The sequence below is a fragment of the Bacillus xiamenensis genome, from assembly GCF_001857925.1.
Taxonomy (GTDB): domain Bacteria; phylum Bacillota; class Bacilli; order Bacillales; family Bacillaceae; genus Bacillus; species Bacillus xiamenensis.
This window is the reverse complement of record NZ_CP017786.1, coordinates 807,401-1,038,086: the sequence shown is the minus strand read 5'-3', so window position 1 is coordinate 1,038,086 and position 230,686 is coordinate 807,401. Positions and strand designations below refer to the sequence as shown.

General features: G+C 41.3%; 238 protein-coding genes, 3 pseudogenes, 2 riboswitches and 1 other annotated feature (2 of these 244 cut by a window edge). Of the genes and pseudogenes, 176 read left to right on the top strand and 65 right to left on the bottom strand.

From position 1 onward, the window contains the following. The 4 genes from BK049_RS05265 to BK049_RS05250 all read right to left on the bottom strand — a co-directional run. Positions 1-993, bottom strand: the 5' portion of a protein-coding gene (locus BK049_RS05265) for a tyrosine-type recombinase/integrase (RefSeq protein WP_071168020.1). The gene continues 195 nt to the left of window position 1, outside the view; the window shows 993 of its 1,188 coding nt (coding positions 1-993); it begins with the start codon at positions 991-993; its stop codon lies beyond the left edge, outside the window. A gap of 12 nt (positions 994-1,005) precedes the next feature. Next, positions 1,006-1,509, bottom strand: coding sequence for an ImmA/IrrE family metallo-endopeptidase (locus BK049_RS05260; protein WP_071168019.1), 504 nt, complete (start codon positions 1,507-1,509; stop codon positions 1,006-1,008). Between the two features lie 65 nt (positions 1,510-1,574). Next, positions 1,575-2,507: a hypothetical protein gene (locus BK049_RS05255; RefSeq protein ID WP_071168018.1), complete on the bottom strand. Its 933-nt coding sequence runs from the start codon at positions 2,505-2,507 to the stop codon at positions 1,575-1,577. Positions 2,508-2,676: 169 nt separating this feature from the next. Beyond that, positions 2,677-3,054 (bottom strand): helix-turn-helix domain-containing protein, encoded by a 378-nt coding sequence (locus BK049_RS05250; RefSeq protein ID WP_071168017.1) that lies wholly within the window; start codon positions 3,052-3,054, stop codon positions 2,677-2,679. Between the two features lie 162 nt (positions 3,055-3,216). Here BK049_RS05250 and BK049_RS05245 point away from each other — a divergent pair, with 162 nt between their 5' ends. Continuing rightward, positions 3,217-3,441 (top strand): helix-turn-helix domain-containing protein, encoded by a 225-nt coding sequence (locus BK049_RS05245; RefSeq protein ID WP_071168016.1) that lies wholly within the window; start codon positions 3,217-3,219, stop codon positions 3,439-3,441. 148 nt (positions 3,442-3,589) lie between these two features. Here the strand turns inward: BK049_RS05245 and BK049_RS05240 are convergent, their stop codons facing one another. Next, positions 3,590-3,922: a hypothetical protein gene (locus BK049_RS05240; protein WP_071168015.1), complete on the bottom strand. Its 333-nt coding sequence runs from the start codon at positions 3,920-3,922 to the stop codon at positions 3,590-3,592. A 67-nt stretch (positions 3,923-3,989) separates the two neighbouring features. Here BK049_RS05240 and BK049_RS05235 point away from each other — a divergent pair, with 67 nt between their 5' ends. From BK049_RS05235 to BK049_RS04975, 60 genes and pseudogenes are all read left to right on the top strand, one after another. After that, complete coding sequence (locus tag BK049_RS05235) at positions 3,990-4,298, top strand: helix-turn-helix transcriptional regulator (RefSeq protein ID WP_071168014.1); 309 nt, start codon at positions 3,990-3,992, stop codon at positions 4,296-4,298. After that, a complete protein-coding gene (locus BK049_RS05230) occupies positions 4,295-4,984 on the top strand; it encodes an ORF6C domain-containing protein (RefSeq protein WP_045035258.1) in 690 nt (229 codons plus the stop codon). The genes BK049_RS05235 and BK049_RS05230 overlap by 4 nt, the downstream gene beginning before the upstream one ends. A 66-nt stretch (positions 4,985-5,050) precedes the next feature. Next, the gene (locus BK049_RS05225; RefSeq protein WP_071168013.1) at positions 5,051-5,620 is read left to right on the top strand and encodes a helix-turn-helix domain-containing protein; all 570 of its coding nucleotides are present in this window, start codon (positions 5,051-5,053) and stop codon (positions 5,618-5,620) included. Then, positions 5,617-5,901, top strand: a complete 285-nt coding sequence (locus BK049_RS05220) for a YqaH family protein (RefSeq protein ID WP_244887370.1) — start codon at positions 5,617-5,619, stop codon at positions 5,899-5,901. Before BK049_RS05225 ends, BK049_RS05220 begins: the two co-directional genes overlap by 4 nt. A gap of 203 nt (positions 5,902-6,104) precedes the next feature. Continuing rightward, positions 6,105-6,284: a hypothetical protein gene (locus tag BK049_RS05215; RefSeq protein WP_008348780.1), complete on the top strand. Its 180-nt coding sequence runs from the start codon at positions 6,105-6,107 to the stop codon at positions 6,282-6,284. Between the two features lie 2 nt (positions 6,285-6,286). Continuing rightward, complete coding sequence (locus BK049_RS05210; RefSeq protein ID WP_071168012.1) at positions 6,287-7,237, top strand: YqaJ viral recombinase family nuclease; 951 nt, start codon at positions 6,287-6,289, stop codon at positions 7,235-7,237. Further along, complete coding sequence (locus BK049_RS05205) at positions 7,237-8,076, top strand: recombinase RecT (protein WP_071168011.1); 840 nt, start codon at positions 7,237-7,239, stop codon at positions 8,074-8,076. The genes BK049_RS05210 and BK049_RS05205 overlap by 1 nt, the downstream gene beginning before the upstream one ends. Before the next feature lie 161 nt (positions 8,077-8,237). After that, positions 8,238-8,900, top strand: a complete 663-nt coding sequence (locus BK049_RS05200) for a DnaD domain-containing protein (RefSeq protein ID WP_071168010.1) — start codon at positions 8,238-8,240, stop codon at positions 8,898-8,900. Continuing rightward, positions 8,803-9,732 (top strand): DnaA ATPase domain-containing protein, encoded by a 930-nt coding sequence (locus tag BK049_RS05195; RefSeq protein ID WP_052006302.1) that lies wholly within the window; start codon positions 8,803-8,805, stop codon positions 9,730-9,732. The genes BK049_RS05200 and BK049_RS05195 overlap by 98 nt, the downstream gene beginning before the upstream one ends. A 396-nt stretch (positions 9,733-10,128) precedes the next feature. Next, complete coding sequence (locus BK049_RS05190) at positions 10,129-10,431, top strand: hypothetical protein (protein WP_052320732.1); 303 nt, start codon at positions 10,129-10,131, stop codon at positions 10,429-10,431. Further along, positions 10,421-10,876, top strand: a complete 456-nt coding sequence (locus BK049_RS05185) for a DUF1064 domain-containing protein (protein WP_052320733.1) — start codon at positions 10,421-10,423, stop codon at positions 10,874-10,876. The genes BK049_RS05190 and BK049_RS05185 overlap by 11 nt, the downstream gene beginning before the upstream one ends. A gap of 113 nt (positions 10,877-10,989) precedes the next feature. Then, positions 10,990-11,154, top strand: a complete 165-nt coding sequence (locus tag BK049_RS19480) for a hypothetical protein (RefSeq protein ID WP_017360274.1) — start codon at positions 10,990-10,992, stop codon at positions 11,152-11,154. A 73-nt stretch (positions 11,155-11,227) separates the two neighbouring features. After that, on the top strand, positions 11,228-11,431 hold the full coding sequence (locus tag BK049_RS05180; RefSeq protein ID WP_071168009.1) for an XtrA/YqaO family protein: 204 nt from the start codon (positions 11,228-11,230) through the stop codon (positions 11,429-11,431). Positions 11,432-11,455: 24 nt separating this feature from the next. Next, a complete protein-coding gene (locus BK049_RS05175; protein WP_071168008.1) occupies positions 11,456-11,713 on the top strand; it encodes a hypothetical protein in 258 nt (85 codons plus the stop codon). 50 nt (positions 11,714-11,763) lie between these two features. Next, a complete protein-coding gene (locus BK049_RS05170) occupies positions 11,764-12,660 on the top strand; it encodes a hypothetical protein (protein WP_071168007.1) in 897 nt (298 codons plus the stop codon). Further along, positions 12,641-12,913: a hypothetical protein gene (locus BK049_RS05165; RefSeq protein ID WP_071168006.1), complete on the top strand. Its 273-nt coding sequence runs from the start codon at positions 12,641-12,643 to the stop codon at positions 12,911-12,913. The genes BK049_RS05170 and BK049_RS05165 overlap by 20 nt, the downstream gene beginning before the upstream one ends. 71 nt (positions 12,914-12,984) lie before the next feature. Continuing rightward, the gene (locus BK049_RS19700) at positions 12,985-13,338 is read left to right on the top strand and encodes a hypothetical protein (RefSeq protein ID WP_244887369.1); all 354 of its coding nucleotides are present in this window, start codon (positions 12,985-12,987) and stop codon (positions 13,336-13,338) included. A gap of 59 nt (positions 13,339-13,397) precedes the next feature. Beyond that, positions 13,398-13,532: a hypothetical protein gene (locus tag BK049_RS19960; RefSeq protein ID WP_280513609.1), complete on the top strand. Its 135-nt coding sequence runs from the start codon at positions 13,398-13,400 to the stop codon at positions 13,530-13,532. Further along, positions 13,507-13,740: a hypothetical protein gene (locus BK049_RS05155; RefSeq protein ID WP_071168005.1), complete on the top strand. Its 234-nt coding sequence runs from the start codon at positions 13,507-13,509 to the stop codon at positions 13,738-13,740. Before BK049_RS19960 ends, BK049_RS05155 begins: the two co-directional genes overlap by 26 nt. 239 nt (positions 13,741-13,979) lie before the next feature. Then, complete coding sequence (locus tag BK049_RS05150) at positions 13,980-14,390, top strand: hypothetical protein (protein WP_071168004.1); 411 nt, start codon at positions 13,980-13,982, stop codon at positions 14,388-14,390. Then, a complete protein-coding gene (locus BK049_RS05145) occupies positions 14,387-14,749 on the top strand; it encodes a hypothetical protein (protein ID WP_071168003.1) in 363 nt (120 codons plus the stop codon). The genes BK049_RS05150 and BK049_RS05145 overlap by 4 nt, the downstream gene beginning before the upstream one ends. Before the next feature lie 519 nt (positions 14,750-15,268). Then, the gene (locus BK049_RS19955) at positions 15,269-15,391 is read left to right on the top strand and encodes a hypothetical protein (RefSeq protein WP_280513608.1); all 123 of its coding nucleotides are present in this window, start codon (positions 15,269-15,271) and stop codon (positions 15,389-15,391) included. Between the two features lie 14 nt (positions 15,392-15,405). Further along, the gene (locus BK049_RS05140; RefSeq protein WP_071168002.1) at positions 15,406-15,870 is read left to right on the top strand and encodes a hypothetical protein; all 465 of its coding nucleotides are present in this window, start codon (positions 15,406-15,408) and stop codon (positions 15,868-15,870) included. A gap of 155 nt (positions 15,871-16,025) precedes the next feature. Continuing rightward, positions 16,026-16,526 (top strand): hypothetical protein, encoded by a 501-nt coding sequence (locus BK049_RS05135; protein WP_071168001.1) that lies wholly within the window; start codon positions 16,026-16,028, stop codon positions 16,524-16,526. A 73-nt stretch (positions 16,527-16,599) separates the two neighbouring features. Then, complete coding sequence (locus BK049_RS05130; protein WP_145939391.1) at positions 16,600-16,779, top strand: hypothetical protein; 180 nt, start codon at positions 16,600-16,602, stop codon at positions 16,777-16,779. A gap of 130 nt (positions 16,780-16,909) precedes the next feature. Beyond that, complete coding sequence (locus BK049_RS05125; protein WP_071167999.1) at positions 16,910-17,137, top strand: hypothetical protein; 228 nt, start codon at positions 16,910-16,912, stop codon at positions 17,135-17,137. Positions 17,138-17,180: 43 nt separating this feature from the next. After that, positions 17,181-17,936 carry a phage terminase small subunit gene (gene terS, locus BK049_RS05120; RefSeq protein WP_083381086.1) on the top strand — a complete coding sequence of 252 codons (756 nt, stop codon included), beginning with the start codon at positions 17,181-17,183 and terminating at the stop codon, positions 17,934-17,936. Next, a complete protein-coding gene (locus BK049_RS05115; RefSeq protein WP_071167998.1) occupies positions 17,923-19,125 on the top strand; it encodes a PBSX family phage terminase large subunit in 1,203 nt (400 codons plus the stop codon). Before terS ends, BK049_RS05115 begins: the two co-directional genes overlap by 14 nt. 4 nt (positions 19,126-19,129) lie before the next feature. After that, positions 19,130-20,575 carry a phage portal protein gene (locus BK049_RS05110; RefSeq protein WP_071167997.1) on the top strand — a complete coding sequence of 482 codons (1,446 nt, stop codon included), beginning with the start codon at positions 19,130-19,132 and terminating at the stop codon, positions 20,573-20,575. A 33-nt stretch (positions 20,576-20,608) separates the two neighbouring features. Further along, positions 20,609-21,187 (top strand): DUF4355 domain-containing protein, encoded by a 579-nt coding sequence (locus tag BK049_RS05105; protein WP_071167996.1) that lies wholly within the window; start codon positions 20,609-20,611, stop codon positions 21,185-21,187. 11 nt (positions 21,188-21,198) lie between these two features. Beyond that, positions 21,199-22,134: a phage major capsid protein gene (locus tag BK049_RS05100; RefSeq protein WP_071167995.1), complete on the top strand. Its 936-nt coding sequence runs from the start codon at positions 21,199-21,201 to the stop codon at positions 22,132-22,134. Continuing rightward, on the top strand, positions 22,134-22,280 hold the full coding sequence (locus BK049_RS19475; RefSeq protein ID WP_167358856.1) for a hypothetical protein: 147 nt from the start codon (positions 22,134-22,136) through the stop codon (positions 22,278-22,280). Before BK049_RS05100 ends, BK049_RS19475 begins: the two co-directional genes overlap by 1 nt. A gap of 11 nt (positions 22,281-22,291) precedes the next feature. Then, positions 22,292-23,149, top strand: a complete 858-nt coding sequence (locus tag BK049_RS05095) for a phage minor head protein (RefSeq protein WP_071167994.1) — start codon at positions 22,292-22,294, stop codon at positions 23,147-23,149. Continuing rightward, positions 23,149-23,484, top strand: a complete 336-nt coding sequence (locus BK049_RS05090; protein ID WP_071167993.1) for a phage head-tail connector protein — start codon at positions 23,149-23,151, stop codon at positions 23,482-23,484. The genes BK049_RS05095 and BK049_RS05090 overlap by 1 nt, the downstream gene beginning before the upstream one ends. Before the next feature lie 4 nt (positions 23,485-23,488). Next, positions 23,489-23,989, top strand: coding sequence for a hypothetical protein (locus tag BK049_RS05085; RefSeq protein WP_071167992.1), 501 nt, complete (start codon positions 23,489-23,491; stop codon positions 23,987-23,989). Next, complete coding sequence (locus BK049_RS05080) at positions 23,989-24,339, top strand: hypothetical protein (RefSeq protein ID WP_083381084.1); 351 nt, start codon at positions 23,989-23,991, stop codon at positions 24,337-24,339. The genes BK049_RS05085 and BK049_RS05080 overlap by 1 nt, the downstream gene beginning before the upstream one ends. Beyond that, positions 24,332-24,811, top strand: a complete 480-nt coding sequence (locus BK049_RS05075) for a phage neck terminator protein (RefSeq protein ID WP_081378175.1) — start codon at positions 24,332-24,334, stop codon at positions 24,809-24,811. The genes BK049_RS05080 and BK049_RS05075 overlap by 8 nt, the downstream gene beginning before the upstream one ends. A 4-nt stretch (positions 24,812-24,815) precedes the next feature. Next, positions 24,816-25,850, top strand: a complete 1,035-nt coding sequence (locus BK049_RS05070; RefSeq protein WP_071167990.1) for a DUF3383 family protein — start codon at positions 24,816-24,818, stop codon at positions 25,848-25,850. A gap of 14 nt (positions 25,851-25,864) precedes the next feature. After that, positions 25,865-26,260: a phage structural protein gene (locus BK049_RS05065; protein ID WP_071167989.1), complete on the top strand. Its 396-nt coding sequence runs from the start codon at positions 25,865-25,867 to the stop codon at positions 26,258-26,260. Between the two features lie 91 nt (positions 26,261-26,351). Then, positions 26,352-26,654 (top strand): hypothetical protein, encoded by a 303-nt coding sequence (locus BK049_RS05060; protein WP_145939390.1) that lies wholly within the window; start codon positions 26,352-26,354, stop codon positions 26,652-26,654. 22 nt (positions 26,655-26,676) lie between these two features. Continuing rightward, on the top strand, positions 26,677-26,802 hold the full coding sequence (locus BK049_RS19950) for a hypothetical protein (RefSeq protein ID WP_008348699.1): 126 nt from the start codon (positions 26,677-26,679) through the stop codon (positions 26,800-26,802). Continuing rightward, entirely contained in the window at positions 26,803-30,429 is a 3,627-nt protein-coding gene (locus BK049_RS05055; RefSeq protein WP_071167987.1) for a tape measure protein, read from the top strand. Then, positions 30,429-30,974 carry a LysM peptidoglycan-binding domain-containing protein gene (locus BK049_RS05050; RefSeq protein WP_071167986.1) on the top strand — a complete coding sequence of 182 codons (546 nt, stop codon included), beginning with the start codon at positions 30,429-30,431 and terminating at the stop codon, positions 30,972-30,974. The genes BK049_RS05055 and BK049_RS05050 overlap by 1 nt, the downstream gene beginning before the upstream one ends. Before the next feature lie 10 nt (positions 30,975-30,984). Beyond that, complete coding sequence (locus BK049_RS05045) at positions 30,985-31,335, top strand: phage baseplate plug family protein (RefSeq protein ID WP_071167985.1); 351 nt, start codon at positions 30,985-30,987, stop codon at positions 31,333-31,335. Next, positions 31,322-32,317 carry a phage protein gene (locus BK049_RS05040; RefSeq protein WP_071167984.1) on the top strand — a complete coding sequence of 332 codons (996 nt, stop codon included), beginning with the start codon at positions 31,322-31,324 and terminating at the stop codon, positions 32,315-32,317. Before BK049_RS05045 ends, BK049_RS05040 begins: the two co-directional genes overlap by 14 nt. Further along, complete coding sequence (locus tag BK049_RS05035; RefSeq protein WP_008348688.1) at positions 32,317-32,661, top strand: Gp138 family membrane-puncturing spike protein; 345 nt, start codon at positions 32,317-32,319, stop codon at positions 32,659-32,661. Before BK049_RS05040 ends, BK049_RS05035 begins: the two co-directional genes overlap by 1 nt. Further along, a complete protein-coding gene (locus BK049_RS05030; RefSeq protein ID WP_071167983.1) occupies positions 32,658-33,020 on the top strand; it encodes a contractile injection system sheath initiator in 363 nt (120 codons plus the stop codon). The genes BK049_RS05035 and BK049_RS05030 overlap by 4 nt, the downstream gene beginning before the upstream one ends. Then, positions 33,007-34,185 carry a baseplate J/gp47 family protein gene (locus BK049_RS05025; protein ID WP_244887368.1) on the top strand — a complete coding sequence of 393 codons (1,179 nt, stop codon included), beginning with the start codon at positions 33,007-33,009 and terminating at the stop codon, positions 34,183-34,185. Before BK049_RS05030 ends, BK049_RS05025 begins: the two co-directional genes overlap by 14 nt. Further along, positions 34,182-34,811, top strand: coding sequence for a DUF2612 domain-containing protein (locus tag BK049_RS05020; protein WP_071167981.1), 630 nt, complete (start codon positions 34,182-34,184; stop codon positions 34,809-34,811). The genes BK049_RS05025 and BK049_RS05020 overlap by 4 nt, the downstream gene beginning before the upstream one ends. Before the next feature lie 14 nt (positions 34,812-34,825). After that, positions 34,826-35,851 (top strand): hypothetical protein, encoded by a 1,026-nt coding sequence (locus BK049_RS19285; RefSeq protein WP_244887367.1) that lies wholly within the window; start codon positions 34,826-34,828, stop codon positions 35,849-35,851. Positions 35,852-35,868: 17 nt separating this feature from the next. Continuing rightward, entirely contained in the window at positions 35,869-36,222 is a 354-nt protein-coding gene (locus BK049_RS05010) for a hypothetical protein (RefSeq protein ID WP_071167980.1), read from the top strand. Then, positions 36,223-36,369 carry an XkdX family protein gene (locus tag BK049_RS18765; RefSeq protein ID WP_083381083.1) on the top strand — a complete coding sequence of 49 codons (147 nt, stop codon included), beginning with the start codon at positions 36,223-36,225 and terminating at the stop codon, positions 36,367-36,369. A 64-nt stretch (positions 36,370-36,433) separates the two neighbouring features. After that, entirely contained in the window at positions 36,434-36,712 is a 279-nt protein-coding gene (locus BK049_RS05005; RefSeq protein ID WP_071167979.1) for a hemolysin XhlA family protein, read from the top strand. 19 nt (positions 36,713-36,731) lie between these two features. Further along, entirely contained in the window at positions 36,732-36,995 is a 264-nt protein-coding gene (locus BK049_RS05000) for a phage holin (protein ID WP_046526956.1), read from the top strand. Positions 36,996-37,167: 172 nt separating this feature from the next. Further along, positions 37,168-37,464: pseudogene (locus tag BK049_RS20080) on the top strand (M15 family metallopeptidase); the annotation flags it as partial. Beyond that, on the top strand, positions 37,459-37,875 hold the full coding sequence (locus BK049_RS20075) for a peptidoglycan-binding domain-containing protein (RefSeq protein WP_425304334.1): 417 nt from the start codon (positions 37,459-37,461) through the stop codon (positions 37,873-37,875). The pseudogene BK049_RS20080 and the gene BK049_RS20075, both read left to right, overlap by 6 nt. Positions 37,876-38,297: 422 nt before the next feature. Next, positions 38,298-38,555: a helix-turn-helix domain-containing protein gene (locus BK049_RS04990; protein ID WP_071167977.1), complete on the top strand. Its 258-nt coding sequence runs from the start codon at positions 38,298-38,300 to the stop codon at positions 38,553-38,555. A gap of 136 nt (positions 38,556-38,691) precedes the next feature. Continuing rightward, positions 38,692-40,119, top strand: coding sequence for a ribonuclease H1 domain-containing protein (locus BK049_RS04985; RefSeq protein ID WP_071167976.1), 1,428 nt, complete (start codon positions 38,692-38,694; stop codon positions 40,117-40,119). Between the two features lie 33 nt (positions 40,120-40,152). Beyond that, complete coding sequence (locus tag BK049_RS04980; protein ID WP_071167975.1) at positions 40,153-40,518, top strand: type II toxin-antitoxin system RnlB family antitoxin; 366 nt, start codon at positions 40,153-40,155, stop codon at positions 40,516-40,518. 888 nt (positions 40,519-41,406) lie between these two features. Further along, positions 41,407-41,844, top strand: coding sequence for a hypothetical protein (locus BK049_RS04975; RefSeq protein WP_008355699.1), 438 nt, complete (start codon positions 41,407-41,409; stop codon positions 41,842-41,844). A gap of 31 nt (positions 41,845-41,875) precedes the next feature. On the opposite strand, the gene BK049_RS04970 is transcribed toward BK049_RS04975, so the two are convergent. After that, positions 41,876-42,343 carry a hypothetical protein gene (locus tag BK049_RS04970; RefSeq protein ID WP_071167974.1) on the bottom strand — a complete coding sequence of 156 codons (468 nt, stop codon included), beginning with the start codon at positions 42,341-42,343 and terminating at the stop codon, positions 41,876-41,878. A 123-nt stretch (positions 42,344-42,466) separates the two neighbouring features. Then, entirely contained in the window at positions 42,467-43,141 is a 675-nt protein-coding gene (locus BK049_RS04965) for a hypothetical protein (RefSeq protein ID WP_071167973.1), read from the bottom strand. A gap of 209 nt (positions 43,142-43,350) precedes the next feature. On the opposite strand from BK049_RS04965, the gene BK049_RS04960 reads away from it, so the two are divergent. Together BK049_RS04960 and BK049_RS04955 are read left to right on the top strand one after the other, a co-directional pair. After that, on the top strand, positions 43,351-43,719 hold the full coding sequence (locus BK049_RS04960) for an RlpA-like double-psi beta-barrel domain-containing protein (protein WP_008344356.1): 369 nt from the start codon (positions 43,351-43,353) through the stop codon (positions 43,717-43,719). Between the two features lie 73 nt (positions 43,720-43,792). Then, the gene (locus BK049_RS04955; RefSeq protein ID WP_071167972.1) at positions 43,793-44,842 is read left to right on the top strand and encodes a hypothetical protein; all 1,050 of its coding nucleotides are present in this window, start codon (positions 43,793-43,795) and stop codon (positions 44,840-44,842) included. 216 nt (positions 44,843-45,058) lie between these two features. Here the strand turns inward: BK049_RS04955 and BK049_RS04950 are convergent, their stop codons facing one another. The 3 genes from BK049_RS04950 to gabP all read right to left on the bottom strand — a co-directional run bounded on the left by BK049_RS04950 (position 45,059) and on the right by gabP (position 48,734). Continuing rightward, positions 45,059-45,433, bottom strand: a complete 375-nt coding sequence (locus BK049_RS04950; RefSeq protein WP_008355707.1) for a carboxymuconolactone decarboxylase family protein — start codon at positions 45,431-45,433, stop codon at positions 45,059-45,061. A 282-nt stretch (positions 45,434-45,715) separates the two neighbouring features. Next, complete coding sequence (locus tag BK049_RS04945) at positions 45,716-47,248, bottom strand: multicopper oxidase family protein (protein ID WP_071167971.1); 1,533 nt, start codon at positions 47,246-47,248, stop codon at positions 45,716-45,718. A 97-nt stretch (positions 47,249-47,345) separates the two neighbouring features. Then, the gene (gene gabP, locus BK049_RS04940) at positions 47,346-48,734 is read right to left on the bottom strand and encodes a GABA permease (protein WP_008355711.1); all 1,389 of its coding nucleotides are present in this window, start codon (positions 48,732-48,734) and stop codon (positions 47,346-47,348) included. Between the two features lie 483 nt (positions 48,735-49,217). On the opposite strand from gabP, the gene BK049_RS04935 reads away from it, so the two are divergent. The 5 genes from BK049_RS04935 to guaA all read left to right on the top strand — a co-directional run bounded on the left by BK049_RS04935 (position 49,218) and on the right by guaA (position 56,310). Beyond that, positions 49,218-50,117 (top strand): cation diffusion facilitator family transporter, encoded by a 900-nt coding sequence (locus BK049_RS04935; RefSeq protein WP_008355713.1) that lies wholly within the window; start codon positions 49,218-49,220, stop codon positions 50,115-50,117. A 106-nt stretch (positions 50,118-50,223) separates the two neighbouring features. Then, positions 50,224-51,186, top strand: coding sequence for an AAA family ATPase (locus BK049_RS04930; protein ID WP_071167970.1), 963 nt, complete (start codon positions 50,224-50,226; stop codon positions 51,184-51,186). Continuing rightward, positions 51,183-52,373: a DUF58 domain-containing protein gene (locus tag BK049_RS04925; RefSeq protein ID WP_071167969.1), complete on the top strand. Its 1,191-nt coding sequence runs from the start codon at positions 51,183-51,185 to the stop codon at positions 52,371-52,373. Before BK049_RS04930 ends, BK049_RS04925 begins: the two co-directional genes overlap by 4 nt. Before the next feature lie 9 nt (positions 52,374-52,382). Next, positions 52,383-54,581: a transglutaminase TgpA family protein gene (locus tag BK049_RS04920; protein ID WP_071167968.1), complete on the top strand. Its 2,199-nt coding sequence runs from the start codon at positions 52,383-52,385 to the stop codon at positions 54,579-54,581. A 187-nt stretch (positions 54,582-54,768) separates the two neighbouring features. Further along, the gene (gene guaA, locus BK049_RS04915; RefSeq protein WP_008355721.1) at positions 54,769-56,310 is read left to right on the top strand and encodes a glutamine-hydrolyzing GMP synthase; all 1,542 of its coding nucleotides are present in this window, start codon (positions 54,769-54,771) and stop codon (positions 56,308-56,310) included. An 83-nt stretch (positions 56,311-56,393) separates the two neighbouring features. Here guaA and BK049_RS04910 read toward each other — a convergent pair whose 3' ends face one another. The 3 genes from BK049_RS04910 to BK049_RS04900 are packed head-to-tail and all read right to left on the bottom strand — an operon-like array spanning position 56,394 to position 59,623. Next, entirely contained in the window at positions 56,394-56,870 is a 477-nt protein-coding gene (locus BK049_RS04910) for a YbaK/EbsC family protein (RefSeq protein WP_071167967.1), read from the bottom strand. After that, positions 56,852-57,961, bottom strand: a complete 1,110-nt coding sequence (locus BK049_RS04905) for a helix-turn-helix domain-containing protein (protein WP_071167966.1) — start codon at positions 57,959-57,961, stop codon at positions 56,852-56,854. The genes BK049_RS04910 and BK049_RS04905 overlap by 19 nt, the downstream gene beginning before the upstream one ends. Beyond that, positions 57,962-59,623 carry a 2-isopropylmalate synthase gene (locus BK049_RS04900; protein WP_071167965.1) on the bottom strand — a complete coding sequence of 554 codons (1,662 nt, stop codon included), beginning with the start codon at positions 59,621-59,623 and terminating at the stop codon, positions 57,962-57,964. Between the two features lie 56 nt (positions 59,624-59,679). Next, positions 59,680-59,943: a binding site (T-box leader), on the bottom strand. A gap of 249 nt (positions 59,944-60,192) precedes the next feature. Between BK049_RS04900 and BK049_RS18760 the strand changes: the two are divergent. Continuing rightward, positions 60,193-60,370: pseudogene (locus BK049_RS18760) on the top strand (GMP synthase (glutamine-hydrolyzing)); the annotation flags it as partial. Positions 60,371-60,476: 106 nt separating this feature from the next. Here BK049_RS18760 and BK049_RS04890 read toward each other — a convergent pair. From BK049_RS04890 to BK049_RS04870, 5 genes are all read right to left on the bottom strand, one after another. Next, positions 60,477-62,843, bottom strand: coding sequence for a hypothetical protein (locus BK049_RS04890; RefSeq protein WP_071167963.1), 2,367 nt, complete (start codon positions 62,841-62,843; stop codon positions 60,477-60,479). 90 nt (positions 62,844-62,933) lie between these two features. Continuing rightward, positions 62,934-63,665, bottom strand: coding sequence for a CPBP family intramembrane glutamic endopeptidase (locus tag BK049_RS04885; protein ID WP_071167962.1), 732 nt, complete (start codon positions 63,663-63,665; stop codon positions 62,934-62,936). A 94-nt stretch (positions 63,666-63,759) separates the two neighbouring features. Next, positions 63,760-64,170 (bottom strand): hypothetical protein, encoded by a 411-nt coding sequence (locus BK049_RS04880; RefSeq protein ID WP_071167961.1) that lies wholly within the window; start codon positions 64,168-64,170, stop codon positions 63,760-63,762. A gap of 5 nt (positions 64,171-64,175) precedes the next feature. Beyond that, a complete protein-coding gene (locus BK049_RS04875) occupies positions 64,176-64,628 on the bottom strand; it encodes a LytTR family DNA-binding domain-containing protein (protein WP_071167960.1) in 453 nt (150 codons plus the stop codon). A 5-nt stretch (positions 64,629-64,633) separates the two neighbouring features. After that, a complete protein-coding gene (locus tag BK049_RS04870; protein WP_071167959.1) occupies positions 64,634-65,200 on the bottom strand; it encodes a GNAT family N-acetyltransferase in 567 nt (188 codons plus the stop codon). A gap of 131 nt (positions 65,201-65,331) precedes the next feature. Between BK049_RS04870 and BK049_RS04865 the strand changes: the two genes are divergently transcribed. After that, positions 65,332-65,901 carry a hypothetical protein gene (locus tag BK049_RS04865; RefSeq protein ID WP_071167958.1) on the top strand — a complete coding sequence of 190 codons (570 nt, stop codon included), beginning with the start codon at positions 65,332-65,334 and terminating at the stop codon, positions 65,899-65,901. A gap of 44 nt (positions 65,902-65,945) precedes the next feature. Here BK049_RS04865 and BK049_RS19695 read toward each other — a convergent pair whose 3' ends face one another. Continuing rightward, positions 65,946-66,119, bottom strand: coding sequence for a Fe3+ hydroxamate ABC transporter substrate-binding protein (locus BK049_RS19695; RefSeq protein ID WP_071167957.1), 174 nt, complete (start codon positions 66,117-66,119; stop codon positions 65,946-65,948). Between the two features lie 178 nt (positions 66,120-66,297). Here BK049_RS19695 and BK049_RS04855 point away from each other — a divergent pair, with 178 nt between their 5' ends. Both BK049_RS04855 and BK049_RS04850 read left to right on the top strand, forming a co-directional pair. Continuing rightward, entirely contained in the window at positions 66,298-66,843 is a 546-nt protein-coding gene (locus BK049_RS04855) for a sigma-70 family RNA polymerase sigma factor (protein ID WP_047946429.1), read from the top strand. Beyond that, the gene (locus tag BK049_RS04850) at positions 66,812-68,257 is read left to right on the top strand and encodes a DUF4179 domain-containing protein (protein ID WP_071167956.1); all 1,446 of its coding nucleotides are present in this window, start codon (positions 66,812-66,814) and stop codon (positions 68,255-68,257) included. Before BK049_RS04855 ends, BK049_RS04850 begins: the two co-directional genes overlap by 32 nt. An 18-nt stretch (positions 68,258-68,275) precedes the next feature. On the opposite strand, the gene BK049_RS04845 is transcribed toward BK049_RS04850, so the two are convergent. Further along, entirely contained in the window at positions 68,276-69,463 is a 1,188-nt protein-coding gene (locus BK049_RS04845; protein WP_008355738.1) for an MFS transporter, read from the bottom strand. A 100-nt stretch (positions 69,464-69,563) separates the two neighbouring features. On the opposite strand from BK049_RS04845, the gene BK049_RS04840 reads away from it, so the two are divergent. From BK049_RS04840 to ablB, 21 genes are all read left to right on the top strand, one after another. Beyond that, complete coding sequence (locus BK049_RS04840; protein ID WP_008355741.1) at positions 69,564-70,460, top strand: LysR family transcriptional regulator; 897 nt, start codon at positions 69,564-69,566, stop codon at positions 70,458-70,460. 115 nt (positions 70,461-70,575) lie between these two features. After that, positions 70,576-70,677, top strand: a riboswitch (purine riboswitch). 145 nt (positions 70,678-70,822) lie between these two features. Further along, positions 70,823-72,148 carry an NCS2 family permease gene (locus BK049_RS04835; protein WP_071169185.1) on the top strand — a complete coding sequence of 442 codons (1,326 nt, stop codon included), beginning with the start codon at positions 70,823-70,825 and terminating at the stop codon, positions 72,146-72,148. Between the two features lie 410 nt (positions 72,149-72,558). After that, positions 72,559-72,720: a hypothetical protein gene (locus BK049_RS19470; RefSeq protein ID WP_167358855.1), complete on the top strand. Its 162-nt coding sequence runs from the start codon at positions 72,559-72,561 to the stop codon at positions 72,718-72,720. 18 nt (positions 72,721-72,738) lie between these two features. Beyond that, a complete protein-coding gene (locus tag BK049_RS04830) occupies positions 72,739-72,921 on the top strand; it encodes a YezD family protein (protein ID WP_008355746.1) in 183 nt (60 codons plus the stop codon). A 211-nt stretch (positions 72,922-73,132) separates the two neighbouring features. Continuing rightward, positions 73,133-73,924 (top strand): hypothetical protein, encoded by a 792-nt coding sequence (locus tag BK049_RS04825; RefSeq protein ID WP_071167955.1) that lies wholly within the window; start codon positions 73,133-73,135, stop codon positions 73,922-73,924. A gap of 205 nt (positions 73,925-74,129) precedes the next feature. Further along, positions 74,130-74,684, top strand: coding sequence for a DUF2179 domain-containing protein (locus tag BK049_RS04820; RefSeq protein WP_008344300.1), 555 nt, complete (start codon positions 74,130-74,132; stop codon positions 74,682-74,684). Beyond that, complete coding sequence (locus BK049_RS04815; RefSeq protein ID WP_008344299.1) at positions 74,681-74,881, top strand: NETI motif-containing protein; 201 nt, start codon at positions 74,681-74,683, stop codon at positions 74,879-74,881. Before BK049_RS04820 ends, BK049_RS04815 begins: the two co-directional genes overlap by 4 nt. A gap of 79 nt (positions 74,882-74,960) precedes the next feature. Further along, a riboswitch (purine riboswitch) is annotated at positions 74,961-75,062 on the top strand. A 168-nt stretch (positions 75,063-75,230) separates the two neighbouring features. Further along, a complete protein-coding gene (purE, locus tag BK049_RS04810) occupies positions 75,231-75,719 on the top strand; it encodes a 5-(carboxyamino)imidazole ribonucleotide mutase (protein ID WP_071167954.1) in 489 nt (162 codons plus the stop codon). Next, entirely contained in the window at positions 75,712-76,854 is a 1,143-nt protein-coding gene (gene purK / locus BK049_RS04805; protein WP_008355752.1) for a 5-(carboxyamino)imidazole ribonucleotide synthase, read from the top strand. The genes purE and purK overlap by 8 nt, the downstream gene beginning before the upstream one ends. Beyond that, positions 76,851-78,146, top strand: a complete 1,296-nt coding sequence (gene purB / locus BK049_RS04800; RefSeq protein WP_008355754.1) for an adenylosuccinate lyase — start codon at positions 76,851-76,853, stop codon at positions 78,144-78,146. Before purK ends, purB begins: the two co-directional genes overlap by 4 nt. Positions 78,147-78,218: 72 nt before the next feature. Further along, the gene (purC, locus tag BK049_RS04795; protein ID WP_008355756.1) at positions 78,219-78,941 is read left to right on the top strand and encodes a phosphoribosylaminoimidazolesuccinocarboxamide synthase; all 723 of its coding nucleotides are present in this window, start codon (positions 78,219-78,221) and stop codon (positions 78,939-78,941) included. Next, on the top strand, positions 78,934-79,188 hold the full coding sequence (gene purS, locus BK049_RS04790) for a phosphoribosylformylglycinamidine synthase subunit PurS (protein WP_003214349.1): 255 nt from the start codon (positions 78,934-78,936) through the stop codon (positions 79,186-79,188). The genes purC and purS overlap by 8 nt, the downstream gene beginning before the upstream one ends. Beyond that, positions 79,185-79,868, top strand: coding sequence for a phosphoribosylformylglycinamidine synthase subunit PurQ (purQ, locus tag BK049_RS04785; protein ID WP_008355760.1), 684 nt, complete (start codon positions 79,185-79,187; stop codon positions 79,866-79,868). The genes purS and purQ overlap by 4 nt, the downstream gene beginning before the upstream one ends. Next, complete coding sequence (purL, locus tag BK049_RS04780; RefSeq protein WP_071167953.1) at positions 79,852-82,083, top strand: phosphoribosylformylglycinamidine synthase subunit PurL; 2,232 nt, start codon at positions 79,852-79,854, stop codon at positions 82,081-82,083. Before purQ ends, purL begins: the two co-directional genes overlap by 17 nt. Beyond that, positions 82,059-83,489, top strand: coding sequence for an amidophosphoribosyltransferase (gene purF, locus BK049_RS04775; RefSeq protein WP_071167952.1), 1,431 nt, complete (start codon positions 82,059-82,061; stop codon positions 83,487-83,489). The genes purL and purF overlap by 25 nt, the downstream gene beginning before the upstream one ends. Positions 83,490-83,585: 96 nt before the next feature. After that, positions 83,586-84,626: a phosphoribosylformylglycinamidine cyclo-ligase gene (purM, locus tag BK049_RS04770; protein WP_071167951.1), complete on the top strand. Its 1,041-nt coding sequence runs from the start codon at positions 83,586-83,588 to the stop codon at positions 84,624-84,626. After that, positions 84,623-85,192, top strand: coding sequence for a phosphoribosylglycinamide formyltransferase (gene purN / locus BK049_RS04765; RefSeq protein WP_008355770.1), 570 nt, complete (start codon positions 84,623-84,625; stop codon positions 85,190-85,192). Before purM ends, purN begins: the two co-directional genes overlap by 4 nt. A gap of 15 nt (positions 85,193-85,207) precedes the next feature. Continuing rightward, complete coding sequence (purH, locus tag BK049_RS04760) at positions 85,208-86,746, top strand: bifunctional phosphoribosylaminoimidazolecarboxamide formyltransferase/IMP cyclohydrolase (protein ID WP_071167950.1); 1,539 nt, start codon at positions 85,208-85,210, stop codon at positions 86,744-86,746. 12 nt (positions 86,747-86,758) lie between these two features. Then, complete coding sequence (gene purD, locus BK049_RS04755) at positions 86,759-88,033, top strand: phosphoribosylamine--glycine ligase (protein ID WP_071167949.1); 1,275 nt, start codon at positions 86,759-86,761, stop codon at positions 88,031-88,033. Between the two features lie 151 nt (positions 88,034-88,184). Beyond that, positions 88,185-88,826 (top strand): hypothetical protein, encoded by a 642-nt coding sequence (locus BK049_RS04750; RefSeq protein ID WP_071167948.1) that lies wholly within the window; start codon positions 88,185-88,187, stop codon positions 88,824-88,826. Between the two features lie 372 nt (positions 88,827-89,198). Beyond that, a complete protein-coding gene (ablB, locus tag BK049_RS04740) occupies positions 89,199-90,044 on the top strand; it encodes a putative beta-lysine N-acetyltransferase (protein ID WP_071167947.1) in 846 nt (281 codons plus the stop codon). Here ablB and BK049_RS04735 read toward each other — a convergent pair. Further along, entirely contained in the window at positions 90,039-91,697 is a 1,659-nt protein-coding gene (locus BK049_RS04735; RefSeq protein ID WP_071167946.1) for a PucR family transcriptional regulator, read from the bottom strand. The genes ablB and BK049_RS04735 overlap by 6 nt on opposite strands. A 191-nt stretch (positions 91,698-91,888) precedes the next feature. On the opposite strand from BK049_RS04735, the gene BK049_RS04730 reads away from it, so the two are divergent. The 4 genes from BK049_RS04730 to BK049_RS04715 are packed head-to-tail and all read left to right on the top strand — an operon-like array spanning position 91,889 to position 95,874. Beyond that, complete coding sequence (locus tag BK049_RS04730) at positions 91,889-93,253, top strand: aspartate aminotransferase family protein (protein ID WP_071167945.1); 1,365 nt, start codon at positions 91,889-91,891, stop codon at positions 93,251-93,253. Between the two features lie 13 nt (positions 93,254-93,266). Then, positions 93,267-93,953: a CoA transferase subunit A gene (locus tag BK049_RS04725; protein ID WP_071167944.1), complete on the top strand. Its 687-nt coding sequence runs from the start codon at positions 93,267-93,269 to the stop codon at positions 93,951-93,953. Further along, entirely contained in the window at positions 93,929-94,594 is a 666-nt protein-coding gene (locus BK049_RS04720; protein ID WP_071167943.1) for a 3-oxoacid CoA-transferase subunit B, read from the top strand. Before BK049_RS04725 ends, BK049_RS04720 begins: the two co-directional genes overlap by 25 nt. Before the next feature lie 14 nt (positions 94,595-94,608). Beyond that, positions 94,609-95,874: a peptidase gene (locus BK049_RS04715; protein WP_071167942.1), complete on the top strand. Its 1,266-nt coding sequence runs from the start codon at positions 94,609-94,611 to the stop codon at positions 95,872-95,874. A gap of 26 nt (positions 95,875-95,900) precedes the next feature. On the opposite strand, the gene BK049_RS04710 is transcribed toward BK049_RS04715, so the two are convergent. After that, positions 95,901-96,122, bottom strand: a complete 222-nt coding sequence (locus tag BK049_RS04710) for a YgaP family membrane protein (protein ID WP_008355790.1) — start codon at positions 96,120-96,122, stop codon at positions 95,901-95,903. A 125-nt stretch (positions 96,123-96,247) separates the two neighbouring features. Between BK049_RS04710 and BK049_RS04705 the strand changes: the two genes are divergently transcribed. Both BK049_RS04705 and BK049_RS04700 read left to right on the top strand, forming a co-directional pair. Then, entirely contained in the window at positions 96,248-97,990 is a 1,743-nt protein-coding gene (locus BK049_RS04705) for an adenine deaminase C-terminal domain-containing protein (RefSeq protein WP_071167941.1), read from the top strand. 532 nt (positions 97,991-98,522) lie between these two features. After that, complete coding sequence (locus tag BK049_RS04700; RefSeq protein ID WP_008355795.1) at positions 98,523-98,837, top strand: YerC/YecD family TrpR-related protein; 315 nt, start codon at positions 98,523-98,525, stop codon at positions 98,835-98,837. 360 nt (positions 98,838-99,197) lie between these two features. On the opposite strand, the gene BK049_RS04695 is transcribed toward BK049_RS04700, so the two are convergent. Further along, positions 99,198-100,748 (bottom strand): FMN-binding glutamate synthase family protein, encoded by a 1,551-nt coding sequence (locus BK049_RS04695; RefSeq protein ID WP_083381156.1) that lies wholly within the window; start codon positions 100,746-100,748, stop codon positions 99,198-99,200. Positions 100,749-100,895: 147 nt separating this feature from the next. On the opposite strand from BK049_RS04695, the gene BK049_RS04690 reads away from it, so the two are divergent. The 6 genes from BK049_RS04690 to BK049_RS04665 all read left to right on the top strand — a co-directional run bounded on the left by BK049_RS04690 (position 100,896) and on the right by BK049_RS04665 (position 108,871). After that, positions 100,896-101,120: a hypothetical protein gene (locus tag BK049_RS04690; RefSeq protein ID WP_008355798.1), complete on the top strand. Its 225-nt coding sequence runs from the start codon at positions 100,896-100,898 to the stop codon at positions 101,118-101,120. A gap of 347 nt (positions 101,121-101,467) precedes the next feature. Beyond that, positions 101,468-102,160, top strand: a complete 693-nt coding sequence (gene pcrB, locus BK049_RS04685; RefSeq protein ID WP_008355800.1) for a heptaprenylglyceryl phosphate synthase — start codon at positions 101,468-101,470, stop codon at positions 102,158-102,160. A 57-nt stretch (positions 102,161-102,217) separates the two neighbouring features. Further along, positions 102,218-104,440: a DNA helicase PcrA gene (pcrA, locus tag BK049_RS04680; protein ID WP_071167939.1), complete on the top strand. Its 2,223-nt coding sequence runs from the start codon at positions 102,218-102,220 to the stop codon at positions 104,438-104,440. Positions 104,441-104,484: 44 nt separating this feature from the next. After that, positions 104,485-106,491: an NAD-dependent DNA ligase LigA gene (gene ligA / locus BK049_RS04675; RefSeq protein WP_008355804.1), complete on the top strand. Its 2,007-nt coding sequence runs from the start codon at positions 104,485-104,487 to the stop codon at positions 106,489-106,491. 15 nt (positions 106,492-106,506) lie between these two features. Continuing rightward, positions 106,507-107,694: a CamS family sex pheromone protein gene (locus BK049_RS04670; RefSeq protein WP_008355806.1), complete on the top strand. Its 1,188-nt coding sequence runs from the start codon at positions 106,507-106,509 to the stop codon at positions 107,692-107,694. Positions 107,695-107,863: 169 nt separating this feature from the next. Continuing rightward, on the top strand, positions 107,864-108,871 hold the full coding sequence (locus BK049_RS04665; protein WP_071167938.1) for a phosphotransferase enzyme family protein: 1,008 nt from the start codon (positions 107,864-107,866) through the stop codon (positions 108,869-108,871). Between the two features lie 44 nt (positions 108,872-108,915). Here BK049_RS04665 and BK049_RS04660 read toward each other — a convergent pair whose 3' ends face one another. Both BK049_RS04660 and putP read right to left on the bottom strand, forming a co-directional pair. Then, complete coding sequence (locus BK049_RS04660) at positions 108,916-109,608, bottom strand: MgtC/SapB family protein (protein ID WP_008355809.1); 693 nt, start codon at positions 109,606-109,608, stop codon at positions 108,916-108,918. A gap of 170 nt (positions 109,609-109,778) precedes the next feature. Then, entirely contained in the window at positions 109,779-111,260 is a 1,482-nt protein-coding gene (gene putP, locus BK049_RS04655; protein ID WP_008355811.1) for a sodium/proline symporter PutP, read from the bottom strand. Positions 111,261-111,684: 424 nt separating this feature from the next. Between putP and gatC the strand changes: the two genes are divergently transcribed. The 3 genes from gatC to gatB are packed head-to-tail and all read left to right on the top strand — an operon-like array spanning position 111,685 to position 114,891. Next, the gene (gene gatC / locus BK049_RS04650) at positions 111,685-111,975 is read left to right on the top strand and encodes an Asp-tRNA(Asn)/Glu-tRNA(Gln) amidotransferase subunit GatC (RefSeq protein WP_003213898.1); all 291 of its coding nucleotides are present in this window, start codon (positions 111,685-111,687) and stop codon (positions 111,973-111,975) included. A gap of 14 nt (positions 111,976-111,989) precedes the next feature. After that, positions 111,990-113,447 (top strand): Asp-tRNA(Asn)/Glu-tRNA(Gln) amidotransferase subunit GatA, encoded by a 1,458-nt coding sequence (gene gatA / locus BK049_RS04645; RefSeq protein WP_071167937.1) that lies wholly within the window; start codon positions 111,990-111,992, stop codon positions 113,445-113,447. Between the two features lie 13 nt (positions 113,448-113,460). Continuing rightward, positions 113,461-114,891 carry an Asp-tRNA(Asn)/Glu-tRNA(Gln) amidotransferase subunit GatB gene (gatB, locus tag BK049_RS04640; RefSeq protein ID WP_008355815.1) on the top strand — a complete coding sequence of 477 codons (1,431 nt, stop codon included), beginning with the start codon at positions 113,461-113,463 and terminating at the stop codon, positions 114,889-114,891. A gap of 185 nt (positions 114,892-115,076) precedes the next feature. Here gatB and BK049_RS04635 read toward each other — a convergent pair whose 3' ends face one another. Next, complete coding sequence (locus tag BK049_RS04635) at positions 115,077-115,922, bottom strand: TetR/AcrR family transcriptional regulator (RefSeq protein ID WP_008355818.1); 846 nt, start codon at positions 115,920-115,922, stop codon at positions 115,077-115,079. 131 nt (positions 115,923-116,053) lie between these two features. On the opposite strand from BK049_RS04635, the gene BK049_RS04630 reads away from it, so the two are divergent. After that, entirely contained in the window at positions 116,054-119,245 is a 3,192-nt protein-coding gene (locus tag BK049_RS04630) for an efflux RND transporter permease subunit (RefSeq protein ID WP_071167936.1), read from the top strand. A 29-nt stretch (positions 119,246-119,274) separates the two neighbouring features. Here BK049_RS04630 and BK049_RS04625 read toward each other — a convergent pair whose 3' ends face one another. Then, on the bottom strand, positions 119,275-120,228 hold the full coding sequence (locus BK049_RS04625; protein WP_071167935.1) for a nucleoside hydrolase: 954 nt from the start codon (positions 120,226-120,228) through the stop codon (positions 119,275-119,277). Positions 120,229-120,409: 181 nt separating this feature from the next. Between BK049_RS04625 and BK049_RS04620 the strand changes: the two genes are divergently transcribed. The 5 genes from BK049_RS04620 (at position 120,410) to BK049_RS04600 (ending at position 126,516) form a co-directional block, all read left to right on the top strand. Beyond that, positions 120,410-121,318 carry a diacylglycerol kinase gene (locus BK049_RS04620; protein ID WP_007496845.1) on the top strand — a complete coding sequence of 303 codons (909 nt, stop codon included), beginning with the start codon at positions 120,410-120,412 and terminating at the stop codon, positions 121,316-121,318. Between the two features lie 61 nt (positions 121,319-121,379). Next, complete coding sequence (gene rlmD / locus BK049_RS04615) at positions 121,380-122,756, top strand: 23S rRNA (uracil(1939)-C(5))-methyltransferase RlmD (protein ID WP_071169184.1); 1,377 nt, start codon at positions 121,380-121,382, stop codon at positions 122,754-122,756. A gap of 254 nt (positions 122,757-123,010) precedes the next feature. Then, positions 123,011-123,985: a tRNA dihydrouridine synthase gene (locus BK049_RS04610; RefSeq protein WP_008355826.1), complete on the top strand. Its 975-nt coding sequence runs from the start codon at positions 123,011-123,013 to the stop codon at positions 123,983-123,985. A 128-nt stretch (positions 123,986-124,113) separates the two neighbouring features. Then, a complete protein-coding gene (locus tag BK049_RS04605) occupies positions 124,114-125,466 on the top strand; it encodes an IS1182 family transposase (protein WP_071167934.1) in 1,353 nt (450 codons plus the stop codon). Positions 125,467-125,658: 192 nt separating this feature from the next. Continuing rightward, complete coding sequence (locus tag BK049_RS04600; protein ID WP_071167933.1) at positions 125,659-126,516, top strand: SMI1/KNR4 family protein; 858 nt, start codon at positions 125,659-125,661, stop codon at positions 126,514-126,516. Positions 126,517-126,580: 64 nt separating this feature from the next. On the opposite strand, the gene BK049_RS04595 is transcribed toward BK049_RS04600, so the two are convergent. Beyond that, complete coding sequence (locus BK049_RS04595) at positions 126,581-126,952, bottom strand: hypothetical protein (RefSeq protein WP_008355831.1); 372 nt, start codon at positions 126,950-126,952, stop codon at positions 126,581-126,583. A 161-nt stretch (positions 126,953-127,113) separates the two neighbouring features. Further along, positions 127,114-127,323 (bottom strand): hypothetical protein, encoded by a 210-nt coding sequence (locus tag BK049_RS04590; protein WP_008355833.1) that lies wholly within the window; start codon positions 127,321-127,323, stop codon positions 127,114-127,116. Between the two features lie 105 nt (positions 127,324-127,428). Here BK049_RS04590 and BK049_RS04585 point away from each other — a divergent pair, with 105 nt between their 5' ends. Beyond that, entirely contained in the window at positions 127,429-128,076 is a 648-nt protein-coding gene (locus BK049_RS04585) for a DUF3885 domain-containing protein (RefSeq protein ID WP_071167932.1), read from the top strand. 37 nt (positions 128,077-128,113) lie between these two features. On the opposite strand, the gene BK049_RS04580 is transcribed toward BK049_RS04585, so the two are convergent. Next, positions 128,114-129,442 (bottom strand): 6-phospho-beta-glucosidase, encoded by a 1,329-nt coding sequence (locus BK049_RS04580; protein WP_008355837.1) that lies wholly within the window; start codon positions 129,440-129,442, stop codon positions 128,114-128,116. A gap of 202 nt (positions 129,443-129,644) precedes the next feature. Here BK049_RS04580 and BK049_RS04575 point away from each other — a divergent pair, with 202 nt between their 5' ends. After that, the gene (locus tag BK049_RS04575) at positions 129,645-130,376 is read left to right on the top strand and encodes a MurR/RpiR family transcriptional regulator (protein ID WP_008355838.1); all 732 of its coding nucleotides are present in this window, start codon (positions 129,645-129,647) and stop codon (positions 130,374-130,376) included. Between the two features lie 13 nt (positions 130,377-130,389). Here BK049_RS04575 and BK049_RS04570 read toward each other — a convergent pair whose 3' ends face one another. Next, complete coding sequence (locus tag BK049_RS04570; protein WP_071167931.1) at positions 130,390-131,592, bottom strand: MFS transporter; 1,203 nt, start codon at positions 131,590-131,592, stop codon at positions 130,390-130,392. 146 nt (positions 131,593-131,738) lie between these two features. On the opposite strand from BK049_RS04570, the gene BK049_RS04565 reads away from it, so the two are divergent. Next, entirely contained in the window at positions 131,739-132,218 is a 480-nt protein-coding gene (locus BK049_RS04565; RefSeq protein WP_008355843.1) for an aminoacyl-tRNA deacylase, read from the top strand. 32 nt (positions 132,219-132,250) lie between these two features. On the opposite strand, the gene BK049_RS04560 is transcribed toward BK049_RS04565, so the two are convergent. Beyond that, on the bottom strand, positions 132,251-133,159 hold the full coding sequence (locus tag BK049_RS04560) for a LysR family transcriptional regulator (protein WP_071167930.1): 909 nt from the start codon (positions 133,157-133,159) through the stop codon (positions 132,251-132,253). 102 nt (positions 133,160-133,261) lie between these two features. On the opposite strand from BK049_RS04560, the gene BK049_RS04555 reads away from it, so the two are divergent. Next, entirely contained in the window at positions 133,262-134,464 is a 1,203-nt protein-coding gene (locus BK049_RS04555; RefSeq protein WP_071167929.1) for an MFS transporter, read from the top strand. 134 nt (positions 134,465-134,598) lie between these two features. Here the strand turns inward: BK049_RS04555 and BK049_RS04550 are convergent, their stop codons facing one another. Together BK049_RS04550 and BK049_RS18750 are read right to left on the bottom strand one after the other, a co-directional pair. Beyond that, entirely contained in the window at positions 134,599-135,678 is a 1,080-nt protein-coding gene (locus BK049_RS04550; protein ID WP_071167928.1) for a DUF3900 domain-containing protein, read from the bottom strand. Between the two features lie 199 nt (positions 135,679-135,877). Next, positions 135,878-136,027: a DUF1540 domain-containing protein gene (locus tag BK049_RS18750; RefSeq protein WP_008355850.1), complete on the bottom strand. Its 150-nt coding sequence runs from the start codon at positions 136,025-136,027 to the stop codon at positions 135,878-135,880. A 352-nt stretch (positions 136,028-136,379) separates the two neighbouring features. Between BK049_RS18750 and rfbF the strand changes: the two genes are divergently transcribed. The 5 genes from rfbF to BK049_RS04520 are packed head-to-tail and all read left to right on the top strand — an operon-like array spanning position 136,380 to position 141,161. After that, entirely contained in the window at positions 136,380-137,144 is a 765-nt protein-coding gene (gene rfbF, locus BK049_RS04540) for a glucose-1-phosphate cytidylyltransferase (protein WP_008355852.1), read from the top strand. Positions 137,145-137,148: 4 nt separating this feature from the next. After that, on the top strand, positions 137,149-138,120 hold the full coding sequence (locus tag BK049_RS04535) for a GDP-mannose 4,6-dehydratase (protein WP_008355855.1): 972 nt from the start codon (positions 137,149-137,151) through the stop codon (positions 138,118-138,120). Between the two features lie 12 nt (positions 138,121-138,132). Continuing rightward, complete coding sequence (locus BK049_RS04530) at positions 138,133-139,044, top strand: putative nucleotide-diphospho-sugar transferase (protein ID WP_071167927.1); 912 nt, start codon at positions 138,133-138,135, stop codon at positions 139,042-139,044. Then, positions 139,041-140,231: a glycosyltransferase family 2 protein gene (locus tag BK049_RS04525; RefSeq protein ID WP_071167926.1), complete on the top strand. Its 1,191-nt coding sequence runs from the start codon at positions 139,041-139,043 to the stop codon at positions 140,229-140,231. Before BK049_RS04530 ends, BK049_RS04525 begins: the two co-directional genes overlap by 4 nt. Next, positions 140,232-141,161 (top strand): putative nucleotide-diphospho-sugar transferase, encoded by a 930-nt coding sequence (locus BK049_RS04520; protein ID WP_071167925.1) that lies wholly within the window; start codon positions 140,232-140,234, stop codon positions 141,159-141,161. A gap of 33 nt (positions 141,162-141,194) precedes the next feature. On the opposite strand, the gene BK049_RS04515 is transcribed toward BK049_RS04520, so the two are convergent. Both BK049_RS04515 and pbp4 read right to left on the bottom strand, forming a co-directional pair. Further along, a complete protein-coding gene (locus tag BK049_RS04515; RefSeq protein ID WP_071167924.1) occupies positions 141,195-142,433 on the bottom strand; it encodes an MFS transporter in 1,239 nt (412 codons plus the stop codon). Between the two features lie 145 nt (positions 142,434-142,578). Then, positions 142,579-144,618 carry a penicillin-binding protein PBP4(5) gene (pbp4, locus tag BK049_RS04510; RefSeq protein WP_071167923.1) on the bottom strand — a complete coding sequence of 680 codons (2,040 nt, stop codon included), beginning with the start codon at positions 144,616-144,618 and terminating at the stop codon, positions 142,579-142,581. A 250-nt stretch (positions 144,619-144,868) separates the two neighbouring features. Between pbp4 and BK049_RS04505 the strand changes: the two genes are divergently transcribed. Continuing rightward, the gene (locus BK049_RS04505; protein ID WP_071167922.1) at positions 144,869-146,299 is read left to right on the top strand and encodes an SLC13 family permease; all 1,431 of its coding nucleotides are present in this window, start codon (positions 144,869-144,871) and stop codon (positions 146,297-146,299) included. On the opposite strand, the gene BK049_RS04500 is transcribed toward BK049_RS04505, so the two are convergent. Then, positions 146,231-146,635 (bottom strand): hypothetical protein, encoded by a 405-nt coding sequence (locus tag BK049_RS04500; RefSeq protein ID WP_008355865.1) that lies wholly within the window; start codon positions 146,633-146,635, stop codon positions 146,231-146,233. The genes BK049_RS04505 and BK049_RS04500 overlap by 69 nt on opposite strands. Positions 146,636-146,726: 91 nt before the next feature. Between BK049_RS04500 and BK049_RS04495 the strand changes: the two genes are divergently transcribed. Beyond that, positions 146,727-146,954 carry a hypothetical protein gene (locus tag BK049_RS04495; RefSeq protein WP_008355867.1) on the top strand — a complete coding sequence of 76 codons (228 nt, stop codon included), beginning with the start codon at positions 146,727-146,729 and terminating at the stop codon, positions 146,952-146,954. Here the strand turns inward: BK049_RS04495 and BK049_RS04490 are convergent. Beyond that, on the bottom strand, positions 146,935-147,414 hold the full coding sequence (locus BK049_RS04490; RefSeq protein WP_071167921.1) for an Hsp20/alpha crystallin family protein: 480 nt from the start codon (positions 147,412-147,414) through the stop codon (positions 146,935-146,937). The two genes, BK049_RS04495 and BK049_RS04490, sit on opposite strands and share 20 nt — an antisense overlap. A gap of 65 nt (positions 147,415-147,479) precedes the next feature. On the opposite strand from BK049_RS04490, the gene BK049_RS04485 reads away from it, so the two are divergent. After that, positions 147,480-147,737 carry a hypothetical protein gene (locus BK049_RS04485; RefSeq protein WP_003213975.1) on the top strand — a complete coding sequence of 86 codons (258 nt, stop codon included), beginning with the start codon at positions 147,480-147,482 and terminating at the stop codon, positions 147,735-147,737. A gap of 6 nt (positions 147,738-147,743) precedes the next feature. After that, positions 147,744-147,977: a hypothetical protein gene (locus tag BK049_RS04480; RefSeq protein WP_008355873.1), complete on the top strand. Its 234-nt coding sequence runs from the start codon at positions 147,744-147,746 to the stop codon at positions 147,975-147,977. A 36-nt stretch (positions 147,978-148,013) separates the two neighbouring features. On the opposite strand, the gene bcaP is transcribed toward BK049_RS04480, so the two are convergent. Next, positions 148,014-149,405, bottom strand: coding sequence for a branched-chain amino acid transporter BcaP (bcaP, locus tag BK049_RS04475; RefSeq protein WP_008355875.1), 1,392 nt, complete (start codon positions 149,403-149,405; stop codon positions 148,014-148,016). A 180-nt stretch (positions 149,406-149,585) separates the two neighbouring features. Next, the gene (locus BK049_RS04470) at positions 149,586-150,659 is read right to left on the bottom strand and encodes a tetratricopeptide repeat-containing glycosyltransferase family 2 protein (protein ID WP_071167920.1); all 1,074 of its coding nucleotides are present in this window, start codon (positions 150,657-150,659) and stop codon (positions 149,586-149,588) included. Between the two features lie 133 nt (positions 150,660-150,792). On the opposite strand from BK049_RS04470, the gene BK049_RS04465 reads away from it, so the two are divergent. Continuing rightward, positions 150,793-152,679: an ABC-F family ATP-binding cassette domain-containing protein gene (locus BK049_RS04465; protein WP_071167919.1), complete on the top strand. Its 1,887-nt coding sequence runs from the start codon at positions 150,793-150,795 to the stop codon at positions 152,677-152,679. Positions 152,680-152,870: 191 nt separating this feature from the next. Here the strand turns inward: BK049_RS04465 and folE2 are convergent, their stop codons facing one another. After that, positions 152,871-153,767, bottom strand: coding sequence for a GTP cyclohydrolase FolE2 (folE2, locus tag BK049_RS04460; RefSeq protein WP_008355881.1), 897 nt, complete (start codon positions 153,765-153,767; stop codon positions 152,871-152,873). 111 nt (positions 153,768-153,878) lie between these two features. Here folE2 and BK049_RS04455 point away from each other — a divergent pair. Then, positions 153,879-154,151, top strand: a pseudogene (locus BK049_RS04455) (MFS transporter); the annotation flags it as partial. A 51-nt stretch (positions 154,152-154,202) separates the two neighbouring features. Here the strand turns inward: BK049_RS04455 and BK049_RS04450 are convergent. Then, complete coding sequence (locus BK049_RS04450) at positions 154,203-155,756, bottom strand: ABC-F family ATP-binding cassette domain-containing protein (protein ID WP_071167918.1); 1,554 nt, start codon at positions 155,754-155,756, stop codon at positions 154,203-154,205. Positions 155,757-155,908: 152 nt separating this feature from the next. Between BK049_RS04450 and BK049_RS04445 the strand changes: the two genes are divergently transcribed. After that, on the top strand, positions 155,909-157,051 hold the full coding sequence (locus BK049_RS04445; protein WP_071167917.1) for a DEAD/DEAH box helicase: 1,143 nt from the start codon (positions 155,909-155,911) through the stop codon (positions 157,049-157,051). A gap of 167 nt (positions 157,052-157,218) precedes the next feature. On the opposite strand, the gene BK049_RS04440 is transcribed toward BK049_RS04445, so the two are convergent. Both BK049_RS04440 and BK049_RS04435 read right to left on the bottom strand, forming a co-directional pair. Further along, a complete protein-coding gene (locus BK049_RS04440) occupies positions 157,219-158,223 on the bottom strand; it encodes an NADP-dependent oxidoreductase (protein ID WP_008355888.1) in 1,005 nt (334 codons plus the stop codon). A gap of 122 nt (positions 158,224-158,345) precedes the next feature. Next, positions 158,346-158,723, bottom strand: a complete 378-nt coding sequence (locus tag BK049_RS04435) for a YfmB family protein (protein WP_034738324.1) — start codon at positions 158,721-158,723, stop codon at positions 158,346-158,348. A 221-nt stretch (positions 158,724-158,944) separates the two neighbouring features. Here BK049_RS04435 and BK049_RS04430 point away from each other — a divergent pair, with 221 nt between their 5' ends. The 10 genes from BK049_RS04430 (at position 158,945) to BK049_RS04380 (ending at position 170,576) form a co-directional block, all read left to right on the top strand. Then, on the top strand, positions 158,945-159,292 hold the full coding sequence (locus BK049_RS04430; RefSeq protein ID WP_034738326.1) for a YflT domain-containing protein: 348 nt from the start codon (positions 158,945-158,947) through the stop codon (positions 159,290-159,292). 81 nt (positions 159,293-159,373) lie between these two features. Beyond that, positions 159,374-159,586, top strand: a complete 213-nt coding sequence (locus BK049_RS04425) for a bifunctional 5-amino-6-(5-phosphoribosylamino)uracil reductase/diaminohydroxyphosphoribosylaminopyrimidine deaminase (protein WP_008355895.1) — start codon at positions 159,374-159,376, stop codon at positions 159,584-159,586. 89 nt (positions 159,587-159,675) lie between these two features. Next, entirely contained in the window at positions 159,676-162,321 is a 2,646-nt protein-coding gene (locus BK049_RS04420) for an exosporium glycoprotein BclB-related protein (RefSeq protein WP_425304330.1), read from the top strand. A 141-nt stretch (positions 162,322-162,462) separates the two neighbouring features. Next, positions 162,463-164,058: a sensor histidine kinase gene (locus tag BK049_RS04415; RefSeq protein ID WP_008361855.1), complete on the top strand. Its 1,596-nt coding sequence runs from the start codon at positions 162,463-162,465 to the stop codon at positions 164,056-164,058. Between the two features lie 3 nt (positions 164,059-164,061). Next, on the top strand, positions 164,062-164,760 hold the full coding sequence (locus tag BK049_RS04410) for a response regulator (RefSeq protein WP_008361856.1): 699 nt from the start codon (positions 164,062-164,064) through the stop codon (positions 164,758-164,760). 3 nt (positions 164,761-164,763) lie between these two features. Beyond that, positions 164,764-165,741, top strand: coding sequence for a tripartite tricarboxylate transporter substrate binding protein (locus BK049_RS04405; protein ID WP_071167915.1), 978 nt, complete (start codon positions 164,764-164,766; stop codon positions 165,739-165,741). 190 nt (positions 165,742-165,931) lie between these two features. Continuing rightward, complete coding sequence (gene citM, locus BK049_RS04400; protein WP_008361858.1) at positions 165,932-167,230, top strand: Mg(2+)/citrate complex secondary transporter CitM; 1,299 nt, start codon at positions 165,932-165,934, stop codon at positions 167,228-167,230. A gap of 180 nt (positions 167,231-167,410) precedes the next feature. Beyond that, positions 167,411-169,042 carry a M14 family metallopeptidase gene (locus BK049_RS04390; RefSeq protein WP_008361859.1) on the top strand — a complete coding sequence of 544 codons (1,632 nt, stop codon included), beginning with the start codon at positions 167,411-167,413 and terminating at the stop codon, positions 169,040-169,042. A 17-nt stretch (positions 169,043-169,059) separates the two neighbouring features. Beyond that, entirely contained in the window at positions 169,060-169,362 is a 303-nt protein-coding gene (locus tag BK049_RS04385; protein WP_008361860.1) for a virulence activator alpha C-terminal domain-containing protein, read from the top strand. A gap of 104 nt (positions 169,363-169,466) precedes the next feature. Then, positions 169,467-170,576 carry a nitric oxide synthase oxygenase gene (locus tag BK049_RS04380; RefSeq protein WP_008361861.1) on the top strand — a complete coding sequence of 370 codons (1,110 nt, stop codon included), beginning with the start codon at positions 169,467-169,469 and terminating at the stop codon, positions 170,574-170,576. Between the two features lie 216 nt (positions 170,577-170,792). On the opposite strand, the gene BK049_RS04375 is transcribed toward BK049_RS04380, so the two are convergent. Next, entirely contained in the window at positions 170,793-171,065 is a 273-nt protein-coding gene (locus BK049_RS04375; RefSeq protein ID WP_034738815.1) for an acylphosphatase, read from the bottom strand. Between the two features lie 122 nt (positions 171,066-171,187). Between BK049_RS04375 and BK049_RS04370 the strand changes: the two genes are divergently transcribed. Beyond that, positions 171,188-171,838, top strand: coding sequence for an MOSC domain-containing protein (locus tag BK049_RS04370; protein WP_008357674.1), 651 nt, complete (start codon positions 171,188-171,190; stop codon positions 171,836-171,838). Positions 171,839-171,878: 40 nt separating this feature from the next. Here the strand turns inward: BK049_RS04370 and BK049_RS04365 are convergent, their stop codons facing one another. The 3 genes from BK049_RS04365 to map form a co-directional block, all read right to left on the bottom strand. Next, positions 171,879-172,016, bottom strand: a complete 138-nt coding sequence (locus tag BK049_RS04365; RefSeq protein WP_008357676.1) for a YflJ family protein — start codon at positions 172,014-172,016, stop codon at positions 171,879-171,881. Between the two features lie 133 nt (positions 172,017-172,149). Further along, entirely contained in the window at positions 172,150-172,311 is a 162-nt protein-coding gene (locus tag BK049_RS19465) for a hypothetical protein (protein ID WP_008357678.1), read from the bottom strand. Positions 172,312-172,434: 123 nt separating this feature from the next. Beyond that, positions 172,435-173,184, bottom strand: a complete 750-nt coding sequence (map, locus tag BK049_RS04360) for a type I methionyl aminopeptidase (protein ID WP_008357679.1) — start codon at positions 173,182-173,184, stop codon at positions 172,435-172,437. Positions 173,185-173,373: 189 nt separating this feature from the next. On the opposite strand from map, the gene nagE reads away from it, so the two are divergent. Both nagE and BK049_RS04350 read left to right on the top strand, forming a co-directional pair. Next, positions 173,374-174,738 (top strand): N-acetylglucosamine-specific PTS transporter subunit IIBC, encoded by a 1,365-nt coding sequence (gene nagE, locus BK049_RS04355; protein ID WP_034738818.1) that lies wholly within the window; start codon positions 173,374-173,376, stop codon positions 174,736-174,738. Positions 174,739-175,034: 296 nt separating this feature from the next. Next, positions 175,035-175,541 carry a DoxX family protein gene (locus BK049_RS04350; protein ID WP_071167913.1) on the top strand — a complete coding sequence of 169 codons (507 nt, stop codon included), beginning with the start codon at positions 175,035-175,037 and terminating at the stop codon, positions 175,539-175,541. A gap of 299 nt (positions 175,542-175,840) precedes the next feature. On the opposite strand, the gene ltaS is transcribed toward BK049_RS04350, so the two are convergent. Beyond that, the gene (gene ltaS, locus BK049_RS04345; RefSeq protein WP_071167912.1) at positions 175,841-177,820 is read right to left on the bottom strand and encodes a lipoteichoic acid synthase; all 1,980 of its coding nucleotides are present in this window, start codon (positions 177,818-177,820) and stop codon (positions 175,841-175,843) included. 577 nt (positions 177,821-178,397) lie between these two features. Here ltaS and BK049_RS04340 point away from each other — a divergent pair. The 7 genes from BK049_RS04340 to BK049_RS04310 all read left to right on the top strand — a co-directional run bounded on the left by BK049_RS04340 (position 178,398) and on the right by BK049_RS04310 (position 186,857). After that, on the top strand, positions 178,398-180,056 hold the full coding sequence (locus BK049_RS04340; RefSeq protein ID WP_008357687.1) for a pyridoxal phosphate-dependent decarboxylase family protein: 1,659 nt from the start codon (positions 178,398-178,400) through the stop codon (positions 180,054-180,056). Positions 180,057-180,087: 31 nt separating this feature from the next. Continuing rightward, complete coding sequence (locus BK049_RS04335; protein WP_008357689.1) at positions 180,088-181,812, top strand: methyl-accepting chemotaxis protein; 1,725 nt, start codon at positions 180,088-180,090, stop codon at positions 181,810-181,812. An 81-nt stretch (positions 181,813-181,893) separates the two neighbouring features. Next, the gene (locus tag BK049_RS04330) at positions 181,894-182,280 is read left to right on the top strand and encodes a DnaJ family domain-containing protein (RefSeq protein ID WP_071167911.1); all 387 of its coding nucleotides are present in this window, start codon (positions 181,894-181,896) and stop codon (positions 182,278-182,280) included. Positions 182,281-182,447: 167 nt separating this feature from the next. Next, positions 182,448-183,884 (top strand): PTS system trehalose-specific EIIBC component, encoded by a 1,437-nt coding sequence (gene treP / locus BK049_RS04325; RefSeq protein WP_071167910.1) that lies wholly within the window; start codon positions 182,448-182,450, stop codon positions 183,882-183,884. A 15-nt stretch (positions 183,885-183,899) separates the two neighbouring features. Then, entirely contained in the window at positions 183,900-185,600 is a 1,701-nt protein-coding gene (gene treC / locus BK049_RS04320) for an alpha,alpha-phosphotrehalase (RefSeq protein WP_071167909.1), read from the top strand. A gap of 19 nt (positions 185,601-185,619) precedes the next feature. After that, positions 185,620-186,336, top strand: a complete 717-nt coding sequence (treR, locus tag BK049_RS04315; protein WP_008357697.1) for a trehalose operon repressor — start codon at positions 185,620-185,622, stop codon at positions 186,334-186,336. 140 nt (positions 186,337-186,476) lie between these two features. Next, positions 186,477-186,857 carry a terpene synthase gene (locus BK049_RS04310; RefSeq protein ID WP_071167908.1) on the top strand — a complete coding sequence of 127 codons (381 nt, stop codon included), beginning with the start codon at positions 186,477-186,479 and terminating at the stop codon, positions 186,855-186,857. 249 nt (positions 186,858-187,106) lie between these two features. Here BK049_RS04310 and BK049_RS04305 read toward each other — a convergent pair whose 3' ends face one another. Next, on the bottom strand, positions 187,107-191,375 hold the full coding sequence (locus BK049_RS04305) for a multifunctional 2',3'-cyclic-nucleotide 2'-phosphodiesterase/3'-nucleotidase/5'-nucleotidase (protein ID WP_071167907.1): 4,269 nt from the start codon (positions 191,373-191,375) through the stop codon (positions 187,107-187,109). Positions 191,376-191,629: 254 nt separating this feature from the next. Here BK049_RS04305 and BK049_RS04300 point away from each other — a divergent pair, with 254 nt between their 5' ends. Then, positions 191,630-192,148, top strand: coding sequence for a type 1 glutamine amidotransferase domain-containing protein (locus tag BK049_RS04300; protein WP_008357704.1), 519 nt, complete (start codon positions 191,630-191,632; stop codon positions 192,146-192,148). Positions 192,149-192,452: 304 nt separating this feature from the next. Here the strand turns inward: BK049_RS04300 and BK049_RS04295 are convergent, their stop codons facing one another. Both BK049_RS04295 and BK049_RS04290 read right to left on the bottom strand, forming a co-directional pair. After that, positions 192,453-192,671, bottom strand: a complete 219-nt coding sequence (locus BK049_RS04295; RefSeq protein WP_071167906.1) for a DUF1128 domain-containing protein — start codon at positions 192,669-192,671, stop codon at positions 192,453-192,455. A 75-nt stretch (positions 192,672-192,746) separates the two neighbouring features. Further along, a complete protein-coding gene (locus tag BK049_RS04290; RefSeq protein WP_071167905.1) occupies positions 192,747-194,102 on the bottom strand; it encodes an alanine/glycine:cation symporter family protein in 1,356 nt (451 codons plus the stop codon). 173 nt (positions 194,103-194,275) lie between these two features. Here BK049_RS04290 and BK049_RS04285 point away from each other — a divergent pair, with 173 nt between their 5' ends. From BK049_RS04285 to BK049_RS04265, 4 genes are all read left to right on the top strand, one after another. Continuing rightward, positions 194,276-194,746 carry a low molecular weight protein-tyrosine-phosphatase gene (locus tag BK049_RS04285; RefSeq protein WP_008357709.1) on the top strand — a complete coding sequence of 157 codons (471 nt, stop codon included), beginning with the start codon at positions 194,276-194,278 and terminating at the stop codon, positions 194,744-194,746. 20 nt (positions 194,747-194,766) lie between these two features. Further along, complete coding sequence (locus BK049_RS04280) at positions 194,767-195,099, top strand: YtxH domain-containing protein (protein WP_008357711.1); 333 nt, start codon at positions 194,767-194,769, stop codon at positions 195,097-195,099. Between the two features lie 18 nt (positions 195,100-195,117). Further along, on the top strand, positions 195,118-195,936 hold the full coding sequence (locus BK049_RS04275) for a YihY/virulence factor BrkB family protein (RefSeq protein ID WP_071167904.1): 819 nt from the start codon (positions 195,118-195,120) through the stop codon (positions 195,934-195,936). A 288-nt stretch (positions 195,937-196,224) separates the two neighbouring features. Continuing rightward, positions 196,225-197,378, top strand: a protein-coding gene (locus tag BK049_RS04265; protein ID WP_145939387.1) for an IS3 family transposase whose coding sequence is annotated in 2 segments (ribosomal slippage) — positions 196,225-196,498 and positions 196,498-197,378 — 1,155 coding nt in all. Because the reading frame shifts where the segments join, the coding sequence is not laid out codon by codon here. 57 nt (positions 197,379-197,435) lie between these two features. On the opposite strand, the gene BK049_RS04260 is transcribed toward BK049_RS04265, so the two are convergent. Together BK049_RS04260 and BK049_RS04255 are read right to left on the bottom strand one after the other, a co-directional pair. Further along, positions 197,436-197,945 carry a GNAT family N-acetyltransferase gene (locus BK049_RS04260; protein ID WP_008357716.1) on the bottom strand — a complete coding sequence of 170 codons (510 nt, stop codon included), beginning with the start codon at positions 197,943-197,945 and terminating at the stop codon, positions 197,436-197,438. Positions 197,946-197,959: 14 nt separating this feature from the next. Then, complete coding sequence (locus BK049_RS04255; protein ID WP_008357718.1) at positions 197,960-199,123, bottom strand: MFS transporter; 1,164 nt, start codon at positions 199,121-199,123, stop codon at positions 197,960-197,962. A gap of 75 nt (positions 199,124-199,198) precedes the next feature. Between BK049_RS04255 and BK049_RS04250 the strand changes: the two genes are divergently transcribed. The 3 genes from BK049_RS04250 (at position 199,199) to BK049_RS04240 (ending at position 201,559) form a co-directional block, all read left to right on the top strand. Beyond that, positions 199,199-199,576 carry an OsmC family protein gene (locus BK049_RS04250; protein WP_008357720.1) on the top strand — a complete coding sequence of 126 codons (378 nt, stop codon included), beginning with the start codon at positions 199,199-199,201 and terminating at the stop codon, positions 199,574-199,576. Between the two features lie 65 nt (positions 199,577-199,641). Further along, entirely contained in the window at positions 199,642-200,709 is a 1,068-nt protein-coding gene (gene cax, locus BK049_RS04245) for a calcium/proton exchanger (protein WP_071167903.1), read from the top strand. Between the two features lie 67 nt (positions 200,710-200,776). Next, positions 200,777-201,559 (top strand): YfkD famly protein, encoded by a 783-nt coding sequence (locus tag BK049_RS04240; RefSeq protein ID WP_071167902.1) that lies wholly within the window; start codon positions 200,777-200,779, stop codon positions 201,557-201,559. A 372-nt stretch (positions 201,560-201,931) separates the two neighbouring features. Here BK049_RS04240 and BK049_RS04235 read toward each other — a convergent pair whose 3' ends face one another. The 3 genes from BK049_RS04235 to yfkAB form a co-directional block, all read right to left on the bottom strand. Beyond that, positions 201,932-202,651, bottom strand: a complete 720-nt coding sequence (locus tag BK049_RS04235) for a YebC/PmpR family DNA-binding transcriptional regulator (RefSeq protein WP_007496614.1) — start codon at positions 202,649-202,651, stop codon at positions 201,932-201,934. A 387-nt stretch (positions 202,652-203,038) separates the two neighbouring features. Beyond that, a complete protein-coding gene (locus tag BK049_RS04230) occupies positions 203,039-203,875 on the bottom strand; it encodes a mechanosensitive ion channel family protein (protein ID WP_071167901.1) in 837 nt (278 codons plus the stop codon). Positions 203,876-203,882: 7 nt separating this feature from the next. Further along, the gene (gene yfkAB, locus BK049_RS04225; protein WP_071167900.1) at positions 203,883-205,004 is read right to left on the bottom strand and encodes a radical SAM/CxCxxxxC motif protein YfkAB; all 1,122 of its coding nucleotides are present in this window, start codon (positions 205,002-205,004) and stop codon (positions 203,883-203,885) included. Positions 205,005-205,158: 154 nt separating this feature from the next. On the opposite strand from yfkAB, the gene BK049_RS04220 reads away from it, so the two are divergent. Further along, positions 205,159-205,350, top strand: coding sequence for an SE1561 family protein (locus BK049_RS04220; RefSeq protein ID WP_003218031.1), 192 nt, complete (start codon positions 205,159-205,161; stop codon positions 205,348-205,350). Between the two features lie 114 nt (positions 205,351-205,464). After that, positions 205,465-206,244: a delta-lactam-biosynthetic de-N-acetylase gene (gene pdaA, locus BK049_RS04215; protein WP_406566817.1), complete on the top strand. Its 780-nt coding sequence runs from the start codon at positions 205,465-205,467 to the stop codon at positions 206,242-206,244. A gap of 34 nt (positions 206,245-206,278) precedes the next feature. Here the strand turns inward: pdaA and BK049_RS04210 are convergent, their stop codons facing one another. The 3 genes from BK049_RS04210 to BK049_RS04200 form a co-directional block, all read right to left on the bottom strand. Then, on the bottom strand, positions 206,279-206,761 hold the full coding sequence (locus BK049_RS04210) for a DUF2716 domain-containing protein (RefSeq protein ID WP_071167899.1): 483 nt from the start codon (positions 206,759-206,761) through the stop codon (positions 206,279-206,281). A 33-nt stretch (positions 206,762-206,794) separates the two neighbouring features. After that, entirely contained in the window at positions 206,795-207,754 is a 960-nt protein-coding gene (corA, locus tag BK049_RS04205; RefSeq protein WP_071167898.1) for a magnesium/cobalt transporter CorA, read from the bottom strand. Positions 207,755-207,886: 132 nt separating this feature from the next. Beyond that, positions 207,887-208,396 carry a stress protein gene (locus BK049_RS04200; RefSeq protein ID WP_071167897.1) on the bottom strand — a complete coding sequence of 170 codons (510 nt, stop codon included), beginning with the start codon at positions 208,394-208,396 and terminating at the stop codon, positions 207,887-207,889. 431 nt (positions 208,397-208,827) lie between these two features. Between BK049_RS04200 and BK049_RS04195 the strand changes: the two genes are divergently transcribed. The 4 genes from BK049_RS04195 to BK049_RS19690 all read left to right on the top strand — a co-directional run bounded on the left by BK049_RS04195 (position 208,828) and on the right by BK049_RS19690 (position 212,218). Next, positions 208,828-209,694, top strand: a complete 867-nt coding sequence (locus tag BK049_RS04195) for a DNA-3-methyladenine glycosylase family protein (protein ID WP_071167896.1) — start codon at positions 208,828-208,830, stop codon at positions 209,692-209,694. A gap of 96 nt (positions 209,695-209,790) precedes the next feature. Further along, positions 209,791-211,188 (top strand): 23S rRNA (uracil(1939)-C(5))-methyltransferase RlmD, encoded by a 1,398-nt coding sequence (gene rlmD / locus BK049_RS04190; protein ID WP_071169182.1) that lies wholly within the window; start codon positions 209,791-209,793, stop codon positions 211,186-211,188. A gap of 134 nt (positions 211,189-211,322) precedes the next feature. After that, complete coding sequence (locus BK049_RS04185) at positions 211,323-211,733, top strand: DUF6508 domain-containing protein (RefSeq protein ID WP_071167895.1); 411 nt, start codon at positions 211,323-211,325, stop codon at positions 211,731-211,733. Between the two features lie 236 nt (positions 211,734-211,969). Next, positions 211,970-212,218: a hypothetical protein gene (locus tag BK049_RS19690; protein ID WP_232532060.1), complete on the top strand. Its 249-nt coding sequence runs from the start codon at positions 211,970-211,972 to the stop codon at positions 212,216-212,218. A gap of 91 nt (positions 212,219-212,309) precedes the next feature. Here the strand turns inward: BK049_RS19690 and BK049_RS04175 are convergent, their stop codons facing one another. Then, the gene (locus tag BK049_RS04175) at positions 212,310-213,137 is read right to left on the bottom strand and encodes a nuclease-related domain-containing protein (protein WP_008359242.1); all 828 of its coding nucleotides are present in this window, start codon (positions 213,135-213,137) and stop codon (positions 212,310-212,312) included. Between the two features lie 148 nt (positions 213,138-213,285). Here BK049_RS04175 and BK049_RS04170 point away from each other — a divergent pair, with 148 nt between their 5' ends. From BK049_RS04170 to BK049_RS04160, 3 genes are all read left to right on the top strand, one after another. Next, positions 213,286-214,467, top strand: coding sequence for a DUF1835 domain-containing protein (locus BK049_RS04170; RefSeq protein ID WP_071167894.1), 1,182 nt, complete (start codon positions 213,286-213,288; stop codon positions 214,465-214,467). A 217-nt stretch (positions 214,468-214,684) separates the two neighbouring features. Continuing rightward, entirely contained in the window at positions 214,685-215,254 is a 570-nt protein-coding gene (locus BK049_RS04165) for a TMEM14 family protein (protein WP_071167893.1), read from the top strand. A gap of 541 nt (positions 215,255-215,795) precedes the next feature. After that, a complete protein-coding gene (locus BK049_RS04160) occupies positions 215,796-216,077 on the top strand; it encodes a hypothetical protein (protein WP_008359250.1) in 282 nt (93 codons plus the stop codon). A gap of 125 nt (positions 216,078-216,202) precedes the next feature. Here BK049_RS04160 and BK049_RS04155 read toward each other — a convergent pair whose 3' ends face one another. Further along, positions 216,203-217,711: an AcpB/EbpR/MafR family transcriptional regulator gene (locus BK049_RS04155; RefSeq protein ID WP_071167892.1), complete on the bottom strand. Its 1,509-nt coding sequence runs from the start codon at positions 217,709-217,711 to the stop codon at positions 216,203-216,205. Positions 217,712-218,437: 726 nt separating this feature from the next. Between BK049_RS04155 and BK049_RS19685 the strand changes: the two genes are divergently transcribed. The 4 genes from BK049_RS19685 to BK049_RS04140 are packed head-to-tail and all read left to right on the top strand — an operon-like array spanning position 218,438 to position 224,740. Next, complete coding sequence (locus BK049_RS19685) at positions 218,438-220,351, top strand: collagen binding domain-containing protein (protein ID WP_244887365.1); 1,914 nt, start codon at positions 218,438-218,440, stop codon at positions 220,349-220,351. Beyond that, a complete protein-coding gene (locus BK049_RS19680) occupies positions 220,348-223,791 on the top strand; it encodes a SpaA isopeptide-forming pilin-related protein (protein ID WP_244887364.1) in 3,444 nt (1,147 codons plus the stop codon). The genes BK049_RS19685 and BK049_RS19680 overlap by 4 nt, the downstream gene beginning before the upstream one ends. A 21-nt stretch (positions 223,792-223,812) precedes the next feature. After that, positions 223,813-224,412 carry a class D sortase gene (locus BK049_RS04145; RefSeq protein WP_071169181.1) on the top strand — a complete coding sequence of 200 codons (600 nt, stop codon included), beginning with the start codon at positions 223,813-223,815 and terminating at the stop codon, positions 224,410-224,412. Further along, complete coding sequence (locus BK049_RS04140; RefSeq protein WP_008359259.1) at positions 224,405-224,740, top strand: hypothetical protein; 336 nt, start codon at positions 224,405-224,407, stop codon at positions 224,738-224,740. The genes BK049_RS04145 and BK049_RS04140 overlap by 8 nt, the downstream gene beginning before the upstream one ends. Before the next feature lie 53 nt (positions 224,741-224,793). Here the strand turns inward: BK049_RS04140 and BK049_RS04135 are convergent, their stop codons facing one another. From BK049_RS04135 to BK049_RS04125, 3 genes are all read right to left on the bottom strand, one after another. Continuing rightward, a complete protein-coding gene (locus BK049_RS04135; protein ID WP_008359262.1) occupies positions 224,794-225,108 on the bottom strand; it encodes a DMT family transporter in 315 nt (104 codons plus the stop codon). Position 225,109: 1 nt separating this feature from the next. Beyond that, positions 225,110-225,454, bottom strand: coding sequence for a DMT family transporter (locus tag BK049_RS04130; RefSeq protein ID WP_008359264.1), 345 nt, complete (start codon positions 225,452-225,454; stop codon positions 225,110-225,112). A gap of 76 nt (positions 225,455-225,530) precedes the next feature. After that, entirely contained in the window at positions 225,531-226,109 is a 579-nt protein-coding gene (locus tag BK049_RS04125) for a TetR/AcrR family transcriptional regulator (RefSeq protein ID WP_008359267.1), read from the bottom strand. Positions 226,110-226,276: 167 nt separating this feature from the next. Between BK049_RS04125 and BK049_RS04120 the strand changes: the two genes are divergently transcribed. From BK049_RS04120 to BK049_RS04100, 5 genes are all read left to right on the top strand, one after another. Then, the gene (locus BK049_RS04120; RefSeq protein ID WP_008359269.1) at positions 226,277-226,825 is read left to right on the top strand and encodes a VanZ family protein; all 549 of its coding nucleotides are present in this window, start codon (positions 226,277-226,279) and stop codon (positions 226,823-226,825) included. Further along, positions 226,822-227,337 carry a DUF6884 domain-containing protein gene (locus BK049_RS04115; RefSeq protein WP_008359271.1) on the top strand — a complete coding sequence of 172 codons (516 nt, stop codon included), beginning with the start codon at positions 226,822-226,824 and terminating at the stop codon, positions 227,335-227,337. Before BK049_RS04120 ends, BK049_RS04115 begins: the two co-directional genes overlap by 4 nt. 103 nt (positions 227,338-227,440) lie before the next feature. Beyond that, a complete protein-coding gene (locus BK049_RS04110; protein WP_071167891.1) occupies positions 227,441-228,070 on the top strand; it encodes a rhamnogalacturonan acetylesterase in 630 nt (209 codons plus the stop codon). A gap of 152 nt (positions 228,071-228,222) precedes the next feature. Continuing rightward, complete coding sequence (locus BK049_RS04105) at positions 228,223-229,263, top strand: NAD(P)/FAD-dependent oxidoreductase (RefSeq protein WP_008359275.1); 1,041 nt, start codon at positions 228,223-228,225, stop codon at positions 229,261-229,263. A gap of 78 nt (positions 229,264-229,341) precedes the next feature. Continuing rightward, positions 229,342-230,686: the 5' portion of a helix-turn-helix domain-containing protein gene (locus tag BK049_RS04100; protein WP_071167890.1), read on the top strand. The gene runs 260 nt beyond the window's last position; 1,345 of the gene's 1,605 nt are visible here — the first part of the coding sequence; it begins with the start codon at positions 229,342-229,344; its stop codon lies off the right edge, out of view.

Below are 230,686 nucleotides of genomic sequence, written 5' to 3'. Positions count from 1 at the left end.
CTGTATCCCTGACTTTTTTAGAACTGCATTAAACCTATTTTCAATAGTCTTAATAAAGTGAGGATATCCCCAATAAGGTCCCTTAATTCTAGCGAAAACAAAATTATGATCGTGCCATTCATGTTTCATCTGCATTCTTATTTCATTTTGTTGGATTCGAAATTTATTTAGAGCTTGTAGAACTTCACTTTCAACGTCAATTTTTCTAATAGAACCTTTAGTTTTAGGAGGTAAGAGAGTATATTTTTTTGTGCTGTTGCTTGGGTTGTAATAAGTTTTTGTAACACTGATGGTACATTCCTTGAAATCAATATCTGACCACTTTAAAGCTGCAAGCTCACCAGCTCTTAAACCGGTCCAAGCTAACAAATAGAACATAACGTAATACTCAAAATTTAATTGATAAGCTGTATCTAAAAAGTGTTTTAATTCATTCTTCTCAAAGTATTTTTCTTCTATTTTTTCATTTTCTATTTCTTCGACAGTCTTCTTATCTTTTGGCAAGTAAGCAAACGCAGATGGATCAACAAAGATCAAATCTTGTTCCAAAGCTCGTTTGAAGATCATTCTTGCGGTACCGTGTATACCAGATATCGTGTTTTCTGATAGCTTCTTCTCGATTTTCAAATTGGTTATAGCATCCTGATACATTTTTTTAGTAATATCCTTTAGCTTACGAAAACCGAAGAATGTATTTAAATGACCAATTTCATGCTTTCTAACTCTAATGGTGCTAATTTTTCTATCCGTGTTACTGTAAACATCTAACCATTCAGCGGCCATATCTTTGAATGTAATATCATTTTTTAAGTCTAATTTTGCCTTGCCGAGAATGTATTCCAAATCGATCATAGCATCAGCTGCATGTTTTCTTTTAGTGAAGCCTCTTCTTACAATTCTTTGCCGTTTGCCTGTTTGGGGATTTACTCCATCCTCAATTATAAACATCCAGCGGTCGCCTTTTTTGGTCTCGTATTTTTGAAGTCTTCCCATGCTTAATCCTCCTCAATTAATTTGTTTTAAGGAATTCTCATATAAAGCAAAAGCAAAGCTTTTTCTTCTAAACATTTCTAAGCGGACAGCGGCAAAAGAGTAAGTCACATTAAAGGTGTCTCCAATTAACTTTATCGCTTCAGATTGCAAAGAAGGCAGGTTCAGTTTTTGAAGCATAAAAGAGGGGACACAGAAATGATACATGAAACTATTAGCCTGGTATTCTTGCAATTCTCGAAAGAGCTTGTGCATATCAAATTGGTTCCCATAGTGCTTAATTACATGACATAACTCATGACCAAAATCTTCCCATTGTTGTTTTTTATTTAAACGTTTATCAATAACCATGCTGTATGAGTCATTCACACAGAAAACGAAACTAGGCCTTCTTTCAAAATGCAGCCATATTTTTAATGAAGCGGCCATGAGTTCCATATCAATTGCTTCAGGTGTAAGCATGTTTATTTTTGTATAAATCTTCTTCACTTCTTCTTCTAAATGAGATAGTCCTTTCATTTGTCCACCCCTAAAATAAGAATGTATGTTCTGTTTTTGTTTGAAAAGAAAAGCCTTTTAATAGGCTAATCTTCAATTTTATAAGATTCATTGAATGTATCGGGAACCGCTAGTTTTGATTGATCTTTATAAACAAAATAAACTCGTGGATCTTCAGCTATTCCGCCGCCTTTAATTCTATTTTTAATATCCAATCCAGCTTCGTTAACCCATGATTCTTTTTCATTTAAAGACATGGTTTTAAAATTTTCTGATACAAATGCATAAACATGTTCCCAACTGTTAGTCATAGGTTCGATTTTGAATAATAGGCCATCGCTATTGTCTACATATTCTTTAAGGCGATCTTTAGTATCAATCTCTAATTCTTTAATATTTTCTTCTTGTTCTTTCTTATTAGCGGCCTGTTTTTTGTTGAATTCTTCGGCCTCCACAGCTTCTTTTTCTCTATCTTCCTTTTCGGCTGCTTCTTGTTTTATTTTAGCCTCTTCAATGGCTGCACGTTCTTGTTTAGCGCCTGGGAGGTTGTATGCAATGATAGGCACTACAATTAATGACAGTGCTGCTAAGTATGTTATCGTTGCAATAATCATCTTGAATTTACTTTGAGAGCGGAACCCTAAAATTTTATTTTGCCACTTTCTTTTTTTGAGAATCATCTTAATATTGTGTTCTTCAAGTTGTGAGTAAAAGGGTTTGTCATCTGCAATTTTTAAAGTGATTTCTTTTTCACCAGTCAATGCAAATTCGGTGCTAAGAGCAAATTTATCAATATCTGTTTGTGAAAATTGTTCCCACTTAAAAGATTCCACATTATGAACATTATCATTTTTCATTAAAAAGACATCAAATCCTACATTGTGTACAGATATTAATGTAATATCTAATGCTCCATACCCCTTTATACTGCCGTTTGTTAAGTCTCCTTTTTTATAATTATGCCGTTCTATGTATTCTGCAACAATTTGATTGTGATTCTTTTTCTTCTTTTCACTCATCTAAATAACGCCCCTTTATTACTGCAAAAAAATGATTGTAGACTCTACCGCAAATTTTGAGGTTGAACAGTCATTCAACCTAAGACTTCACCTCAAAAATTGAGGCAAAACCTTCAGCATTAATTAAACTAAACAATAATAATATATATTCCATGTAAGCATTTTTGAATTATTTGTTGCGGTCTTTATTTTTTTTAAAAGTACGGCCACTTTTCTTTTCTTTTTCTTTAATGTAATTGATAAAGTCTATAGTTTGTTTTCTAGCTTCTTCGGAAAAGTCAGACGCATCTTTGAAAGCGATCTGTAAATCAGGATCGTTAAAATCATATTCAACTTGTTCCGTGGAAATGTTTTCAGTTCTACCAAGAAGATAATCAGTGGTTGTATTTAATGCGTCAGCTAAATCTTTAAGCATTTCATTAGATGGCGTACTATGTCCGTTTTCATAATTGCTTATGGTTCCTTTTGTTGTTTTAACACGTTTAGCCAATTCTTCTTGTGTTAATCCTTTATTCTTTCTGACACTCTTTAATCTTTTAGAGAGCATGACAGTTTCCTCCAATTTAAAAGTACAAGTTTATTGTACTATAAAGAAAAGCTTATTAAACAAAAGTATAAGAAATTCATACTTTTATGTTGACATACAAGAATCTTATACCTATAATGAAAACAACAAGTACAAGAATCTTATACAAAGGTGGTGAGCAAGATGAAAAATCTAAAATTGGTTCAAGCTAGAAAAGCCAAAGGCTTAACGCAGGAAGAACTTGCTTTTAAACTCAATTGTAAGAAATCAACTATTTCTAATTGGGAGAATGGTTACTCTAAACCTAAAATGGATGATGCGTTTAAAGTCAGTGAAATTTTAGGTACGGATATAAAGGCTCTTTTTTTTAATCAAAAAGGACAAGATTCTCAGACTAACACAGCCTAATTCAATTTGAAAGGAGCATGAGCATGGAAAACAAAAAAACGTTTCAAGTTGATTCGAAGTTAATTCAATGCACCAAGTGCAAGAAAGATAAGCATATTTTAGATGCTAACTTTTGCACTCGATGCGGATCGAAACTACCTTTGCATTCTTAGAATGGCAAATCTTCATCTGATGTGATGATTTGCTGTCTTACTACTTCTGCTCTTGGATATTCAACATCGATTAGACCTCGTTGGTTGAATAGAGATTCTGAACCACATTTAGGACAAAATGCATTGTCTGGTTCCAAGATATAAATGTCATCACCAGAGTGGAAAGATACTCCTTGCCCATCTGTGAAATGATCAGTTGCTGTGCATTCATTTCTTAATGGAGACGCACATTTTGTACAGTATACATGGTCTTCTTGCAAATCATTTATTTCTCTTTTGCATCTTAAACAGGATTTAACAAATTTGTTTTCATGTGTAGGTATGCCCATTAATACTCACCACCTTTCAGAGATAATATCGGCTGAAAGGTAGAAAAATCCAATAGGAGGTTATGACATGCCACAGACAGTTATCACTTTTGATGAAATGACAGCCACCGTGTTTCAAGAGCAAATGCAAAAGCTTTTCCAAGAAGCTTATGAAAAAGGCGTTGAAGACGGCATGAAAAAATACTCGTATCCACCCGTTTTAAATGTCGATCATTTAATACAAATTCTTTCAGTCAAAAGACCAACGGTATCAAAAATAACAGCTAGACCTGATTTTCCTAAACTCACTCAAATTCAAGCTAGGTACCCAAGAGATGAAGTTTTTGAATGGATTAAGAATAATTCATCTTACATTCAGGAGGTCACTACCGCATGAACAACCCACAGTTATTTAAAAATGAAATGTTTGAAGTATCAGCAAAAATCGAAGGTGATTTAATTATTTTTGATGCTGAACAAGTTGCGAAATCTCTAGGGTTTGTCCAAGAGAAAAATAACAAACAGTACATTCGATGGGAGCGAGTGAATGAATACCTTCCGAAAAATTCCCCAGAAGTGGGGAGAGGTGATTTCATTCCTGAACCACTTGTGTACAAGCTGGCGTTTAAAGCATCTAACGAAGTTGCAGAACAATTTCAAGACTGGCTGGCAATTGAAGTCATCCCTTCAATTAGAAAGAATGGTCACTTTGGTGTTCCAAAACCTTTAACCGAAAGAGAACAGCGCATTGAGTCCCTTAAACTCTTGTTGGAGACATCACAGCGACAAGACGAGATGTCTAAGAAATTAAGCACACATGAAAAGAAAATCCTTGAATTGGACACCAAAGTGGATGAGCAGATCACACTTGATCATGGTGAGCAAAGACGGATTCAAAAAGCCGTTGCTTCTAGGGTTTACAGTTTTACAGAAGATGGATCAGAGCGTAAGCGGCTTTTCAGCGAACTTCATCGGGAAATTAAAGATCGTTTCGCCGTATCCAGCTATAAAGATTTAAAGAGAAAAGACATGCAAGTTGCTGTTAATTACATTGTTAACTGGGTTCCACGCAGGGTTTCCTAGATCCTGCTGTATCCCTTCATTAATAAATTTTACCAATAAAAATCGTATAAAGAAGGATGGGAACAAATGCAGAACAGCCCGTATAATCAGCGGAATTTACCTGAAATTCTTAGAAAAGTAAGGAAGGAAGCCGGATATTCGCAGTATCAGCTAGGCACATTAATTGGAGGGCGTGATCAGAGGAATGTATCAGACATTGAAAATGGTTATGTCAGACCTACACCTGAATTGTGCATCAACTGGTTCAAAGCTTGCGGAGCATACGAACATATTGATCTCGTACACTACATTTTCAAGCTTCACCCAATGGCAGCCGCACCAATTAATCCCGCCCTAAATGATTGTGCTCATAAGGCATTGATCAACTTAGTCCATGAAATGGAAGATGCCAAGCAAGCAACTAAAGAGCTTGCGGAGTGGTTGAACAATACCCGTCCGGGGAAACATGGGGAGCTTCCAATGCAGGCGATAAAGCAGATTTATGATCTAACGCAGGCAAACAAGACGCTCATGTACTCAATGTCGAGAGAGTTTGGTTTGCAAATACAAGAACTGACGGAAAAATGGTCTAAAAAGGCCATTGTCGCAGAGGTGGCAATGCACAAAAGACAGGATAGAGAGGCGGTTCTAGCATGAGCATGATTGAAAAACAGTTTTTAAGCGGAGACGTATCGAGAGCAAAGGCAACGATTGATTGTATAAACCAGCTTTTACATCTTGCTCATCAAGAATTACGTGACGGCAATTACGAAGAAGTGGCAAGTATGGCTGGCAGTATTAGAAACATTAGCGAGGATCTTGTACGGATGAATAACAAGGGGCGCTTAATCAGAACGGCTGAGGAAATACAGAAAAAACATGGTGCGCGTCTGGAGCTTGTCAAACGAAATGAAGGGGCTGAAACCATTGAATATTGAGCATCCGATGATCACACAAATTAATAGCTTTGGTTATCCAAAGAGTCATTGGAAAGATGAAGCGGAGCGCGATGGCTATGAAGAGGAAGACGAAAACAAATAAAAAAACCCGCTTGGCATAGCGAGTTTTAAGGTGTACTGCTTCTGATTGGTTACGGACAGTATACCAAATTTTCTACAAAAATTCAATGGAGGTATACACAATGTCAAAATTTCAAATCAGCTTTGATCACCGCCGTGAAGCGCAAGAGCGTTTGGAGCAGGCAGGTGGTTGGATCGACTACAAAAAAGGACAACCTGTGTTTAATTTCCCTAACGCAGCAGCCAAACAAAAATACATTCAGCTAGGACAAGCTGCGTATCGCCAAAAGGTAGGTATGTAACCATGCAAGCGAAGGTCCTTTCATCTACAGCTGAAATGTCCCGTGAGGAATGGCTTCTCTCTCGTCAGAAGGGCATAGGTGGGTCTGATGCTGCTGTTGTGCTTGGCTTGAGTAAATGGAAAACGCCGTTTGAATTATGGCTTGAAAAGACAGGGCAAGTCTTGCTGGATGATGAGCAGAGTGACGCAGCATACTTCGGAACGATTCTTGAAGACATTGTGGCGAAAGAATTTGAGATTAGGAGCGGCAAAAAGGTTCGTAAGAAAAACGCCATTTTACAGCATCCTGAACACTCTATGATTCTAGCAAACATCGACCGCATGATCGTTGGTGAAAAAGCCATTCTCGAATGCAAGACCACATCTGCCTATAACGCAAAGGAATGGATAGATGATGAAATTCCCGCCAGTTACATTGTTCAGGTTCAATACTATCTAGGGATTTTAGGCCCTGAATACACAAAAGGTTACTTCGCTGTACTAATTGGCGGTAATCGGTTTGTGTGGAAAGAAGTTGAGCGTGATGAAGAATTAATTAACATGATCTTCTCATCTGTCGTGAATTTTTGGAATGACCATGTGTTAGGCGGTGTTGCTCCAGCATTAGACGGATCAAGCGCAGCCGAAGAGTTCTTGAAGAAGAAATACGCTGAATCAGATAGTACCAAAATTATTGATCTCACAAGCGCAAATAAAGAGCGCATCCAGCACTATCTAAGACTTAAAGCAGAGATTTCTGCATTACAAGAGCAAGCGAAAGAGCTTGAGAATCAAATCAAGCAAGAATTGAAAGATGCTGAAACGGGGTTTGTTGGGAAGTATCAAGCAACTTGGAAGCCTGTTGTTTCTAACAGAGTAGACACAAACAAACTGAAAGAGCACTTTCCTGATATTTACCAAAAAGTCATAAAAGAAACGAAATCAAGACGTTTCGCAATCAAGGAGGTCGAATGATGGCTACTAATCAATCATTAAAAAACAACATACAGAATCGACAGAATAACGCAGCGGCACCCGCATCACAAGGAACAACACTAAAATCACTACTTTCTTCACCAACAGTCATGAACCGTTTTGAAGAGGTTTTAGGGAAGCGAGCACCACAGTTCACAGCGTCAATTTTAGGTCTATATAACAGCGAGAAGATGCTTCAAAAAGCGGAGCCGATGAGCGTCATTTCATCTGCAATGGTAGCGGCTACGCTTGATCTGCCAGTAGATAAGAACTTGGGTTATGCCTGGATTGTTCCCTACGGTGGAAAAGCGCAATTTCAACTAGGCTACAAAGGTTATATCCAGCTTGCTTTAAGAACCGGACAATACAAGTTTATCAACTGTATACCTATTCGTGAGGGAGAACTCCAAAAGTGGAACCCTTTAACTGAGGAACTAGATATTGATTTTGAAAAAAGAAAGTCAGATTCGGTCATTGGATATGCCGCATATTTTGAGCTACTAAACGGTTTTAGAAAAACAAGTTATTGGCCAAAAGCGGACGTTGAAAAACATAAAAAACGTTTTAGTAAATCCGATTTCGGTTGGAAAAACGATTGGGATGCTATGGCACTCAAAACGGTATTAAAAGCAATTTTGAGCAAGTGGGGCATCTTGTCGGTTGAAATGCAGTCGGCCCTGAAAGAAGACGGAGAAGAACAGCGTGAGCGCATCGACATTACGGAGGAAATGCCGGAAACGGAAATCATTGATGCTGATGAAAAGCCAAGCGCAAAAGATGCCGATCCTTTTGACGGCGAAACGGTTGATATAAAAGATGACGAACTCCCTTTCAATTAGAGTACCTATTCCCTTCTGTTATGTATGGATGACAGAAGGGGCACCCAATAGGTCTGAGTTGTTCCGAAACTATGTCGAGGGTTACATCAAAAGAACTGAACCGAATTTACAGCTTGTCCGCATCGACGGAATGACAGCTCTATGCGAAAGGAGGTAGGGGCTTGAACTACCTAAAAGAAATAAACGGCTTCATGCGGTGGCTTGAAACAACAGAACTAAAGCCCACCACTCAAGCATTGTGGTTTCACTTGATGGATATAAACAACAATTGCAGATGGAAAGAATGGTTCACAGTGTCCAACAGTCGTCTTTATTCGCGGTTAGGGGTTAGTGAAAATACCATGGATAAGCATCGAGATATTTTAATGAAGCATGGACGCATTGAGTACAAGCCTAAAGGTAAATCAGCGGGCAGTTATCGCATTATTAGTTTAGAAAATACAGCAAGCATTGCCCCTGTACCTGATGAAGAACCTGAAAAGCCAAAAGAAGAAAAACCAACACGACAGGAGGGCGAGCAACATATGAACCCATTCGTTTTTTTTGAAAGTCATTTTGGTGGCACATTAAGCCCGATTAATGCCCAAAAAATCGGTCAATTCATTGATGACCACGGGGAAGAGAAAGTTTTGCAGATCATGAAAGAAGCCGTTCAGAAGGATAGGAAATCAATCAATTGGGTGTCGGCGGTATTGTACAGACCAATCAACAAAGGAGGCAAGCAGGATGCCAAAGGCAACGCTGGACGAAGTGTTTCAAAGAATGAAGGCCAATCTAAAGTCACGCCAATTTTCGGCACCGGCCGTCACAGAAGAAAAGCATGAATGCAATGAGTGCAAGGACAAGGGAATTATCGTGTATCGGATTCACAAAAGCACAGAAGAGCGCATGAAAAACGAGGGGAAACGCTTTGATCTAGCAGCTCATGAAATGGTTCGTGAAGATGACTTTCTTGCTGGCAAAGTATGTAGCCCTCAAGAGGCGAAGGAATGGAAAACAACCTTTTCCCGTCAATGCTCATGCGTTGCTGAAAGAGCGGCGCGAAAAAGGCAAATGAAGCTGATGAGTGCCAGCAACATCTCAGAAGGATTCAGGAAACTAACCTTTAAAAACTTCTCTCTTGAAAAAAAGCCGGATGAGGTTAAAGAGCTGTATGACTGTGCTTTTGAATATGCTCAGAAATTTAAGGAGATTAGAGAGACGAGACAAAATAGTATCGCCCTACTTGGTCAGTCAGGTGTGGGAAAAACTCATCTTCTCACAAGCATTTCAAATGGCTTCATAGAACGATTTAAATTATCTGTTATGTATTTCCCTTATCTGGAGGGGATGACCGATTTACGAAAAGATTTTGATGAATTAGCAGCCAAGCTGGAGCTTCTAAAGACCGTAGATGTTTTGTTCATTGATGACCTATTCAAACCCAAAGCGGGTGTACCTCAAGTGACACCGTGGCAGTTCACACAGATACAAGAGATCGTCAACTTTCGTTATTTGAATTATAAGCCAATCATGGTTTCATCTGAACTTGATTTAAACCAGCTCTTGGAGATTGACGAAGCATTTGCAACAAGAATCTATGAAATGGTAAAAAACTACACGGTCACTATTGAGAAGAACATAAAACTAAATCATCGGTTAGAAGGAGCGGTTTAAATGTGTGAAACATGCAATGACGAGAAAGTCGTCATAAACGAAGATGCTTTCATGGCGGGCTACTATCCCTGCCCTGAATGTAACACCACAGGACGTAAACAGAGCCTGAAGCCAGTCATTGAAATGTTAGACAGAATGTTAGTCGAAGCAAGGGCGCTGGAAGGAAAGACAGCATGAAGACGATGGCCGCACTAATCACTATAGCTTTCACGGCATCATCAAGAGAAAGGAAGCTCCTGCAATGGATGCGGGATGACGGGAGGTAACACAAAACAATAGCAATGAACCCTAGTATCACTGAACTACTGAAACGAACCAACCTAACTGAAACAGAAAAATCAAAGCTCGTTGCCGAACTGAAAAAGCACTTCCAGCAACGGAAAGCGAGGGTGAAGAATGGCAAAAGTATTGAAAGATCAAACACTCTATCAATGTGAACAGTGCGGAAAACGTCTTCTTACGCCGCACGGTGCTAAGTTACATGAAACTAAGTATTGTTCAGTTGTTAGACAGAGAGAAGCAATGATTGAGCATAAGAAACGTCAGGAATCCTGTGAACATAAACACATGGAAATGAGTTACGGTTCATGGTTGGGAGAAGACCATTTACAATTACCTGAATTTGAATACTGTGCAGACTGCGGAATGTCCGAAATGGATATTGAGAAGCAAAAGAAGGAGAGGGCAAATGTCCAATAAATACGGCGCACGCAAAACGGTAGTAGACGGCATCACCTTCGACAGCAAGGCAGAAGCCAAATACTATGAGCATCTTAAATGGCTCAAGCAAGCCAAACAGATAAAAGACTTTTCATTGCAACCACGCTTTGAGCTTCAAGAAGCCTTTAAGAAACATGACAAGACTTTTCGGAAGATTGAATATATTGCAGACTTCGAGATCACTAAACTCGATGGAACAAAAGAAATAATCGACATTAAAGGCATGGAAACGAAAGAGTTTGCTATCAAGCGAAAGCTTTATGAACGCAAATTTGATACGCCGCTAAAGGTCATTGCTTTTGATCGGTCGTTTGGATTCATCGAACTGGACAAACTCAAAAAGCTGAAAAGGAAGGCGGGGAAACCAACTGTTAAACGTGGTAATAGCAGACGATCGTCCGTTGTGGGTTCAAAAGGAAGATAAGCTTATGGCCTGTATGACACGTTGCAAGCAGTTCAAGCGATGCTCAAGCCGCTTTGGATCAGATTGTAAAAGGATGGGCGGAGCGGAAATACCGAAGATTGGAGGATGTATAAATGCAAAAGGAAAACGTTAGAAAGCATGGTCCGGTTGTCACTTGGAAGATGACAGAAGAGGAAAGACAAGCTTATATCAATCAGCATCCAATCGTTTACCGTGAAGAATTGAAGCCCAAGCTGATCATTTTTGATCTCATGAATCCGTATGTCAGAGACAAATAAAAAAACACCGAAGCCGCTGCTCCAGTGCTAATTAAATCCAACACTTTAATTATAACACATGGGGGCGAAGCGGATGAACCAGCCAAAAGAAATAAAGGATTTTGCTACAACCATTGATCAGAATTTAGAACCTGGTAAGGTCCGCATTATCGTGATTGACGGCACCGAAGGTACTGCCCACATCACAGACGCACCTGAACACGGAAAAACAATCATTCAAACTGCTAAAGGTCACTTTGCAAGAGTTGACCATGAAATAGGTTACAAGATCAAATAATTCTTCTTCGGAGGTTGAAAGATTATGAGTCTACCAAAACATGTCGAACTGTCGCAGGCCGTCAAAGCCTGCAAAAATCAAGCAATGACAATAGATGATGCAGCTGCTGAAATTAGAGTTCCTGAATTTGTGGTGCCCATGCTGGTACGCAAAAACGATGACTTGGTCATAGAGGGCAATGTCGTCATGGCGAAAAGGGAATCGAACGGGCCTGTCATTCTCACGGTGCTTGGCTTCATGGGGATTATAACGATCGCTGGGTTGATGAGCGGAATTGGATAAAAAACAGGGATTTTACAAGGATAAAAATAAAATTAAAAAGGGGAATTTTTATGAAGCTGATTGGTATTAAAACAAATAACTGTTTTTTGGTGTCTGACAACATTCAAGGCGAGACATACTTTCGTAGTCAGTTAGAAGGTTATCTGTTTGATGGAGAAAAGGCTGAGAAAACTTATAAATCAGACTGGTTTAAATTAGATAAACAACCAAAAACGATTGAAAAGAAATTGGCAGCTAAAAGAATTAATTATAGATACGAATTGAAAGAGCAATTTCAAGAAACAGAATTAACGCCCAAAGTTATCAATGTTTCTTATATAGATGAAGGTAGTGAATTTTATGAAGTAAAGGGTCTATATGATTTGAAATTTGACCAAGAGCCTCAAAAGAATGAAAAAGTTGATTTCGAATTAAATGTACTTGAAGAATTTGATGGAGAATTAAAACTAGGGAAACAGGAATTTAATTTGAAGTATAACTTATTAGATAAAATTCAAACACATCCGATGATGCTTGAAACAAAGCCTTGCTACCTGTCACACAAAGAAAGTTATAACATTATCAGAAATCATGTTAATGCAAACATAAATCCTAAATATGCAAGAATCACTTCTGATTATGATTTTTGTTTAACTGTTAACAAAGTGGTTGAGCTTTACGAACATGAAGAATACGTTGTTGACTTAAATCGTATGTATAAACGCAGGAAGCCAAAGCTAGAAAAAAGGCTGCGAACAAAAAAAGAAGCAATCATTTATGAAGTTGCACCAAAAGCTTATCAAAATTACCCGATTGTTGAACCGTTCTGTGGAGAAAATGTTGAGGACATGAAAAATAACATTAAAGTTTTTTTAGATGAACTAATGGCAAATATCAACGAGCCCTTAATTGAATGTAAACATTGCAAAGGAAGAGGGGTAGTCTCTAATGAAAATCCTATTGGATAGAAATTACCTTGTTGACCATCTAGGCCTACCCTTTAATGCAGTATTAAAAGAAATTGTTGAAACATCTAGATGGAGTATTCATTATCGCATAGTGTTTGCATATCAAGACAAGTTTTATGAGACGACTTACGAGGAAGGCGCTACAGAGTTACAAGAAGATAGTCCGTGGGAATACGATGATCAGGTTGAGTGTTTTGAAGTCGAGCTTAAAGAAGTTATGGTTAAAAAATGGGTGAGGAAGGATTTGAAATAAAAGTAATTTTTTAAAGAAAAAGAGTGGTTTCAACCACTATATAGAAGCCTAGCGGCTTAGGAGGAAACGGTATGAGTGAACATGTGTTAAAGGAATTTGAAACGCTTAGGGAAGCGGTTGAATTTATAAAGGACGAACTGAAAAAAACGGACGAGCGAAACACAAGAAACCTAGATGTAATTCGAACCTTGGACCCTAGTTTAGCATCAGAAGAGAATGCTATGACAATTTATACTGATGTTGTCGCTGATGATGAAGATGGAGAACTTACAGAGAACATCAAAGAAGTAGCGGCACTATATGCAGCAGCAAAATACAGCCGCATTCCTGGAGAAGATAAAGAATTAATACCATTTGAAGAAGTCCTTGAGGATTTAACCAGCGAAGGAGAAATGATGCTGGCAGTAGACGGAAGCTTGATATAAGAAAGGGGAATGAAGATGAAATGTTACTAGGCATGGATACAAGTGTATGAGAAAGGAAAATGGAAATGATAGATCAAAATAAAATATATAATTTTGACGCAATTACGTTTTTAGAACAAGTATATGAAGAGTTTGGGGATGTTGTAAATCAAGATGGAGGGATATTCAATGCTAACGAAAATGGAATTGCGTAATTTAAAAAAATATTCATGGATTAATTCAGACATGGTACTACAAATAGGTGAGGATATTGAAGGTAAATTTTATATTAGACCGATTAGATGGAGTGGTACTTATTCAAGTGGAAAATTAAAAGAAGGTAAGTGTATCGCAAGGTTTGATACAAGAGAAGACGCAGAATATGCTTTAATTAACATTTGTGGATATTCAAAAGGGTTCTAATAGCTCCAAGAGTGCTTGGAATTGACGAGGTTTATCTACATGAACAAGGGTTTAGTCGCAAACAGCCTTTTGCAGTATTTACAGACATTGAGAATAACGAAATCATTGAGTTTGTCTCAGGAAACAGCAAGGAACTGGTTGTTGGCTGTGAACACTGGACGTAGATTTATATTAAATGATATTGATCCAAAATCAATTTCGACTATGGAGCGCAGAGGACTTTCAAAGGAGGTTTCAGTATGAAAAAACTACTAATCACACTAACTATTATTATGGCTGCGGTGCTTTATGCGCCGTCTGCTCAGGCGGTAACGAGCGGATATAAAACAATTGGAGGGCATACGGTCAGCGTATCAACGGATGCCAATTCTTACACGCCGAGAGCTAAATCAATCGACGTGACAGCACGTAAAACAGGGAATGAAACAGTATACTATCGCTTCACGCTACAAAAGAAGGTGAGCGGCAAATGGAAAGATCAGCGGTTTAGCTTGGTCGGTTCTTTCAAAACAGCTACACCAGCAAAGGAATTTTACACAGTCAATCACACTGCTGGCACGCACCGTATCAAAATGACGATCTACAAAAACAGCAATTGGACAGGCGTTAAGGGCCATATCTATACGCCGTCATTCGAGGTGCGAAAATGAAAATTACTGTCGATCCTCAAGCAATGACATTTCATCTGAATTTTAAAAGTCATTGGCAACAAGCAGTAGGCCATGAAATAAAAGTCGGTGAATACCGGTTCTGTGTAACACCAATAGACAATGTATTAAAAGTTTCAGAAATAACGACAGGCGCGCTAGTAATGGACTTGCCAGAAAAGCCATTATCAAAAACGGAGTCTTTGAAAGCTTTCGAAGCAATAGGGAAACAGCTGCTAGAAGAAATGAAAAGGTCAAAGCATCTTTCAACCGCATTCGAGAATTTAAAACAAGAGTCTTTCAGGTTACTAGGTGAAACACCAGCACCTGAGGTCTTTGAGCTTGTGGAGGTAGCGGAATGACAGCAGAAGACTTGCACAGCTATTATTGTGAAGAATGCGATGAATGGACATACATTGACGAGCTTAATCATCCGGGAAACATCTATTGTGCTCACTGTGGTGAAGCAAATGTGAATATCAGCGCAAAGGATTACGAATTATTGAGATATGCAAGGTCGGAGGTCTTCGAATGAAATATAGAAAGAAGCCAGTTGTCATTGAGGTTGAAGCAATTTAATGGACCGGGAAAAACCGTGAAGACATCATAGAATTTTTGGACCTTCGTCCCGATGTATTGGAAGTAAGATTTAGAGGCGGTTTATTGTACATCGTAAAAGAGAAAGAATTGTTAGTTACTCAACCAGGATTATTTATTGTTTGGGAAAACGGAAACACGTATAGATGCTTTGCTGATGATTTTGAGCGGGAGTTTGAAAAAGTAATTTAATAAGTCCAAGACGGAGAGCCTGCGGACACTGATCAACACCTTTTTAGGGTGCTGGTTGGTGTCCGTTTTTTATTTGTCGGAAAGGAGCGGCCATGAAGAAGGATAAGCCGAAGAAACGACCGCAGGAGCTTACAGAAAGAGAGATACGTGAACTCATGGGGCAAAACATGCAGAGACTGAGAAGAGCCAAAGGCGGGGCGTACAAGCGTAAATAACGGGAGGAATATAGATGACAGATCAAATGATTGCTTGGAAGGTAGAAGAATGGATTAGAGACTATGAATTTATGCTACGAGAGATCGACAGGCTCACTAGGCTCCTGAATCGTGTTGAATTTGCAGGAGGTCAAAAGCTAACGGCAACATACGGTGATGAAGCTGCAATGCCTAAAGGATCAGCAGGAATAAGCCAAGCTGAACTAAGACATCTTGACCGCAGAGAAAAGCGACTGCTCAAATACGAAGCTATTGCTAATTTCCTTAATAAAGCCGTGGACCAAATGCAAGAGGAAAGACATTTAATCGTTTATGACTGCATGATGACTGGAATGAGTTACACCGCTATATCAGATCACCTTGAATGCTCAAGAGACACAATTAGAAAAATCAAAACTGAAATAATCGGCAACATCGTCAAAGAAGTCAAGAAAGTCAATTTTCTTCAACATTTGAAATCACTTAAAACCGCAGTGTAAACTTGAAGGCAGGACGGGGAGGCATAATTTCCCGCGTCACCACAAATTAATATATTTTCACTTGCTCTTGCGAGCTTGGGATTCGTTCGACAAATTTCGTAGACTCCTCAACTTTATCAATCTTATCCGATAATAAAATCGAGGAGTGAGTAGAGTTGGGTAAAAAAAATAAACGTGCAATTAAAAATAAAAGACAAAATGAAAAAATTAAGAAATTAGATAATGAGAACCACACGAAGAAATTAAAGGAATTAGAAGATGTGATCTACACATATCGAGATAAAGAATTACTTGCTTATTTTTTGAAAGAATTTAAATACGGTCAAGAAAAAAATTACTATAAAAAAAATGTGATACTACTTTATAATTTAGAAATTGAATGCCTAGAATTTGCGATAGCAAGGTTTTCACATATGGATAATAGTCTAGACCCTGTTAGAAGAAATCTAATGGCAATAGTGCCTTTATTCGCTGCATTTCTTACGGTCGCTTTTAATGTTAATGAAAATAAATGGTCAGGGTTTATATTTGTGACGGTATCAGTTCTAATTGTTCTGTGGCTTTTGGATAAAGACAGAAAGGATAGAATTGTTACAGGTTACATGTTAAAAACATTTGAGCAAGTAAAGGCAAGAAAAGAAAAGGATGAAAAGTGATTTTCGTTCGACAAATTTTGCGAATAGTTCCATGTACTTACTTTCTGCCGATATAAAGGCGGGAGGTGATGATATGAGTTTTCAAAGTGCGCTTGAAGATGTATTAGAAGATAGAATCAGTCACGAAGAATTAAAAGATATATTTACGGAGTTTTGTATGATTCTAACAGACGATTCTTATTCAAACTCAGACATTGGGAAAAGATTCAAACAGGTTTTCTCTAAAAGAGTAGCTGACAAATATTTAAAATAATCTATTGCATCCTGCGGGGTGCTTTTTTTGTTTCCTGTAAACTGCTTCCGATAATTCTTTACACCAAGCATCGGCTTAAAGGTAGAGTGCGGCGGCAGTTTAGAGCGAACAAAACAAAAGGAGTGATCAAATGGGCGGAGTTAAAAGCGTGTTCCCAGAAGCGGTGAACGGCTTGAGTAATTGGATTGAACAGAACTTTCATGAGATAGACAGCTATGTTACTACATTTAAGATGAAAGACGGGACGTTAAAGACTATTTACCTTAACGAATCATACCTAGAAGCTATTGGAATGATTGAAATCGCAAAAGAATCTCTTCATCAATCAGCAAAAGATGATGCGCTTGTCACGAAATAAAAATTACAAAACAACACAAAGAAAGGAGTGGCGGTGATGTGACATGGCAAGGGCTAGAAATCCGAATCGAGACAAAGCATTTCAGTTGTGGAAGGAAAGTGACGGAAGCCGCTTATTAAAAGACATTGCGGAAGAATTAGGTGTCACTGCAAACACAATTAGAAAGTGGAAAGCGAACGACAAATGGGATGAAGAATTTAAAGGGAGCGCTCCGATTGAGAAAAGGAGCGCTCCTATTCGTGGTGCTCCGAAAGGGAACAAAAACGCTTACGGAAATAGCGGCGGTGCTCCTGCAAGAAACCAAAACGCAAAGACGCATGGATTTTATTCAAAGCACATGCCAGCAGAAGCGTTTGAGATCATGCAGGACATTCAGGAGTTTTCCCCTGTTGATTTACTTTGGGAACAAATACAAATTCAGTTCACAGCAATTGTAAGAGCGCAGAAGATTATGTTTGTCGAGAATAAGGATGAAATGATCAAGGAGCTGAAAAAGAAAAAGTCAGTCGTTTCAGATTCAGCTGACATCGAAGAAGAAGAATACGAATTTCAGTTTGCTTGGGATCGTCATGCTACATTCCTAAACGCTCAATCTAGGGCAATGTCTGAGCTTAGGGGCTTAATAAAGCAATTCGACAACATAGCCCATGAGACAGACGAAAGACGGCTTAAACTGGAGCAGATGCGCTTGAACATTGAGAAGACTAAGAAAGCCATTGATGGCGGTAGTGAAGGCAGTGGAGAAAACAAAATTGCTTCAATGCTTCAAAAGATGGTGAATGAACATGGAATTGAATAAAAAGCAAAAAGAGGTATGGGACAGCTTCGTAAAAGAGCGTCCTAAAATCCTTTTGTGCAGCGGAGCAAAAAGAGCAGGGAAAACATTCGTGCTCCTTTTAGCATTCCTTGCTCACATTAGTAAATATCAAAACAAGGGTCTTTCATTTATCATCGGTGGCGCTACTCAAGCAACCATCAAGCGTAACGTATTGAATGATCTCGAATTGATATTAGAGAAAGAGCTTAAACTAGACAAAGCAAATGCCATTGAGATATTCGGCAACCGGGTCTACTGTTTCGATGGTGCCAATGTGGATGCTTGGAAAAAAGCGAGGGGTTTTACATCAGCTGGCGCATTTTTAAACGAAGCAACCGCTCTTCATGACTCATTTGTGAAGGAAGTTATATCCCGTTGCTCATACAAAGGCGCAATGGTCTTGATGGATACAAACCCTGAAAACCCAATGCACACCGTAAAAAAGGATTACATCGATAAAGACGGGCAAAGATTAAAGAGTGGTCGCCTTAACATCAGGGCTTTTCACTTTTCTTTGTTTGATAATAACTTTCTTGATCCTGAATATGTTGAAAGTATAGTGGCATCGACACCGAGTGGCATGTTTACGGACAGGGATATTCATGGTTATTGGGTTGCGCCAGAAGGCGTGATATACAAAGATTTCAACAAAGATGTGCATTACATCAAGTCAGATCAATTAGAGAACGTCAACTTTGTAAAATACTTCGCTGGCGTTGACTGGGGGTATGAGCATTTTGGTTCCATCGTCGTTATTGGAGAGGATGATAAGCAAAATTATTATCTCTTGGAAGAGCATGCAGCGCAGCATGAAGAAATAGATTATTGGGTCAAAGTGGCGAAAGATATAAAAGAGCGTTACGGCAGCATGAACTTTTATTGCGATACCGCTCGACCAGAACATGTTGTTAGATTCAGGCGTGAGAGGTTAAGAGCCTTGAATGCTGATAAGGCTGTAGTGTCTGGTATAGAAGAGGTGGCAGGCTTGTTCAAGAAGAACAGGCTTTTTGTTGTTGAAGACAAAGTAGAGCGCTTCAAACAAGAAATATTCATGTATGTGTGGAATCAAAAGACGGGTGATCCAGTTAAAGAATGGGACGATGTGCTTGATTCAGTGCGTTATGCCCTCTATACACATAATAAACCGATGAGGCGTAAAGGAGAGAGGTGAGCAAATGAATGAATTTGTACAGTATTTAAGAGAACATGATATTAACAGCAAAGTCATTGATGCGATTATAAATTCTCATAAAGAACAGCGAGATAAAATGATCAATCAGTACGAGAGATACAAAGCGTCCATTGAGGGTGTGCCAATTCTCCAAAGGGATGCTTTTACACTTGAGCATCAAGAGGACTTTGAAACAGGAGCGATCCTCAGAATAGATGATCGAGTAAACAATCGCTTAAACAACGGTTTTGATAGTGAGATTGTTGATACAAAAGTGGGTTACATGTTTGGTCATCCAATCACTTATGAGGTGGATAAAAACCAAGTAAGTGAATCAGGGGCTTTAGTCGAAGTGATCAATAGATTTAATCTGCTAAATACTATCGAGGATGCTGATAGTGAACTGGGTAAGAAAGCGGCTATCTGTGGGTATGCCGCTCGCTTGGCTTATGTCGACACAGCGGGAGAAGTTAGGACTGTGAATATTGATCCGTGGGAAGCGGTCATTATTGGTAGCGGCAATGACATAACTGAACCTGAATTTGCTCTTCGATATTATGAGGTGACAACCTGGGTAGATGGAAAGCAGATCAAACGTGAAAAGGCGGAGTTTTACGACTCTTCTCACGTTTACTATTTTGAGAAGCTTGAGAATGGATGGCAAGAGATTGAAGTAAAAAAACATCTATTTGACCACTGTCCTTTATTCGGTTTGCCAAACAATGATGAGTTTATGGGTGATGCTGAAAAGGTCCTTTCTCTAATTGATGCTTATGATCGAACGCTGTCAGACGCCTCAAATGAGATTGAGCAGTTGCGACTTGCTTACATGATCTTTAAAGGTGCTGGTGCTGACGAGGAAACGCTTGAGAAGCTAAAGAAACATGGGGTCTTTGAGCTGTTCGGTGATAACGATGACGTGAAGTTTTTAACAAAAGATATAAACGACACAATGATTGAAAATCACTTGGATCGTCTGGAAGAAAACATTATGCGCTTCTCTAAGTCGGTTAACTTCTCAGATGAAGCGTTTGGCGGCAATCTAACAGGCGTTGCGATGCGGTACAAGCTTATGGCTCTTGAGAATAAATGTATCACTATGGAGCGAAAAATGACTGCTGCTTTGAGATACCAATACAAGTTGCTATGTTCAGCATGGGCGAGGAAAAACGCATCTATCACCAATGATGATTATCTGAAAGTGTGGTTCACTTTCGCGCGCAACCTACCTGCCAACATTGCTGAAGAAGCAGAAACCACAGCAAAACTAAAAGGTCTTGTAAGCGAAGAAACAAGGCTGTCACTTCTTACGTTTGTTGATGATGTGCAATATGAACTTGAAAGAATGAATGAGGCGAAAGTAGATTCCATATATAGCTTTGACGAAGATGAGGAGCTAGACAAACGACCTGCCGGAAGTCGTGAAAAGACGGAAAACTTAGACGTGTAGGCTCGTACTACATGGCTTGGAGGATGAAGAATAATGAACATTGAAGAAATTAAGCAGTTTCTTGAACAAAATAAAGAAAATGAAGAAGTAAAAGCGTTTGTGGGAGAACTATCAGCCGTGTCGGTCGACAAGGTGAAAGGATTCCTAGAAACAGAAGAAGGAAAGAAATTCTTGCAGCCGCGCTTGGATCAACACTTTACCAAAGGCCTTGATACATGGAAGGCAAACAACCTTGAAAAAATCGTTGAAGAAGAGGTTTCAAAAAGGAACCCGTCTAAAACACCAGAGCAAATTGAAGTTGAGAAACTTAGAAAAGAAATTGAAGCAGAAAGAGCGGCACGAAATAGAGAAACTTTAGTCAATAAAGCCCTTAAAGCAGCTGATGAAAAGAAGTTGCCAAAGGACGTTATTGACTTTTTTATTGGAGAAAACGAAGATTCTACACTGGAAAATCTAAACAAGCTTGAAGAATCATTCAATGCTGCCGTGCAAGCTGCTGTAGATGTGAAATTCAAAGAATCGGGCCGCGAAATTGAACGAGGTAATGGTGCAAGCCATTCAGGCGGTGTAGACATCGCAAAACTAGCTTCACAATCAAGCATTAGAAAATAAGGAGGGCTATCATGCCAACATTTGATCCGAAAACAGTATTGTTACAAGACGCAGTAAACGGAAAGATTCCAACGGAGCATGCAGAAATTGTTATGAAAGAGTTCATGCAAACATCTGCTATCTCACAACTAGCAAAATATGAGCCAATGACAAAGCCTGAAAAGACTTTTACTTACTTAGCAGAAGGACCAGGAGCCTACTGGGTAGGAGAGGGCGAACGTATTGAAACAAGCACTGCTAAATGGCTCACCGCAAAGATGACAACCAAGAAGCTAGGGGTAATCATTCCTGTTTCTAAAGAGTTTTTACGATACACTGTTTCAGACTTCTTTACTCAAATGCAATCAGCTATCAGAGAAGCCTTTGCTGTGAAATTTGACCAAGCAGCATTATTCGGAACAGAATCACCGTTTGAAAAAGGTGTTTCAGTTATGGAAAGAATCAATACTTCTGGTCAAAAGGTTGAATTAGGCACAGGAGCAGGTAGCAATTCAACAATCTATGATGACTTAGCTGCTGTTATGGCGTTAGTGGAAGATGCAGACAAAGATCCTGATGCATTTACAACTATTCGTAAATTCCGCCAAAAGTTGAGAGCGTCAAAAGATAACAACGGTTTACCTTTGTTCAACCAAGTAACAGCAGATGCAACGCCTCAAGCGCTAGGTTTACCAATTGGATTTGTTGACAGTAAATCTTGGGACAAAACAAAAGCTGAATTAATTACAGGTGCTTGGGATTATGCGCGATACGGAATTTTACAAGATATTGAGTATGCTATTTCAACTGACGCAACCCTAACTACAGTGGTAGATGAGAATAATGTTCCGATCAACCTTTTTGAACGTGAAATGTTTGCTCTTCGAGCGACTATGCAAGTAGGTTTCACTACTTTAGCTGATGATGCATTCGCTGCTATCACGCCAAAAGGGGCTGCTGGTGAGTAATGAAAATTAAAAAAGGTAAGCACTCACTTGATGTCACTGAAAGAGCCTTTGAAGTCATCTACAAAGACTTAGGCTATAAGCTCGACAAAAAGGGCGAGAAGCAAGATGAAGTAGAGGAAGTTCCTGAAGAACTAGTAGAAGAATAAGGGGGATGACGGTGGATAAAGGGAAATTTTTAAACGAGCTTTTGAAGCCGTTGGACCTTAAAGAGCGAGGGGCCATGAGAAGGTTAAAAAAGCTGTATCGTGAAGCCTCAAAGGAATTTATGAGTTCTCTTACGGATCTGTACGAGAAATTAGATCAAGGTGAAGACCTTTCATATGCTGACATTAATCAATTCGATGATATAGAAGCCTTGAAATCTCAAATAATTGCTTTGGCATCCAAGCTGGATACCCGCTCTCAAAAGGAAATCATACGGCTCTTAGAAGACACTTATGATTTCTCTTATGATTGGATGGCATCCGTTGTCGAAGCAATGATTGATCAAAAGCTAAGAAATGCAACGCCTTCTTTGCCAAAGTTAGTTGAAGAAGCTCGTAAGAACGCTGTATATGGACTCAAGCTAACGCAAGCATTGGAAAAGCATCGCGCAATGATTGTGAAGGATATAAACGAAGCAATTGAAAGAGGTTTCATTGAGCGTGAACGCTTTTCTGATATTGCTAGACGAGTTAGAAACGCATTTGATAGCTCCTACTATAGATCGACCGTTATCGCTCGTACAGAAGCCCACAGAGTGCGAGAAAAAGCCACGCACAATAAAGCTGAAGAATTTGAGCAACAAGGCATAGTTATGGAGAAGGTATGGAACAACGTTGATGATGAGCGGGTCCGACAAACTCGAAAGGCGAATCATAAGGCGTTGCAAGGTCAGCGTAGAAAGGTCAATGAACAATTTGATCTAGGAAATGGTGTCACAGCAGTTGCGCCCGGACAATCAGGCAGCGCAGCCAATGACATACATTGCCGCTGCTTTCTAACATATGAAGTAGTTGGACTGAGGGGTGAATAATGGACTTAATAGAGTTGAAAACCCGCTTAGAGATCCCTTTAGATGATGAGTCACAGGATGAAAAGCTTAAACTGGAATTGCAAGATGGCATTGAATACGCACAAGAATATTGTAACAACTCCTTTTTAAACAAAGAGGGGTTACTTGAGTTGCCTTCACCAGTCAAAAAAGGAATTGCCATGATGATTAAAATTGACCGCTCGAATGAGGTGGGTGTTTCCTCCGAATCTATCGGCGGCATGAGCAAGACATACACAAGTGATTATACGCGTTACGAGGCTGTGTATAAGCTGTGGAGAAAATACAGGAAAGTTAAGTTCCGCCCGTTGAGGTGATGATATGGGGCGTATAAAGATCAAAGACAAAAACCGTATTCCAAAAGTCGTCAACGCACTTGGTAATGGAGAGAGAAAAGCAAGGGTGGGCGTTCTTGGAACAGGAAAAGAAGCCATGATTGCAGCTGTGCATGAATTTGGTACACGTATCACAGTGACGCCAAAAATGCGTGCATATCTACATTCTCAAGGTCTACATTTGCGAAAAGACACCACTCACATTGTCATTCCCGAACGTTCTTTTATTAGATCAGGCTGGGATGAAAATGAACGTGAAATCCTGCGGAAGCTGGACAAATTTCTGCTTGAAGCTGTCCAAAAAGGAATCAGCACTCGAAGCATAATGAATGCCATCGGTCTTGAGACAAAGGGCAAAATACAAAAATACGCCCGGGATCTGAAGTCACCAGCAAACCAACCATTTACCACTCAACAAAAAGGATCATCAAATCCGCTTGTTGATACAGGTGAGCTGATTGGTTCCATTGATTATGAGGTGCAGTGATGAGCCAATTCAATTTCATGAAACTCATAGGCAAATATAGTGTGACTTTTGATCTCATTGTGCATAGTGAAGGAGATTATGATGATATCGGACGCTGGCAAGATGGTGAACCCATAACCACCAAGCAAAAAGGGGCGCTTGTTGTTCTACCTAGTCAATTAATCTATCAATCAGGTGGCCGTTTAACGACACTTGACCGCCAACTTTATATCAGCAAATCTGTGGAGATCCCTTTGAAATCTAAAGTGATTTTTAAAGGAGCCACATACCATGTTGAATCTATGAACCCTTTCGAGGATTACGCAGACTTCAATAGTTACATCTTAAAGGCGGTGAGCAGCTTTGATTGATTACGAGTCCATTATAAGCACGGTGATTGGTGTCATCAGAGACAGTACAGGTCACAAAGTTATTGAGGGAAATGGAACAGGGAAGCAGCCTGCTTATCCTTTTTGCACATATACCGTTACTTCCCCGTATATTCCCCAACATCGGGGAATTATCGAAGGTGATGCGATCACTGAAGATGTAGATATTTTCTTTTCGTTCACTTGGATTTCCGATGATGCTATTGAAGTGATTTCTTTAACACAACAGACTGCTACGCTTTTGAGAACAATGAAGGCGAAGCAGGTTCTTTATGATAAGGGAATTGCGTTTATTAAAGCGGAGGGAACAGGTAACAGAGATACATTTCTATCTATTGAAAATGAGCGTCGACATGGCTTTGATGCAAGGTTTAGAGTACGAGTAACACATAACGGGGCAGAGTCAGAGTATTTTGATTCCGTCACCATAAATAACGAGAATATAGGAGGGTAATTACATGCCTTTATCAGACGTAAAAGTCAAAATTGATATTTTAAAGCCCACAACGCTTGTAGGTCTTGGCATTCCGCTTATCTTGGTTAAAAACACTAGCGCAACTGAAAGTGTTTATCGAGAATACGGATCGCTAGAATCGTTAAAGCAAAACTACGGGGAAAGCACGGCTACTTACAAAAAGGCGGCGGCTATCTTTGCACAAGGTGACAATGCGCCGAATAAGGTTGCTGTGGCTTCATTTGGACATGAATTCGAAACAGGAGATACAGAGAACCCTAAACAGGTTTTCAGCGTTAGAAACGCACTAGAAGAGTATTTTGACAAAGACTTTCATTTTGTATTACTGGCTGCTGTCAATGCGGAAGATCGTCTTGAAGCTTCAAAATTCTTTGAAGAGAAGTCATATAAATTTGTTGTCTTGAAAGTGGCGTCATTTGACGAGCTTGAGCAATATACAGGAAAAGATCGGACCATCGTATTCCATCATCCGCTTGTTGATGAGGAACCGGATGCTGCGCTTATTGGAGCAATTGCAAACAAGCCTGTCGGTTCTGTTACATGGAAATTTAAGAATCTCGTTGGTGTCACACCACAAGATTTCAAAGTCGATACGTTGGAAAACATCCACAAGGCGGGCGCCATTGCATTTGTGACTAAAGCTGGCCGTAATCAAACAAGCGAGGGTATTACGGGTTCGGGTGAATTTATTGACGTGCTGCACGGCAAAGACTGGGTCAAGCTTAACATCGAGACGTCAATTCAAATCGCTCTAAGCACTACTGACAAAATCCCTTACACAAATGAAGGGTTCGCTTTATTAGAATCACAGATTATCAATGTTTTAGAAACAGCATTCACAAACGGCATCATTGCACCTGACGAGGATGGACAGCCTGTTTATTCTGTTCAATCGAAAGGTCGAAGCGAAATGACAGACGAAAACCGCAAAAACCGTGTGTATGACGGATTGTCGTTTACATTTGAGCTTGCCGGAGCGGTTCACACAGCTGAAATCACAGGGGAAATTATTATTTAAAGGGGGCTTAATCAATGGCATACACATATAATCCGATGGACGTCACCATAACGGTGGCCGGTAAAATTGTAACAGGATTTTCAGAAGGCACTATGGTTTCCGCATCTAAGGATGAAGATAACTTCCAAACGAAAATGAGTGCTAAAGGTGAAGCTAGTATGGCTATTACCAACAATCGACTTGGCACTATCACATTAACATTGTCACAAGGTTCACCATTCGTTGCATTACTAAACCAGTACGCAAATAACGGTAAACAATTTCCCATCTGGATCAAGAATAATGGTGAGATAAAAGAAACATTCGGCGGGACCAAAGCTGCTGTTAAAAAGAATGCTGATGCAGAGTATTCAGATGAAGTCGGAGATAGAGAGTTTGAAATTCAAGTCTTTGATTACACAGTGAAATAAGATGGCTCAAAAAAAGAAAACGAACACACGAAAGCAGTCTGAAAAGGCTGCTTTTCTTTATATGAAAAAACCACTAAAGGAGAGAAAACCAATGGCTAAATACGGCGAATCGAAAGAAGTAACAGTAAAAGGTGTCACATATACACTCGTTCATCCAGGAGTAAGAAAGGTAGTTCAATTGCAATCATCTGTAGCTGCTGGTGATGGCTCTATTAATTTAGATGCCTTGTATGACGGTTACATGAAACATGTAATTCACAGTCCTAAAGTAGATTGGTCACATTGGGATGAGCAAGGATTAAAAGCCTTGCAGGAGGTCATGAACGAATGTGACACGTTTCTTACAGCGGAAGACGAAGGACAGGAAGTATTACAAGAACAAAGCAAAAAGTGAGTGGGACATGTGGCGGCTAGTGATGGAGCGAGTGATCAGTTTTGATGTTGCTAGATATATGACGCCTGACGAGATCGCTGAAGCTAATGCCGCCCTTGATCTCATGATAGAAGCGAAGAACAAAGCAAATCAGAAAGGAGGTAAATAAATGTCTCAACCTTTGCGGACCACTGCCATAGAATTAAAACTTATTGCTAACTCGAAACCATTGCAACAAATGAATACTCAAGTAAATAGTATGCTTAGTAGTATTCAGGGAGCAGATCGACCAATACAAGCAATGAGTAGTGGTCTTAACAACACTAGTCAAATTGCAGCTGGAGCAACCAGACAACTTAGGCTGGCAAATGGACAGGTTGTAAACCTTTCCCGTGGAATGAGAACAGCTAGTCAAAGTGTCAGCACAACAAACACAAATATCAACACAGCAAGCCGTAGTATAATGCGTTTCACAAGATCCACTGACACAAGCGCTAGAACAATCCGAGTGGCGAATAGTCAGCTATCTGCAATGCGTACTAGATTAGAAGACAGTACAAGCAATGCAGGAGCGCTAACTCAGCAAGTGAACCGTATGGGCGGCCAAGTGGGTGGACAGTTTCAACAGATGACACAAAGCGCATCAAGGTTAGGTGGAGTTTTTGGCAGAATCCCATCATCGGTTAGTTCAATGTCTCGAAGTGTTGCCAATAGTGTTAAATCAGGTATCACAGCACCATTCAGAGAAGCAAAAACAGCTGTACAAGGCTATGCAGGAGCATTAGGGTTGTTATCGGGTGGAGCTTTAGCCGCAACAGGGATGGGGCGTTTATCTGCTATTGAGCAGGCTAAAACCTCTTTATCTGTTTTGATGGGCGATGCGAAGAAGGCACAAAGTTTTTTAGACGATATGCTGGCCTTTGCTAAAACAACACCATATGCATTTACAGACATCGCAAACAGTGGTAGAAATCTTATTGCTTTTGGTATGGATGTTAAGAATGTAATACCTACTATGCAAGCAGTTGGGGATGCCGCCGCCGCAAGTGGTAAAGGTGCTGAAGGATTTAGACAGATCAGTGATGCCTTTGGAGCTATGCAGGTATCAGGTACCTTGTCTATGGAAGAAATGAACCGGCTCATGGATGCCGGTATACCAGCTCTAAAGATATTGGCGAATGAAACAGGTCAAGATGTTATGGATCTGAAAAAGGTCATTTCCAAAGGGGCTTTTGAAAGTGAAGAAGCAATTGCTGCGCTTGTAAAGGGGATGCAGAAAGGAACCAAAGGAGCAGCTGGCGAAACAGCAGCGATGGCCGGTATCATGAAAGATTCAAAAGATACGTGGGTCGGATCTGTAGATAGCATGAAATCGTCAATCAGCTCAACGATGGCAAAGATCATGGAGCCTGCAAAGCCTCATATTCAAGCTGCAATGGGATGGTTTTCTACTCAATTTAGTAAATTGCCTGATGTGATTTTTGGTCTTGGTAAAGTAATGCAGCCTGTTTTCAATACGATTGGCTCTATATTTAAAAATATTTCAGGTCCAGCCCAAACTGCTAAACAAGCGATTATGGGTGTATTTGGCGTTATGCAAGGTAAAGGTACAGGAGATCGTTTAGAAGGTTACGGCATATTGTCACAGCTTTTCCCTCCAAGTACGGTAGATATGATTGTGGGAGTAACAGATAAAGTGAAATCGGTTTTTGATACAGTTAAAGCCTCCATTGCTGGTGTATCACCGTATGTACAAGCTTTCATATTGAGTTTTATTTCAACTATGAAAAGTATGGCACCGGTGTTTAGTACGATTTTCAACGGATTATTGTCTGCCGTCCAATTTATTGCGCCATACATAGGCCAAGCATTGGGGGGAGTGTTTAGCTTTTTGGCGTCCATTGGAAATCAAGTGTCAGCATTTTGGAAAGAAAATGGCACACAAATAGTCCAAGCACTTCAGAATGTCTTTAGTGTCTTACAAAAGGTGTTTGTGTTCTTGATGCCGATAATACTTACAATTGTTCAATCTGTATGGGGAAATATTAAAGGTGTTATCACAGGAGCTTTGAACATCATTATGGGAATAGTGAAGATATTTACAGGGCTATTTACAGGTGATTTCGGAAAGATGTGGGAAGGTGTAAAACAATTATTCTTCGGAGCAGTATCTTTTATTTGGAACGGATTACAACTTCTATTTATAGGCCGCATCGTAAAAGGAATCATGGGGCTTGCAAAGAGTGTCGGTGGTCTAGTAGCTGGTATGTGGAATGGTGTAAAAAGTTTCTTTGTTAACGGTGCGACAAATGCTTCAAACCTAGTTGTAAATATGGGGAGAATGATTGTTAAGGGTTGGAGTTTTGTAAAGAATAACGTCGGTAGATTAGCCGGCGCTCTATGGGACCTAGTTAAGAAAAAGTTTGGCGATATGGTTGAAGGTGCAAAAGCGTTGCCCGGTAAGATTGGCAAGGGTATTAAATCAATGGCATCTAAAGCAGTTAGTGGCGTCAAAAGTCTTGGTAATATGTTGGCGGGAGCATTAGCAACCGCTGTGAACGGAGTAACGGGCGGAATTAACTGGGTACTAGAAAAAATCGGTTTAAAAGATGTGAAAATCCCAAAATGGACACCGCCTAAATATGCGAATGGTACAAATGGTCATCCGGGAGGTCCCGCAATATTAGGTGATGGAGGCGGTCCCGAACTATATAAAACACCGTCTGGCCATGTTGGATTATCGCCGGGAACCGACACACTGATGAATCTACCAAAAGGAACGCAGGTATTATCGCATAAACAAACCCTTGAAACTCTTGGAAATGTCCCTATGTATGGTGATGGAACTAAAGGGAATCAAAAAGGGTCAGGATGGCTTGGTAAAGCTGTTGAGGGAGCAAAAAACGTTGTTGGAAAAGTGAAAAACGCTGCCTTTGATGTGTGGGACTATATTTCTAATCCTACAAAGCTTATGAATAAAGCCTTTGAAAAGTTTGGTGGAAAAGTACCTTCATTAGCTGGAGGTTTTGGTGATATAGCAAAGGGTCTATTTACTAAGGTAAAAGATGGCGTAATGAGTTGGGGAAAGAAAAAAATTGAGAGCTTTGGCGGTATGTTTGGCGGCGGTGGATCTGCTGCCGTTAAAAAATGGGTTGCTCAAGCTATTTCGATTAAAGGAATTAGTCCTAGTTATGCTGATGCCCTGCAAACCATCGCCATGAAAGAGTCAGGCGGAAATCCTAATGTAGTCAACCGATGGGATAGTAACTGGAAAGCTGGACATCCGTCACAAGGACTTATGCAGTTTATCCCAAGTACATTTGCATCTTATAAAGAACCAGGTTACGGCAATATTAAAAACCCGGTTCATCAAATCATAGCGGCAATTAACTATCTTAATAGACGATACGGCGGCATCTATAACCATCCGGGTTTAAAATCAATGGCGCGGGGTGGTCCATATAAGGGATATGCAACAGGTGGCCGTATCATTGGTGATCAATGGGCAATGGTTGGTGAGCAAGGACCAGAGCTTATGCGTTTGTCCGGCGGGTCAACAATTTACAACAACCGTAGAACAAACAGCATGTTAAGTGACGCAGCTTACACACCTTCATCTAGTTCGACAACATATTCTAATTCTTCAAATAGTAATAGTTTTTCACCAACAATTTACGTTCAAGTTTCAGGCGGTGCAACAGGTAGCGAAAGCAGTATTAAGCAAGCTGTTCAAGAGGCGTTGGATGAAGTTTGGAATAAATTGAACCCAATGTATGAGCCAGAGGGGGAATATTGATGGCGAAGCTAGGGAAAATCAAAATAGTTAACGAAAAAGAGTCGGATAATCCAGAAGTAGAAGTGACATCATACCCTGTGGAAAAAGGAATTCCCATAACGGATCATGTACAACGAAAACCCGAAATCACTTCAATTTCGGGTTTTTTGCTGGGCAAAAATCCAAACAAAGACTTTGCGTATCTTAAAAAGCAGATGTATGCGGGTAAACTGCTTAACTACACAGGAAGAAAAGTAGCGAAAAACGTAGTCATTACCAATCTATCCCGTGATATTGGAGAGTATAAAAACGGCTTTGCTATCTCAGTTGAGTTACAAGAAATCCGTATTGCAAAAAGTCCGTTTGTAAAAAAGAAAGTGAAATCATCTGGGAAAAAGAAGAAATCAAATACAAAGAAGAAAAGCGCCGTCTATCACAAAGTGAAGAAAGGCGAAACATACAGCCACATGAGAATGTGGTACGGTACGAGCCTATCACAGCTGAGACGCTGGAATAAGTACCCTGACCGCCGCATTCCTATAGGGGTCAAATTACGGGTGAAGTAGGGGGAGCAAAATGGCAACGAGAGACTATATTCCGATTGATATAGAAGACATTCCGCAGCAGTTTGAGATCGACTTAGCTGACAGCACTTTTGTTTTTCAAATCAACTATAACGAAACTGATGACAGCTATTCCATCGACCTGTATGACATGGACATGGAGCCAATCGTACTAGGTGAAAAAATGATTTTAAATGTGCCATTGTGGGATGACATTATAGATGATCGTTTGCCAGCTCCTTCGTTAGTACCGTTAGACGAATCAAATACAGAAACTCGGCTTTCATCAGAAAACTTCATGAAAACTGTGTTTCTGTATATTGACGATGTTGGCGAGGAAGGTGAAGAAGATGGCGACGAATAATAACAAATTGTTATTCGGTCGTATTGTTAAAGTGACGATTGATAGCGGTTCTTATAAAGGGACCTTTGATTATAAAGACTTAGAAGTTCGCTTTGAAGTTCCCTTTGATGATGATGCAAAGCCAAATGAAACAAAGGTTGAGATTTTCAATCTAAGTAGTAGCACGATCAATAAAATCAAAAAAGGTGCTACTATGACCGTTCAGGCGGGGTATAAAAGCGACTTTGGGGTATTAGCCATCGGAAAGGTTACTAAGGTACTGACACGGCGTACAGGGGTCGATAAAATCACTTCAATTTTCATGAAAGAAGGAGACGATTACTCTCATATTAAGGTTGATCAAAATACCGCTGATGCTCCTGTGAAATATTATGCCAACAAGCGGTACAAGCTGAAGAAACCATTGAAGGTTGAAACAAAAAAAGTGGTCAAATTGAAGTCGGGTAAGACATCTGTCCGCAAAAGCACACGAACAATCAAATACAAAACAGTCCGTGAGGCGAAATACAGAAAACAATCCATGAAAATCACGTTTAAAAAAGGAACCACGGCCCGCACAATTATAAATCGTTTAATCCGCATTCTTGATATAAAACTTGCGAAGCTGTCTTTGCCTAGAAACAAGGTATATAAGAAAGGGTACACAGTCACAGGCAGTATCGAGAAGAAATTAGAAGAAGTTGTGCATGATTGTGGTGCTTCCTTGTATTACAGGCGTGGTCGTCTTGTTATCAGGTCGATCACAGAGGGGGACGATGAGCGGTTTGAGTTAAAAGAATCAACAGGTTTGCTTGACTCTCCTGAAGCGTTTGAGGATGAAAAGCTTAAAGGGTACTCGGTTAAATGCTTATTGCAACACCGCATAACCACCGCTTCAATTATTATCATAAAGAGCAAAACAGCCAACGGAAAGTATCGTGTTAAAAAAGGTAAGCATGTTTTTGACGGAAACGATTTTTACACAGAAGCGGATGTGATCTAATGGCAGCAGATACGAATTTTTTCGATAATCTTATAAAAGGCATCAAGCACTCGATTCATGTTTGCGCTCCTGGTAGGGTCGTTTCTTATGATGCTGCCAGTCATACGGCAGATGTAAAACCGCTCTTTATGACGGCTGACGACGACACTTTATATGAACAACCATTGATACAAGACGCCCTTGTGTTAAAGCATGTCGAGCCAGATATAAAGGTTGGGGCTATGGTATTTCTATCATTTGCAGATAGGGCGCTTGATAATTTAACAAACAAACCTTTTGATCCTGATAGTACCCGTACACACGATATAACAGATGCTGTAGTGATTGGGGTGTATGACGGATGAAAACTTTAAAACTGGTTAATGGTGATCTTATTTTAAAAGATGGAGAACTAGAAATGGTCGAAGGCGAAGAAGAGCTGGCACAAGCTGTAGAAATGATCTTGAAAACAAGTTTAGGAGAGTTTGAACTAGATGAGTTTTTAGGTGTCGATCGTGAAAACCTTCTTGGAAAAAACCTCGATGAAGAAGAAGCGCAATATGACATCATTGAGGCAATAGCTCAAGAAGAACGTATTGCCACAGTAGAAGATATAGAATTTCAATTTGATCGAAAAGCACGCTCCAGTCGTATCAAACTAAAATTGATCAAAGAAGAAGACGGCCAAGAGTTACAGTTAGGTGGTGTTGATGTTGTTGAATGAAAATGGTTTCCAGCGAAAAACATATTCAGACATTGTAGACGAAATGGAAGATAAGGCAAAGGAACAGTTCGGGGAGGATGTAAATACATCAAGTCGGACTCCTCTTGGAATTATTTTTAGGATCATTGCATGGTTCCTTGCAGGTGTTTGGGACATCGCTGAAAAAGTATATAACAGCGGCTTCGTTAGTAAGTCTGAGGGGGTGCAGCTTGATAGATTAGGCAATAACAATGGAATTACAAGAGAGCCGGCAAGTGAATCATATGCGACGCTTGAAATTGAAGGTGAACCGGGTCACATCATTGAAGAAGAAACCCAGTTTGCAACGGAATCAGACATATATTTTGAAGTGCTTGAAGAAGCAACAATTGATACTAATGGAAAAGTTTTAGTTGATGTCATATCAGTCGATAAAGGCGCAATGAACAATGTGGCAGCTGATACGATAACTGTGCAAGCTGAACCAACGGAAAATATCACGTCTGTGACCAATCCCGAAGCGGCCGCCGGTGGTTCCGATATTGAAATAGATTCAGAATATCGTGCACGAATTAAGAGGTCCGTGGAAGGTAGTTCAGCATCCACGCACAGCGGGATCATTGCAGCACTGATAAAAACATCCGGGGTCCGTTCAGCTAATGTGGTGATGAATAACACAATGGAAGTAGATGCTGACGGGAACCCACCTAAAAGTATTCATGCTTATGTACTTGGAGGTATAAAAGAAGATGTGGCTGATTCACTTTTTAATAGTGTAGCGGCAGGCATAGAAACAGTAGGTAATCAATCTGTTGTCATTACTGATTTAAGCGGAATTGATCATACAGTCAATTTTGATTTCGCTCAAGAGGTGAAAATCTATGTCCGCCTTGAATTAAAGACAAATGCATCATTCCCCATAGATGGGGAGGATCTGATCAAGAATAATGTTGTATATAAAATTGGTGGTGTGGACGAATCGGGGTCTTCATTCACTGGATCTCAAATGGGCGACGATGTTATCTTGTCTCAACTATATAATGCTGTGTATCAAGTGGCTGGTGTTGATGATGTTGTGATCAAGATTGGGAAAACTCGTGATACTCTCGGACAATCGAACATAGAGATTGAGCCTAAACAAGTGGCACAAGTTCTTTTCTCGGAAATCGAGGTGGTACATGTATGATAAAGGACTTAATCAATAAGCTGACCGATGCTTTTCAGAAAGATGAGAAAAGCAATATCGGAAAGCTTTTTTTAATTGTAGATGAACAACTGACCGCAGTGAGGAAGACGCTGACTACCGCAGAAAAATGGCGTGATATAGATAATGCAAAAGGTCATGGTCTTGATTTAATAGGTGATAACGTTGCTCAAAATAGAGGCAGAGCCACAGATGAAATTTATAGGGTTCTGATCCGTGGTAAAGTAGCACGGAACATCTCTGATGGAACAACAAACCGTATTATAGAAGCTCTTGCGAAGACTTTGAATTGTGCTTATGAAGAGATAAATATCTACACTGTGAAAGAAGATAATGAAGATGAACCAGCTGCAATCATTGTGAAAAAGGCACCACTTGAAGCACTTAATAAAGTAGGAATGTCCGCCACGCAATTTTCATCTATTGTGCAAAAAACAGTTGCTGCTGGTGTCCGAGTTGCTTATATCAATCTTAATGGAACTTTCAGTTTTTCATCTATTCCTGATGAAATCGAGACAAGCCAATTCGGGTTTTCATCTGATGGAACAGACGGTGGCACATTAGGTGGCATCTTTGAACCAGAGGATGATTATCCACTACCAATCTAATAAGGAGGGAAAGCATGGCTTTTACAAAAGAAATACCACAATGGGACAACGCAGGTCAAAAGCCTCCACAAAGTAAAATTAGTGAGGGATTTAAACCAATGGACCATCCGCCTGCCGATTGGTTCAACTGGTACATGAATGGCACCTATGAGGCTTTAAACGAGTTGCAAAGTAAAGCAGCAGCAACAACTGAAGTTACAGCAGGTTTAAAGGTTTTATCGAATGATATAGCGGCACATTCTAACGCCAAAAATAACCCCCATGCTGTCACTAAATCACAGGTCGGGTTAGGTAATGTCGATAACATTAAGCAAGCTTCAAAGGCAGATTTTGATAGTCATGCTACTGATAAAATATTACACACATCCGAAGTCGAAAAATCTAAGTGGAACAATGGTCAGTTATACAAGCTCACGCAGGATAATGGGTTAGCAAAACTGATACCTGACGGAACGGATTTATTAACGCTCCCACCTGGCTTATATTATGGAATTAACAACCGTCTTTTAAACAATCCTGACCCGACTGATACAGGTTGGTTTTACTACGATATAAGAGACGGCGGGTCAGGCCGTAAAATGATTCTAGCAACAGCCAGCTTTAAAAATACAATGTGGCATGCAACGGTCCATACAAACGGTGTTTTTCGAGGTTGGAAACGTCTCATAACTGACGGAGATGCTGTGGCCACTTGGAAAACACCTTCATTGTCAAAAGGGTGGAAGCAATATGTATCATCAGATGGATTTCCACACACGTTACGCTACACAAAAGATGCTTTTGGCGTGGTGGAGATCATTGGATCTATTACTGGTGGGGTGATAGGTAATGATGTCGAGGCATTTACACTGCTTGATGGATATTTACCATTGCAATCCATGCACTTTATTGGAGTAGCATCCAGTTTGGGAACACCGGGTGTACCACAATATCACCGAACCTATATAGGTACTGACGGTCGAGTTTGCGTTCAATCTTGTTCTAATACGGTAAATCCTAATGAATTTATTACGTTTGGATTCCGTTTTAAAGCAAAGTAAGCATGGGAGGTGCGAGTATGATCTGGGTGTATAAATATGATGATAATTACATTTGGCAAGCAGGCAAAGATATTTTAGTAGATGTAGATAACGGAGAAGCAATACCTAAAGGCTATACAGATAAACAGCCGCCAGATGGGCTATTTATTGCAAAGTATGATCCCAAAAAAGAAGAATGGTTCGAGGCGGCATCTAAAGAATACATTGATAGTTTGCAGCCTGATCCAGGTCCACCGTCAGATATTGAGCTGTTAAAACAGCAAAATGCTGATTTGCTCCAGCAACTGGCAGAGACAGAAAAGAGAGCAGAAGAACAATCAAAAACAACAGCAGAACTTGTTATGTTACTGACTGAAAAGGGGGTAATTTAATTGGATTGGTTCCGTAGTATTTCATTGTTCTATCAGTGGACCTGTTATAAAGAAAAAGACGTTGCAAAATTTGTACGTTTTGGGAAGATAACGCCGGAACAATATAAAGAAATAACAAAAGAAGAATATCAAACAAACGCTGAATAGGCGTTTTTATTTTACCTTCTTTAAGGAGGTGAGGAACTTGAAATAGGACTAGGGGGGCTAACTCATGTCAGGGATGACGGAGGTTAATGATGTGAACATTATACAAAAAGATGTGTCTGAATTAAAAACCAGTCAAAAAGCTTTGGAACAACGTGTTTCTGTACTTGAAAGAGGTCAAGACAAGCATGATCAGCAAATTATAAGTTTGAACAATCAGCTTAACAAAATTGAAGAAAACACCACATGGATTAAGCGTACTATTACTGGTGCGATTATAACCGCTGTTTGCACTGGTGTAATTGGCGGCGGGATCGCTCTTGTTTATACAATGCTTCAAAAATAAAAGAAAAGAGGAATTTAATATGAAAAACTTCGACAAAGGCACTGTGATCCGTACAGTGCTTCTTTTAATTGCTTTTATTAATCAAACGCTTGTGATGTTTGGAAAACCGGTATTACCAATTACAGATGATCAGGTAACAACCCTTGCTGATTCATTATATTTGGCTGGATCAACGGCATTTTTGCTTATAACAACAATTATCGCATGGTTTAAAAATAACTATGTTACCGAAAAAGGAAAAAAACAAAAAGAAATTCTGAAACAAAAAGGCCTCTCAAAATAAACGGCTGCCATTAGGCGGCTTTTTTGTTTTAAAAAAAAGAATACAGAGGAGAATGAACATGGCTGAAAAAATTGGATTGCAAACTCTTATAGATCGTTCGATTAGGAATATGGGTGCTGGCATTAACAGTGTTGTAAAAGAAAGCGCAATTGAAATGATCAAGCAAGCATACAAAGAAGGTATCTATGTACAGATTACTTCTGGCTACCGTTCGTTTGCAGAACAAAACAAACTTTACGCTCAAGGCCGAACCGCTCCTGGGAAAATTGTCACCAATGCCAAAGGTGGTCAATCAAATCACAACTATGGTTTAGCGATTGATTACGTTCTGTTAAGTGAGGATGGAAAAAAAGCGCTTTGGACAGTTAACGAGAAATGGCGCCGAGTAGCGCAAATCGGAAAATCACTAGGTTTTTCGTGGGGTGGAGACTGGAAGAGTTTTAAGGACTACCCACATCTTGAAATGATGGGCGGTTTGACTTTATCACAGCTTCAAGCAGGTAAGCGTCCTGTCTTGGTGTCATTACTATCAAATAAAGTTTCTGCAAAACCAATCAAGACATCGCCTATTAAATCATCACCATCAAAAAGTACATCTAAGCCTAAAACAAACACTTCTAAAAAGACATACAACCTGCCATCTGGCATTTTAAAAGTTACGAAACCTCTTACTAAGGGGGCAGGCGTAAAAGCCGTACAGGAAGCTCTATCCGCTCTTTTCTTCTATCCTGAAAAGGGAGCAAAAAACCACGGTGTTGACGGCTATTATGGACTGAAAACAGCGGATGCAGTCAAACGATTTCAATTAATGAATGGTCTAACGGCAGACGGCATTTATGGGCCGAAAACAAAGAAGGCCATTGAAAAATCATTGAAATGAAAGCGGAAAAACCTCTCTAAAAGGGAGGTCTTTTTTTACCCAAACTATAGACTTTTGTCTATAGTTATAGTATAATAAATATAGGAGGTGAGGAAATGCTAGACAACATGATAAAAGTCCTTCAAATCATCTTTTACGTTGCATCTATAGCGTGGATTGCCCAACAATCACACGACGCAAACAAAGATAATAAGAAGGACTAACACTAGGGAAGCGAGTTAATCGCTCGCTTCTCAATATAATTATAACCACTCTAGCATATAATATGAACCAAAAACAATTGATCTTCTTTATGATCCTCTTGAGCGCAGCTTCAATTGTAACTCGTTCAATATGGACAAACACTTTCACAACGGTATTCATGGCCGCTTTAATACTTGCAACGCTTTTTGTAATCATCAAAGATGTAAGGAGAAAATAACATGGAATATCATTTGAAGAACCGGCAGCAAGTTGAGGACTTCATGAAAAATGAGGTCCTCACCTCAGCTGAAGCACAGGAAATTTTAAATGTTAACAAGCAGCGCATGAGTAAATTGCATACTGACGGTCGAGTAAGCCCGATAAAAAAAGTGGGTAAAACTGTTTTATTCTTAAAATCAGATGTTGAGCAACTGAAAAAAGATTTAGAAGAAGGGCGGAAGAAATACCGACCCTATGATGGAAAAACGAGCGGTTAGAATGGGTTGAAATGTTATTTATATAAGTCCTAATAATCACTTGTTGTGAAAAAATAAAAAAATTATGGAATTGATCACCATTTTTCCTTTTATTAATGATATATTGGTTTAGATAACTTTAATAAGGGGAATGGATATGGCTAAAAAAACAAAAGTATACGCAGTTAGAAAAGGACATGTAACAGGTATTTTCTATAATTGGGAAGAGTGTAAGAGTGCTGTAAATGGGTACAGTCAAGCTGAATATAAAAGCTTTCTCAGCAAGGAGGAAGCAGAGGTATATTTGCAATGTGAAAAGCAATCATCAGCAACTGTGTCTTCAAAAGAAGGCATTCAACTTGATGAAGAGAACACTGTTATAGCATATGTTGATGGTAGTTACAAAGATGAATTAAAAAGATATTCCTACGGTCTTGTATTAATTTTACCTGATGGCGAAGAGTATAAAGATTGTAATAGTGATAATAGGGAAAATGCCCTTGTGTCAAGGAATGTGGCTGGTGAGTTATGGGGAACGATGGTTGCTATTGAAAAAGCAATTGAATTGAAATTTGATAATATTCATATTTACCATGACTACGAAGGTATTGCGAAATGGGCTAAAGAAGAATGGAAAGCTAAAACCTTTGTCGCTCAGGAATACAAAGAGTTTATTGATGCGAAAAAAGAGAAAATAAATATCACATTTGAATGGGTTAAAGGGCATTCAAATAATAAATATAATGATTTAGTCGATTCTTTAGCTAAAAAAGCATTAAATAATAATCAACAGCCTAAAACAGGAGATAATTATCTTGTCGTAGAACACATTGATTTAGAGGAATTTAAGCTAGTTCTTTCTATTGTGGAAGAAGATATAGAGAATATAATCGTTAATGACAAGGAAGAGAAGAATAGTATTACATGGGTCTTGCAAAAAGGTAAAGAAAAACTCACTATTATTTATTATAAAACAAAGAATAAATTAATGTTACAAGGTAAACCCGAAACAATTTTTTCAGTCACTCAAACTTATGTACTTGAACTTGTTAATCCAGAGCAAGCACATGAAGTTTTAACGAGCTACCATAATATAGATGTTGATAAGAAAACTGTTGAGTACAGTTATCAGTCTTTAATTCCAAATAAAAATGTTTTGCTTTCAGATAAACTTGAGAATACTTTAAAACAGGCTGTTTTAAATCTAGAGCTGCAAGGAGATATGTATGATTATACATATTTGGTATTCCCTGCATTCCGAGGTATGGAAGGATTTTTGAAATACGTGTTGGACAAACATAACATTAATTCAGGTGATTCTTTCCGTAAAGCTTTTGAAGAAAAAACTAATATAAAACGAACTTATTGCTTAAAGACAGCATATAATGATAAAGTAGGTTCAAAGCAAAAAATAAAATACTTGAATAAACTTTATGGATATTATAAAAATAATAGAGATGTTTTTTTTCATTGGGATTCTTATGATCAGAAAAATGATACAACCAGAATGGCTAGTGAACAATCTTGGCAAAACACCATTAAAACTGCATTAGATTTAATTGACGAATATTTTCGTGTGAATTAGAGTATAATGTGTTTAAGAAAGGTAGGAGTAAAAATGAGTATTCTAAAAACAATTGAATTAAAGAGGGATGATTATTCTTTCTGTGTATTGATTCAAGCTCAAGAGTCACTCCACGAATTAAAACCTGAATTAAACCGTAATATTTCATTCGAAAATATACATGGGAGAATACTTTTTGACACTTTATTTCATGCTGGCAATGCTGATGACCGATTTTTTGAAATAGAAACAGAAAATGGCCAACCAAATTGGGGAACCCTAAAGAGAGCTCTTGTTGAAAAACAAGATAATATTAGAAAAAAAATTGCAGAAGTCCTTATGGAGAGCCCTGAATTATTAGAGGTATCGACTCTAACTAACATCCAAAAACGAATGTTAAGTAAGGGAATAGGAATATAAAAAAATGAAAAAGCCCCTCCAAACGGAAGGGCTTTTTAAATTGCCTTTACATCCAGAATATCTAAAAAAATAATTAAATTTGTATCATATCATCCTCATCCCGGCCGTCCTTATGGATGGCTTTTTTGATGCCATTTTTGATGCCGAAAGCTGTATAAATGAATATAGGGATGTAAAAGCGATCGTATTAAATCATCTTTAGGTAATTTTCCACTTCACTTTATATAAGTTCATAAAAACACATATAACTAGGCAATGCATGGGTGGAATGATGTAACACCCCCCGAAAACCCCTTGAAATATAGGGGTTTTTGTTTTGTTTTTTTACTGGTCACGTATTGGTCACTTACGGCAAATTTGATTTCTAATGAATGATGGAAAAATATAAGAACAAATGAAATCGAAATCCTCACCTCTTTTCAGGCGTTAGAATAAAAGACTTTTAAAGAGAAAAGCGGTGAACATATGGGATTGACGACTTGGGTGGCGATTATTCTTGTATTCGTCATCGTGTTTGGATTGTTTGGATCAAAAAAGCGCTGAAACCCACTTCCACAAAGGGAGTGGGTTTCGCTGCTTCTGCAACTGGTGCCGCTTAAGTCATGTGTAAAAAGGTCAGCTGCGCAGAAAAGATTCCAAGCCCGTCTACAAGAATCATTTCAACCATTATTCCTTGATCTATGGCTGTTTCAACTTCACTCTCTCACCCTTCAATCTACTAATACACATAGATTCAAATCAAGCGCGATGTTTTTTTAGAATTGAAGTTGAACATCAATTGTTGGATGCTCTTTTTGTTTAAAATTACATAAAAAAATCCACCATTTCCATAAAAAATCAGACGAATTCCTTATAATAAAAGTATCTGAGAACGGGGAGTGAGTCGAGATGGACCAAAATGTGCTGCAAATGGATCAAGACAGATCAGAGAATGAACTAGCGGTTCTTAATATATCTTCTAAAGAAATTGGTGCTTTATCAAAGGAAGCGGCGGAGCAGCTGCTGCAAACGAAGGATACGGACTGTATTCATCAATTGATGTATGTTCCGATTGAGAAGAAAGCAGATGTGGATTGGTTGATTCAATGTGTTGGAGAGGCGCTAGAGGATGAAGATGAAGATGACGTTGCACTTGAATTTGCTGATTTGCTCTATTTCTTTGTTATTCCGTTTTATGGGGAGTATATTTTGAGAGATCGTCATTTGTATGAGTATATTGATCATTTGTTGGTGCGATTAGCATCTAGGTCTCACTCGGGTATCGATACACTGATTCATATAATGAGAGAAGATTTGAACGGAATGAACAATAAAAGAAGCTTGTAGAGCGGCTCTCTACAAGCTTTTTTGTGTCCAATTACTGGGCTCTCTCCCAGGTGATCTTTGTTTCATTTGTCGTTTTCTTTCCTTTTGCCAGCACCTTGCCGTTTTCCTGTTTTACGGTGATATCCAGGTCATAAAAGGAGTAGAGGGCACCAAGGCTGTCATTTTCCGGCTTATGCAGGTTGTTTTCTTTTTCAGTGGATGCTCCAATGGCTAGCGTTTTGGCAAAGTTTAATCCGATGACTTCAGCGTAATCACTGTTGGTATCATATGAGGCCGTCACGTTTAGGGAAATGACTTTTTTCTTTTGATCAACGGTAATCGCTGTGTCTTTAATGAGTTTAGACTGTTCCATTACTTCTTTCGTTTCATTTTGAATGCGTTCATTAATCGTCGGAAGTGCTACAGATTCTGATGTTTTTTCTTTTGTTGTATTTGAGCACGCAGCTAAAATAGAGAAGCTTGCAACTAGACTCAAGAAAATAAGTAGACTTTTTCTCACGTTCTTTCTCCTTTTTTCTTCGAAGTATGTATGCTTATGTTACCACGAAACGTTGTTTTGATTAAAAAAGAATGTTGACAAGCTGTGAACAATCAAAAGCACCCAAGGATGGGCGCTTTTTTCTTATTGTGCTGAAAGGGTTGTACTAAGTGGAATGGAAGAAATGACTGTGAATGCTGGAGCCGCAGCACCTGACTCTAGATTTTTACGTAAAAGAGATGATTTGACGGTGCCGTCCCATTTTTTATAGACACTTCCAGATGTATTTGCACGAAGCTGTACATTAGAGAAGCTTGCTTGTGAGTAGCTGTTTGTCCCATCATCCTGAACCCCATGTACCATTTTGACGACATCGAGGTCTTTCAGACGACTAGGATTGAAAACAGGCTGTTTATAACGCAGTTTCCCGTTGACATATAGTGACACTGTGCCATCACCATTGTTGATGAGCTTTAAGTTGACACGTGCACCATCTTTAATACTTGAATCGTATTCGCTGTTCCAATATTGACTGCCGCCTTGGGAGCCGCTGCCCAAAAAGACCTTATAGCCAGAAGATGTTTTTGAAATCCCGCTTTCAATAACGGCAGAGCCGAGACCGAGATACCAGTCAGCATAGCCATTTTTAATGGTTGCTGTTTTCGGCAGTACAATATCAGCAGAGATACCTGACCATTTCGCTTCATCCGTTTGTGTCACAATCGCACCGTGACGGGGGCCAGCCGCTGAGGCAGGCAGACTTGAAAGCATTAAAACAAACGCTAAGCTCAGACTGAACATCGTGATCCATTTTTTCATGATAATTCCTCCTTATAGTTCATTCACTTATATAATATAAAATGAAAAACAGGTCTGACTTACAAAGTTCTGGCTGTTTTTGGTGGTATTTATGTTGAAAATCGGTCATAAAGTGGTTAACTTGTATTCGAATTGTAATGTGACTGTAAAATAACTGGGTGCATCTTCATGTATAATAAGTGCAGAAACCAAATACGGAGGATTTTTTAATGAATAAAAAGCTTATCGCGACAATCGTAACAGTAGCTAGTTTATTTTTAGCGTTTAGTTTCTCACATGGAGCAAGTGCAAAAAAAGTAAGCGGCAATATTACTTGGTATAATGGTGTCGGCAAAAAAGGCGCAGATGGAAAAAAACTCGGTCATTGGGATGCAGCAACGAAAATGGGATTTGACGTACCGAAAAAAGGTACAAAACTAAGAGTGACAACAAAAGCGAAACCACATAAAGTGATTACAGTATATAAATATGATGTAGGTAGAATGCCAAACGCAGTATTAGACGTAAGTCCGAAAGCATTCAAAGCACTTGGGTATTCAACAAGTAAAGGTGTCGTCAAAGGGCATTACACTTATTAATACATAGGCATGCAAAGAAGCGGGAAAAGTTCATTTTCTGGCTTCTTTTGTTGTAGAGAGGGTCTGAAAGTCAATGAAAAAATCAACATGGTGGATCATCACGGTCATTGGACTCGCAGTGATTGCGGCCGTCATTTTCTTCATAATGAAGCCGGGTCAAGAGGCGAAACATGCAGGAAAAGTGAAAATAAATCAAGATGCAAAAGACGAATTGCTTGTTTCATTTACAGATCAACAGTTAAATAACACATATTACCTGCACGACAAGGCACTTCATACGGAGAAACTCACAGCATATCCTTCGATTGCTTATGATCGGGCGAAACAGACTTTATACTATACGTATACGGATGAAGACACGCAAAAGGTGAGTATCCGAGAACTGAATGTAAAAACCGATAAAGAAAAAACGCTCTTTACGAGTGAAGATTCAATTGACAGTATGAGGCTGTCTGGCGACGGAAAGCAGTTATATCTAAGGTATAATAAGGCTTCAGGTGAGCAATTTTATGTAGCATCTTTTGATTTGAAAAAACACAAAGTGAAAGTGTTATATCCTAAAAAAAGTGATGATGATACGGTGAGCTCTTTTGCCTACGATCCAGCATCAAATCTTTTGGCCATTCAGCATTATTCGTTAAAAGAAGATTATAAGAAGACTGATGAAGCGAATGAAAAAGGAATGGACCCTGAGCCAACGACCATGAAGATTACCCTTCAAGCAGGTGAGAAGGGGAAAAACATTGCGCGCATCTCTCAAACAATTAATGATATTTCATTTTCACCAGATCACAAGAAGCTGGTTTATACAGAATTGAAGGTTCGAAACGAAAAAGAAGTATCCTCTATTAAGATGCTTGATGTAGATACGGGAAAAACGAAGACACTCGTTAAAAACAGCAAGGATGTGCATATTTTAAGTGCTGCACAGCCGCAATTTTCTTCGGATGGGACATCGATTTATTTCTTAGGTGCTGCAAAGAACGCAAAGGAATTAAAGGATGACACCGGCCGGAAGGCGAAGGTTAGAACCATTTATGAATACGACCTCAAGAAGAAAACAGTAGAAGCTGCTTGGGAGAAAGATGGCGGGATTGTTAACAACTTTACTGTCAATCGATAAAAGGTGCGTTCAGTTATGTCATATAACTGGACGTTTTTTTATTTTGTCGTGGGATATGTCGGTGAAAGATAAGGATTGTTGAAATGAAAATCATTTTTTAAGCAAGGAAATGAGTGGTATTTTCATATTTTGCTGTTGTGACAGAATCAACGAAAGAGATTAAGATAAGTAGAAATAAAAAAACGAGAGGACAGATGACTTCTCGTTTTCTCTTATTTATTTTATGTTTTCATCTAGTAAGTTTTGAAAAATAAACAAGGCATTAATGGAATGAGGGAATCCTGCAACCTTTGTACAGTGCTTAATCAACTCCATAATCTCTATAACAGAGAGCCCGATATGTAATGCTTGTGCAAAATGAGCTTTTAACTCTTCACCACAATCGCCTTTTGTAATCAGAGCAGATAGTGTGCTGATGGCCTTTTGTTTTTCATCCAATATGAAGTGATTGAATTCTTTTTGTTCACCGAGTTCAATTGTTAGTTGTTCAATGTTTGATCGAATGCTCTCGTTTTCATGAGTTGAAAGCTTCTCTATGTTTCCTGCCACTGTTTCTCGATTGACCTGGCAAGTCTCTTTTTCTTCATTCAAATTGAACTCCTCCGTTTTTTATGACGATTTTCTATTTGTTCGTGTATTGTTTCTTCAGTGCCTTTTGATAGAGGTAATGGGTATATAGTAGTATTATCGGTTTGCTACGCTATTTTTTTAGTGTTAAATGTTCGGAGAAACCATTCATTAAGTTTATTATTCAATTTCCAAATAGATCGACCGCCAAAAGGAAAAAAGGCTAATGAATTCATGTCAGTTAGCCTTTTCATGATAATCTATGTCAAACGAAATTGCATATAGTTTGTGAAACGATGATGGTTATTACTGAATGATATCCATCGGCCGCATCATGTCATAATCCTCGTGTTCTAAAATATGACAATGCCACACATAGCGGCCGCTATATGGGACAAACCTGGCGATGATTCGAATGACTTCACCGGCATGCGATTGAATGGTGTCCTTGTAGCCTTGTTCATGCAAAGGAGGCGCTTCATTCGGTCCTGTGTACACAATTTCGCCTGTCGATTGATAGATGTCTGTATCAAATGGCCTTCTATCAATCACTCTGAATTGAACAAGGTGTAAATGAATAGGATGTGTACCCCTTGTTGGATTGACAATAGACCAAACCTCTACACTGCCAAGTCGCGGATTTTCCGTGACAGGATCATTCCAAAATTGGTTATCTAGCAATAAAATTGGGCGGCCATATTTATCCTGTGTGCCGCTAAGTGTTAGTGTACGTTCTTTATCTGCCCGGCTCGGTCGAAGCGATGGAAGTGGTTTGAAAATCGGACGTAATGTTTTAGGTGCTCTTCCTTTTAGCGGACGTGTGACTTTAAATTGCATAACGTTCGCATCTGTTTCTGGATTTACTTCCTGACCGCAGCCTGCTTTATTTTTTAAAATGATCGTTTTGTTTTCATGAGCTGAAAAATCAATGATGACATCAAAACGTTCAGCAGGTGCAATGCTAAAGGATTGGTGATGAACCGGTCTTGGCAAAAAGCCGCCATCAGATCCAATTTGTAAGATCGTGGCATCGTTGTCTAGATGCAGCTCATAAGTTCTTGTATTGGATGCATTTAATATCCGAAAACGGTATTTTCGTGGTTCAACTTCTAAATACGGCCACACCTTTCCATTGACCAAAATCGTTTCCCCGCAAAAAAAGGGCACGATGGAGGGGTCTGGAAGGTCACTGTCTTCTGGTGTGTTGTTTGGTCTGCTTGGATAAAACAATGCTCCATCTTCCTGAAATGTACGGTCCATGATCATTAATGGAATATCATACTCATCTTTCGGTAATTCCAGCGACTTTTCAAATGAATCTGAGATCAAGTAAAATCCAGCTAAGCCTGCATACACATTTAAGCGCGTCAATGCCATCGCGTGATCGTGATACCACAATGTGCATGCTTGCTGATGGTTAGGGTATTCGTAAATCTGCCGTTCAAAGAAAGGCCCGGTCGCTTCAAAGTCTCGTGAAAACCAAGCCTCTGGGTAACCATCGCTGCTTGCTGGTGTGACCCCGCCATGCAGATGAACGACTGTTTTGACTTCTGGTTCATCATGATGCCCGGGGTGAATGGTGTGATCGACAGGCAGAAAGTGTTTCAGCGGCAATTTGTTCATCCATTTCACTTTGACCTTTTCATTTCGACTCGCTTTAATGGTCGGACCAGGCAGGCTGCCATTGTAGGTCCATAGCTTGGTTGGGGGCAGGTCTCTATGAACTTTTAAGAACACTTCCTTCATGGCGATTTCATAATACGTTTGTCTTGGGTTCTTTTTGACGGGCTCTGCAACTTCTGGAATTGGAAGCTCGTCAACAAATTTTTCTAGGTTCATGTTGATTAATCCTCACTTACATTCAATTTGATACATTATAAGTGCGGATATCAAAATAGGTGAATAAATTAAAAAAACCCGCTTTTCAGCGGGAGAATTAAGGGTGTTTATTTTCAAGCGCCGCACTTGCAGGCATCTTTTTATTCGGTTTAAAGATGAAGTAGGCAGCTAGTACACTAACGGTAATGATACATGTCAATATGAGCTGCGGCCTCATCGATTCAATAAACAGCATAGAGGCCAAGATGGCGCAAATGACCAAAATGGTAAAGTACGTGAGGTATGGGAACAGCCACATTTTGATTTTGAGCTGTTCTGGATTTTCTTTTTCCATTTTACGACGCATTCTTAATTGTGAAACGGCAATGACCAAGTAAACAAGAAGTGCAATGGCACCAGATGCATTGACTAGGAATAGAAAGATGGTTTCAGGATAAAAGTAGTTCATCATAACGGCAATGTAGGAAAAGAAGGTACCTGCGACTGTAGCCGCTACAGGGACACCGCTTTTGCTGATTTTCATGAAACGTTTCGGCGCTTCGCCTCTTTCTGCTAATGAATAAAGCATTCTGGACGTTGTGTACAAGCCAGAGTTTAAACAAGAAAGTACGGCTGTTAAAACGATAACGTTCATGACTTGAGCGGCTGATGGGACGCCAATGTAATCTAATACCGCAACGAATGGACTTGTTAAAATACTTGCCGAATTCCATGGGAGTAAGGTAACCACGACAGCGATTGATCCGACGTAGAAAACAATAATACGCCATACAACAGAACGAGTAGCTGTTGTAACAGATTTGACAGGGTCTGCTGATTCACCAGCCGCAATTGCCACAATCTCGGTTCCCATGAAGGAAAAGATGACGACAACGATCCCGAGCAGCACAGAGCCGAATCCATTTGGAAGGAACCCGCCGTTCGCTGTTAAATTGGCAAGACCTGAAGTATGATGACCGCCAAAACCAAAGATAAATGCAAAACCAATGAGTAGAAATAGAATAATGCTGACGACTTTAATTAATGAAAACCAATATTCAAATTCGCCAAAAGATTTAACAGAAAAGATATTTGTCAATGTTAAGAGGATTGTGAGGATAAGACTTGTGAGCCAAACAGGTGCATCTCCATACCAATATTGAATAATGGAAGCACCCGCAATGGCTTCGATGGCAATGACGATGACCCAGAAGAACCAGTAAAGCCAGCCGATTGTAAAGCCAGCCCATGGGCCGATGGCATCGCTCGCATATTTTGAGAAAGAACCGCTTGTCGGATAGGCACATGCCATTTCTCCAAGCATTCTCATAATAAAGATGACCAGAAGTCCGGCAAATGAATAGGAAAGAATGGATCCAGGACCTGCAGAATGGATGACAGCGCCGCTACCAACAAATAGCCCTGCCCCAATGACCCCGGCAATGGAGATCATCGAAATATGTCTTGTCTTAAGGTTTTTTTGAAGACCGTTTGTCATGTTGGACATTTCTTTACCTCCAAACACTTCTCTTTTAATAGAGAATTTGTTTTTAGAATATTTTAAATTTTATCATACTGAATTGCCATTCAGCATTGGACAGGTTATCAAACTGACATTTCAAACCTATTAACATGATGTTAAAAAGTATAAAAGATTTGAGAGATTATGTTCCCTCTTTTTTCTCTACTCATTCTTAAAATTAGCATAAGATAGGAGAAAAAAAGTTGTGTCTTAAAATAAAATTATTCTGACAATTTAACGATAGAGAAATTTTGTTCTTTTTCACGTTTCGGAGTGAATGGGAAAAATGCTGATGGGAGTAGGTCTTGAGGTCAATTGACCTTATAAAAATAAGTTTGCTTAAGTCAACACATTTCTATGTATCCTATTTTGCTGACGCAAGCGAATCATGTTGCTGTAGACCCACACGGGCTTTGCTTTGTAAGATAAATAATAGAAAAAGTTATGTGTGAGGAGGCGCTGTTCGATATGGAGCGCTATAACGAATTAAGACAAGGTGAAACAGGTGCTTGGGTCAGCATTATTGCCTATGTGATCTTATCTGCTGTCAAACTCATCATAGGGTATGTGTTTCATTCAGAAGCCCTTTCGGCGGATGGCTTAAATAATACGACAGATATCATTGCCTCGCTTGCGGTATTAATTGGGCTGCGTATTTCTCAGAAGCCGCCTGATGAAGATCATCCATACGGTCATTTTAGAGCTGAAAATATTGCGTCGCTTGTGGCTTCCTTTATTATGATGCTTGTCGGGCTTCAGGTTTTGCTGAGTGCAGGCCAGTCGCTTTTCTCATCCGAACATCAAACGCCTGATATGGTCGCGGCTTGGACGGCAGCAGGAAGTGCTGTTGTCATGTATGCTGTGTATATTTATAACAGGAATCTATCTAAACGGATCAATAGCCAGGCTCTTTATGCGGCAGCTGCTGATAATAAATCCGATGCCTATGTGAGTATCGGGACGTTTGTAGGGATCATCGCCTCACAATTTCAGCTGGCATGGATTGATACGCTTGCTGCGTTTGTGATTGGTTTAATTATTTGTAAGACGGCTTGGGAGATTTTCAGAGATGCCTCTCATTCGTTAACGGACGGTTTCCATATAAAAGATATGTCAAAGTATAAAGAGACCATTGAGTCGACACCAGGAGTAGGCGATTTGAAAGATATAAAGGCTCGTTATCTTGGAAGTACGGTCCATGTGGATGTAGTAGTAGAGGTAGAACCGCATTTGAACATTGCTGAAAGCCATGATATTGCAGATGAAATCGAACGAAGAATGAAAACGGAACATGATATTTTACATTCTCATGTTCATATGGAGCCAGCAAATGTATCAAATGAAGAGAAGAAGTCTTTTCCATCGTGAGAAGGCTTCTTTTCCTTTTCTATGTACTGATGTTTTATACAGATGCGCGTTGTATGGTAAAGTTAGACTATATGAAAATTGACGGAAACGTGATAGGAGGATCAGGATGGCATTTGATGAACCGATGCATTCAGATTTACAAAAAATCGTAGATAACATCAATAAAGTCATGGTTGGGAAAAAAGACATTACGATATTAAGCCTTGTTGCGATTTTGGCGAAGGGACATGTGTTATTAGAGGATGTGCCTGGCGTTGGGAAAACGATGATGGTTCGTGCTTTGGCAAAATCAATTGGCTGTGATTTTAAACGAATTCAATTCACTCCTGACCTTTTGCCTTCAGATGTAACAGGTGTATCGATTTATAATAAAAAGACCAATGAGTTTGAATTTAGACAAGGGCCGATTATGGGACAGATTATTTTGGCTGATGAGATTAACCGTACCTCTCCTAAAACACAATCAGCGCTTCTTGAAGCGATGGAGGAGGGCAGTGTCACCGTGGACGGAGAAACGATGCCGCTTGCAGATCCTTTCTTTGTCATGGCTACTCAAAATCCAGTGGAATATGAAGGAACCTATCCGCTCCCAGAAGCGCAAATGGACCGGTTTTTATTCAAACTGCAGATGGGGTATCCGACCATGCTAGAGGAGCTGGAGGTGCTCAATTTGCAGGAGAAGCAATCCCCGATTGACACGCTCCAAGCCGTCATGACAAAGGATCATATTCATGCTTTGCAGCAAGCTGTTCAGACCGTACATGTGGATGCATCCATTAAGGAATATATTGTCGAAATTGCTCAAGCAACGAGGAATCATCCTTCCGTCTATTTAGGCGTGAGCCCAAGGGGGTCGATTGCACTGATGAAAGCGGCTCAGGCGTATGCGCTGTTGAACAGGCGTGATTATGTGATTCCAGATGATGTACAGTATTTGGCGCCTTACACATTTGCGCACCGTATGATTTTGACATCAGAAGCAACATATGAAGGGAAGAAGGCGGAGACACTGCTACGACAGGTGCTTGAGCACATTGGCGTGCCAGTTCAGAAGTCGATCACTCAATGAAGTCACGTGACCGCTTCGCTTTTTCACTATGGTTACGGGTTTTTATGCTTCTTCTCCTCACTGCGGCTGCCTTTTGCTACGCGATGTTTCAGGGTGGCTTTGTGAGTTGGTTCCTTTTTTATGCATTTTTGCCATATGCTTTGTATTCGCTTCTGTTTGCGCTTGTTCCGCTTCGCGCGACAGCCAAAAGGACATTGCAGCATACCCGGTTGAGGGCAGGGGATGTGCTGTCTGTTGACCTTGAAATCAAGCGGACGAATCCATTTCCGTACGTGTACGTCATCCTTGAGGATAATCCGCCGGACACCTTTCATTTGCAGGAACAGGTTGAAATGAAGCGAATGCTGTTTCCATGGTTTCGAAAAACGTGGCGAGTTTCTTATCAATTGAATGATATCAAACGGGGAGAGCATCAATTAACTGCGGTTAGAATCAAAACAGGTGATATGTTTGGGTTTGTTGAAAAAGAAGTGATCCTCCCGTTAGAGCAAAAGCTGCTTGTCTATCCAAAAATGCTGGATATTCCAGTTGAATCTGCTGAATCGGTGAATGAAAATGGAGGCAAAGCGGTGCACTCCTGGTTAAATGAACCGACCAATGTAACAACAGGTGTGCGGGAATACCAGCAAGGAGACCGGTTTGCTTGGGTGGACTGGAAGACAACGGCTAGAAGAGGTCAGCTGATGACAAAGGAGTTTGAACAGAATCAGACAAAGGACCTTGTGGTGTTTGCTGATTTTACAGATAAAGCCGCTTTTGAGACGGTTGTGTCTATTGCCGCTTCTGTTCTTCAAACGGCTGTGAAAAAAGGCGTGCCAGCAGGCCTTGTCCCACTTGGAGATCAGCAGTCATTTCGAGTGGATCAAGGAGATCTGCATTTACAGGACATGCTCTATTATTTAACAAGGGTGCAGCATCAGCCTTCTCGCGCACCCGATTATCAATCATTAACAGCGAGTGAGTACCAGCACACCGGGAAATATGTTGTGACGGGTCAGCTGCAGGAAGAGCTGGCTGCGAGTCTTCTAGGCAATCGAAACAGAAAGAACATCACTGTTCTTTTAGTGAAGAGAGCTGTTGACCGATTAACGACAAAAGAAAAACAGCTTGTAGACCGGTTCAAAGCTTCTGGTATACACACTACCTTTTTATTTGAAGACCGGCTGCACGAAAGAACTGTGAGGTGACAAACTTTTATGCTGCATACTCATCAGCGGCAAAGCCGTTTTGAGTTGTTTATCTATTATGCTGTAGCATTTCTGCTGCTTTGGGAGTGGCTTCGTCCGCTTCAAGATTTTACAGAGACGAGTCATACGTCTTATTTCATCATTTTTATAGGGCTTACGTGTTTGTTTACGTTCTTTCGTCTGAAGTGGTATGTGACCTTTCCTATTTGCGCTGGATTAATCTTGCTTGCTTTATATTTGATCTTTTATCAATCAGAGCCAAGCTATCTGGCTGCGCTTTTTGCTGATATTAAAGATAATATCTCTCTAATGAGCATGGGCATGTGGAGTGATATGTATCCGTCTTTCCGCACATTGTTGTTTTATATTTTGCTTTGGCTGCTTGTCTATTTGCTGCATTATTGGGTTGTGTATCAGCAGCGTATCTTTTTCTTTTTACTTATGACAATTGTGTATGTCACGATCCTGGATACGTTTACGCCTTATGACGCGACCTTTGCCATTGTTCGAATTATGGTATTTGGCTTTTGTTTGCTTGGGTTGCTATATTTTGATCGACTTCGTGCGGCTGAAGGCGTTCGTGTGTCGCAGAAAGCGCGTCTCAATTGGTTCTTGCCCATGCTGGCACTTGTCCTTGTATCAGCGTCACTCGGTGCTTCTTTACCAAAGTTTGATCCGAAATGGCCTGACCCTGTACCATTTTTTAAGGCGGTTACGAATCAAGATGGAACGGCAGGACAGAATAAGGTGGGATATAGTGCGGATGATTCGTCACTTGGAGGACCGTTTAGTGAGGACCGCACACCAGTATTTAAATGGAGCGGAAAGGAGCCTTCTTATTTTCGTGTAGAAACCAAAAGTATTTACACCGGGAAAGGCTGGGAGGATGCTTCAAATGATACAAAGCCTACTCGGTTAAAAGATGACGATGTGCCGAATCGGTGGTTTACCGACCGTGTGAAAACAGAGGAGCATGAAATGAGAGTCGATATAGAATCGGACTATCGCTTTAATCATGCGGTCTATCCAATTGGGACGACCAATCTGACGCCAATGGAAAATATTCCACTACAAATGATGGGGAAGACTGAAAAAATTGTGCCGGCTAATCAAAACCCGCCAGAAAATTTAGGGAACTATCAAATCAGCTTCTTATCACCTACATTTATTCTTGAGGATTTACAGCGGATCAAAGTGCCGACCAAGCAGCAGGTAAATCAGCAGGTCGGACGTGAATACTTGCAGCTCCCTTCCACATTGCCAGAGCGTGTGAAAACATTGGCAAACAGTTTAACGGAAACGAAGGATAATATGTATGATAAAGCAAAAGCAATTGAGGATTATTTAGGATCTGCAAAGTTTTCATATGAAACGCAAAATGTTGCGGTGCCGGGACGTAATGAAGATTATGTGGATCAATTCTTATTTGATACGATGATGGGCTATTGTGACAATTTTTCAACCTCAATGATTGTGATGCTTCGTTCGATCGGGATTCCGGCTAGATGGGTGAAAGGATATACGTCTGGCCAGTTATATGAAACACAGATAGGTGTAGACAATGTGTATGAAGTAACCAATAACAATGCGCATTCATGGGTGGAGGTCTATTTTCCAAATCGGGGATGGGTGACCTTTGAACCGACAAAAGGGTTCACGAACCCAGAGACATTTACGAATGAAACCACTGCCAGCGACCAAACGGATGATCAAAAGGATGAAGAAGATCAACCTGCGTCTGATGAACAGGAAAATCAACAGACACAGCAGCAGCAGGAGACGGAACAGCCGCCGCAGCAAGAGGAACAAACAGCTCAAACAAAGCCGAGTATGGTGCATATTGGTTCAATCTTGGGCTATGTAGCAGGTGCTATTGTCCTTCTCGGCTTCATTAGTTGGTTGCTTTATCGATTCAGATCAAGATGGCTTCCGTTCTTCATTGTACGAAAGGTGAAACGTCTGCCAGATGAGGAAGCATTTTTCTATGCGTATGCGGCTCTATTAAAACAGCTGAAGCGCAGAGGGAACGAGAAAAAGCCGGGCATGACGTTAAGAGAATTCGCTTCTTTGATCGATGACAAGGATGGAGATCATCACATGTCTGAGTTGACGCAGCTTTATGAGCGGGCGCTCTATCGACGAGAAGATGCATCGGCGCTTTGGCGGCAATCGGCAAAGTTATGGGAAAATTTAATAAACAGGAGATAGTCTTGACCCCGTACCTTCCTGTTGTTAGAATAGGTGAATATTAAAACCTTCTAAAATACATGAAATTGAAGCGTTCGGATGTGAGTCTGGGCGCTTCAAAAGCGTGATTCCACACTGAGAGCAGGTTTTCTCCTCTCATTTTTTCTGTGCGTTTATAAAAAACTATATTGGACATAGAGGTGACACCATGACAAATTTAGTAAATGAAATGATTTTGGTTCTCGATTTCGGTAGTCAGTACAATCAGCTGATCACTCGCCGTATTCGTGAATTTGGTGTGTACAGTGAGCTTCATCCGCACACTTTAACTGCTGAAGAAATTAAAGAAATGGCACCTAAAGGAATTATCCTTTCTGGTGGACCGAACAGTGTATATGATGAAGGATCTTTCCGCTGTGACGAAAAGATTTTTGATCTAGGCATTCCGGTTCTAGGCATTTGCTACGGCATGCAGCTGATGACTCACTATTTAGGCGGGAAAGTAGAAGCCGCTAGCCAGCGTGAATATGGGAAAGCAGACATCCATATTAACGGAACACCTGCTTTATTCAAAGACCTTCCTACGGATCAAGTCGTATGGATGAGCCATGGCGACCTTGTCGTTGAAGTACCAGAAGGCTTTACAGTTGATGCAACAAGTGCACATTGTCCAAACTCAGCGATGAGCTTAGCTGAGAAGAATTTCTATGGCGTTCAGTTCCACCCAGAGGTACGTCACTCTGAGTACGGAAATGACCTATTGAAAAACTTTGTCTTCGGCGTGTGTGATTGTGATGGCAAATGGTCAATGGAGAACTTCATTGAAATCGAAATGCAAAAAATCCGTGAAACAGTGGGCGACAAACAAGTATTGTGCGCACTAAGCGGCGGTGTGGATTCATCTGTTGTGGCCGTATTGATCCACAAAGCCATCGGCGATCAGCTGACATGCATTTTCGTTGACCACGGTCTTCTTCGCAAAGGCGAAGCAGAAGGGGTCATGAAGACATTTAGCGAAGGTTTCAACATGAACGTGATTAAAGTAGATGCGAAAGATCGCTTCTTAAACAAGCTAAAAGGTGTGTCTGATCCTGAGCAAAAACGTAAAATCATCGGTAACGAATTCATCTATGTATTCGATGATGAAGCGGACAAGCTAAAAGGCATCGACTACTTAGCACAAGGAACACTTTACACAGACATCATTGAGAGCGGAACAGCAACGGCACAAACAATCAAATCTCACCACAACGTAGGCGGTCTTCCAGAAGACATGCAGTTTGAATTGATTGAGCCACTCAATACACTATTCAAGGATGAAGTTCGTGCTCTAGGGTCAGAGCTAGGCATTCCTGACGACATCGTCTGGAGACAGCCATTCCCAGGTCCAGGACTAGGGATCCGTGTCCTAGGTGAAATTTCTGAAGAAAAACTAGAAATCGTCCGTGAATCTGATGCGATTCTACGAGAAGAAATTGCCAACTTCGGCCTTGAGCGCGACATCTGGCAATACTTCACAGTCCTCCCAGACATCCGCAGCGTAGGTGTCATGGGTGACGCAAGAACATACGATTACACAATCGGTATCCGTGCTGTTACTTCGATTGATGGGATGACGAGTGACTGGGCAAGAATCCCTTGGGATGTACTTGAAAAAATCTCAACTCGTATCGTGAATGAAGTGAAGCATGTGAACCGTGTTGTTTATGATATTACGAGTAAGCCGCCTGCTACGATTGAGTGGGAATAGCTATAATAGAGCTAGAAACCTTTGTGTATCAAGGGTTTCTAGCTCTTTTTTATGTTGCACTTTTTCCTTCCGTCTTCATGTGTTCATTCATCATTCCATCCCTTACACACATCAATCCATTGTGAATAACCGGAGTGTTTTTCTAATTGTTTTATTGTGAGTTCAATAGCACTGTTACTGCTCCCGCAGGCTGGATAGGCTGTCTCAAAACGTTTGAGTGACATATCTAAATAAACAGAAACGCCATTCTTTATAGCAAAAGGACATACTCCGCCAATTTCATTACCGACCAAGTCAACGACCTCATGAGGAGGCAGCATTTTCGCTTTTGTTTTAAAATATACCTTGAATTTTTTGTTATCAACCTTTGCATCACCAGAGGTCACAACTAAAATAGCTTGTCCATTTACTAGAAAGGAAAGTGTTTTTGCGATTCTTTCAGGTTCGCAGCCCAGTGCAGAAGCAGCCAAGTCTACGGTTGCGCTAGATACTGAAAATTCCTGAATTCGAGTATCCATCTCATATTGTTTAAAATAACCTTTTACTTTCTTGATTGACATGATGATGTCTCCTTTTTATTAGTATTGATTTGACATGATCTATTATTTAAACGATATTGATGTGGTGTTAGATGATACTTTTTCTTAAATAAACGAATAAAATGCTCTACATTTTGATAACCAACGGCTCCCGCAATATCATCTATTTGTAATTCACTACCGGTTATCATTTCGCAGGCTTTTTCCAATCTTATTTCTTGTCGAATTTCACTAAATGATTTGCCGATTTTACGAGCTATATATTTTGACAGATAAGATTGTGAAAGGTTAAATTTCTCTGCCATCTTCTGGAGTGTTATATGCTCACAACATTGCTGAATATATTGAAGCATTTGAATCATACGTATATCACTATATTGTTTGACCTGAACGACGTTCATATGACTTGGTTTGAATCTTAATAAGAGACATAATAATACCTCAAACAAATTATTCATAATCAACTGGTAACTAGGAAATCGATTGTGATTTTCTGTGAAAAGTTGAAGAGAGCAGTCTAGCAAGTTTTTATCCAAGTGACTATGGAAAATAAGAATATGTTTATTTTCTTTTATATACAATGCATTCAAAAAGAACTCTGAAATGACATGATTTCCTTTTAACATTTTAAAAAACACTTTTTGAAAAGTACTTTTACGGATCATGATTTGGATTGCGATTGTATTCTCCATTACAATTGGCTTGTGTATTGTGTCAGGTGGAATAAAGGCAATATCTCCTGATTTTAAAGCGATTTTTTTATCTTCCACTTCTACATACATCTCATTTTCTAGAACATAAATCATCTCAAAGAAATCATGGATAGCCGACAATTGAGGCATAAAACGGCTATACTTTCTCACTTCGATATCTTTCTCCTGACCTAACCACATTGTATCCTCTTTTTCAAATTCGTTCTGCCCTCTTAGCAAAAATTCTTCTATATATATTTGCTTTTGCATGAAATTGTTTTGATCATAATCCTTCAAAAATAATTGCAATGATTGATTGTCATGCTTTTTCTGTTGGTATTGTTGATAAAAGATTTCTTGTTCGTTGTACTCTCTTAAATATTGCATCGCTTCATGTTTTTCAAGTGTAGCTGTTTCCATCTACATACAAACCTCTAGTCTATTTACTGCAACCACCAGGGCCTTTACTGTTGCTTCTATAATATCTTTATCGATTCCAGCACCCCAATGCATTTTTCCTTGATATGAAATACCAATCTGTGCACAGGCTTTTGCTTGAGAATCCTTGCCCAAAGAATTCTGTTCATAGACTTCCAAATCATACTCGAGATGAAAATGTGCTTTTAACGCATTACTGATTGCATCTAAACTTCCAGTGCCAGTTCCTTGTATGTCAATTTGTTGATGATCTTTCAGCAAAGTTAAGGAGACTTCTTGTTTCTCTCCTTTATGAAATTGATAATCAAGCAGCTGGAAATGAGGGTGAAAATCAACATACTGTTCTTCAAAAACATGATATATTTCTTCGACAGACAATTCCCTATTTGTCTGATCAGATACTTTCTTCGCTGCATATCCCATGGCTTCATTCATTTGATAAGGAAGTTGAATGCCATAATTTGTTTCTAGGATATAACCTATGCCACCTTTTCCAGACTGGCTATTGATTCGAATCACATCCGTTTGATAATTCCTCCCCAGGTCAACTGGATCTACTGGGATATACGGAACGTCCCATTTATCAACATGATGTTCCTTTCTATATTTCATCCCTTTAGATATCGCATCTTGATGTGACCCAGAGAATGCGGTGAAAACCATCTCCCCAGAATATGGCTGTCTCTCATGAACAGTGATTTTTGTTAGTTTTTCATATTTTTTACGAATCGCTTCTAGGTTATTGAAATTCAATTTTGGATCATAACCTTGTGAGTACATATTCAACGCCAAGGTAATCAAGTCTACGTTCCCTGTACGTTCACCGATACCAAATAATGTCCCTTCGACTCTTTCTGCGCCAGCTAGCACACCAAATTCTGCATCACTCACCCCAGACCCGCGGTCATTATGAGGATGAACAGATAATGTCACATTGTCTCGGTAAGACAAATTTTTGTGTATATACTCAATCTGACTTGCAAAGATATGAGGCATTGAATATTCAACTGTTGTCGGAATATTGATGATCGCTTTGTGATGTGGTGTCGGTTTCCAAATATCTAAAACACTATTACAAATATCTAAAGCGTAATCCACTTCTGTTCCTGGAAAGCTTTCAGGACTATATTGAAAATAAATATCACTTTCTGTTTTTTCGGCCAGTTCTTTTACTAAAATAGCTCCATCAATGGCAATTTGTTTAATTTCATCTTTTGTTTTCTTAAATACTTGTCTGCGCTGCGCTTCTGAAGTTGAATTATATAAATGAACAATCGCTTTCGGTACCCCCTTAATGGCTTCGAAGGTTCGGCGGATAATATGCTCTCTCGCTTGCGTGATCACCATAATCGTGACATCGTCTGGAATCATATGACGATCAATCAGTGTCCGTAATAGCTTAAACTCCGTATCATTAGCAGCTGGAAATGCGATTTCAATTTCTTTAAAACCGATCTCTACTAGTAACTGAAACATATCCAATTTTTCTTCTAAGTTCATAGGAATAGGTAATGCTTGATTTCCATCCCGTAAGTCCACACTGCACCATATCGGAGCACGTTCTAATGTTTCTTTCTTCACCCAATCATAAGTAAGGTTCGGTGGCAGAAAGTATTTCTTTTCGTATTTTTTGTGGTTAAACATCATCGATTCCTCCTAGAAAATAGAATATAAAAAAGCCTTTCATCCCCAATATTTACCTTGGAGACGAAAGACTTCTTCTTACGCGGTACCACCCCTGTTTCATGATAAACAAACATTATCATGCCCTTATTCGGATACAGATTGTTTGATCTTATATCCTTCCCATATAACGGTGGGGTGCCGACCTTAACTACATCAATCCTTTTCATTTCACTAAGGCTACTCTAAGGTGAGTTCCTTGCCTTTTGTTATTGCTTCTCATCAGCCAGCAACTTTCTGAAAACAATTCGGCAAGTACTATTCCTTATCATCGCATTCTAATTTTTCTGATTTTTTCTATTATACCAAGTTTACAAAAAAGAGATAGGGATAGAGATATCTTTTTTAATTGATTTTTTTTGTCCTCTGGGTGCCTATCTTCATTTTTAATTTTATTTTCTTTGAGCCCCTAAACAATCAACTAAATATTTCACTGTGACCCATATTTTTATTTGGTTCTCTTTTTCTTGAAATGCTTTAATGAATGGCTAGGTATAATCTTTTACATAAAGTAGTGTCATAGGATACGATACACAATCGGCATCCGTGCAGTTACATCTATTGATGGTATGATGAGTGACTTGGGCAAGAATCCCTTGGGAAGTGCTTGATAAGATATCAACTCGTATCGTCAATGATGTGAAGCATATTAATCGCGTGGTGTATGATATTACGAGTAAGTCGCCTACTAAGATTGAGTGGGGGTAGGCATACAAAAGAGCCGGGTTCGTTTGATAACAACAGTTTCGGCTCTTTTGTATGATCGGTGTTGCATTGTTTGTTTTTAGTTTTATGAAAGCTATTAATAAAAAAGTTAACCAAAAAGAATTTTTTCTAATTTAATAGAAAGCTGCCTCAAACTAGCCTTCCCAATTTTTCCGTGGACTGAATTTTTAAGTTTTTCATAAATTGTTTCTAGATATTCATCTAATGTCATATCTATTCTATCAAGGATAGATATTCCACCAGTTTTAAACGCATCTAAAAACTGTGTGTTTTTGAAATTTTGTTCATATCTACTATCAGTAATTTTTAACGCAAAAAATGTGAATATAGATTCTCTGTTTAAAATAATATATGTGTCTCCTCCATTTCCATATGTGATAGACTCAAGAAATAGATTATTTGCCGAGACTCTCATTTTATAATTTACGATGAATTCATAATACAACAGACTGACTATATTCAAATCATCAACTATGCTTTTCATATCTAGAGGTATTTCTCGTAGTAAATATTCCATTGAATTTGTTAACTCTTCATATTTCGTTATTTTTGGTATTTTATCAACGGCACGTAAAAATTCAATACAAAGATTTTTAATCATCCTTAAATCAGTTTCTGTTTGTTGTGTTGTTAGGACAATTTTATGTAAATATTTGTTGTTAGGTGATAATATCGCTTGAATCAATAATATTTTAAGAGGTGAGATCCGACTATAAGCAAATTGATCATAGTAGTCCATATTTTCAATTTGCTTTTCTCTGTCTGTATAAATAGTCGTTAGCACTTTGAATGTGATTCTGTGATTTATATTAGTTTTTGCAACTATTTTGGCGGATGAAAAATATAAATTTTTTTTCTCGTCCTCTTCAGCCCAATGAAATGCATTTATTAATTTTCTTTTGAAATATAAAGTATTATCATTCCACTTTTCATTAGCTGGGTAAAGTAATTGATATAATGAATAGGCAATGAGGTATTCCTTATTCAATAAAGAAATTAGCTTTTCCAATTTTTCATTCTCAGAAATGTTCTCTCTTAAATTACCATGACTTCTAATTAAGTAATCAAACACTGCTTTTGAAAACAGTTCATCATTGTCGTATCTCGAAAAGGTAGGTAGGTCAAACTGAGATTCTGAAATTAGATATTTTTGAGCTATTTTCTCCCATTTGTATTTCTCGATTTTAGAATAATATTTTAAAAAATCAGTTGTTTTGTTCTTTTTTTCTGACTTAAATTTCATGTTGAAATTGTTTTTTTTGATATCTGTATACAACTCCTCCATTTTAGTTGAATCAGAAACTGCTTCTTCTATTAACAGATCGAATAAATAAATATGAATATTTCCTATTTGTTTATTTAAGACTGAACTAAAATCAAGTTCATTTATATTTTTTTCTAATAACTTTGGTGATTCATCTAATAAACGGTTAAAAGTGTACATATCTTGGTCAATAATTTTTTTTAAGTAGTACCAATCAATTTCCTTTTGAATATCAGATAAGTATTCCCATTTTTTGTATATGAATCTTTTGTAATTATCATATAAATAAATTTCTTCTTCCCCAAAACGATGTTTCTCGATTCGGATCCTTTTGAATTTTCCATATTTTGAGCCTACCTCAATATCTATTTTAGAAAATACTTTGTTTAAGAAGTAGCCAATTGAATGATTATCTAATTTTGAGATATCATATTTGAGAACTCTAAAGAAAAATCTTATATCGTCATAATCAAACTTACTTTTATACATTTTTCTGAATAGTCTATAATACTTTTTAGATATTGATTCATTTATAGTATGTTCTAATCCTATATCTGATTTTCCTTTTATTAGAAATAGCATGCGGATAATTTGTAGGCTCATTCCAATTAAAAAGATGTAAATCCAAAATAGCATTGTAACACTTGTTTGCCAGGCAAAGATTAGATTGTCTTTCAGTTCTCCATTAGTATTAATAATTAGAATAGGAGAAGTAATAGTTAAAAATAATATCAATAGAAATGGTTTAGTTTGCGTAATCTGATACCAAATAGACGTATCTGCTAAATGTTTAATTTTACTTCTTCCTAAATATTTAACTTTATCACTGTCACCAACTAAAAATTGCAAAAAACCTATATAAATACCATAGATACTTAAAAGTCCAACAACAAATCCATATACACTAACTAAATTAAAATATTGATTTTGATATTCAATAAATTTGATTCCAAATTCACATTGAACAATAAACAAAGAAAAATATAAAACTAAAAATAATGATTTACTAAACCGTGGTAAATTTCTTTCAGATAAAAGAACATCTCCGATGAAGTTTACCAATTTTGTACCAAGTTTTGTTTGAATCATTAACAGTTGGATTTTTAGTTTAATTGTTGATAAAAACAAAGATATTAAAAATGCTATTATTAAAAATCCAATAAATGTAATTTCGTTATCGAATATTCCCAAGATATAACCTCGCTTCTTTTCGTTTTTCTAAGCTGGTTGTATACACACACACACGTCTCATTCGTCATTTTCCCTTATCTACTGATATTTTTATTGTTTGTATTTCACTTTCTTCGTCCTTAAATATCTCCACAACACCACCGCAAGAACAAGCAAAATGACACATTGAATTGACAGTAAAAGCATTTGCAATTCCACAGATGTTTGCCCATTTGTCATTTGATCCACGATATTATGCACTGCGTGCCATATGATGACCCATTGCAGGCTGTTTGTGAGTGCCACAATTTCAGCTGCAACGAATCCAAATAAGAAGGCGAATAGGATTTGAGCAACGGTTAAGGTGAGGCTTTTTCCACTTAAAAGATTCGCAGCATGACCAAGACTGAATAGTACGGCGGAACCCCATATGGCGGTGCTTAGATTGATTTGCTTTAAATATTGAAACAGAATGCCGCGAAAAATACCTTCTTCAAAAATACCGACACAGACCATGAAGAAGCAAAGTGCCGTAAAGGAAGAGAGGGATAAATCCGTGTTTAATCCAGCGATGAACGGGATGGCCTCGATGATAAGGATGGGAATGACCCACATCCCGAGAGCCCCTTTTCGGCAGCCTATTTCTTTCAAGTGAAAACGGCTTTTCTGAATAATCAATAGAAGAAAAAGACACCCAGCCAGCATGGCACAGCCATTGATGATATAGATGGTCATAGGATCGGTCACTTCTTTGATGGATATATAGACACCTGCACTTGTTGGAATAATTAAAGAAAACAGCAGTAGAAGCACAGCTTTTCGAATGATTGTCATTGGTTTCATTGTTGATTCCTCCTCTAATGTCAGAGTAGTGGAATCAAGCAGAAACCTCAATCAAATCTTCCTAACCTGTCAATTTTTAACCCTAAGATGCATATTAAGATGTAGTTCGTTTTTTTCGCTGCTGTAAAAGGTCATTGATTTCCGCAGCGGTTGCCTGATCTTTTTTATACAATAGGTACTTAATTAAAAAGAATAATGCCATGACCACAAGGAAATTCACGATGAACGAAAGAAGACTGATTTCACCGCTGACGATAATGATAGTTGTCATTATCATACACATCACAAGGACAATATATAGGATTTGTTGAAAAAGAATCCGTTGATGGCTATATGTTTGTTTTGGGTATAGCAAGAAAGTCAGGGCGCTTGAAAAAAAGGAATTGGAAATGATCGCTTCTAAAATGTAAATCGGCATCGATCCAAATGTGAAACAGTAAATCAACACTAAGGCTGTAAAGATCATACAAAATGTGATCAAAAGATTGATGATGTAACGTTTCATTCTATTCACTTCCTCCGTAATCCAAGCTTCTCTTTTAATGCTTGAATATAAAAACGTGAAATCATTACTTTTTCTTCATTTTTAAGGCTTGCTTCAAAACGGCCACTTGTTTTAGGAGAAATGAAGGCGATAGAATCAATATTCAGAATCATCGATTTCGAGATTCTGACATAATCATGCGCTTCAAGGTGTTCTTCAAGTTCAAATAACTTTTCCTTTATGAGAAAAACCCCGTCTGTCGTATACAAAAACGATTTTTTATCAACACTTTCAATATATAAAATGTCGTGATAATAGATTTTTTTCATGCTTTCTTTCTCAGGGTCTTTCGCTAGGAAGAAGGGGGCTGATTGCTCCACTTGCTGGACAAGCTTTGCAATCGTCGGATTGAGCTCATAAATGTGAAAAGAAACATATTCTGATTGCGGCTTTTGAATGAAATGAATATCTGTTTTCATTTGTTTTATTTGTAATCCCTCTTCAAAATCGAATACATAAACACATCATCAAACCCATTTTGACCAAGATCATACTCCCTCAATAAACCCTCTCGTACAAATTTAATCTTCTCCAATAATTGAACAGAGGATGTATTAGCTGGATCAATAATCGCTTCAATCCGATTCAGGTTCATTTCCTGAAACCCATATCGTAACACCGCAGCAATCGCCTCGCTCATAATGCCTTTTCTCCAATGATCGTGATGCAATTCATAGCCAATTTCCGTGCGGCAGTGCTGTTTTTCCAAGTTAAGAAATCCACAGCTGCCGACGATCGCAGGATCATCTTTTAAAGAAATGCCCCAGCGGATGCCTGTTTGTTCTTTGAAGATGTTGTCATACCACTGGATTTCTCCTTTTGTGTCTTCAATCGTTTTATGAGCATCAATTCCCATGTAGCGGCACACGGTTTCATTGGATAAATAGATGTGCATATCCTCAGCGTCTTCGATCGTCGCTTGTTTTAAGATTAGTCTTTCGGTATGTATTGTTGGAAATGATTGCGGGAATATCAGTTCACGTCTAGTCATATTTTTCTCCTTGTGCAATTTTATTTAAATTATACCTGTACTGGTCGATTTTGTGTAATGCTTTGGTGTAATATGAGAATATGATTGTGGGAATAATTCACAAACGAATTCGATAAAAGAGGATAATTGAAATGGGCATTTTTCTAATTATGATCGTCATCGTGATGATCGCCGTATCTTTAGTGATCTATTTATTTATAAAGGGAATCATTCAATCTAAAGTGCTAGTGATTGTAGGTTCTGTTTTAGGAGGAACCGCACTATTTGTTTGGGTGGCTATGTTTTTTAATTTTCACTCTGTATCTTTAATAAATGAATCGTTAGGTCATTTTAAGATCGGTGAAAAATTTGAGGGAGATCATACTTTTGCGGAGAATACTCAATTCTCTCATCCTAAACAGAGGGTCTATATGGAAAAAGAAAATCAAGATTTTGTAGTATCAGTTGATCAACATCATCGAGTAACATCTATTTACAATCAGTCAAAACAGAAAAATCTTCAAACATCTAAGGGAGTTAAAATAGGAGAAGATTATTCATCTGTGATACAAACATATGGAGAGCAATTCAAGAAGCTCTGGTTTGTCGAAGGGTATAGCAAAGGTATACAATACCAAGATCAATCAAATGGCATCATTTTGGAGTTCTTTTTCAATGACGAGACACTAGCACTCATTGAACTTCGTAGTAAGCGGGAGTGAAATAGTAGAAAGTAAAAACGAGCATTCTATTGAAGTGCTCGTCTTTATGTTGTTTTTTCATAACATGCCTTACAATAAAAAACCCCTTCATTTCTCAGCCAAGCCTTTACTTCTGTCATCCCTCGTCTCTTTGGATAGAACAGTTTGACGTACACTTCTTCGTTACCTTCTATCTTCTTCTGACAGCTAGCACATGTGGGTTCTTCCAATAGAAACAATCAATCTCTTCCTTTTCGTAGATATTTCTTCCATTATATCAATATTCAACACGATCTTTGCGGCCCATTCTTCACTTTTTCTATTTTTGTCCGACATATGCTAAGTAAAAGAAATTTCTATTTGTTGAAACCGTTTGTGAGAAAGTGTGCTCTAACAGGTGTAGGAGGTGTGGATGAGATGAAGCAAGTGCGTCTAATTAAAAAAGCACAAAAAGGGAATGTCCCGGCATTTGAGACATTAATGCTGATGTATCAAGAGCGTTTATATAAAACGGCTTTTCTCTATACAAGAAATAAAGAGGATTCGTTAGATGCTGTTCAAGAGACGGTCATTAAAGCGTTTAAACATTTATCTGGATTAAAAGAACCGGCTTATTTTTCTACATGGCTGACTAGGATCTTGATTCATACGATTTTTGCGATGAAGAAAAAGCAGCAAGATGTTGTTCCGTTTGAACAGCAGCATGAGAGCGTTGAGCGGCATGATTTTTTGGAAGACAAGCTCGATTTAAAAAATGCACTAGATGTGTTAGATGAGCAATATCAGCTCGTGATTCAGCTGTTTTATTTTCAAGATTATTCGATTTCAATGATTTCTGAACAGATGGGTGTGCCCGAAGGAACGGTCAAAACTCATTTGTATCGTGCAAGAAAGTTATTAAAGCAAACATTGGAGAAGGAGGAGAGTGTCGATGGAACGAAAAGAAATGAAAAAGCTCTATGATGAGATTGATGTACCAAAGGTTGAAGTGACCTCTGTGATTCGTCAAGCAATGGGAGATGTGAAAGCGGAAAAGAAAAGACGTTGGTTCACATGGAATTGGAGAACGCCAATATATTCTGCCATCGTACTAATCGTTCTTTATTTTTCATCCGGCTTCCTTTTTCCTTCTCTTAATACAGCGATGGCTCGAGTGCCACTTGTTGGACAGTTATATATGATGTTTCACGATAAAGTAGGTATGTCTCTTTTTCAGAGTGAGTTGGTGAAGCATGTCAATGAGGGGGCTGAATCAAGAGGGGTTACTGTGAAAGTAAACAGTGTGTATTATGATGCTGGGCGGCTTGTTTATACGTTTACTGTGGAGAACTTTCATACAAAAGAAGATTTTATACCGATCAACATTGATTCAGATCAGATCAATGAAAATTTCCAACCAAATACAAGTGGTCCAGAGTTGAAAAAACTAAAAGATGGTCGATATGCTGGACGAATAGAATTCTATACAAATGGACAAATGATTAAGCAAGGTCAAAAAGCACAACTCGTGATTTCGAAAATTGGAGATATTGTAGGGAATTGGCGATTTGAGTTGCCTGTGGTTAAGCAAAAAACCATCTTATTAGCAGGACAAAAAGAAGTATCTATTTTAAATGGACGTTATCAATTGAAAGATATCAAGGTGGAAAATGGAGTGAATTCCTCTGTGATTCAATATGCGATTGATTACAATGGTATCGCAAAAGACGATGAAGTTTTAATAGATAGAATGAGAGATAATTTAGGAAATAAGTACAGACTTGAGACTGGGACAAGATTTGAGGAAAAACAACTTTCAAACAAAAAAACTAGGATAAATCATATGACAATCTTAAATCAGCCAATCGATCCAAAGGCAACAGAACTAACATTTTTTACCACTTTATGGGTAGAACATGAAGAAAGTAAAATCATTCCCCTCCAGACGAAGCTGCCTATTCAGTTCAAGACAAAGCATTATGGGATTGGGATTAAAATTAATAAAATTGAGCAAAAAGGCCGTTCTGTGATAGTAGATTATCAATTTACTGGAGTAGGCCAGAAAGAATTAGATGAAGGTGTGATGAAGAATGCAGGGGAATGGATAGGATTAGGCGATGTTAAAAAAATGAAATCATGGCCTGACCCTGAAGCAGATTATGAGAACGGATATTACTTGAAGGGGAACAATGCAAAAGTGACCAATTTAAAGACAGCTTCTATGCAATCCACCTTTGAATTTGATGTGAAGGAGTTAGACAAATTATCATTAAACCATTTTTCATTTAAGGATTATGGGCTTTATCTTAATTTGTCAGATTTGAATTTGTTGGCACCACATAAAGATATCACTGTAACCATTCCAGTCAAAAAAGAAACTTCAAAAGCTAGTCGATAAATAAGCGAGCGAACATGGTTATACATGTTCGCTTTTTGTTTGTTGATGCACCAGTCGATTGCGGTTGAACGAATACCCAATCAGCATTAGCGCCACAAGGCTTGCTAACCCGCCAATCCAGCTTAAATTTGTTACGTTTGTATATTGGATTATCACGCCGCCTATTGACGATCCGAGCATCATGCCGATGTTCATGACCGCTGTATTAAAACTTAGCACGGTTTCCGATGCTTGGGGTTTCAGGGAGATCAGATAAAATTGTTTCGCTGGTGTTGTCGTCCATGTTGCGGTGCCCCATATGGCGAGCGTGATGAAGACGCCAACTATAGAGAATTGTGTAAAGGATAACGCAAAGAGAGTGAGCATCTGAACCGTGATGCTGATTGCAATGGTTCGATTTGGTCCCCATTGATCGACGGCGAAGCCGCCAAAGCGTGAGCCAATAAAAGCAGAAATTCCTAAGATGAGCAGGGCAATGCTGATCATGTCAAGAGTAAATCCGGCCGTCTGCCGCAATAATGGCGAGATATAAGCAAATACCATTGTATATCCTAAAATCCAAAAAGCTGTCGTGGCTAAACCACTTAACACCCTGCGGTCTTGAAGAATTTGCATTTGCTGTTTGAATGGCACATGGGAATGTCCCTCCATAGGCGGTAATAATCGATACAGAAGAAACAAGAGACAAGCGGTCCCTATTGCAATGATGAGAAAAATGGCATGCCAATCTACATATCCTGATAAAAATGTTCCAATCGGTACACCGAGTACTAGTGATACTGTAAATCCAGTGATCACCGTTGCCATCGCACGTCCCTTTTTTTCTGGCGGGGCGAGCTGCGCTGCATGATTCGTTGCAAGCACAATATATAAGCCGCCACTCATGGCCATCATGACCCGCGAAAGCATGAGCAGCATGAAATGATGGCTAAAAAAGGCAAGCACATTACCTGCTATAAACATGGAAATCGCCGATAAAAGAACTTTTTTTCGATTCAATTTCGATGTGGCCATGACTAAAAAGAGGGCACCCACGGCATAAAAAAGAGAATAGATGGTAATGAGCTGTCCCGCAACCGGGATGGAGATGCGCAGATCGTCAGAAATGATGTCCAGTATGCCTGATACGACGAATTCTGAAGTACCTGTGACGAAAGAACCGACGGCTAAAAGAAATATGAGCAATGGATAAGATGTACTTTTCATTTTGAACCCTTCCTCCATGTTGAAACGTTGTGTTCATTTTAAATTGCGTGCTAACATAAGTAAAATTGATATTTTTCATGAAGGAGATGAGTGAATACTCATGAGTTTTGTTCGTTTCGAAACAATGGCAAAGGTGATCGAGCTAGGCAGTTTTACCGCTGCAGCTGAAGCATTAAATATGACGCAGTCTGCCGTGAGTCATGCGGTGGCAAGCTTAGAGACGGAGTGGGGCGTGTCTTTATTCATTCGTGACCGGAAAAAGGGTATCATGCTGACAGACATCGGTCGAACCCTGCTCCCTCATATAAGAGAAGTGTTAAATAGAGTGGAGAAGATTCAGCAGGAAATTGCGCTGACGAAAAATATTGAAACAGGCTTAATTCGGATTGGAACCTTTGCCAGTGCATCGGCTTGTTTATTGCCGAAACTGCTTGTGAGCTATCAGAAAAAGCATCCGAAAATTGAATTTAAGTTCTATGAGGGGACATATGAAGAAATATTGGAGTGGCTTCATTCCGGCATTATTGATGTTGGTTTTGTTGTAAAAGGTGAAGCGGATGAAGCATTTGATCTGCTGCCACTGATTCAAGATGAAATGGTGGTCGCCTATCATGAAAATCATCGTTTTCAGCAGCAACCGATTGTAGAGATGGCAGAGTTAGCGGATGAACCGTTTATTATGCCAACTGGCATGTATCAATCACATGTAGAGGATATTTTTTCAAAGGCGCACATCAAGCCGGCTACTTTATTTGAAGTGCACGACTGTACGACCATTGCCCGTATGGTTGGGGAAGGGCTCGGTGTGACGATAGGTCCTAAGTTATTCTTGAAAACGCAGCAGCATGTGCAGATTAGTCAGTTGAATGTGGCGCATCATCGTGAGGTGGCGCTTGCCTGTCCAGCGCTTACACATGCTTCCCCGGCAGTAAAAGAGTTTTTCCATGTAGCTGAATCGGTTTTTGCAAAGGATAGGAATTCAGTGAAGGGTGTATAAAGAACTAGATGTGATTTTCCAAATTCGTGTAATAAGACGAATGAAGCGGACATTTCTTTCAGAAATGTTCGCTTTTCGTATTGTGTTTTAAAAATGAAGTTGGTACAATAGACACAGAAATCAAATAGATAGAAGTCGTATAATCGCGGGGATATGGCCCGCAAGTTTCTACCAAGCTACCGTAAATGGCTTGACTACGTCAATTCACACTCGTTTGATATAAATCATGCATTGTTCTTGTTTGATGTCACGGTCTGAATTCACATTGTAGTCAAGCGTCCCAAAAACTGTTGGGGCGTTTTTTATTTGACTTGTGAATGGGGCAGACTAAAGCAAAAGGACATGAAGGGAGTCAGTTGGCTTTGAAACAGTTTTTTCAGTTTGATGAGTTAGGTACAAATTATCGCAGAGAGATCATCGGCGGTTTAACGACCTTTTTGTCGATGGCCTACATCTTGTTTGTCAATCCGATCACACTTGCTTTAGTAGCAGTACCGGATTTTCCAGATAAATTACGAATTGATCAGGGGGCTGTCTTTACAGCTACGGCGTTAGCTTCTGCGGCAGGGTGTTTCCTGATGGGGTTAATCGCCAGGTATCCGATTGCGATTGCACCAGGTATGGGACTGAATGCGTTTTTCGCTTTCTCGGTTGTTCTTGGTATGGGAATCTCATGGCAGGCAGCACTTTCAGGTGTTTTTGTTTCAGGATTAATTTTCGTTGCTCTTTCTTTAACAGGTTTTCGTGAAAAAATCATCAATGCCATTCCGGCTGAGCTGAAGCTGGCTGTTGGTGCAGGGATTGGTTTGTTTATTACGTTTGTGGGTCTACAAGGCTCTGGTATTATCGCCAATAATGATAATACGCTCGTTTCAATTGGAAATATTCATAGTGGCCCTGTGCTGTTAACGGTGTTTGGGATTGTTGTAACCGTCATTTTAATGGTTCTTCGAGTGAATGCAGGTGTCTTCATTGGGATGCTTGTGACAGCCATTGCTGGAATGATCTTTGGTCTTGTGCCAGTTCCATCTCAAATTATCGGAAGCATTCCAAGCTTGAATCCAACCTTTGGCCAAGCCTTGATTCACTTGCCAGATATTTTCTCCATTCAAATGCTTATTGTCATTTTAACGTTCCTATTCGTTGGGTTCTTTGATACAGCTGGTACACTTGTGGCTGTGGCAACGCAGGCTGGTTTAATGAAAAATAATGAGCTGCCGCGTGCAGGAAAAGCACTGCTGGCGGATTCTTCTTCTATCGTCGTCGGTTCTATTCTTGGAACATCAACAACGACGTCTTATGTTGAATCTAGTTCAGGTGTTGCTGCGGGTGCCCGCTCTGGTTTTGCAGCCGTCATGACAGGTATTTTCTTCTTACTTGCGATGTTCTTCTCGCCGCTTTTATCTGTCGTGACACCGAATGTAACGGCACCTGCTTTAATCATTGTTGGTGCACTGATGGTAGCACCGCTTGCGAAGATTGCATGGGATCGTTTTGAGATTGCGGTACCAGCCTTTTTAACCATGATTATGATGCCACTCACATACAGCATTGCGACAGGGATTGCGATTGGCTTCATTTTCTACCCGATCACTATGATCTTTAAAGGAAAAGCAAAAGAAGTGCATCCAATTATGTACGGATTGTTTGTCATCTTTATTCTATACTTTGCTTTCTTAAATCATTAATCATTCGTCTGAAACAGCAGCTCACGGAAGCTGCTGTTTCAGCGTGTAGACAAACCCTCGCATTCTTTGTCAGTCCTGCGTGCCGGTGCTCACGAATGTCAAATTCGCTCCGCGCCGGTACTCGTCCTTCCTAGACTGCAAAGGTTTTCATGTCACGCTGAAAAGAAGACAAAGGGCTAAAATAAAGTTCATTTTAGCCCTTTGTCAACAATCTGACAGCAGCTCATGGAAGCTGCTGTTTTTTTGTAGGAAAATTTTAAAAACATAGTTGACTTATAGGAATTATCTGTTTATGATAAAAAGACATAATTCGCTGATTGGATCACCAAAGGCGCTTTGATTTCCTTTTTCAATAGAAGGTTTCAGAGTGCCTTTTTTTCTTTGATTGATGAAAAAGGGGAGGGGATGTCTTGTCACGCTGGCTTAGGCAGGTGATTGAGCGGAAAAAGCAGGATTTGATTGAGAAGCTCCTGTTATGGGGGCATGAAGAAAAACAGGAAGCACTCATGCATTATACGATTCATGAGTTGGAAAATGAGGTTCTCTATTTAAAAGAACGAAAGCAAAAGTAGTGGGATGGGGGATGAGCGATGGATGAACAAAAGCTGAATTTTATTTTATCTGCCTTAAAAGGCATTGAATACGGATCGGTGGTGATCACCATCCACAATGGACAAATTACACAAGTCGATACAACAGAAAAGACCCGTTTCCCTACTCATCAGGAGAATCTTCGGGTACAGAAAGCAAAGAGGAGTCACTATCGTTCATGATGAGCTCATACAAGCTGATGCAGTCATCAGCTTTTTTGTTTTGTCTTATTTTCTCTCCATTTAAAACCTCTGCCGTCTTTTATCCGTCTATTCGTATGAAGGTCAAGGAATCTTGACTGAATCGAAAGACTCCGCTACTTTAATAGGAGTCATCCGAACAGGTCATTCGTTGAGCCTGTGCGGATTGTGTTTGGATAGGAGTTGATATGAGATGTTAGAGAAAGATCAAGAGCAGGTCACATCTGAAACGAAAAACGAAGAGCCATCAATAGATCAAGAAACAAGGCAATCCCGCCTCAGCCGCAGCGCAGCAAAACGAGGGAGAACCGCAAAGACAGCGGATGATGAACGTTCAGCCCTTCAGCGCATGATGAGAGGTGTGGGAGGTGCTTTTCAGCGCTATAGCTCATATGGGCTTGCGATGTTAAAATCACCTAGTCATGCTATAAATCAAGCGGAAACTTTACGCTTGAAGTACGCTTGGATTTCAATTGTGTTGTTCAGCGTGTTTTTTGCTTTAGGCAACTATGTTCAATTAAAGGCGTCAAAGACTCGTTTATTAGGCTTTGGCATTCATTATTCTTTTGGTGATGCCTTTTTGAAGGTAGCGGTCTTTACACTCGTTCTGTTGACACTCATGGTGCTGACGGTTTGGGTGCTTGGTAAGTACATGCTCAAAGGGAACATATCGCTAAAAGTAGTGATCATGAAGTTTGGTGCTGCGCTTGTACCAGTTTTGGTTTTATCCATCCTTTGGCTTGTATTTGCCATGCTGAATATTCCATATGTGACGGTCATTTTATCTGTGATGATGTTTGTCGGTCTCCAGTTAATTGCAGTGGTGCTCTTTCGTTCGATTCAATCAGCGCATGAAGCTGATCGAGGGGATTTGATGTATGCTGGCTGGGTCTTTTTATTGGTTGAGCTGGTCATCATTGCACTGCTGTGGGGCATTGTCGGAGAATATTTGATTCCTTCGCTTGTTCCTGTTCAGTTTGGATAAAACAGGCTCAAAACCTCCTTTGGTTAAAAAGGAGGTTTTTTCATGTTGAGAAGTGGGAAAAGCGGGTAAACTCTTGGTAACATAGACCACCCTTGTTGTCGAAAGATATATGTGTTTTTCTCGTGCAAATTTGATTGTATCAAGGTTTGTTCTCTAGTAGAATATGGGGTGCTTTATTTGATTTTTAGTGCAGGGGGTTCGAATCGTGCTTCAACAACTTTTATCCAATGCGTTCACCATGGTTTTGATCATTTTAGTGATTAACATTGTCTATGTCTCTTTTTCCACTATGCGTTTGATTTTAACAATGAAAGGCAGAAGGTACGCAGCCGCCTTTGCTGGTACAGTCGAGATGCTGATTTATGTCATTGGTTTGAGTATCGTGTTAGATAACTTAGATCAAGTCCAAAATGTCATTGCGTATGCGCTAGGCTATGGGATTGGGATTATTGTCGGGATGAAAATTGAAGAGAAGCTGGCACTTGGCTACATTACTGTGAACGTGATTACAAAAGAAATCGATCTAGATCTCCCAAAGCAATTGAGAGAAAAAGGATATGGTGTCACCAACTGGGTAGTAGGAGGTCTTGAAGGAGACCGGTCAGCGATGCAAATTTTAACACCGAGAAAATATGAACTGCAATTATATGAAACGATTAAAACGCTTGATTCAAAGGCGTTTATCATCTCGTATGAGCCCAAAACGATTCATGGCGGCTTCTGGGTGAAGGCCGTGAAGAAAAGGAGAATTAAAGAATGACCGCAAAACCAAAGAAGAAAAAATTTTATGTGGAGGACAACATGACGATTGATCAAGTGTTGTCTCAGATGGCAGAGGAAGGCTACTCGCCTGTCCGCCGAATGGAGGAGCCGATTTTTCAGGAAAAGAAGGAAAATGGGTCGATTCAGATCATTCCGATTGGTAAAAAAATCGTATTTGAGGGAAAAATACTCTAAATCCGAACATTAAAACGACGACTTCATAGATTGTTCGATAAATCCGTTGACATCATGAACATCCGTTGTTAAGATAAACATGAAATCAAAACACGAACCTCATATAATCTTGGGAATATGGCCCATAAGTTTCTACCCAGTTACCGTAAATGACTGGACTATGCAGGATAGTGAACAAAACTGACATGGCGTTTCAAAAGCGAACAGCGCTTACCATGGCCCGGTTTGTGTTGCTTCCTAACAATGCAATACAAACCGGGTCTTTTTGTTCGGCGTTTGACAAGCTACTTAGGTTTGGGAAGCGTGTCAAACGATACAAAATCGAATACAGCTTAAAGGTGGGGACAAAATGAAGCCGCTTGTAGGTGTCATCATGGGAAGTACATCTGATTGGGAAACAATGAAAAATGCGTGCGATATCTTAGAGGAACTAAACATTCCGTATGAAAAACAGGTTGTCTCTGCACACCGGACACCTGATTTGATGTTTGAATATGCGACTGAAGCAAGAGGCAAAGGACTCAAGGTCATTATTGCCGGTGCTGGAGGCGCAGCACATTTACCGGGGATGGTCGCAGCGAAAACGACACTGCCGGTCATTGGTGTGCCCGTACAATCAAAAGCATTAAACGGGCTGGATTCCTTATTATCCATCGTTCAAATGCCAGGCGGTGTACCTGTTGCTACAGTAGCGATTGGCAAAGCCGGTGCAACAAATGCAGGCCTGTTAGCCGCACAAATGATTTCAGCATTTGATGAAGCCGTTGCAGCTCGCCTTGAAGAAAGAAGAGAGCAAACAAAACAGACTGTACTAGAAAGCAGTGATCAGCTTGGCTAAGCAGACCCTTTTTCCAAACGCAACCATCGGTATCATCGGCGGCGGACAGCTTGGCAGATACATGGCCGTCAGTGCAAAGCAAATGGGCTACCGGGCAGCTGTCCTAGACCCTGTGACACAATCTCCTTGTGGACAGGTTGCAGATACGGAAATTACAGCCGCATACAGTGACCTTGAAGCGATAAGGCAGCTGGCGGACATTAGTGATGTGGTGACATATGAATTTGAAAATATTGATTATGATGCACTCAATCAGCTGAAGGAAGAGGCGTATTTACCGCAAGGAAGCGACCTTCTTCTGTTAACTCAAAACCGTGAAACGGAGAAAAAAGGGATTGTAGACGCAGGCTGTGAAGTAGCACCTTATCGCATCATTCATGATCAGAAAGAGCTAGAAGCCGCAATAGATGTACTTGGATTGCCAGCTGTGCTGAAAACATGCAGAGGCGGTTACGACGGTAAAGGACAATACGTCATCAAAGAGAAGGATCAGCTTCATGAAGCTACTGCACTCCTCACTCATGGGACGTGCATTTTAGAAAGCTGGGTCCCATTCCAAATGGAACTATCCGTGATTGTGACGAGGTCTGTTCATGGGGAAATTGCGGTATTCCCAGTTGCTGAGAACATTCATCAGCACAATATTTTATTCCAAAGCATTGTGCCTGCAAGAGTAGACGGCAGCATTCAGGAGAAAGCAAAAGAGCTGGCAACGACACTCGCTGAAAAACTTGGATTAGTCGGTACGCTTGCTGTAGAACTGTTCCTGACAAATGAAGGAAAGCTGATCGTTAATGAATTGGCACCACGCCCGCATAACTCTGGTCATTACACACTTGATTTATGTGAGACGAGTCAGTTTGAGCAGCACATTCGCGCCATATGTGGTTTGCCGCTTGGCGGTACAGCCCTTTTATCAGAGGGAATGATGGTGAACTTACTTGGCGATGAAGTGGATATCCCAAAAGAGCATCCTGAGCTTTTAAAGGAAGCGAAGCTTTATCTATATGGCAAGCATGAAGTGAAAGCCGGCCGCAAAATGGGACATATGACGTTTATGAAAAAGCTCGATGATGAATGGATGACAAACATCACAAAGATATGGACTGAAAGAGATGGAGGAAACGGGAAATGATCGAACGTTACGCACGACCAGAAATGTCAGCAATCTGGACAGAGGAAAACAAATTTAATGCATGGCTTGAAGTAGAAATTCTCGCTTGTGAAGCTTGGGCAGAACTTGGCGTTATTCCGAAAGAAGACGTTGTGACAATGCGCAAGAATGCAAGCTTTGATATTGGACGTATTTTAGAGATTGAACAAGACACGCGCCACGACGTGGTTGCCTTTACGCGTGCTGTATCTGAATCTCTAGGAGAAGAAAGAAAGTGGGTTCATTACGGGTTAACCTCTACAGACGTAGTGGATACGGCGCTTTCATATCTATTAAAACAGGCGAACGATATCTTGCTCAAGGACATTGAGAGATTTGTTGACATACTAAAAGAAAAAGCAAAAGAGCACAAATATACAGTCATGATGGGCCGTACACACGGTGTACACGCTGAACCGACAACATTTGGCCTGAAGCTTGCTCTTTGGTACGAAGAAATGAAGCGTAACTTAGAACGTTTTAAACAAGCAAAAGCTGGCATCGAATACGGTAAAATCTCTGGTGCTGTTGGCACATATGCGAACATTGACCCGTTTGTTGAGCAATATGTATGTGAGAAACTTGGCATCAAGGCTGCACCAATTTCAACCCAAACCTTGCAGCGTGATCGTCATGCCGATTACATGGCAACTCTTGCATTAGTCGCTACAAGCATTGAGAAATTTGCTGTTGAAATTCGCGGTCTTCAAAAGAGTGAAACACGTGAGGTAGAAGAATTCTTCGCAAAAGGACAAAAAGGATCATCTGCTATGCCGCATAAACGGAACCCAATCGGCTCTGAAAATATGACGGGGATTGCTCGCGTCATCCGTGGGTATATGCTGACTGCTTATGAAAATGTACCGCTTTGGCATGAGCGTGATATTTCTCATTCATCTGCTGAGCGCATCATTTTACCAGATGCAACGATTGCACTGAACTATATGCTAAACCGTTTCTCCAATATTGTGAAGAACTTGACGGTGTTCCCTGAGAATATGAAACGCAACATGGACCGCACACTTGGCTTGATCTACTCTCAGCGTGTTCTTCTTGCACTTATTGATACAGGTATGGCACGTGAAGAAGCATATGACACGGTTCAGCCAAAGGCGATGGAGGCTTGGGAAAAACAAGTACCATTCCGTTCATTAGTAGAAGCAGAGGAGAAAATCACTTCACGCTTAACACCTGAACAAATCGCTGACTGCTTCGATTACAACTATCACTTGAAAAATGTCGATATGATTTTCGAACGTCTAGGTCTTGCGTAAGAAATGGGCCGCCTGCTAGTCAGGCGACTCATCCTGAAAATTGCCAACATTCAAATTAGGAGGCCAATCTGAATGACTGTGAAACAAGAACTTCTCTACGAAGGCAAAGCGAAAAAAATCTATCAGACCGATGACGAGCATATTTTATATGTCGAATATAAAGACTCAGCTACAGCATTTAACGGTGAAAAGAAAGCGGAAATTGAAGGAAAAGGCAGACTGAACAACGAAATTTCCAGCTTAATCTTTCAAATGCTACATGAGAAAGGGATCAACAATCACTTTGTGAAACGCCTATCTGAAACAGAACAGCTCATTCAAAAGGTAGACATCGTACCGCTTGAAGTCGTTGTGCGAAACGTGGTGGCAGGCAGTATGTCAAAGCGTCTTGGGATTCCAGAGGGAACGAAACTGGACACACCTTTGATCGAGTTTTACTACAAAGATGATGCACTCGGCGATCCACTCATTACAGAAGATCATATTCGCATTTTACATGCAGCGACACCTGAGCAGGTCGAGGAAATGAAACAAATCACAAGACAAGTGAATGAAGAATTGAAGCAAATCTTCTCAGATTGCCATGTGAATTTAATTGATTTCAAGCTTGAATTCGGAATAGATCACGAGAATCGTATTTTGCTAGCTGATGAGATTTCACCTGATACGTGCAGGCTTTGGGACAAAGACACAAACGAAAAGCTTGATAAAGATGTGTTCAGACGAAACCTGGGCGGCTTAACGAATGCATACGAAGAAATTTTCAAAAGACTTGGAGGCCATAAACATGTATAAAGTGAAAATTTTTGTCAGCTTAAAAGAGAGCGTTCTTGATCCACAGGGAAGTGCCGTGCAGCACGCGTTGCACAGCATGTCTTATCAGGAAGTAAAGGATGTCCGTATCGGGAAATACATGGAGCTTGTCATTGAAAAATCAGATCGTGATTTAGATACAGTGGTCAAAGAAATGTGTGAAAAATTGCTTGCCAACACGGTGATTGAAGATTACCGCTATGAGGTGGAGGAGGTTGTCGCACAGTGAAGTTTGCAGTGATCGTCTTGCCTGGCTCTAACTGTGATATCGACATGTACCATGCGATTCAAGATGAGTTAGGTGAACAAGTTGAATATGTATGGCACGACGAAACGAGTCTTGACGGATTTGACGCTGTACTCGTACCAGGCGGTTTCTCTTATGGGGATTACTTAAGATGCGGTGCGATTGCTCGTTTTTCTAACATCATGCCGGCTGTGAAAAAAGCAGCTGCGGAAGGAAAACCTGTTCTTGGTGTTTGTAACGGGTTCCAAATTCTTCAGGAGCTTGGCATTCTTCCAGGAGCGATGAGACGCAATAAAGACCTCAAATTTATTTGTCGACCAGTTGAACTCATTGTAGAGAACAACGAAACACTATTTACAAGCGGCTATCAAAAAGGCGAATCCATTACGATTCCTGTAGCACACGGTGAAGGCAACTTCTACTGTGATGAAGACACGTTAGCGAAGCTGATTGAACGAGGCCAAATCGCCTTCACTTATGGAGACGATATTAACGGCAGTGTCAATCGCATTGCAGGTGTAACGAATGAACAGGGCAATGTACTCGGCATGATGCCGCACCCTGAGCGCGCGGTTGATTCATTACTAGGCAGCGCAGACGGACTTAAATTGTTTCAATCTATCGTGAAAAATTGGAGGGACACTCATGTCACTACTGCTTGAACCAAGTCACAAGCAAATTAAAGAAGAGAAATTGTATCAGCAAATGGGATTGAGTGATGAAGAATTCGCTTTAATCGAATCCATTATTGGTAGGCTGCCAAACTACACAGAAACAGGTATCTTTTCTGTGATGTGGTCAGAGCATTGCAGTTATAAAAACTCAAAGCCTGTTTTAAGCAAATTCCCGACGAAAGGAGAGCATGTTCTTCAAGGTCCTGGGGAAGGCGCTGGAATCGTTGATATTGGAGACAACCAAGCGGTTGTATTTAAAATCGAATCACATAACCATCCATCTGCAATTGAACCGTATCAAGGAGCGGCAACAGGTGTCGGCGGGATTATCCGTGATGTTTTCTCCATGGGGGCGCGTCCAATTGCTGTATTAAACTCTCTTCGTTTTGGTGAACTGACTTCACCGCGCGTGAAGTACTTGTTTGAAGAAGTAGTGGCAGGGATCGCAGGCTATGGAAACTGTATTGGGATTCCAACAGTCGGCGGAGAAGTTCATTTTGATGAAAGCTATGAAGGCAACCCGCTCGTTAACGCGATGTGCGTAGGGTTAATCAATCATGAGGACATCAAAAAAGGGCAGGCCAAAGGTGTCGGCAATACGGTCATGTACGTTGGGGCCAAGACAGGACGTGACGGAATTCACGGCGCAACATTTGCCTCTGAAGAATTTTCTGATGAATCAGAAGAAAAGCGTTCAGCTGTTCAAGTGGGCGATCCGTTCATGGAAAAGCTATTGCTTGAAGCGTGTCTTGAAGTCATCAAAAATGATGCGCTCGTAGGTATTCAAGATATGGGAGCGGCTGGTTTAACTAGCTCAAGTGCGGAAATGGCAAGTAAAGCAGGCTCTGGTATCGAGATGAACCTAGACCTGATCCCTCAGCGTGAAACAGGCATGTCAGCATACGAAATGATGCTGTCTGAATCTCAAGAGAGAATGCTTTTGGTCATTGAAAAAGGCCGTGAGCAAGAAATCATTGATATCTTTAAAAAATATGATCTTGAAGCTGTATCTGTCGGTCATGTGACAGACGATAAAATGCTTCGTTTACTCCATCAAGGTGAAGTGGTGTGTGAGCTTCCAGTTGATGCCCTTGCAGAAGAAGCGCCAGTTTATCACAAGCCGTCAAGTGAGCCTGCATACTATCGTGAGTTCTTAGAAACAAAAGTAGAAGCACCTGAGATCACAGATGCAGCACATACGTTAAAACAGCTCCTTCAGCAGCCAACAATTGCGAGTAAAGAATGGGTTTACGATCAATACGACTATATGGTTCGAACAAATACAGTTGTTGCACCGGGCTCTGATGCGGGTGTTCTAAGAATTCGTGGAACGAAAAAAGCTCTTGCGATGACAACAGATTGTAACGCACGTTATCTCTACCTTGATCCAGAGGTCGGCGGTAAGATTGCAGTCGCAGAAGCAGCACGTAACATTGTCTGCTCAGGCGCTCGTCCTCTTGCTGTGACAGATAACCTAAACTTCGGTAACCCGGAGAAACCAGAAATTTTCTGGCAGATTGAAAAGTCTGCTGACGGCATTAGTGAAGCTTGCCGCACATTAAGCACGCCGGTGATCGGCGGGAACGTCTCTTTATACAATGAATCAAATGGAACAGCGATTTACCCAACACCAGTCATTGGAATGGTTGGTTTGGTTGAAGATACAGCTCATATTACGACTCAATCGTTCCAGCAGGCAGGCGATGTCATTTTCGTCATTGGTGAAACGAAGGAAGAATTTGCTGGCAGTGAGCTTCAAAAGATGACAGAAGGCCGTATCTACGGAAAAGCGCCAGAAATTGATTTGGATGTAGAACTGGCGCGTCAGAAAGCCCTTCTAGCAGCGATTCAAAACGGACTTGTTCAATCAGCACATGATGTGTCTGAAGGCGGTCTTGGTGTAGCACTAGCTGAGAGTACATTTGGAACAAAGGGACTTGGCGCTGATATCCAGATTGATCTAAACAGCGCAGCATTATTATTCAGTGAATCACAGTCACGTTTTGTCGTAACTGTTAAGACAGAAAACCGTGAAGCATTTGCTGCGGCTGTGAAAGATGCAAAAGAAGTTGGAACGGTCACAAATGATGGTGTGTTTTCCGTCAAAAATCAAGAAGGACAACAATGGATTCATGCAGCGGTCAACGAGCTTGAACGTGCATGGAAAGGAGCGATCCCATGCTTGCTGAAATCAGAGGCTTAAACGAAGAGTGTGGTGTCTTTGGGGTTTGGGGACACGACGAAGCCCCTCAAATCACCTATTACGGATTGCACAGCCTTCAGCACCGAGGACAAGAAGGTGCGGGAATTATTGCAACAGATGGTGAAAACCTGACATCACATAAAGGCCTTGGACTGATTACGGAAGTGTTCCAAAATGGTGAGCTAAAGGATTTAAAGGGAAAAGGTGCGATTGGACACGTTCGGTATGCGACAGCAGGCGGAGGCGGCTTTGAAAATGTGCAGCCCCTCTTCTTCCGCTCGCAAAACAATGGTAGTCTTGCCCTTGCTCATAATGGAAACTTAGTCAATGCAACGCAATTAAAACAGCAGCTAGAGAACCAAGGAAGCATTTTTCAAACATCCTCTGATACCGAAGTGCTGGCTCACTTAATTAAGCGCAGCGGATATGTTGATTTGAAGGATCAAATCAAAAATGCCCTGTCTATGCTGAAAGGAGCATATGCTTTCTTAATCATGACGGAAACAGAAATGATTGTGGCGCTTGATCCGAATGGCTTACGTCCACTTTCACTTGGTATGCTTGGAGACGCTTATGTTGTCGCTTCTGAAACATGTGCATTTGATGTCGTGGGTGCCGCATATTTACGTGATGTGGAGCCTGGTGAAATGCTTATCATTAATGACGAAGGGCTGAAGTCAGAACGCTTTTCGATGAACATTAACCGTAGCATGTGCAGCATGGAATACATTTATTTCTCAAGACCTGACAGCAATATCAATGGCATCAATGTGCATAGTGCGAGAAAGAATCTTGGCAAAAAGCTTGCAGAAGAAGCGCATGTGGAAGCAGATGTTGTGACAGGGGTGCCAGATTCGAGTATTTCTGCCGCAATTGGATATGCCGAAGCGACAGGTATTCCATATGAGCTTGGTTTAATTAAAAACCGTTATGTCGGCCGGACATTTATTCAGCCGTCTCAATCATTGCGTGAGCAGGGCGTGCGAATGAAGCTATCTGCTGTACGCGGGGTGGTCGAAGGAAAACGTGTCGTGATGGTGGATGATTCCATCGTACGCGGAACAACAAGCCGCCGAATTGTCACGATGCTAAGAGAAGCGGGTGCAACGGAAGTGCATGTACGCATTAGTTCACCGCCAATTGCTCACCCGTGTTTTTATGGAATTGATACGTCCACACACGAAGAGCTCATCGCCTCCTCTCATTCAGTAGAAGAAATTAGACAGGAAATCGGTGCAGACTCCATTGCATTTTTATCTGTAGACGGTTTAATGGACGGGATTGGCAGAAAGTATGATGATCCGCAGCGTGGTCAGTGTCTAGCATGCTTTACTGGAAAATACCCGACGGAAATTTATGAAGATACGGTCCTTCCTCACGTGAAGGAAACGGTCCTGACGAAATAATCGAATAATGGAGCAGCAGTCAAGATGATTTGATATGCTGCTCTTTCATTCTGCCGAAAATAAAAGGAAGACAAGCAGATAAAAGGAGTGAATGGGATGTCAGAAGCATATAAAAACGCCGGTGTCGACATCGAAGCAGGATATGAAGCTGTTAAACGAATGAAAACACACGTAGAACGTACAAAAAGAGCAGGTGTTATGGGTGCTTTAGGCGGCTTTGGCGGGATGTTTGATTTATCTGAACTGCCATACAAAAAGCCCGTTCTTGTTTCAGGAACTGATGGTGTTGGCACGAAATTAAAGCTCGCTTTTTTAATGGATAAACACGATACGATCGGTGTAGATGCTGTCGCAATGTGTGTGAACGATGTGCTTGCACAAGGAGCAGAGCCGCTCTTTTTCTTAGATTACTTAGCAGTCGGAAAAGCAGATCCTTTGAAAATTGAATCCATCGTGAAAGGTGTAGCTGACGGATGTGAGCAGTCTGGTTCGGCGCTTGTCGGCGGAGAGACAGCAGAAATGCCGGGTCTTTACACAGAAGAAGAATATGATATTGCTGGGTTTTCTGTAGGCGTCGTTGAAAAGGATGAAATCGTGACAGGAGAGAGTATCAAAGAAGGGCATTTACTCATTGGACTCAGCTCAAGTGGGATTCATAGCAATGGCTATTCTCTTATACGTAAAGTATTGCTCGAAGACGCTGGTCTTGATCTTCACCAAACATATGAACCTTTTACAAGACCGCTTGGAGAAGAGCTTCTTGAACCGACGAAAATTTATGTAAAGCCAGTCCTCAAACAAGTGAAAGCCGGCAAGATTGACGGCATGGCACATGTGACAGGCGGCGGCTTTATTGAGAATTTACCACGTATGCTGCCTGAAGGACTTGGTGTGGAAATTGATAATGGCTCATGGCCAGTTCCGCCGATTTTCTCCTTTATTCAAGAAAAAGGACAATTGAAAGCAGAAGACATGTTCAACGTGTTTAATATGGGTATCGGCTTTGTTTTAGCAGTCAAAGAGAATGATCTCGTCGATGTGATCAGCGGACTTGAACAAGACGGAGAGAAAGCATTTCTCATCGGACGAGTTCAAAAGGGAGAAGGCGTCACTTTCGGTGGTGGAAGTCTCTCATGAAGAAGTTTGCAATCTTCGCCTCTGGAAGCGGGACAAATTTTCAAGCCATTATGGATACATTAAAGGAAGAACAGTGGCAGGCAGAGGCCGCCATTGTGATCTGTGATCAACCGGGTGCGAAGGTGCTGGAGCGGGCAGAGAAAGAGGGGATTCCGTCCTTTGCTTTTACGCCGAAGGCTTTCCCTAGTAAAGCGGCTTTTGAACAAACGATCATTGAACAGCTGAAGCTGCATGAAGTAGAATGGATTTTCCTTGCTGGGTATATGAGACTGATCGGTCCGACATTACTTGACGCATTCAGAGGGAAAATCGTGAATATTCACCCGTCCTTACTGCCAGCATTCCCGGGGCTTGATGCCATTGGGCAAGCCTATCAAGCAGGGGTCAAAGTGGCAGGTATCACAGTTCATTATGTCGACGAAGGCATGGATACCGGCCCGATTATTGACCAAGCGGCGATTTACATTGAACATGGGGAAGAGCTTGAATCCATTGAAAAAAGAATGCACGAATTAGAACATACACTATATCCAAAAGTGATCAAATCACTTTTAGAATTATCTTAATGAGGTGACAAAGGCATGACGATCAAACGCGCATTAATCAGTGTTTCCGATAAAACGAATCTTGTACCTTTTGTGAAAGAATTAACAGAACTTGGCGTTGAAGTGATTTCAACTGGAGGTACACACAAACTTCTTCAAGAGAACGGCATTGATGTCATTGGAATTTCTGAAGTGACGGGATTCCCAGAAATCATGGACGGACGACTCAAAACACTCCATCCGAACATTCATGGTGGATTGTTAGCAGTGAGAGAAAACGATGAGCATATGGCACAGATCGAAAAGCATGGCATTCAGCCGATTGATCTTGTTGTTGTGAATCTATATCCTTTCAAAGAGACAATCTCAAAAGACGATGTGACATATGAAGAAGCGATTGAAAACATTGATATTGGCGGGCCGGGCATGCTTCGTGCCGCTTCAAAAAACCATCAGGACGTCACCGTGATTGTGGACCCTCGAGATTATGATACAGTCATTCAGCAAATCAAAGAAGGCGGCGTGCCGCTAGAGAAAAAACGTGAGCTGGCGGCAAAGGTATTCCGTCATACGGCTGCTTACGATGCCCTCATTGCGGATTACTTAACGAACTATGTTGGTGAAACAGAGCCAGAACAGTTCACTGTCACATTTGAGAAAAAGCAATCCCTTCGTTATGGAGAAAACCCGCACCAAGCGGCGACTTTCTATGAAAATGCCCTTCCAAGCAAAGGCTCGCTCGCAACAGCGACACAATTACATGGAAAAGAGCTTTCCTACAACAATATCAAAGATGCAGATGCGGCTCTTCAAATTGTACGTGAATTCTCAGAGCCGGCCGCTGTGGCTGTGAAGCACATGAACCCATGTGGTGTTGGTACAGGAGAAACCATTGCAGAAGCATTTGATCGTGCATTTAAAGCAGATGAAACGTCTATTTTCGGCGGCATTGTTGCGCTGAACCGTGAAGTAGACAAACAAACGGCTGACGTTCTGCATACGATTTTCTTAGAAATTGTCATTGCTCCATCGTTCAGCCAAGAAGCACTTGATGTGCTAACAGCGAAAAAGAACCTTCGTCTCTTAACACTTGATGTCGATGCGGATCTTGAGAAAAAAGAAAAGCAGCTGACGAGTGTTCATGGCGGACTGCTCGTTCAGGATATCGACACGTATGGCTTAGATGAAGCGACCATCTCGATCCCGACGAAAAGAGAGCCAACTGATGACGAATGGAAAGACTTAAAGCTCGCATGGAAAGTCGTTAAGCATGTGAAATCAAATGCGATCGTTCTAGCGAAGGATCAAATGACCGTAGGGATTGGTGCTGGTCAAATGAACCGCGTCGGCTCCGCTAACATTGCCATTGAGCAAGCAGGTGAAAAGGCAAAAGGAAGTGCGCTGGGTTCTGATGCGTTCTTCCCAATGGGCGATACAGTGGAAGCTGCTGCAAAGGCAGGGGTAACAGCGATCATTCAGCCGGGCGGATCTATTCGTGATGAAGAATCGATTCAAAAGGCAGATGAATACGGCATCGCCATGGTCTTCACTGGCGTTAGACATTTCAAACATTAAGGGGATGACAGTGTGAATGTATTAATTATCGGCAGAGGCGGAAGAGAGCATACCATCGCATGGAAAGTGAATCAAAGTGAACTTGTCAGCCAAGTATTTGTCGCACCCGGCAATGATGGAATGACAGACACTGCGAAGCTTGTACCGATCGACGAAGGAGATCATGAGGCGCTAATTCGTTTTGCAAAAGAAAACGATATCGGCTTAACGATTGTCGGCCCAGAGGTTCCGTTAATTGCAGGTGTCGTCGATGCATTCGAAGAAGCAGGTCTAAAAGTATTTGGACCGAATGCAAAAGCCGCAGTCATTGAAGGCTCAAAGGAATTTGCTAAGGATTTAATGAAAAATTATGATATCCCGACAGCCGCTTATGCCACCTTCACATCGTTTGAAGAAGCAAAGGCATATGTGGAAGAAAAGGGTGCACCGATTGTCATTAAGGCCGACGGGCTCGCGGCAGGAAAAGGCGTGACAGTGGCAATGACGCTTGAAGAGGCGATTAACTGCCTGCATGACTTTTTAGAGGATGAAAAGTTTGGCGATGCGAGTGCATCTGTTGTGATCGAAGAATTTTTAACAGGTGAAGAGTTTTCACTGATGGCCTTTGTCAATGGTGAAAAAGTATATCCAATGGTAATCGCACAGGATCATAAACGGGCATTTGAAGGTGACAAAGGACCAAACACCGGCGGTATGGGTGCTTATTCACCCGTTCCACAAATTTCAGATGAAGTCGTACAAAAAGCGGTGGAAGACGTCGTCAAACCAGCAGCTCGCGCGATGGTGCAGGAAGAGCGTTCGTTTACAGGCATTTTATATGCGGGCTTAATGCTGACACCAGAAGGCTCTAAGGTCATTGAGTTCAATGCACGCTTTGGCGACCCTGAAACGCAAGTAGTGCTTCCTCGTCTTGAATCAGATCTAGTTCAAGTCTTCCTAGACATTCTAGATGGAAAAGATGTGGACTTGCAGTGGAAAGACACAGCCGCTGTCAGTGTCGTTCTTGCATCAGAAGGATACCCGGAAGACTACGCAAAAGGCACACCAATCGGTGCTTTGCAAACAACGGTCTCTGATGTCGTCACCTTCCACGCAGGAACAAAAAAGGAAAACGATCAATTCGTCACAAATGGCGGCCGTGTAGCAAATGTGACCGCATTTGACGACACATTTGAAGCGGCAAGATCAAGAGTGTATGAAGCGGTTGAAGAAATCATTCAGCCAGGTTTATTTTATCGCCGTGACATTGGCGCCCGTGCGCTGAAGGCTGCGGGGAAAACTACATGATTATACTAGACTCTCTCACTATGTGAGTGGGTCTTTTTTTATATTATAAAACTCACAGATAAACCTTAAAATTACTTTAAATGTATAAAAAAACCTTTTTATTTTCATTTTAATGTTATAAATTTAATATATTACAAAGGGAGGTATAATAATGAAAAAAGTGATTTCATCAGTTCTTCTAGTTCTCGTATTAGTAAGCTCAGCTTTTGCTATTCCTGCACCAACTTCTGCTAAAGAATTTGGTTCTATCAATCTTAATAAGGTTCATAATTTAGGTAAAACAGGAAATACCAAAATTGAAAAAATTTCATATGATCAATATGTTAAGGAAGTATCCAAATCAAGGGGTATCTCTAAGAAAGAAGTTCAAAAATCTTCTACAAATTTATCAAAGAAACAATTTAGTACAGCTGCAACAAAATACAGTATGCATAAAATGACAATTGTTCAGGATGTAGGTTTTTTATATCAACCTAAAGTTCAAATTTATGCTTGGACATATGCGAGTGGATCATTTGTACAATTTAAATATATTGAAGATATAGACTTAGACAGATATTCTAGCCTTGGTTCAAAACATTTTGCTGGTAAAGTTAAAGCAAAAATAACTTCTCCAACTGCTATTTGGTGGTATGTAAATGGAGACTTCTATAATAATGGAACCACTAATGTATCAATAAGTGGAAGTGGTTCTGCAGCAGTAAAAGGGGTAACAGTAACTGGTAGTTTCTCAGTTTCTAAATCTTCAAATCATTATAAATATTGGAATAATAGTGGTACTAAACATCGTTAATTATAGAAATTATTTTCTGAAATTTTCGAGAAAATTGGTTTAATCAAAACACCTTTCTATCTAACGAGATGGAAAGGTGTTTTTTCTTCTTTTGATGATTAGAAGGGATAAAGCCCGAATATGGAGAAGTGTTATTGGATGACCCATTCACGAGGAGGCAACATGGAATTTAAGGCAATTATTCTCTTTGCAATATTCATGATCATTTTATTTCTCATAAACATAAATAACATTATGTTATTTGCCATTAAACACAATAAAATGAAAAAAGCTTCAGCCATTAGTTATATGATCCTATCCATTTTTTCTGGTATTGCTATTTCTTCATTTTTAATTTGGAAGTTTTTCATTAGCTAAGAGGGGAATGAGTGTATGGTGCAATTGAAGAAACTTGCAAACGAGCGTTTTTCTGCTTTGATCTGTATGGATCCATTCAATGAGCGAATTCGTTTGGATGACTATAGCGGCAGGGTGCAGGATGTGATTCAGTCCGTGCTTCAGGAAGCGGCGGACTGCAAGGCGTCTAAGGTTATTGTAAAAGTAAGGCGCGAGCATATGCTTCTTTTTTTAGCAAAAGGCTTTCGGCTTGAAGGGGTGTTTTCTCATTATTTTCTCGGAAGTGATGCATACGGCATGTCGCTCTTTCTGACCGAAGATCGAATGAACAGCCCATTTTGGTTGAAGGAAGATGAAATCGTTGCGTCTATTCAAGAAAAGCCGATTAAAAAAGACCAAGGCGTGTGGCAGGATGAGTATGTGATGAGGAAAGCCGGTCCAGAGGATGTGCACAAGCTGGCAGCGCTCTATGATACGGTCTTTGAAACGTACCCCACGCCAATGAATGAGCCAGATTACATCCGAAAGGTAATGGAGGAAGGGACGGTTTTTTATGCCGTTGAACATGACGGTCAACTTGTAAGTGCCGCATCCGCTGAAATCAATGTACCGTATGGTCATGCAGAACTAACAGATTGTGCAACCCTTCCCACATACAGAAAACTAGGATTCATGCATCATTTGATTCTAGCCCTCGAACAAGAGCTTCAATCCATGCACATTTATGTCTTTTATTCTCTTGCCCGTGCACTGTCCTATGGAATGAATCAAGTATTTTATCAGCTCGGCTATACATACACTGGGCGCTTTCAAAACAACTGCTATATTTTTGACAAAATTGAAGATATGAATCTATGGGTCAAAACGCCAAATGAATCATGAAATGGTTCTCATCTGATCAAGAAGACCAGATAGGCGGTACGCCATGATACTTAGCTGCAGCTTCATCCGATCATCAGTGGATTTGAGGCTGCAGCCTGTTCTCGTTTCAATTTGTTTCAACCGGTAGCTTAACGTATGTCGATGAATAAATAATTCCCCCGCGGATTTTTGAATATTTTCATTGTGTGCCAAATACACTTCGAGTGTATGAATCAGGTCAGCCCCTTGTTTTTTCGTATAAAGCAGAGGGCTTAACAGCTCCACGTAAAAGTCATGCAAATTCATTCCTGCTTCGTTCATTTCAAGCAGCATGCCATATAGGCCGAGCTTCTGACAATGAATGATGCTTTCGTCTGTCTTTAAAAGAGGAAGAAGCCTTGCTGCATACTGGGCTTCTTTTGCACTTTTGGCAAAGAGACTGATCTGGTCATAAGCTCTTCCGATGCCAATCACAATGGGATGGACTGGGAAAAAATAAGACCAAGTGCTGCGGCATTCTTCTGATGCGCTGTACCACTCTGATTCTTGAAACGTTTTCTTCCCGGCGGGTGTCAGGACGAAAATGGAATCAAGTCTTGCCTTTAGTAAAAAAGGGATATGTCTGCGTTCAAAAATGGATGTAAGCAATTGAGAGAGGCGCTGCACCATCTGGTGATCGAGCTGCGTGTGCTGATGCTGAAATTGAAAGTAGATGACGACCTGTTCCTCACTCATATCATATTGCAGCTTTCTTGCTTGTTCGATGACATAGCTTTCTTCTGTGTATTGCTGCTGCAGCATGTCATCTAACAAATGTCCCTGCATTTGGTTTTCTGTATCTTGAATGGCTTTTTGTTTCAGCCATTCAATGGCATACACCGCCCCGGCATGCTCGATGGCAATCGCATCGAGATGATGCCACATCTCCTTTTTCTTTAAAGCCACAATAAACCCGAAAATATCGCCCATTGCAATCACGGGGCACGTAGCCAGAACAAACGCACCGCATGTGTCATAGATGAGCCTCCCTTTCTCCTCTGCCTGCTTCAGAAGTGGAGCGGTTTCAATTGGTTCGTCATCTATTAGAAAGCCAAAAGCAGGAGAATACGTTACGTGATCTGTTTCGAGATGAGCCGCTGTTTGGTGCAAAAACACATCAAGAACGACGATATTTGCCGCAGTAAGATGTGCCAGTTCATCCGTAATTTGCGTGACATTTTTATTGCTCACATTTAAATGGGTCAGTCTTTGATGAATCGCTGAAGAATATTTGAGTTGATGTAGCTGACTGCTAACGATTTGCTCTAGGACGGCTTTTGTAATGTCTGAAAAATTGACGTGCGGCGGAATTTCAATGAGCGGAATGCCGCTTTTTTTGGCTGCCTTAATCAGTGAGGCAGGAATCTCTGTTAAGTAGACGCCCTTATAAATGGCAATGGCTGATAGTCGACGGGATTGAATCAATTCTTCAAGGCGAGCGCATCTTTCTTTATTTTCTGCAAGCCCAAACCCGGTTGTGACGAGTAATTCCCCTTCGGACAGTCTGGAAGTGTCCTCGATAATCTCCACAATGGTTACCCACTGAATGAGGCGGTCCAGTCCATTTTCTCCAGCAAGCAGTTTGGTTTCTTTCATCATATCGAGCGAGAGTGCATCTTTGACGAGAATCGCCATAGACTCATGACCTCCTTTTGAACACTCTTATACATCATGTATAAAAAACACGTGTGAAATTCGGGCATGTGTCGAATGGAGGATGACTGCCCTCTTGATTAAGCTAATCTTATAACAAGTATACAAAATTTTCTTGCGATTCATGTAAAAAGAAAGAGACAGCTGCTGATAAGAGAGGGAGGAATGACAAAGTGGAGACCCGGGATTACCTAATCAAACCGATGTTGAATCAGCAATATCCTGTGGCTGTGAGAGGAGAGGGGATTTATTTATATGATCGGGACGGAAAAAAATATATAGACGGCTCATCGGGGGCAGTCACGGCAAGTATTGGACATGGCATACCAGATATTATTGAAGCGATGACCGAGCAAGCGAAAAAGGTGAGCTTTACGTACAGGTCACAATTTACAAATGAACCAGCGGAAGAACTTGCGTATGAATTGAGTACACTTTGCCCAGGTAACCTGAACTGGTCTTTTTTTGTAGGAAGCGGATCAGAGGCAACGGAGACAGCTATGAAAATGGCGATTCAGCATTGGCAGGAGCAGGGAAAGGCAGAAAAGAATCACATCATATCAAGATGGATGAGTTATCACGGCATCACACTTGGTGCACTGTCGATGTCCGGTCATATTGCGAGGAGAGAGCGCTTTGAACCACTGCTTGAAAAACACCCGGTGCTGTCTCCGCCCTATAACTACCGGTCATGGCTGCCAAAAGAAGAAAGCAAGCAGGTCGAGTGGTATGTCCAGGAATTTAAGACTGTCATTCAGCGTATAGGAAAAGAGAGGATTGCCGCATTCATTACAGAACCGATTGTTGGAGCAGCGGGAGCGGCGCTTGTTCCGCCAGACGGATATTTCGAGGCGATGAAGCGTGTCTGCGAAGAAAACGAGATTTTAATGATTGCAGATGAGGTCATGACAGGCTTTGGACGAACTGGGAAAATGTTTGCGATGGAGCATTGGGGTGTCGTACCAGATATCATGGTTCTCGGAAAAGGAATGAGTGCAGGCTATTCACCGATTGCGGCCGCCGTTTCAGCGGATCATGTGATTGCGCCGATTCTCAGTGGTTCAGGCTCTGTGATGGCTGGCCACACATATAGTGCCAATCCGCTTTCAGCAGCCGTTTCACTTGCGGTCATTCGGTATATGAAAAAACATCAGCTGGCCGAACGGGCTGATCTTTCTGGGCGATACCTGATGAATGCTTTAAAAGAACTGCAATTAACACATTCCATTATAGGAGATGTGAGAGGGAAGGGATTGCTCATTGGCATTGAGTTTGTCGCAGATCGTTTATCCAAAACGCCATTTCCTGCACATGCCCAGATGACCAATCTTGTCGTTGAAACGTCAAAGCAAAACGGATTGCTCGTGTATCCCGCAAGCGCTGGAGAGGATGGAGTGGGCGGCGCAGCTGTCATGATTGCACCGCCGCTTTCTATTACGCAGCAGGAGATGGATGAACTTATTTATATATTTGGGCAGACCATCACGCAGGTCGAACAAGAAGTCATCAATCGAGGGTTTTTCCCATCTGCTATGTAGGGGAGGAAGGAACATGAACAAAACGGTGGGCTTTGATGAAGTGATTAAGCGATTGAAAGATGGGATGACCATCATGTTTGGCGGTTTTGGCGGCGTGGGTTCACCACCATCGTTGATTGATGCCATTTTGGAAGCAAATATTCAAGATCTGACATTGATCGGAAATGATGCAGGCTTTCCCCAAATTGGCGTGGGCCGACTTATTACAGAAGGAAGAGTCAAAAAAATCATCGCTTCTCATATTGGTTCGAATCCGATTGCCGGTCAGAAAATGCAGGCAGGTACATTAGACGTTCTTTTTTACCCGCAGGGCATCCTTGCAGAAAAGATCAGAGCAGGCGGGATGGGGCTGGCGGGCATTGTGACAGATGTCGGAATGGATAGTCTGAACCTTGAGGAGAAACAATTGGTTCCGTTAAATGGGAAAAATTATATTTTTGAGCCTGCGCTCACGGCGGATATTGCCATCGTCAATGCCTATAAAGCGGATGAAGCGGGAAATCTGATTTTTGATAAAAGTGCACGAAATACAAACCCGCTTGTCGCCATGGCAGGGGATTGGACCATTGCGGAAGCAGAAGAGATTGTGCTGGTGGGACAGCTTCATCCAGAAGAAATCGTGACGCCGGGTGTATTTGTGAACCAGATCGTGCAATCAAAAGGAGTGAACTGGACATGGGCATGGGAGACATCGATTTAAGACACCGCATTGCCAAAAGAGCGGCACAGGAAATTGAAGATGGCATGATTGTGAATCTTGGGATCGGCATCCCGACCCTAGCGGCCGATTACATCCCCGCACATTACGAGGTGTGGCTGCATGCAGAAAACGGCATTATGGGGGCAGGAGCCTCGCCCCTGCAAGGGGAAGAAGATCCGAATTTGTGCAATGCCGGCGGTTTTCCCATTACGTTAATAAAAGGCGGCTCCTACATGGATAGCACGACGGCTTTTGGCATTATCCGAAAAGGGATGCTTGATATGACGATTTTGGGTGCACTTGAAGTAAGCAGTCAGGGGGATCTTGCCAATTGGATTGTACCGGGTAAAAGAGTGCCTGGTATGGGCGGAGCGATTGAACTGGCGCAAAAAGCGAAAAAGGTGGTGGTGGTGATGAGCCATCTGGATAAACAAGGTCGATCTAAAGTGAAATCGGCTTGTACACTGCCCTTAACCGCTAAATCTTGTGTCGATTTGATTATTACCGATATGGCGGTGATCGAGGTTAAGTCTCAGCTACTCATTTTGCGTGAAGTCATGCCGCCGTTTCAGCCGGAAGATGTTATGAGGGCGACAGAAGCTCCTTTAATATTAGCGCCTGATGTCAAATCTGTTGTGTAGAAAGGATGACCAACTTGCAGCCAATCACACGTATCAGAAACTGGATGAAAGAGCATCAGGAGGAAGCCATTACACTTCTTCAGCAAATGGTGCAATGCGAGAGCACACAAGGAAATGAACAGGAAGTACAAAACATCGTGGCCAATAAGCTGTCGGCCATAGGCTTTGATGTAGATGTTTGGGAAATCGGCGGCGAGGAGTTACTGGAACATCCTTATTTTTATTCCCCTCGCCGTTCTTTTAAAGGAAGTCCTAATGTTGCTGGACGATTGAAAGGAAAAGGCAATGGAACATCCATTTTATTAAATGGGCACGTAGATGTTGTCCCAGAAGGAGATGCGAAACAATGGACATATCCGCCATACAGCGGGCATATCATAAATGGGAGACTTTATGGACGCGGGGCAACAGATATGAAAGGCGGGAACGTTTCTTTACTCTTTGCCCTTGAGGCACTGCATGCGCTTCAGATTCCGCTGAAAGGAGATGTGGTGTTTCATAGCGTGGTTGAAGAGGAAAGCGGCGGGGCAGGCACACTTGCAGCGATACTGAAAGGATACACAGCAGATGCTGCAATCATTCCAGAACCAAGTCATATGAAAATCTTTCCGATTCAGCAAGGGTCAAAGTGGTTCAGACTGCATATTAAAGGAAGGGCGGCTCACGGCGGAACAAGGTATCACGGCGTTTCCGCTATTGAAAAGAGTACCCTGGTTCTTTCTCATATAGCGGCACTAGAAGAAGAAAGAAATCATCGAATAACGGAGCCACTATTTCAGCATATCCCGATTCCGGTCCCCATCAACATTGGGAAAATTCAAGGCGGTGATTGGCCGTCTTCTGTTGCAGACCTTGTCACAATGGAAGGCAGACTCGGTGTGATGCCGGGTGAGACGGTGGAACAGGCAGAGAAGGAACTAGAGAATTGGATGGCGGGACTTGGGGAGAAAGATGAATGGTTCCAAGAACATCCTGTAGAGGTCGAATGGTTTGGTGCAAGATGGCTCCCGGGGTCAATTGATACAGATCATCCGCTCTTAGGTCTATTGAAGGAACAATATGAAGAGGTATTAAAGCATCCGCCAAAGGTGGAAGCTGCCCCTTGGGGAACAGATGGCGGATTACTGTCACAGGCAGCAGGTATCCCGATCATTGTGTTTGGACCTGGAACAACGGAGCTTGCCCATTATCCGAATGAATTCATTGATATAGAGCATGTCATCGAAGCAGCAGAAATTATTGCGGGCACGATCGTGAAATGGTGTGAAGCAGCTGATTGATGAGCGCACAAAAAAAGAAGGCTGTCTCACTCAGCCTTCTCTTTATGTGTGTACTGCTGCTCACACATATAGGTCACTGGACAAAAACGAAGAATACCAGAGCCCAATTTCATACCGCCAAACATGATGCCAATAAGCAGCATTTTACTCCAAGGTTTTCTAGCATATAAAGATCCAGCCACTGTACATATCGTCATTCCGCAGGCAATTCTCATGAGCGCTTCCATTAAGCCAAGATTAGGTTTCATTGAAGGTAATTCTCCTTTTTTAAATTATTTTAAGTGTGATTTCAAGAAATTGTAACGTTTCATTAATGCGTAACGTGGTTCGTTATGTTACGATAGGGCTAATACAAATGAAGGAGAGTATGTGAATGTCCGAACGTACTTTTAATTGGAGAAACAATGACATCCGCACACAAATCGATGTAGTCGACTCAAAAATAGTTCCAACACTCCTTTTAACGAATGGACTCGTGCTAAACCCGTTTTTGAAACAATGGGTGAAGGCAAATATTTGGATACATGATGATCGAATTGTTTATGTCGGAGCAGAGCTTCCTCAAAATAAATCAGCTAAACGTGTGATTGATTGTGAAGGGAAATACATTGTGCCGGGGTATATTGAGCCTCACGCGCATCCGTTCCATATTTATAATCCCCAATCACTTGCAGAATATGTGTCTCAATTTGGCACAACAACGATGGTCAGCGATAACTTATTTCTTCTTTTGCAGAGCCATGAAAAGAAAGCGCTTTCCACTTTGTGTGAATTAAAAAAGCAGCCATTTCAGTATTTCTGGTGGTCCAGATACGATCTTCAAACCGAAGTAAGGTATGAAGATGAGATGCTTCCAATTAACTATCGCAAGGAATGGATTGATCATCCGGATGTCCTTCAAGGCGGCGAATTAACAGGCTGGCCTAGATTAATGGACGGTGATGATCTCATTTTATATTGCATGCAAGAAACGAAGAAGCAGAGAAAACGAATAGAAGGGCATTTTCCCGGAGCTTCTGAGAAAACGCTAACAAAAATGAAGCTGTTTGGAGCGGACAGTGATCATGAAGCGATGAATGCAGATGATGTGTTGAAACGCTTGTCTCTTGGCTACCATGTTTCCCTGCGTCATTCTTCCATCCGCCCAGATTTAGTGAACATATTAAGAGAATTGCATGAGCGTGACTTCAGACACTATGATCACTTTTTCTATACAACAGATGGGTCAGCACCTCATTTTTATGAAGAAGGCATGATCAATCGTTTAATTTCAATTGCCCTTAAAGAAGGTGTGCCTATCATGGATGCGTACAATATGGCGACCTTTAATATTGCGAAATACTATCAAATTGATGACCTATTAGGCGTTGTCGGTCCTGGGCGCTTGGCCTCTTTGAATATTTTAGATGATCCGATGAACCCAAATCCTGAGACGGTTATTTCTAAAGGCGTGATTCTTAAATTAGAAGGGAAGAACCAGCATCAATTTCAAGAGACAGAATGGGAAAATGGCGGGCTCGAGCCGCTAGACTTAGGCTATGATCTGACGATGAGCGACTTGCAATTCTCTATGCCGCTTGGGGTCAAAATGAGAAATGCCGTCATCATGGAGCCTTATACAGTGGAGATTGATAACTCTGTGAACCAGCTGTCATGTGACCATGATCAAAGCTTCTTTAGCCTGATTGATCGAAAAGGCGAGTGGCGTGTGAATACAATGCTAAAAGGCTTTGCAAACAAGGTACAAGGGTTTGTCAGCTCATTTTCAACGACTGGTGACATTTTAGTCATCGGGAAAAATAAAGACGATATGATGCTGGCTCATAAGCGAATGAAAGAAATCGGCGGAGGGATCGTACTCACAGAGAACGGAAAGATTTTGCATGAAATCCCGCTGCAATTATCAGGCTGTGCATCAGCTGAATCGTTTGAGACGGTTCTTCAGCAGGAGCAAACCTTACGTGAGCTGCTCATTGAGCGCGGGTATCCATTTGACTGTCCGATTGATACACTTGTCTTTTTCCAAAGCACACATTTGCCGTATATTCGAGTGACACCAAGAGGAATATTTGATGTCATGAAAAAAACTGTACTCTTTCCGTCTATAATGCGTTAAAATATAACAGAGTGGAGCTGTATCATCTTTGCCTGATTTCTGGCCGCTGTTATAGGGCAGAAGTGAGTAAAGGATCTCTTCGCTGCTAACATATGGTGACAAAGCAGAGGGCTTTGACATGACGAATGAAGTGTCCTAATTGTAAAATGAATCTGTCGGTTACGCTGGCCGGCCAACATATTTTGATTGATCAAGTAAGGCGGGGCGAAGGTTTGTCGTCTCGCCGAGCTTTCTACACATACTGTTTTTTAGGGCAGACCTAACAGAGCAGAAGTGTTCTCGATATCGGAAGCAAACAAGTTTGTCAGATTGTCGCACAAGGAATATGACAAAACTTGTCGAATTTGTTTACGATAAAGAAGCTTCGGCTTACGAAAGAACCTGATGGCATTTTCAGCGTAGAACCAAACCTGTCATGATTCGTTCAAAGCTCATTGCTGAGGTTGAAAAAAATGAGTCAGGAAAGATACCGCTTTCTCTAAGAGTTTCATGCGAAACGGTGTGCCAATAGTAAAGGAGAAGATGTATAAAGATGCAAATTGATAAATTAAGGGGCAAAAGCTTAGATCAGTTATTCAACTCCATCTTATCCCTTAAAGACCTGGAAGAATGCTATCGATTCTTTGATGACTTGTGTACCATCAATGAAATCCAATCTTTATCACAGCGTCTTGAAGTAGCGCGTATGCTTCGCGAGGGAAACACGTATCATAAAATTGAAACGGAAACAGGTGCAAGTACAGCCACCATCTCACGTGTCAAACGCTGCTTGAACTACGGCAATGATGCCTATACAATGGCACTTGACCGCATAGCAGAGCAGCAATCAACGGACGAAACAAAATAAAGCAGCTTTTACTGCAAACAATCCTGGTCACGAAAATGGATTTGTTTGCAGTTTTTTTATGTAGATCGCTGTGAAAATTCCCTTTTGATCTGCAATAATGAAATAAATATGTGGACAAAAGCACCAAAGGCGTAAAATCACGAAAAGCTCTTGTTGAAATGTTTGCATACTAACCTATTAAAAAGAGCCGTCATATCAAAAGCGGCTCTGTTTTCAATCATCAGCTATTGGACGTTTTGGTATTCTTTTTTTTCATCAAGTAAACTACTTCTGAGATAATGACTACGGGTATTACAACAAAAATACCAACACCGATCATGGTATTCCAAGGCATGTTTACTCTCTCCTTTCATTAAAGGTTCATATTTCACTTGTTTGACCATTTTCTTTTCGGAAAATAATATGTTTCTCATTAAAATGAATAGGCGATTCAATGCCAGCTGCTGCGCATAAATTAAACAATCCTTCTCTAAGTGACAGGATATAATTGCAGACTCGGTATTTCTTTTCTTCAATGGATAAGCCCTTTTGCAGCTTTGGATCAGTGGTCGCAACACCTACTGGACATTTATTCGTGTGGCACACTTGCGCCCGAATGCAGCCGACTGAAAACATCAGACCTCTTGCGATATTCACAAAGTCCGCACCCATGGAAAGGGCAATTGCAATTTTATCAGGAGAAAGAAGTTTACCAGAAGCAAACAGCTTGAGTCGATCTCGAACCCCATATTCCTTCAAGATTTGATGGACCATTGGCAGTGCGGTGAAAATGGGCAGGCCTGCGGAATCGGCCAATTCATGAAAGGACGCCCCAGTGCCGCCTTCTCCGCCATCAATCGTAATGAAATCAGGGTGCTTTCCGCTTTTTTTCATATAGAGAGCAAGCTCCTCAATGTCTTCCTTATGTCCGACCACAAGCTTGATTCCAACTGGCTTTCCGCCAATGCTTCGCAGTTGTTCAATGAAATCAAACATGTCAGGAATAGAGTTGAACATCTCAAACCGGTTTGGGCTGTCAATTGATTGATGAGGCGGTAATTTGCGGATTTGGGCAATTTCTTCTGTGACTTTTTCTCCGTCAATGTGACCGCCGCGTGTTTTCGCTCCTTGTGCCAGTTTGAGATCAAAGGCTTTTACTTCATCATGTTCACTTTTTTTCTTAAACTCTTCGAATGAAAATGCGCCATCCTCCGTTCGAACCCCAAATAGACCAGGACCAATCTGGCAAATAATATCGGTGCCGCCTTTCAAGTGGTAAGGGGAAAGGCCACCTTCACCTGTGTTCATCCACGTGCCGCCAGCCATTTTTAAGCCGGAGGATAGAGCGGTAATCGCCCGGTCGCCTAAGGAGCCATAGCTCATGGCTGATTGACCAATGAGTCCCTTGACGCGGAAGGGTTTTTGACACGTATGTTCACCAATGACTTGCACATCCTCTTCGTGGAGAAAATAAGGCTTTGCTTCGACTTCTTTCACATGTTCACTTCTTCGCAGTAGATTGTCTTGATCAATCTCATACACTTTTGTTTGAATGTTTTCTGATTGATCGATACGTAACTCATCTCGCTGTTTTGGAAACAGGACGTTACGAATATAATAACCAGGCTTGTCAAAATCTCGTTTTGACCCAAATCCCATGGTACGGCTTTTGTATTTTCCGGACATGACAGCTTGTTCATATTCCCTTCTTGAAAAAGGAAGTTCCTCTCGGTCATTAAGAAAGAGGTACTGGCGAAGCTCTGGTCCTATTTTTTCAAAAATGAACCGCAGTTTTCCAATGACCGGATAATTTCGCAGAACAGAATGCTCTTCTTGTTTCTCATCTCTCATCCAAATCCATATGAGTAGAATCATGGGTACAATCAAACAAATAACGATTAGTGCGCCTATGACAATGAAAGCTGCTGTCACATACATCCCCTCTTTTCTCTTTCATTGCTGTTGTTATTCCACCTTTTGTGCAAAGAGAAACCACATGACAGGCTCAACATATTGTGACGTTTAGAAATAAAAAGGCGGGGTAACTTAAAAATAAGATCAAATGGGGAGGGAGCATACATGAATAAGCGTCCATACGTACTTGCTGGATTAGGGGTTGGAGGTGCTGTGTTATTAGCGGTTAAAAATAAACAGCATCTGAAAAAATGGGTCAGCATGTGCCGGTCAAATGAAAAGGTGCCTGACAAAGCCGGACACCCTGATCCGTTAGATATTCAAGATAACAAGATGGTCGATGAAGGGGCTATGACATCTGTCCATTATTTTAATGAAGTGAGACAATAGTTTTAAAAAAAACCGTTTTGAATCAATCAAAACGGTTTTTCTTATGTTGGCGGCTCGACCTGTTGAAAACCGATCAATCCTTGATCATGAGGTTTTCTAAGCCTGAAAAATAATAGGTTGAGCGCACATCATGGTCTGTAAAACGTATATGGAGTGAAAACATCCTCAAAACCTCTCCTGTGAAAGTGAGCTTTTTTTGAGCCGTTCCTCAGCAGGTGCAACGAAAATCCCCGCCACTCATTTTCAAAAGAATGAAACTTTTAGCTGAAGGAGGTTACCCGTTTTTTGCGGTGCCTGATTTTGTTATAATATTTAAATGGAATGAAACGAATGGAGGAACGTTTTTCATGTATGATGTTACCGAGTGGAAGCATGTCTTTAAACTCGATCCAAATAAAGAGATATCCGATGAACAGCTCGAAGCGATTTGTGAATCTGGTACGGATGCCATTTTGATTGGTGGTAGTGACAATGTGACAGAGGACAACGTGCTGCAACTCATGTCAAAGGTGCGCCGCTTTCTTGTGCCATGTGTGCTTGAAATCTCGACACATGAGATGATTGTGCCGGGCTTCGATCTGTATTTCATCCCCACTGTGTTAAACAGCGCTCATCCTGATTGGATTGTTGGGCTTCATAAGGATGCGATGAAGGAATACGGTGATCTGATGTCAATGGAAGAGATTGTGCCGGAAGGATATGTCATCTTAAACGAAGAGTGTAAAGCGGCGAAGCTGACAGAGGCAAATACGGCACTGGATATAGATGACGTAAGGGCATATGCGAGAGTGGCAGAGCACTTGATGAAACTGCCTATTTTTTACCTAGAATACAGCGGGACGCTTGGAGACATAGAGCTTGTGAAAGAAACAAAAGCAGTGCTTCATGAAACGGTTCTATTTTATGGCGGCGGCATTGAGAATGAAGAGCAGGCAAAAGACTTCGCGCAGCATGCAGACGTGGTCGTTGTTGGAAACGTCATTTATGATAATTTCAAAGAAGCGTTAAAGACAGTCGATGCAGTGAAAAAGTCATCATAGTCAAACAAGACGAAACGGGTTAAAATAGAACATAAGTTCGAATTGGCGGTGAATGGAATGAATGAAATATCGAATCATCTATTAGAAGGACTGAATGATGCGCAGAAGGAAGCGGTCAAAGCGACAGACGGTCCGCTGCTGCTAATGGCAGGAGCAGGTAGTGGAAAAACACGGGTGCTCACGCATCGAATTGCCTACTTAATGGCAGAAAAGCATGTGGCTCCGTGGAACATTTTAGCGATTACATTTACGAATAAAGCAGCACGTGAAATGCGTGAACGTGTCCAAGCGATTTTAGGGCCCGGTGCAGATGACATTTGGATCTCGACGTTTCATAGTATGTGTGTCCGGATTTTAAGACGCGATATTGATCGAATTGGTGTGAATCGCAATTTCTCCATATTAGACACATCTGATCAGCTTTCTGTGATTAAAAACATTTTAAAAGAACGAAATATTGATCCGAAAAAGTTTGATCCACGCAGTATTTTAGGATCGATCAGCAGTGCAAAAAACGAACTCATTGATGCAGAAGAATACGCAAAAACAGCCGGTGACTTTTACGATCAAGTCGTCAGTGACGTATATACAGATTATCAAAAACGATTACTCAAAAACCAGTCACTCGATTTTGACGATTTGATTATGATGACGATCAGACTGTTTGAGCGAATTCCTGAAGTATTAGAGCATTACCAGCGTAAATTCCAATACATTCATGTGGATGAGTATCAGGATACGAACAGAGCGCAGTACATGCTCGTGAAATTGCTGGCTCAGCGCTTTCAAAATATTTGTGTCGTCGGTGACTCAGACCAATCAATCTATCGCTGGCGCGGAGCAGATATCACGAACATTCTCTCCTTTGAAAAGGATTATCCAACGAGTCAAGTGATTCTGCTTGAACAAAATTACAGATCAACGAAACGCATTTTGCACGCTGCAAATACGGTGATCCAAAACAATGCAAATCGTAAGCCAAAAAACCTTTGGACAGAAAATGACGAAGGAGCGAAGATTGCTTATTATCGAGCAGATAATGAATTTGGCGAGGGTCAGTTTGTCGCAGGAAAGATTCGCCAGCTTCATCAAAGCGGAAAGCGAAAATTATCTGATGTTGCGATCCTCTATCGAACGAACGCTCAGTCACGTGTCATAGAGGAAACGTTAATGAAGGCTAACATTCAATACAACATTGTCGGTGGCACGAAGTTCTATGACAGAAAAGAAATCAAAGACATTTTGGCGTACCTACGCCTTGTGGCAAACCCAGATGACGATATTAGTTTTATGCGCATTGTCAACGTACCAAAGCGCGGAATTGGGGCGACCTCTGTTGATAAAATTGCCGCATATGCAGAAATGAATGATCTCTCTATGTTCGAAGCACTTGGTCAGGTGGATTTCATTGGACTCAGTGCAAGGGCAGCCAATGCACTTGATGAGTTCAAACAGCTCATTGATCAAATGACAAACATGCAGGAATATCTATCTGTCACAGAATTAACGGAAGAGATCTTAGAGAAAACAGGCTACCGTGAAGCGCTGAAGATCGAAAAAACGATTGAAGCCCAAAGCCGTTTAGAGAATATTGATGAGTTTCTATCTGTCACAAAGAACTTTGAAGAACAAAATGAAGACAAATCACTTGTCACCTTCCTGACAGACCTCGCTCTTGTGGCAGACATTGATAAGCTGGATGAGAATGAGGAAGAAGATCAGGATGCCGTTATTTTAATGACCCTTCACGCAGCAAAAGGGCTGGAATTCCCGGTTGTGTTCTTAATGGGGATGGAGGAAGGCGTCTTCCCGCACAGTCGTTCATTAATGGAAGATGCAGAGATGGAAGAAGAGCGCCGCCTTGCTTACGTAGGGATCACACGGGCCGAAGAAGAGCTTTATTTATCAAGCGCTAAGATGAGAACATTATTTGGCCGGACGAACATGAACCTTGAATCAAGATTCATTAGAGAAATACCAGCTGATTTATTGGACAACCTAAATGAGAAAAAAGAAACGAAAACACCGTTTGGCCAAACAAGAGAAAGACCGCAAAGACGGGGCCCTGTTTCACGTCCGCAAACGCAAACCATTCAAAACACAGGCGGCGGCAGTATTGGCTGGGCTGTGGGAGATAAAGCTGCTCATAAAAAATGGGGCGTTGGAACGGTTGTGAGTGTGAAAGGCAGCGGAGACAGCACAGAGCTTGATATTGCGTTCCCAAGCCCGACAGGCATTAAGCGGCTCCTCGCAGCATTTGCGCCAATCGAGAAGCAATAAATCTATAGAAGTGATAAAACGGATGAAGTGAAAGGAAGAAGCAGATGGATAAAGAAGCAGCGAAACGCCGGATCGAGGAACTGCACCAGATTTTGAATCAATACAACTACGAATATCACACACTGGATCGTCCAAGTGTTCCTGACGCTGAATATGATGCGCGGATGCGTGAGCTGATCTCTCTAGAGGAAGAACACCCTGATTTAAAAGCAGCGGATTCACCCTCGCAAAGAGTAGGAGGCGCTGTTTTAGACGCCTTTCAAAAGGTACGTCACGGCACGCCGATGCTCAGCCTTGGCAATGCGTTTCATGAACAGGATCTTCTTGATTTTGACCGCCGGGTTCGTCAGGCAGTCGGTGACGACGTCGCTTACAATGTTGAGCTGAAAATTGACGGACTCGCTGTTTCTCTCCGTTATGAAAATGGGGTGTTTGTTCGAGGTGCCACGCGTGGTGATGGGACAATTGGTGAGGATATTACCGAAAACCTTAAGACCATTCGTTCGATTCCGCTCAAAATCAATCGTCCTCTGTCGATTGAAGTGAGAGGCGAGGCATTTATGCCCAAACCTTCTTTTGAAGCATTAAATGAAATAAGATTACAAAACGAAGAAGAACCGTTTGCCAACCCGCGTAATGCGGCTGCCGGCTCACTTCGTCAGCTTGATACGAAAATTGCAGCGAAACGAAATCTGGATATCTTCGTCTACAGTATAGCGGAGCTTGATGAAATCGGTGTCGACACGCAAAGTGCAGGACTTGATCTTCTCGATGAGCTTGGTTTTAAAACGAACAAAGAAAGACGGACGTGTCAAACAATTGAAGAAGTGATCGACCTCATTGAAACACTGAAAACAAAGCGTGCGGATTTCTCATATGAAATTGATGGCATTGTCATTAAAGTCAATTCATTGGCTCAGCAGGAAGAACTAGGCTTCACAGCAAAAAGTCCAAGGTGGGCGATTGCGTACAAGTTCCCTGCTGAAGAAGTCGTGACGAAACTGCTTGATATTGAGTTAAATGTCGGGCGTACAGGCGTCATCACACCGACAGCGATACTTGAGCCTGTAAAGGTGGCAGGGACAACAGTGCAGCGTGCTTCTCTTCATAATGAAGATTTGATCAAAGAAAAGGATATTCGTCTTCTTGATCAAGTCATCGTGAAGAAAGCGGGCGATATTATTCCTGAAGTCGTAGGCGTCCTTGTCGATCAGCGTACAGGAGAAGAGAAGCCATTTCACATGCCGGCTGAATGTCCAGAATGTCAAAGTGAGTTAGTGAGAATCGAAGGAGAAGTAGCACTGCGGTGCATCAATCCAGAATGTCCCGCCCAAATACGTGAAGGCCTCATTCACTTTGTGTCTCGCAATGCCATGAACATTGATGGACTTGGGGAACGGGTCATTACACAGCTTTTCAAAGAACGGCTCGTGTCGCGGGTGTCTGATCTTTACCGATTAACGAAAGAGGAGCTCATTCAACTTGACCGAATGGGCGAGAAATCGGTCGATAACTTACTGCGTTCGATCGAGCAATCGAAAGAAAACTCTCTTGAACGATTACTGTTTGGACTCGGCATTCGATTTATCGGCTCTAAAGCGGCGAAGACGTTGGCGATGCATTTCGAGGATATCGATCAGTTAAAACAAGCGACGAAAGAACAATTACTCGAAGTCGATGAAATTGGTGAAAAAATGGCCGATGCAGTCGTCACGTACTTTGAGAAAGAAGAAATACTGGATCTGCTAAATGAACTTAAAGAACTTGGAGTCAATATGACCTACACAGGACCAAAGCCTGTGAAAGCAGAGGAAAGTGATTCCTACTTTGCTGGCAAAACCATTGTGCTGACCGGGAAGCTGGAGGTCATGTCTCGAAACGACGCAAAGGCGGCGATCGAAGCATTAGGCGGCAAGTTAGCAGGTAGTGTGAGTAAAAAAACAGACTTAGTCATTGCCGGTGAAGCAGCTGGAAGTAAGCTGACAAAGGCGGAAGAACTCAATATTGAAATATGGGATGAAGCCAAAATGCTCGAGGAGCTAAAGAAATAAGAGGAGTGTTTTCTATTGAAAAAGTTGCTATTGCTGCTGACAATGCTCACACTGGTATTGTCAGCGTGTGCACCTTTTGGGGGAAAAGACGAGGAAGAGGTTACACAAAAAACGGATGAAACGAAAGAAACAGCCATCATCCCAATGTACAATATCTCTGATTCGTATTACAAAATGGTGCTGCCGTTTAAAGAAGGTGCTGCAAGAGGATTAACAGCAGAGCGTCTCAATACACGCTTAGATATTGATGAATTTGAAACAGGACTGATGCGCCTGGCGACAGAATCATTTAATACAAACGACTATCTTTTCCAAGAAGGACAGCATTTAGATGAGGATACCGTTCTCAGCTGGCTGGCGCGCAAAAAAACAGGCAGTGATCTGAAAAAAGCTGAAAAAGAAGATAAAAACTTTAAGAACCTTGGATTAAACCCTGCTCTTCCAAACTCAGGTTCAACGAAGTCCAAAAACGAAAATAGTCCAATCTACTTGGCTTCGATGCTAGAGCATAATTACTTAATTCGAAAAGATAAAAACAGCTTACAGCTTGGCGGAGTCGTCATTGGTCTTGCGCTAAACTCTGTATATTATTATCGAGAAAATGTCGGAGATCCTCAACAAGAGGTAACCATCGATTCATCGAAAAATTCTAAGAAGCTTTTAGCGGAGGGGGAAAAAATCGCTGAGAAAGTCATCAAACGACTTCGTCAAATGGATGGGCTGCAAAAAGTGCCTGTCATGATCGCCCTTTATAAACAAGCACCAAAATCGTCTATCGTACCAGGAAACTTTATCGCCAAAACCGATGTGAAAGCAGGTTCATCTGATATTGGCAATTGGGATACGATCAAAGAAGAGAATGTTTTCTTCCCTTCAGATAATGCAACAAGCACCTACAAAGACGATTCAGAACGATTTGACCGCTTCAAGACAAAAGTAGAAGACTACTTCCCAAATTACACAGGTGTGGTAGGTACAGGCTTTTATAAAAACGGAAGCCTGCAAAAAATGAAAATAGAAATTCCAATGCAATTCTACGGAAAAACAGAAGTCGTAGCATTCACGCAATACTTAACAGGTGAAGTGATGGATTACTATAAGAGCACCAATATAGAAATCAACATCACATCTTCTGATCAACAAGAAGCCCTGATCACGAAAAATGCTGAAGACAAAGAACCAACCGTCCATATATATGATTAATCAAAAGCCGCCACGCCTCTAAGGCGGTTTTCTTTTCAAATAAGAGGGATTTTTTAAACGTTTGTCAAAGTATGTGAAGAAACCAAAAGGAAAGGCAGGTATGTTGATGCTCGTATAAATGCTGATAACCGTCATGTATAAGTAAATAGACGACAAAAGGAGAATCAGCATGCATAAAGAAGTAAAAGCGCGATACAATGAACAAATGGTCTTAAAGAAAGCGGCTCTATTATATGACTTTCACCCAGAACAAGTCACATTTCTAGCCGATGCAGAAAATGATGTGTATGAATATAAGGCTAAAAATGGGGTGAATTATATATTAAAAATCACCCATACCATTCGCCGTTCATGCCCGTATATTTTAGGAGAAATGGACTGGATTCGGTATTTATCTGATCATGGCATCTCAGTAGCTAAACCGGTCTTATCAGCAAGAGGAAAAGATGTTGAAGTGATTCCCGATCAAGCAGGAGGCGCTTTTTTGCTGCGTGCATATGAAAAAGCACCGGGCAGAAAAGTGACGGAAACGGATTGGAATGGACAATTGTTTCAGGCGTTAGGTGCTTATACAGGGCGCATGCATCAAGCGACCAAACAATATCAAGTGAAAGATCCTCGCTATAAGCGTCAAGAGTGGTATGAAGAAGAGCAATTAAAGCTTGAATCATATATTCCTTCTGATCAAACGGTTGTGCTGCAGCGAAAAGATGAACTGATGCAAAAGCTTCACCAGCTCCCGATATCCAAGGATGTCTATGGACTGGTGCATGCCGATTTACATCATGGGAACTTCCATTATCATCAGGGAGACATCATTGCATTTGATTTTGATGATTGTGGATATCACTGGTTTATCAACGATATGAGCATTTTGCTATACAACGTTCTATGGTATCCGGTGATTCCGTATGAGGATAAAGCTGAATTTACCGCTGAATTTATGAGCCATTTTCTCAAAGGCTATCGACAGGAGCATGAGCTTGATGACGCATGGCTGGCAACAATACCAGATTTTCTTATGCTGCGTCATATGCTTATTTATGGGCTTTTACATCAAGCATTTGATCTCCAAACACTAAGCGCTGACGAAAGCGCCATGCTGGCGCGTTTTCGAAAGGAAATTGAGGACAATATACCAGTGACGCCTTTTGACTTTCATCAGCTGGCGCAATAAAAGAAACCCCCTTGCCGTTTGAAACAGCAAGGGAGTTTTTGATACTACACCGTATCACACTTCACGCCGACAACACCTTCTAAATCTTTAATATCAAAGTACACATCGGTTGTATAGCGATCTTTATGCACACGTACGCGTACTTCCATGATCGGATAGTCCTTTTCCTTTAAATCATCAATACGTACGGAATGAATGCGAATATTGAGTGCTTTCATTTCTTTCAAAATGTCTGTCATGCGGTTGCGATCAGAAAGTGACATTCTGATGCGGATTTCTTTTTCCTGTAAGCGAATCGGTCCAATTCGCTGGAAGAGCCAAGGTAAAAATTCGACACTCACCAGAATAAAGAAAAGGCTGAGGAAGGCTTCTTTATAAAAACCTGCACCTGTTGCAACCCCAAGTCCTGCTGCTCCCCAGATCATCGCAGATGTCGTAAGACCTGAGATGACGTCATTGCTTTTACGCAGAATCACACCTGCTCCAATAAAACCAACACCAGATATAATTTGCGCCGGTAACCTGAGTGGGTCCATTTGAAGCTTAGAGACTCTAGGGAAATTGTAGGCTGCATCAATGCTGATGATGGTTAATACGCAGGAGCTGACAGCAATGACAATACACGTTTTTAAACCGAGCGGCTTTTTCTTCAGCTCGCGTTCAAGACCGATAATCAAACCGATTAAGGTGGCAACGGCTAATTTTAAGACCGTATCCCATTCAATTGTCCAAAACATGCGTATCGCTCCTTTCACTTCATGTACGTTTCACATCATGTATATGATCTTCTCACAGCCTATATGGCTGCCACAACTTCTATTTTATTCAGAAACGGGAGAAAGAAAAGCATTTTATTAAAAAATGAAGAGAGTCATCCGCTAGATGCAGATGACTCTTCACTTCTACATTATTTTGATTCTTCTTCGAGATGAGTTTCCATTTTGTGAAATAGCTGTTTTGATGCTTTTGTCGGCTTACTTGTCATTAAGCTCACAATAATTGCAGTTAAACCACTTAACGTAAAGCCAGGAATCATTTCATAGATACCTGTTGAATGGTTGAGACCTGTCGTGATCCATGTCAGAACCACAACGGCACCAACAATCATCCCGACAAGTGCCCCGTGATGATTCATCCGTTTCCAGTATAGACAAAGTAAGATAACTGGACCGAATGAAGAACCAAATCCTGCCCACGCATAACCGACGAGGTCAAGTATGGTATCACTAGGGTTGAGTGAAAGACAAAGAGCAATAACTGCCACCACTAGTACAGACATACGGCCAATCATCACAAGCTCTTTATCCGAGGCTTTCTTTCTAAAGAACGTTCTGTATAAATCCTCTGTCATCGCACTTGCTGTGACAAGCAGCTGAGAGGAAATTGAACTCATAATTGCTGCTAAAATGGCAGAAAGTAAGAATCCAGTAATGTACGGATGGAACAACACTTTAGAAAAGACGATAAAAATCGTTTCAGGGTCAGCAAGGTTCATACCCGTTTCATGTACATATGCGACACCAACTAAACCGACAGACAGTGAACCAATGACTGAAATAATCATCCAGCTCATTCCGATTCGGCGTGCTGGTTTTAAATCTTTTACGGACGTAATCGCCATAAAACGTACGATAATATGAGGCTGTCCAAAGTAACCTAGTCCCCAAGCGAGGAAGGAAATAATGCCAATGACGCTCGTTCCTCTAAAAATATCAAGCAATTTAGGGTCAATCTGTTGAATATCTTGGAATGTGGCAACAGGTCCGCCTAATTGTGTAAAGGCAACGATCGGCACGAGCACTAATGCTAAAAACATAATAGCTCCTTGGACAAAGTCCGTTAAGCTCACTGCCAAAAATCCGCCAAACAGTGTATACAAAACCACAATACTTGATGTCAAAATCAGTCCAAACATGTAATGAGCGCCGAATGCTGATTCAAATAAACGCCCGCCTGATACCATCCCAGACGATGTATACAGTGTAAAGAAGATTAAAATGATGACGGCTGAAACAGCTTTTAATAAAGCAGATGATCCTTTGAATCGTTTGTCAAAGAAATCAGGAATCGTAATAGCATCATCCGCAATTTCTGTATAAGAACGTAAACGAGGTGCAAGAATTAAATAGTTCAAGTAAGCACCGACTATTAGACCAATTGCAAGCCAGGTTGTCGATAAACCTGTTTTATACATTTCACCTGGTACACCCATCAGCATCCAACCGCTCATATCCGCAGCACCTGCTGATAAAGCTGTAACGAATGGGCCAAGCCCGCGTCCACCAAGCATATAATCATTTAAATCATGTGTTTTCCTAAACGCATACCAACCAATGGCAAGCATTCCGATAAAATAGATAGATAAGGAAATCGTAACTTCAATACTCATGTAGTTTTCTCACCTTTTTCGTATTAATTTGACATCACCTCAATCAAAATATACAGAAGTGCTAGGGCAGGATTTTCATTTCATTGCCCTGCTCACTGCTATGGTTACTTAACCTATCAGAGTATTCCCAAGTGATCAACCGTCTTAAACATCTCCATTTTGAAGAAAAAATGCATGGATTGATGATAAGACTCTATATGTATGCGTTTACAAAAACAAACCAAAGTAAAAATATTCTGAAAAATAAATAGTCACCTTGATGAATATTTTCGCTACTTGCTGCACGACAATGACATATCAAGAGACAAAGCCTGTCTGAGCGTCTTTGTAAAGTTGCTTTAGAACAGTAAAATTTGATATGATAAAGTGTATATGACTTATGATCATGACCATGAACACGTATCATTTTTGGAGGTGAACCTGCATGTCAAGAATTTCAATAGAAGAAGTAAAGCACGTTGCGCATTTGGCGCGGCTTGCGATTACAGAAGAAGAAGCTGAGATGTTTACAGAACAGCTGGATAGCATCATTTCATTTGCAGAGCAGTTAAACGAGGTAGATACGGAAAACGTTGAACCAACCACACACGTATTAAAAATGAAAAACGTCATGAGAGAAGATGTTCCGAATAAAGGTCTTTCCATTGAGGCAGTCATCAAAAACGCGCCTGATCATAAAGACGGCTATATTCGTGTGCCATCAATTTTGGACTAAAGGAGGCCTGAGACATGTCATTGTTTGACCACAAAATTTCTGAATTAAAAGAGCTTTTACATAAAAAGGAACTGTCTGTTTCTGATTTAGTGGACGAGTCTTATAAACGAATCAATGAAGTAGACGGGAAAGTACAAGCATTCCTTGCGCTGAACGAAGAGAAAGCACGTGCATATGCAAAGGAATTAGACGAGGCAGTTGGTGAAAAGGACGAGCTTGGTCTATTGTTCGGTATGCCGATCGGTGTCAAAGATAACATCGTGACGAAGGATTTACGTACAACCGCATCAAGTAAGATCTTACAAAACTTTGATCCAATTTATGATGCAACCGTTGTGAACCGCCTAAGAGAAGCGGAAGCTGTCACAATCGGTAAATTAAACATGGACGAATTTGCAATGGGGTCTTCTACGGAGAACTCAGGCTACAAAGCAACGAAAAACCCGTGGAATTTGAACACCGTTCCAGGTGGATCAAGCGGTGGATCAGCAGCTTCTGTTGCAGCAGGGGAAGTACCATTCTCCCTTGGTTCAGATACAGGCGGTTCCATTCGTCAGCCGGCATCATTTTGTGGTGTTGTTGGTCTTAAACCGACATATGGCCGTGTATCCAGATACGGTTTAATCGCATTTGCTTCATCATTAGATCAAATTGGGCCGATTACGCGTAATGTAGAGGACAACGCATATGTTCTTCAAGCGATTGCTGGTGTCGATCAAATGGATGCTACAAGTGCAAATGTCGATGTACCAGATTTTCTTTCTTCATTAACTGGTGACATCAAAGACTTGAAAATCGCTGTGCCAAAAGAATATCTTGGCGAAGGCGTTGGCGAGGAAGCAAAAGAGTCTGTTCTAAAAGCGTTGAAAGTATTAGAAGGACTTGGTGCGACATGGGAAGAAGTGTCTCTTCCGCATTCTAAATATGCGCTTGCGACTTACTACTTACTGTCATCTTCTGAGGCATCTGCGAACCTTGCTCGTTTTGACGGCATCCGCTATGGCTATCGTACAGACAATGCAGACAACCTGATTGATTTATATAAAAATACCCGTTCTGAAGGCTTTGGAGATGAAGTAAAACGCCGCATCATGCTTGGCACATTCGCTCTAAGCTCAGGATATTACGATGCATACTATAAGAAGGCGCAAAAAGTCCGTACTCTGATTAAAAAAGACTTTGAAGATGTTTTCGAAAAGTATGATGTCATTGTAGGACCAACAACACCTACTCCTGCATTTAACATTGGTGAAAAAACAAGCGATCCACTGACTATGTATGCAAACGACATTTTAACGATCCCTGTTAACCTTGCAGGCGTTCCAGGAATCAGTGTACCTTGTGGATTTACAAACGGTCTTCCGCTAGGACTGCAAATCATCGGTAAACACTTTGACGAAGGAACCGTGTACCGCGTGGCTCACGCTTTCGAGCAAGCAACAGATCATCATAAAGCAAAACCTGAACTGTAAGGGGTGAATCAGAATGAACTTTGAAACGGTAATTGGACTTGAAGTCCACGTAGAGCTAAAAACACAATCAAAAATTTTCTCAAGCTCGCCGACAGCTTTTGGTGCGGCTGCCAATACGCAAACAAGTGTCATCGACCTTGGGTATCCTGGCGTACTGCCGGTGCTGAACAAAGAAGCGGTGAACTTTGCGATGAAAGCGGCAATGGCGCTGAACTGTGAGATCGCAACTGATACAAAATTTGACCGTAAAAACTATTTCTATCCTGATAACCCAAAGGCGTATCAAATTTCTCAATTTGATAAACCAATCGGTGAAAACGGCTGGATTGAAATTGAAGTAGACGGCAAAACAAAACGAATCGGTATTACGCGTCTTCATTTGGAAGAGGATGCAGGGAAACTGACGCACACAGGCGACGGTTATTCACTCGTCGATTTCAACCGACAAGGCACACCGCTTGTTGAAATCGTATCTGAGCCAGACATTCGCACACCAGAAGAAGCATATGCTTACTTAGAAAAATTAAAATCTATTATTCAATATACAGGCGTTTCCGACTGTAAGATGGAAGAAGGCTCACTGCGCTGTGATGCCAATATTTCTCTGCGCCCAATTGGACGTGAAGAGTTTGGAACGAAAACAGAGCTTAAAAACTTGAACTCTTTCGCTTTCGTTCAAAAAGGACTTGAATTCGAAGAGAAACGTCAAGAGCAAGTATTGCTTTCTGGCGGTGTGATTGAGCAGGAAACACGCCGCTATGACGAAGCGTCTAAAAAGACGATCCTCATGCGTGTGAAAGAAGGCTCTGATGATTACCGCTACTTCCCAGAACCAGATTTGGTGGAGCTGTACATTGATGACGAGTGGAAAGAACGCGTAAGAGCATCCATTCCAGAGCTTCCAGACGAGCGCCGCAAACGCTACATTGATGAACTTGGACTGCCTGCATATGATGCAATGGTGCTGACGCTGACAAAAGAAATGTCTGATTTCTTTGAAGCGACCATTTCAGAAGGTGCGGAAGCGAAGCAAGCATCAAACTGGCTCATGGGTGAAGTATCTGCATATTTAAACTCCGCTCAAAAAGAGCTGGAAGAAACAAAACTTACGCCACAAGGGCTTGCTGGCATGATCAAACTCATTGAAAAAGGAACGATTTCTTCTAAGATTGCCAAAAAGGTATTCAAAGAGCTGATTGAAAATGGGGGCGATGCAGAAACAATCGTCAAAGAAAAAGGACTTGTCCAAATTTCTGACGAAGGTGCACTGCTCAAGCTAGTCACAGAAGCACTTGATAACAACCCGCAATCCATTGAAGATTTCAAAAATGGAAAAGACCGCGCAATTGGTTTCCTAGTTGGACAAATCATGAAAGCATCGAAGGGACAAGCAAACCCGCCGATGGTCAACAAGATTCTTCTCGAAGAAATCAAAAAACGCTAAATCGCAAAAACCGCCACATGGATGATGAGGCGGTTTTTTTGTTGGTGAAAATGACAGGGTCTTATTAGAGATTCAGACCACCGCCGTATATCAATTCATTGGTTCTTTTTTTATAATGAAGCATAAACTTTAGCACATATTCGAAGGGGATAAAGGTGAACGAAAGTGAACATCGCCACGTATTGTCATTGAAGGAACACCTTCAATTGTTCCACAGCTCTTTGGACAGCGGAGTCCTCACACGTTTCTAAATTTGTCAGCATCCCTTGAATGACCGGTTTGCGGGGCTGATCTTTGGCCAGTTCTTCTTCAATCACTTCAATGGATACAAGGGTATCATCAGATAAAAGATGTTCAGATTTTAACAATCGAAGATCTTCTTGAAGAGTAGCGGCATTTGGAGCTTCATCATCCCAAATGTTTTGCTTCAGAATTGGCTTCGCATGAGAACGAAGAAGCCCATGAACCAAATCATCAAATCGGTCGAGAATAAAGGATGAGAGCTCATCACATGATAATTGCATCTGATCTTGCAAAAGCAGTATCTGCACATAAGATTGGATGATTCCTTGAATCATGACTGACAGGTCAGTTATATATGGTTCGATCTCCTGTCCATACGTGGTCAAAATAGAAATTTGGATTTCATCATTCATCTGCTTTTTAACCGTTTTGGAATACTTTTTAATTTGCTGGTTTTCCGGAATAATGTTCTCGCTGAGGATCAAAATGATAAAATCCTTGTTCTCAGCAAAGTGTTGAAACTGTTCAGCGATTTGTTTCTGAAAAATCTCTCTAGGCGCAAGATGCTGATTCTCTTTTCGAATCTTTTCAATACTTTGCATAGACGTGTCGATATAATATTCAAACGCTCGGTTGAAAAGCTGTTCTTTTGATTTGAAATGCAAGTAAAATGCACCTTTGGATATTCCGCATTCATCTGCAATTTCCTGAATGGTCGTAGAAGAAAAACCCTTTTTCGCAAACAACTGGATGCTTGCTTTAATGATTTTTTCTTTTTTTTCGTTCATGAAATAAGGCCCCTTCAGCTTTAGAATGTTACGTCAAACGCAAGTGAAATGGTTGACGACATTGTATATCACCGTTTATTATGATATAGAATGACCAGTCAGTCAATACATAAAGGGAAATGGAGGACATAATGAATTCGATCATCAATTTTGTATTAAAGAACAAGTTCGCTGTATGGCTCATGACGATTATCGTAACAGTTGCTGGTCTATATGCCGGATTGAATATGAAACAAGAATCAATCCCTAATATCAACACTCCAGTCATTACGGTTTCTACAACGTATCCTGGTGCAACGCCGGACGAAGTATCAGATAAAGTGACAGATCCAATTGAGAAGTCTATACAAAACCTCAATGGGATCAAAGTGGTCACTTCCAATTCTTTTGAGAATGCCTCATCAATTCAAATCGAGTACGATTACAACAAAGATATGGATGAAGCAAAGAAGGAAATTGAAGATGCCATTAGCAATATCAATTTTCCTGAAAATGCAGAACAACCGAAAATCGCTCGCTTTAGTATTAACGCAATTCCAATCTTAGCACTCAGTGTCTCGGGTGATAAAGAATCATTAGAAGACCTTACACAAAAAGTGGAAGATGACCTTGTTCCTTCGCTTGAAGGATTAGATGGTGTATCTTCTGTCGAAGCTTCAGGACAGCAAATTAAAGAAGTGGAATTTTCTTTTAAACAAAAGAAATTGAAAGAATACGGTTTAGATGAAGAAACTGTCCAAAACATGATCAAAGGCTCTGATGTCAATGTACCATTAGGGTTATACACATTTGGGAGCAAGCAAAAATCAGTCGTAGTGGACGGTAATATTTTAAGCGTCAAAGATTTAAAAAACATGCGAATTCCTGTTACATCAAGTGCAACAGCAGGAGATGGATCGTCTTCTAGCAGCTCAGGAAATGCAGATGTCCAAGGTGCTGAGCAGCAGGCTGGAAGTGCAAGTCAGCAGCAAACAGGTCTAGGCGCAGCAAGCAGTCAATCTGTAGAGCTACCGACAATTAAGCTTTCTGAGATTGCAGATATTAAAGTTGTGAAAGAAGCAGAATCGATTTCTAGAACGAATGGAAAAGACAGTATCGGTCTGCAAATTGTGAAAGGCTCTGATGCCAACACAGTGAGTGTAGCAGAAGAAGTCACAAAAGAGCTTGAGAAATTCAAAAAAGACAACAAAGGCATCAAAGTAAGCACCACATATGATCAGGCAGAGCCGATTAAAGAGTCTGTCAGCACAATGCTGAACAAGGCGATCATCGGAGCAATCTTTGCGATCATTATCATTCTCTTGTTCCTGCGAGATATCAAATCAACATTAATTTCGGTGATTTCCATTCCGTTATCCTTGTTGATTGCGGTTTTAATATTAAATCAGCTGGATATCACATTAAATATCATGACACTTGGTGCTATGACCGTCGCCATTGGGCGCGTTGTCGATGACTCGATTGTCGTCATAGAAAACATCTATCGGCGAATGGCATTAAAGAATGAACCGTTAAAAGGCAAAGCACTCGTCAGAGAAGCTACGAAAGAAATGTTTATCCCGATTATGTCTTCGACGATTGTCACAATTGCGGTGTTCTTACCGTTAGCACTTGTGGGTGGAATGATTGGTGAACTATTCATCCCATTTGCATTAACGATTGTGTTTGCTTTACTTGCTTCTCTGCTTGTCGCCATTACAATTGTACCAATGATGGCTCACAGCCTATTTAAAAAGAACCTGTATGGCAAAGCGAAAAAGGTAAAAGAACATAAACCAAGCAGGCTTGCCGGCGGTTATAGACGGATACTCAATTGGACCCTTAATCATAAATGGATTACATCAGGAATTGCGATTCTCATGCTTGTCGGAAGTTTATTCCTAGCACCACTTGTCGGCGTCAGCTTCTTACCGCAAGAAGCGGAAAAAACGGCGATGGTGACATACACGCCAGAGCCAGGACAAACGAGAGAACAAGCAATTGATGAAACGAAAAAAGCAGAAGAATACTTAATGAAACGTGACCATGTCAATACGGTTCAATATTCATTAGGCTCTTCAAATGCACTGACAGCAAGTGTTGGCGGCAATTCTAACGGTGCGTTATTCTTCGTCCAATATGATGATGACACACCGAATTTCGATAAAGAAAAAGATCGTGTGGTCAAAGCCCTGCAAGACAAAACGTCTAAAGGGGAATGGAAATCACAAGACTTCTCATCTGCTGGCGCAAGTAATACAGTGACGTACTATGTGTACGGTGACAAGGTCAGTGATATTGAAGGGACAGTCAAAGATGTCGAGAACATTTTAAAAGATGAGAAGAACCTGAAAAACGTCAGCACAAGCTTATCTGAGAAATATGACGAATATACGTTCAATGCAGATCAAGAAAAACTGGCGAAGCTAGGCTTAACGGCTTCACAAATCGCACAGGCGATCGCTCCTCAAAGCAGTGAAACAACACTGACGAAAGTAACAGAGGACGGCAAAGAACTGGATGTGAAGCTTCAAACGGAAAAAGATGAATATAAGAGCAAAAAAGATTTAGAGAATAAAAAGATCACAACACCGACAGGGCAAGAAGTCCGAATTGGTGATGTCGTGAAAGTGAAAGACGGCACAACAGCGAACACTGTGACAAAGCGTGATGGAAAAATTTACGCAGAAGTGTCTGGTGACATGACGACAGATGATGTATCAAAAGTGACACAGGATGTTCAGAAGAAAGTGGATAAGCTTGATTTGAAATCTGGCGTTACGATTGATACAGGCGGTGTAAGTGCGGATATTCAAGAATCCTTTACACAGCTAGGGCTCGCAATGCTTGCAGCAATTGCCATTGTATACCTCGTTCTCGTCATTACATTTGGCGGAGGTCTTGCACCATTTGCCATTCTGTTCTCGCTTCCATTTACGATTATTGGTGCACTCGTTGGATTGTTTGTAGCGAAAGAAACCATCAGTTTAAATGCCATGATTGGGTTGCTGATGCTGATCGGAATCGTTGTGACAAATGCCATTGTCTTGATTGACCGCGTCATACACAAAGAACAAGAAGGTCTTTCAACAAGAGAAGCCTTACTTGAAGCAGGTACAACAAGATTACGTCCAATCTTAATGACGGCACTTGCGACAATTGGTGCATTGCTGCCACTCGCATTAGGTTTTGAAGGCGGAAGTCAGATCGTATCAAAAGGACTTGGCGTCACCGTTATTGGCGGTTTAACAAGTTCTACACTTCTCACATTGGTCATCGTGCCAATCGTGTATGAAATCTTAAGCAAATTTAGACGTAAGAAAAAGTACGCAGAAGAAGAGTAAGAGGGAGCCCCGCTCATTGGCGGGGTTTTTTATGTTGAAATCTGACAAACCGCTTTTCTCATGAGCTCTTCAAACGCTTGGAAAAATGCATCACGATCGACATGGTCGATCACTTGAATGGATTTTCCATCTGGATGTTCTTCGGTACGTCCTTGCCTTGGTGTTTCAGTGTAAACGATCGCGTTCATCTCTTTTGAACGGGTAAATGATGAGGAAGCAAGAGTGATGGTTGTCAGCACATCCCATAAGTAGTAAGTCGAGTTCGTTTCGTGATGAATGAGTGGCGGACAAAAGGCATAACACTGTCCAATAAAATCTATTCCAATATGAGAGCGGAGGGAAGCCCAGCGCTGGCGTACATCAAGTGTCAGCGGGACTTGATTCGTGCTTTCTAATGCGACCATTTCAATAGGAAAGCGCTCTTGAAAGACGGTGCTGACAGCATAGGGGTCCCAAAAAGCATTCCATTCTGCTGTCCCATCATGCTCAGGTTCTTCGACATTGCCTTTTTCAAGGAATGTGCCGCCCATCCATACCAGTTTCTCAATTTTATTTGAGATAGAGGGATCTTCTTCTAAGGCACGTGCAAGGTCTGTGAGCGGACCTGTAAAGAGCAGGGTGACAGGTTCTGTTGCCTTTTTAACCGTTTCAATCAGATGAAGATGTGCTGGAAGCTTGGATACTTTTGTATCAACAGCGCCTTTTTCGTTTAAAATCGGCAGTGCATCTACATAAAAGGCATGCATGCGCCATTCCTTTGGAAATGGATTGACACCTCTAGAGTTGGAAGCAGCGACCTCAATCTCATAAGGACTAAATCGATCAATGATTTTCTGAGACGCACTCAGCGCAGGCTCTAAATAACAATCAGCAGGAATCACAGACACCCCAATGACTTTCAGGTGCTCCATTTGAAGAAGCAGGAATAAGGAGACGAGGTCATCAACACCGCCGTCATGATTGAAATAGACAGGTTTTTTCATCGCATACCATCCTTTTCATCGTTTTCTTTTATCTTATCAGAATGCTTATCTGTTGAGGGAAACGTGCCATGAGATTTCAAATATTAGGGGATTGTTCAGTTGCCATTTTCAAAACTCATAGTATAATTAAAGGTTGTTAGTGGTGAAAATAGATTGCATAATGATAATAGGATGATGATGAATGAAACGTGCTCGAATTATATACAATCCGACATCTGGGCGTGAACTCTTTAAGAAGAATTTACCGCAGGTTTTGCAAAAATTTGAACAGGCTGGCTATGAAACATCTTGTCATGCGACGACATGTGCAGGAGATGCAACACAAGCAGCAGAAAAAGCTGCACAGAGAGATTTTGATTTAATTGTAGCAGCAGGTGGAGACGGCACGATCAATGAAGTCGTCAATGGATTAGCACCGCTTGAAAAAAGACCAAAATTAGGTATCATTCCAGTAGGAACAACAAATGACTTTGCAAGAGCACTTGGCATTCCAAGAGAAGATATATTAAAAGCAACAGATGCCATCATTGATGGAGTAGCAAAGCCGCTTGATATCGGTAAAGTGAATGGCCAATATTTCATTAATATTGCAGGAGGCGGCCGATTAACAGAGCTGACCTATGAAGTGCCTAGTAAGCTGAAAACCATGCTAGGACAGCTTGCTTATTATTTGAAAGGCATGGAGATGCTTCCTTCCATCCGCCCGACAGAAGTCGAAATTGAATATGACGGCAAATTGTTTCATGGAGAAATCATGCTGTTTCTTGTTTCACTAACAAACTCAGTAGGTGGCTTTGAAAAGCTGGCACCAGATTCCATATTAGATGACGGTATGTTTGATCTGATTATTTTAAAGAAGGTCAATCTAGCAGAAGCCATTCGAGTGGTCAGCCTTGCACTTCGAGGCGAGCATATTCATGATAACAATGTCATCTACGCAAAAGCGAATCGCGTGAAAGTAGATGTAAAAGATAAAATGCAATTGAATTTAGATGGTGAATACGGCGGCATGCTGCCAGGTGAATTTGAAAACCTATATCGCCATATTGAATTTATTGTGCCAAAAGCAACAGCTGAAAAAATAGGGTGAAGACTGAACTTGGTTCCTTATGGCGACCAAGTTTTTCTTTGCAAATGAGGTGATAAAATTGGTGAAAATGAAACCGCCCGTTCAAAAAAATGAATACTACAATGTAACCTTCGAAGACTTAACGCACGAAGGTGCCGGTGTAGCGAAAATTGAAGGCTTCCCTGTCTTTGTACCGAATGCCCTTCCTGACGAACAAGGAAAAATCAAAGTCACACGTGTCAAAAAAGGATTTGCTTTTGGACGACTCATGGAGCTGACAAAGGAAAGTCAGCACAGGCAAGATGCGCCATGTCCCATTTACAAGCAGTGCGGCGGCTGTCAAATTCAGCATATGAGCTATGAAGGTCAGCTGAAATTTAAACACAAACAAGTAAAGGACGTATTGGAGCGGATCGGCAAGCTTGATATGAGCCGTGTAAAAGTTCATCCTGTACTCGGCATGGAAGATCCTTGGAATTACCGAAACAAAGCACAAGTTCCAGTTGGTGAACGTGAAGGCGGGCTCGTTGCTGGTTTCTATCAGCAGCGAACGCATGAAATCATTGATATGGAAAAATGTTTGATCCAGCAGTCAGAAAATGACGAAGCGGTACAGGCAGTAAAAGACATCTGTAATGCATTTGGCATTAAAGCATATAACGAAGAGAGGCACAAAGGCTGGTTGCGTCATGTCATGGTTCGTTACGGCATGGCAACAGGTGAAATGATGGTTGTGTTTGTCACAAGAACGGCTGATTTTCCGCAAAAGCAGCAGGTGATTGAGCAAATTATAGCACGCTTCCCACATGTTCGGTCAATTGTACAAAACGTGAATTCAAAGAAAACAAATGTCATTTTCGGAGACGAAACGACCGTTTTATGGGGAGAAGAATACATTTATGATACGATTGGCGACATCAAATTTGCGATTTCAGCCCGATCGTTTTATCAAGTGAATCCAGCTCAAACAAAGGTGCTTTATGACAAAGCGCTTGAATATGCCGAGCTGCAAGGCGAAGAAACCGTTATTGATGCATACTGCGGAATCGGTACGATTTCCTTATTTCTCGCACAAAAAGCAGGTAGAGTATACGGTGTAGAAATTGTGCCAGAAGCAATTGAAGATGCTAATCGCAACGCTGCCTTAAACGGGATCAACAACGTTGAATTCGCAGTTGGTGAAGCGGAAACTGTTATCCCAAACTGGTACAAAGAAGGTATCAAAGCAGATACATTAGTCGTTGATCCCCCAAGAAAGGGCTGTGATGAAGCATTGCTTGACACAATCATCAAGATGAAACCAAACCGTGTTGTTTACGTGTCCTGTAACCCTGGGACGCTTGCTCGTGATTTGCGTATTCTTGAGGATGGTGGGTATGTGACGGAGGAAGTGCAGCCTGTGGATATGTTTCCGCATACGAGTCATGTGGAGTGTGTGGCAAGTCTTGTGATTAATTAGTAATGTATTGAAGCATCCCGATTTCGTGATATTAAACCGACATCGGGATATTTTTATTTTCGCTTGCTCTACTTGAATAAAAAACGGTAATCGTGGATCAAAAATGAATATTTGTCCAGCATTTGGTTATCAAATGTCCCTTTTTGCAATTTTGCCACGTTCATATTAAAGTATATAATGATAAAAATTGCTGAAAGAATTTACAGAAGGACATGCCCTTTAGGCGCTATGTCATGAGAGGAATTGAACGAAAGATGAATCAAAATTTCTGGCGTGATTTGCCACGGCCATTTTTTATATTAGCACCAATGGAAGAAGTGACAGATGTTGTGTTTCGTCATGTTGTGAGTGAGGCGGCGAGACCGGATGTGTTTTTTACAGAGTTTACGAACAGTGAAAGTTATTGCCACCCTGATGGCATTCAAAGTGTGAAGGGCCGTTTAACGTTTACAGAGGATGAGCAGCCGATTGTTGCTCATATTTGGGGAGACAAACCTGAGAACTTTAGACAAATGAGCATTGGAATGGCGGAATTAGGTTTTCAGGGGCTTGATATTAATATGGGCTGTCCTGTCCCAAATGTCACACAAAACGGGAAGGGCAGTGGCTTGATTCTTCGCCCAGACGTTGCGGCAGAGCTAATTCAAGCGGCAAAAGCAGGGGGATTACCTGTTAGTGTGAAAACAAGACTAGGATTTACAGAGGTCGATGAATGGCGCGGGTGGCTCAGACACATTTTGGAGCAAGACATTGTGAATTTATCGATCCATCTTCGCACAAGAAAGGAAATGAGCCAAGTGGATGCGCATTGGGAGCTCATTCCTGAGATAAAAAAACTGCGTGATGAAGTAGCTCCTGATACGCTTTTGACAATCAATGGTGATATTCCTGACCGTCAAACTGGCTTAAAGCTCGCTGAGCAGTATGGAGTGGACGGAGTGATGATTGGGCGCGGGATTTTCCATAACCCCTTTGCCTTTGAAAAAGAGCCGAAGGAGCATACGAGTGATGAATTGCTTGGTCTTTTAAGATTGCATCTTGATCTCCATGATCAATACTCCTCACTAGGTCTGCGTCCGTTCAAGGCGCTTCACCGTTTCTTTAAGATTTATGTGAAAGGGTTCAGAGGAGCGAGTTTCTTAAGAAATCAATTAATGAACACATCGTCAACAGATGAAGTGCGTGCAATGCTTGATGAATTTGAAGCGAGAAATAACGAACAATCATGATGAAAAAGAGGAGGGGTAACCCTCCTCAGGCTGTCGAGAAAATCTCGACAGCTTTTATTTTTCCCTTAAAGTTTCCATCCCCTCATTTTATAATAGAGAAAAGCATACTAAAGGAAGGTGTTTTTCTCATGTTCCACACTAGAAATTCTTCTCAGCACGAAGCCGAATTTGTATTGCTAGATCAACTGGTCGAAGAGGATCACCTGCTTCGTAAAATTGATCAGTACATTGATTTTTCATTTATCGTAGATAAAGTAAGACCGTATTATAGCGAGAATAAAGGTCGCCCTTCTCTTGATCCGCTTATTTTGTTCAAAATGATGTTTATCGGATACCTGTACGGTATCCGTTCTGAAAGACAACTTGAAAAAGAAATTTACTATAACATGGCGTATAGATGGTTTTTAGGTTTGAACATCAATGACCCCGTTCCTCATCACTCGACCATTAGCTGGAATCGTCGTACTCGATTCAAAGATACAACGATTTTTCAAGACATTTTCGACGAGATCGTGCTTCAAGCTATCAATCATGATATGGTAGGAGGCCGCGTTCTTTTTACTGATTCAACTCATCTTAAAGCCAATGCCAATAAACATAAATATACGAGAAAAACGATTGAACAAGATACCCAGAACTATATAAATGATTTAGAAGAAGCGATCCAAGAAGATCGGGTGGCACACGGAAAAAAGCCCTTAAAGGTAAAAGAGGAGGTGAAAACGGAAAAAGACATTCGTCAAAGTAAGACTGATCCTGAAAGTGGCTATCTTTATCGTGAAAACAAGCCAGAAGGCTTTTTCTACCTAGACCACCGTACAACAGATATGAAGTACAATATCATCACTGATGCTCATGTCACACCAGGTAATGTCCACGATTCTGTACCATATCTTGAACGACTGGATCACCAAATCGCACGATTTGGTTTTCAAGTAGAAGCTGTTGCCCTTGATTCTGGTTATTTGACAACCCCAATCTGTAAAGGTTTATCCGATCGACGTATTTTTGGTGTTATCGCACATAGACGCTTTCATCCAACAAGAGGATTATTTGAGAAGTGGAAATTTCAGTATGACTCTGAACACGATCACTACATATGCCCGAAGGGTGAAAAGCTTTCATATACCACAACTGATCGAAAAGGTTATAGGTTCTACAAATCAGATCCCAAAAAATGTGCTTCGTGTCCTTTTCTTGAAAACTGTACAAGATCTAAAAATCATCAAAAGGTCATCTCAAGACATGTGTGGGAGGAACATAAAGAAAAGGTCAGACAAAATCGTCTGTCTCCCGCTGGAAAAGAGCTATACAAAAAAAGAAAAGAAAAAATAGAGCGAAGCTTTGCAGATTCAAAACAACTGCATGGGCTTCGCTACTGCCGGTTGAGGGGAAAACAAAATGTGAGTGAGCAAGTGCTTCTCACAGCTGCCTGTCAGAACATGAAGAAGATTGCCACACACCTAGCGAAGCTAGGCTAGGTGTGTGGGAGGCCTTTTTCATTCAATCTTATCCACCATCATTACGATGAAAATAAAAAAGATTGTAGAAAAACATGAGTTTCTCTACAATCTGAGGAGGGGTAACCCTCCTCTTTTTTTATGAATAGGACTATTAAACTAGTTCTCTCAAATGGTAAAATGAGATAGAAATAACAATTGGAGGTATTTTATTTGAAACCATTTTGGGATACAGACAGAGAAAGTGAAGAGACATTTAAAAAAATCAATGAAAAAGGCATTGCAAAAGCGGAAAAGAAGCTAGGCGTCATCTTGCCTGATACATATAAGAAACTTATTCTTGAACAAAATGGCGGGTATACCCTGCATAACGCTTTTCCAACGGACCAGCCGAATGGATGGGCAGAGGATCATGTGTCATTTGATCATTTAAGAGGAATTGCCAAAGGTGAAGGCATAATGGATAGCGATTATTTAATAGAAGAATGGGAATTGCCTGAGGGACTTGTGCTTATTTGTGGGGATGGTCATACGTGGATCGCTTTGGATTATAGAGAAACAAAGGAGCATCCGCCGGTTCATTACTTTGATCTAGAATATGAGACGGATTTCAAATTAGCGGATTCGTTTGATGAACTGATTGCTGGGCATTATACCGCAGAGGATAGCTTAGAAGATGGGATGTCGGATGAAGAGTGGCAGGCTGAATATGAAAAGCAGAATCCGCCATTATCAAAAGAAGAAGTGAAGGACATATTCATCACCAAAGACCCTGAACAGCTTTCAAAAATTACAAATTACCAAGTGAAACACATTGATGATATTAAGTGGATCTTTTCTGAAGTAGAAACATACATGCACTCCATTCAAGACGAAGAAATGGTAACGACTGCTGGGTGGGCGCTGAATACGATCTTTATATTGAATGAAGAAATGATTAAGAAGAATATGGATGTTGTCCAAAATGTATGTCGTTTTGCGGAACACTTGAATCAATCAGAAATTCATGAATTGCGGGATATTGCCTTTAATATATCAATCGCGTTGGAATTTGATTTAGAGGAGTCATAAATCTTTCTTTTTTAGTTAGAAAACAAAAGTCCCCCTTTTACTAAAAAGGGGGTCACCAATTCCTTTACTCCGCACTCTCCCCAACCTCACGGCTATCCTCTGTTTCACCAATATAAATAGGACCGTTTGCATGATCGATTCGGATTGGCCATTCGTATGGGACTTGCAGGCGTCTAGCGATGGCTCTCCAAAATTTTGCAGAGTCAAATTCTAGTTCTTGAAAGTCTTTGAGCAATTCTTTATACGAAGACCCATCAAATTGAATGTATGAGTCTTGCAGGCGCATAAAGGCGTAATGTCTCACTTCTAGTGCTGCCGCTGCTTCCATTTCTTCCTCTGTTGCTCCGCCGATGATTGTTCCTGCGGGCGGAAGCATGTCGTAAACGTTAAATTCCTCTTCTTCTTCATGGGATGCGTTGTGCTGTTGATCTGACATTTCCTTCACTCCTTCTCGTTTTAATCAAAATTTTATTCGTGCTTACTACTATTATCGGAAGAAAATGCGAAATGTGGAATGGTCTGAGGAGCAGAATTAGGCATTATTCAGGAATTGATGGGAGAACCATTTCAAAAAAACAACTCTATGAAAAGAGATGTTTAGTGAAGAGCAGGGGCTTTTCGTTTTGATAGGACGTGAGCTATCCATTCGAGAAGAGCAAAAGTCACTAAGAAGATGATGGCCCAGCTGCTAGCATCAGCCCATACATTGGTGATATCAATGATGTTCGCCTGATCAAGTCTGTCCTGGATCCACATCGTGATCAATGTCGTGAGGTATATTTGTAAAAACCATTTGGATTTTTTCAATTAGTCACACTTCCATCTCATGTTATCATATAAGAAATAACAAGGAATTTCCAATTGTTTTTTCCATGTTTCAAGATGAAAATAAAACCAATGGAAGGAAATCAAATGAGCGATCTAATAGATACGTTTTTAAAACACAATTTTTCTGATCTTTTACTAGCACCGCCTCTTTTTTATGAATGGCCGTATGGACTTCGGTTTGAAGTGGCAGATTGGTCATTAGGAAAGGAATCGGATGTATTAGAAAAAGCAGGGGATCGTGCTTTTGACATTGTGAGATATGCGTTTCATCCAGAGGACGAGATGCTATTCGTCACAGATGTTTACACGCAGCATGAACATGAACTAACGAAGCGAAAGCTCCTTGTTTATCAAAAATATGTCGACCGACAAGTGCGTCACAGGTTGCGTCACGAGCGTTTGACCTATGTACAACCAAATCTAGAAGAAACAATGAAAATAGAGCGATTTATGCTCCATTGTCAGATGCAGGATATTCGATTGCGCCCGCTTCTTCATGCAATATGCCAAGAAGACTTTTACACGCCGAATCAAATCATGAAAGGAAAGCTTGGTTATGAAATCTATCTAATCAACCTCTCAAAACAGATGATTTTCCACTTATATGATGATCGAGGCTGTGATCTCATTGCGGCAGACCCTGAACATCTGCGGCCGGTCTATGAGGGCTTACAGCACTGGCTATTAACATATGATCTCGCTCGGATGGATCAGCTATTTGCCGGTAAATAAGAAAAACCGCACTTTCCACAAGTGCGGTTCCTTCTTATTATGCTTCTACTTTATTAAAAAACTGCGGAAGATATTCTTTGTGTGCTTCTAGCATTTCATCTAGGATGCTTTTTGCAATGGCATCTGATGGGACAAGCGGATTGATGGTCATGGCAACAAGGGCTGTGTTGTAGTCGCCTGTCACGGCTGCTTCAGCGGCTACACGTTCAAAGGATTTAATTTGAGAAATAAGTCCTTTGACAGCGACCGGCATTTCACCAACAGCGATTGGTTTTGGACCGTCTTTTGTGATGACGCAGTTCAGTTCAACGGCAGAATCATTTGGAATGTCACTGATCGCGCCATTGTTGATCGTGTTCACAGGCTGAATGTCATGCTTGTCGTTATAAATGGATGCGATCAAGTTACACGCTGCGTCACTGTAGTAAGCACCGCCTCGTTTTTCAAGCTGTGGCGGTTTAATATCAAGATCAGGGTCTTTGTAAAGCTCGAATAGGTCATTTTCTAGTGCACGAACGACTTCTGCACGCGTTCCTTCATTCTCTGCTGCTTTCTTTTCTTCAGCCAGCATATCACTTGTTTTGTAGTAGTAGCGGTGATACGGACAAGGAATTACGCCAAGCCCTTTTAAGAAATCTGCATCCCATGGAATCGCTTGAATGTTGTTCATTGACATGGTGGAGTTTGGATCTGCCATGTCTTCAATGACTTGATCCATGATGCTTTTACCGTCTAAGAATACATCCAGTCCAAATACCATATGGTTCAATCCAGCAAAGCTGACTTCCACTCTGCTTGCATCTACATCCAGCCCTTTGGCGATGCCCATGCGAATGCCGATTGGCACGTTACATAAGCCAACGACTTTACGGTGATTTGAATAGCGTAGAACGGCTTCTGTGACCATACCGGCAGGGTTCGTGAAGTTCACAAGCCATGCATCCGGGCATAATTCTTCAATATCTTTTACAATATCAAGAATGACAGGGATGGTGCGCAGGCCCTTGAATAGACCGCCAGGACCATTTGTTTCTTGACCAATGACATCATATTTTAAAGGAATGCGTTCATCCTTCATACGTGCTTCCAGTAATCCGACGCGGAATTGTGTTGTGACGAAATCAGCGCCAACGAGGGCTTTTTTACGATCGAGTGTTAAGTGAACTTCAATTGGAAGTCCGGCTTTTTTCACCATTCGTTTTGCAAGATTTCCGACGATTTCAAGCTTTTCTTTTCCCGCTTCAATATCGACGAGCCAAAGTTCGCTAATTGGAAATTCATCGTACCGTTTAATAAATCCTTCGACAAGCTCTGGTGTATAGCTTGATCCTCCGCCAATTGTGACAACCTTTAATCCTTTTGCCATGTTCTGCACCTCCGAATAATGTAACGCACAATGTTATAATAGATTGAAACCAATTGTTCTTTTGTTTGTACAACTATAGCTTATCGTGAGAGCATCTTGTGCGTAAATGGCTTTGGCGTCTTTAGGCAAGGGTGCCCTATTTAGAGATTTGTTACATAAAAGAAACACGTTGTGACATGTTGTTGGAGAAAGGGGAAGTCAGATGTTTTCAAGTGAGGTCATTTCCAGCTTTAATGAACTAGAGAGCGCTTTATACCGATATATTATGGAAAACAGTGAAAAGGTCGTCTATATGAGAATTCGCGACTTAGCAGATGCTGCTCATATTTCTACCTCGTCTGTCCTTCGCTTTTGCCGAAAAGTGAAGTGTGAAGGCTTTTCAGAGTTTAAAGTGAAGCTCAAAATGTATTTAGAATCAGAGCAAACGCCCTCTTTGAAAAGCACACAGCATTTTCTATATGAATTTATAGAACGAACATTGAAAGGAGATTTTGAAGAAAAAATCAAAGAGGCAGCGAGGCTGATTGCTGAGGCAAAAAATGTGCTGTTTATTGGGACTGGCAGTTCTGGCATTTTGGCGCAATATGGGGCAAGATACTTTTCAAGTCTTGAGAAATTTTCGTTTTACATCAATGATCCATTTTTCCCAATGAATATGCAGTATTTAGACAATAGCGTCACGATTGTGCTGTCTGTATCAGGGGAGAACCGTATTACGATTGATCATATTTCGAAATTAAAGAGAGAAGGCAGTACGATCATTAGTATTACAAACAATCAGCACTGTACGATTTCACGTATTTCTGATGTCAATATTGCCTATTACGTTACAGATGAACGAATGCACAGAGCCAATATCACCACACAGACACCCGTTGTGTATATTTTAGAAACCATGGCCCGTGACATGTTTGCGATGTTAAAAGAAAAGTAAAAGAGCCGCTGCCTTAAACAGCCGCTCTTTTTTTCTGCATCATGAAAGCAAGAATGGCGATGCCGGAACAGACGAGGACAAACAGTCCGCCTAACAAATACACAAACCTTGCGCCGAATGTATCTGCAATAAATCCAACAAAGAAGATGGATAAACCGGCAGATACAGAAGAAAGGACGTAGTGAGCGGAATACACCTTTGATAAGTCACGGGTGGGTGTTGCTGTTTGAAGAATGGTTTGCTGGGAAACATCTCGAATTTGATAGGCAGGTCCCATCAGAATACAAAGCAGCAGCGCAAGCCATGGAAGGCTGTTCATTGCAAAAAGAATGGTGAGCACTGCATAGATGAATGAACCTGTTGCCATAAAGAGGAGCAGCTGTTTTTGAATGAAACGACTGAACCATGCAGCGAGCAGCCCGCCTATAATGGCGCCAGTATAATAAGCAGCGTTGATAAACCCCCACCAATCCTCGCTTCTATTCAAATCATGCGTGACAAAGGCGAGTGTAATGGCTCCAATCCAAACAGATCCCGCTATATTTTCACAAACATCCATGAATGTCAGGGTACGAATCATTTTATTTTTCCAAATGACCGTCCAGCCGTCTTTGAAACTGTTTAATTGATTCGTTCTTTGAGTCGTGTTTTCTTCCTGAAGCAAAGGCAAAACGGGTAAGAACAATAGATAAGAACATACAATCATGAGACAAGTGAAAGCTAATAAATAAGTTGACCCAATCCACAAGACGAGTATTCCGGTAAACGAATAGCCGGCAATTTGAACGATTTGTTGAAAAATGGAGGCTGTGCTGTTCGCTTGAACAAGCTGATTTGCCTGCACATGCATTGGCATGATCGCCTGTAATAAAGGACTGATGAATCCGCCTGTCATCGAAATGAGTATGAGTGCACCAAACAGCCAGACGATATGCTGCTGAAAGAAATGGAATTGTGTGGTGAACAAGATCATCATCACAAGACGTGCAAGAGGGAGCCATTTTAAAAGGCGATAGGCTTGAAAGCGATCAATCAAAACAGGAGAGATGAGCCCAGCTAATAGCTGACATAACGTTCTAATGAGTGGAAATAATGCCGCATAGGTAGCAGATTGTGTATCTTGATAAATGACGAAAGTGATGGTCATCACAAACACGATATCACTTAGCATCAGAAGGCTTTTACTGCCTGTGTAAAACCAAAACGTTTTTCCCATATCAAACCGGCTCCTTTTCAAAAACAAGTTCAGTATAGCATGAGAGCGAAGGGGCTAGAGGCTTTCTATTGAAAAATACATCTTAAGGATGAGAGGATTGTGATAAGCTAAATGAAAGGACATTGTAAGGAAAGGGGTTCAATCCATTGAGAAAATTACCAGCACACGACTTTTTGGACAAGCTTGGCATTCCGTATGACATCAAAACATTTTCTGACGAAACAGAGAAGGGTGCAGCAAATGTAGCGGCAGCTCTTGGTTTTAGAGAAAGACAAATGATCAAAACATTGATCTTTGAAACAGGGGAAGGGGAGCAGCTGCTTGTGATGGTTGGTGCTGATCAGCACATCAAATCAGGAAAACTAAAAAAAGCAGCAGGCTCTCGTAATATCAAAATGGCTTCACCAGACACGGTTCTTGAAGTGACGGGCTATCGAATTGGTTCGATTCCGCCATTTTGCTGGCAGCCTGAAGGGTTCCGAACGATTATTGAAGCTTCGCTATTAGAAGAAGAGGTCTTAGGAGTAGGAGCTGGCGAGTGGGGAAATGAAATACTCATCACACCAGAACAATTAGTAAAGGCATCAAAGGCTGTTCCGTTTGATCTTGTCCAACCATCCGAATAGAAAAAGTGCCTGTTTACGAAGCAGGCACTTTTTTAATTGAAGGCTGGTGGTATAAATGGTCCAATGTCTTTCATTTGCAGAAAGGCATTCACTGTTTTATTTTCCTCAAGGTCATTCGCTCGTTTGCAGACAACAACAGGTCTGATAATGTCAACTCCTTCGATATACACGCGTCCGATATCTCCACGTTCTAAGCTTTGCTGAACAGCGTCACGAGGAACAAGTGTGATGCCATAGCCAGCTTTGATCATTTGAATGGCTTCATGGACACCGCTGAATTGTAAATCAACGTTCGGTTTTTTAATTCCTTTCGAGGTAAAAAGAGAAAAGAGCTTCTCTCTTGTGGAACTGCCTTCTTCTCGCATTAAAAAGGGTTCATGACGCAGGCGCTCAAGGGGAACGGTTTGTCCGTTCAACGGATGATCAGACGGGACAATAAAATCATAGCTTAAATTAGTCAAATGGGAGGTGTGGATGTCCTCGTGGTGCAGGTCTTCAATGACAGCGATGGCGACATCTGAATGATATTGCAGAAGATCCTCTATCACTTGAGCGGAGTTTCCGCTTTTTAATTCAATTTCTGTCTGTGGTGATGATGTTTTAAACGCAGCCAGCCATCCAGGCAGCAAAAAGTTAAGTGGAACGTAGGTAGAAGCAATTCGCAGTCTCCCTTTTTTCCCGTTTTGTAAAAGTGTGATCTGATATTCTACTTCCTTTTCAGCCTCAAATACTTGCCGGGCATAAGGATACAGAATTTTCCCCATCTCTGTCAGTGTAATTCCTCGGCCGTTTCGTTTAAATAGGCGGAAACCGATTTCTCGTTCAATGCTTCTTAATTGAGCCGTAACCGCTGGTTGTGTCAAAGACAACACGTCTGCCGTTTGTGTGACGCTTTTCGTTTCGGCTACCTTTGCAAAAATACGGAGGGCATGTAAATTCATTTTTGTACCACCTATCAATTATTTTGATGATTGGATCAAAAACATTCATTAGATTTATTATAAGGCACCCCTTATCGTAAAGGTAGCGAAGGGGGCAAAAAAATGGATCATCGTCAAAAGCAGGTCGTGTCCATATCACTTATCACTGCGTTTGCACTCATTGGAGATTCAATGCTTTATATTGTTCTGCCTATCTATTGGAGAGAGGTTGGATTATCGTCCATTTGGGAGGTCGGTTTGCTGCTCTCGATCAACCGATTCATTCGCATCCCTTTAGCGCCTGTTGTTTGGTGGTTATACCGGTATGTGCCGATGAAGACTGGCGTATTGATTGCTATTTTGCTGGCGTCAGTGACCACGATGTTATATGGCGTCAGCGGTTTTTGGCTGCTGCTGATCTGCCGGTGCGCTTGGGGATTAGCTTGGACTTTACTTCGTATGAGCGGGATGCGGTTGATGGCTGAAATGGATGAAGGCACACAAGGGCATTTAACGGGTCTTTATAACGGGCTTTACCGTCTCGGCAGTTTATTCGGAATGCTATTTGGCGGGGTATTCGCCAGCTTGATCGGTTTCCAGCCCATGACGCTCGTCTTTGGCTTGCTCACATTGCTAGGGTGTATTTTTTATGTGTCTTTAGATGAGATTGAAAAGGGCAAAGAGACGCAAGTCTATCAAGGCATCAAACAGAAGTGGCTTTCACGTGAAGTTGTGAAAGTTCTTCTGACAGGTATGCTTGTAGCACTGATCATACAAGGTTTATTTGCTTCAACGTTGAGTCATGTGATTGAAGTCAAGATCGGCCAGAATGGAATAGCTCTTCTCGGTTATGTCATAGGTGCGTCTGCTTTAAGTGGAGCGATTCAAGCAATCAGATGGGGATGGGAACCATTTGTCGCACCAAGAGCAGGCAGGTGGTTTGACGGGGTTGTGGTGAAGGAACGAATGCTGTGCTGGATGTTTCTTTCGTTTGGAGCTCTCAGTATACTCGGAGCCATGCTGAAGATCACTGGCTGGTTTCTTGTGATGTTGCTTTTGCTTCAGCTGTTGTCCACGATTTTAACGACGCTAACCGATACGCTTGCTTTTCACAAAGCCTCTACTCAAACAGATAGGAACCGCTTCCTTGCTAGCTATTCCTTTGTTCAAGATCTGGGGGCTGCTTTAGGACCTTTGCTGGGATATACAGTCATTCAATTTTGGGGGGCGAACAGTGTCTTTTGGCTGATGATTATGATGAGCGTACTGCTTTTAAGTCTATGGACGAGAGGCAATCGGCAGCATGTCTCTTATGGGGAAGTGTGAATCATCAAGTCAAGATGTAACAGAAGTCAGGTTAGTGAATGTATTTTCTTCATGATCGCATATGTGGTAAAGTCTGATAGCAACATAAAAAAACTGCCTTCATGCGGCTGAACGCATGAGGCAGTAATATTCACCTATTCAATGCCCGAATCATAGGCTTTTTGCGTCAGCTGGCTGACGACTTCTTTTAAGCCATTTGGTTTATGGAATTCAACAGGTGTGCTACCTTTTTCGAATATGATTTGATCTGCTTCAACGAGCACGACATATCGATTGTTGACCTTTGCGATATGAATCGAGTGGCCGAAGTCGGCTAAAAGTCCTTTGATCTCTGTTTCACCTAGACGCATTTTCATTGTGATGTCAGGGGTTTGTTCAACAATATGTGAAGCTGCTAACGTGACCTGTTCTGTATCGAGCGTTTCCCTAATCTCACGCTTTTCACTAGCTTCCCATATTTCAAGGTCCTCTTCAAATTGTTTTAATTCTTCACTTTCATCCTGTAATGTTTCAAATACTTGTTCTTGAACCATATTCATGACCTGTGATTTCATGATTTCAGGCATCGATTCTCCATATTCGACGAATTTCAGGAAGTCCTCAAAATAACGAGCGTGTGAGGATTGGTGGATTTTCACTTCTGCTTCCTCTGTCATGCCCTCTTCTGGCATAAACGGATATTGAATCGATTTCATGTTTTTGGTTGTAATCGCCATTTCGACTTTTCGGATCAAGGTAGATGTATCAGCAATAGAAGCGACTTTCTGTTCAAAATCACATTTCATGATAAAGACAAAGGAGTCATCGAAATACTTTTTAGGAACTGCGGAAGCAACTAAAAAAACGCCGCCCCTCACAGCACTTGTATCTAAATAGGTGCGAACAAATTGTTCGCTGCATTCGTTGAATAATTCCTTTGTATCTGCAAATCTCGTCTGATGAAATAAATTGTAGTTTGGATTTGAATCGAGCTCATGACCTGGTTCGACAATAAAACGGCCAATTTTAGTCGGTACTTGCTCAGACTTAGGATGTCTGTCCACTTTTCGTTTGACGATTTTTTTCAGCTCACCGTCTAAAAAGTCCTTCAGCTCACTTTGTTCAAATTCCTCTTGGTCTAATGTTTGATAATGTTTAAACCGTTTATTTGCTTGTTCATCTTTGCCTTCTACTTCAATCACAAAGAATGATAGAAAACGTATCGTAAAGTCCACTGATTGGTCACCACTTTTTCTTCTTCGGATATGTTGAGTATAGAAAAAGGAGTGAAAATCGTCAACGAATGGAGAAATATCGTGTCATTATTTCCCGAGAAATGTTTACTGAAAAACACTTGATAATAATTATCATTCTTGATAGAATGATAAAAGAAAAGAAGGAACCTGCCAGTTCCTTCATCTCAGAAATCTTTTATTATTTTGTTTCGAATGTTTCGCAATCAGTGTCTACATTGCGAGTCACGTCAGACATTGTGCTTTTACCAATTTTAATTGTAGAGGCTGTACAGCTGTTTTCAGCCCAAAAACGGCAAGAGTTCACTTCACAAAGTACGTTTTGTGCCATGGGAATTCACCTCCGTGATTCATATTGAGAATGACGCAAGCTGCCACTTGATTCATTCAATCTAGTAGTCTCTTTATAGAAAGAGGCTGTTTGTGCTGCGTATGCACATGTTTATCATACCATCTACCCTGAGAATATACAATTTAAACTTTGCAAGAGCGAGAAGACAAATCTCGCTCTTTTTTATTTGTAAAAATAGTTGAATGCTAGGTGGCGCGAACTCTCTTTTTTACATATGAATAGAGTAGATTCAAAACCTGATATCGGACAAAGTATAAGGGTACATGTACCGATTTTCCGCATAAAGATAAGGTTTTTAATCAAAAATTTCATAGAGAGATGAGGGGAGAAGATGAAAGCAGTCATTCTCTGCGGAGGAAAGGGAACGAGAATGAGTGAGGTCACACAAGCGCTTCCTAAACCACTTGCTATGATCGGAGATCGGCCTATTCTATGGCATATTATGAAAATCTATCAGTATTACGGTGTTGACGAGTTTATCTTATTACTTGGATATAAAGGAGAGAAGATCAAAGAGTATTTTCTCAACTACGACTGGCGGCATCACAGCATGCAGCTGGATATGTCGACAGGAGAAATGAAGCTTTTAGGGAAGTCGGAGAACTGGAAAATCACCTTTTTAGATACGGGTGAGGATACGATGACAGGCGGACGGTTAAAGCAGGCACAAGACTACATTGGGGATGAAACATTTATGATGACGTATGGTGACGGGCTCGCCAATATCAATATGTTTCATTTACTTAAGCGCCATCAAGATATTGGGGCAGCTGCCACTGTTACAGGAATTGAAAAGAAGTCACAGTACGGGACACTTAAGGTGTATAACGGGATGGCACAATCCTTCTCTGAGAAGACGGACAGTATCGGGATGATCAATGGAGGATTTTTTGTGTTGTCTCCAAAGGTTTTTGATTATTTAACAGATGATGATCAATGCGTGTTCGAAGCGGAGCCGCTTCAACATCTGGCGAATGATGGAGAGCTTGCGGTTTATGAGCATCACGGATTTTGGACAGCAATTGATACGTACAAAAACTTGAAGGAAATCAACGACATGTGGACAGAAGGAAAACAACCATGGAAGGTTTGGTGACGGCATGAGCGGATTTTGGAATGGGAAGAACGTATTTGTGACTGGATGTACAGGATTGTTAGGGAGTTATCTCGTCAAGGAATTGATTGATCAAGGTGCAAACGTAACAGGGCTTGTACGTGATCAAGTGCCAAGATCGAATTTATATCAAGGCAGTCAGTTTGAAAAAATGAATGTCGTGCAAGGCGCACTTGAGGACATGCAAACGATTGAACGTGCACTCGGAGAGTACGAAATTGATACCGTCTTCCATTTGGCTGCCCAAGCGATTGTTGGGGTCGCAAACAGACATCCGGTCTCTACATTTGAAGCCAATATTTTAGGGACATGGAATGTGCTGGAGGCGTGCAGGAGGCAGCCGCTCATCAAACGAGTCATTGTGGCATCAAGTGATAAAGCTTACGGTGATCAGGAGCAGCTTCCTTATGATGAAAACATGCCGCTTAACGGGAAGCACCCGTATGATGTATCGAAAAGCTGCGCAGATTTAATTTCTCACACATACTACAACACATATGGTCTTCCGGTTTGTGTGACGCGGTGCGGTAATTTATACGGTGGCGGGGATTTGAATTTTAACCGAATCATTCCGCAAACCATCCAGCTTGTGTTAGAGGGAAAGGTTCCAGAAATTAGAAGTGACGGGACCTTTATTCGCGATTATTTCTACATTGAAGATGCGGTTAAGGCTTATTTGCTCCTAGCTGAAAAAATGGAGGAAAAAGGGCTTGCTGGAGAAGCGTTTAATTTTAGTAATGAAATTCAGCTGACGGTCCTTGAACTCGTAGATAAGATTTTAAAAGCAATGGGAAGTGACCTGAAACCTCGTATTCTCAACCAAGGAACGCATGAGATTAAGCATCAATATTTGTCGGCAGAAAAAGCGAGAAAGCTGCTTGATTGGAAGCCAGACTACTCCATTGATGAAGGTTTAGAGAAAACCATTGAATGGTACCGCGAATTCTTTCAAAAATAGAGGTGTAAATAGATGAACAGCATATATTGTACGGTTCTATCAAGTGGAAGACTTTATCAAGCCATTGCATTTTTCTTATCGTTGAAGCAAGTAGAAGATGATGCTGTCATCAAGACGTTATGTATGGATGATGCTGCATTTGATTTGCTTCATCAAATGAATTTCCCGCATGTCGATCTTGTTCATGTACGGCAGCTTGAAACACCTGAGCTTCTAGAGATCAAAAAGGAACGGGATGATTCGGAATATTGCTGGACGTTAAAGCCGATCTGGATTGAGCGTATTTTCGAAGAGGAGAAGGCAGAAGAAGTGACGTATCTTGATGCGGATTTATTCTTTTATGAGAGTCCGCAAGTTATATTTCAAAACCAGCCGGATGCCTCTGTTCTCCTATCAAGAGGGGATATCGTCATTCCAAGCTTTGATCCAGAGGAAGTGACGATGCTTCAGAAGCTTTTAGGCCGATATAATTCAGGATTCCTACATTTTAAAGGAGATGAAGCCGGCAGAAAGTGTCTCAGCTGGTGGAAAGAAGAGTGTCTAAAAGAATGCAAAAATGCGCCTGGAGAAGGTAAATTTGGCGATCAAGGGTATTTGGATCATATGCCAATGCTGTTTGACAACGTAGAAGAGATTGAAACGAAAGGTGTCAATATTGGTCATTGGAATTATGGACAGCATGTCTATAAGGAAGAGGATGGACGTATTCTGCTTGAGGATGGAAGTCCGCTCATTTGCTATCATTTCAGTGGTTTTCGGATTGTGAGCAAGGATGATATGCAGCAAATCCATGAAAAAGGAAGAAATGATTTGCCATTTTTCCAAGAAGCCTATCGAGAAGTGCTGCGCCATGTGATTGAATCTGTGGAACAAGTCAATCCGATGTTTAACGGCTATGCCACACTGGAGGTGGATGACGCATGAATGAAAAGCCGAAGGTAAGCGTCATTATTCCGAGCTATAATGCCAAAGAGCGTTTAGAAGGGAGTCTTTTTTCCTTAACACGCCAGAAAACAGATATTCCATTTGAGGTCATTGTCACCGATAATGGGTCAACGGATGGCACGATGGAAATGCTCGAAAAAATGGAAGTGAACTTTCCGTTGAAAAAGGTGCGTATCCCCGTCAATCAAGGGATTGCCAAGGGGCGCAATCATGCCATTCGCGAGGCGGAGGGAGACCTGCTAATTTTTCATGACAGTGATATGCTCGCAGAACCGAGGTTTATTCAAAAGCATGCAGAAGCACATGATGATCAAGAGGATCTTGTCATTTGCGGTGTTTGCTGGAAGCGAATTTATCGTTATTTTTACACTGGATTTGATAAAGATCATGTGAAGCGATTGAAAGAACAAGGGCTGTATCAGCGGAAAATGAAGGACAAAACGCCTCTTTTATCAATGGAGGAAGTGGAAAATGGTGCATTTTTAGAGAGAAGCTTCGACTTGCAGTCCGAATTTATTGATATTCTGAAAGACATTTTAAACACGTACCACTATGATTTAGGTTCTTATCAATTGCCGTGGCGATTTTTCATTACAAATAACTCCTCCGTAAAGAGAAAGCATGTCATGAAACTAGGGATGTTTGATGAAAATATCGTTCGGTACGGGTTTGAGGATTATGATTTGGGGATTCGTTTGTATCAGTTTGGTCTCTCATTTGAGCTGCGAGAGGATATTTTGAGTGTACATCAGGAGCATCCAAGTAATTTAACGTCATTCGATGACATTAAATATAACATTTTGTATATGTGCGAGAAGTACAACAATATTGATTCCATTGATGTTCATTTGGTCTTCTCTGGACCATTTTCTCACACTGTGACCAATGACATCATGAAAGAAATTCGTCAGCTGCGTGAAAACCCGGTATTTGATGATCTGCTCTCTTATTTTTTAGAGCTGCTGCATATGATTACAGAGCGGAATATGGGCATCAAACGTGATCAAAAGGATGTGCTGACCGCAAAGCACTTTTCTTTGAAAAAACTGTCAGAGGCGGCGCAGCTTGCAAAGCAGGAATATGATTCTGCGGTTCTAGTAGAAGCTATTCAAGGGCTGACGCAAGAGCTGCTGCATGTTGATTTATGTCAAGTGGATGTGTTGTAGATGGCATCCTATCATTTTACAACCATTGTGTCGAATACCCATGTATTGAAGCTGCTGGCGCTGATTCATTCACTTGAGCAGACGGCTCGTTCCTTCAAACTCTCCGTTTTATGTGCTGACCCTTTGGCTTACAAGGTGTTAAGTGAATTTCCTCACCCGCATGTCCAATATGAACAGCTTGAAGACATTGAAGATGATTCGCTGCGAAAGGCAAAGGATGATCGTACGTTCCATGAGTATTGCTGGACATTAAAGCCTGCGTTTTTACTCAAAATTCTAGAGTCCTCTGATGCGGATTATCTCGCTCATTTGGATACAGATTTGTATTTTTATCATCACCCAAAGGAAATATTTGCAGAGAATCCACTCGCTCATTTATATTTGACAGATCATATGAATTCCAAGCGATTCTATCACTATTATGAATTATCCGGCCGTTTTAATACTGGTTTTGTAGGCTGCCGCAACACAGATGTGGCCAAACGGGCTGTGACGCAGTGGAAAGAAAACTGCATTGCACACTGTACGGTAGAAATGGATACGGAAAAAAAGACATACGGAGATCAGCGGTATGTTGAAAGATGGGTCGATGATTTTGAGGGAGTCCATGTGGTGGCATCTAAAGGTGCCAATGTAGCGATTTGGAATATTGAAAACTACGAGCTCTCTGTTGTGAAAGAAGATATTTATCTTGATGAATGTCCACTGCTGTTCTATCATTTTTCTGCCTTTACAATCATTGATGAGCGTACCTTTAATCTCAATTGGTATTACTATATGACAGATCAAAAGCTGGTGGATCATTTGTATATTCCATATGCCAATTTGATTCATCAAAAGATTCAACAGGTACAAGAGGTATTTCCGGACTTTCAGCAAGGGTTTATCGCAAAGAAGCATGTTCCCGATACACATTTTTATGAGATATGAAAAAAACCGCTCAGTGATTTGAGCGGTTTTCATTTATGATTCATTCCATTTGGTGATGGTTTGATCACTAGGAAGCAGGACAGCTAGAATGCCTAAAATCGGTAAAAAGGCTGCACCGATCATGGTAGGCGTTAAGCCGAAGGCATCAATGAATGAGCCGAGGGCAACCGATCCGATTGCACCCATTCCAAACGCCAGCCCAACCGTTAAACCAGACATTGTGCCGATTTTCCCGGGAAATAGTTCTTGGGCGTATACCACTGTAACAGAGAAGCTTGACATTAAAATGATGCCAATGAGTCCAAGTAAAACATACGCAAAAACAGGTCCGGCAAAAGGCAATAAAAGGGCAAGTGGAAAGGATGCTAATAATGAAGCCAAAATTACGGTTTTCTTGCCAAATCGATCTGCAAGCGGTCCGCCTAGAAATGTCCCGACTGCACCCAATATAAGAAATAAGAAAATATAAGTTTGTGATTCTTTAATTGTCAAACCATATTGTTGAATTGCATAAAACGCATAGAAATTCGAGATTGCATTCCCATACCAAGAGCGAGCAAAAATAAGGAAGACGATAATGCCGAGTGCCGCGAGTGCTGACTTGCGATGCATATCAGATCTTGCCGCTTTTGCAGCCGCTTTTTTCGCTTGTGCTCGAATGGTTTGAAGCTTCCTTGCGTACCATCTCGAAATGTAGAGAAGGAAACAGGTAGCAACCAATCCAACAATCGTAAACCAGGCGACTCCTGGCTGGCCGAGCGGGACGAGCATGAGTGCTGCAATCAGTGGTGCAAGGGCTTGACCTGTATTGCCGCCGACTTGATAGATTGATTGTGCAAGTCCACGTCTTGGACCAGCTGCCATATTGGCAACGCGGGAACCCTCTGGATGGAAAATAGCAGAGCCGAGTCCGATAAAGGCGACGCAAAGCAGAATGGTCGTAAAGGATGGTGCAAATGCAAGGCCGAAAATACCGACAGCGCTTGAGAATAGTGCAATGGGAAGTGCGTAGGGCATCGGCCGTTTATCTGTGTACCATCCAATAGCAGGCTGCATCACGGAGGAGACCATATTTAATGTAAAGGCAATCAGCCCTAATTGTGTAAAGGTCAGCCCCATTGATCGTTCTAAAATAGGGAACATGGCAGGAATAACGGCTTGTAATGTGTCGTTGAGCAAATGGCAAATACCGATAATCAATAAAATAGGATAAACTGTTGAGCCGGTGACAGCTTTTTGAGGTTTATCCTTTGCACGAGCAGCAATAGCCAATGAGACTTCCTCCTTTCATTCAACTGGTTTCTTTTTGCATTCTCCTCATTTTATTCATAAGGTGAACTATAAAACAATAGCAAATTGTCATGATGTAGAAAAAAGAGACACACGCTCTTGATGGAGAGCGTGTGTCTCTAAAGGGTTATTCATAAAAAGAAGCGATCACAGGCTTCATTTTTTGAACGACTAGGCCACTGCCGCCGCGGTCTTTCACACCTTCGATCATGCCGATAAGGATGTAATCTTCTTTTTTGGGATGAAACGCAAGTAAAAATCCATTTTCAGTACCATCTGTCGCACCTTGTTTGCTCTTCAGCTCTGCTGTTCCCGTTTTAGCGGCAATATCAGCCCCTTTGATTTGCAGGGAGTGAGCAGTACCGTTTGAATTGGTCACGACTTGAGTCAGTGTGTCTTTTACTTTATTTGCTGAATCTTCTTTTATGATCTGCTTTGGTGATGCTGTTTTTTCATCTTGAATGACGCGAGGATACACAAGCTTGCCTCCTGTTGCAAATGGAGAATAGGCATGTATCTGCTCAATCGGTGACATGAGTAATTCCCCTTGGCCATACGCCGAGTCAGCGAGTAAGATGTCTGATTGAATGCCATCGTTTGATACTTGTGCGGGCTTCATTGTAAACGGCATGTGTAAATCTTCGCCAAACCCAAATGTTTTCACTTTTTTCTCGTAAGTATCTTTGCCGATTTCAAGGGCTTCCTGTCCAAAATAAATATTGTCTGAGTACACGAGGGCATCGACCATGTTGACGTGTTCTTTGTCATGAACCCGTGTAATTTGATAATTTCCCCATGATTGATCCTTCTGCCATTTCAGTCCATGAATGGTGCGCACTTTATTAGGCTTTGTGACACCTGTTTCCAGCCCAATGGCTGCTGTAATGGTTTTGAAGGTGGACCCTGGTGCATATCGGCTTGCATATCGAGCTTGGAATGGAAGATCTGGGTTTTCACTGTATGCTCGATATTGCTTAGGTGTCACCCCATTTGTCATGAGATTGACATCATAGGAAGGGGTACTGACAAGTGCTAATAGGTCACCAGATGATGGATTCATGATGGTGACGGCCCCTTTTTCACCCTTCAACTGCTGATAGGCTTTTTTCTGTAAAGAAGCATCAATGGTCAATTTCACTGTTTTTCCGTCTTTTCGCTCTGTTTTTTGTAGTGTTTCTTCAATGCCTGTTTCATCATGGACAATGAGAATGCTTCCGCCATCTTGTCCACGTAAGTTCTGATCAAATGTGTATTCAAGGCCGGTTTTGCCGATGATTTGATCCGCCTTTAATGCCGGGTTTCTTTTGATATCATCCGCATTTGCTTTTCCGACGTAGCCTGTCAGATGAGCAGCAGCTTCGTTATATGGATAATAGCGCATTTCCTTTGGTTGATAGGTCACGCCACTTACGTCCTTTGGGATTTGCATTTGCTCTAACATAGACTTCAGCGGGACAAATGTGTCATCTGTGACCCATGTTTGTTTCAGCTGGTTTTGAATGAATTCTTCATCTATATCAAAAGCGCTGCTGATTTTTTTTATATGGCTTTCTTTTGTCTTGCCTGTACCGAGCTTTCCCGGAATAATGCCAAGTGCGTTTCCACCAGTTGTTTCTGCTAAAGCACGCCCTTTTCGATCCACAATACTTCCGCGTACCGCAGGATCAGATTTCACTTTGATGGTGTCTCTCTTTTCCATTTGCGGGAAGATGAGGTTAGGTTTCCAATCTACTTTCCACTGATTATCCTCTTTTGAGAGGACGCCTTTATACGAGAGCTTGTTCAGCTTTCCAAGAGATGTTTTCATTGTGACATCATAGGTGAATTCGTACCCGTCTCCTTTGTCCTGTTTTTCTACTTTGAGTTTTGAGATGTTCACATCATGAGCACCGATTCCGCTAAAGATATTGTCGTATTTCTCGGCTAGTTGTTTTTTAGAAAAGTCATTGCCTTTTAGAGATGTACTTGTGACCTCATCTGCGAGCTTCGTAAAGTCTTTCTTTTTCAATTGATTTGTAAAGGATTGAGCTGTCTGTAAGGCCTCTTTTTCTTTGGAGAAAAGTGTATCTTTTAAGAAGAAGAAAGCAACAGCAAGTAAGATGATGCTGATAAGGGGGACGGTGAATTTTTTCTGTTTCCAAAATGATTTCCGCTGATCTGTATACAATGAAAACACCTCAATTTTTGATTAGATCCTCTATATTTTACAGTTATTGTGTACGATTTGTATAGTTTCTCATGGGAATCATGCTGCGTGAATAAGACAAATGAACTGGTGATAGTCATTTTGGGTGTCAAATTTCACTGTGTTTATCGAGTCTTTATGCCTGCTCTTGATAAAAGGGAAATCACTTCATATCATCGAAGGATCATAAGGGAATTAATTGCTTGGAAGCGATAACAAAATGGAGGGATGTATGATCGCTTATCAAAAAGTGAATATCACAGGATTATTGCTAGGACCGTGCTTATTTCTTACCCTCATGTTTTTGATACCAGCGTCAGAATTGGCCTATGCACCTAAGGTAGTGCTTGCTGTCTCAGCTTGGACGGCTACTTGGTGGGTAACAGAAGCATTGCCGATTCCAGCTGCGTCTCTATTGCCGATTATTTTACTGCCAACACTTGGGGGACTGTCGATGGATGCAACGGCAAAATCCTACGGTGATCCGATTGTCTTTATGTATATGGGTGGTTTTATGATTGCAATTGCGATTGAGAAATGGAATTTACATCGACGAATGGCCTTACATATTCTCAATTTTATTGGCACAAGAAGTGACCGTATTGTATTAGGGATTATGATATCAACGGCTTTTTTATCTTTATGGATTTCGAATGCTGCTACAGCTTTAATGATGCTTCCTGTGGCACTCGCTATCATTAAAGAAGTCAAAGCAAATCAGATATTGTCAGGGCATTCACTTGAGAAGTTTAGTAAAAGCATTTTGCTGTCTGTTGCGTATTCTGCCTCGATCGGCGGATTAGCGACACTCGTCGGAACAGTTCCTAATGCAGTGTTTGCCGCAATGTCTAAAAAATTATTAGATCGTGACATTATGTTTTTTGAATGGTTTTTATTTGGCTTTCCTGTCACAGTCGTTATGCTGTCTCTCTTATATGTATATTTAACAAAAATTCAATTTCGGGTGGAGCATCGAAGTGATATCAAAGCTCACTTCATTCAAAAGGACTTAAAGGATTTAGGAAAGATCAAACAAGAGGAAAAATGGGTTCTTACGGTTTTTCTCATGACTGCGTGCCTATGGATCTTTAAATCTTTGTTGTTTGGAAATCTTTATGTATCAGATACATCTATTGCAATTTTTGGTGCAATCCTGCTCTTTCTCATTCCATCGACGAATGGTGAGAGAATTCTAGAATGGCAGGATATGAAACAGCTTCCTTGGGGGCTATTGCTTTTATTTGGGGGCGGTTTGTCGCTTGCCACAGGATTTGCAGAAACCGATTTGACGGGCTGGATGGGGGAGAAGCTTCAACTTTTAAACGGTCTGTCTTATTTCATGATTATCTTCATTTTAACGGCTGCCGTTCTGTTTATGACAGAATTTATGTCAAATACAGCTGTGGCCAATATGGTGATTCCCATCACAGTAGGGCTTGGCCTGGCCATTGGCATTGAGCCGTATGGTTTAATGGCTGCGGCTGCGTTAGCTTCCTCGTGTGCGTTTATGCTACCAATCTCTACACCGCCAAATGCGGCTGTCTTTAGCGCAGATATACTCAAAATTTCTGATATGGTCAAGGCGGGCTTTTGGTTAAATATCATCAGTATTGTGGCGATTGTTCTTGCGGTTTATTTCTGGCTGCCGATCGTGCTGAGATGAGGGCTTTGATCGAATCGAAACGGTTGGTGCAGATGTTTCTTTTGGCTTCGGTGCTGGAGCGGGCTTTTTGAGGTGCGCGTCCTTTGGCGTATAATAGGTTGCCCCAATGTTGAGTCTGCCTTGCAGCTGGTTAATGGAAAGTTCACCAAACTCTAGATGGTAGTCAATTTTGTCCACGTGCAGTGATTCAATATGAATGTGCGTATCCTCTGAAACTGGTGAAGCAGGTGCAGACATTTTTTGTTCAAGAGCAGTGAGTCTTTTTTCCAGCTCGACGACAGACGGGGATGGGCTGGATTCCGTTTTTTTAAAGAGTGATTGAATGAAATGTTTCAAGTGACCACAACCTTTTCTTTCGCCTTGCTCTAGTCTATGGAAAAGCTGCCCGGTATATACTTATAGAGATGACAAGAAAGGGGAGAAAAGCATGCTGCCTACACGGATTCAGATTGCTCATATGAAAACGAATAGTATTGGTGCAGGGTCCTCGATGACATTCGGTTCGACGTTCGTACAAAATCACTGCTCGACGATAAAAAGAAACAATGGTTTCGGTGAGCAAAATGCCGATGGCGTGATCACGATCCTGCCGATTGAAACGGTTGATGATCGTGATCAAATAGATGCAGTGAGTATCAATATTCGTCATCTATGATAATCGCAGTTGCTTTTCCTTCATCTTTTTGCAGCCGGATGTACAGCACGCCGTCTTTAAAGGCGGCATTCATTTGACCAAGAATCATATCTGGAAGCCGAATTTTTCTTTCAAACGGACCATATTTCCCTTGCCTTTGACGAAAGTCCTGCTCGTTAAAAAAGGAAAAACGCTGTCCTTTCACAACCAAATATTCCCCATATGACAGCACCTGAACATCTTCCTTCCGGTAGCCAGGCAAATATATTAAGTACTGAAATTCTGTAGGGGTTTCCACAATGTCGATTGGTGGAAATGACGCATCTGTTCCTCGCTGATCTTGTTGCGTGAATGTAAAGGGAGACGGACTATTTGCCATAAAGGGAGATCTTTGCTCATCATCGAATATCATTTTCCAAAAATCATCTCCGTGCATTTGCTGGGCAATATCCATCCACTGCTTCATTTTTTCGAAGTCCATGTGAAGACCTCCTGTTAACATACTTGATGGGTGCTTGCATATACCTATAAAAAGGAGGTTTATCTGTGGTTCAACCAACTCCGTATATCAATATTAATATTTTCATGTTAAAAATTAATTCCTTTGAAAATGCGTCGGCGGTGAATGTCGGACAAAATTTGTTAGCAGAGTGGCAAAACTCAGATAAGAAAAATCAGGGGTACGGACAGAATTTTGGAGATGCCAGCGGTTTTGTCGGAACAAAAAGCCATGTTGATGATCGAGATCAAGTGGACTCACCTGCCTCTTTTTCGCCAGCAGCTAAACCTATTCAAAGGAAGTGACGTGTGATGTTATTCTCACCTTCAGTCGTCAATGTCGGTGCTTTTAAAATCAATGCAATGGACCGGGGGGCTTCACTCACTCTAGGTCCTTATCAGCAGGTCGATTATTTTCTTTCGATGAAAATGAACCAAGGTTTTGGTGAGGACAATGGAGATTGTTCACCGCTTGTCATTCCAATTTCAAGCGTATTAGATCCAGATATGATCGACTCGAATTCAGCTAAAAACAGTGTGATTTAAGCAAAAAAAGAGACCGGGAATCCCCGTGTCTCTTTTCTAATGTGTTTGATTGAGATGGCTTTTTCGTCTTGCATACGTGAAATAAACAATGACACCAATAGCCACCCAGATGAGGAAAGCTCTCCATGTCACCCATGAAAGTGTCGTCGCAAGTTTAATACATATGACGGCACTAATAATCGGAAGAACAGGCACGAATGGTACCTTAAATGCTGCTTTGACATTCGGGTGTTTTTCTCGTAAAACGATCACAGCGATCGAGATCACCGTAAAGGCCGCAAGTGTACCGATGCTGACTAAATTAGCCAGTGTTGATAAGTTGACGAATCCAACGATACATGCCGCAACAATCCCTGTCAGCCAAGTGTTGGCAACCGGTGTTTTCGATTTTGGATGAACGTTTGAGAAAATTTTCGGCATCAGCCCATCTCGGCTCATAGCAAAGGTTAAACGAACCTGGGCATACACAAGAGCGATTAACACGGTCGTAATCCCGATAATCGCACCTGCGGATATAATGCCAGCGACACTATTCAGGCCAACAACTTGAAGAGCAAATGCGACAGGGTCACTGACATTTAGCTTCGTATAGTGAACCATGCCTGTTAAGACGAATGAAACACCGATGTATAAAATCGTACAAACGCCGAGCGCACCAATAATTCCGATTGGCATCGCCTTTTGTGGATTTTTGACTTCTTCTGATGCATTAGCAATTGCATCAAATCCAAGATAAGCAAAAAAGACAGTCGCAGCTCCGGCAATGACGCCATTAAAGCCCATTGGCATAAAAGGTGTCCAGTTTTCAGGTTTAACGTAAGCGAAGCCTGAAATGATAAAGAGCAGGACAATGGCAATTTTGATGAGCACAATGATGTTATTCAGCTTTGTGCTCTCTTTTACGCCTCTTGAGACAATAAAGGTAATGAGTAAAATAATGAGTGCGCCTGGCAGATTAAAGACGGCCCCATCAACGGCTCCAGGTGCACCCGATAAGGCCTTCGGTATGTGCAGGCCGAATCCACTGAGCAGTGATTGAAAATAGGACGACCATCCACTGGCTACAGCAGAGAGCGCAACGACATACTCGAGCATTAAATCCCAGCCCATTAAAAAGGCGAGGAATTCGCCAAGTGTGGCATAAGAATACGTATAAACGCTTCCTGACACTGGAATGGACGAGGAGAATTCTGCGTAGCAAAAAGCAGCAAGAGCGCATGCGATCGCAGCCAAAATAAAAGATATAATAATCGCAGGTCCCGCATCTTTCGCAGCAGCGACCCCCGTAATGACAAAGATCCCAGTCCCGACCACACAGCCGATGCCAAGCAAGATTAAATCAAATGTATTCAAAGAACGACTCAGCCGCTTTGTTTGACTTTCAAGCATGAGCTGGTCGAGAGATTTTTTTCTAAATAAAGAACTCATGTTGACCTCCTAATGGATAAATCTTTTCGTAAGACGAATGTTAGTATATGCGTAAATGATAATTTAGTCAATTGGTTGAAAAACGCTTTAAATCGCTAAAGCGTGACATATCATAAGCGTTCAATGGATATAAAAAGACATCCGCCGGCACATAACAGGCGAATGCGGCAACAGGAGATCTTACGGCTGTTCAGCAAATATTTTTTCGTTGTACAGCACACTCGGATGGGCAGGGTAATGGACTGATGAAGCAAGGTGATGGGTTTTGGCTTGCTCCAAATCGCCGAGCTGATAATAACAATAGCAAAGCTGGAGGTGAGGGTACCACGTTTTATATTGGATGAGTGTAAAGCCTGTTTCGTTTTCAGGAGCCTTCAGGGCCTGCTCATACCAAAAGATAGCTGCTTGGTGTTTATTTTGTGTTTTAAAATGATCCCCGATCCGGCAGCAAAATTCAGGGCGGGGTTGATCATATAAGAAGGAGCGCAATAATGAGGATAGGGCCGCTTCCTCGAAACCTACTGCATAGTAGCAGTCAGCTAAATATTGACATGCGCGAATTTCATCCTCAATCCAGCATTGTTTTGTGGCTAAAAATTGATGATAAAAACGAATGGCCCTCACATGTTGCTTGTGATCCCTTAGCTCATTGGCAAAGTAAAAGAGATCACGTGGCGTCATCTCCTCACCGTTTGCAAGCATGTCTTCATAAATTCGCAGGTTGCGCCCAGGCTCCACAGCGGTAGTTTTCTTACGCTTTTGATGTGTGACGGCGATTTCGGCTGGAAAGATGTTGCCATACACTTGGAGAAATTCATGAACGGCTCCGTACCATTGAAAGTGTAAAGCACGTTTGACGAGCCGGTTTCTTCTATATTTAAAATTCACATGACCGTCCTTATCAAATCCAACGTGGTAAAACATCGAGACGGCATCCACAGCGGGATCAAGAGTCTGCTTGAGCTGAAGAAGCTTTTTTCGGTCCTCTTCAAGCAGGACATCGTCTGCATCCAGCCATAGGATATACTCTTTTGTTGCATGGGAAAAAGAGAAATTGCGGGCTTTTGCAAAATGCTGAACCCATTCAAAGTCGAGCACCTGTGCTGAAAAAGAGTGAGCAATTTCCTTCGTCCGATCTGTTGATCCTGTATCAACGATGATCATCTCATCTACAATGTCTTGAACAGAAGAAAGGCAGTCCGCTAAAACCTCCTCTTCATTTTTCACAATCATACATAAGCTAATGGATATCATCTATAGATCACCTCATCATAGTGTATCGAGCATCAAAAGGAAACATTCTTTTCAGTAGCGGGTTTTTTAAAACTAGTTTTCTGCTACTGGCTGATTTAAAATAAAGGAAGAATCTATGTAAGGGCTGATAAAATTGAGTTTATTGAATGTTGAAGGATTATATAAAACCTATGGCGAAAAAACGCTGTTTGATCATATCTCTTTTCATATAGAACCAAAGGAACGCATCGGTTTAATTGGACCAAATGGAACAGGCAAATCAACGCTTCTAAAGGTGATCGCAGGGCTTGAATCGTTTGAGGAGGGTGACATCACGAAAGCAGGAACACTTGATATCGAATTTCTTGAGCAAGATCCTGAGATGAGCGGAGATGAAACAATTCTCGACTATATTTTTTCTGGAACAGCACCGATGATTCAAACGATGAAGGCGTATGAACAGGCGCTTGCTAATTTAGCGCATGATCCGCAAAATGAAGCAAAACAAGAGGCGCTCATGCGTATGCAAAATAAAATGGATCAGGAGGACGCATGGGATGCAAACCTTTCGGCGAAAACGATTTTGACAAAGCTTGGTGTCCAAGATGTGAGCCGTTCTGTTCATGCGTTATCGGGCGGACAGAAAAAGCGTGTTGCCATCGCCAAAAATTTAATCCAGCCTGCGGGTTTGCTGATTTTGGATGAGCCGACGAACCATCTAGATAATGCAACCATTGAATGGCTTGAAGGGTATTTGAGTCAATACAGCGGGGCTGTTATCCTTGTGACCCATGATCGTTATTTCTTAAACCGTGTTGCCAATCGGATTTATGAATTAAATCAAGGGCAGTTGTATACGTATAAAGGAAATTATGAAGTCTTTTTAGAAAAAAGAGCAGAACGAGAAGCGGAAGCTCAGGTGAAGGAAACGAAACGTCAAAATTTACTTAGACGAGAGCTTGCTTGGCTGAGAAGAGGGGCAAAGGCTAGAACGACAAAGCAAAAAGCACGAATCGGCAGAGTAGAAGAGCTGAAGGATCAAAAGGGACCTGATGCAAAGGGCGAGCTTGATTTTGCGATCGGTTCTCACCGGCTTGGAAAACAGGTGATGGAGGTAGAAGAGATCAGCATCTCATTTGCTGGCCAAACCCTTGTGGAGTGCTTTTCCGATTTAGTCGTGCCAGGTGACCGTATTGGATTAATCGGACCGAACGGAGTGGGGAAAACCACGTTACTTCATTGTCTAGCGGGTAAAATAGAACCGACTACTGGACAATTGACTATTGGCCAAACGGTTCGCATTGGCTATTACACGCAGGATCATCATGAAATGAATGAAGAGCTGACCATCATTGATTACATCAAAGAAACAGCTGAAATCGTGAAGACAACGGATGGCACCATTGTGACAGCCGAGCAGATGCTGGAGCGGTTCTTATTCCCAAGATCCATGCAGCGCACGTTTATTCGCAAGCTGTCAGGAGGAGAGCGCCGCAGATTATATTTACTAAAAGTCTTGATGGAAGAGCCGAATGTTCTCTTTTTAGATGAGCCGACGAACGATCTTGATACAGAGACGCTCAGCATTTTAGAGGATTATTTGGAGCAGTTCCCTGGCGTAGTCATCACAGTGTCGCATGATCGTTATTTCTTAGACCGAGTCGTTCATCGCCTGCTTGTTTTTGAAGGAAATGGACGCATATCACATTTTCAAGGGGCATACAGCGATTACATGGAGCAAGAAAAAGAGCAGAAGCGAACAGAGACAAAGCCTCCTGAAAAACAAGTAGAAGCGGCCCCTAAAAAGAGAAAAAAACTGTCCTATAAGGACCAGATTGAATGGGATGGGATTGAAGACCGGATCCAAGCATTAGAGGAAAAAAACCAGCAGCTCGAAGCTAGCATTGCTGAGGCAGGCAGTGATTTCGGGAAAATTCAAGAGCTGATGGACAAGCAAAAAGCCGTCACAGAAGAATTAGAACAAGCGATGGACCGCTGGACAGAACTGTCGATGATGATAGAGGAATTGGAAAGCAATTAAGCGTGCCGACAAAATTGCATAAAAGAAGACGAAGGGCTCATCATGAGCCCTTTTTCTTCTTTTCAGCGTGATAGAAAACCATTGAATTCCAGAAAGGATAGCTGCTTTCAAAGAGCGAATTGAACCTTCGTGAGCAACAGCGCTTAGGGCGAATACGAGGGTTTGTCTACACGCTCAACTGTAGAGAGGCTTTACAGTTTTTTTTGATAAGAGCATTTAGCATAAGCATCGTGCTGATGAATGGATTCTTCATTGCGGCACTCGACTTGAAAGCCCTTGACCCAGTTTTGTTCATAAAGCTCGGCCGCAATTAACCTCGTGACATCCTCCACAAAGCGTGGATTTTCATAGGCCTCTTCTGTCACTTTCTTTTCATCAGGTCTTTTAAGTACGGGATAAAGGGGCGCACTCGCATTGGACTCGATGATCTGCAGTAGATCAGCTTTCATGTCATCAGGGAGCTGTACTTGTTCAAACAGCTCTACCTGAATAGACACAGTGCCGCGCTGATTATGCGCGCCGTATTCACTGATTTCTTTTGAACAAGGGCATAGTGTAGTGACCTGTGCAGTGCAGCCAACATGACAGATCCATCCGTTTTCTTCATGAAAATGGACGTCATATTGCACAGTCGCATGCATCAAACCGGACTTTCGGCTCACTGGGCTCTTTTTTTCCATGTACCAAGGAAAGGAAACCTGAACAGAGGCGGATGGCTGATTCATTTGCTTGGCAAGCTGTGCCGTCAATTCTTTTAAGGAATTCACATCAAGCGGCTTTCCGCTCTCGTAAAATGAGTGCAGCTGTTCAGTAAGACGGCTCATATGAATGCCTTTTTGATGAGCTGGCAAGTATGTGCTCAGTGCAAAGGCAGCGGAAGTTGTTTGGTGCTGTGGTGCCGTTTTAGACAAAATATGTACAGGATACGACACGCGGCAAATTCCGACTTGTTCAAGATCAAAATAAAAGTCCTGCTCCGTCTGTTGTATGTCCATCATGTCCTCTTTTTGACAAGGCTTCGTTCGAGCGCTTGGCGGGACAGATCCGAATTGTTGGTGTCGTTCTTTTTTGGGTGGAAAAGAGAGCATAGTGTACCTCCTTTAAATCGTAATAATTCCTATTTATTTTGCATCAAACAGCAGGAGAAATCAAGGGTCAAAAATTTAACGTTTACGTTAAGGTTATAAAACATTTGCGGGATTGTCATCGCTGGGGGAATTCTCGGCATGATCAATACGGTGCTTACGACGGCTGTCATGGGCTCAGCACCTGTTGAGCGTTCAATTGCTTCATCTTCTTACAGCGCAGTACGGTTTATTGGTGGTGCGATTGCTCCTTGGATTGCCGGCGTACTCGCTGAAACGTATACAGCAAGTACGCCCTATTATGTAGGGGCGGCTGTTGTGCTGGCAGGGATGATCATCCTGCTTCTTGGCCGTAAGCATTTGGTGAATATACAGGCCGGTCATTAAAATAGAAAAAAGCCTTATATCTTTTTGAACAGATATAAGGCTTTTTTGACGTTATAATACTTTTGTCGTCCAAGATTCACAATTCCATGTCTCGGTTGCAACATCTTGATAAAATTCAGGTTCGTGGGAAATCAATAAGACGCTGCCTTTATATTCTTTTAACGCGCGTTTTAGTTCTTCTTTCGCATCGACATCTAAGTGGTTTGTCGGCTCATCGAGAACAAGTAAATTGGTTTCTTCATTTATCAGCTTACAGAGGCGGACCTTTGCTTTCTCCCCGCCGCTTAGAACAGATACACGGCTTTCAATATGCTTTGTCGTTAATCCGCATTTGGCAAGGGCTGCTCTCACTTCATATTGCGTGTAAGAAGGGAAGGTGCTCCACACTTCTTCAATACAGGTGTTGCTGTTTTGCTCTTTGACTTCTTGCTCAAAGTAGCCGATATGCAAGAATTCTCCACGTTCCACCTCGCCAGAAATTGGCGTGATTTCTCCAAGAAGGCTTCGCAGCAGCGTTGTTTTACCGATACCATTTGCGCCATATAAGGCGATTTTCTGTCCGCGTTCCATTTTCAGATTCAATGGGCGAGAGAGCGGTTCGTCATAACCAATGACTAAATCCTTCGTTTCAAAAATCAATTTTCCTGAAGTACGTGCTGGCTTGAAGTTGAATTCCGGCTTTGGCTTTTCTGCTGCCAATTCAATCATGTCCATCTTATCTAGTTTCTTTTGACGAGACATGGCCATATTCCGAGTGCTGACACGTGCTTTATTTCTCGCGACAAAATCCTTTAATTCAGCCACTTCTTGCTGCTGCCTTTTATACGCTGCTTCTAGCTGCTGCTTTTTCACTTCGTACACTTGTTTAAATTGATCATAATCACCAACGTAGCGTGTCAATTCTTGATTTTCGACATGATAAATCAAGTTAATGACACTGTTTAAAAACGGAATGTCATGTGAAATGAGGATGAACGCATTTTCATACTCCTGTAAATAGCGTTTCAGCCACTCAATATGCTGCTCATCCAAATAGTTGGTCGGCTCATCGAGAAGGAGAATTTCTGGCTTCTCTAACAGCAATTTCGCCAGCAGGACTTTTGTACGCTGCCCGCCGCTCAGCTCTGTCACATCACGGTCCAGCCCAAGATCCGTTAACCCAAGACCTCTTGCGATTTCTTCCACCTTGGAATCAATGATATAGAAATCATTGTTTGTCAGTGCATCCTGAATGATGCCAACTTCCTCTAACAGCTTTTCCAGCTCATCAGGATCAGCTTCACCCATTTTGCCATAAATGTCATTCATTGAGGCTTCCATAGAGAATAAATAATGGAAGGCATCTTGAAGGACTTCACGGATGGTTCTTCCTTTTTCTAGCACGGTATGCTGATCAAGGTAGCCCACACGGACATTTTTTGCCCATTCGACTTTTCCTGCATCTGGCTCAAGCTTGCCAGTAATAATATTCATAAACGTTGACTTTCCTTCACCGTTGGCGCCGATCAAGCCGACATGCTCGCCTTTTAATAACCGGAAGGAGACTTCGTGGAAAATGGCTCTGTCGCCAAAGCCATGACTTAAATCTTTAACAGATAATATCATTTTTTACACCTCAAATAGATTCAAAACGGCTAGTGCCTCTCATGATTATATCGAACTGTCCGGCTCGATAAAAGCATCAAAAGAAAAATTGCGTTTCAAAGCTGATTTTGAGATACTTAAGGATAGATTGAATGAGGATAAAGGAGATCGACATGACCGAAAATTGGGCATTTTTAAAAGAAGCCAAACCATTTATACAAAAGAACTTTGAAGCGGCTGGCTTTGAGAAACCAACAGCGATACAAGAAAAAACAGCAGAGTGGATTACGGAAAAGCGCGATGTGATTGCAGAATCACCAACTGGAACGGGGAAGACACTTGCGTATGTTCTGCCGCTTTTAAATAAAATTGATGTGAGTATCAAACACCCGCAAGTCTTAATCTTGGCACCCTCAAGAGAGCTTGTGATGCAAATATTTGATGTCGTGCAAGAGTTCAAACAAGGATCAGACATCAAAGCCGTCTCTTTAATAGGCGGAGCAAACATCAAGAAGCAGCAGGAAAAGCTAAAAAAACACCCAAACATCGTGGTGGCGACACCGGGCCGTGTACAAGAGTTAATCAAAATCAAGAAATTGAAAATGCATGAAGTCAAAACAATCGTGTTAGATGAAGCAGATCAGCTTCTTGTCCCAGAGCATATGAAAACGATCCAAGCGATCATTAAATCAACATTAAAAGAAAGACAAATTCTTTGTTTCTCTGCCACTTTTAAAGAGGAAACCGTTCAACTGATCAAAGAGATGACATCTGAGCCAGAGGTATTGACAATTAGCAGAAGCCAGGAAGAAGCGCAGAAGGTAGGGCATTACTATTTGTTATGTGATCAGCGGGATAAAGTGAAACTGCTCCAAAAGCTATCGCGGCTTGAGGACATGCAGGCGCTTGTCTTTGTGCGTGATATTACGAATTTAAGCATTTATGCAGAAAAATTAGCGTATCATCATGTTGATCTTGGAGTGCTTCACAGTGAAGCGAAAAAAGCAGATCGTGCTGTTATTTTAAAGGCATTTGAACAGCATGAATTTCCGCTTCTTCTTGCAACGGATATTGCAGCAAGAGGCATTGATATCGACGATTTACCGTACGTCATCCATGCAGATCTGCCAAATGAAGAAGGCTATATTCATCGTTCAGGCAGAACAGGCCGTGCAGGAAAAGAAGGGGCTGTCATCAGTCTTGTCACCCATCAAGAGCATGCGATGCTGAAAAAAATGGCGAAAAAGCTGAATCTCTCGCTTGAGGAAATTGTGTATAAACAAGGCCAGCTGCAGCTTGTGCAGCATCAGGCATAATAAAAGGACCCTGCCGTTTGGCGGGTCCTTTCAGCGTGTAGACAAACCCTCGCATTCGCCCGCAGTCCTGCGCGCTGGTGCTCGTCCTTCCTAGACTGCAAAGGTTTTCTATCACGCTGAAAAGAAGAAAAAGGGCTAAAATAAAGTTCATTTTAGCCCTTTTGGTGTTATGAAACTTTGACAAGCTGTTTTCCGACATTTTCCCCTTTGAATAGTCCAAGGAACGCATCAGGAATGTTGTCAAAACCTTCGATAATGGTTTCTTTGTAAGTCAGTTTGTCTTCTTTTATCCATTGAGCGAGATCCTTTGCCGCCTCTTCAAAACGATCAGCGTAGTTGGCAACAATGAAGCCTTGCATCAATGCGCTTGTTTTAATGAGTTTTGTTTGTACACGCGGTCCGATGTCTTTGCTAGGGCTAATATTATAAGAAGAAATAGCGCCGCAGACTGGAATACGGGCAAAGCGGTTCAAATGATTCATCACGGCATCAGAGATTTCGCCGCCAACATTGTCAAAATACACATCGACACCGTTTGGACAAGCTTTTGCAATGGCATCATCTAAATCGTTTGTTGTTTTATAATTAATGGTTTCATCAAAGCCGAGCTCTTTTAAATAAGCCAGCTTATCATCAGATCCGGCAATGCCAACGACGTGGGCGCCTTTGATTTTAGCGATCTGTCCGACAACGGAACCAACGGCACCAGCGGCTCCAGAGATGACAACGGTTTCGCCTTCTTTTGGCTGACCAATCGCAAGAAGTCCAAAATAGGCTGTTTGTCCAGGCATGCCTAAAATCCCTAAGTAATAAGATAACGGCGCAATAGATGGATCAATTTTTGTCAGAGACTCTGCTTTGGCCGTAGAGTATTCTTGCCAGCCAAGGAATCCAAGAACAAAGTCACCTTTTTTAAATTGAGGTGATTTGGACTCGATGACTTCTCCGACAACACCCCCCTGAATCACTTCATTGAGCTTGAACGGAGGTGTATAGGATTTTGTATCCTGCATTCGTCCCCTCATATAAGGATCTACAGACACATATTTCGTTTGAATCAAGACTTCACCATCTTGAGGTACTGGTATATCAACGGTTTCAAAATGAAAAACATCTTTTGTAGGTAACCCTTTTGGACGTTTTGCTAATTGAATTTGCTTTTGTTGACTCATGTCAAATCCTCCCTTTCACTTGCATCCTAGATCTACATTAACATGATTGCTTCTTTTCATTCAAAACATACGATCTTTTCAAAACACATACAAAAAAGCAGTCACCATCTAAAAGAAGGGGACTACTTTTTTTGAAGAGAGACAGAAAGGAGCGGCGGGAGAGAAACAAACAGCTGATACACGTCCGCATCACGTTCTTTTAACAAATATTCATTTGCATTTTGCATGGAGGCTTTCATCATATCGTGCGTCACAAAAGGAAAAAGGATATTCAAATATGAGGACAACAGGTCTTGTGGATCTTGTTCGATTGACTCGATATCTCCAATGTTAATAATAATCGAAAAGAGATAATCAATGCAGATGTGAAAGTGCTGTTCAGCAAACAATGTAAGCGGCTTTGCTTTTGATTCTTCAGGATGCCATTTTTGAAAAAGCTGTTTCACCAAATCACTGACAACCCATGCATTAAACTGCTGCTCAGCTGAAAAATAATACATCAGCTCCACCCCATTTCTAGCCTCCAGTATATGAATTGTACAACAAATCATGAGGAATGAACACGATAATTCAGAAAATTTAGTCATTTATGTGGGAATTTTGTCAAAAATAAGTCAATAGGCACAGTAAATACATGTCGCTAAATGGATGTGCAAGTGGAAGGTTTAATGACAAAAGTGACGGGTAAAAGATTCGTAAGACGTTAAAGGAGGAATATATAATGAAACCTGTTGTAAGAGAGTATTCAAATGATGAAACACTTCAAAGAGATGTAGAGCAACTAAAAGCACTCGGTGTTGCAAGAGAGGACATATATGTTCTGTCCCATGACGATGATCGAACAGAGCGTATTGCAAGCAATGCAGATGCAAATACGATAGGTCCAAAAGAAGTTGGACTTAAGCATGCTGTTGGAAATATCTTTAGTAAAAAGGGCGACGAGCTCCGTAATAAAATTCATGAAATAGGTTTCTCTAAAGAAGAAGCTGAGACATTTGAAGAGCATCTAGATGAAGGAAAAGTTCTTCTTTTTGTAACAGACCATGAAAAAGTGAAAAGCTGGGCATAAATGCCACTTAAAAAGCCTCTTACTTTTGTAAGGGGCTTTCAGTGTGACATCATTTCCTATCCATGCCGTTCAGAAGACATCATGAAGAAAGTGATTTCGAAATTGAATAGGAATGAATGGAGCTGTCAAGAAGGTGAGTGCGTCATTTTTAGAAGCAACACTTCTGTACAAAGTCATGACTTAGATGTCACCTTTATCGGAGGGGAAGATGCACCTTCTTACTTTGAAGGAGAAGGTGTGGAAAAACGAAAAGAGGCAATCCGTCCAGTAGAAGTTGAATATAGTATGGTATAAAAAGATTTCATGATGACGATGAGAGTTCAATGAAGAAAAGACCTTGTGCCTGAAGTGCAAGGTCTTTTCAAATTTTTTATAAAAATAAAATGGTACATACAATTTTCCACATGATGATGAATACGATGGATGGAGGTGATTCCGTGAGAAGGTGTAGACAATGCGGAGAGATGTACCCAACTCATACAGACCGCTACCAAAAAGGAAGCTGGTATGATGCGTATAAGGATGATCGCTGGGAATGTGATAGTTGTAAGAAAGGAAAGTCAAAAAAGCTAGTAAAAAATCCATGTTGCGGAAAAGATCCTTGTGTTTGTGTCATTCAAGGATCACATGGAGGAAGAGGAAGAAAAGGTCCAGCAGGTCCAGTTGGCCCAGTAGGTCCAGCGGGTCCAGCAGGTCCAACGGGCGTAGGTTTAACGGGCATCGTAGCATTTGATCAAGCGGCAGCCCCAACATATCCAATAGGTCAAGTAGTGACGTACGAAGGCAGTACGTATGTGGTGAATTCAATACCGCCAATCGGTACGCCGGATACGTCGTTGAATTATACGCTGTTAGCCGCTGCCGGTGCAACCGGTGTCACGGGAGACCCAGGCGCTACGGGTGCGACAGGAGCGACGGGAGTAGGTCTAGCTGGAGTCGTGCCGTTTGATGCGGCAGAAGCGCCAACATATCCAGAAGGTCAAGTAGTGACATATGAAGGTGGAACATATCTTGTGAATACAGCACCGCCAGCAGGCACACCAGATATATCACCAGACTATACGTTATTGGCCGCTGTAGGAGCCACCGGGGCAACAGGTGATACGGGAGCGACGGGAGTAGGTCTAGCTGGAGTCGTGCCGTTTGATGCAGCAGAAGCGCCAACATATCCAGAAGGTCAAGTAGTGACATATGAAGGTGGAACATACCTAGTCAATACAGCACCGCCAGCAGGCACACCAGATACATCACCAGATTATACATTATTGGCCGCTGTAGGAGCCACCGGGGCAACAGGTGATACGGGAGCGACGGGAGTAGGTCTAGCTGGAGTCGTGCCGTTTGATGCGGCAGAAGCGCCAACATATCCAATAGGTCAAGTAGTGACATATGAAGGTGGAACATACCTAGTCAATACAGCACCACCAGCAGGCACACCAGATACATCACCAGACTATACATTATTGGCAGCTGCAGGTGTGACAGGAACAACTGGCGCAACAGGTGATACAGGAGCGACGGGAGTAGGTCTAGCTGGAGTCGTGCCGTTTGATGCGGCAGAAGCGCCAACATATCCAATAGGTCAAGTAGTGACATATGAAGGTGGAACATACCTAGTCAATACAGCACCACCAGCAGGCACACCAGATACATCACCAGACTATACGTTATTGGCCGCTGTAGGAGCAACTGGGGCAACCGGCGCCACAGGAGCTACGGGTGCAACAGGAGATACCGGCGCCACGGGAGCAACAGGTGCAACCGGCGTCACAGGAGCAACCGGCACCGGCGCCACTGGTGCAACAGGAGAGACAGGTTCCACGGGAGCCACAGGTGCAACCGGAGATACAGGAGCCACAGGAGTAACCGGAGATACAGGAGCCACAGGAGTAACCGGAGATACAGGAGCCACAGGAGTAACCGGAGCCACAGGAGCCACAGGAGTAACCGGAGATACAGGAGCCACAGGAGCAACTGGTGTAACAGGAGATACAGGCGCCACAGGAGCAACTGGTGTAACAGGAGATACAGGAGCCACAGGAGCAACTGGTGTAACAGGAGATACAGGAGCCACAGGAGTAACCGGAGATACAGGAGCCACAGGAGCAACTGGTGTAACCGGAGATACAGGAGCCACAGGAGCAACTGGTGTAACAGGAGATACAGGAGCCACAGGAGCAACTGGTGTAACAGGAGATACAGGAGATACAGGCGCCACAGGAGCAACTGGTGTAACAGGAGATACAGGCGCCACGGGAGCAACTGGTGCAACCGGAGATACAGGCGCCACGGGAGCAACTGGTGCAACCGGAGATACAGGCGCCATGGGAGCAACTGGTGCAACCGGAGATACAGGCGCCACGGGAGCAACCGGCACCGGAGCAACTGGTGCAACCGGAGATACAGGCGCCACAGGAGCAACTGGTGCAACTGGAGATACAGGCGCCACAGGAGCAACTGGTGCAACCGGAGCCACAGGCGCCACAGGAGCTACAGGAGCTACAGGAGCAACCGGAGCAAGTGCAATTATTCCATTTGCATCTGGTACTCCGGCTGTTTTGACAACAATTGCTGGTGGTCTCGTTGGAACATCTAGCTTGGTCGGATTTGGCAGCTCAGCGACAGGTGTCACTATTGTAGGCGGGATCATTGATTTAACAGGTGCCGCAGGAACGTTATTAAACATGGCGTTCTCAGTTCCAAGGGATGGAACCATTACGTCTTTTGCCGGCTATTTTAGTACGACAGCAGGCCTTTCTTTAGTTGGCACGAGTATTACCGTTACGGCTAGTCTGTTTGCTTCACCGACACCAAATAACAGCTTTACTCAAGTAGCTAGCGTCACACTGGACCCAGCGTTAACCGGAATTTTAACGCTAGGTGCTATAGCAAACGGTATTGCAACTGGTCTAAATGTACCAGTCACATCGCAAACAAGATTGCTTGTTGTATTCTCTGCATCAGCTACAGGTCTTTCCTTAGTGAATACCGTAGCAGGCTATGCAAGTGCTGGTTTATCCATCACGTAAAAAACAAACAGGGATGACTCCATGCTGAGTCATCCTTTTTTGATTGAATGAATTTTCTCTTAACTTAGTGAGAAAAAATGATATGATTTTCTTAGAGTCTATTCTATGAATCTACTGAAATTAGGGGTTGTCGCGGTGAGGATGGGCAAAAGGAAAGTCACTTTACAAACGAAAATTTTGGGGTTAATTATCGGGCTTTTGCTTGTTGTCATTGCCTTATTGACGATTTGTTTCGGTTTTTTGCAAACATCAGAAAGGCAGAGACAAGCCGAACAGCTGGCAGTGCAAACCGCTAGAACGATATCCTATATGCCGCCCATTAAAACATCGGTGGCTACCGGAGCGTCCCAAAATGAAGAACAGGCAGTGCTTGAGCAGATGAGGGAGCAAGTAAGAGCACATGCTATCTTCATCACCAATCAAAAAGGAAAGGTCCTTTTTCATACGAATCATGAGGATGTAGGGGAAACCATCAGTGTATCTGAAGGAAGGAGCACCCTGCTATTTGGAGGAACCTCTATATCAACTGGTGATTCTGATGGTGAAACCGTCGTCAGAGGCAGTGCGCCGATTATGAAGGAAACAGGACAGCATGAAGAAATTATTGGCACAGTCACCGTCGAATTTTTAAAAAGAGACATTGACCAAGCGACAGCCCATCAATTATTCAAATTGAGTTATATCGCTCTTCTTGTTTTGCTGCCTGGCGTTTTTGGAGCTATTTTTTTAACAAGAAGTATTCGAAAAGATACATTAGGGCTTGAACCACATGAAATTGCCTCATTATATCGAGAAAGAGAAGCGATGCTGCACGCGATTAAAGAGGGCATTATTGCGTTTGACCGCAAAGGTGCAATTACAATGATGAATACGTCAGCCGAACAGATGCTACGCGTCTCTTCAACGCTGCCTCTTCATATTGATCAAGTGTTGCCAAATGCCAATCTTCTATCCTATCTAAAGATAGAGACGATTGAACCTAACATAGAAACCGTCGTCAATGATAAAACCTTTGTGTTAAATGTAAAAAAAGTGATGCAGGACAATCGAGTATTCGGGGGGATTGTGAGCTTCAGGGAGAAAACAGAGCTGACGAAGCTGCTGGATACATTAACAGAGGTAAGCCAATATTCAGAAGACCTAAGAGCACAAACACACGAATTTTCAAATAAGCTGTACGCCATTTTAGGCTTGCTTGAGCTGAAACAAGTGGATGAAGCCATTGACTTCATTAAAGAAGAATATACAATTCAAAATCGTCAGCACGATTTACTCATGAAGCAAATTCGCTCTCCAAAAATACAAGCCATTTTACTCGGCAAGTTAGGAAAGGCATCTGAGAAAAAGATTCATTTTCACATTGATGAAAACAGTTCATTGGAGCCGCTTCCCGCACATTTGAGTATATCTCACTTTATCACGATTATTGGCAATCTCGTAGACAATGCGTTTGAGGCTGTATTGAATAAGGAGAAGAGAGAAGTAGTCCTGTTCATCACAGATATTGGATTTGATATTATCATAGAGGTGTCTGATTCAGGGGATGGTGTCAATGAAGGAGCCATTTCACAACTTTTCACAAGAGGTCATTCATCAAAGGGAGAAGGGCGAGGCTTTGGACTTGCCAATGTCAAAGAGGTATTGGACGAACTTGGGGGCTGGATTGAAGTACAGAACCAAAAAGAAGGCGGTGCCATCTTCACTGTATACATACCGAAAGGCACAAAGGGGGAATAGATTGTGATGAAGGTACTCATTGCGGAGGATGATTTTCGAATCGCTGCCATTCATGAATCTTATATACAAAAGATAGAAGGCTTTCAAGTCGCCGCAAAGGCAAAGAGTGCAAAGGATATGTGGGAGGCACTTCAAAAAGAACAGGTGGATCTGATTTTGCTTGATGTGTATATGCCTGATGAGCTTGGCACTCACCTTTTGCCGCTTTTAAGAGAGCGCCATCCTGAAGTGGATGTGATCATTATCACGGCTGCAACGGAAACGAAGCTGCTAAGAGACGCCCTTCATTATGGCGTGGTTCATTATTTAATCAAACCGGTGACAGCTCAAAAATTCACGCAGGTCTTAACCGAATATAAAGAAAAGAAAGACTTGATTAACTCAAAGGATGAAGTCAATCAAACGATGATTGATCTGTTTTTTGGGCAGATGCAGGAAGAACCAAAACAAAAGGATGACCGCGACCTGCCAACAGGCATTAATTCACTCACCTTGGAGAAAGTGAAAACATTGATGGCATCAGAGAATAGCGGGATTACAGCGGAAGAACTCGGAGAAAAAATGGGCGCATCACGCACAACAGCGAGACGATACGTAGAGTATCTTGTCACAACGGGAGAATGCCGAGCAGAGCTTGCGTATGGAATCATTGGCAGACCAGAACGTAAATATTATCCTGCCAAAAAGCAATTGGAGTCATAAAAGATGAAAAAAGGAATCCTTCTCCTCATCATGACCTGCCTTTGTATGACGCTCACCTTTAATGAAAAAACAGCAAAAGATTCTTTCCTGCAAAACAGCCCATTATACATTGTGGTATCAGGTGTACCTGACGGCGGATTTGACCAAACGGCCCAAGTGATGAAATCCGTGCTAGAACAAGAAAAGCTGGTGAAGCAGCCTGTGAATATCCTTTATCAAAGAGGCGGTACGGTCGATAAAGGATGGACCTACATGATGGAGCGAGAGGCCAATTATATTAGTTTAAATTCAAGCCTATTATTAAGCCGTAATTTGCTTGGCAGCAGTAACGTGACCATGAATGATGTGACCCCGCTCGCCATTCTTGCAGAGGAGTGGCAAGTCGTCGCAGTGCCTGTTGATTCTCCTTTCTCAAGTGGGAAAGAGCTGTTAAACGCACTAAAGAAAAAACCGGATTCCTTAAAAATTGGGTTTGCCCCGGACTTTGGGAATGATGATCAAATCTCATTCGCGCGGGCTGCCGAAATGGCAGGAATTGATCCATATCGCATTCAATTTTTGAAGTTTGACAGTGCAGATGATTTATTTCAGGCACTCATTGCTCATGAAGTGGATGCAGCAACGACAACCATTACAGAGGTTCGCCATGATTATGAAAAGAAAAGGCTAAAGCTCGTCGCGACCACAACGAATCAGCGTTTAGAGGGATTTAAAGATGTACCTACTTGGAAAGAGCAGGGAATCCCGCTCACCTTTTCTCATTGGCGTGGTGTGATGGGACCAAAGCAAATGAATCAGCACGACATTCGTGAATGGGATCAGCTTCTTCAAAAAATGACACAAACCAAGTCATGGAAAAAGCAGTTGAAACAAAAAGGCTGGACAGGCCGGTATATGAACAGTAAAGAAGCAAAGGTCTTTATGGAAGATCAATTAAGACGTTATGAACAGTTCATACAAGGAGAAAAAGCGGTCAGGTGAGGCCGCTTTTTTTCATGGAATCAACGAACGGCAACAATTGCACAAAATGAACAAAAAGCATTTATCGACCGAAAAAGAATTAAAATTCATAATATTTACTTCAATTCAGGCGTCAGATATCATGACAGAAAGGGTTGGAAATGGGATACCAATATTAATGAAAGCGTATACAAAATAAGGGGTGAACAACGTGTTAGCGATCTTAGGATTTCTTATGATGATTGTATTTATGGTATTGATTATGACAAAACGTATGTCTGTTTTAACGGCATTGGTATTAACACCGATTGCATTTGCTCTTATTGCAGGTTTTCATTTTACAGAAATTTCAGACATGATTGTGAAAGGCGTCCAGCAAGTTGCACCTACGGCGGTCATGATCATGTTTGCCATTTTGTACTTCGGGATTATGATTGATGCGGGTTTATTTGATCCAATGGTGGCGAAAATTTTAAAAATTGTCAAAGGCGATCCATTAAAAATTGTTGTCGGGACAGCGGTGCTGACGATGCTTGTCGCGCTCGACGGAGATGGAACCACAACGTATATGATTACAACAACAGCCATGCTTCCGTTATTTACACTGCTTGGCATTCGGCCAATTATTCTAGCAGGTATTGCGGGTGTTGGAATGGGGATTATGAATACGATCCCATGGGGAGGAGCAACACCTAGAGCGGCGAGTGCTCTTGGCGTCGATCCATCACTATTATTTGGGCCGATGATTCCAGTCATTGGTGCAGGGATTCTCAGTATGGTCGTAGTTGCTTACTTTCTTGGAAAAGCCGAAAGAAAACGCCTTGGTGTGATTGAGCTCGACCAGCCGATTCATGCAAATGAAATGGCAGCGGCCCTGCAAGATGACATCAAACGCCCAAAACTTTGGTGGTTTAACCTGACACTGACTTTATTATTGGTCCTATTGCTTGTATCAGGAAAAGTCAGCTTAACGGTTCTGTTTGTTCTTGCTTTCTGTGTCGCCATTATCGTGAACTATCCGAATTTAGAGCAGCAACGTGAGCGGATTGCGGCTCATTCAACAAACGTTTTAGCCATTGCTTCAATGATCTTTGCGGCCGGTGTTTTTACAGGCATCTTAACTGGGACGAAAATGGTCGATGAAATGGCGATTTCGATTGTATCGGCTATTCCAGAACAGCTTGGCGGATTTATTCCAGTCATTGTCGCGTTAACAAGCGGGATATTTACGTTCTTTATGCCGAATGATGCATATTTTTACGGGGTACTGCCGATCCTATCAGAAACAGCGGCGGCATACGGTGTCGATAAAATTGAGATTGCGAGAGCATCTATTATTGGTCAGCCGATTCATATGTTAAGTCCACTTGTTCCATCGACTCATTTACTTGTTGGACTTGTTGGGGTATCACTGGATCAGCATCAGAAATTTGGGATGAAATGGGCTGTACTTGCAGTCGTCGCCATGACGGTTATGGCGGTTCTCATTGGAGCCATTTCTATCTGGTAATGAGAAGAGTGTCTGCTGCCATGCAGGCACTCTTTTTTAGGTCCTATTGCTGGGTGAGATCCATTCATTTGCCCTATATAAAGGGCTGTTTGATTCCTCCAAAAGTTATATTTTTGAAAAATGCTGACACTTTTGCTGTTTTTTTCTTTATAATGCAAATCAACGAAGGGAGAGGATAGCATGTCCAAACAAAAAGGCGCGATTCTTTCTGCTGCTGTATGCCTCATGGCAGGAAGTTTGTCAATGGTGACCCCAGTTTCAGCGAATGCAGATACCCCTTATTATGGAAAAAATTATGAACAGCCAGCCTCGGTTCAGAAGCTGTATCCTGAGCCGGACGAAACGTTCGATACCCCTGCTTTTCAGAAAAAAGGAGAAGCATTTACCACACAAGAAGAGCTTCAAGATTTCTTACGTGACATTGTCAGTAAAAGTCCTTATGCTACGCAGAAACAGATTGGAACATCCATTGAAGGCAGATCCATTCCAGCTATCTACTTTACAAAGGATCGTCACATCTCTCCACTGTCAAAAAAGCCAACGATCTGGCTGCAAGCACAAATACACGGAAATGAACCAGCCTCCGGTGAATCAGCTCTTGTCATCGCCAAACGACTAGCAGGTGATGAGGGGGAGCGTATACTTAGCCATGTGAACGTCATCATTGTCCCAAGAATCAATCCAGATGGTTCTTATGCATTTGACCGCAGGCTTGCAAACGGAATGGATGGCAACCGTGATCACATGACACTAGAATCTCCAGAACTGATAGCCCTGCATGAAGAATTTAATCGTTATGCGCCAGAGGTGGTCATTGATGCTCATGAATATGATGTAGGTCAAAAGCAGTTTGAAGATATTGGCCCATCAGGTGCGCTGAAATATCACGATCTGCTCATATTATCAGGTAAGAATTTGAACATCCCTGAAAGCATTCGTTTAACATCAAATGAATTATACGTCAACGGAGTGCGTGAGACGCTGACGAATAAAGGGTTTTCTAACGATTTATATTATACAAACACAAGAGGGAAGGATGGAAAGATCGACCTTTATGAAGGCGGAACCGATGCACGGATTGGCCGAAATGCTCTTGCACTCTCACCAGCCCTATCGTTTCTTGTAGAAAGCAGGGGGATTGGAATTGGCAGAGAGAACTTTACCCGGCGCGTCGCAGCACAGGTCATTACGCATGAAAAAATCATTGGGACAACGGTGAAGCATGCCAAGCAGGTGAAGCAGCAAATGGTGACGGAGCGGCTGAAACTGGTGAAAAAAGGTCTTCAACCAAATGATGATGATCAAGTGGTCATACAAGATGATTTCAAGGCTCCTGTGAACGATTCGCTGGAAATGGTGGATATTGAAAAAGGACAGACCACCAATGTCCCTGTACGTTTTCATAGTGCGAGTGATGCAGTTCCTGTACTGACAAGAGAACGGCCGACAGCTTATCTCATTCTCCCAGGACATGAAGGGGTAGAGAGAAAGCTCAGAACTTTAGGGTTAAAAAGTGTGACATTGCCTGTTGGCATGAAAGTACCGGTACAAGCCTATCAGGTGACAAAACGAGAGGAAAAGAGCTCAACCGATATTCAGCTTGAAACGAGACTCGTTGAAAAGAAACGTCAGCTGCCAAAAGGAACGAAGGTGTATGTGACTGCACAGCCAGAGACCAATTTATTGTCACTTGCCCTTGAACCAGAATCAAAGGACAGCTATATGACATCAGGATTTATCGCTTCAAAAACAGGCGATGAACTGCCAGTCTATCGGTTCTTGCTTCATCAGAAGACGCTAGGGATTCAATAAAAAGGGGTTACCTCTCTGTGAACAAGCTAAAAGCGGCACAATGCGTGCCGCTTTTTCTATTTTCGTCCAGCTCTTATTTCATCTATGGACAAAACAGAAGCGGCCAGCCTGTTTGCTCATCAGTGCTAGAGCGAACGAAGAAAGTAGAGATGCTGGAACAGAAGCTGAACGCTTTAACAGAGGAAGACCCATCTGCCCAATCGCTACATTCAGTACAATTCGGGCATTATTTAGTGCTGTCAAGAGCCATTGAAAGGGAAAAAGGGTATGTTCGCTGGCTCCAAAAGACCCTTGAGATCATTGATTCATTCATTGTCTAAGGACAATTGTCGGATGATATGATAAAAAATGGGTTGAAACAAGTGAATTTATTAAAGGAAACCGCTACAATGGATATATTCGTATTAAAGTGAGGCGAGTATGTTTGAGTAACCAAGAAGTGTTGTGGAATGAAGCAGAAGCTTTTATTTCTTTATGCTATGAAGAATTAGGCAAGTCAAATGAAGAAAAAGCAGCACGTCTGCATGAAATAAAAAAAGAAATAGAGTCTGAAGGCATTTATACTCATACGCCGGAAGAATTATCTCATGGGGCGAAAATGGCATGGCGCAATAGCAACCGCTGCATTGGCCGTTTGTTTTGGTCAACGCTGCATGTTCATGACTGCCGGCATGTGAAGACAGCAGATGAGGTGAAAGAGGCACTCTTTCATCATATTGAGTATGCGACAAATGGCGGGAAAATCAAACCGTCCATTACAATCTTTCCACCAGAGAATAAGGGACGTAAGGAAGTCGTTATCTATAATCATCAGCTCATTCGCTATGCGGGATATGAGACGGAATATGGCATCATTGGGGACGAGGCATCACTTGAATTAACCAAGTTATGTGAAGCCCATGGCTGGAAAGGAGAGGGTACACATTTTGATCTTCTGCCTCTTATGTTTCAGCTAAAGGATCAGCCGCCCGTTCTGTATGAGCTTCCGAAAGAAATCGTCCAAGAAGTCGAGATCACCCATCCTGAATATGATGGATTTCGTGATTTAGGACTGAAATGGTATGCTGTGCCGATTATTTCTGATATGAAGTTAGAAATTGGCGGCATTCATTACAACGCCGCACCGTTTAACGGCTGGTATATGGGCACAGAAATTGGTGCACGTAATCTAGCTGATGAAAATCGCTACAATATGTTGAAAAAAGTCGCTTCTATTTTAGGACTGGACACGACAAAGAATGTGTCGCTTTGGAAGGACAAAGCCATTGTTGAATTGAATGTGGCGGTTCTTCACTCCTATCGTGAGGCAGGGGTGACCATTGTGGATCACCATACAGCAGCCCATCAATTCAAGCAGTTTGAAAAACAGGAAGAAAAGGCCGACCGCAAACTGACAGGTGACTGGACATGGCTCATTCCGCCAGTCTCACCTGCTGCTACGCATATCTTCCATCGCGGCTACGACAATACGATTGTGAAACCGAATTACTTTTATCAGGACAAGCCTTATCATGAAACAGAACCTAGCGAATAGCTAGGTTCAGATTGTTGACAAAGGGCTAAAATGAACTTTATTTTAGCCCTTTGTCTTCTTTTCAGCGTGACATGAAAACCTTTGCAGTCTAGGAAGGACGAGTACCGGCACGCAGGACTGACACCGAATGCGAGGGTTTGTCTACACGCTGAACTAGCGAATAGCTAGGTTTTTTTGTTATAACTGCTTTATTTGATCATCAGAAAGAGTCACTAGCTACCCTCTTATCCGAAAATCCTGATAATGGGCTAACTCGGTGAGCGGCTCTATCTGCATATCTGTCACTTTTGAAAAACGGCTTCCTTTTCGGACGGCTTCTAAAAAGTCATTTACCTCTTGCGGCTCACCTTCGACTTTCAACTCGACATGACCTTCATCTGTGTTGCGCACCCAGCCTTTCATCCCTCGATTCATGGCTTCTGCTTGGACAAAATAACGAAACCCGACTCCTTGCACCCGACCTTTTACAATGGCATGATAATGAATCAATGTCATCTCTCCTTTTTCCTCATCGTACCATAGCCATCGTCTGACCTTCACGAACCGACTATGCTTTGACTGTCAAAGCATGTAAAATAAAAGCAATCAGACAATCAAAGGAGATGGTGAGAGTGGGGCAGACAAGGTATGACATCGAAGGAATACAAGTAGGACTACCTATCACCACCTATGCGAATGGAAAAGAAATCAAAACAGCCATCAATAAAAAGCGTATTCACGAGCCTGTCTATTTGAGCAAACTTCATTTTGAGGGAGACGGTCAGGGTGATTTGGTTCATCACGGGGGCTATGATAAAGCCATCTGCGTCTTTCCATATGATCACTATGCTTACTTCGAGGAATTTTTAGGCGTTTCGTTACAGGAGGCAGCTTTTGGCGAGAATTTGACAGTACATCAGCTTGTGGAGACAGAAGTGCGTATTGGAGATGTGTTTCAGCTAGGAGAAGCGCTTGTTGAGGTCAGTCAGCCAAGACAGCCGTGTGTGAAGCTTTCGCTTAAGCACGGCAACATGAAGCTTGTGAAGGAAGTGCAGCAAACCGGATATACAGGCTTTTATTTACGTGTGTTGAAAGAAGGAATGGTCTCACCTGATGAATCACTTGTGTTAGTCGAAAAAGCGCCCCATTCCATCACGGTCCACGAAGTCAACGAAGTCAAATATCGTCCAGCAGATCCAAAGAGGCTGAAAGCCGTTCTTGAAGCAGATGCCTTGGCAGATGTGGTGAGGACGTCTTTAGAAAAACGAATTGAGCACATTTAAAAAAGCCGTACATCACACTAGATGTACGGCTTTTCAACATTTATGAGCTAAGTTTCTTTTGCTCAAGAAGATTTGCAAGGAAATAGGTTTTAAAGCTTTGAAGCTTTCTTCCTTCATGCTTGGTCACACCAAGCTTCTTTAATTCTTCGACATACCAGCCTTTGCTACCATAATGCACGATAGAAAACTCCTTTCAATGAAACTGCCTGCATTGTAACATCTCAAAAAAAGACGTGAAAAGTGTGCAGGTGTGAAGAAATGAAAACTGATTCTATCTGCCTATGATCCATGTATATGCTGGAAATGATGAATTATGAATTTGGCGGGTTGAGGGTGACAATGATCATACCGATCGTCATAATCATCAAGACAACGCCAAGATACGTCATCATGGATTGTTTTTTCTTGAAACCCACAACCGTTAAGATCATACTTTCGATGAAAAAGATGACACCTATGATGATGAACCACATATCAAATAAGACCCCTTTCACATATCTTTGCCTATTTTACCACAGGGGTTTTTGTTTAGTCGTGACAGATTCGTGAAAGGGACACGAAAAAATCCCCTCCAGTGAAGGAGGGGATTCGCTTGCTTACAGCTTTGTTAAAATAATCGGTTCGTCTTTTGTGATCACAATCGTATGCTCAATCTGTGCGACCAGGCTCTTATCAGGTGTTTTAAATGTCCAGCCATCATCAGCCTGATAAATGGATTCAGCATTTGTTGAAATGAAAGGCTCAAAAGCAATGACAGTGCCATTTTTAAATAAAGCATTGTCGAATGGGTCATAGTAGTTCAAAATATGATTCGGTGCTTCGTGCAAGCTCTTTCCAATGCCGTGTCCAGTCAGGTTTTTAATGACTGTAAACCCTTGCTCTTTTGCCGTGTTGTAGACCGCACGGCCAATTTGGTTTTGTCTTTTGCCCGCTTTCGCATGCTTCAATCCCTCAAGGAATGCATCCTCTGCACATTGGCATAATGCTTCAAGACGAGCATCACCTGTGCCTAATACGAAGGAAATTCCAGTATCGGAATAATATCCATCCAGTTCTGCCGAGATATCAATATTAATGAGGTCACCCTCTTGTAAAATGGTTTTATCACTCGGGATGCCGTGTGCAACTTCATCGTTAACGCTGATACAAGTCGTACCAGGGAAGTCATATTCCTTTTCAGGCGCCGAATTGGCTCCATGTTCTTCTAAAATTTTTTTCCCAATCAAATCTAATTCTTTTGTAGTCATGCCTGGCTTCGCTTGGCTTTTCATTTCTTCTCTTGCCAAAGCGACAATTCGGCCGACTTTTTTTAAGGCTTCTAACTCATGATCATGTTTGACAATCACTGTTCATTCCCGCTTTCTATAACTTCAGTCTATTCAATAGCTTACCACATTTTACGCCAAAAGAGTAAAGGGTGGATTTCAACTCAATATGGACAAATTGGTATAGATAACTAGATGTGCATATGATATATTTTTTATGAGCATCATGAGAGATTTGTTCATGGTGATGACGAAGGGGGGAGAAATGAAATGGTGTTTCAGTTTTTTCAAAAGTTAGGAAAATCATTTATGCTTCCAATCGCTGTGCTGCCTGCAGCAGGTATTATTTTGGCTATTGGACGGGAGGATGTATTCAATATCCCGTTTATTCATGCGGCAGGAAATGCAATTTTTGCGAATTTGGCATTAATTTTTGCAATGGGTGTAGCGATCGGCATTTCAAAGGATGGTAACGGGGCAGCGGCGTTATCAGGGGCGATCTCTTATTTTATTTTGTCAGCAGGAACAACGTCAATCAATTCGACCAACAATATGGGGGTATTGGGCGGTATTTTATGCGGGCTCTTGGCAGGTTACGTTTACAATAAATTTAAGGATACGAAACTGCCGGAATACTTAGGTTTCTTTAGTGGCAGGCGGCTTGTGCCAATTATGACAGCACTTTTCACCATTGTATTAGCAGCCGTTTTCGGATATGTGTGGCCTCCAATTCAAAGTGTGATCAATGACTTAGGGGAATGGATTTTAAGTCTTGGTGCAACGGGTGCCGGACTGTTTGGTTTCTTTAACCGGTTGCTCATCCCACTAGGACTTCATCATGTCCTTAATAACTTATTTTGGTTTCAATTCGGGGAATTCAACGGGGCAACAGGTGATTTAGCGCGATTCTTTAAAGGAGATCCAAGTGCGGGTGTCTTTATGACAGGATTCTTCCCAGTGATGATGTTTGGTCTGCCAGCGGCATGTCTTGCTATGGTTGTGACAGCAAAGCCTGAAAAGCGAAAAGCAACAGCTGGCCTCATGATTGGAATGGCGCTGACGTCATTTATTACAGGGATCACAGAACCAATTGAATTTTCATTTATGTTCTTATCTCCACTTTTATATGGTGTCCATGCCATATTAACAGGTCTTTCGCTCTTTATTGTGAATACGTTAGGGATTCATAGCGGCTTTGCCTTTTCAGCCGGTGCGATTGATTACGTCTTAAGCTTTGGTATTGCTCAAAAACCAATCATGTTACTTGTGGTTGGGGTGATTTATGGCGTTATTTACTTTATCGTTTTCTATTTCCTCATTAAACTGTTGAAGCTAAAAACACCGGGCAGAGAAGATGATGACATTGAAGATATTTCAGCGGATGATACACATACTGCCGGAGCAAGTATGCTCGTAGAGGGGCTTGGCGGCAAAGACAATATCACCACGATTGATCATTGTGCTACACGCCTTCGCTTAACAGTAGAGAATACGGATTTATTGAACGAAGGTACATTGAAAAAAGCAGGTGCCAAAGGGATACTGACGTCAGGGAAAACATCTGTACAAATCATCATTGGAACAAATGTCGAATTTGTCGCAGATGATCTCCGCAAGGAAGTTGATCAAGATTAAAAAAGAGCGTTCAGCCAGATCAAATGGGCTGGACGTTTTTTTTGTTTGCTCTGGTCGATCACAAGTACAATACTGATCACAACTAGTAAAAACCATGACACTCGCATACATACACCCGCTATGGTCCCGAAATAACTGTTGCGGATATCGCAACGGAAAAGTTTACCTCAACTAGATATTCGTGAACAATTTATGAATATATATGTGAAAAAGATCACAAATGAAAAATCACATAGTATAATAAGATCATAAAGAATATGTGAAATATTTCACATAAATAAAAAGGAGGCATCATCATGTTTACAAAATTCTTACAAACAAATGTGTGGGCAGCCGTTATTCTTTTGGCAGCAAGACTTTATATCGGATGGACTTGGCTGACATCTGGTATTGGAAAACTAACAGGCGGATTCGATGCATCAGGATATTTGCAATTTGCCATATCTGAACCTGTTGTGAAAGATGGTCATCTTGTTTATCCGTTCTATGTCTGGTTTTTAGAACATGTCGCACTGCCAAATGCCGGGCTATTCAGTGCCATGGTCATGTGGGGAGAAATCTTAGTCGGTCTAGGGTTAATCATTGGATTGTTCACAACAACGGCAGCCTTTTTTGGAAGCGTGATGAATGTCTCTTTCTTACTAGCTGGAACCGTCTCTGTTAATCCGCTTCTTCTTCTCATTGCGATCATCATTATGGCAGCGAAAGGGAATGCCGGAAAATTTGGTCTTGATTATGTAGCAGCTCCAATGATCAAACGAACACTGAAAAGAAAGCCGCATTTAGAAGTGGCATCATCATAAAGAAGATCCTCCTGAGCTTATGCTCAGGAGGATCTTTTTATTTAGGAGCCGGCTTTGATGATTTGTCCTTTAGGCGCCAGCTCATAAATACTATTTAGCGCGTCCTTTGGACCTTGAGGAATGGATTGTGCTGAAATCGCAGGGCTGAAACTGAATAAGGTGGAAGAAGCGAGTGAAGCGGTCACGACAAAAGCTGCTGATCAATAAACCCCTCCTTCTTTTCCTATACCCGCAGCCATGAGGATGAAACGAAAAATCCCCAGCTGATCCGAGATCGGCTGGGGATTGAAATGAGAAAGTTATTTTGAAGACGAGCTGGATTCATCTTTGGCGGAAGAGGAATCTTCTTCGTCCTGTACTTTCTTTGTATAGTCATATTCATTTCGGTCAATTGGTGTAAAGCCTTTAGGGTTGTAGAAACGGAGTAAATCTTCTGTGACAATCTTATCAGATGTCTCTAGCATCTTTTTCACCGTTTCGTTTTCTTGTGATGCCTTTTTAGTCGGCTCGATTTTTTCACCTGTTTTGTTGCTGTAATAGTTGTTGCCTACTTTCGTGTAGTCCCTTGACACGAAGTCACCATTTCTAAATGGTACAAGCTCTTTAAAGTTCTTCGATAAGATATCAGAACCAGACATTAAATAGTTCTTCGTATCATAGCCGAGCAGGTGCAAAAGGGTTGGAGCCACATCTACTTCACCAGAGTATTTATGAATCTGTCCACCTTTTACGCCTGGTACATGAATAAAGAGCGGCACACGCATGAGCTGGGCATTTTCATAATCTCCAATTTTTTGTCCTGTCACTTTTTCCATGGCGTCATTATGATTTTCTGAAATGCCGTAATGGTCTCCGTACATAATGACCACTGTGTTGTCATATAGACCAGACTTTTTCAAGTCAGTGAAGAACTGCTCAATGGCTTCATCTAAATAATGAGCTGATTGGAAATAGTTATCGACGACAGAGTCTCCGAAATCACCGGGTTCAAAATCAGTATCACCTTCATCCATACCAAATGGAAAATGGTTCGATAACGTAATGAATTTCGAATAAAACGGCTGTTTCAGATTTTTAAGCATTGGCATGGATTCTTTGAAGAACGGTTTGTCTTTCAAACCATAATTCTTCGTATCTTGCTCGTTCATATCGTAGTATTCAGAATCGTAAAATCTGTCATATCCAAAGGACTTAAACATTTCATTACGGTTCCAGAAGGTTTTCGTATTCCCGTGAAATTCTGCTGACGTGTATTGATCCTTCTTCAAAATGCCGGGAAGTGCTTGATATGTGTTTTGCGCTTTGTTAATAAAAACAGAGCCCTGTGATAATGGGAACAGCCCAGTATCCATCATAAATTCAGCATCAGATGTCTTTCCTTGTCCTGTTTGATGGAAGAAGTTATCAAAGTAAAACGTTTTGTTGTCATGAGCTAGTGAGTTAAGGAATGGCGTTACTTCTTTTCCATTCACTTTATAATCAATGACGAAGTTTTGCAGAGATTCAAGTGAAATTGTAATGACGTTCATGCCTTTCGCTTTCCCGTAATAAGCAGGGTTTGGATCAGCGCTGTTCGCCTTTAAATAATTCTCTACATCTGTTACATCATTTGAATTTGCCAGAGCACGCTGGCTGTTTGATTTCACATTTTGAATGGCATCAAACACAGTAAAGTTATAAGCACCTAAATATTTGACTAAATAATTGCGGTCGAACGATCTTGATAAAAGCTCTGGACGATCAATCTCTGCAGCGACTAAGTTGAGCACAAAGATTACAACAGAGGACACAAGGACGAGTCTAAACGATTTTGACTTTTGAACAGGTACAGTCGCTGTACTTGTTTGCTGCCTTTTCATGCGGACTGCGAGTACGATCAAAATGATTGTATCGATAAAGTAAAACACATCAGTCCAACGCATGAGTGAAAATGCACTATCACCTAATTGTCCGCCATTCGTTCCTGCCTGCATCACAGTAGGCAGCGTGATAAAGTCATTGAAAAACCGATAGTACACGATGTTTGCGTATAGTAAAAAAGACATGAAAAAATGAATCACAATGATAGCGGCAGGCTGCCATTTTTTCTTGAACAATAAACCAAAGCCAAGAAAGAACAAGCTGGAGCTAATAGGATTCACGAAAAGCAAAATATGCTGAAGTACATTGGATATACCAAGTTTAAATTCAATTAAATAAGCTGTATACGTTTTGAGCCATAGCAAGACGGCTGCAATCACAAAGAAGCCGAGACCTCTTTTTTGAATAAATGTTTTCATATAAACACTCCTTTTCTCCGATAAACGGAAGAGGCGGAACGAAAGAAAACGAACCATTAGAATATACCACGAAATGCACAAATAGAAAAGTCATAATCAGTGAACGGCGTGAACAGCCTGTCCTAGAAAGAAAGGAAGGAAATCGAAAATATTCGGCCGCCGAAAAACTTTTTGTGAAATCTATCCTGATATTAACAGAAAATTCTGTAATTCCCCTGTTGCTATATCAATAAAACAGGCAAAAAGACACAAGTCTAAAGAATCAATTTAATTTCTACAATGGTGTATTCAAGCGAATTTCCAGTGTTTATTAATGTTTATGCAGGTTAAGTAAAAAAAATGAGTGGAGGAACTGCTGAAGTGGTTGGATAAAAATCCCTCTTTAAAAATATATTGATATATTTTATTGTTTCACGAACATAATGGTTTTGATGTGTATTGTAAGGGTTTTTTTGATTTTGATGAATGAACAAATTATCTAAATATACTTAAGTGGACATTTCGACACTATAAACTTTTGAAACGGTGTCGATATAGACAGTGACAGGAAATCTTCCATTGAAAGGATTGATAGTATATGACTGTTCGAGCAGAGAATCTCGTTCAGAACTGGTTTCCGAGTGAGGACGGAAATGTAGAAGATCGGAAAGAACTCGTCAAATTAATGGAACAGATCATTTCAGGCGTCGATCACCTGAAGGATCCGAATCGTGCTCACCTAAAGGGTGAAAAGAATCGTGGGGAGGATTTTTACAAAAAACTCACTGAAACAAGTCAAATTCCGATGAACGGACAACAACCGGAACTTGTGAATGAAGAATTACTTAAGCTTTTACATAATCATCCATACCACACAAAGTATTTCTTCACGAACATTTTGCCAATGGCAAGTACACCAGGAATTTTAGGCATGCTGACGGCTATGCTGGTTAACGGAAACAACCTTTGGGATGTGTATGGACCGGCAGGTGCGGAAGCTGAGGTCAGAGTGGTCTCAATGATGTCTAAGCTCATCGGATATGACCCAAGTGTGAGCGGAGGATACACAACATGGGGAGGTCAAGGGGCTATTTTCTCAGGGCTTCGTTTAGCGATTGCGAAAGTCGCACCGGAGTCATTACGAAAAGGTGTCCCGCAAAATCTTTATGCGTTTTGTTCTGATGCAGCACATTACAGCCTATTTAAGTCAATGGAAGCAACCGGACTTGGCACAGACAATTTAATCAGAATTAAGACGAATAAAGATCATTCAATGGATATGGAAGATTTGCGTTGTCAAATGGAGCATGTTGCTCAAAATGGCGGAATTCCCGTTTATATTGTAGCAACAACAGGAACAACAGATGCCATTGCAATTGATGATGTAAAAGGGGTACGTGAAACGGCAGAAGCCATTGCAGAGAAGTATGGTCTAAAGGTGCCGCATATTCATGCAGATTCGGCGCTTGGCGGATTCTTTGCTTTCTTTAATGAGTATGATGTGTCTGAAAACCCGCTGCAATTCTCAGACGGCGTTTTACGTATGCTAAAGGAAATCAAAGCGAAATTCCAGCATCTTTCTCTTGCAGACACGATGTGCTTCGATTTTCAAAAGCTCGGTCAAACCCCTTACACATCCAGTTTATTCTTAGTGAAAAATGCTGCTGACTTAAAGCGTTTGGATCTAGAAGAACAAGAAACACCATACGTTGGACATAGAGGATACGGGGAATACCATACGGGTTATACGCTTGAATGCTCAAGAATGGGAAGCTCAATCAGTATGCTAAGCGTGCTGTTAACATTTGGAGTTGAAGGATATCAGCGTTTGCTCGGTCAATTTTTAGAGGTGAACCTTGCATTCAGAGAAGCCCTTCGTCAGGAAATTCCGCAAGCAGAAGTCGTCAATGGTGACAACGTCGGAATGGCAACATTGTTTCGAATTTACTTAAACGGCTCTCCGCGTTTCCAAGAAGAAATTAGCGGCGAGGCAACTGCAATGGAAATTGAGCGGAACAATGAATTGAACAAAATGCTGTTTGAAAAGCTTGGAGAGAAAAGAGACGAAATGTTCTTTGGCGATACAACGAAGTTTTTACAGGTTCATGCGAAAGATGGTCAAGAGTTCTATCTGAGTGTGAGTAAGTTTTTTGTCATCTCACCGTATACATTACCGGAGCACATTCCTCATATCATATCTTATTTAAAAGATGTGATCGCATCTGTTTGTGGACAATTTGAAAGTGTACAAGCTTAAATTAAATCTGAGAGTGGAGATGTAGAAAAAAATGGCGAAACCAGGAAAATTTGGAGGGTTAACTATTTCTTCCAAAATTATGTCAGTCGTTGTCGGAACATTACTCGCAACCGTTGCATTATTCGTTCTAACATTTTATTTAGTCAGCCAAGATTTATCATCCCAGTTATTAAAGCAATTTGACTATCGATTAACGACAGATATTGATACAGCTAAAAATGAAATCGATGATATTGATGGAAACGTCTTAAGCATTAGCGGGAAGGATGATCCGCTTTATGTGAATACCAAAAAGAAAATCACCGAGCTTCAAGAAAATCATTCGCTTGAGAACTTATACGTGTTATCAAATAAGGATGGCAAGGAAAGAATCATTGTGTTAACTGGGCAAGATGATGATTTTGGCCAAGATTATAAATTTACAAAAGAAATGAATGAAGCCATTTCTAATAATCAAATCGTAAAAAGTGATATTTACCATGATTCATATGGAACACATAAATCGGTCTTTCTGCCAATCAAAGATTCAGATGGAGAGCTGACTGGGATTTTAGGGATTGATTTAGATGCATCTGTTGTGCCTGAAACAACGAAGAAGCTGACGATTTATATCGCGTTGGCATCTACCATTGTGCTCATCGGCGGATTACTCTTCTCCTTTATCATGGGAAGAAGAATTGCGAAACCAGCACGTTCATTGATGGAATCCGCGAACCGAATTGCAGATGGCGATTTAACTGGAACGGTACAGGTTGAAAGTAAAGATGAGATTGGTCAATTAGCGGCTTCCTTCCAGAAAATGCAGGGACGGATCAAAGAGCTCATTGGGAAAATCTCAAACTCATCAAGTGAAGTCTCCAAAATGTCTTCACAGCTTCGCATCGTGACGAACGAATCAAGTCAAAGTGCGCAGCAAGTATCAGAAGCGATGACGAATATGAGTGAAGGCATTAATGACTCTGTAGCAAACATTACGGAATGCACAACCTCCGTTGCGGAAATTGATACTCAAATTGAAGGTGTAACGAAAGAAGTAGATGAAATGACATCTGTTTCATCAGCAGTACAAGAGCAGTCAGAATCTGGTCAAAAACTGGTGCAGCATGTCCTAGAGCATCTCAATGTGTTACACGACATGATGACAAGCTCAAAGCAGGCAGCAGAAGAATTACAATCGCATTCAACTAAAATTGAAAGTGTCATCTCGATTATTACAGACATTTCAGCGCAAACGAACTTGCTTGCACTGAATGCTTCTATTGAAGCGGCACGTGTCGGAGAAGAAGGAAAAGGATTTGCTGTTGTGGCTGATGAAGTGCGGAAGTTAGCTGAGCAATCAGCTGATGCGGCTAAAACGGTCTCAGATCTGGTCATTGGCACACAGGAAAACAGTCAGCGTGTCCTTGAAAGCGTAGAGGAAAGCAGTAAAGCAGTGGAAGAAGGACGTGAGCAAATGAAAGGCACCTCACAGAACTTCGCTGGTATTTACGACGGAGTGTCTCAATTTGCAAGCAGAACGAACAATTTGCTTCAATCCATTAAGCAGGTAGAACGAGCATATCAAACGATTTCTACCTCGATTGAACAAATTTCGGTTGTGTCAGAAGAACATGCTGCAAGCTCTCAGGAAGTTGCAGCAGCAACAGAACAGCAAAGCGCTGGCATGCAGCAAATTTCAAGTGCGATTGAACAGCTCTCTGACATGTCAGAGGACTTGGCACAAATGGTATCTACCTTTAAAATTGATAATAAATAACGAGAAAGCTGGCTCTTGTGAGAGAGTCAGCTTTTTTGCTATGCTTAATCAAATAAAGGCGATCGGAAAGGAAGAAGTATCATGGATTTTGCGCAGAGATTGTCAGAGGAACGGATCAAAAAGGCGATGGACAATGGGGCTTTTGAAGGGCTATCAGGATTTGGAAAACCTCTGCCAAAAGATGATGCTGCTCATGTACCTGAAGAGCTGAGGATGGGCTATCGAATCATGAAAAATGCTGGTTTTGCTGGTGAAGAAACAGCATTGAAAAAAGAACTGTTGACAGTCAAAGAGTTACTGAAAACCAGTATAGATGAGGAAGAAAGAAAAAAACTCACTCTCGTATGCGAAGAAAAACAAAAATGCCTGGATGAACTCACATCCAAGCGCCAAACATTTGCTCGCCCAGCCTCCTCCTTTTATAAACATACGGTCTACGAAAAATTAACGGAGCATAAAAAAAGATGATGACACGTTGCCTCTCCCTGAGCACATTGGGGGAGCTTTTTTTATGAAAGCGCTACATTTTGTTGTTGACTACATGTATATACAAATATAAAATATGAAGTAAACATGTATATACAAGTTTTTTGGTTCTTTTTTCTTATAAAAAAAACGGTCTCGGAGGGGATAGCATGGCTGATTATCAGGCAGCAGCAGATCAGATTGTGAAAGCCATTGGTGGCAAAGAAAACATTCATCAAGCAACACATTGTGTAACAAGGCTTCGCTTTGTGTTGAAGGATGAAGGAAAGGTGGATGAGAAAGCCCTCGAACAAATTGATGAAGTGAAGGGATCTTTCTCAGCGAATGGCCAATACCAAGTGGTCATTGGTCAAGGGGTTGTCAATCGGGTATATGCCGAAATGGTCAAACAGACGGGAATCGGCGAAGCGACGAAAGAGGACGTCAAGCGTGCCTCTGATCAGAAATTAAATCCTTTGCAGCGTGCAGTGAAAACGCTTGCGGATATCTTCATTCCAATCCTTCCAGCTATCGTCACAGCCGGTTTATTGATGGGGATTAATAATATTTTAACAGCTCCTGATATTTTCTTTGATCAAAAATCCATTGTGGATGTGTATCCGGCATGGGCGGATTTAGCGAATATGATCAATTTGATTGCAGGCACTGCCTTTACCTTCTTGCCAGCATTAATTGGCTGGTCGGCTGTGAAGCGGTTTGGGGGAAATCCGCTTTTAGGGATGGTCCTTGGACTGATGCTTGTACATCCTGATCTGTTAAACGCATGGGGGTATGGAGCAGCGGAAAAGACGGGTGACATTCCTGTCTGGAATTTGTTTGGACTTGAAGTGCAGAAGGTAGGATATCAAGGGCAGGTTCTTCCGATACTTGTCGCCTCCTATTTGCTTGCAAAGCTTGAAATATGGATAACAAAGCGGACGCCTGAAAGTATTCAGCTGTTAGTCGTTGCACCGATTACGTTATTACTCATTGGATTTTTATCGTTTATCGTCATTGGTCCTGTCACATTTGCGATCGGAAACGTTTTAACATCTGGACTTGTCACCGTATTCCAGCAATTCGCAGCACTTGGCGGTCTTTTATACGGCGGATTGTATGCAGCGCTAGTCATTACAGGAATGCACCATACGTTCCTAGCTGTTGATATTCAGCTGATTAACTCAAAGTTGCACGGCACGTTCCTATGGCCAATGCTTGCACTATCCAATATTGCTCAAGGATCAGCTGCACTTGCGATGATGTTTGTCTTAAAAGATGAAAAGCAAAAAGGACTCTCGCTGACATCAAGTATTTCCGCTTATTTAGGCATTACCGAGCCTGCGATGTTCGGGGTCAACTTGCGCTATAGATTCCCGTTTATCTTTGCCCTGATCAGCTCAGGAATAGCTGGTATGTTTATTGCCTCTCAAGGGGTGCTGGCAAGCTCAGTCGGCGTTGGAGGCATTCCTGGGATCTTCTCGATCATTCCGAAATATTGGGGGGCATTTGCCATCGGAATGGTGATTGTGCTAATCGTCCCATTCATCGGTACCCTTTTATATGCAAAACTAAAAAAGAAAAAGGATGTATCACAAGAACTTAACTAGTGGTGGTGAAGGAATTTGAATCAACAAACAAACGAACCGTGGTGGAAAAAAGCGGTGGTCTATCAAATTTATCCAAAAAGCTTTTTAGATACAACGGGCTCTGGCACAGGTGATATCAATGGTGTGACAAAGAAGCTCGACTATATCAAAGAGCTGGGGGCGGATTGCATTTGGCTGACCCCAATGTATGAGTCACCGCAGCATGACAACGGCTATGATATTAGTGATTATCGAAAAATACATGACATGTACGGTACAATGGCTGATTTTGAACACATGTTGAAGGAAGCGCATGAACGTGGAATCCGTGTCATCATGGATATAGCAGTCAATCATACATCCATTTTTCATGAATGGTTTCAGGCCTCCCGAGAGTCGAAGGATAACCCTTATCGCGATTATTATATTTGGAAAGAGCCAAAAGCGGATGGCTCTCCGCCGAATGATTGGCAGTCAAAATTTGGCGGCCCAGCTTGGGAGCTAGATGAAGCGACAGGTGACTATTATCTTCATTTATATGATGTCACCCAGGCGGATCTCAATTGGGAGCATGATGAGGTGCGTAAGCAAGTATACGACATCATGCACTTTTGGTTTGAAAAAGGAATTGATGGGTTCAGGCTGGATGTCATCAATAATATTTCTAAGGATCAGCGCTTTTTAGATGACGCCGGGCAATCAGTACAAGGGGACGGCCGCATGTATTATACAGATGGTCCGAGAATTCATGAGTTTTTGCACGAAATGAATCAAGAGGTATTTTCGAAATACGATAGTATGACAGTGGGAGAAATGTCTTCAACGAATATTGCAGACTGCATCCGGTATACAAGACCTGATCGGCAGGAACTGGATATGACGTTTAACTTTCATCATTTAAAGGTCGATTATCCAAACGGTGAGAAATGGGCCATTGCCCCATTTGATTTTCTAGAGTTGAAATCGATTCTGTCAGAATGGCAGACAAAAATGCATGAGGGCGGCGGCTGGAATGCACTATTCTGGTGCAATCATGACCAGCCGCGCATCGTCTCAAGGTACGGTGATGATGGCATGTACCATCAGCAATCAGCGAAGATGCTTGCGACCACCATTCATTTGATGCAAGGTACTCCATATATTTATCAAGGCGAGGAAATTGGCATGAAGAATCCTCGCTTTGAGGACATTTCGTCTTACCGTGATATCGAATCACTGAATATGTACGAAGTGATGCTTGAAAAAGGGAAAACAGAGGAAGAAGCACTGGCGATTTTACAGGTGAAATCAAGGGATAATGCCCGGACACCAATGCAATGGACGTCAGAAAAAAATGCGGGGTTCTCAAAAGGTACGCCTTGGATTGCGCCAGCCAAGAATGACATTTCAGTGGAAGCTGCATTAAAAGACCGAACTTCGATTTTCTACCATTATCAAGCTCTTTGCAGGCTGCGGAAAGAATATGATGTGATCACGTATGGAAGCTTTACTTTACTGCTGCCAGACGATCCAAAGATTTTTGCCTATGTCAGAGAAGGCCAAGAGGAGAAGATTCTCGTGATCAACCATTTCTACGCAGGCGAGGTGAACTTCACGCTTCCGATAGAGCTATTAAAGGATGCAGATGAGATGGAGGTTCAAGTTCTGTTATCCAATTATGAGGATGTGCCTGAAGATATCAAGGGCTTTACGTTGCGTCCATACGAGTCAATCGTTTATCATTTAACCAAACGCTAGTAAATGGGGCGGAGGGAAAATGAAAGAGAATAAGTTTCGAGTGATTTATGATCAGCTCGCTAGACGAATTGAACAAGGCGAATGGCAGGATAAAGGCATCCTCCCATCAGAGCATGAGCTGTCAGTCATGTATGATACGTCCCGTGAGACGGTGAGAAAGGCACTGAACATCCTTGTGCAAAATGGTTATATCCAAAAAATCCGCGGGAAAGGCTCCGTATTGCTGAATCGGGAGAAAATGCAATTCCCTGTTTCAGGTCTCGTCAGCTTTAAAGAGCTTTCCCAAACACTTGGACGGAAGACGGTGACAACTGTACATGAATTTGGTTTAATCAAACCGGATCAGTATATTCAATCTCAGCTGAAAATAAGTGGGCAGGAGGATGTTTGGGAAGTTATCCGCTCTCGCAATATCAGCGGAGAAGAGGTCATTTTAGACAAAGATTATTTTTTGCAAAAACATGTACAGGTATTGTCGAAGGACATTTGCGAAGGATCAATCTACGAGTATATTGAAGGAGAGCTTGGTGTCTCGATTAGTTACGCTCAAAAGGAATTTGTGGTCGAGCCGTGTACAGAAGAGGATGCGAAGTATCTTGATTTGAACGGATTTGATCATGTGGTGGTCGTGAAGAATTATGTGTTCTTGGAGGATACGAGTCTCTTTCAATACACAGAAAGCCGCCACCGGTTAGATCGTTTCAGATTCGTGGATTTTGCTAGAAGAGAAAAATAGAAGACAGAGCCTAGGCTCTGTCTATTTCTGGTTTTAGAGATACAAGGGGAATAAACAATGACAAGATCAAAACCACAGGAGGAAAAATGATCAGACTGAATAGATCACTCAAATGACGGGATTTAGAAATTTTTAGCGTCATGAAGGATCACATGATTTTATGTTACGTCATCCTTGAAGATACGCGAAAACCGTTTACGGAAGAAGATAGAAAATTAGAGCCGTTATGTTATATGGATGAAGAAGACATTCAAGCGATTTTGAATGTGTTTCATCTTTCAATTATTAGTGATGAACCTTTAAATAAAGAGGATTTAACTCTTGTCCAATCGTACTTTGCTGACTTTGTGAACAATACGAGCTTAACGAATTTTATTACGAGAGAATATGTTCAAGCGAATTTATATGCCGTCGATGATGAAGATGACATCACTTTCTTTAATAGAATGCTGCGGCATATCGGATCAGATGATGTGAAAGAATTTGACGATCGCAATTGGATTTATTTATCCCAGGATTGATGTTGAAATAAATAAAGGACAGAGCCGCTGCTCTGTCCTTTCAGCGTGTAGACAAACCCTCGCATTCTTTGTCAGTCCTGCGTGCCGGTGCTCACGAATCTTAAATTCGCTCCGCGCCGGTACTCGTCCTTCCTAGACTGCAAAGGTTTTCAGGTCACGCTGAAAAGAAGACAAAGGGCTAAAATCAAGATCATTTTAGCCCTTTGTCAATAATCTAAAAGGACAGAGCCGCTACTCTGTCCTTTTCTTTTAAGATGACATGTTGTTTCGTGTGCGCTTGCGCTGGTAGTAATAAAGAATACCGCCTGAGGCAAGCATGAGCAAGCCAATTAATACAGTTGTATACATCATTGTCGCGGTATTTGGCAGTATGCCTCCTGGCAGGCCGCTTCCATCTTGACTTGGATCTGATCCGTCTGGAGCAGACGTTCCGGTTTGGTCTGGGACCGCTCCAGCTGCTTCGCTTTGATTGAGTACGGTGTATTCACTAAAGTGTGTGGTTTCACCTGTGACGACCCCATTTTCGAATGAACCATTACTTGTTTTGGCGTAACGATTTTTCTTGCGATCTACATAATAAACACCTGGTTTCTTCGCTTTTTCAGGCGCGTCTAATGTAAAGGAAAGTGTGACAGGATCTTTAAAGGTAGAGACACTTTTTTGATCTTGTTTGATTTGGAAATCATATGTGTCGGTTAGTGCATTTTTCACTTTATTTGTTTTCTTCATCCAGATATCCGCACTTTCCTCTGATAAATTGGAGAGCGGTAATTCCAGTCCGACTTTGTCATGATAGATGGTGACGTTTGGATCTTGTTCACGTTTCTTCAGTTCGGCTACTTGCGCTTTTGATAGAGACAATTGAACATTTTTTGCTTTGGCTGCTTTGTCTAAATAGAGCAATGCTTTATTTGTATGCTGGACATACGTTTGGAACTTTTCATCATCTTGAATGTCATAGGCGCCTTTTCCTTTCAAGTGAGGAAGAAACACTTCTTTCACTCGATGGTCGATGACAGGAGAAATATGACCGTCTGCCTGTTCAATTTGCTCCTTGAAAATCTCGTAGTCAACATAGCCTAAGTCTTCTCCATGAGAGGCTTCTGTAAAGACGCTGTAGCCATCACCGCCTGTGCCGACAAATGCGTTAGTCGCTACGCGGTATGTTTTCTGTTCATCAATGTCAGTCAGATTGCCATTTTGATCTTTCAATTTGACATCAATCAGTCTGCTACCAGCTGGTCTACTAAGTGTAAACGTATATTCAATACCGGCTACATGAGGGAATGCACCGCCGCCCTCTTCAATGCCTGAAAGCCCTTGTTCAAGCGCTTTTTTAATTTGACTGCCTTTTAAATCTGCGACATAAAGTGTGTTTCCAAAAGGCATCACCGTTAAAATATCACCTAATGTGATATCTCCTTTTTCAATGCTGCCTCGAATACCGCCGCCGTTTGTTATGGCAAGGTCAGCCCCGGCAGATTCTTGTGCTTTCTTTAGCATGCCATCTGCAATAAAGTTTCCAAGGTTCGTTTCCTTTGCACGGACGTGTTCACGCTGTCCATCTAAGAAGACGCTTGACGTCCCAACTTTTTCAGTTTTCAAATCTTGGATATCTGCCTTGTACTGATCAAGAATCGCTTTTGCGTCCGCATCTTCTTTCACAGAGTCGTCGATCGTGATGAGGTCAAAAGAAGATTCTTTTGGCTGTACGACGCCTTTTTTGTCAAAGGCCACGTCTACTTTTCCTAAAAATTGTCCGTAGTCTTTTACTTGCGCAACAATCGTTGGTTCTTTTTTATTGATGACCTTTAATTTTTCAACAAGGGTGTGGGTGTGACCACCAATGATTAAATCAATCCCGTCTACTTTTTTGGCTAACTCAAGATCACGGTTATAGCCGATGTGTGTTAACGCAATGATTTTATTGATTTTTTCTTCTGTTTGAATGGTGTTGACTGTTTCTTTTGCTTTCTTGTATGCATCTTGAAATTGAATGTTAGGACCACTGCTGGATGTAATGGCCGTGTCTTCAGTGGTTAAACCGAATAAAGCCACTTTTTCGCCATTTACATCAAGCAGAATGTAAGGGTAAATCCCGGCTTCTTTTTTCTCGCCAGCTTTGAATGTTGTTGGTTTTTTCACTAAGCTGCTTAACTGTTTTTCCTTAGAGACATCAACGTTTGATGACACAATTGGGAAGTTAGGTTTTTCAAATTGATGACGATTTTTAGCATCTACACTGGATGCATCACCTGTCAGGAATTGACGAAGGACAGATGGACCTTTGTCAAACTCATGATTCCCAAACGTCATAGCATCGTATTTCATCAAGTTCATCAGCTTTAAATCGGCAAGTCCTTGCCATTTTGTGAAATAGAGATCACCAGAGAAGACATCTCCAGCGTCTAATAAAATATTGTTTTCGCTTTGGGCGCGAACTTCTTTGATCTTGGTTGCGCGTCTGGCTGCATCATCCAGATGGGCATGTGTATCGTTTGTATGCATCACCGTTAAATGCCAATTGTCTGTTGCAGGTGGTTCTGTTGTACCATCATCTTTAAACGCTAGCTTGTACACGCCCAGTCCGTCTGTGCTGGCATTCCGAATAAAGTCGACGCTGCTTGATTTCTCTGCGAACGGTTTTGCAAGTAGAGAAGATTCAAAGGTGACTGTTGTGCCTTTTACTGGTGCAATGGACCAGTTTTGATCTGCGCTTGGGTTAATGGTTTTTTGTTCAATAATATAATCCATCAGCACTTGGCGGTTCTCATCTGCTGAGGCAAGCACGACTTTATCTTGTGTGAGGTGCGGGAAGCCTCCGCCGCCAGATGCACGGTAGTTGTTTGTCACGACTAAAAATTCTTGATTGTCAGAGACAGGCTTTCCGTTGTAAGACAAATTTTTGATGCGGTTCGCATCGGCATTGATCAGTGTGCCTGTTGTGCTGTATTTAGCAGGCTGTGTGACATCCACTTGGTACGTCACACCATCGATCACATCAAAGTTATACGAGCGATATTCTTCGTTTAAAATAGGCTGTTCATTAGATGTATTTGGTTTGATTTGGTTAAATTGGCCGGCAGACATCTCTAGCCAGTCTTTCACTTCACTGCCTTTTAGTTTCACAATTTGTACAGTGTTATCGTAAAGGTAGAGATCGCCAATGTTTTTAATTGCTAAATCACCTTTTGCGATATTTGTATAATAGTTTACACCGTTGCGGCCGCCGGCTTTAAATGGCGCACCCGCAGATAAAATCGGTAAGTTTTTGTATGAAGTATCCTTCATTTTTTCTTGGGCATACCATTTTTGTGCATCTGTCACGATTTGAATAGAAGGGTCATCCATGACTTGAGCAAAAAAGCTGTTAATGTCTGCTTCTGTTTTTCCAACAGGCTTTCTGACGTAATCCAGCGTATTTTGGTGAGTCGTTTGAATGGCATCTTTCACAGTGCTGTTTTGAGATGTCACTCCGGCAACAGATTCGATCTTGCCTGTTCCGTCTGTGACCTTCCAGTTGCTGCCGTCTGGCTCTAGTGTTAAATCAATGACGCCAAGGTAACTTCCCCAGTTTTTTGACATGACGACAGGAATGCCGTTAATGGTTCCCTTTGAGACATCAAATTTGTCTACGCCGCTATATTCAGCGCTTGGGAATGTGCCGTGCTGGTGGCCAGACACAATCGCATCAATGCCTGATGTTTTTGTAGCAAGGTCAAAGATCATATTTTCTGATCCTTTAGGTGAAGCTGTTTTTTCAATTCCTGTATGAGCAAGAGCGACGATGACATCTGCGCCTTTTGCTTTCATTTCTGGAATGGTTTCATTGGCAGACTCCACAATATCCTGCACTTGAACTTGTCCATCTAAATGCTTCTTATCCCACGTCATAATTTGTGGTGGTACGAATCCTATGTAACCGACTTTCACAGTTTGGGAGGCTCCGTTTGCATCTTTAAAGGTTTTATCCTGAATGACATAAGGAGTAAATCGGTGTTCTCCGTTTAACTTTTTGACGTTCGCATTGACAATTGGGAAGTTGGCGCCCGCAATGGTACCGTCAAGAAAAGATAAACCGTAGTTAAATTCATGATTGCCGAGTGTACCTGCATCATATTTTAATTTGTTGAGTGTATGAATAATGGGGTGAACCTTTGTTTGATTGATGATGCTGTCTTTTTCATTTTTATAAACGTATTCTCCAAGAGGTGTTCCTTGAATCAGGTCTCCGTTATCAACAAGGAGTGTATTGGGATTTTGTGAACGGTGCCTTTCAATCAGCTCGGCTGTCTTCGCCAAACCAAATTCATTTGTTTCTTTGTCGCTGTAGTAATCGTAATTCATCATGTTCGCATGAACATCCGTTGTGGCTAAGATACTGACCTTTACGGCGCTGCCGCTTTCTGTTTCTGCATGAGTAGGTACTGCTGGGAGAATGAGACTAATCATCATCATGGAAGTGAGCAGAATAGACAAGTTTTTCCTTCGTTTAGACCTATGTGCTTGCTTCTTCACCTGATCTCCGCCTTTCTAATTTTTTTGACCACAATACCTATTGTAGAAATGTTTCGTTCACTTTTGTAGTTATTTTTTGCAGATTATTGTAAAGATAACATAAATCATACGAATTACCTTGTTAAGGGAATGTGAATGAGTCTAAATACTTATTTTTGTCATGAGGGGTTTTCTGATAGGGATAGGATGTTTGATCTTACTGCGCCGGGGTATAGTGTGTAGTGTAAACGATAATCAAGCAGGAGGGTTTCTACATGGGTAAGAAAATTGCAGTTGTATTAACAGATTACTTTGAGGATGTTGAATTCACCGAGCCTGCAAAAGCCTTTAAAGACGCAGGTCATGAGATCACAGTGATTGAAAATGAAAAAGGTAAAACAGTAAAAGGGAAGCAAGGAGAGGCAGAAGTGAGAGTGGATGCGTCTATTGATCACGTGAAGCCAGAAGACTTCGATGCACTTCTCATTCCTGGCGGATTCTCACCTGACATTCTGCGTGCAGATGACCGCTACGTGCAATTCACAAAAGCCTTTATGGACGAGAAAAAACCAGTATTTGCGATCTGTCATGGACCGCAATTGCTCATTACAGCGAAGACGCTGGAAGGAAGAGGCGCGACCGGCTATACATCCATTCAAGTGGATATGGAAAACGCAGGCGCGAAATTCAAAGACGAAGAAGTCGTCGTTTGTCAGGATCAGCTTGTGACAAGCCGCACACCAGACGACATTCCAGCATTTAACCGTGAAGCATTAAAACTGCTTGCGAAATAAGCGGCAGTTGTGACAGCATAAAAAAAGTCAGCACTTTTAACGGTGCTGACTCAGCGTGTAGACAAACCCTCGCATTCGTTGTCAGTCCTGCGTGCCGGTGCTCACGAATGTCAAATTCGCTCCGCGCCGGTACTCGTTCTTCCTAGACTGCAAAGGTTTTCTATCACGCTGAAAAGAAGACAAAGGGCTAAAATAAAGTTCATTTTAGCCCTTTGTCAACAATCTGAGTCAGCACTTTTACGGTGCTGACTTTTTCTGCGCATCATTCAAGATCATCTCGACATGCGCGGCAATTCTTTTTCCATTATGATTTTCTTAAGCTTTTCAGCTCGCTTGCAATGGCCTGCATTTCACTTGGGCTGAATGAAGATTTTTTCATCACCATTTGGTGAAGGAATTCAATATCTTCATACTTATCTGGACTGAAGTCCTCGGCTTTGATGACTCCAATGTTCAGCATGTTTAGCTTTTGCGATATGTTTTCAATCAGCTGATTGACTTCAGCCGCTTTTGGCTGTGACAAGGGCGGCACGTCCTTTCCTGCATGTGTCGAATAATATGTCTATTTTAACAGAAATGCAAAAGAATAAAAGGGCTATTAAGAGGAGACTGAAATGTTTTTCTCCTTTTTCTCCTGCTTGATCTTATCAATGATTCGTTTGGATTCAAATACGACCACGCCTGATAAACCGATGAGGCCAATCAAGTTTGGAATAGCCATCAGCCCATTGAGCATATCTGCCAAGCCCCAGACAAAGTCATTTTTAAACACAGCGCCAAAAAAGACGGCGATGACAAATAGAATCCGGTAATACATCACGTGCGAGTCTTTGACTAAGTATGTAAAGCATTTCTCCCCATAATACGACCAGCCGATGATGGTGGAGTATGCAAACAACAATAAGCCGATGGCGACAATAATTGAACCAATTGGACCGAGGAAATAAGAAAAGGAAACGGAAGTGAGTGCATCACTGCTCCCTGATTGATACATGTTTGCCATCACAATCGTAATCCCGGTAATAGAACAAACAATCATTGTGTCAATGAAGACCTGTGTCATCGACACAAGGGCTTGGCGAGCAGGCATATCGGTTTTGGCAGCAGCTGCAGCAATAGGAGACGATCCAAGACCTGCTTCATTTGAAAATACGCCTCGTGCCACACCCCAGCGGATCACCGTTCCGATGGCACCGCCAGCAACGGCTTGACCTGTAAAGGCATCAGAGAAAATGAGCCCGACGGCACTTGGGACTAGATCTGCATTCATAACAAGAATGATCAGCCCGCAAATGACGTAGAATAAAGCCATGACGGGTACAAAAATAGACGTCACACGGCCGATACTTTTAATCCCGCCTAAAATCACGAGTGCCGTAAAGGCGGTAATGATGATCCCTGTCACCCATGTCGGGATGTGAAACGTTGAATACATGACCCCTGAGATGGAGTTAGACTGCACGAGGTTCCCAATCCCAAAGGCAGCACTAGCGCCAAACACAGCAAACAGCACCCCAAGCCATTTTTGCTTTAAACCATGCTCCAAATAGTACATAGGTCCGCCAGACATTTCACCTTTTTCATTTTTTACGCGGTATCTGACTGCAAGAACAGCTTCAGCATATTTTGTCGCCATTCCAAAGAACGCTGCAAACCACATCCAAAAGACAGCGCCTGGTCCGCCGGCAATGACAGCAGAGGCGACCCCCACAATATTTCCCGTTCCAACCGTAGCAGCAAGAGCTGTCATTAATGCTTGGAAGTGAGAAATATCACCTTCTGAAGTCTTATCCTGCTTTGAAAATGCAAGCTTAAGCGAATAGGGGAGCAGCCTAATTTGAATAAAAAGCACGCGAAAGGTAAGGTAAATCCCTGTTCCCACAATGAAAAGCAAAAGCGGCGGTCCCCATAATACATCATTAATCCTGCTGACAAACTGTTCAACCCATCCCATAAGTATCCCCCTTTTTTTGTGCAATTCTCCTAAAGTGTCACCTTTTTTTGTATAATGTGTCAATGCCGATGGGAGTTTTTCTTGCAAAGTTTCCAAAAGAAAAAGAGCTTGATATGATAGAGAAAAGGTTTTCGAAAGGGACTCTTAGGGAAAAGATAGGAGGAGAATGAAGGATGATTCATGTATTATTCGTATGCCTCGGCAATATATGCAGGTCACCGATGGCAGAAGCGATGTTTAGAAAACGAGTAGAAGACGAAGGACTGAGTGAGCACTTTGTCATTGATTCAGCAGGCATTGGCGGCTGGCATCAAGGCAGTCCTCCGCATGAAGGAACACGAAAGCTGCTGGATGAAAAAGGCATCAGCTATGAAGGAATGACCGCAAGACAAATCAGGGATGAGGACATCACCACATATGACTATATCATTGCGATGGATGCTGAAAATGTAGGGGCTCTCCGCAGTATAGCCGGCTATGGAAAACATCACTTCATTGGCCGTCTTCTTGATTTTGTAGAAGACGACGATCGAGATGATGTACCAGATCCTTATTACACTGGGAACTTTGAGGAAGTACATGATTTAATTGAGACAGGAATTGATCGATTTTTGACGTATGTAAAAAAAGAGAAACACCTTTAACTGAAAGGAGATCAGATGAGATGGAAGAGAATAATCAACTCATGCTTCGAGGAGCCGTCATAGGCGCAGCCTGTGGCATATTGCTGACATTGTTTCATCGGCCAACAAGGGTTGCACTGAAAGAGAAATGGAATGACTGCCAGCAAAAGCTGGATGAATACCGCCAGGAGCCAGGCAAAATGTCTGCTTGCGTGAAAGAAAAAATGGAAGAAACGAAGCAGCTGATGAGAACGGTCTCAGATGATTTATCATTTTTAAATGAACAGGTCAATCAGTTAAAGGAAACAACCCCAAAAGTATTAGAGATTATTGAAGAAACAAAGGATCACTTTCGAACGAAACAGAAAGACTGATCATTGGAGATGAGACGTATGGGTTTTGTTAAAGCGTTAATTGAACGCTTTTTGCTGCATGAAGGACCGGCAAAATCAGCTGAGCTTGCGTACTTCTTTTTGCTTTCATTATTTCCGTTTCTCATCTTCGTGCTGACGCTTGTTGGCTATTTGCCGCTGACGTCAAAGGATGTCTTAAGCGTGATTTCTGGTTATGCGCCAGAGGGAGCGCTTTCGATGATTGAATCCATTGCCGAACAGACGCTGAACAACCGTAACGGGGGATTATTATCTTTTGGGATTATTGCCGCCTTATGGTCTGCATCCAACGGCATTAATGCGGTTGTTAGAGCATTTAACCACGCATACGAAGTTGAGGAAAATCGTTCCTTCATTCTCGTACGTTTAACATCAATCATCTTAACCATTGCGATGGTTCTTACGATTATTTTCGCCTTAATGCTGCCTGTCTTTGGAAAAGAGCTTGGCTTATTTCTCGCCAAATTAGTCGGACAGTCCGATGCGTTTCTGACCATTTGGACAGCGATGAGGTGGATTATTAGTCCACTGATTTTACTGATTGTTTTTACATCCCTATATTATTTTGCCCCTAACATCAGGCTGAAATTGAAATTTGTGCTGCCGGGCGCCATATTCGCATCTGTTGGCTGGATTCTCGTCAGCATGCTGTTCTCATTTTATGTAGGCGAATTTGCCAACTATAGTGCGATGTACGGAAGCATTGGGGGAATCATTATCTTAATGATCTGGTTTTATTTAACCGGCATCATGATTATCCTCGGAGGCGAGCTCAATGCGCTTTTACATAAGCGTAAAATCATGCCAGGCAAGCTGTAAAGAAAACAGGGCATCCTAAAGAAGAACGAACGTGTTCAATCTTGACGGATGGGGGAATCACATATGTCCAAACAATCGAAAAAAGGCGGAAGCAACACAAAACAAAACAAAGGCCATCAGCCAAAGCACAAAACAAGCGGAAGTGCGAATGGGCAAAATGGGTATCATTAGGTGAAAAACTCCTCTGCATAGGGGTACTGACCCCATCAGATGAGACAAATAAAAAACACCTTCAAGTTTGAAAATGGATCGTTGTGATCCGAAATAAAACATGGAGGTGTTTTTTCTATGGGGACAAGAGTGAGTTATCCGGTTGAAGTCAAACAGAAGGCTGTAGAAATGAGATTGGCAGGCGTACCTATGAAAGAGATTATGCAAAAATTGAATATCAAGAATAAGACGCAGGTTCAGACATGGGTGAGGTGGCATAAGGCTGGGGATACACACCGGTTTGAACAGCCTGTTGGAAAACAATATACCTATGGAAAGGGTCCTGAGTACTCTTCCGAATTAGAGAGACTTCAGGCAGAAAATCGCTATTTGAGTCAACAGAATGAAGTTTTAAAAAAGTACAACGAATTGGAAAGGAAGTTGATAAGGAAACGGCAATCAAACTGGTAGAAGAATTGTGCGAAACGATGACGATACAGGACACCTGTTTCCATTTAGGTATCTCACGCACTTCGTACTATAGATGGAAAAAGGATCTGACTCAGAATCACTCTAAAAGACAACTAGAGAAACAGGTCGGCACGTTGTGCCGAGAGCACAAGTATCGATATGGTTATCGAAAAATCACCGCCATACTAAAAATGAGCATGCGTATTAACCATAAAACTGTTCAACGTATCATGCAGAAAAACCAGTGGCAGTGCCGAGTTAAAATGAAAAAGCGTAAGAAGAATGGGCAGCCCTATGCCGTGGCTGGTAATATACTGGATCGGAACTTTCAGTCTGATCGCCCTCTTGAAAAACTAGTAACGGACATCACGTATTTGCCTTATGGACAGAAACAATTGTACCTTTCCAGTATATTGGATTTATATAATGGAGAAGTGATTGCTTTTAATATTGGTGATAAGCAGGACACAGACTTTATCTTAAACACACTTAATCAGCTCCCATCACTGCCTGAGAATTGCGTGTTACATAGCGACCAAGGTTCTGTGTATACATCTTACGAGTATCAGAAAGCTGTTCATAAGAAAGGCATTACCATGAGCATGTCCCGTAAAGGGACGCCCGCTGATAATGCCTCCATCGAATCGTTTCATTCCTCACTAAAGTCTGAAACGTTCTATCTTAACAGGATTGATCGAACTACGAACACCATTGTAGAACGCACTGTCAAAGAATACATTTATTATTATAACAACATTCGTATTCAAACGAAACTAAACAACCAATCACCGATAAACTATCGGCAACTGGCTGTTTCGTAAAGGTGTTTTGATCCCTGTCTCAAAAACGGGGGTCAGTCCCTAGGTGCAGGGGAGTTTTTAATGATTCAATATCCGTATATAACGTTTCAGGAGAAAAGTTGCATCAGGCTTTGGCTGATAGTTTGGATCGAGCTGAAAGCCTGCTTTCATCGCAACACGTTCACTTCTGACATGCCCAACAGGACAAAAGATTTCAAATCCATCGACTTCAGGAGCAAAGGCATCTGTCATAAATTTCACTGTTTTGGTCACAATACCTTGCCCTTGCGCATCTTCACCAATCCAATACCCAATATTGCCTATCGGATGCTGAAACGTCATGCGGAATACACCGATTAATCGATCGTTTAATACGATACCCGCTTCTATATCTTTTTTTTCAGCATAGGCAGTGCGGGCAGATTGAATAAATGATTGAACATCTTCTATGCGATGACAGTGATTCACCCATGGTAGCCACTCTCCCAAGTGATCTTTATTCTGCTGGATAAGTGCAAATAATGCCTCTGCATCCGCTACTTGTAAACACGCCAATTTTAAGTCATCTGAAATGTTAAATGTAAACAAAATAGATCCTCCATTTAGTTACTTTCAACCACTGCCAGCGTCTTCCCAAATCGAACACAGCAAAACACAAATAAAATAACGATACTGACAAGATAGAGTAAATTCATTCCCTCGAACGTCTGCACAAAGAATCCACCAAGAACCGGGCCAAGAATACTCCCTGCACTAAATGCCATCCCGCACATCAAATTTCCTGCAGGAAGCAGATGCTTTGGCAATAGGTCGGTCATATAACTGATGCCGAGTGAGAAAGTAGAGCCTACAGCCATACCGGCGATAAAGAAACAGATCGCAACAGCCAAAACGGACTGAATGAAAATCCCTGCCAAAAGGAAAAAGAATGAGCCAGCGAGTGTCACGACTAAAATCATGCGGCGTCTGCCGAACCGGTCGCTCAGCATACCGAGAGGAAGCTGAAAAACAATACTCCCAATCGCAAACGCAGGTAAAATAAATGCAACAGCATCTATCGTCACCCCGCTTCTTAGCGCATACACAGGGAAATTACTATTGAGCGTCGTTTCTAAAAAGCCGTAGCAAAACGGCATCATAAACGCTACCCAGCCAAATTGAAAGGCCTTTTTAAAGCGCTTTAGGCTATTTGTCTGCTCTGACGTCTGCATGTCGCCTGTATCTGGATACGTATTTTTTAAAACAAATACAAGCAGCCAAATACATAAACTAACGGCTCCTGTCACAATAAAAGGCAGGGAGGGATTGATCTCAATGAGCGGCGTTAAAAAAGGACCAGCGGCAAAACCGAGTCCAAAGGATAACCCGTACAATGAAATATTCCGTCCGCGATTACTAGAAGACGATGCATAGGTGACCCACGTTTGTGTGGAGAAATGAAGCATATGATCACCGATGCCAATCATGAGCCGCAAGAAGAACCAGACGACATAGGATTCAAAAAAGACAAAGCTAAACAAGCTTAAAAAGACAGCAGCGCCTCCAATGACGATCAATGGCTTAAACCCAAACCGGCGAAGTGGCGCTTCCATAAAAGGAGACGCAAGCAGCACGCCAAGATATAAGCCTGTGGCATGCAGTCCGTTTAACGTAGGGGAAGTGCCGGCATGTTCGAAAATAATCGAAATAACAGGCAATAACGCCCCCTGCGAAAAACCAGAAACGGATACAAGTAAAATTAAAATCATAAAATGAATTCTCGACATCAGAAGCTCCTTACAAGTTCATGCTTTCATCGTACAATGTAACCATAGGGGTTTCAATAGAAAGGTGGAAAAGGAATGAAGCTGACATATGAAAATGATCGCTGGATCGCAAATGCTGATTATGGACTGCTGCATATTTCAGGAAATAAAGAAGCGGGATACCGGCCGCATCAATTGTTTACCTCAGCCATTGCTGGATGCTTTGGAGAAATGTTCATTCATGTATGCCGGAAAAAACGAATATCTTATCAAAGGCTGACTATCGTACCTGAAACGACAAGAGAAGGGACTGTCAACAACATCACCCGCATTCACTTACATATGATTTTAGAAAGCATCAATACATCTGATGAACAGCTGGAAAAAGGAATGAAGCTTGCGTTGAAGCATTGTTCCATGGTGCAATCCGTCAAAGGAAGTATCGACATCACCCTTTCACACGAGCGAATCTAAATGTATATGATGCCGGCACTCACGAAAGAATAACAGTCAGATATGATGTAAAGGAGATTGGCTGTATGAATCGTTTGTTTCTAGTGATTGTCGCAATCGGTGTTCCATTATCTGTGATTGGCAGTTTTCTTCATTTCCCGCAGGCTGTCATGTTCGCCGTCTATTGTATCGCCATCATCGGTCTTGCAAGTTATATGGGAAGAGCGACAGAGAGTCTTGCCATTATAGCGGGACCAAGAATTGGCGGTTTGTTAAACGCTACTTTTGGAAATGCAGTGGAATTAATCATTTCATTTTTTGCATTAAAACAAGGACTCACTGCCATTGTCCTTGCTTCACTCACTGGCTCAGTGATTGGCAATTTACTGCTCGTGGCTGGACTGTCTTTTTTCGTTGGCGGATTGAAATTTAAACGACAAGAGTTCAACGTCCACGATGCAAGGCATAACTCTGGGCTGCTTATGTTTGCGATTATTGTGGCATTTGTCATTCCAGAAGTCTTTTCCATGGGGATGGCAGAAGATCGTCAATTTGTTTTAAGTATCGGCATTAGCATCGTGATGATTTTGCTTTATGTCGCAGCACTCTATTTCAAACTGGTCAGCCACAGAGGTGTTTATGTTGCCAAGCAGGAAATTGCGGAAGGGGAAGCAGCGACGGAAGAAGAAACACCAGAATGGTCGGGGAAGTTTGCCACGGCGATTTTACTCCTTGCGACAATTGCTGTGGCGTATATTTCAGAGCGGCTCGTCCATACATTTGACACAGTCGGAGAACAGTTTGGCTGGAGTGAACTATTTATCGGGGTCATCATTGTTGCGATTGTCGGTAATGCAGCAGAACACGCTTCTGCCATCATCATGGCGTATAAAAACAAAATGGATGTCGCGGTCGAAATTGCTTTCGGTTCCACGCTTCAAGTTGCCATGATGGTCGCACCGATCCTTGTGATCAGCTCTCTTTTTTTTGAAAAGCAAATGCCGCTGATCTTCTCATTACCAGAGCTTATTGCGATGGCATCCTCTGTTTTACTGACGGTCATCCTATCGAATGATGGGGATACGAACTGGTTTGAAGGCGCCACATTACTTGCTGCCTATTTCATTATGGCGATTGGATTTTTCCTTTTATAATCTTTTGTGGATAAGGGACGTTTTTCGGGAAAATACTATGGAAAAATGAATGAGAAAGAGTGATGATATGAAAAAGATGCCCCGCATCATGTTTGTTGTTCTCTTATCCTTAAGTTTTCTATACAGCTTTCCAGCCGAGGCAGCAAAGCCGTTTAAGGTGCCATCGTCTGTCGCCAGTATCTCAAAGGAAAATACGTATCCAAATGCGTCACAAGATCAACCGCTGCTACAGCCGAGCGAGCTGACGGCCGAATTATTTAAAACAACAAGTGTACCAATTGAAAATACACATTTAATTAAAATGCTGAATGAATCCAGTATCTCAGGTACACCGCTAGCAGTTGGCTACAGGGCAACGATTTTTCTTGGAAGATGGGCACTCAGCTATGATTCAAACGAAACCGTCGCCAATTGGGAATACAAAAAAGTGAACACGAATCACATTGATAATAGAGGCGGAAACAAAACAGCCATCGGCAAATATGTGCAAAAACAACAAATAAAAGTAAGTGGAGGGCTCACAGCAAAAGTACCAAACCCAGAAGATGTGAAAACATTGATGATGCAAAAAGCCATCCAAAAAACAAAACTTCCGCTCGCCTTCGACACAGTGATTGGTGCAGGAACAAAGCGAGATCAGTCCTACCACGTATCTCCGAAAAAAGCAGCATCCCTGCATGCATACGCTCCAGCCATTAACGAAAAAGGAAAGGTTACTTACGGAGAAGTGTATCTTGTGCTCAAGGGAAATAAACGCAAACTTGTCGTGAAAAATGTGACATCACAAGGAATCGGCGCTTGGATTCCTGTTCAGGATCACCTGACGTTTGGGTTTCAAGGGATGAATTAAAAACAGTCATCTCCTCTTACCAAGGGGAGATGACTGTTTTTTGATTAAGATGTCCTATCTTTTTTCTTTTTCATTTCATGAATGTAAAAATCAAAGGCGTTATATAAAAACCATACAAAGAAAAGAAAGAGAAAGACTTTAGTGAATATCGTCAAATTGTTGAAAATTAAGCATAGGCCAATAAGAGGGAGGATCATAAAGCCATAATACGAAAACCACCATGTTTTAAAAATGAAACTCAGCTCCTTGGTTATTTGTGGAAACGACTCTTTCTTCATTACATGGTCTTGAGTAGAACGTAAACCTTACCTAGACAATAAAAAAGCCAACGCAGAAGTTGAATGAATCCAACAACCACGATGGCTTAGCTGATTATTCCCCTAAATCCACATTATGATAAACCTGCTGCACGTCTTCAAGCTCTTCTAATACATCGATGAGTTTTTCAAATTGTGCTTTCGATTCATCATCTAATGTCACTTCGTTCTGAGGCAGCATTGTGATTTCAGCGACAGTAAATTCTTCTACGCCTGCCTGTTTGAACGCTTCTTGAACTTGATGGAATTGATCTGGTTCAGCGTAGACGATCACCGTATCATCTTCTTCCATAATGTCACGTACATCAATATCTGCTTCCATTAAAAGTTCAAGCGTTTCTTCTTCACTTTTCCCCTCGACACCGATCACCGCTGTTTGGTCAAACATGTAAGCAACAGATCCACTGACGCCCATATTTCCGCCGTTTTTCCCAAATGCTGCACGAACATCAGACGCTGTGCGGTTGACGTTATTGGTCAGGGCATCAACGATCACCATAGATCCGTTTGGACCAAATCCTTCGTAACGCAGCTCATCGAAGTTCTCTTCTGCGCCGCCTTTTGCTTTTTCAATCGCACGGTCCACAATATGTTTTGGGACACTATATGTTTTTGCACGTTCTAGGACAAAACGAAGTGCTTGGTTTGATTCTGGATTTGGCTCACCTTGCTTGGCAGCCACATAGATTTCACGCCCGAATTTTGCGTAAATACGACTTGTATTGGCATCCTTTGATGCTTTCTTTTCTTTAATGTTGTTCCATTTACGACCCATCTTATTCACTCTCTTTCAATTAGTAAATACACAGTATGAGGGTCCCCATGCTGCATGAAATCAATCTGCCTTCTATTATACATGAATCAGTCAAGAGGGTAGAAGTAAGAGGGCTGAAAAACAGAGAATCATCACCTAATGTGCCCAAGCTGTTTTGTCATGACTTTTAATGTAGATAGACGCTTTTTAAATTTATCAAGGAAAGAGATCTTCCCATCAGTTACTTGCTGATAGTCTGGAGAATATCTAATTCGATTAACACCTCTTGATACATTTGCTTGATGAAAGAAATCAATAAAAACATCCTTCCTATTGATAAACTAAATAATATTATAATTAACCTGTTAACAAAAAGTAACCAAAAACATAACCCCATCACAAATGAGGTTATGTTGCAGGCTGTGGATAGACGAGATCCTCAAGCAATTTCACATCATGCTGATGAAGTTGTGTGATCATTTCTTTTCGCACAGCGAGGGCGGCTTCGAAGTATTTTTCATCCTCGACCATTCCTTTTACGGTGATCTCAATCCCGCGATTCAATTTATTGAGCCCCATAATGCCATGAACCTGGAAGGGTTCAATGGCGTTTTGGAATTCATCTTTTTTCAATAAATCATGATGCGTTTGATTTAACTGATCACATGCTGTTTCTAGCGCCTTGAAAGCAATGTCAGGATTTTGGTTTGCACTGATTAAGACAGACTCGGTGATTCGCATGTAGTGCATATTGTAGTTTTGAATTTGCCGGATGTCTCCGTTAGAGATGGTTAACAGCTTGCCGCTCCATTCTCTAATTTGCAAAGAGCGAAGGCCAATCTCTTCAATCGTTCCGTTAAAAAGATTATTGACCGTTACATAGTCCCCCTTATGAATCTGGCGTTCATAGATCAGGAAGATGCCGGCTAAAATATCACGAATCAAGGTCTGAGCGCCAAAACCAATGACAATCCCAGCAACACCAGCACCCGCAAGAATTTTCCCAAAGTCATGAAAGAATAGAGAAATCACATATAAGACAAAACAAATGGAAGCTGTATACTTTGAAACGGATTTGATCAAGCTCTCAATCGTTTTTTTCTTCTTTTCTTCAATGAATTCAGTTCGTTTAAAGAAAATCTGAAGCGCTTTGTTGATCATAAAAACAGCAAGCCAAAGAATGAGTCCAACAAGGAGAATTTCAATGTATTTGTTCTTGACCACTGTCAGAAAAGTATCGTCCATCTATCGGTTACCCCCTGGCTGTACGAGAAGTAAAATCAACATCTTGATAATAGCTGTTTTTCACAAGAACATTTGGACCAAGGCATTGCACACTTGGGCAATGACAATTGAGTTCTTTCGCCAATTTTGTGTTCATCCAGCGTGTATAGGCTGATTGCAATGTATCAGTTTCAATATTTCCAAGCGGCGGTGTATCGCCAAAGTCTGTTACAATAATATTCCCATCAAAAATATTCACATTCAACCGAGAGCGGCCATCAGGGTCATTTCGTACAGTGACATTTTTCGCCTGACGCAATCGCTTTAGGAGACGCTGGTCTTCTTCATCTGGACTGCATGAATAAAATGGCAAGGTGCCAAACAGCATCCATGTGTTTTCATCACGAATATCAAGCAGCTGATGAATCGCATCACGCATTTGCGGAAGCGTCAATGATTCAAGGGCGCTCGCAAAATCACTTGGATACATCGGATGAACTTCATGACGCTGACATTTCATCTCCTCCACGATTTGACGATGGATGTGTTCAATATAAGGAAGCGTACGCTTATTCAGCATCGTTTCAGCAGATACGGTTACACCCGCTTTCACAAGTGCCTGACTATTCTCAATCATGCGGTTAAACAATTTCTCGCGCTGCTCAAAGGTTGGCTTTCGGTCCATCATTGCAAAACCAACCGTAGCAAAATCTTCGACAGTCCCCCAGTTATGTGAAATGTGAAGGACATCTAAGTATGGAATAATCTCATCGTATCGAGCCAAATCAAGTGTTAAATTTGAATTAATCTGGGTACGGACGCCGCGTTCATGGGCATACTTTAATAAAGGTACGACATATTCGCGTACAGATTTAAGAGAAAGCATCGGCTCTCCGCCTGTGATGCTAAGGGAACGCAAGAGCGGTACTTCATCTAAACGGCGGAGCAGCAAATCAAGTGGCAGTGCATTTGGGTCTTTAGGCTGCAAAGTATAGCCAACCGCACAGTGCTCACATCTCATGTTACATAAAGTTGTTGTCGTCAATTCAATATTTGTCAGCTTCATTTCTCCGTAATCCTGCACATCGAGATAGGCTTCCCAAGGGTCGAATGCAGGTGTAATCGGACGAAGTGCTGTTTTTTGGTTCATGGTATCTATCTCCTTTTCATTCGGGCAAACAAACGTAGACCCGCCAACAGTTAATTTTAAGCCCCATGACCGTTATACGCAAGGGGGAGGGGCTCAATTGATTTACAAGGGAAAAAAAGATAAGCTATAGACAAATGCTAAAGGGAGTGTATCTATGGGCAAGGCAGCAGACAGCAAAGAACAACAGGTGGATTATTTAAAAAACCGATTAGATATGTTTATGAATGTGATTGATTCATTAGATCCCGAATCAACGGACGTTGAGGATATAGACAGACTGATCCAGATGATTGACGATCTGGAAGCGAAATATGAACGGTTTAAAACCGATTGGAAGGAAGAATAGCTCGCGCTGATGCGGGCTTTTTTCTTTAAATTGGCAGGTCAAAAAGCGTATGAGTACCCGGCATATTCTGCACAATAGAAGAAAAACCGGGAAGTGACGTAAATGAAAAAATACATGCTGATCTGTTTATGTGCGCTTTTTGTATTGATGCCTCTGTCAGAAGTATCAGCAGTGTCTAATAACCCCATCCACTGGGGATTTGCTAAAAGCAAAGAGCATAAACCGGCAGATGCCGGTAAGGAACTGACGACACTCTTAAAGAAATATGATGCGTTCTATTTAGGAAACACGAAAAAGAAAGAGATTTATTTTACATTCGACAATGGCTATGAGAATGGGTACACACCCAAGATTTTAGATGTGCTAAAAAAGCATCAAGTACCCGGCACCTTTTTTGTGACCGGGCACTTCGTAAAGGATCAGCCGCAGCTGATCAAACGGATGGCAGAAGAAGGACATATCATCGGTAACCATTCCTATCACCATCCAGATTTAACAACAAAAAGTACGAAGGAAATCAAAGAAGAGCTGGATCGTGTCAATGAAGCAGTATACAAAATCACAGGAAAACAAGATAATCTCTACCTTCGTCCGCCGCGCGGGGTGTTCAGTGAAAGGGTGCTGAAGGAAACAAAAGAGCTCGGCTACCAAACCGTTTTCTGGTCAGTGGCGTTTGTGGATTGGCATATCCATCATCAAAAAGGAAAGCAGTATGCGTACAATCAAATGATGAAACAGGCGCATCCAGGTGCCATTTACTTACTTCATACTGTCTCAAGAGACAATGCAGAGGCACTGGATGATGCCATCACAGCACTGAAAAAACAAGGTTATTCCTTTAAAAGCCTAGACGATCTCATGCTTGAAAAAGTATGGCATCTGCCTCAGCTATAGAAAAAAGCTTGCAGACATCTGCAAGCTTTTTGACTTATCCTTCTCTTATTTTACGCTGGAACAAAAGGGGACGATGACGAGTAAAGGAGTCAATCAAGCCCTCACCGAAAATCGTGACGCTGATGTCCTGGCAGGCCCAGTTCATCTCTTTTGATAAAAAGAAAAAATAATCTCCGTTTGGAAACAAAGGAACCCTCCAGTCTCCAAACGCATCTTTTTCAAATGAGCCGTATGGTGTGATCCAATAGCATTCGTGCTGCCAATCAAGTACCTGCATATATTCGTCGGTTCCGGTGATATTCTCCTGAAAAGACAGCAGTGCCTTCATTTCAAGGTCTTCATCCGCACTTAGGAGAGAAGGGTCCTCGAAATAAGCAGAGATATCATATGTGATGTAAGGAGATGGTGCTTGAAAACCGGGAAAGCGAGAGATGCTAGGGTTCAATTTAAACTTTTGATCAAATGTTTTCCATGCGTACTTTAGTTCTTTCTCTGTCAGTGGAATCCAGTTTTCCATAGTATCTCCCTTTCAAGCATTTCTCTCAAAAAACTATTTGAAAATCCGAAACCACCCTTTATGCTTAAACCACAACAGCATCCCTGAGACAAGCAGACTCATGAAAATAAGCACGCCAAAATAGCCATACTTCCAGTGTAATTCAGGCATGTTATCAAAGTTCATCCCGTACACTCCAACAATAAAGGTCAGTGGAATAAAAATCGTCGAGACAATGGTCAGTGTCATCATGATGGCATTCATTCGATTGGAATTTAGTGTTTGATAGCTGTCTCTTAAATCTGCCGTCATATCACGATTCGACTCAACGATCTCCGTCAGTTTCAACAGGTGATCATAAATATCATTAAAATATGCTTGCCGATTTGTATCGCTTTTCATCATATTCGTGTTTACAATTCGATATAAAAGGTCCCTCATCGGGATAATGGTTCTGCGTAGTTTGAGCAAATCGGATCGTATCCCAAATACTTCGTTCATCAATGTGCCATACGTTTTATGACCTTCTTCATCCTCGATTTCATTGAGCCTGTCCTCAATTTGATAAATAATAGGGAAATAATCATCGACGAGCTGATCAATCAGCATATAAGCCATATGCTCAGGTCCGCTCTCTCGTGCTTTATCAGACCCTTTGAGCTTTCGAATGACTCGATCAATGTAGGGTGCTTCCTTCAAATGAAAAGTTACGATATAGTTTTCTCCAACAAACAGGTCGACTTCTTCAGATCGAAGTGTTTTTTGATTGAGGGCATGAAGGACGAAAAATAAATACCCATCATAAAAATCAAGCTTCGGCCGCTGTAAATAATGGAAGCAATCCTCAATCGCAAGCGGATGGAACTGAAAATATTCCTTTAACAGTGCTGCTTCCTTTTCCGTTGGCGTATCAAAATCAATCCAATACCAGGCGATATCGGGGCTTGAAAGTTGCTGCAATGTTGCATGTTCAATCAAGTCGCCGTTTTTTGTCACTGCAAGTTTCTTCAGCATGAGCACCCCTCCAGACTTGCATTATATCATGAAGCAGCACAGGTGAACTTATACGTTTTCATCACAAAAAAAGCCGATCTCATCACTGAGATCGGTTCAATGTGCGTGTATGATTGATGGTTAAAATAATGATTAAGGACGACGGAATGTAACAAATTTATCTTGACGGTCAAACCAGCCTCTGAATGCCCAGTTATCCCAGCCGCCATCTCCATTGTTTTTAAATGTGCCGCTTTCAAAAACCCAAATACCGTAAACAACTTTTCCGTATTGAACAGTTGCGAAAGTTTTAACCCCATTAAAGCGGTCTTCATAGTTCTGGCTAAGGTTAAAAACCATGACATTGTATCTTGCACCAGCAGCGTAGAACGTGCTCTCCATTACGCCTTTAACGAATCCAGAGCGGTTTGCATTTGCATTGACAGCGTTAACGATGGCATTCGCAATGCCAAGTGCATCGAAGTTTACATTGACATTCGGGCTAGCAGTTGTCCCAGCTTTCCCTTCAGCAGCTTTGTTTAAAACAGTTTGCTGAATAGTAGTTGAAACTGGAGCAGTTTTTTGCTCAGCAGCGTCAGCGAATACTGGTAGTGTCGAAGAAACAGCAGTGGCAAGGGCAACAGAAAGAATAGTTTTTTTCATTGGTAATCTCCTTTGTTTTTAAATTTTGGGTCTTCTTTTTGTAAAACGTGAAACTAGGTGAAGCCTGTGATCAATGAGGTAAATATGTTCCTGCAAGATGAAACAAATAATTGCCTAATCCGCTAATTTTTTTGCTCACCTCCTTGATATGTCATAATTATACAAATGTTTCTGGAATGGAAGATATCACCCAGAGGTTCTATTTCTAATTTAAGGAAGATGATCCTGAAATGTTGAAGGGTGCTGTCGAATTTTAGCTGAATTAGACTAAAAATTTTCATCTATCCAAAAGGAGAATGACCACAAATCAGGAAGATATAACTGATAAATTCTTGTACTCTTTATGTTTAAAAGTATTCAATAGAGAGAATCATTCATGCAAAGTGAAACAATCGCATCAGCGTGTGTTTGCAGAAAGGAAGAGGAAAAACATGTGGGAAAAACAGCTGGTGGTTGAGCCGCCTTATGACTTCGATCAAGTGATGAGACGCTTATCGAGTGATCCATTAAAGGCAGTCGATTTGAACAAAAGAGAAATGAAAGTACCGATGAGGCTGGATCAAAAACCATACGTGGTGGAAGTTCAAGCGACAGGAACAAAAGAAGCGCCTGCATTCCGGGTGCAAGCAAACGGCCCGGAGGAACCTATCATTTCTGAAGTGAAGCGGATATTTGGAATGGAGCATCAACTACACGTTGTGCAAGACCATTTTTCTCAAACAAATCTTGCATCCATTTTTGAACGTCATATCGGAATGCCGCTTATGCTGGATTTCCATCTATATCATTGCTTGATGAAATGCATCATTCATCAGCAGCTCAATCTTGCATTTGCTTATGAGCTGACAAAACGGTTTGTCCATACGTACGGTGAACAAATAGAAGGCGTGTGGTTCGATCCTTTACCTGAAACCATCGCATCACTTGAAACAGACGATTTGAGAAAGCTTCAATTCAGTCAGCGGAAAGCAGAATATGTCATTGATGTATCGAAAAGAATTGTGAGCGGCTCTCTTTGTTTAGAGGAATTACACCATTTACCTGATGCGGAAGTGGAGGAACGTCTGCTTCCAATTAGAGGGATTGGACCTTGGACGGTTCAAAATGTCCTCATGAATGGACTCGGAAGACCGAATCTTTTCCCAATGGCAGATATCGGGATTCAAAATGCGATTAAACGTCACTTTGACTTGCCTGAAAAGCCAACAAAAGAAGAGATGGCAGTTTTAAGCAAGGAGTGGGCTCCGTATTTAAGCTACGCATCTCTTTATTTATGGAGAAGCATTGAGACAGAATAAATGAAAGGCATTTTCTCTCTTTGTCCAAGTCGTGATATACTAATCAGATGGAATAAAATGAGGACAACCTATGAAGGTTTAAATAGAACGGAGAGAATGTACGTGAAAGAAAAACAGCAAGGTGCCCTTCTACAAAAGGGGCAGCAGTTCCCGCTTACCATTAAACGCCTTGGCATTAATGGAGAAGGGGTCGGTTATTTTAAAAAGCAAGTGGTCTTTGTCCCAGGTGCGCTTCCAGGTGAAGAAGTGGTCGTTGAAGCCGTAAATGTTCAAGCAAAATATGCAGAAGGTACGGTGAGGAAAGTACGCAAGCGCTCAGAGCATCGAGTGAAACCGCCGTGCCCAGTATACGAGCAGTGCGGGGGCTGTCAGCTTCAGCATTTGGCATACGACCAGCAGCTAAAGGAAAAACGCGATATAGTCATTCAATCAATGGAGCGGCATACAAAGCTGTCGGTTGAAAAGATAGACATTAGACCAACGATTGGCATGGAAGACCCGTGGCACTACCGGAATAAGAGTCAGTTCCAAGTAGGAAGATCACATAGCGGCGACATCATCGCAGGTCTTTACGGACTGAATTCACATAAGCTTGTACCGATCAAGGAATGTATCGTCCAGCATCCAAAAACGAACAAAACAACAGGCGTTGTCCGCAAAATTTTAGAGAAATTCGGCGTATCGGTTTACAACGAACGAACAAGAAAAGGTGATGTTCGGTCGATTGTCGTACGGGTTGGCTTTGAAACAGGTGAAGTTCAAGTTGTTCTTGTCACGTCGAAGCCAGAATTTCCAAAGAAAAAAGAAATCGCCGAAGCCATTCAAAAACGTCTGCCAGAAGTGACGTCTATTATGCACAATATCAATGGCGAAAAAACGTCCGTCATCTTTGGGCATAAAACATCGCACTTAGCGGGCAACATGGTCATCCAAGAATTTTTAGGAGACGTCTCATTTGAACTAAGTGCACGTGCCTTCTTCCAATTGAATCCGAAACAGACATTAAAGCTTTACGATGAAACGAAAAAAGCGGCCAAATTGACAGGAAAAGAAAAGCTTGTCGATGCGTATTGCGGCGTCGGTACAATCGGCATGTGGCTCTCAGATGGCGCAAAAGAAGTACGAGGAATGGATGTCATCAAAGAATCCATTGATGATGCCAAGAAAAATGCCAAAAAACACGGCATGAAAAACGCAACCTATGTGACAGGCACAGCGGAACACTGGCTGCCAAAATGGGTCAAAGAAGGCTTCCGCCCTGACGTCATCGTCGTCGATCCGCCAAGAACAGGCTGCGAACGCACCTTCTTAGACACCGTCAAACAAGTCAAACCAAAACGCTTTGTCTACGTCTCTTGCAACCCATCCACACTAGCAAAAGACCTTGAATACATGTCAAAAGACTACAAAATCGAATACATGCAGCCAGTGGATATGTTCCCGCATACGGCGCATGTGGAGACAGTTGTATCAATGTCAAGGATAGGGAAATAAAGGCTTTTTATGATTTAAAATAGGTTCAAACAGCCCATGATTCTCCTGTAGAGTCATGGGTTTTCTATAGAATGAAAATAGATAAAAAGGCTTCAATGGTTATTTGATCTTGATGAAAATGGAGGAGGATAAGGATGAACAAATTCGAGATTCTGACAAAATACATACCGATGCTTCAGGAGAATCGTATTGGAGTTTGGGTAATCGATCGAGAAAATGATGGAACAGCTGAACATCCGATTCAAATGCCCTTTGTGAATTATTACGAAATGGTGCGTCAATTTATCAATGATGTGTATACCTTTGAAGAACAAAATAAGGATATGGAGCTTACCCTTTACAGAGAAATCCTTAAAGTAAATGGAATTGAATGGGGAACGGACGATTTGGAGAATGTGGACGTTTCAGATTTAAATGCGCAGTGTGTACTTGCTCTCGTGACGGGGGTTGTGAGAGCTGAACGATTTTGCGATGGTGTCATATTCAATTTCTTTAAAAGCGGAGCCATGTTAAAGTGGCTTGAAAGATTGGATTGTTTGGAGTAAGAGAGGTTTATTACTGTTATTGGAGGTTCGAATGAAAAGTAAAACAGAGGCAGCCGACGCTTTTCCTCCTATAAAAATAGAAGAAATTAATAAAATATGATTATATGATTTTGATGCAATAAAAATTGAAAAAGAAGATGAACGTGTAAAATGTATTTTATGTGATCCATATGGTCCTAATTAAAGGAGTGTATGTCATTTATAAGAAGTCTATACTCAATTTACTTGAAGGTAGGATGAGTTCTATTCATAGCAATGAATTCATTAATGCAAAGAAAAAGGATCGGACGATTTCTGAAGAAAATATAGAATATGTATTAGAGATGGCTACAGTTGTGGTTCTTGCAAGTGAAAATAATGGCGAACTGACGAATTATTTTTATAGTGGATTCGGAGAAAGGTTAGATAGTATTTTTAATCTATGCTTAGGCTATTCAACAGATTTACAAAAAAAGAGCAGAAAATTAGTTTGCAGCGTTTTATGAATGATTATGAAGGTTATTGAGCAGATGGGATTGATAGATAAGATGATAGAGATGAACTAGCACCTAAAGAAAAAGGTAAGGACATGTTTCCTTACCTTTTTTGATTCGTAAATGTTTTTTGATGAGTATAGCAATAAATTTCCCCTTGGAATTTTGATTGGGACAAACAGTAAGATCGAACCTTTTCAGATACAGCAGATTGGCATTCATGGCAAACGGCATTCTTAGATTTTTTTTCAGAGGACGTTTGCTTAATGTGCTCAACATGCTGTTTCCGTAAGCTGTCATCCGTGATATTCGCTTGGCTGAGTAATTCAAACAAACGCTTTCTATCGCTCTCTGAATATATTGGTGCTGGCTTCTGTAGTCGGATATTTGCACTTTTTCGTTGGATAAATTCGGTCAATTCTATATCATAGATGACTAACTCATTCGAAGTGACTTTCCTTAATTCTTCATCTACTTTAAATGTACAGCGCTTCGTAAATGAGATCAAAGAAACGACTGATGAGGTATCGATCAAATCTTTTGCGCAACGCTTGATGGCTTGGATATGTCCATAATTTTGAGCGAGTGGACTCATAAACGGGAATTTCCCGTTTATGAGCCAGTTTTTACGCTTTTTTCCTCCGTAAATGGTACCTTGATAGTTCTTCGTTTCAATCACGAACAAGGCATGCGGTGAAATGACGATATGGTCGATTTGAGAATAACCTGTTGATGAAGCGGGGTTTTCTATCATCACATCATTCAAAAAAAGAAAACCCTTTGGCAATTGCGAGAGCTGAATATCGATTTTGTATTCCCCAAGTGCCCCTTTTCGTTCTGCTTTTTTGTTATTCGTTGTTTTTTGCTGGACGTTTTTCTGTACAACGGGTGTTGTCGTTTTTTTCTTCTTAAATAAAAAGTCTAGGAACATGTGTCTCCTCGATTCTGACTCAATTTGTTCTGTATGTATTTTATCGTCTTGTTGTCGTACTTTTGAATGAAATTGACTCAATAGAATTGACGAAAGAACCAAGAATAGGTGAAGATGAAATAAACTGTAAGATAAAGGGAGACGAATGATGATACATATTGTATTTGGGGCAGCAGCTGCCGGTAGTTTAAAACAAGCATTACGAGAAATGAAGCTAGATCAAGAAGATGATATCATCGCCTTTAATGACATTTATTCGATTGGACCACTTCTACATTTGCATGAGCATGAAGGACAGGAAAAGCGTAAAGCGTGGCTGCGTAACATGATATCAAATGAATTTGGCGATTTTGACGATATGGTCACCGATCAGCACAAAATGTTTCAGCAAATAAAAGATATAAAAGGAAGTACGAGTATTCTCATCTGGACAGGCAACAATGCACATGAACAAATAGCCTTACGATATGCCATCTATTTATTAAAAGAGAAAAACATTGAATTGTCTCTAATCAATACAACGACTGCATTTGATCATCTTTTCAATACAAAAACAAGACGAATGGATATTCGACATACCGGGGAAATCACACCTGGGAAATTTAAGGTTTTGTACGGGAGTAAAGATCATATTCAATTAGTGACAAAAGAAGAAAGAGAGAAATTAAAAAACGAATGGCTTTCATTTGCTCATGAGAACCATACCCTGAGGATATGGCGAAATGAACAAACGATTAACGTACCAGAAGATGAATTTGATGCATATTTAGTGAAAATGGCCAAGCGAGTTCATCAGTCAGACCAAGAGGAGTACATCAAGACGCCTCGCTTAATTGGAGAAGTCATTGGTCATTTAGAACAGTATATCGGAGATGATTTTATTGAGTATCGGCTAAAGAAGTTGATTGATCAGGGTGTTTTTGATATGAAAGGAAAACGGATTTCCATGCGTTATTACTCGATTAAACTGACAGCGTTTGGTCAGCACTTTAAAAAGTGGGTGTGCTGTCGTGAGTTTGAGGAACACCCATTTGTGAAAATAGAAGGAACCTACGGCGGTGTACCTTTTCAATGTGGACATTGTCAATGTCATTTAGAAAGAGATGATGTACCTCTAAGCGATACGCTCTTCTCGAAAATCTGGTATTGGGCCATACAATATGGTCGCTGGTTTGACGAAGAGACAGAAGACTTGCTGCCATATGGAGTGGAAATGGAAAAGAGGTTCAATGAAGAAGGTGAGCGCATAACAGAAGACATAAAGCTGGCATTATCCCCTGCGTATCAAATCGAGTACATACCGAGTGAAATGACGAGATATTATATATAAAACAGCAGGGAAAGCTTCATTCATTTATATTAAGCATTCGTTGAGCTGAATGAACACGGATATTTCATTCTTATTTTTATTTATGATAAGAGAACTCAATAGACGCTTAAAGACCAAATCCACGATGGAAAGGGAAAATATTGAAACATTTATTCGATAAAAACGTAATACAGTTAGAGCGTTCAATAGAAACCTTTGAAATGGAGAGGAGAATGATATGGAGCAAGCCGCAATAAGAAAGATGAGAAGAAAACAAATAGCCGCCTGTAATTTAATAGCTGGCATCATGATCGTGACTTTTTTTATTTTGATTCAAATTTCTGAAATTCGATTTACACATTTCTTTTTTTGTTTAGGAATTTTAATGCTCATACAAGGCATTATAGGCTTTATCAAAAAAGGATCAACGAAGTCTTTCATTCCCATTTTCGAGCAGGCAGCCATTTATGAAAAAGAGAAACTGGGGAAAGAGTGGGAGAAAGAACAGAGATCAGAAAACATTTCAAGATTGGTATTGAGCGGTCTGATGTTCCTTCAGTCATTTAGTTTCCAAGATGTAACGAACCCATTCTTTGACATACAACCTGCATATCTATTTTTTTTATTGATTATTGCTCTAGCTCTTATCAATGTAAGCATGCTTTTTCGCTTTAGAAAAATTGACCGGTCTACTGAAAAGCATGAATTAGAGGGCTTTACAAAAGAAGCAAATATGATGTCAATGGCCTTTGGCCTTTTGACCGTAATCGTCATATTCATTTTTATCGTCGTCTTTGTCCTTCCTTAAAAGAATCATTTAACATGTCGAGGTGAAACAAATGAATGAAACGATACAGCATCTGATCGATCAGACAAGGGTGACATTTCATAGATAAGAAAGAGATGTTTCAATTATGCGGGATACTCAACCTCCAGATGAAATCACCATTTCAAAGCAAGAAGCCAGGATATTTGAATAGGCACTTTACCCATTTTGAAAGAACAGTCAGTGCTGTTCTTTTTTTTGTCCCATCTCCCTCACTTTTTGAAGAAAAATGGAATATTGTAGCAGGAAGTTGTCGTTTCATCACGAAAGGAAACAGATAAGAATATGATCATAGGTCCATTGTTTGGATTCGTGATGGAGTCAATGAGAAGACATCGTAAACGTTTGTATATATAAAATAGTCGTGACAGTATAGTTGATCTACAATTGATTTCTAACTAAGAGAGAAATTGTGTCTCAAGTCGTATGCGAAAATACGTGTGCCGAGATCATATGATGAGTTGATGATGTTTGTGTTTAGGTGAGTTTGAAGTCAAGATAGAAGAAAGTGAGGATATCTACCTTGAGTACATTGGAAGTGTTTCGTCAGTTTTTGGTTGACCATTATCCTTCGTTACAAGATGAGCTTTGGCTGAAAGATGTTGATACCCTTCGAATCTCTCCTATTCTTCATCCTTTTCTGAAAAGAAAGCTGCCAGAAGGGATTGAAAAATTCACTTGTGTGCTATTCACGCAGCAGACAGATCAAACAGATGCTCCGCTCAAAGTATATCTTTTGTTAGATGAACATGAGCAGTCACTTTATGCCATTGATTTGATGAATGAACAAATCGTGCTTCACTAATGAAGAAAGCAGGAAACAGATATTCCTGAAAAAGGCTGTTGAGAGATGCTCAACAGCTTTTTTTCATGAAGTTTTTCTATTTTATAACGAAATGACACCAATGAATACCATATAATTCTGATGATTCAGTCGGTCATGTCAGATATTTTTCGGTGTAAGTTGTCTAATTCTTTCTTCGTTGGAAAAGAGCTGATCAGTAGCGTAGATCGCCCAAATTGAATAGGGAGCTCTGTATCCGTCACAATCACATCTATTTGAAGTTGTTCCATGGTCGATTCATTTAAAGTATTTTCGGGACTTGTGAAAATGTGAATCAGGGGAGGTACTCTCAATTTAATTAAATCTGCAATAAACAAGCTGTGATTATAGCCTAGCGTTGAAGTAACAAAAATGTTCAGTATGTTTCTTCGTTCCATTTCCAATTGAACAAGTCCTCTCCAATTAGATGTAATGATACGAATTAATTCTCGTTCGTTCTTAACAAAAGAGGCTAGGATGTCATCTGTTTTTGACTGCTGGATGATATGAGTGATTCTTGAATAAAAATAGGGCAGCTGCTTTTTTACCTCAGATAAATAATGCGATTTCTTTTTAAAAAGGAAGCCATCTCTTCCAGTAATTTCATTAGAATACACGTAATATTGGAGAAGAAGTAATGTTAGTACCTTTCGATTCGCAATGTCTGTATGATAAATCAATGCCAATTGATTGATAAATGAATGGATGGCTTCATATAGATGTGGTGCATGTGACTGAAAGAATGTCAATTTTTCTTCCACAGATTCAATTGATTTAAAGGGGCCGATCGATGGTTCAATCAACAATAAAAAGACAAATTCATGATGATCCAGTGTAATATCAAATATGTCCTTCGCCTTTTGACAAATATGATCCTCCCAAGCTCTGATTTGACTATAAATGCTTTTAGCTGTAGAGGACTGTTTTTCTTCAAGCATGGAGTAGGTAAAATTACGTTTGATCGTATAGTTCTTGCGGATTCGATGAATAAATACGCCAAGCCATAGGCAGTATTTATCAATGGCGACATCAGGTACAGTCACTTGAACCACCTGAAATAGCTCTTGTAAGAGATCAGCTGCATCTTGTTTTTGAATCTCATCAAACGGCCAAAGTCTACTTCCATACACTTCAAATAAAAACTCGACAAAGAAATGCCGTATCTCTTTTTCATTTCCATAGAACTGCATACTATCTGGACGTAACTCAATGTCATAGGAGGCTAACACAGAATTGATTTTATTGATTGTATTATACAGCGTGGATCTGCTGATATTGAGAACGTCCATCCATTCATAAAAAGACATGTTTTGTTCGAAAAATATCCCTTCAATCAAACGTATTTCAATATTGTCTTTTAGAATCTCCTTTATATAGTAATCCACTCGCAAGGTCTGCGTAAAACAAATGGATATGCCTTGTCTTGGTTTCATTCGAATTAATGGCTCTCCATCCTCTGTTTGAAATGATTTCATCTGTTCTAAATCACTTTGTATCGCACGAACAGAGCCGATTTTCTTCTTCGATATTTCTTGAAGAGTCCACCATTTATTTTGGGATACAAGCAGCTTTAAAATGTTGATCCATCGCCGTGATTTATTATCAATGAGTTCCATCAAACAAATAACTCCTTTCTCAAGTATGAGGTAATCAGAATAGACATGAAATGATTGTAATCTTTAGGTGATTTTGATTTGTCTTCTCTTTTCATGATAAAGAAGAAAAAAATTAGACGAAATCGAATTTTATTAGCTAATTCGCCAAATTTTCCCTTTAAAATGGTCTTATTGATTCATAAATATCGAAAAAATGGAGCGTTTTAGGAATTTAGTCTATTTTTTTGCTGTCAAAATGGTAAATAAAAGAATAAAAAGTAGAGGGTTTTTGATTAACATATGTAAAGAAGCAGAGAGGAATGCTGTCTATATGATACTGCAATGTCCTACCGCCATACCATTCATGACAAGCTTACTTTTCATATGATTGGACCATGTGTGAATACATGCTTATATAAGCATGTATATATTGACCATTCAAAAAATAGCAGATACGTACCAATTGTTCAATCTGCGATTCCTCTCGTCATTCCCCATTTTCCGCGCCAATATCCAGCCGCATGAGTTATTCATTTGAGCATTTTTATACGAAGTATTATTTTTCTCTTTGCATGCATAGGGTCTTAAGGTGTGATTTTTGATGGGTGATATTACATGAATAAGCGGGGTGAGTGTCTCCAGTCACGTGATGTAACTTGTGTTGAAATTGATTGTAGAAAAGGGTGAATGTATTGAAAAGAATTTTATGGTGGAGATGAATTTCATTTCAAGGTTCCAGATGAATTAGTGATTTACGAAAAAATCAATCGTCTTGAGATGAAATTTAATCAGACGACCATTGGTTATTTTTCAGTAGATGAAAGTGGAAACGCCTCCATAGAGTTCACTGATTTTATCAAGCAATATTCAAACATCCATGGAACACTCCAAATTTGGACGAAATTAGATCAACAAACAGTCATAACCGAAGACAAAGAAATCAGCATTACCCCAATTGAAGGGAAGGATACCGTAACAATTCCTATCCATTACCTGCCAAGTGGTCCAAACGTTTCAAAAAAGGGTGAGCCAAATCGATCGTACAATGCTGAAACCATTCAATGGACAGTAGATTTTAATATGGACTTAGACGATGTCAAGCAAGCCAGGCTAGTGGATCCGATTCAAAACGGTCAATCTTTGAAAAAAGATTCGATCAAGCTTTACCGCATTGATACAAAGCTGAATGGTGAAACATCAATTGGCCAGCAGATTGACGAAAGTCACTACACAATAGGGCAAACAGAAGATGGTCAAGATTTCGTGATCGAATTTAAAGATGAAGTGCATCTGGCCTATCGTTTAGTGTATGAGACTGACATCACTGACCAAGATCAGTCTACGTTTCGTAATAAAGCATCACTTGTCTCAGGTGATAAGGTGATCAGTGCTGCTGAAGGAACAGTAAATGTCACAAGAGGCAGTCCTTTAGAAAAAAGGGCCGCTCACTACGATCCAGTGACCCAGACCATTACATGGGAAATTCGTTATAACTACAATGAAAAGGCGATTGCCAAAAAGGATGCTATATTAGTCGACTTTTTTAATGGCACACAGGAGCTCATTTCCGATTCATTTCAAGTGAAGGAAGTCACCATTGATCAAAATGGTGCTGAAGCAGGGACAAAGGATGAGGAAGATTACACCATTCAAGATCAACAAAAGGGCGATCAAAACGGATTTGTTCTTCAATTCAATCATGATATTCAATCAGCCTACCTCATTACGTATAAAACAAAAGCCACAGAGCGAATTTTTGAGGCTGAACAGATTGTCAATACCGTTACGGCTGGCGACGAGAGCAAACAAGCCAATCAAAGGATTGATCAACAAATCTTGACGAAACACCATGGAACACCGAACTACAAGAACAAAACCATTCCTTGGAGTATCACGTTCAATAAGGACCAACAAGTGATGAACAATCTGACGCTAAAGGATACTTTCACAAATGAAGGATTGACGCTGCAAAAGGACAGTTTGAAAGTCATGACGGGGAATACAGTTCTTGAAGAAGGCATTGAATATCAAATCGTCGAGCATGAAAATGGATTTGATATTCAATTGACAAAAGAAATCAAGACCGAACATACCGTCACGTATACAACTTCATTTGATTATGAAAAAAGAGCAGATAAAGATCAAAAGAATCTGCGGAATCATGTGAAGCTCGAATGGACCAATGAAGATGGGAAAGACCTAACGAAGGAGACTGATGCTGTCTTCACACCGGACACGTATACGCAATCGAATGGCTTTAAGAATGGATCATATAATGCCAAGACGAAAGAGATCACATGGAATATTGGTGTGAACTATAACCTAAAGCATCTAGATGAGGCAAGAGTTCAAGATTTCATTCAAGGAAACCAGCGATTGGTCAAAGATTCAATCACCATTTATTCGCTTGATCTAGATGGTGGAGAAAATGGTACGGAAGAGAAAGAGATCCTGCCTAAAGAGGATTATGAAATCAAATTCCTTGAAAATGAAAAAGGAGAAACAGGATTTGAAGTCATCTTCAAAAAAGCAATTGATTCACCATACAAAATCACATATAAGACGAGTCTTGAAGGGATGGCTTTAGTAGAGAAAACGTATGGGAATAAAGCAACCCTTTATGAAGGAAATATGAAGGAAACACGAAAGAATCTGATGTGAATGCGGTAGTTTCTATCCCAAATGGCGGGAAATACACGAGCAAATCAGGGAATCAACAGGGGAAAGTAGTTGATTGGAGGCTGAATATCAACTTTGGTCAATCGACAGTACAAGATGCAACGATCATCGATCATCCGAGCGATAATCAAGCATTAATAGAACATTCTTTTCACCTTTATACGACGACAATAGATGAAAAGGGGCAAGTGACAAAAAAGGATGAGTTAGAAAAAGGGAAAGATTATGAGCTAAATCTGGCACTTAATCCAGATTCTTTTCAAATCCAATTTAAAGAAGAAATCACCAGACCGTATATTTTGGAATACCAATCTCTCATTCTAGATAAAGTGGGAAGTACACTACAAAACGAAGTGACTTTTAAAGGCGAAAATGTTCAAGAAATAAAGAAAGAATCAGAAGCCTCAATTGTTGTAAAACGTACGGCTGGTATGGGAGATGGAACGGGATCTGTTGGTGCGTTAACCATCAAAAAGGTAGATGCGAGCAGTGGAAAAGTGCTAAAAGGTGCGAACTTCTCCTTGACCGATGCTGCAAGTGGAATCGTCATCGGCAACAAGACGACAGATGAAGAAGGAAATCTCATGTTTGATCGTTTATTGTATGGCGACTATACAGTAACAGAAATGAAAGCACCTGATGGTTATATCAAAAACGATGAAGCGATACAGGTAACGATTGATCAGCCATATGAAGCAGGAGATCAAACGAAAATGGGAACGGTCATGACCGTTCAGAACCAAGAGATCAAGCAGCATGTCAAATTGATGAAAAAAGATAGAGATACAGGCGAAGCATTAGAGAATGCGGAATTTGAACTGAAGAATGAAGCAGGAGATACGGTACAAACCAATATGAAAACGGATGAAAAGGGAGAAATCCTTTTCAAAGACCTTGAACCAGGTTCCTATTATTTTGTTGAAACAAAAGCGCCGAAAGGCTATCAACTAAATACTCAGAAATGGCCGTTTACCATCAAAGAGAATCAAACGGAAACAACACTTGTGACAGCCATGAATGAGATTCTGACAGGTTCCGTAGAACTGAGCAAACTCGGTGAAGGCAATGAGAGACTAGCAGGTGCACAATTCAAGCTTTTAGATAATGATGGACATGAATTGAATGGGCATCTTGTGACAGAAGAAGATGGCAAGGTGATGGTCGATCATCTAAGGCCAGGTACGTATCAATTGATCGAAACAAAAGCACCTGAAGGCTATGAACTGGATGATACGCCGATTAAATTTGAAGTTCCGCTTGATCCAAAAGAGCTGGTTACCGTCTCGAAAAAGAACCTATATCAAACAAGTGCAGTAGAAGTCATCAAAGAAGGGGAAGATGGCAAGACGCTGCAAGGTGTTCGTTTTGACATTCTTGATCAGAATGGAGAAGTCGTTCGGAAGGGTTTAGAAACAGATGAGGATGGAAAACTTTTTGTCGACAATCTCAAACCGGGCAAATATCAGCTTGTAGAGACAGAGAGTGTGGAAGGCTATGTAACCAAGAGTACACCATATCCTTTTAACATAGAATTTGCACAACAAACACCAACAGTGATCAACGTGATCAATGACCTCAAAACGGGCTCTGTCCAGCTTACGAAGCTTGGCGAAAAGAATGATGTACTGGAAGGTGCAGAGTTCAAGCTTTTAGATGCAAATGGAAAAGAGATCGAAACCGGACTAATCACAAATCGAGATGGGAAGATCACAATCAATGATCTTAAACCGGGAACCTATCAATTTGTTGAAACGAAGGCTCCATTTGGTCATGAACGTGATGAAACACCTGTGACCTTCGCTATTCCATTTCATCCTCAAAAGATGGTGAACGTAACAAAAGAAAATAGCCGGAAAACAGGCGGTGTCGCGTTACAGAAAAAAGGAGAAGATGGCAAATCATTAGAAGGTGTTGTCTTTGATTTGTTCGATGAACATGGAAAAATGGTTGAAGGTGGAGAAGGACTGATCACAAATCAAGAGGGTCAGATTAAGTTCTCGGGTCTGAAACCAGGAAGCTATCAATTTGTCGAAACGAAAAGTGTGGAAGGCTATGAATTGAGTGAAAAACCACTTGTATTTAAGGTTGAACTAGGCCAAACAGAAGCGATTCATGTTGAAGCAATCAATCAACTAAAGAAAGGCTCAGTAGAACTGACGAAATTAGGCGAAGAAAAGGAAAGACTCGAAGGAGCAGAATTTACACTCTTAAATGAAAATGGAAAAGAACTCATGTCAGGTTTAAAAACCGATAAGAATGGCACCATTACTGTAAACGATCTGAACCCAGGATCATATCAATTCATTGAAACGAAAGCACCATTCGGCCATCAATTGGACTCAAAACCAGTTGACTTTAAGATTGAATTTAACCCTCAAAAAAAGGTCGAAGTCACAAAGGAAAATGTCCGTATGACGAGTGCTGTAAAGCTTCAGAAAAAAGGGGAGGATGGCAAGCGATTAGCTGGTGTGACCTTCGATCTGTTCGATGGACATGACAAGCGAATCAAGAAAGGACTGAAAACCGACCGAAATGGCCAAGTGACAGTTGATGCTCTGAAGCCAGGAACCTACCACTTTGTCGAGACAGCAAGCATAGCAGGCTATGAATTGGATCAGACACCGATCTCCTTTACTATTCAACTAGGTCAAGACAAACCGGCAAAAGTAGAGATGATCAATAAGCTCAGCCCAGGTGCGGTGGAACTCACCAAAGTGGATGAAGAAGGACACACGCTAGAACATGCAGAATTTGCTCTTCTTACTCATGAAGGAAAGACATTGAAAAGGGCACTTGTCACGGATCAAGAGGGCAAAATAAGAATCAATGACCTAAAACCGGGTGATTATCAATTGATTGAAACAAAAGCACCTCATGGGTATCAATTAAATGGAACATCCATTCCATTTACCATTGAGAAGAATCAGAAAAAACCCCTTCAATTAACAGCAAAGAATCAGTTGATCTTAGGAAGCCTTCGCATCATAAAAGTAGACCGTCAAACAGATAGAACCTTAAAAGGAGCAACCTTTGATATTCAATCGAAAGGCGGAAAAACCATACAATCTGTGACAACAGGAAAAGAGGGGGAAGTCATCGTCAAAGGGCTTAAACCTGGTAACTATACACTCACAGAAACGAAAGCACCAGACGGTTATATGACTTTAAAGAAGCCAATCAAGTTCACAATTGAAATGGGCCAATTAAATATAAAGACCATCATCGTAAAAAATGAAGCAGTGAAGAATGATCAGAATCATTCCAATCCGCCAAGCTCTCATGAAGGTGATCAGCAACCACCTCATAACGGTGAACTTCCAAAGACCGGGGAAGAATGGCTACGCTATTTGATGTATGCAGGGATTTTACTAGTAGCTGCTGGAACTGTTTTACTTGTTGTCAGAAGAAGAGCCATTCAATAAAAGGAGGGAATGAGTCTATTGGTGAAAATAAAAACCCTATTAGGCGGCCTTTTGGTGTTCATGGGTCTTATGCTCATCTCCTTTCCTTTGATATATGAATGGCAAAAATCTCAAGAGACAGCTGCAATGGAACGAGCGCTAAAGATGATGGGGGAAAATGACAGTGACCTTTCTTCCATTCCACATTTAACGTTGTCAGAGGAAGACCTGCGTGACGTCATGGAGCTTGAGATCCCTTCAATTGATTTAAACGAAAAAGTGTTGCCTGTCACCTCAGCAGAAAATTTAAGCATTGCACTGACTCAAATCAAACCTCATCAAATACCTGGGAAAGGGAATTTTACGATTGCAGGTCATAGAGGATTTCGAGGAGATCGTCTTTTTCGACAGCTGCCAGAGGTGCCTAAAGGGGAAAACGTCCTCTTACATCATCAAGGGGAAACATACGAATATAAAATTGTCAGCTCTGCTACAATTGAGCCGACGAACGTGGATGTATTAAAAGATCAAGGGGAAGATGAACTGACATTGATCACCTGTACACTCGATGGCAAGAAACGCTTTGTCTTAAAAGGGATACGAACAAATGAACATAAGAATGAGCGTAGTTCCCATGCATAAGTACAATGTATTAGATACGGGCTGCGAGGAAAAAAAAGGAAATAAATTGTTGAGTATTGACATGCTGCATCAATTGTTAATAGAACATTATCCCACATTAAAAAGTGAACATTGGGTGGTTGATGTGGATACCATTCGGGCATCACCCATTCTGCACCCTTCATTAAAAAGAAAACTACCGTTTGGTGTCGAGAAATTCACCTGTGTTTTGTTCAAGCAACAGACAATATCTCTTGGCTCCCCCTTGATTGTTTACTTTTTATTGGATGAGAAAGGCGAGTCGTTTTACGCAATAGATCTCTTGGTTGAACAGGACTTTACTCATTAAATGAAATGTAAAAAAGGAAGGGATATGCCCCTTCCTTTTTTTGGTTGATTTATTTAGGCAAACAATTTCAGCCCAACCACGCCAATCACAATCAGCAGTAGACTAAGTATCCGAATGATGTTTTTCGATTCTTTAAATAGAATCATATGAAACAAGACTGAGCCAGCCGTACCAAGTCCAATCCAGACCGTATAGGCGATGGACACTTGAAGAGACGAGAACGAGGCGTATAAAAACAAAAAGGATAAGGCGAAGCCTCCGACAAACAGGATGCCTGTTGTGATTTGTTTTTTCTTACTAAACATATTCAAGCCGATGGTCCCGCCGATTTCGCAGGCAGAGGCTAATAGCACAAAAAACCAGCCCATGTTATACCGCTTCTCCTTTCTGCTCAAGCGCCTTTCTATCAGACACTTTTAGTCCAATAATCCCGAGGAGTAAAATCCCCATAAATAAGAGCTTCTCTAATGAAAACGAACCGCCGAACAGCGCATAATCCATAATAGACGTACCAATCGTCCCAACTCCAGCGAACACAGCGTACACTGTCCCTGTCGGCAGCTTTTCACAGGCCTTCATGAGAAAATAAAAATCAATCGGGATGAGGCAGATAATGACCGCCCACTCCCAAACAGCATCTGCTTTATTTAAACCAAACACCCAAAGTAATTCGAATAAACAAGTGAGTGCGACATATATCCAGCTTTTCTTCATCATCTTTCCTCCCAGAACTGACGATTCGTCATTTTGAAACCAAAAAAGAGCGTACAGCATCATGTGCTGTACTATGTTAAGGTGTCTCTATGCCAAGTGCGTAAAGGAGAAATTGCTTGACCTCTCGTTTTTGAATGAGGACCTCATCTGTATCTGTTTCTGTAAATAAATACATTTGTTCAGCTGAAGATTCCAGCAATCCGATAATAAACTTCGCTGCATAATGACAATTCAAATTTTCACGTACTCTTTTGTCCTGTTTTGCCTTTTCTAAAAAAGCGGCAACCCATTTGTAAATCGGTTCATAAATATCTTCCCATTCTTTTAAATGCTCGGTGGCAGCTAAACCTGAGTAGGTTAGGGCAAGAACATCACGGTATTGTCTTGTAAAAGCGAAAATAAATTCAACAAGCGCATCTGCTTGATCGAGTACATCTGCATGCTGAGTCAATTCCTTTTCAATCGCAGGCACCATCTGTGCGATGAGATGTTCTGCGATGGCAGGCATAACAGATAGCTTCGACGGAAAATATAAGTAAAATGTTCCTTGTGCAACCCCTGCTGTTTTCACAATATCCGATATGGTCGTCTTTTCAATTCCTTTTTCTTTAAACGCCTCAATCGCAGCAAGCATAATTTTTTCTCGTTTCGACATATGATCACCGACCTTAAATGACTGAATGTCAGTCAGTATAACGAGAAAATGACGATTTGTCAATGTGGCATCCTCTGATGGATTGTGAGAATAAGTGATGAATAGAGGCAGGCTTGAATAAGCTGTAATATGGTCAAGCATCACGTGAGAAAGGGGCAGCTCTTTGTATGACATCCAGCGTTATGTTTTCAATGGCTTATTTCCTCCTGCTCGTCCCGTTCTATCTATATATGAGATACAGGCTGGCAAAAAAGAAGAAACGCTTTATCTATTTACGAACAGAAATGGTTCTTGCCTGTCTGTTTGTTTATACGAATGTTCTCTTGTATTTGACGGTTTTTCCGAATCGTTTTTCTGCGGCAAGAGATCAAGTGAGCGTCAATCTCATTCCTTTTCACTCAATCCATCAAAATCTTCACGCCTATCACCACGGCTATCCAAATCTCGTCTTTTTCAATTTGGCAGGAAACATTCTATTATTTGTTCCGCTCGGTTTTTTTCTCTATCAAACCTTTCGGACCATGCGCTGGCAAAAGGCGGTGCTGGCTGGGTTTATGCTGTCAGCGATGATTGAAGTCCTTCAGTGGATATTCTCACAATCTGGTATGATTACAAGAAGCAGTGATATAGATGATATCATTTTAAATACACTTGGAGCAGCGCTAGGCTGCATTGTCTATCAGATATATCGACGAAGGAAGGAGAATACGAGGTGAAACGAATATGTATCATCCCGTGCGGCGCCAAGAAAATATGGGACGTGCATCCAGAGGCAGGAAGCCAGCCAGCGGGTCTCGTCTACTTAAGTCCGCTCCACCAGCGAACGAAAATCTATGCGCAAACATTCTTTTCAGACTGGATGATTTTATCCGCAAAGCACGGATTCTTAAAGGCAGATGACATTGTTCATGAAAATTATGATGTAGCATTTGGCACACCACACAAAGAACAGCTCACGCGAGAAGAACTGAGTCATCAATTCCATGAAAAAAATCTCGCCACATATGATGAGCTTGTCATACTAGGTGGAAAGAAATATCGGAAAGTGATGGACCCTTTATTACAGCCTCACCAACAAGCGAATTATCCGCTCGCTCCCTATCAAGGCATTGGCTATATGCTTCAGGCATTAAAGAGAGCGGCTGAGACAAAAATAGAACTTTCTCCGCATATTTCATGCACTCATGTCTCTTTGCAAGCAGGGTTTTCATCATCAAAAAGAGAATAATTGAAGGAGCGATGTGAATGGTTTTTCATATCTTTTCAGCAGCCACTAGGGTGTCCGCATCGCTCATGAAGAAGTGGCTCAATGAAAAAGGGGGCGCATGAACATGACAACCATCTATTTAGCTGGTGATTCAACTGTTTCATCTTACCCAGATCGTCCTGTTCAAGGAGGATGGGGAGAGTTTTTACACCGCTATACGGCACATGATGTTAAAGTAGAGAACCGGGCGATCGGTGGAAGAAGCTCAAAGACATTCATTGAAGAAGGACGACTTGATGATATTCTGGCCGTCATTCAGCCGGGAGACTGGCTTTTTACACAAATGGGACACAATGATGCTTCTAAGGATAAGCCAGAACGGCATACAGATCCTTTTACAACGTATAAAAGCTACTTGTCTCAATATATTCATGGGGCCAGAGCAAAAGGGGCAACCCCGCTTTTGTTAACACCTGTAGGCCGTTTTCATGAAAAAGACGGAGAATATATCAATGATTTCCCTGATTATTGTTCCGCTATGAAAGAACTAGCCGATGAAGAAGAGGTTCTTCTCGTTGATTTAAATACCGTAAGTCTTCAGTTTTATCAAACCTCCGGCATAGAGAAAACAACTTCTTACTTTATGCTGTCGACAGGCATTGATGACCGCACACATTTTACAAAAGAAGGGGCAGATGCGATTGCAAGGCTTGTCTCTCTTGAACTAAAGGACCTTGGTTTAACCATTGTATGATGTATGACAGGACGAGTGAGCGCTCGTCCTGTTCTTTTTTTGAAGAAAGCTATTGATTCCCTTCAGCAGAGTAGACTACAATAGATACATATGATAATGAGAATCAATATCAATGATAATAGATCAATCAATGAAAAACTGGAGGGACTCAAATGGCAGATCAGCTTGAATTGTTTGACGTCACCATTATTGGCGGCGGTCCAGCAGGAATGTACACCGCCTTTTATAGTGGGATGAGGGATTTAAAGACGAAAGTACTTGAGTACAACGATAGCCTTGGCGGTAAAATCCTTCTTTACCCTGAAAAAGTCATTTGGGATGTAGGCGGTTTGCCGCCAACAAGAGGAGAACAGCTGATTCAGCAGCTCGAGACGCAGGCGAAAACATTTGAGCCAGAGATTGCGCTGAATCAAAAAATCACGCAATTCGAGCGCGTAGAGAATGGTCATATCCTGCTCACGGCTGAAAATGGTGATCGTCATTTGACAAAGACTTTGATCTTAGCAATGGGTCACGGAATTCCTGTTCAACGGAAGCTTGAAATCGAGCATGCAGACCGTTATGAGGTGACAAATCTTTTTTACACCGTGCAGGAACTAAAGACTTTTGCAGGAAAGCGAGTAGTCATCTCTGGGGGCGGAGACTCAGCAGTCGATTGGGCAAATGCCCTTGTTCCAATTGCTGAAAGTGTCACCGTCGTTCATCGCCGTGATATGTTTGGCGGTCATGAAAAAAACGTTGCCAACATGAAGGCATCTTGTGCGCGAATATTAACACCGCATGAACTCACAGAGCTTCACGGTCAAGGTGACAAAATTGATGCGGTCACTGTCCAGCACTTGGAGACAGGTGACATCGAACGAATCGAAACAGATGCGGTCATCGTCAATCATGGGATGAAAGGTGATTTGAGTGTTCTATCAGAATGGGGACTCAAACAAGGTGAATGGGGACTCATCGAGGTCAATGAAAAAATGGAAACCAATTTACCGGGCGTCTATGCGGTAGGCGACTTATGTACACATAAAAGCAAAGTCCGTTTAATTGCCGGGACGTTTGTCGATGGCGTCAATGCGCTGAATAGTGCCAAGCTTTACATCGAACCAGAAGCGGAAAAAGTGGCGTATGTCTCCTCACATAACGAACGCTTTAAAGAGAAAAACAAAGAATTACAAACGGCTGGAGCTCGATAATCATCACCCAGTCAAACATTGAAGTGCTAAAATAATGTTTTATTTTAGCACTTTTTTATATGGAAGGAGAAAGAGAGAATGACATCCCATACTCATACAATTCTTCACATGAAAGAAAGCAGTGAGCGATCTCTTTCTGTGAAACAAACGGTCTCCTGGCAAACATCTTCACCTATGATTTTGACTGCGGATGGTGCTGTGAGGCTTGATATGGAAGGATTGGAATACGAGCTGCATGCAAAAGACAGTATACTCATCCGATCAAATATCGCAGTGATCATTCAGTCTTTATCCAGCGTGCCGGTGGCCATCTATACTGTCACATTTGAACAATTCACTTTGGCAAGCAATGCGCAAAATGAATTGATCTATAAAGTCAATCATGATGATCTCCCTGATAATGGAGAGCTTGTCAAAGGCTCTGCCTTGCTTTTTTCCTATATCAAACAAATAAAGACGAGTCAAAGTGTACAAGAACAGGCGAAATGGCTGGAAGAAATCATGCAGATTTTTCAGCATCAATCTCAACCATTCTCAGAGAATGTTCATTATTCAATCGAAATGATTTTGCAATATTTGGATGAACACTATGATCAAAAACTAACAAGAAAAGATTTAGCTCATAAGATGGGTTTTCATGAAAGTTATTTTTCAACCTTTTTCAAACAAAGTATGGGAATGAGTGTGACAGATTATATTGCACAAATTCGAATAGATGAAGCAAAAAAACGTCTCCTGCAAACCGATGATCAAATTCAAATCATTGCACGACAAGTAGGATATACAGACAGTTTGTATTTCAGCAGGAAGTTTCGCCAGAAGACAGGAAGATCCCCTAGTCAGTTTCGAATGAACCGAAAACCGGAGCGTATTGCCGCTTTTCAATTTGCCGGTTCATTGATCGCATTAGGCATTCAGCCAGTTTGCATGGATCAAGAAACCTTTCTCCATTCAGACATGTTCAAAGAACAACTGGCCAATTCGCTCGTCATAGATGAACACACCCCGGATGACGTCTTTAAATCACTTCAATTAGATTTAGTGATCATACCGAATTATTTTTATTCAAAGCCTGCGCTGATCAAGCGTTTGGAACGTATTGCACCTGTGCTTGTATTACGATATGGCGGTGGTCATGCTGTGACAGAGGTGTTGTCTTTAGGACGCCTTTTAGGAAGAGAGAAAGAGGCGAAGGATTGGGTGAAACGTTTCGAACTCCTTACTCAAAAGGCAAGAAATAGCCTGTCTTCTTTTAGGAAAAAAGGAGAGACAGCTGCGATCTATGAAATGAGAGGGCATGACAAAGTGTATATATGGTCCTATCAGGCGAGAGGTGCCCGCTATCTTTACGAAACGCTCGGCTTAAAGCCTCCGAAGGCGATTCTAGAAGAAGTTCTTCTCCCAAATCAACATATGGTCATTC

Bases quoted from the DNA above. Each gene is read 5' to 3' on its own strand.
- BK049_RS05205 (WP_071168011.1), top strand. From the start codon at position 7,237: ATGGCTACTAATCAATCATTAAAAAACAACATACAGAATCGACAGAAT.
- BK049_RS04990 (WP_071167977.1), top strand. From the start codon at position 38,298: ATGGAATATCATTTGAAGAACCGGCAGCAAGTTGAGGACTTCATGAAA.
- BK049_RS04985 (WP_071167976.1), top strand. From the start codon at position 38,692: ATGGCTAAAAAAACAAAAGTATACGCAGTTAGAAAAGGACATGTAACA.
- BK049_RS05260 (WP_071168019.1), bottom strand. From the start codon at position 1,509: ATGAAAGGACTATCTCATTTAGAAGAAGAAGTGAAGAAGATTTATACA.
- BK049_RS05170 (WP_071168007.1), top strand. From the start codon at position 11,764: ATGAAGCTGATTGGTATTAAAACAAATAACTGTTTTTTGGTGTCTGAC.
- BK049_RS04595 (WP_008355831.1), bottom strand. From the start codon at position 126,952: ATGTCAGATCAACAGCACAACGCATCCCATGAAGAAGAAGAGGAATTT.
- cax (WP_071167903.1), top strand. From the start codon at position 199,642: ATGAATCGTTTGTTTCTAGTGATTGTCGCAATCGGTGTTCCATTATCT.
- BK049_RS05240 (WP_071168015.1), bottom strand. From the start codon at position 3,922: ATGGGCATACCTACACATGAAAACAAATTTGTTAAATCCTGTTTAAGA.
- ablB (WP_071167947.1), top strand. From the start codon at position 89,199: ATGGTGCAATTGAAGAAACTTGCAAACGAGCGTTTTTCTGCTTTGATC.
- folE2 (WP_008355881.1), bottom strand. From the start codon at position 153,767: ATGCTCTCTTTTCCACCCAAAAAAGAACGACACCAACAATTCGGATCT.
- BK049_RS04415 (WP_008361855.1), top strand. From the start codon at position 162,463: ATGGGCAAAAGGAAAGTCACTTTACAAACGAAAATTTTGGGGTTAATT.
- BK049_RS18750 (WP_008355850.1), bottom strand. From the start codon at position 136,027: ATGGCACAAAACGTACTTTGTGAAGTGAACTCTTGCCGTTTTTGGGCT.
- BK049_RS20075 (WP_425304334.1), top strand. From the start codon at position 37,459: ATGATGGGCGGTTTGACTTTATCACAGCTTCAAGCAGGTAAGCGTCCT.
- BK049_RS05115 (WP_071167998.1), top strand. From the start codon at position 17,923: ATGGAATTGAATAAAAAGCAAAAAGAGGTATGGGACAGCTTCGTAAAA.
- BK049_RS05225 (WP_071168013.1), top strand. From the start codon at position 5,051: ATGCAGAACAGCCCGTATAATCAGCGGAATTTACCTGAAATTCTTAGA.
- BK049_RS04235 (WP_007496614.1), bottom strand. From the start codon at position 202,651: ATGGGTCGTAAATGGAACAACATTAAAGAAAAGAAAGCATCAAAGGAT.
- BK049_RS04520 (WP_071167925.1), top strand. From the start codon at position 140,232: ATGGCATCCTATCATTTTACAACCATTGTGTCGAATACCCATGTATTG.
- BK049_RS04425 (WP_008355895.1), top strand. From the start codon at position 159,374: ATGAAGAAAGTGATTTCGAAATTGAATAGGAATGAATGGAGCTGTCAA.
- BK049_RS04125 (WP_008359267.1), bottom strand. From the start codon at position 226,109: ATGTCGAAACGAGAAAAAATTATGCTTGCTGCGATTGAGGCGTTTAAA.
- BK049_RS04290 (WP_071167905.1), bottom strand. From the start codon at position 194,102: ATGGGATGGGTTGAACAGTTTGTCAGCAGGATTAATGATGTATTATGG.
- BK049_RS05150 (WP_071168004.1), top strand. From the start codon at position 13,980: ATGAAAAAACTACTAATCACACTAACTATTATTATGGCTGCGGTGCTT.
- BK049_RS04390 (WP_008361859.1), top strand. From the start codon at position 167,411: ATGTCCAAACAAAAAGGCGCGATTCTTTCTGCTGCTGTATGCCTCATG.
- BK049_RS05190 (WP_052320732.1), top strand. From the start codon at position 10,129: ATGGCAAAAGTATTGAAAGATCAAACACTCTATCAATGTGAACAGTGC.
- BK049_RS04535 (WP_008355855.1), top strand. From the start codon at position 137,149: ATGAGCGGATTTTGGAATGGGAAGAACGTATTTGTGACTGGATGTACA.
- BK049_RS04910 (WP_071167967.1), bottom strand. From the start codon at position 56,870: ATGTCAATCAAGAAAGTAAAAGGTTATTTTAAACAATATGAGATGGAT.
- BK049_RS04710 (WP_008355790.1), bottom strand. From the start codon at position 96,122: ATGAAACCTAATCTTGGCTTAATGGAAGCGCTCATGAGAATTGCCTGC.
- BK049_RS05035 (WP_008348688.1), top strand. From the start codon at position 32,317: ATGGCAGCAGATACGAATTTTTTCGATAATCTTATAAAAGGCATCAAG.
- yfkAB (WP_071167900.1), bottom strand. From the start codon at position 205,004: ATGAACCAAAAAACAGCACTTCGTCCGATTACACCTGCATTCGACCCT.
- ligA (WP_008355804.1), top strand. From the start codon at position 104,485: ATGGATAAAGAAGCAGCGAAACGCCGGATCGAGGAACTGCACCAGATT.
- BK049_RS05165 (WP_071168006.1), top strand. From the start codon at position 12,641: ATGAAAATCCTATTGGATAGAAATTACCTTGTTGACCATCTAGGCCTA.
- BK049_RS04530 (WP_071167927.1), top strand. From the start codon at position 138,133: ATGAACAGCATATATTGTACGGTTCTATCAAGTGGAAGACTTTATCAA.
- BK049_RS05125 (WP_071167999.1), top strand. From the start codon at position 16,910: ATGGGCGGAGTTAAAAGCGTGTTCCCAGAAGCGGTGAACGGCTTGAGT.
- purL (WP_071167953.1), top strand. From the start codon at position 79,852: ATGTCACTACTGCTTGAACCAAGTCACAAGCAAATTAAAGAAGAGAAA.
- BK049_RS04130 (WP_008359264.1), bottom strand. From the start codon at position 225,454: ATGAAGAAAAGCTGGATATATGTCGCACTCACTTGTTTATTCGAATTA.
- bcaP (WP_008355875.1), bottom strand. From the start codon at position 149,405: ATGAGTTCTTTATTTAGAAAAAAATCTCTCGACCAGCTCATGCTTGAA.
- BK049_RS04870 (WP_071167959.1), bottom strand. From the start codon at position 65,200: ATGACTAGACGTGAACTGATATTCCCGCAATCATTTCCAACAATACAT.
- BK049_RS04255 (WP_008357718.1), bottom strand. From the start codon at position 199,123: ATGTCGAGAATTCATTTTATGATTTTAATTTTACTTGTATCCGTTTCT.
- BK049_RS05130 (WP_145939391.1), top strand. From the start codon at position 16,600: ATGAGTTTTCAAAGTGCGCTTGAAGATGTATTAGAAGATAGAATCAGT.
- BK049_RS05010 (WP_071167980.1), top strand. From the start codon at position 35,869: ATGATCTGGGTGTATAAATATGATGATAATTACATTTGGCAAGCAGGC.
- BK049_RS04170 (WP_071167894.1), top strand. From the start codon at position 213,286: ATGATACATATTGTATTTGGGGCAGCAGCTGCCGGTAGTTTAAAACAA.
- BK049_RS05000 (WP_046526956.1), top strand. From the start codon at position 36,732: ATGAAAAACTTCGACAAAGGCACTGTGATCCGTACAGTGCTTCTTTTA.
- treP (WP_071167910.1), top strand. From the start codon at position 182,448: ATGGCTGATTATCAGGCAGCAGCAGATCAGATTGTGAAAGCCATTGGT.
- gatC (WP_003213898.1), top strand. From the start codon at position 111,685: ATGTCAAGAATTTCAATAGAAGAAGTAAAGCACGTTGCGCATTTGGCG.
- BK049_RS05235 (WP_071168014.1), top strand. From the start codon at position 3,990: ATGCCACAGACAGTTATCACTTTTGATGAAATGACAGCCACCGTGTTT.
- BK049_RS04230 (WP_071167901.1), bottom strand. From the start codon at position 203,875: ATGGACGATACTTTTCTGACAGTGGTCAAGAACAAATACATTGAAATT.
- BK049_RS05220 (WP_244887370.1), top strand. From the start codon at position 5,617: ATGAGCATGATTGAAAAACAGTTTTTAAGCGGAGACGTATCGAGAGCA.
- BK049_RS04275 (WP_071167904.1), top strand. From the start codon at position 195,118: ATGGGTTTTGTTAAAGCGTTAATTGAACGCTTTTTGCTGCATGAAGGA.
- BK049_RS04980 (WP_071167975.1), top strand. From the start codon at position 40,153: ATGAGTATTCTAAAAACAATTGAATTAAAGAGGGATGATTATTCTTTC.
- purS (WP_003214349.1), top strand. From the start codon at position 78,934: ATGTATAAAGTGAAAATTTTTGTCAGCTTAAAAGAGAGCGTTCTTGAT.
- BK049_RS05250 (WP_071168017.1), bottom strand. From the start codon at position 3,054: ATGCTCTCTAAAAGATTAAAGAGTGTCAGAAAGAATAAAGGATTAACA.
- BK049_RS05100 (WP_071167995.1), top strand. From the start codon at position 21,199: ATGCCAACATTTGATCCGAAAACAGTATTGTTACAAGACGCAGTAAAC.
- BK049_RS04625 (WP_071167935.1), bottom strand. From the start codon at position 120,228: ATGAAAAAACCTGTCTATTTCAATCATGACGGCGGTGTTGATGACCTC.
- BK049_RS04840 (WP_008355741.1), top strand. From the start codon at position 69,564: ATGAGTTTTGTTCGTTTCGAAACAATGGCAAAGGTGATCGAGCTAGGC.
- BK049_RS05140 (WP_071168002.1), top strand. From the start codon at position 15,406: ATGACAGATCAAATGATTGCTTGGAAGGTAGAAGAATGGATTAGAGAC.
- BK049_RS05210 (WP_071168012.1), top strand. From the start codon at position 6,287: ATGCAAGCGAAGGTCCTTTCATCTACAGCTGAAATGTCCCGTGAGGAA.
- BK049_RS04700 (WP_008355795.1), top strand. From the start codon at position 98,523: ATGCAAATTGATAAATTAAGGGGCAAAAGCTTAGATCAGTTATTCAAC.
- BK049_RS04165 (WP_071167893.1), top strand. From the start codon at position 214,685: ATGGAGCAAGCCGCAATAAGAAAGATGAGAAGAAAACAAATAGCCGCC.
- BK049_RS04825 (WP_071167955.1), top strand. From the start codon at position 73,133: ATGTTAGAGAAAGATCAAGAGCAGGTCACATCTGAAACGAAAAACGAA.
- BK049_RS04855 (WP_047946429.1), top strand. From the start codon at position 66,298: ATGAAGCAAGTGCGTCTAATTAAAAAAGCACAAAAAGGGAATGTCCCG.
- treR (WP_008357697.1), top strand. From the start codon at position 185,620: ATGAAAGAGAATAAGTTTCGAGTGATTTATGATCAGCTCGCTAGACGA.
- purF (WP_071167952.1), top strand. From the start codon at position 82,059: ATGCTTGCTGAAATCAGAGGCTTAAACGAAGAGTGTGGTGTCTTTGGG.
- BK049_RS04905 (WP_071167966.1), bottom strand. From the start codon at position 57,961: ATGGAAACAGCTACACTTGAAAAACATGAAGCGATGCAATATTTAAGA.
- BK049_RS04335 (WP_008357689.1), top strand. From the start codon at position 180,088: ATGGCGAAACCAGGAAAATTTGGAGGGTTAACTATTTCTTCCAAAATT.
- BK049_RS05195 (WP_052006302.1), top strand. From the start codon at position 8,803: ATGCCAAAGGCAACGCTGGACGAAGTGTTTCAAAGAATGAAGGCCAAT.
- BK049_RS04490 (WP_071167921.1), bottom strand. From the start codon at position 147,414: ATGGACTTCGAAAAAATGAAGCAGTGGATGGATATTGCCCAGCAAATG.
- BK049_RS04210 (WP_071167899.1), bottom strand. From the start codon at position 206,761: ATGGAAAACTGGATTCCACTGACAGAGAAAGAACTAAAGTACGCATGG.
- putP (WP_008355811.1), bottom strand. From the start codon at position 111,260: ATGAGTATTGAAGTTACGATTTCCTTATCTATCTATTTTATCGGAATG.
- BK049_RS04185 (WP_071167895.1), top strand. From the start codon at position 211,323: ATGAACAAATTCGAGATTCTGACAAAATACATACCGATGCTTCAGGAG.
- BK049_RS04845 (WP_008355738.1), bottom strand. From the start codon at position 69,463: ATGAAAAGTACATCTTATCCATTGCTCATATTTCTTTTAGCCGTCGGT.
- BK049_RS04660 (WP_008355809.1), bottom strand. From the start codon at position 109,608: ATGTTTTGGACAATTGAATGGGATACGGTCTTAAAATTAGCCGTTGCC.
- BK049_RS05060 (WP_145939390.1), top strand. From the start codon at position 26,352: ATGGCTAAATACGGCGAATCGAAAGAAGTAACAGTAAAAGGTGTCACA.
- BK049_RS04280 (WP_008357711.1), top strand. From the start codon at position 194,767: ATGGAAGAGAATAATCAACTCATGCTTCGAGGAGCCGTCATAGGCGCA.
- purE (WP_071167954.1), top strand. From the start codon at position 75,231: ATGAAGCCGCTTGTAGGTGTCATCATGGGAAGTACATCTGATTGGGAA.
- purM (WP_071167951.1), top strand. From the start codon at position 83,586: ATGTCAGAAGCATATAAAAACGCCGGTGTCGACATCGAAGCAGGATAT.
- BK049_RS04120 (WP_008359269.1), top strand. From the start codon at position 226,277: ATGACATCCAGCGTTATGTTTTCAATGGCTTATTTCCTCCTGCTCGTC.
- BK049_RS05175 (WP_071168008.1), top strand. From the start codon at position 11,456: ATGAGTCTACCAAAACATGTCGAACTGTCGCAGGCCGTCAAAGCCTGC.
- BK049_RS04945 (WP_071167971.1), bottom strand. From the start codon at position 47,248: ATGAACCTAGAAAAATTTGTTGACGAGCTTCCAATTCCAGAAGTTGCA.
- corA (WP_071167898.1), bottom strand. From the start codon at position 207,754: ATGCTGAAGAAACTTGCAGTGACAAAAAACGGCGACTTGATTGAACAT.
- BK049_RS04620 (WP_007496845.1), top strand. From the start codon at position 120,410: ATGAAACGTGCTCGAATTATATACAATCCGACATCTGGGCGTGAACTC.
- BK049_RS04935 (WP_008355713.1), top strand. From the start codon at position 49,218: ATGGAGCGCTATAACGAATTAAGACAAGGTGAAACAGGTGCTTGGGTC.
- BK049_RS05070 (WP_071167990.1), top strand. From the start codon at position 24,816: ATGCCTTTATCAGACGTAAAAGTCAAAATTGATATTTTAAAGCCCACA.
- gatB (WP_008355815.1), top strand. From the start codon at position 113,461: ATGAACTTTGAAACGGTAATTGGACTTGAAGTCCACGTAGAGCTAAAA.
- BK049_RS04570 (WP_071167931.1), bottom strand. From the start codon at position 131,592: ATGGGAAAAACGTTTTGGTTTTACACAGGCAGTAAAAGCCTTCTGATG.
- BK049_RS04285 (WP_008357709.1), top strand. From the start codon at position 194,276: ATGATTCATGTATTATTCGTATGCCTCGGCAATATATGCAGGTCACCG.
- BK049_RS04735 (WP_071167946.1), bottom strand. From the start codon at position 91,697: ATGGCGATTCTCGTCAAAGATGCACTCTCGCTCGATATGATGAAAGAA.
- BK049_RS05145 (WP_071168003.1), top strand. From the start codon at position 14,387: ATGAAAATTACTGTCGATCCTCAAGCAATGACATTTCATCTGAATTTT.
- BK049_RS04405 (WP_071167915.1), top strand. From the start codon at position 164,764: ATGAAAAAAGGAATCCTTCTCCTCATCATGACCTGCCTTTGTATGACG.
- BK049_RS04135 (WP_008359262.1), bottom strand. From the start codon at position 225,108: ATGGGCTGGTTTTTTGTGCTATTAGCCTCTGCCTGCGAAATCGGCGGG.
- BK049_RS04575 (WP_008355838.1), top strand. From the start codon at position 129,645: ATGTTTTCAAGTGAGGTCATTTCCAGCTTTAATGAACTAGAGAGCGCT.
- BK049_RS19700 (WP_244887369.1), top strand. From the start codon at position 12,985: ATGAGTGAACATGTGTTAAAGGAATTTGAAACGCTTAGGGAAGCGGTT.
- BK049_RS04340 (WP_008357687.1), top strand. From the start codon at position 178,398: ATGACTGTTCGAGCAGAGAATCTCGTTCAGAACTGGTTTCCGAGTGAG.
- BK049_RS19480 (WP_017360274.1), top strand. From the start codon at position 10,990: ATGCAAAAGGAAAACGTTAGAAAGCATGGTCCGGTTGTCACTTGGAAG.
- BK049_RS04555 (WP_071167929.1), top strand. From the start codon at position 133,262: ATGGATCATCGTCAAAAGCAGGTCGTGTCCATATCACTTATCACTGCG.
- BK049_RS04300 (WP_008357704.1), top strand. From the start codon at position 191,630: ATGGGTAAGAAAATTGCAGTTGTATTAACAGATTACTTTGAGGATGTT.
- BK049_RS04975 (WP_008355699.1), top strand. From the start codon at position 41,407: ATGGACCAAAATGTGCTGCAAATGGATCAAGACAGATCAGAGAATGAA.
- BK049_RS19950 (WP_008348699.1), top strand. From the start codon at position 26,677: ATGGAGCGAGTGATCAGTTTTGATGTTGCTAGATATATGACGCCTGAC.
- gatA (WP_071167937.1), top strand. From the start codon at position 111,990: ATGTCATTGTTTGACCACAAAATTTCTGAATTAAAAGAGCTTTTACAT.
- BK049_RS04560 (WP_071167930.1), bottom strand. From the start codon at position 133,159: ATGAATTTACATGCCCTCCGTATTTTTGCAAAGGTAGCCGAAACGAAA.
- BK049_RS04110 (WP_071167891.1), top strand. From the start codon at position 227,441: ATGACAACCATCTATTTAGCTGGTGATTCAACTGTTTCATCTTACCCA.
- BK049_RS05215 (WP_008348780.1), top strand. From the start codon at position 6,105: ATGTCAAAATTTCAAATCAGCTTTGATCACCGCCGTGAAGCGCAAGAG.
- BK049_RS05005 (WP_071167979.1), top strand. From the start codon at position 36,434: ATGTCAGGGATGACGGAGGTTAATGATGTGAACATTATACAAAAAGAT.
- BK049_RS04720 (WP_071167943.1), top strand. From the start codon at position 93,929: ATGGGCATGGGAGACATCGATTTAAGACACCGCATTGCCAAAAGAGCG.
- BK049_RS05025 (WP_244887368.1), top strand. From the start codon at position 33,007: ATGTTGTTGAATGAAAATGGTTTCCAGCGAAAAACATATTCAGACATT.
- BK049_RS04880 (WP_071167961.1), bottom strand. From the start codon at position 64,170: ATGAAACGTTACATCATCAATCTTTTGATCACATTTTGTATGATCTTT.
- BK049_RS04155 (WP_071167892.1), bottom strand. From the start codon at position 217,711: ATGGAACTCATTGATAATAAATCACGGCGATGGATCAACATTTTAAAG.
- BK049_RS05255 (WP_071168018.1), bottom strand. From the start codon at position 2,507: ATGAGTGAAAAGAAGAAAAAGAATCACAATCAAATTGTTGCAGAATAC.
- BK049_RS04195 (WP_071167896.1), top strand. From the start codon at position 208,828: ATGTGGGAAAAACAGCTGGTGGTTGAGCCGCCTTATGACTTCGATCAA.
- BK049_RS04420 (WP_425304330.1), top strand. From the start codon at position 159,676: ATGGTACATACAATTTTCCACATGATGATGAATACGATGGATGGAGGT.
- purN (WP_008355770.1), top strand. From the start codon at position 84,623: ATGAAGAAGTTTGCAATCTTCGCCTCTGGAAGCGGGACAAATTTTCAA.
- BK049_RS04445 (WP_071167917.1), top strand. From the start codon at position 155,909: ATGACCGAAAATTGGGCATTTTTAAAAGAAGCCAAACCATTTATACAA.
- BK049_RS05245 (WP_071168016.1), top strand. From the start codon at position 3,217: ATGAAAAATCTAAAATTGGTTCAAGCTAGAAAAGCCAAAGGCTTAACG.
- BK049_RS04635 (WP_008355818.1), bottom strand. From the start codon at position 115,922: ATGAACGAAAAAAAAGAAAAAATCATTAAAGCAAGCATCCAGTTGTTT.
- BK049_RS04900 (WP_071167965.1), bottom strand. From the start codon at position 59,623: ATGTTTAACCACAAAAAATACGAAAAGAAATACTTTCTGCCACCGAAC.
- BK049_RS04705 (WP_071167941.1), top strand. From the start codon at position 96,248: ATGTCCGAACGTACTTTTAATTGGAGAAACAATGACATCCGCACACAA.
- BK049_RS04250 (WP_008357720.1), top strand. From the start codon at position 199,199: ATGAAGCTGACATATGAAAATGATCGCTGGATCGCAAATGCTGATTAT.
- rfbF (WP_008355852.1), top strand. From the start codon at position 136,380: ATGAAAGCAGTCATTCTCTGCGGAGGAAAGGGAACGAGAATGAGTGAG.
- BK049_RS04930 (WP_071167970.1), top strand. From the start codon at position 50,224: ATGGCATTTGATGAACCGATGCATTCAGATTTACAAAAAATCGTAGAT.
- BK049_RS04585 (WP_071167932.1), top strand. From the start codon at position 127,429: ATGAGCGATCTAATAGATACGTTTTTAAAACACAATTTTTCTGATCTT.
- BK049_RS04955 (WP_071167972.1), top strand. From the start codon at position 43,793: ATGAAAAAATCAACATGGTGGATCATCACGGTCATTGGACTCGCAGTG.
- BK049_RS04310 (WP_071167908.1), top strand. From the start codon at position 186,477: ATGAAGGATCACATGATTTTATGTTACGTCATCCTTGAAGATACGCGA.
- nagE (WP_034738818.1), top strand. From the start codon at position 173,374: ATGGTGTTTCAGTTTTTTCAAAAGTTAGGAAAATCATTTATGCTTCCA.
- BK049_RS04665 (WP_071167938.1), top strand. From the start codon at position 107,864: ATGCATAAAGAAGTAAAAGCGCGATACAATGAACAAATGGTCTTAAAG.
- BK049_RS04965 (WP_071167973.1), bottom strand. From the start codon at position 43,141: ATGAAAAAATGGATCACGATGTTCAGTCTGAGCTTAGCGTTTGTTTTA.
- BK049_RS04140 (WP_008359259.1), top strand. From the start codon at position 224,405: ATGCATAAGTACAATGTATTAGATACGGGCTGCGAGGAAAAAAAAGGA.
- BK049_RS05050 (WP_071167986.1), top strand. From the start codon at position 30,429: ATGGCGAAGCTAGGGAAAATCAAAATAGTTAACGAAAAAGAGTCGGAT.
- BK049_RS19285 (WP_244887367.1), top strand. From the start codon at position 34,826: ATGGCTTTTACAAAAGAAATACCACAATGGGACAACGCAGGTCAAAAG.
- BK049_RS04240 (WP_071167902.1), top strand. From the start codon at position 200,777: ATGAAAAAGATGCCCCGCATCATGTTTGTTGTTCTCTTATCCTTAAGT.
- BK049_RS05055 (WP_071167987.1), top strand. From the start codon at position 26,803: ATGTCTCAACCTTTGCGGACCACTGCCATAGAATTAAAACTTATTGCT.
- BK049_RS05040 (WP_071167984.1), top strand. From the start codon at position 31,322: ATGGCGACGAATAATAACAAATTGTTATTCGGTCGTATTGTTAAAGTG.
- BK049_RS04920 (WP_071167968.1), top strand. From the start codon at position 52,383: ATGCTGCATACTCATCAGCGGCAAAGCCGTTTTGAGTTGTTTATCTAT.
- BK049_RS04495 (WP_008355867.1), top strand. From the start codon at position 146,727: ATGCTGCCTACACGGATTCAGATTGCTCATATGAAAACGAATAGTATT.
- BK049_RS04480 (WP_008355873.1), top strand. From the start codon at position 147,744: ATGTTATTCTCACCTTCAGTCGTCAATGTCGGTGCTTTTAAAATCAAT.
- terS (WP_083381086.1), top strand. From the start codon at position 17,181: ATGGCAAGGGCTAGAAATCCGAATCGAGACAAAGCATTTCAGTTGTGG.
- pdaA (WP_406566817.1), top strand. From the start codon at position 205,465: ATGCTGATCTGTTTATGTGCGCTTTTTGTATTGATGCCTCTGTCAGAA.
- BK049_RS04220 (WP_003218031.1), top strand. From the start codon at position 205,159: ATGGGCAAGGCAGCAGACAGCAAAGAACAACAGGTGGATTATTTAAAA.
- BK049_RS04815 (WP_008344299.1), top strand. From the start codon at position 74,681: ATGACCGCAAAACCAAAGAAGAAAAAATTTTATGTGGAGGACAACATG.
- BK049_RS04960 (WP_008344356.1), top strand. From the start codon at position 43,351: ATGAATAAAAAGCTTATCGCGACAATCGTAACAGTAGCTAGTTTATTT.
- BK049_RS04885 (WP_071167962.1), bottom strand. From the start codon at position 63,665: ATGAAACCAATGACAATCATTCGAAAAGCTGTGCTTCTACTGCTGTTT.
- BK049_RS05090 (WP_071167993.1), top strand. From the start codon at position 23,149: ATGGACTTAATAGAGTTGAAAACCCGCTTAGAGATCCCTTTAGATGAT.
- BK049_RS04865 (WP_071167958.1), top strand. From the start codon at position 65,332: ATGGGCATTTTTCTAATTATGATCGTCATCGTGATGATCGCCGTATCT.
- BK049_RS05080 (WP_083381084.1), top strand. From the start codon at position 23,989: ATGAGCCAATTCAATTTCATGAAACTCATAGGCAAATATAGTGTGACT.
- BK049_RS05030 (WP_071167983.1), top strand. From the start codon at position 32,658: ATGAAAACTTTAAAACTGGTTAATGGTGATCTTATTTTAAAAGATGGA.
- gabP (WP_008355711.1), bottom strand. From the start codon at position 48,734: ATGTCCAACATGACAAACGGTCTTCAAAAAAACCTTAAGACAAGACAT.
- BK049_RS04630 (WP_071167936.1), top strand. From the start codon at position 116,054: ATGAATTCGATCATCAATTTTGTATTAAAGAACAAGTTCGCTGTATGG.
- BK049_RS05230 (WP_045035258.1), top strand. From the start codon at position 4,295: ATGAACAACCCACAGTTATTTAAAAATGAAATGTTTGAAGTATCAGCA.
- BK049_RS04430 (WP_034738326.1), top strand. From the start codon at position 158,945: ATGAAACCTGTTGTAAGAGAGTATTCAAATGATGAAACACTTCAAAGA.
- BK049_RS04525 (WP_071167926.1), top strand. From the start codon at position 139,041: ATGAATGAAAAGCCGAAGGTAAGCGTCATTATTCCGAGCTATAATGCC.
- purC (WP_008355756.1), top strand. From the start codon at position 78,219: ATGACTGTGAAACAAGAACTTCTCTACGAAGGCAAAGCGAAAAAAATC.
- BK049_RS19465 (WP_008357678.1), bottom strand. From the start codon at position 172,311: ATGTGGTTCATCATCATAGGTGTCATCTTTTTCATCGAAAGTATGATC.
- BK049_RS05155 (WP_071168005.1), top strand. From the start codon at position 13,507: ATGCTAACGAAAATGGAATTGCGTAATTTAAAAAAATATTCATGGATT.
- purH (WP_071167950.1), top strand. From the start codon at position 85,208: ATGACGATCAAACGCGCATTAATCAGTGTTTCCGATAAAACGAATCTT.
- guaA (WP_008355721.1), top strand. From the start codon at position 54,769: ATGACAAATTTAGTAAATGAAATGATTTTGGTTCTCGATTTCGGTAGT.
- BK049_RS05180 (WP_071168009.1), top strand. From the start codon at position 11,228: ATGAACCAGCCAAAAGAAATAAAGGATTTTGCTACAACCATTGATCAG.
- BK049_RS04690 (WP_008355798.1), top strand. From the start codon at position 100,896: ATGAATAAGCGTCCATACGTACTTGCTGGATTAGGGGTTGGAGGTGCT.
- BK049_RS19960 (WP_280513609.1), top strand. From the start codon at position 13,398: ATGGAAATGATAGATCAAAATAAAATATATAATTTTGACGCAATTACG.
- BK049_RS19690 (WP_232532060.1), top strand. From the start codon at position 211,970: ATGAGTTCTATTCATAGCAATGAATTCATTAATGCAAAGAAAAAGGAT.
- BK049_RS04605 (WP_071167934.1), top strand. From the start codon at position 124,114: ATGTTCCACACTAGAAATTCTTCTCAGCACGAAGCCGAATTTGTATTG.
- BK049_RS05085 (WP_071167992.1), top strand. From the start codon at position 23,489: ATGGGGCGTATAAAGATCAAAGACAAAAACCGTATTCCAAAAGTCGTC.
- BK049_RS19475 (WP_167358856.1), top strand. From the start codon at position 22,134: ATGAAAATTAAAAAAGGTAAGCACTCACTTGATGTCACTGAAAGAGCC.
- pcrA (WP_071167939.1), top strand. From the start codon at position 102,218: ATGAATGAAATATCGAATCATCTATTAGAAGGACTGAATGATGCGCAG.
- BK049_RS04505 (WP_071167922.1), top strand. From the start codon at position 144,869: ATGATCGCTTATCAAAAAGTGAATATCACAGGATTATTGCTAGGACCG.
- BK049_RS04610 (WP_008355826.1), top strand. From the start codon at position 123,011: ATGAATCAAAATTTCTGGCGTGATTTGCCACGGCCATTTTTTATATTA.
- BK049_RS05020 (WP_071167981.1), top strand. From the start codon at position 34,182: ATGATAAAGGACTTAATCAATAAGCTGACCGATGCTTTTCAGAAAGAT.
- BK049_RS04750 (WP_071167948.1), top strand. From the start codon at position 88,185: ATGAAAAAAGTGATTTCATCAGTTCTTCTAGTTCTCGTATTAGTAAGC.
- ltaS (WP_071167912.1), bottom strand. From the start codon at position 177,820: ATGAAAACATTTATTCAAAAAAGAGGTCTCGGCTTCTTTGTGATTGCA.
- BK049_RS05065 (WP_071167989.1), top strand. From the start codon at position 25,865: ATGGCATACACATATAATCCGATGGACGTCACCATAACGGTGGCCGGT.
- BK049_RS04330 (WP_071167911.1), top strand. From the start codon at position 181,894: ATGGATTTTGCGCAGAGATTGTCAGAGGAACGGATCAAAAAGGCGATG.
- BK049_RS04175 (WP_008359242.1), bottom strand. From the start codon at position 213,137: ATGTTCCTAGACTTTTTATTTAAGAAGAAAAAAACGACAACACCCGTT.
- BK049_RS05045 (WP_071167985.1), top strand. From the start codon at position 30,985: ATGGCAACGAGAGACTATATTCCGATTGATATAGAAGACATTCCGCAG.
- BK049_RS04105 (WP_008359275.1), top strand. From the start codon at position 228,223: ATGGCAGATCAGCTTGAATTGTTTGACGTCACCATTATTGGCGGCGGT.
- BK049_RS05185 (WP_052320733.1), top strand. From the start codon at position 10,421: ATGTCCAATAAATACGGCGCACGCAAAACGGTAGTAGACGGCATCACC.
- BK049_RS04450 (WP_071167918.1), bottom strand. From the start codon at position 155,756: ATGATATTATCTGTTAAAGATTTAAGTCATGGCTTTGGCGACAGAGCC.
- BK049_RS19955 (WP_280513608.1), top strand. From the start codon at position 15,269: ATGAAGAAGGATAAGCCGAAGAAACGACCGCAGGAGCTTACAGAAAGA.
- BK049_RS04830 (WP_008355746.1), top strand. From the start codon at position 72,739: ATGGATGAACAAAAGCTGAATTTTATTTTATCTGCCTTAAAAGGCATT.
- BK049_RS04925 (WP_071167969.1), top strand. From the start codon at position 51,183: ATGAAGTCACGTGACCGCTTCGCTTTTTCACTATGGTTACGGGTTTTT.
- BK049_RS04725 (WP_071167944.1), top strand. From the start codon at position 93,267: ATGAACAAAACGGTGGGCTTTGATGAAGTGATTAAGCGATTGAAAGAT.
- purB (WP_008355754.1), top strand. From the start codon at position 76,851: ATGATCGAACGTTACGCACGACCAGAAATGTCAGCAATCTGGACAGAG.
- pcrB (WP_008355800.1), top strand. From the start codon at position 101,468: ATGTATGATGTTACCGAGTGGAAGCATGTCTTTAAACTCGATCCAAAT.
- BK049_RS05110 (WP_071167997.1), top strand. From the start codon at position 19,130: ATGAATGAATTTGTACAGTATTTAAGAGAACATGATATTAACAGCAAA.
- BK049_RS04200 (WP_071167897.1), bottom strand. From the start codon at position 208,396: ATGAAAAAAACTATTCTTTCTGTTGCCCTTGCCACTGCTGTTTCTTCG.
- BK049_RS04440 (WP_008355888.1), bottom strand. From the start codon at position 158,223: ATGAGTCAACAAAAGCAAATTCAATTAGCAAAACGTCCAAAAGGGTTA.
- rlmD (WP_071169182.1), top strand. From the start codon at position 209,791: ATGTACGTGAAAGAAAAACAGCAAGGTGCCCTTCTACAAAAGGGGCAG.
- BK049_RS04350 (WP_071167913.1), top strand. From the start codon at position 175,035: ATGTTTACAAAATTCTTACAAACAAATGTGTGGGCAGCCGTTATTCTT.
- BK049_RS04850 (WP_071167956.1), top strand. From the start codon at position 66,812: ATGGAACGAAAAGAAATGAAAAAGCTCTATGATGAGATTGATGTACCA.
- BK049_RS04580 (WP_008355837.1), bottom strand. From the start codon at position 129,442: ATGGCAAAAGGATTAAAGGTTGTCACAATTGGCGGAGGATCAAGCTAT.
- BK049_RS04435 (WP_034738324.1), bottom strand. From the start codon at position 158,723: ATGTATTATTTTTCAGCTGAGCAGCAGTTTAATGCATGGGTTGTCAGT.
- BK049_RS04875 (WP_071167960.1), bottom strand. From the start codon at position 64,628: ATGAAAACAGATATTCATTTCATTCAAAAGCCGCAATCAGAATATGTT.
- BK049_RS05105 (WP_071167996.1), top strand. From the start codon at position 20,609: ATGAACATTGAAGAAATTAAGCAGTTTCTTGAACAAAATAAAGAAAAT.
- BK049_RS04470 (WP_071167920.1), bottom strand. From the start codon at position 150,659: ATGATATCCATTAGCTTATGTATGATTGTGAAAAATGAAGAGGAGGTT.